Source organism: Paenibacillus sp. FSL R5-0475 (genome assembly GCF_038004585.1).
GTDB lineage: Bacteria > Bacillota > Bacilli > Paenibacillales > Paenibacillaceae > Paenibacillus_AQ.
This window is the reverse complement of the sequence record NZ_JBBORK010000001.1, coordinates 2881718-3112403: the sequence shown is the minus strand read 5'-3', so window position 1 is coordinate 3112403 and position 230686 is coordinate 2881718. Positions and strand designations below refer to the sequence as shown.

General features: G+C 42.2%; 214 protein-coding genes and 3 pseudogenes (2 of these 217 cut by a window edge). 186 read left to right on the top strand and 31 right to left on the bottom strand.

The annotated features are described in order from the left end of the window. The 13 genes from MKX41_RS13970 to nagA form a co-directional block, all read left to right on the top strand. On the top strand, nucleotides 1–1488 hold the 3' portion of the coding sequence (locus MKX41_RS13970; protein ID WP_042189748.1) for a cache domain-containing sensor histidine kinase. The gene continues 315 nt to the left of window position 1, outside the view; 1488 of the gene's 1803 nt are visible here — the last part of the coding sequence; the start codon falls outside the window, past its left edge; its stop codon occupies nucleotides 1486–1488. Beyond that, nucleotides 1466–3109, top strand: coding sequence for a response regulator transcription factor (locus MKX41_RS13965; RefSeq protein ID WP_340971231.1), 1644 nt, complete (start codon nucleotides 1466–1468; stop codon nucleotides 3107–3109). Before MKX41_RS13970 ends, MKX41_RS13965 begins: the two co-directional genes overlap by 23 nt. A 22-nt stretch (nucleotides 3110–3131) precedes the next feature. Then, nucleotides 3132–4511 (top strand): carbohydrate ABC transporter substrate-binding protein, encoded by a 1380-nt coding sequence (locus MKX41_RS13960; RefSeq protein WP_340971228.1) that lies wholly within the window; start codon nucleotides 3132–3134, stop codon nucleotides 4509–4511. 114 nt (nucleotides 4512–4625) lie between these two features. Beyond that, entirely contained in the window at nucleotides 4626–6653 is a 2028-nt protein-coding gene (locus MKX41_RS13955) for a DUF5107 domain-containing protein (RefSeq protein ID WP_340971227.1), read from the top strand. A gap of 179 nt (nucleotides 6654–6832) precedes the next feature. Next, complete coding sequence (locus MKX41_RS13950) at nucleotides 6833–8245, top strand: ABC transporter substrate-binding protein (RefSeq protein WP_076299338.1); 1413 nt, start codon at nucleotides 6833–6835, stop codon at nucleotides 8243–8245. A gap of 174 nt (nucleotides 8246–8419) precedes the next feature. Further along, the gene (locus tag MKX41_RS13945; protein WP_340971224.1) at nucleotides 8420–9325 is read left to right on the top strand and encodes a carbohydrate ABC transporter permease; all 906 of its coding nucleotides are present in this window, start codon (nucleotides 8420–8422) and stop codon (nucleotides 9323–9325) included. A 15-nt stretch (nucleotides 9326–9340) separates the two neighbouring features. After that, a complete protein-coding gene (locus MKX41_RS13940) occupies nucleotides 9341–10171 on the top strand; it encodes a carbohydrate ABC transporter permease (protein ID WP_076286546.1) in 831 nt (276 codons plus the stop codon). A 160-nt stretch (nucleotides 10172–10331) separates the two neighbouring features. Beyond that, nucleotides 10332–11039 carry a DNA alkylation repair protein gene (locus MKX41_RS13935; RefSeq protein WP_340971222.1) on the top strand — a complete coding sequence of 236 codons (708 nt, stop codon included), beginning with the start codon at nucleotides 10332–10334 and terminating at the stop codon, nucleotides 11037–11039. Between the two features lie 111 nt (nucleotides 11040–11150). Next, on the top strand, nucleotides 11151–12440 hold the full coding sequence (locus MKX41_RS13930) for an L-cysteine desulfidase family protein (RefSeq protein ID WP_076299336.1): 1290 nt from the start codon (nucleotides 11151–11153) through the stop codon (nucleotides 12438–12440). A 196-nt stretch (nucleotides 12441–12636) separates the two neighbouring features. Next, the gene (locus MKX41_RS13925) at nucleotides 12637–14103 is read left to right on the top strand and encodes a protein adenylyltransferase SelO (protein ID WP_340971220.1); all 1467 of its coding nucleotides are present in this window, start codon (nucleotides 12637–12639) and stop codon (nucleotides 14101–14103) included. Nucleotides 14104–14141: 38 nt separating this feature from the next. Then, on the top strand, nucleotides 14142–14621 hold the full coding sequence (locus tag MKX41_RS13920) for a DinB family protein (RefSeq protein ID WP_076286542.1): 480 nt from the start codon (nucleotides 14142–14144) through the stop codon (nucleotides 14619–14621). 164 nt (nucleotides 14622–14785) lie between these two features. Further along, entirely contained in the window at nucleotides 14786–15571 is a 786-nt protein-coding gene (locus MKX41_RS13915) for a DeoR/GlpR family DNA-binding transcription regulator (RefSeq protein WP_081382852.1), read from the top strand. A gap of 23 nt (nucleotides 15572–15594) precedes the next feature. Then, entirely contained in the window at nucleotides 15595–16737 is a 1143-nt protein-coding gene (gene nagA, locus MKX41_RS13910) for an N-acetylglucosamine-6-phosphate deacetylase (protein ID WP_340971218.1), read from the top strand. 27 nt (nucleotides 16738–16764) lie between these two features. On the opposite strand, the gene MKX41_RS13905 is transcribed toward nagA, so the two are convergent. Together MKX41_RS13905 and MKX41_RS13900 are read right to left on the bottom strand one after the other, a co-directional pair. Next, nucleotides 16765–17538 carry an AraC family transcriptional regulator gene (locus MKX41_RS13905; protein ID WP_076299332.1) on the bottom strand — a complete coding sequence of 258 codons (774 nt, stop codon included), beginning with the start codon at nucleotides 17536–17538 and terminating at the stop codon, nucleotides 16765–16767. Between the two features lie 18 nt (nucleotides 17539–17556). Beyond that, the gene (locus MKX41_RS13900) at nucleotides 17557–18138 is read right to left on the bottom strand and encodes a LysE family translocator (protein ID WP_076299331.1); all 582 of its coding nucleotides are present in this window, start codon (nucleotides 18136–18138) and stop codon (nucleotides 17557–17559) included. Between the two features lie 86 nt (nucleotides 18139–18224). Here MKX41_RS13900 and MKX41_RS13895 point away from each other — a divergent pair, with 86 nt between their 5' ends. From MKX41_RS13895 to MKX41_RS13835, 13 genes are all read left to right on the top strand, one after another. After that, entirely contained in the window at nucleotides 18225–18773 is a 549-nt protein-coding gene (locus MKX41_RS13895) for a GNAT family N-acetyltransferase (RefSeq protein WP_081382842.1), read from the top strand. A 141-nt stretch (nucleotides 18774–18914) separates the two neighbouring features. After that, a complete protein-coding gene (locus MKX41_RS13890; RefSeq protein ID WP_076286539.1) occupies nucleotides 18915–19919 on the top strand; it encodes a Gfo/Idh/MocA family protein in 1005 nt (334 codons plus the stop codon). Nucleotides 19920–19949: 30 nt separating this feature from the next. After that, nucleotides 19950–20867: a helix-turn-helix domain-containing protein gene (locus MKX41_RS13885; protein ID WP_231573306.1), complete on the top strand. Its 918-nt coding sequence runs from the start codon at nucleotides 19950–19952 to the stop codon at nucleotides 20865–20867. Nucleotides 20868–20884: 17 nt separating this feature from the next. Continuing rightward, nucleotides 20885–21967 (top strand): Gfo/Idh/MocA family protein, encoded by a 1083-nt coding sequence (locus MKX41_RS13880; protein ID WP_149646976.1) that lies wholly within the window; start codon nucleotides 20885–20887, stop codon nucleotides 21965–21967. 141 nt (nucleotides 21968–22108) lie between these two features. Beyond that, nucleotides 22109–22813, top strand: coding sequence for a response regulator transcription factor (locus MKX41_RS13875; protein ID WP_076286538.1), 705 nt, complete (start codon nucleotides 22109–22111; stop codon nucleotides 22811–22813). Nucleotides 22814–22816: 3 nt separating this feature from the next. Continuing rightward, nucleotides 22817–24199, top strand: a complete 1383-nt coding sequence (locus tag MKX41_RS13870) for a sensor histidine kinase (RefSeq protein ID WP_076286537.1) — start codon at nucleotides 22817–22819, stop codon at nucleotides 24197–24199. A 93-nt stretch (nucleotides 24200–24292) separates the two neighbouring features. Beyond that, complete coding sequence (locus MKX41_RS13865) at nucleotides 24293–24826, top strand: hypothetical protein (RefSeq protein ID WP_149646979.1); 534 nt, start codon at nucleotides 24293–24295, stop codon at nucleotides 24824–24826. Nucleotides 24827–24954: 128 nt separating this feature from the next. After that, nucleotides 24955–26076 (top strand): FtsW/RodA/SpoVE family cell cycle protein, encoded by a 1122-nt coding sequence (locus tag MKX41_RS13860; protein ID WP_076299326.1) that lies wholly within the window; start codon nucleotides 24955–24957, stop codon nucleotides 26074–26076. A gap of 30 nt (nucleotides 26077–26106) precedes the next feature. Next, on the top strand, nucleotides 26107–27126 hold the full coding sequence (locus tag MKX41_RS13855; protein WP_042189704.1) for an LCP family protein: 1020 nt from the start codon (nucleotides 26107–26109) through the stop codon (nucleotides 27124–27126). Between the two features lie 177 nt (nucleotides 27127–27303). Further along, nucleotides 27304–28479, top strand: a complete 1176-nt coding sequence (locus tag MKX41_RS13850; RefSeq protein WP_340971208.1) for an MFS transporter — start codon at nucleotides 27304–27306, stop codon at nucleotides 28477–28479. A 329-nt stretch (nucleotides 28480–28808) separates the two neighbouring features. Continuing rightward, nucleotides 28809–31850 carry an RCC1 domain-containing protein gene (locus tag MKX41_RS13845; protein WP_340971206.1) on the top strand — a complete coding sequence of 1014 codons (3042 nt, stop codon included), beginning with the start codon at nucleotides 28809–28811 and terminating at the stop codon, nucleotides 31848–31850. Between the two features lie 270 nt (nucleotides 31851–32120). Further along, a complete protein-coding gene (locus MKX41_RS13840) occupies nucleotides 32121–35297 on the top strand; it encodes a GNAT family N-acetyltransferase (protein WP_340971203.1) in 3177 nt (1058 codons plus the stop codon). Next, nucleotides 35284–36159, top strand: a complete 876-nt coding sequence (locus MKX41_RS13835; RefSeq protein WP_042189698.1) for an amidohydrolase family protein — start codon at nucleotides 35284–35286, stop codon at nucleotides 36157–36159. The genes MKX41_RS13840 and MKX41_RS13835 overlap by 14 nt, the downstream gene beginning before the upstream one ends. A gap of 130 nt (nucleotides 36160–36289) precedes the next feature. On the opposite strand, the gene MKX41_RS13830 is transcribed toward MKX41_RS13835, so the two are convergent. Next, nucleotides 36290–36844: a helix-turn-helix domain-containing protein gene (locus MKX41_RS13830; RefSeq protein ID WP_076299323.1), complete on the bottom strand. Its 555-nt coding sequence runs from the start codon at nucleotides 36842–36844 to the stop codon at nucleotides 36290–36292. Nucleotides 36845–36968: 124 nt separating this feature from the next. On the opposite strand from MKX41_RS13830, the gene MKX41_RS13825 reads away from it, so the two are divergent. The 3 genes from MKX41_RS13825 to MKX41_RS13815 all read left to right on the top strand — a co-directional run bounded on the left by MKX41_RS13825 (nucleotide 36969) and on the right by MKX41_RS13815 (nucleotide 39961). After that, the gene (locus MKX41_RS13825) at nucleotides 36969–37550 is read left to right on the top strand and encodes a LysE family transporter (RefSeq protein WP_076286530.1); all 582 of its coding nucleotides are present in this window, start codon (nucleotides 36969–36971) and stop codon (nucleotides 37548–37550) included. A gap of 118 nt (nucleotides 37551–37668) precedes the next feature. Continuing rightward, the gene (locus MKX41_RS13820) at nucleotides 37669–39069 is read left to right on the top strand and encodes an ADP-ribosylglycohydrolase family protein (protein WP_076286529.1); all 1401 of its coding nucleotides are present in this window, start codon (nucleotides 37669–37671) and stop codon (nucleotides 39067–39069) included. A gap of 88 nt (nucleotides 39070–39157) precedes the next feature. Next, a complete protein-coding gene (locus tag MKX41_RS13815; protein WP_256721761.1) occupies nucleotides 39158–39961 on the top strand; it encodes a CAP domain-containing protein in 804 nt (267 codons plus the stop codon). 130 nt (nucleotides 39962–40091) lie between these two features. Here the strand turns inward: MKX41_RS13815 and MKX41_RS13810 are convergent, their stop codons facing one another. Beyond that, nucleotides 40092–40370, bottom strand: a complete 279-nt coding sequence (locus MKX41_RS13810) for a hypothetical protein (RefSeq protein WP_076286528.1) — start codon at nucleotides 40368–40370, stop codon at nucleotides 40092–40094. An 82-nt stretch (nucleotides 40371–40452) separates the two neighbouring features. On the opposite strand from MKX41_RS13810, the gene MKX41_RS13805 reads away from it, so the two are divergent. From MKX41_RS13805 to MKX41_RS13765, 9 genes are all read left to right on the top strand, one after another. Further along, nucleotides 40453–42030, top strand: a complete 1578-nt coding sequence (locus MKX41_RS13805) for a spore germination protein (RefSeq protein ID WP_340971195.1) — start codon at nucleotides 40453–40455, stop codon at nucleotides 42028–42030. Then, on the top strand, nucleotides 42020–43201 hold the full coding sequence (locus MKX41_RS13800) for a Ger(x)C family spore germination protein (protein WP_340971193.1): 1182 nt from the start codon (nucleotides 42020–42022) through the stop codon (nucleotides 43199–43201). The genes MKX41_RS13805 and MKX41_RS13800 overlap by 11 nt, the downstream gene beginning before the upstream one ends. 33 nt (nucleotides 43202–43234) lie before the next feature. Further along, entirely contained in the window at nucleotides 43235–44341 is a 1107-nt protein-coding gene (locus MKX41_RS13795; protein WP_340971191.1) for a GerAB/ArcD/ProY family transporter, read from the top strand. A 92-nt stretch (nucleotides 44342–44433) separates the two neighbouring features. Then, nucleotides 44434–44859, top strand: coding sequence for a MarR family winged helix-turn-helix transcriptional regulator (locus MKX41_RS13790; protein WP_042189684.1), 426 nt, complete (start codon nucleotides 44434–44436; stop codon nucleotides 44857–44859). A 152-nt stretch (nucleotides 44860–45011) separates the two neighbouring features. Continuing rightward, entirely contained in the window at nucleotides 45012–46397 is a 1386-nt protein-coding gene (locus MKX41_RS13785; RefSeq protein ID WP_340971188.1) for an MFS transporter, read from the top strand. Nucleotides 46398–46563: 166 nt separating this feature from the next. Then, the gene (locus tag MKX41_RS13780) at nucleotides 46564–47964 is read left to right on the top strand and encodes an MFS transporter (protein ID WP_340971186.1); all 1401 of its coding nucleotides are present in this window, start codon (nucleotides 46564–46566) and stop codon (nucleotides 47962–47964) included. A gap of 94 nt (nucleotides 47965–48058) precedes the next feature. Then, nucleotides 48059–49351 carry a hydroxylamine reductase gene (hcp, locus tag MKX41_RS13775; RefSeq protein ID WP_042189677.1) on the top strand — a complete coding sequence of 431 codons (1293 nt, stop codon included), beginning with the start codon at nucleotides 48059–48061 and terminating at the stop codon, nucleotides 49349–49351. A 243-nt stretch (nucleotides 49352–49594) separates the two neighbouring features. Next, the gene (locus tag MKX41_RS13770) at nucleotides 49595–50167 is read left to right on the top strand and encodes a hypothetical protein (protein WP_340971183.1); all 573 of its coding nucleotides are present in this window, start codon (nucleotides 49595–49597) and stop codon (nucleotides 50165–50167) included. Between the two features lie 376 nt (nucleotides 50168–50543). Beyond that, nucleotides 50544–51752: a hypothetical protein gene (locus tag MKX41_RS13765; protein ID WP_340971181.1), complete on the top strand. Its 1209-nt coding sequence runs from the start codon at nucleotides 50544–50546 to the stop codon at nucleotides 51750–51752. Nucleotides 51753–51926: 174 nt separating this feature from the next. Here MKX41_RS13765 and MKX41_RS13760 read toward each other — a convergent pair whose 3' ends face one another. Continuing rightward, nucleotides 51927–52400, bottom strand: a complete 474-nt coding sequence (locus MKX41_RS13760; RefSeq protein WP_340971180.1) for a hypothetical protein — start codon at nucleotides 52398–52400, stop codon at nucleotides 51927–51929. A gap of 270 nt (nucleotides 52401–52670) precedes the next feature. On the opposite strand from MKX41_RS13760, the gene MKX41_RS13755 reads away from it, so the two are divergent. The 10 genes and pseudogenes from MKX41_RS13755 to MKX41_RS13710 all read left to right on the top strand — a co-directional run bounded on the left by MKX41_RS13755 (nucleotide 52671) and on the right by MKX41_RS13710 (nucleotide 63639). Next, nucleotides 52671–53948: a hypothetical protein gene (locus MKX41_RS13755; protein ID WP_340971179.1), complete on the top strand. Its 1278-nt coding sequence runs from the start codon at nucleotides 52671–52673 to the stop codon at nucleotides 53946–53948. 122 nt (nucleotides 53949–54070) lie between these two features. Then, entirely contained in the window at nucleotides 54071–54481 is a 411-nt protein-coding gene (locus MKX41_RS13750; RefSeq protein WP_042189670.1) for a DUF6855 family protein, read from the top strand. A 182-nt stretch (nucleotides 54482–54663) separates the two neighbouring features. Next, complete coding sequence (locus tag MKX41_RS13745) at nucleotides 54664–56208, top strand: flavocytochrome c (protein ID WP_340971177.1); 1545 nt, start codon at nucleotides 54664–54666, stop codon at nucleotides 56206–56208. Between the two features lie 155 nt (nucleotides 56209–56363). Then, nucleotides 56364–57971, top strand: coding sequence for a DcuS/MalK family sensor histidine kinase (gene dcuS, locus MKX41_RS13740; RefSeq protein ID WP_340971175.1), 1608 nt, complete (start codon nucleotides 56364–56366; stop codon nucleotides 57969–57971). Then, the gene (locus MKX41_RS13735) at nucleotides 57968–58675 is read left to right on the top strand and encodes a response regulator (protein WP_340971173.1); all 708 of its coding nucleotides are present in this window, start codon (nucleotides 57968–57970) and stop codon (nucleotides 58673–58675) included. The genes dcuS and MKX41_RS13735 overlap by 4 nt, the downstream gene beginning before the upstream one ends. Before the next feature lie 178 nt (nucleotides 58676–58853). Continuing rightward, on the top strand, nucleotides 58854–60197 hold the full coding sequence (locus MKX41_RS13730) for a 2-hydroxycarboxylate transporter family protein (RefSeq protein WP_340971168.1): 1344 nt from the start codon (nucleotides 58854–58856) through the stop codon (nucleotides 60195–60197). A 70-nt stretch (nucleotides 60198–60267) separates the two neighbouring features. Beyond that, complete coding sequence (locus tag MKX41_RS13725) at nucleotides 60268–61452, top strand: NAD(P)-dependent malic enzyme (protein WP_340971165.1); 1185 nt, start codon at nucleotides 60268–60270, stop codon at nucleotides 61450–61452. A 93-nt stretch (nucleotides 61453–61545) separates the two neighbouring features. Then, nucleotides 61546–61956: pseudogene (locus MKX41_RS13720) on the top strand (MFS transporter); the annotation flags it as partial. A 348-nt stretch (nucleotides 61957–62304) separates the two neighbouring features. Next, nucleotides 62305–62910 (top strand): YkoP family protein, encoded by a 606-nt coding sequence (locus tag MKX41_RS13715; protein ID WP_179086687.1) that lies wholly within the window; start codon nucleotides 62305–62307, stop codon nucleotides 62908–62910. A gap of 78 nt (nucleotides 62911–62988) precedes the next feature. Continuing rightward, on the top strand, nucleotides 62989–63639 hold the full coding sequence (locus MKX41_RS13710; protein ID WP_445671316.1) for a polysaccharide deacetylase family protein: 651 nt from the start codon (nucleotides 62989–62991) through the stop codon (nucleotides 63637–63639). Between the two features lie 21 nt (nucleotides 63640–63660). On the opposite strand, the gene MKX41_RS13705 is transcribed toward MKX41_RS13710, so the two are convergent. Further along, nucleotides 63661–64500: an AraC family transcriptional regulator gene (locus MKX41_RS13705; RefSeq protein WP_076299305.1), complete on the bottom strand. Its 840-nt coding sequence runs from the start codon at nucleotides 64498–64500 to the stop codon at nucleotides 63661–63663. A gap of 271 nt (nucleotides 64501–64771) precedes the next feature. On the opposite strand from MKX41_RS13705, the gene MKX41_RS13700 reads away from it, so the two are divergent. The 9 genes from MKX41_RS13700 to MKX41_RS13660 all read left to right on the top strand — a co-directional run bounded on the left by MKX41_RS13700 (nucleotide 64772) and on the right by MKX41_RS13660 (nucleotide 80100). Further along, nucleotides 64772–65644: a chitosanase gene (locus MKX41_RS13700; protein WP_405176772.1), complete on the top strand. Its 873-nt coding sequence runs from the start codon at nucleotides 64772–64774 to the stop codon at nucleotides 65642–65644. An 89-nt stretch (nucleotides 65645–65733) separates the two neighbouring features. Next, complete coding sequence (locus MKX41_RS13695; protein WP_340971159.1) at nucleotides 65734–68322, top strand: metallophosphoesterase; 2589 nt, start codon at nucleotides 65734–65736, stop codon at nucleotides 68320–68322. A gap of 218 nt (nucleotides 68323–68540) precedes the next feature. Beyond that, on the top strand, nucleotides 68541–69494 hold the full coding sequence (locus tag MKX41_RS13690) for an ABC transporter permease (protein WP_076286513.1): 954 nt from the start codon (nucleotides 68541–68543) through the stop codon (nucleotides 69492–69494). Between the two features lie 43 nt (nucleotides 69495–69537). Further along, nucleotides 69538–70419 carry a carbohydrate ABC transporter permease gene (locus tag MKX41_RS13685; RefSeq protein ID WP_076286512.1) on the top strand — a complete coding sequence of 294 codons (882 nt, stop codon included), beginning with the start codon at nucleotides 69538–69540 and terminating at the stop codon, nucleotides 70417–70419. Between the two features lie 56 nt (nucleotides 70420–70475). Continuing rightward, nucleotides 70476–72107, top strand: coding sequence for an extracellular solute-binding protein (locus MKX41_RS13680; RefSeq protein ID WP_042189649.1), 1632 nt, complete (start codon nucleotides 70476–70478; stop codon nucleotides 72105–72107). A 137-nt stretch (nucleotides 72108–72244) separates the two neighbouring features. Continuing rightward, the gene (locus MKX41_RS13675; RefSeq protein ID WP_076299303.1) at nucleotides 72245–74602 is read left to right on the top strand and encodes a hypothetical protein; all 2358 of its coding nucleotides are present in this window, start codon (nucleotides 72245–72247) and stop codon (nucleotides 74600–74602) included. A gap of 121 nt (nucleotides 74603–74723) precedes the next feature. Then, a complete protein-coding gene (locus MKX41_RS13670) occupies nucleotides 74724–76529 on the top strand; it encodes a sensor histidine kinase (RefSeq protein ID WP_340971155.1) in 1806 nt (601 codons plus the stop codon). 10 nt (nucleotides 76530–76539) lie between these two features. Next, nucleotides 76540–78126, top strand: coding sequence for a response regulator (locus MKX41_RS13665; RefSeq protein ID WP_340971153.1), 1587 nt, complete (start codon nucleotides 76540–76542; stop codon nucleotides 78124–78126). A 138-nt stretch (nucleotides 78127–78264) separates the two neighbouring features. Beyond that, the gene (locus tag MKX41_RS13660) at nucleotides 78265–80100 is read left to right on the top strand and encodes a hypothetical protein (protein ID WP_340971150.1); all 1836 of its coding nucleotides are present in this window, start codon (nucleotides 78265–78267) and stop codon (nucleotides 80098–80100) included. A 378-nt stretch (nucleotides 80101–80478) separates the two neighbouring features. On the opposite strand, the gene MKX41_RS13655 is transcribed toward MKX41_RS13660, so the two are convergent. Next, entirely contained in the window at nucleotides 80479–81828 is a 1350-nt protein-coding gene (locus MKX41_RS13655) for a lytic polysaccharide monooxygenase (RefSeq protein WP_339797017.1), read from the bottom strand. A 653-nt stretch (nucleotides 81829–82481) separates the two neighbouring features. On the opposite strand from MKX41_RS13655, the gene MKX41_RS13650 reads away from it, so the two are divergent. From MKX41_RS13650 to MKX41_RS13640, 3 genes are read left to right on the top strand one after another with little or no spacing between them, the layout of a single operon-like run. Beyond that, nucleotides 82482–83807: a glycosyltransferase gene (locus MKX41_RS13650; RefSeq protein ID WP_340971148.1), complete on the top strand. Its 1326-nt coding sequence runs from the start codon at nucleotides 82482–82484 to the stop codon at nucleotides 83805–83807. 44 nt (nucleotides 83808–83851) lie between these two features. After that, nucleotides 83852–84952 (top strand): acyltransferase, encoded by a 1101-nt coding sequence (locus MKX41_RS13645; RefSeq protein ID WP_340971146.1) that lies wholly within the window; start codon nucleotides 83852–83854, stop codon nucleotides 84950–84952. Between the two features lie 4 nt (nucleotides 84953–84956). After that, on the top strand, nucleotides 84957–86093 hold the full coding sequence (locus tag MKX41_RS13640) for a glycoside hydrolase family 18 protein (protein ID WP_340974917.1): 1137 nt from the start codon (nucleotides 84957–84959) through the stop codon (nucleotides 86091–86093). A gap of 282 nt (nucleotides 86094–86375) precedes the next feature. Here MKX41_RS13640 and MKX41_RS13635 read toward each other — a convergent pair whose 3' ends face one another. Further along, a complete protein-coding gene (locus tag MKX41_RS13635) occupies nucleotides 86376–87182 on the bottom strand; it encodes a M23 family metallopeptidase (protein ID WP_340971144.1) in 807 nt (268 codons plus the stop codon). 193 nt (nucleotides 87183–87375) lie between these two features. Between MKX41_RS13635 and MKX41_RS13630 the strand changes: the two genes are divergently transcribed. Next, nucleotides 87376–87750, top strand: coding sequence for a hypothetical protein (locus MKX41_RS13630; RefSeq protein ID WP_340971142.1), 375 nt, complete (start codon nucleotides 87376–87378; stop codon nucleotides 87748–87750). Between the two features lie 171 nt (nucleotides 87751–87921). Continuing rightward, a complete protein-coding gene (locus MKX41_RS13625; protein ID WP_340971141.1) occupies nucleotides 87922–89562 on the top strand; it encodes an alkaline phosphatase in 1641 nt (546 codons plus the stop codon). A 66-nt stretch (nucleotides 89563–89628) separates the two neighbouring features. Here MKX41_RS13625 and MKX41_RS13620 read toward each other — a convergent pair whose 3' ends face one another. Continuing rightward, a complete protein-coding gene (locus tag MKX41_RS13620) occupies nucleotides 89629–90681 on the bottom strand; it encodes a DUF418 domain-containing protein (protein WP_340971139.1) in 1053 nt (350 codons plus the stop codon). 184 nt (nucleotides 90682–90865) lie between these two features. On the opposite strand from MKX41_RS13620, the gene MKX41_RS13615 reads away from it, so the two are divergent. The 4 genes from MKX41_RS13615 (at nucleotide 90866) to MKX41_RS13600 (ending at nucleotide 95199) form a co-directional block, all read left to right on the top strand. After that, the gene (locus MKX41_RS13615) at nucleotides 90866–92014 is read left to right on the top strand and encodes a VanZ family protein (RefSeq protein ID WP_340971137.1); all 1149 of its coding nucleotides are present in this window, start codon (nucleotides 90866–90868) and stop codon (nucleotides 92012–92014) included. A gap of 152 nt (nucleotides 92015–92166) precedes the next feature. After that, nucleotides 92167–92934 carry an ABC transporter ATP-binding protein gene (locus MKX41_RS13610; protein WP_042189627.1) on the top strand — a complete coding sequence of 256 codons (768 nt, stop codon included), beginning with the start codon at nucleotides 92167–92169 and terminating at the stop codon, nucleotides 92932–92934. Next, nucleotides 92921–94840 (top strand): ABC transporter permease, encoded by a 1920-nt coding sequence (locus MKX41_RS13605; protein ID WP_340971129.1) that lies wholly within the window; start codon nucleotides 92921–92923, stop codon nucleotides 94838–94840. Before MKX41_RS13610 ends, MKX41_RS13605 begins: the two co-directional genes overlap by 14 nt. Nucleotides 94841–94845: 5 nt before the next feature. Next, nucleotides 94846–95199 carry a YxeA family protein gene (locus tag MKX41_RS13600; RefSeq protein WP_076285453.1) on the top strand — a complete coding sequence of 118 codons (354 nt, stop codon included), beginning with the start codon at nucleotides 94846–94848 and terminating at the stop codon, nucleotides 95197–95199. A gap of 79 nt (nucleotides 95200–95278) precedes the next feature. Here MKX41_RS13600 and MKX41_RS13595 read toward each other — a convergent pair whose 3' ends face one another. Together MKX41_RS13595 and MKX41_RS13590 are read right to left on the bottom strand one after the other, a co-directional pair. Next, on the bottom strand, nucleotides 95279–96670 hold the full coding sequence (locus tag MKX41_RS13595) for a sensor histidine kinase (protein WP_340971127.1): 1392 nt from the start codon (nucleotides 96668–96670) through the stop codon (nucleotides 95279–95281). Nucleotides 96671–96676: 6 nt separating this feature from the next. Beyond that, nucleotides 96677–97378, bottom strand: coding sequence for a response regulator transcription factor (locus MKX41_RS13590; RefSeq protein WP_340971125.1), 702 nt, complete (start codon nucleotides 97376–97378; stop codon nucleotides 96677–96679). A gap of 88 nt (nucleotides 97379–97466) precedes the next feature. Between MKX41_RS13590 and MKX41_RS32310 the strand changes: the two genes are divergently transcribed. The 13 genes and pseudogenes from MKX41_RS32310 to MKX41_RS13530 all read left to right on the top strand — a co-directional run bounded on the left by MKX41_RS32310 (nucleotide 97467) and on the right by MKX41_RS13530 (nucleotide 111077). Beyond that, a complete protein-coding gene (locus MKX41_RS32310; protein WP_445671315.1) occupies nucleotides 97467–97775 on the top strand; it encodes a hypothetical protein in 309 nt (102 codons plus the stop codon). Beyond that, nucleotides 97720–98254: pseudogene (locus MKX41_RS13585) on the top strand (MMPL family transporter); the annotation flags it as partial. The gene MKX41_RS32310 and the pseudogene MKX41_RS13585, both read left to right, overlap by 56 nt. Before the next feature lie 305 nt (nucleotides 98255–98559). Then, the gene (locus MKX41_RS13580) at nucleotides 98560–99423 is read left to right on the top strand and encodes a MurR/RpiR family transcriptional regulator (protein ID WP_060622962.1); all 864 of its coding nucleotides are present in this window, start codon (nucleotides 98560–98562) and stop codon (nucleotides 99421–99423) included. 581 nt (nucleotides 99424–100004) lie between these two features. Next, entirely contained in the window at nucleotides 100005–100910 is a 906-nt protein-coding gene (gene murQ, locus MKX41_RS13575) for an N-acetylmuramic acid 6-phosphate etherase (protein ID WP_340971123.1), read from the top strand. Nucleotides 100911–100967: 57 nt separating this feature from the next. Next, the gene (locus tag MKX41_RS13570) at nucleotides 100968–102422 is read left to right on the top strand and encodes an ABC transporter substrate-binding protein (protein ID WP_036688723.1); all 1455 of its coding nucleotides are present in this window, start codon (nucleotides 100968–100970) and stop codon (nucleotides 102420–102422) included. Between the two features lie 104 nt (nucleotides 102423–102526). Then, nucleotides 102527–103429 carry a carbohydrate ABC transporter permease gene (locus MKX41_RS13565; protein WP_060622964.1) on the top strand — a complete coding sequence of 301 codons (903 nt, stop codon included), beginning with the start codon at nucleotides 102527–102529 and terminating at the stop codon, nucleotides 103427–103429. 18 nt (nucleotides 103430–103447) lie between these two features. Further along, nucleotides 103448–104308 (top strand): carbohydrate ABC transporter permease, encoded by an 861-nt coding sequence (locus tag MKX41_RS13560; RefSeq protein WP_036688719.1) that lies wholly within the window; start codon nucleotides 103448–103450, stop codon nucleotides 104306–104308. After that, the gene (locus MKX41_RS13555) at nucleotides 104308–105528 is read left to right on the top strand and encodes an anhydro-N-acetylmuramic acid kinase (protein ID WP_340971121.1); all 1221 of its coding nucleotides are present in this window, start codon (nucleotides 104308–104310) and stop codon (nucleotides 105526–105528) included. Before MKX41_RS13560 ends, MKX41_RS13555 begins: the two co-directional genes overlap by 1 nt. Next, nucleotides 105529–106500, top strand: coding sequence for a GNAT family N-acetyltransferase (locus tag MKX41_RS13550; RefSeq protein ID WP_340971119.1), 972 nt, complete (start codon nucleotides 105529–105531; stop codon nucleotides 106498–106500). 2 nt (nucleotides 106501–106502) lie between these two features. Continuing rightward, nucleotides 106503–107210 (top strand): PIG-L deacetylase family protein, encoded by a 708-nt coding sequence (locus tag MKX41_RS13545; protein ID WP_076100309.1) that lies wholly within the window; start codon nucleotides 106503–106505, stop codon nucleotides 107208–107210. Nucleotides 107211–107308: 98 nt separating this feature from the next. Beyond that, nucleotides 107309–108451: an exo-beta-N-acetylmuramidase NamZ family protein gene (locus MKX41_RS13540; protein WP_340971117.1), complete on the top strand. Its 1143-nt coding sequence runs from the start codon at nucleotides 107309–107311 to the stop codon at nucleotides 108449–108451. Between the two features lie 17 nt (nucleotides 108452–108468). Continuing rightward, a complete protein-coding gene (locus MKX41_RS13535) occupies nucleotides 108469–110031 on the top strand; it encodes a glycoside hydrolase family 3 protein (RefSeq protein WP_340974915.1) in 1563 nt (520 codons plus the stop codon). Between the two features lie 128 nt (nucleotides 110032–110159). Then, the gene (locus MKX41_RS13530; RefSeq protein ID WP_340971115.1) at nucleotides 110160–111077 is read left to right on the top strand and encodes an N-acetylglucosamine kinase; all 918 of its coding nucleotides are present in this window, start codon (nucleotides 110160–110162) and stop codon (nucleotides 111075–111077) included. Between the two features lie 97 nt (nucleotides 111078–111174). Here MKX41_RS13530 and MKX41_RS13525 read toward each other — a convergent pair whose 3' ends face one another. Next, nucleotides 111175–112383 (bottom strand): GNAT family N-acetyltransferase, encoded by a 1209-nt coding sequence (locus MKX41_RS13525; RefSeq protein WP_340971114.1) that lies wholly within the window; start codon nucleotides 112381–112383, stop codon nucleotides 111175–111177. 341 nt (nucleotides 112384–112724) lie between these two features. Here MKX41_RS13525 and MKX41_RS13515 point away from each other — a divergent pair, with 341 nt between their 5' ends. The 5 genes from MKX41_RS13515 (at nucleotide 112725) to MKX41_RS13495 (ending at nucleotide 117068) form a co-directional block, all read left to right on the top strand. Then, nucleotides 112725–113042, top strand: a complete 318-nt coding sequence (locus MKX41_RS13515) for a MurR/RpiR family transcriptional regulator (protein WP_445671314.1) — start codon at nucleotides 112725–112727, stop codon at nucleotides 113040–113042. Between the two features lie 50 nt (nucleotides 113043–113092). Further along, on the top strand, nucleotides 113093–113572 hold the full coding sequence (locus MKX41_RS13510; RefSeq protein ID WP_340971111.1) for an SIS domain-containing protein: 480 nt from the start codon (nucleotides 113093–113095) through the stop codon (nucleotides 113570–113572). 114 nt (nucleotides 113573–113686) lie between these two features. After that, on the top strand, nucleotides 113687–114181 hold the full coding sequence (locus MKX41_RS13505; protein WP_256721701.1) for a GyrI-like domain-containing protein: 495 nt from the start codon (nucleotides 113687–113689) through the stop codon (nucleotides 114179–114181). 595 nt (nucleotides 114182–114776) lie between these two features. After that, nucleotides 114777–115865 carry a DUF1648 domain-containing protein gene (locus MKX41_RS13500; protein ID WP_340971108.1) on the top strand — a complete coding sequence of 363 codons (1089 nt, stop codon included), beginning with the start codon at nucleotides 114777–114779 and terminating at the stop codon, nucleotides 115863–115865. 213 nt (nucleotides 115866–116078) lie between these two features. Continuing rightward, on the top strand, nucleotides 116079–117068 hold the full coding sequence (locus tag MKX41_RS13495) for an aldo/keto reductase family protein (protein ID WP_340971106.1): 990 nt from the start codon (nucleotides 116079–116081) through the stop codon (nucleotides 117066–117068). Nucleotides 117069–117076: 8 nt separating this feature from the next. On the opposite strand, the gene MKX41_RS13490 is transcribed toward MKX41_RS13495, so the two are convergent. Next, a complete protein-coding gene (locus MKX41_RS13490; RefSeq protein ID WP_340971104.1) occupies nucleotides 117077–117976 on the bottom strand; it encodes a LysR family transcriptional regulator in 900 nt (299 codons plus the stop codon). A gap of 243 nt (nucleotides 117977–118219) precedes the next feature. Between MKX41_RS13490 and MKX41_RS13485 the strand changes: the two genes are divergently transcribed. The 7 genes from MKX41_RS13485 to MKX41_RS13455 all read left to right on the top strand — a co-directional run bounded on the left by MKX41_RS13485 (nucleotide 118220) and on the right by MKX41_RS13455 (nucleotide 128111). Continuing rightward, on the top strand, nucleotides 118220–119062 hold the full coding sequence (locus MKX41_RS13485) for a sugar phosphate isomerase/epimerase family protein (protein WP_340971102.1): 843 nt from the start codon (nucleotides 118220–118222) through the stop codon (nucleotides 119060–119062). A 410-nt stretch (nucleotides 119063–119472) separates the two neighbouring features. Further along, nucleotides 119473–120972 carry a sensor histidine kinase gene (locus MKX41_RS13480; protein WP_340971100.1) on the top strand — a complete coding sequence of 500 codons (1500 nt, stop codon included), beginning with the start codon at nucleotides 119473–119475 and terminating at the stop codon, nucleotides 120970–120972. After that, nucleotides 120950–121642 carry a response regulator transcription factor gene (locus tag MKX41_RS13475; RefSeq protein WP_340971098.1) on the top strand — a complete coding sequence of 231 codons (693 nt, stop codon included), beginning with the start codon at nucleotides 120950–120952 and terminating at the stop codon, nucleotides 121640–121642. The genes MKX41_RS13480 and MKX41_RS13475 overlap by 23 nt, the downstream gene beginning before the upstream one ends. A 146-nt stretch (nucleotides 121643–121788) precedes the next feature. Continuing rightward, the gene (locus MKX41_RS13470; protein WP_339242217.1) at nucleotides 121789–123300 is read left to right on the top strand and encodes an S-layer homology domain-containing protein; all 1512 of its coding nucleotides are present in this window, start codon (nucleotides 121789–121791) and stop codon (nucleotides 123298–123300) included. A 141-nt stretch (nucleotides 123301–123441) separates the two neighbouring features. Continuing rightward, nucleotides 123442–124050 carry an ankyrin repeat domain-containing protein gene (locus MKX41_RS13465; RefSeq protein ID WP_340971096.1) on the top strand — a complete coding sequence of 203 codons (609 nt, stop codon included), beginning with the start codon at nucleotides 123442–123444 and terminating at the stop codon, nucleotides 124048–124050. 167 nt (nucleotides 124051–124217) lie between these two features. Next, complete coding sequence (locus MKX41_RS13460) at nucleotides 124218–127340, top strand: ATP-binding protein (protein WP_340971094.1); 3123 nt, start codon at nucleotides 124218–124220, stop codon at nucleotides 127338–127340. A gap of 174 nt (nucleotides 127341–127514) precedes the next feature. Next, nucleotides 127515–128111, top strand: a complete 597-nt coding sequence (locus MKX41_RS13455; RefSeq protein ID WP_340971092.1) for a DUF1349 domain-containing protein — start codon at nucleotides 127515–127517, stop codon at nucleotides 128109–128111. A 4-nt stretch (nucleotides 128112–128115) separates the two neighbouring features. On the opposite strand, the gene MKX41_RS13450 is transcribed toward MKX41_RS13455, so the two are convergent. The 4 genes from MKX41_RS13450 to MKX41_RS13435 all read right to left on the bottom strand — a co-directional run bounded on the left by MKX41_RS13450 (nucleotide 128116) and on the right by MKX41_RS13435 (nucleotide 133983). Then, nucleotides 128116–128652, bottom strand: coding sequence for a CDP-alcohol phosphatidyltransferase family protein (locus MKX41_RS13450; protein ID WP_340971090.1), 537 nt, complete (start codon nucleotides 128650–128652; stop codon nucleotides 128116–128118). Between the two features lie 119 nt (nucleotides 128653–128771). Further along, nucleotides 128772–130451, bottom strand: coding sequence for an ABC transporter substrate-binding protein (locus MKX41_RS13445; RefSeq protein WP_076299279.1), 1680 nt, complete (start codon nucleotides 130449–130451; stop codon nucleotides 128772–128774). A 105-nt stretch (nucleotides 130452–130556) separates the two neighbouring features. Continuing rightward, the gene (locus tag MKX41_RS13440; RefSeq protein ID WP_076285370.1) at nucleotides 130557–132167 is read right to left on the bottom strand and encodes a response regulator transcription factor; all 1611 of its coding nucleotides are present in this window, start codon (nucleotides 132165–132167) and stop codon (nucleotides 130557–130559) included. A gap of 4 nt (nucleotides 132168–132171) precedes the next feature. After that, entirely contained in the window at nucleotides 132172–133983 is a 1812-nt protein-coding gene (locus tag MKX41_RS13435; RefSeq protein ID WP_340971086.1) for a sensor histidine kinase, read from the bottom strand. A 155-nt stretch (nucleotides 133984–134138) separates the two neighbouring features. On the opposite strand from MKX41_RS13435, the gene MKX41_RS13430 reads away from it, so the two are divergent. From MKX41_RS13430 to MKX41_RS13360, 15 genes and pseudogenes are all read left to right on the top strand, one after another. Further along, on the top strand, nucleotides 134139–135089 hold the full coding sequence (locus tag MKX41_RS13430) for an ABC transporter permease (RefSeq protein ID WP_042132288.1): 951 nt from the start codon (nucleotides 134139–134141) through the stop codon (nucleotides 135087–135089). Nucleotides 135090–135104: 15 nt separating this feature from the next. Then, on the top strand, nucleotides 135105–135977 hold the full coding sequence (locus MKX41_RS13425; RefSeq protein WP_076285371.1) for a carbohydrate ABC transporter permease: 873 nt from the start codon (nucleotides 135105–135107) through the stop codon (nucleotides 135975–135977). Nucleotides 135978–136186: 209 nt separating this feature from the next. Beyond that, nucleotides 136187–137539: a sodium-dependent transporter gene (locus tag MKX41_RS13420; RefSeq protein WP_076285372.1), complete on the top strand. Its 1353-nt coding sequence runs from the start codon at nucleotides 136187–136189 to the stop codon at nucleotides 137537–137539. A gap of 245 nt (nucleotides 137540–137784) precedes the next feature. Next, the gene (locus tag MKX41_RS13415; RefSeq protein WP_042189543.1) at nucleotides 137785–138456 is read left to right on the top strand and encodes a GntR family transcriptional regulator; all 672 of its coding nucleotides are present in this window, start codon (nucleotides 137785–137787) and stop codon (nucleotides 138454–138456) included. 20 nt (nucleotides 138457–138476) lie between these two features. Then, entirely contained in the window at nucleotides 138477–139637 is a 1161-nt protein-coding gene (locus tag MKX41_RS13410) for an amidohydrolase (RefSeq protein WP_340971081.1), read from the top strand. A gap of 46 nt (nucleotides 139638–139683) precedes the next feature. Next, nucleotides 139684–140727: a methionine ABC transporter ATP-binding protein gene (locus MKX41_RS13405; protein WP_042189539.1), complete on the top strand. Its 1044-nt coding sequence runs from the start codon at nucleotides 139684–139686 to the stop codon at nucleotides 140725–140727. Beyond that, nucleotides 140702–141361 (top strand): methionine ABC transporter permease, encoded by a 660-nt coding sequence (locus tag MKX41_RS13400; RefSeq protein ID WP_340971077.1) that lies wholly within the window; start codon nucleotides 140702–140704, stop codon nucleotides 141359–141361. Before MKX41_RS13405 ends, MKX41_RS13400 begins: the two co-directional genes overlap by 26 nt. 31 nt (nucleotides 141362–141392) lie before the next feature. Continuing rightward, a complete protein-coding gene (locus MKX41_RS13395) occupies nucleotides 141393–142412 on the top strand; it encodes a uroporphyrinogen decarboxylase family protein (RefSeq protein WP_340971075.1) in 1020 nt (339 codons plus the stop codon). An 11-nt stretch (nucleotides 142413–142423) separates the two neighbouring features. Next, nucleotides 142424–143251 (top strand): MetQ/NlpA family ABC transporter substrate-binding protein, encoded by an 828-nt coding sequence (locus MKX41_RS13390; protein ID WP_076299273.1) that lies wholly within the window; start codon nucleotides 142424–142426, stop codon nucleotides 143249–143251. 18 nt (nucleotides 143252–143269) lie between these two features. Next, on the top strand, nucleotides 143270–144076 hold the full coding sequence (gene proC, locus MKX41_RS13385; protein ID WP_340971073.1) for a pyrroline-5-carboxylate reductase: 807 nt from the start codon (nucleotides 143270–143272) through the stop codon (nucleotides 144074–144076). Nucleotides 144077–144078: 2 nt separating this feature from the next. Further along, a complete protein-coding gene (locus MKX41_RS13380) occupies nucleotides 144079–144843 on the top strand; it encodes a VOC family protein (RefSeq protein ID WP_340971071.1) in 765 nt (254 codons plus the stop codon). A gap of 419 nt (nucleotides 144844–145262) precedes the next feature. Beyond that, the gene (locus tag MKX41_RS13375) at nucleotides 145263–146447 is read left to right on the top strand and encodes an NAD(P)/FAD-dependent oxidoreductase (protein WP_340971069.1); all 1185 of its coding nucleotides are present in this window, start codon (nucleotides 145263–145265) and stop codon (nucleotides 146445–146447) included. 39 nt (nucleotides 146448–146486) lie between these two features. Continuing rightward, a pseudogene (sigJ, locus tag MKX41_RS13370) lies at nucleotides 146487–147350 on the top strand (RNA polymerase sigma factor SigJ). A 220-nt stretch (nucleotides 147351–147570) separates the two neighbouring features. Further along, complete coding sequence (locus MKX41_RS13365) at nucleotides 147571–148533, top strand: helix-turn-helix transcriptional regulator (protein ID WP_340971067.1); 963 nt, start codon at nucleotides 147571–147573, stop codon at nucleotides 148531–148533. 110 nt (nucleotides 148534–148643) lie between these two features. Continuing rightward, complete coding sequence (locus tag MKX41_RS13360; RefSeq protein WP_340971066.1) at nucleotides 148644–149270, top strand: type 1 glutamine amidotransferase family protein; 627 nt, start codon at nucleotides 148644–148646, stop codon at nucleotides 149268–149270. 170 nt (nucleotides 149271–149440) lie between these two features. Here MKX41_RS13360 and MKX41_RS13355 read toward each other — a convergent pair whose 3' ends face one another. Together MKX41_RS13355 and MKX41_RS13350 are read right to left on the bottom strand one after the other, a co-directional pair. Beyond that, on the bottom strand, nucleotides 149441–150316 hold the full coding sequence (locus tag MKX41_RS13355; protein WP_340971064.1) for an AraC family transcriptional regulator: 876 nt from the start codon (nucleotides 150314–150316) through the stop codon (nucleotides 149441–149443). A gap of 18 nt (nucleotides 150317–150334) precedes the next feature. After that, complete coding sequence (locus MKX41_RS13350; RefSeq protein WP_340971062.1) at nucleotides 150335–151456, bottom strand: C45 family peptidase; 1122 nt, start codon at nucleotides 151454–151456, stop codon at nucleotides 150335–150337. Between the two features lie 527 nt (nucleotides 151457–151983). On the opposite strand from MKX41_RS13350, the gene MKX41_RS13345 reads away from it, so the two are divergent. Then, entirely contained in the window at nucleotides 151984–152082 is a 99-nt protein-coding gene (locus tag MKX41_RS13345) for a sporulation protein YjcZ (RefSeq protein ID WP_139328621.1), read from the top strand. Between the two features lie 82 nt (nucleotides 152083–152164). Here MKX41_RS13345 and MKX41_RS13340 read toward each other — a convergent pair whose 3' ends face one another. Beyond that, nucleotides 152165–152884, bottom strand: coding sequence for a class I SAM-dependent methyltransferase (locus MKX41_RS13340; RefSeq protein ID WP_076285383.1), 720 nt, complete (start codon nucleotides 152882–152884; stop codon nucleotides 152165–152167). Nucleotides 152885–153286: 402 nt separating this feature from the next. Here MKX41_RS13340 and MKX41_RS13335 point away from each other — a divergent pair, with 402 nt between their 5' ends. After that, nucleotides 153287–154279 (top strand): hypothetical protein, encoded by a 993-nt coding sequence (locus tag MKX41_RS13335; protein ID WP_340971057.1) that lies wholly within the window; start codon nucleotides 153287–153289, stop codon nucleotides 154277–154279. A gap of 15 nt (nucleotides 154280–154294) precedes the next feature. Further along, on the top strand, nucleotides 154295–154555 hold the full coding sequence (locus tag MKX41_RS13330; RefSeq protein ID WP_339796899.1) for a helix-turn-helix domain-containing protein: 261 nt from the start codon (nucleotides 154295–154297) through the stop codon (nucleotides 154553–154555). Between the two features lie 42 nt (nucleotides 154556–154597). Here the strand turns inward: MKX41_RS13330 and MKX41_RS13325 are convergent, their stop codons facing one another. Next, nucleotides 154598–155494 (bottom strand): LysR family transcriptional regulator, encoded by an 897-nt coding sequence (locus tag MKX41_RS13325; RefSeq protein ID WP_340971055.1) that lies wholly within the window; start codon nucleotides 155492–155494, stop codon nucleotides 154598–154600. Between the two features lie 105 nt (nucleotides 155495–155599). Here MKX41_RS13325 and aroA point away from each other — a divergent pair, with 105 nt between their 5' ends. The 4 genes from aroA to MKX41_RS13305 all read left to right on the top strand — a co-directional run bounded on the left by aroA (nucleotide 155600) and on the right by MKX41_RS13305 (nucleotide 159660). Continuing rightward, nucleotides 155600–156946 carry a 3-phosphoshikimate 1-carboxyvinyltransferase gene (gene aroA, locus MKX41_RS13320; protein ID WP_340971053.1) on the top strand — a complete coding sequence of 449 codons (1347 nt, stop codon included), beginning with the start codon at nucleotides 155600–155602 and terminating at the stop codon, nucleotides 156944–156946. 18 nt (nucleotides 156947–156964) lie between these two features. Beyond that, entirely contained in the window at nucleotides 156965–158020 is a 1056-nt protein-coding gene (gene aroC, locus MKX41_RS13315; protein WP_340971052.1) for a chorismate synthase, read from the top strand. Nucleotides 158021–158137: 117 nt separating this feature from the next. After that, a complete protein-coding gene (locus MKX41_RS13310) occupies nucleotides 158138–159055 on the top strand; it encodes a hypothetical protein (protein WP_340971050.1) in 918 nt (305 codons plus the stop codon). A 77-nt stretch (nucleotides 159056–159132) separates the two neighbouring features. Continuing rightward, on the top strand, nucleotides 159133–159660 hold the full coding sequence (locus MKX41_RS13305) for a DNA topology modulation protein (protein WP_076285390.1): 528 nt from the start codon (nucleotides 159133–159135) through the stop codon (nucleotides 159658–159660). Between the two features lie 329 nt (nucleotides 159661–159989). Here MKX41_RS13305 and MKX41_RS13300 read toward each other — a convergent pair whose 3' ends face one another. Beyond that, nucleotides 159990–160664: an SOS response-associated peptidase gene (locus MKX41_RS13300; protein ID WP_076285391.1), complete on the bottom strand. Its 675-nt coding sequence runs from the start codon at nucleotides 160662–160664 to the stop codon at nucleotides 159990–159992. 134 nt (nucleotides 160665–160798) lie between these two features. Next, nucleotides 160799–161308 (bottom strand): MurR/RpiR family transcriptional regulator, encoded by a 510-nt coding sequence (locus tag MKX41_RS13295; RefSeq protein WP_340971046.1) that lies wholly within the window; start codon nucleotides 161306–161308, stop codon nucleotides 160799–160801. A gap of 416 nt (nucleotides 161309–161724) precedes the next feature. Between MKX41_RS13295 and MKX41_RS13290 the strand changes: the two genes are divergently transcribed. The 3 genes from MKX41_RS13290 (at nucleotide 161725) to MKX41_RS13280 (ending at nucleotide 164438) form a co-directional block, all read left to right on the top strand. Beyond that, a complete protein-coding gene (locus MKX41_RS13290) occupies nucleotides 161725–162372 on the top strand; it encodes a FusB/FusC family EF-G-binding protein (protein ID WP_339265687.1) in 648 nt (215 codons plus the stop codon). 201 nt (nucleotides 162373–162573) lie between these two features. Beyond that, nucleotides 162574–163047 carry a MarR family transcriptional regulator gene (locus MKX41_RS13285; RefSeq protein WP_339265685.1) on the top strand — a complete coding sequence of 158 codons (474 nt, stop codon included), beginning with the start codon at nucleotides 162574–162576 and terminating at the stop codon, nucleotides 163045–163047. A gap of 155 nt (nucleotides 163048–163202) precedes the next feature. After that, nucleotides 163203–164438: an MFS transporter gene (locus tag MKX41_RS13280; RefSeq protein ID WP_340971043.1), complete on the top strand. Its 1236-nt coding sequence runs from the start codon at nucleotides 163203–163205 to the stop codon at nucleotides 164436–164438. A gap of 76 nt (nucleotides 164439–164514) precedes the next feature. On the opposite strand, the gene MKX41_RS13275 is transcribed toward MKX41_RS13280, so the two are convergent. Continuing rightward, nucleotides 164515–164739 carry a hypothetical protein gene (locus MKX41_RS13275; protein ID WP_042189495.1) on the bottom strand — a complete coding sequence of 75 codons (225 nt, stop codon included), beginning with the start codon at nucleotides 164737–164739 and terminating at the stop codon, nucleotides 164515–164517. A gap of 171 nt (nucleotides 164740–164910) precedes the next feature. On the opposite strand from MKX41_RS13275, the gene MKX41_RS13270 reads away from it, so the two are divergent. The 7 genes from MKX41_RS13270 (at nucleotide 164911) to MKX41_RS13240 (ending at nucleotide 171196) form a co-directional block, all read left to right on the top strand. Continuing rightward, nucleotides 164911–165750 carry a DegV family protein gene (locus MKX41_RS13270; protein ID WP_340971041.1) on the top strand — a complete coding sequence of 280 codons (840 nt, stop codon included), beginning with the start codon at nucleotides 164911–164913 and terminating at the stop codon, nucleotides 165748–165750. Between the two features lie 196 nt (nucleotides 165751–165946). After that, nucleotides 165947–166651 carry a response regulator transcription factor gene (locus MKX41_RS13265; protein ID WP_042189491.1) on the top strand — a complete coding sequence of 235 codons (705 nt, stop codon included), beginning with the start codon at nucleotides 165947–165949 and terminating at the stop codon, nucleotides 166649–166651. Continuing rightward, a complete protein-coding gene (locus MKX41_RS13260) occupies nucleotides 166629–168047 on the top strand; it encodes a sensor histidine kinase (RefSeq protein ID WP_340971038.1) in 1419 nt (472 codons plus the stop codon). The genes MKX41_RS13265 and MKX41_RS13260 overlap by 23 nt, the downstream gene beginning before the upstream one ends. A 41-nt stretch (nucleotides 168048–168088) precedes the next feature. Next, entirely contained in the window at nucleotides 168089–169198 is a 1110-nt protein-coding gene (locus MKX41_RS13255; protein WP_042189487.1) for an AI-2E family transporter, read from the top strand. A gap of 35 nt (nucleotides 169199–169233) precedes the next feature. Continuing rightward, nucleotides 169234–169584: an Asp23/Gls24 family envelope stress response protein gene (locus MKX41_RS13250; protein ID WP_042129003.1), complete on the top strand. Its 351-nt coding sequence runs from the start codon at nucleotides 169234–169236 to the stop codon at nucleotides 169582–169584. A gap of 79 nt (nucleotides 169585–169663) precedes the next feature. Beyond that, on the top strand, nucleotides 169664–170050 hold the full coding sequence (locus tag MKX41_RS13245) for a hypothetical protein (RefSeq protein WP_340971030.1): 387 nt from the start codon (nucleotides 169664–169666) through the stop codon (nucleotides 170048–170050). Between the two features lie 129 nt (nucleotides 170051–170179). Then, nucleotides 170180–171196 (top strand): S66 family peptidase, encoded by a 1017-nt coding sequence (locus MKX41_RS13240; RefSeq protein ID WP_340971027.1) that lies wholly within the window; start codon nucleotides 170180–170182, stop codon nucleotides 171194–171196. Nucleotides 171197–171243: 47 nt separating this feature from the next. Here MKX41_RS13240 and MKX41_RS13235 read toward each other — a convergent pair whose 3' ends face one another. The 4 genes from MKX41_RS13235 to MKX41_RS13220 form a co-directional block, all read right to left on the bottom strand. After that, a complete protein-coding gene (locus MKX41_RS13235; protein ID WP_340974910.1) occupies nucleotides 171244–171528 on the bottom strand; it encodes a YxcD family protein in 285 nt (94 codons plus the stop codon). A gap of 8 nt (nucleotides 171529–171536) precedes the next feature. Then, entirely contained in the window at nucleotides 171537–171965 is a 429-nt protein-coding gene (locus MKX41_RS13230; protein ID WP_042194151.1) for a membrane protein, read from the bottom strand. 201 nt (nucleotides 171966–172166) lie between these two features. Continuing rightward, nucleotides 172167–172727, bottom strand: a complete 561-nt coding sequence (locus MKX41_RS13225) for a beta-class carbonic anhydrase (protein ID WP_042189481.1) — start codon at nucleotides 172725–172727, stop codon at nucleotides 172167–172169. Nucleotides 172728–172751: 24 nt separating this feature from the next. After that, the gene (locus tag MKX41_RS13220; protein WP_339265675.1) at nucleotides 172752–173084 is read right to left on the bottom strand and encodes an iron-sulfur cluster biosynthesis family protein; all 333 of its coding nucleotides are present in this window, start codon (nucleotides 173082–173084) and stop codon (nucleotides 172752–172754) included. 163 nt (nucleotides 173085–173247) lie between these two features. On the opposite strand from MKX41_RS13220, the gene MKX41_RS13215 reads away from it, so the two are divergent. From MKX41_RS13215 to MKX41_RS13175, 9 genes are all read left to right on the top strand, one after another. Continuing rightward, nucleotides 173248–174765, top strand: coding sequence for a carboxypeptidase M32 (locus MKX41_RS13215; RefSeq protein WP_339796846.1), 1518 nt, complete (start codon nucleotides 173248–173250; stop codon nucleotides 174763–174765). 56 nt (nucleotides 174766–174821) lie between these two features. Next, on the top strand, nucleotides 174822–175469 hold the full coding sequence (gene trhA, locus MKX41_RS13210) for a PAQR family membrane homeostasis protein TrhA (RefSeq protein ID WP_042189474.1): 648 nt from the start codon (nucleotides 174822–174824) through the stop codon (nucleotides 175467–175469). A gap of 149 nt (nucleotides 175470–175618) precedes the next feature. Further along, the gene (gene ylxM, locus MKX41_RS13205; RefSeq protein WP_036688609.1) at nucleotides 175619–175975 is read left to right on the top strand and encodes a YlxM family DNA-binding protein; all 357 of its coding nucleotides are present in this window, start codon (nucleotides 175619–175621) and stop codon (nucleotides 175973–175975) included. A gap of 20 nt (nucleotides 175976–175995) precedes the next feature. Continuing rightward, the gene (gene ffh, locus MKX41_RS13200) at nucleotides 175996–177381 is read left to right on the top strand and encodes a signal recognition particle protein (RefSeq protein ID WP_042189471.1); all 1386 of its coding nucleotides are present in this window, start codon (nucleotides 175996–175998) and stop codon (nucleotides 177379–177381) included. Between the two features lie 47 nt (nucleotides 177382–177428). After that, complete coding sequence (gene rpsP / locus MKX41_RS13195) at nucleotides 177429–177701, top strand: 30S ribosomal protein S16 (protein WP_036688604.1); 273 nt, start codon at nucleotides 177429–177431, stop codon at nucleotides 177699–177701. A gap of 22 nt (nucleotides 177702–177723) precedes the next feature. Next, entirely contained in the window at nucleotides 177724–177954 is a 231-nt protein-coding gene (locus MKX41_RS13190; RefSeq protein ID WP_042128982.1) for a KH domain-containing protein, read from the top strand. A gap of 92 nt (nucleotides 177955–178046) precedes the next feature. After that, the gene (gene rimM / locus MKX41_RS13185; RefSeq protein WP_076299254.1) at nucleotides 178047–178571 is read left to right on the top strand and encodes a ribosome maturation factor RimM; all 525 of its coding nucleotides are present in this window, start codon (nucleotides 178047–178049) and stop codon (nucleotides 178569–178571) included. Next, nucleotides 178571–179353, top strand: a complete 783-nt coding sequence (trmD, locus tag MKX41_RS13180) for a tRNA (guanosine(37)-N1)-methyltransferase TrmD (protein ID WP_340974908.1) — start codon at nucleotides 178571–178573, stop codon at nucleotides 179351–179353. The genes rimM and trmD overlap by 1 nt, the downstream gene beginning before the upstream one ends. A 221-nt stretch (nucleotides 179354–179574) precedes the next feature. Further along, a complete protein-coding gene (locus MKX41_RS13175) occupies nucleotides 179575–179709 on the top strand; it encodes a hypothetical protein (RefSeq protein WP_256716277.1) in 135 nt (44 codons plus the stop codon). A 321-nt stretch (nucleotides 179710–180030) separates the two neighbouring features. Here MKX41_RS13175 and MKX41_RS13170 read toward each other — a convergent pair whose 3' ends face one another. Further along, nucleotides 180031–180207: a hypothetical protein gene (locus MKX41_RS13170; protein ID WP_156113147.1), complete on the bottom strand. Its 177-nt coding sequence runs from the start codon at nucleotides 180205–180207 to the stop codon at nucleotides 180031–180033. Between the two features lie 206 nt (nucleotides 180208–180413). Between MKX41_RS13170 and MKX41_RS13165 the strand changes: the two genes are divergently transcribed. After that, nucleotides 180414–180641, top strand: coding sequence for a hypothetical protein (locus tag MKX41_RS13165; RefSeq protein ID WP_042189469.1), 228 nt, complete (start codon nucleotides 180414–180416; stop codon nucleotides 180639–180641). Between the two features lie 57 nt (nucleotides 180642–180698). On the opposite strand, the gene MKX41_RS13160 is transcribed toward MKX41_RS13165, so the two are convergent. Continuing rightward, nucleotides 180699–181649, bottom strand: a complete 951-nt coding sequence (locus MKX41_RS13160) for a hypothetical protein (RefSeq protein WP_042189468.1) — start codon at nucleotides 181647–181649, stop codon at nucleotides 180699–180701. Nucleotides 181650–182063: 414 nt separating this feature from the next. On the opposite strand from MKX41_RS13160, the gene MKX41_RS13155 reads away from it, so the two are divergent. The 12 genes from MKX41_RS13155 to MKX41_RS13100 all read left to right on the top strand — a co-directional run bounded on the left by MKX41_RS13155 (nucleotide 182064) and on the right by MKX41_RS13100 (nucleotide 191437). Continuing rightward, nucleotides 182064–182354, top strand: a complete 291-nt coding sequence (locus MKX41_RS13155) for a hypothetical protein (protein ID WP_339242154.1) — start codon at nucleotides 182064–182066, stop codon at nucleotides 182352–182354. A 147-nt stretch (nucleotides 182355–182501) separates the two neighbouring features. Beyond that, nucleotides 182502–182846 carry a 50S ribosomal protein L19 gene (rplS, locus tag MKX41_RS13150; RefSeq protein WP_042128973.1) on the top strand — a complete coding sequence of 115 codons (345 nt, stop codon included), beginning with the start codon at nucleotides 182502–182504 and terminating at the stop codon, nucleotides 182844–182846. Nucleotides 182847–183142: 296 nt separating this feature from the next. Next, nucleotides 183143–183751, top strand: coding sequence for a signal peptidase I (gene lepB, locus MKX41_RS13145; RefSeq protein WP_042189466.1), 609 nt, complete (start codon nucleotides 183143–183145; stop codon nucleotides 183749–183751). Between the two features lie 29 nt (nucleotides 183752–183780). After that, nucleotides 183781–184641: a ribosome biogenesis GTPase YlqF gene (gene ylqF, locus MKX41_RS13140; RefSeq protein ID WP_042189465.1), complete on the top strand. Its 861-nt coding sequence runs from the start codon at nucleotides 183781–183783 to the stop codon at nucleotides 184639–184641. Nucleotides 184642–184906: 265 nt separating this feature from the next. Then, nucleotides 184907–185518, top strand: coding sequence for a ribonuclease HII (locus tag MKX41_RS13135; RefSeq protein ID WP_042189464.1), 612 nt, complete (start codon nucleotides 184907–184909; stop codon nucleotides 185516–185518). A 72-nt stretch (nucleotides 185519–185590) separates the two neighbouring features. Then, entirely contained in the window at nucleotides 185591–187075 is a 1485-nt protein-coding gene (locus MKX41_RS13130) for a hypothetical protein (RefSeq protein WP_340971018.1), read from the top strand. Continuing rightward, on the top strand, nucleotides 187069–187746 hold the full coding sequence (locus MKX41_RS13125; protein WP_340971015.1) for a hypothetical protein: 678 nt from the start codon (nucleotides 187069–187071) through the stop codon (nucleotides 187744–187746). The genes MKX41_RS13130 and MKX41_RS13125 overlap by 7 nt, the downstream gene beginning before the upstream one ends. Continuing rightward, nucleotides 187743–188051, top strand: coding sequence for an EscU/YscU/HrcU family type III secretion system export apparatus switch protein (locus tag MKX41_RS13120; protein ID WP_042128964.1), 309 nt, complete (start codon nucleotides 187743–187745; stop codon nucleotides 188049–188051). The genes MKX41_RS13125 and MKX41_RS13120 overlap by 4 nt, the downstream gene beginning before the upstream one ends. Continuing rightward, a complete protein-coding gene (locus MKX41_RS13115; RefSeq protein WP_042189462.1) occupies nucleotides 188048–188434 on the top strand; it encodes a YraN family protein in 387 nt (128 codons plus the stop codon). The genes MKX41_RS13120 and MKX41_RS13115 overlap by 4 nt, the downstream gene beginning before the upstream one ends. A gap of 153 nt (nucleotides 188435–188587) precedes the next feature. Next, on the top strand, nucleotides 188588–189001 hold the full coding sequence (locus tag MKX41_RS13110) for a hypothetical protein (RefSeq protein WP_156113146.1): 414 nt from the start codon (nucleotides 188588–188590) through the stop codon (nucleotides 188999–189001). A gap of 38 nt (nucleotides 189002–189039) precedes the next feature. Then, nucleotides 189040–189549 (top strand): phosphoesterase, encoded by a 510-nt coding sequence (locus tag MKX41_RS13105; RefSeq protein ID WP_339242148.1) that lies wholly within the window; start codon nucleotides 189040–189042, stop codon nucleotides 189547–189549. A gap of 190 nt (nucleotides 189550–189739) precedes the next feature. Beyond that, complete coding sequence (locus MKX41_RS13100; RefSeq protein WP_339242146.1) at nucleotides 189740–191437, top strand: YifB family Mg chelatase-like AAA ATPase; 1698 nt, start codon at nucleotides 189740–189742, stop codon at nucleotides 191435–191437. Nucleotides 191438–191667: 230 nt separating this feature from the next. Here MKX41_RS13100 and MKX41_RS13095 read toward each other — a convergent pair whose 3' ends face one another. Further along, nucleotides 191668–192096 (bottom strand): organic hydroperoxide resistance protein, encoded by a 429-nt coding sequence (locus MKX41_RS13095; protein WP_042189459.1) that lies wholly within the window; start codon nucleotides 192094–192096, stop codon nucleotides 191668–191670. A gap of 142 nt (nucleotides 192097–192238) precedes the next feature. Here MKX41_RS13095 and MKX41_RS13090 point away from each other — a divergent pair, with 142 nt between their 5' ends. The 41 genes from MKX41_RS13090 to MKX41_RS12890 form a co-directional block, all read left to right on the top strand. Beyond that, a complete protein-coding gene (locus MKX41_RS13090; protein WP_340971010.1) occupies nucleotides 192239–192727 on the top strand; it encodes a MarR family winged helix-turn-helix transcriptional regulator in 489 nt (162 codons plus the stop codon). Nucleotides 192728–193078: 351 nt separating this feature from the next. Beyond that, nucleotides 193079–194239, top strand: coding sequence for an ADP-forming succinate--CoA ligase subunit beta (gene sucC / locus MKX41_RS13085; RefSeq protein WP_340971008.1), 1161 nt, complete (start codon nucleotides 193079–193081; stop codon nucleotides 194237–194239). A gap of 62 nt (nucleotides 194240–194301) precedes the next feature. Next, complete coding sequence (gene sucD / locus MKX41_RS13080) at nucleotides 194302–195231, top strand: succinate--CoA ligase subunit alpha (RefSeq protein ID WP_340971007.1); 930 nt, start codon at nucleotides 194302–194304, stop codon at nucleotides 195229–195231. A 221-nt stretch (nucleotides 195232–195452) separates the two neighbouring features. Further along, nucleotides 195453–196571, top strand: coding sequence for a DNA-processing protein DprA (dprA, locus tag MKX41_RS13075; protein ID WP_339796823.1), 1119 nt, complete (start codon nucleotides 195453–195455; stop codon nucleotides 196569–196571). Between the two features lie 36 nt (nucleotides 196572–196607). Then, nucleotides 196608–198707 carry a type I DNA topoisomerase gene (gene topA / locus MKX41_RS13070; RefSeq protein WP_340971005.1) on the top strand — a complete coding sequence of 700 codons (2100 nt, stop codon included), beginning with the start codon at nucleotides 196608–196610 and terminating at the stop codon, nucleotides 198705–198707. After that, a complete protein-coding gene (trmFO, locus tag MKX41_RS13065) occupies nucleotides 198707–200089 on the top strand; it encodes an FADH(2)-oxidizing methylenetetrahydrofolate--tRNA-(uracil(54)-C(5))-methyltransferase TrmFO (protein ID WP_156113145.1) in 1383 nt (460 codons plus the stop codon). Before topA ends, trmFO begins: the two co-directional genes overlap by 1 nt. Nucleotides 200090–200218: 129 nt before the next feature. Next, nucleotides 200219–200761 (top strand): ATP-dependent protease subunit HslV, encoded by a 543-nt coding sequence (hslV, locus tag MKX41_RS13060; RefSeq protein WP_042189455.1) that lies wholly within the window; start codon nucleotides 200219–200221, stop codon nucleotides 200759–200761. Between the two features lie 33 nt (nucleotides 200762–200794). Continuing rightward, nucleotides 200795–202195: an ATP-dependent protease ATPase subunit HslU gene (hslU, locus tag MKX41_RS13055; protein WP_076299246.1), complete on the top strand. Its 1401-nt coding sequence runs from the start codon at nucleotides 200795–200797 to the stop codon at nucleotides 202193–202195. Between the two features lie 379 nt (nucleotides 202196–202574). Next, a complete protein-coding gene (gene flgB / locus MKX41_RS13050) occupies nucleotides 202575–202982 on the top strand; it encodes a flagellar basal body rod protein FlgB (protein WP_076299245.1) in 408 nt (135 codons plus the stop codon). A gap of 6 nt (nucleotides 202983–202988) precedes the next feature. Further along, the gene (gene flgC, locus MKX41_RS13045; protein WP_042189452.1) at nucleotides 202989–203438 is read left to right on the top strand and encodes a flagellar basal body rod protein FlgC; all 450 of its coding nucleotides are present in this window, start codon (nucleotides 202989–202991) and stop codon (nucleotides 203436–203438) included. A gap of 92 nt (nucleotides 203439–203530) precedes the next feature. After that, nucleotides 203531–203842, top strand: a complete 312-nt coding sequence (gene fliE / locus MKX41_RS13040; RefSeq protein ID WP_042189451.1) for a flagellar hook-basal body complex protein FliE — start codon at nucleotides 203531–203533, stop codon at nucleotides 203840–203842. A 35-nt stretch (nucleotides 203843–203877) separates the two neighbouring features. Beyond that, nucleotides 203878–205464, top strand: a complete 1587-nt coding sequence (gene fliF, locus MKX41_RS13035; RefSeq protein WP_042189450.1) for a flagellar basal-body MS-ring/collar protein FliF — start codon at nucleotides 203878–203880, stop codon at nucleotides 205462–205464. A gap of 4 nt (nucleotides 205465–205468) precedes the next feature. After that, complete coding sequence (gene fliG / locus MKX41_RS13030) at nucleotides 205469–206485, top strand: flagellar motor switch protein FliG (protein WP_042128934.1); 1017 nt, start codon at nucleotides 205469–205471, stop codon at nucleotides 206483–206485. Further along, nucleotides 206478–207326, top strand: coding sequence for a FliH/SctL family protein (locus tag MKX41_RS13025; protein ID WP_042189449.1), 849 nt, complete (start codon nucleotides 206478–206480; stop codon nucleotides 207324–207326). Before fliG ends, MKX41_RS13025 begins: the two co-directional genes overlap by 8 nt. Further along, a complete protein-coding gene (gene fliI / locus MKX41_RS13020; RefSeq protein WP_042128931.1) occupies nucleotides 207307–208632 on the top strand; it encodes a flagellar protein export ATPase FliI in 1326 nt (441 codons plus the stop codon). The genes MKX41_RS13025 and fliI overlap by 20 nt, the downstream gene beginning before the upstream one ends. A 9-nt stretch (nucleotides 208633–208641) precedes the next feature. Continuing rightward, nucleotides 208642–209085, top strand: coding sequence for a flagellar export protein FliJ (gene fliJ, locus MKX41_RS13015; protein WP_076285416.1), 444 nt, complete (start codon nucleotides 208642–208644; stop codon nucleotides 209083–209085). Nucleotides 209086–209103: 18 nt separating this feature from the next. Beyond that, entirely contained in the window at nucleotides 209104–210048 is a 945-nt protein-coding gene (locus MKX41_RS13010) for a MotE family protein (RefSeq protein WP_340970988.1), read from the top strand. A 25-nt stretch (nucleotides 210049–210073) separates the two neighbouring features. Next, nucleotides 210074–211549, top strand: a complete 1476-nt coding sequence (locus MKX41_RS13005; RefSeq protein WP_340970986.1) for a flagellar hook-length control protein FliK — start codon at nucleotides 210074–210076, stop codon at nucleotides 211547–211549. A gap of 32 nt (nucleotides 211550–211581) precedes the next feature. Continuing rightward, nucleotides 211582–212079, top strand: coding sequence for a flagellar hook capping FlgD N-terminal domain-containing protein (locus tag MKX41_RS13000; RefSeq protein WP_076285418.1), 498 nt, complete (start codon nucleotides 211582–211584; stop codon nucleotides 212077–212079). After that, nucleotides 212076–212462: a TIGR02530 family flagellar biosynthesis protein gene (locus tag MKX41_RS12995; RefSeq protein ID WP_076119556.1), complete on the top strand. Its 387-nt coding sequence runs from the start codon at nucleotides 212076–212078 to the stop codon at nucleotides 212460–212462. The genes MKX41_RS13000 and MKX41_RS12995 overlap by 4 nt, the downstream gene beginning before the upstream one ends. Before the next feature lie 103 nt (nucleotides 212463–212565). After that, nucleotides 212566–213384, top strand: a complete 819-nt coding sequence (flgG, locus tag MKX41_RS12990) for a flagellar basal body rod protein FlgG (protein ID WP_340970978.1) — start codon at nucleotides 212566–212568, stop codon at nucleotides 213382–213384. Between the two features lie 88 nt (nucleotides 213385–213472). After that, nucleotides 213473–213697 (top strand): flagellar FlbD family protein, encoded by a 225-nt coding sequence (locus MKX41_RS12985; protein ID WP_042128923.1) that lies wholly within the window; start codon nucleotides 213473–213475, stop codon nucleotides 213695–213697. Continuing rightward, nucleotides 213694–214161, top strand: coding sequence for a flagellar basal body-associated FliL family protein (locus tag MKX41_RS12980; protein ID WP_042189445.1), 468 nt, complete (start codon nucleotides 213694–213696; stop codon nucleotides 214159–214161). The genes MKX41_RS12985 and MKX41_RS12980 overlap by 4 nt, the downstream gene beginning before the upstream one ends. 39 nt (nucleotides 214162–214200) lie before the next feature. Continuing rightward, nucleotides 214201–215199 (top strand): flagellar motor switch protein FliM, encoded by a 999-nt coding sequence (gene fliM / locus MKX41_RS12975; protein WP_042189444.1) that lies wholly within the window; start codon nucleotides 214201–214203, stop codon nucleotides 215197–215199. Next, nucleotides 215189–216490 (top strand): flagellar motor switch phosphatase FliY, encoded by a 1302-nt coding sequence (gene fliY / locus MKX41_RS12970; RefSeq protein ID WP_042189443.1) that lies wholly within the window; start codon nucleotides 215189–215191, stop codon nucleotides 216488–216490. Before fliM ends, fliY begins: the two co-directional genes overlap by 11 nt. 26 nt (nucleotides 216491–216516) lie before the next feature. Next, nucleotides 216517–216882, top strand: a complete 366-nt coding sequence (locus MKX41_RS12965; protein ID WP_036688523.1) for a response regulator — start codon at nucleotides 216517–216519, stop codon at nucleotides 216880–216882. Between the two features lie 9 nt (nucleotides 216883–216891). Continuing rightward, the gene (locus MKX41_RS12960) at nucleotides 216892–217419 is read left to right on the top strand and encodes a flagellar biosynthetic protein FliO (protein ID WP_042189442.1); all 528 of its coding nucleotides are present in this window, start codon (nucleotides 216892–216894) and stop codon (nucleotides 217417–217419) included. Next, nucleotides 217416–218180, top strand: a complete 765-nt coding sequence (fliP, locus tag MKX41_RS12955; protein ID WP_042189441.1) for a flagellar type III secretion system pore protein FliP — start codon at nucleotides 217416–217418, stop codon at nucleotides 218178–218180. Before MKX41_RS12960 ends, fliP begins: the two co-directional genes overlap by 4 nt. Nucleotides 218181–218201: 21 nt before the next feature. Further along, on the top strand, nucleotides 218202–218471 hold the full coding sequence (gene fliQ, locus MKX41_RS12950) for a flagellar biosynthesis protein FliQ (protein WP_042189440.1): 270 nt from the start codon (nucleotides 218202–218204) through the stop codon (nucleotides 218469–218471). A gap of 9 nt (nucleotides 218472–218480) precedes the next feature. After that, nucleotides 218481–219266: a flagellar biosynthetic protein FliR gene (fliR, locus tag MKX41_RS12945; RefSeq protein ID WP_042194135.1), complete on the top strand. Its 786-nt coding sequence runs from the start codon at nucleotides 218481–218483 to the stop codon at nucleotides 219264–219266. Nucleotides 219267–219288: 22 nt separating this feature from the next. After that, the gene (gene flhB, locus MKX41_RS12940; RefSeq protein WP_042189439.1) at nucleotides 219289–220383 is read left to right on the top strand and encodes a flagellar biosynthesis protein FlhB; all 1095 of its coding nucleotides are present in this window, start codon (nucleotides 219289–219291) and stop codon (nucleotides 220381–220383) included. Nucleotides 220384–220400: 17 nt separating this feature from the next. Further along, nucleotides 220401–222434 carry a flagellar biosynthesis protein FlhA gene (gene flhA / locus MKX41_RS12935; protein ID WP_042189438.1) on the top strand — a complete coding sequence of 678 codons (2034 nt, stop codon included), beginning with the start codon at nucleotides 220401–220403 and terminating at the stop codon, nucleotides 222432–222434. After that, nucleotides 222431–223792 (top strand): flagellar biosynthesis protein FlhF, encoded by a 1362-nt coding sequence (gene flhF / locus MKX41_RS12930; protein WP_340970954.1) that lies wholly within the window; start codon nucleotides 222431–222433, stop codon nucleotides 223790–223792. Before flhA ends, flhF begins: the two co-directional genes overlap by 4 nt. Next, entirely contained in the window at nucleotides 223789–224670 is an 882-nt protein-coding gene (locus MKX41_RS12925) for a MinD/ParA family protein (RefSeq protein WP_076285422.1), read from the top strand. Before flhF ends, MKX41_RS12925 begins: the two co-directional genes overlap by 4 nt. Before the next feature lie 33 nt (nucleotides 224671–224703). Then, nucleotides 224704–226035 carry a protein-glutamate methylesterase/protein-glutamine glutaminase gene (locus tag MKX41_RS12920; RefSeq protein WP_339242118.1) on the top strand — a complete coding sequence of 444 codons (1332 nt, stop codon included), beginning with the start codon at nucleotides 224704–224706 and terminating at the stop codon, nucleotides 226033–226035. A gap of 34 nt (nucleotides 226036–226069) precedes the next feature. Continuing rightward, complete coding sequence (locus MKX41_RS12915; protein WP_340970950.1) at nucleotides 226070–228142, top strand: chemotaxis protein CheA; 2073 nt, start codon at nucleotides 226070–226072, stop codon at nucleotides 228140–228142. A 27-nt stretch (nucleotides 228143–228169) separates the two neighbouring features. Beyond that, nucleotides 228170–228631 (top strand): chemotaxis protein CheW, encoded by a 462-nt coding sequence (locus tag MKX41_RS12910; RefSeq protein ID WP_076285425.1) that lies wholly within the window; start codon nucleotides 228170–228172, stop codon nucleotides 228629–228631. Nucleotides 228632–228667: 36 nt separating this feature from the next. Beyond that, nucleotides 228668–229261, top strand: a complete 594-nt coding sequence (locus MKX41_RS12905) for a chemotaxis protein CheC (protein WP_371915738.1) — start codon at nucleotides 228668–228670, stop codon at nucleotides 229259–229261. Then, nucleotides 229254–229751, top strand: coding sequence for a chemotaxis protein CheD (locus MKX41_RS12900; protein ID WP_076285426.1), 498 nt, complete (start codon nucleotides 229254–229256; stop codon nucleotides 229749–229751). Before MKX41_RS12905 ends, MKX41_RS12900 begins: the two co-directional genes overlap by 8 nt. 2 nt (nucleotides 229752–229753) lie before the next feature. Further along, entirely contained in the window at nucleotides 229754–230164 is a 411-nt protein-coding gene (locus MKX41_RS12895) for a hypothetical protein (RefSeq protein ID WP_340970942.1), read from the top strand. A 188-nt stretch (nucleotides 230165–230352) separates the two neighbouring features. Next, on the top strand, nucleotides 230353–230686 hold the 5' end (the start) of the coding sequence (locus MKX41_RS12890) for a FliA/WhiG family RNA polymerase sigma factor (protein WP_042189430.1). The gene runs 455 nt beyond the window's last position; 334 of the gene's 789 nt are visible here — the first part of the coding sequence; its start codon is at nucleotides 230353–230355; the stop codon falls past the right edge of the window.

The window sequence follows — 230686 nt, the reverse complement described above, 5'->3', positions numbered from 1 at the left end:
GTGTTAAGCGATAAATTTTGGCTGTTTGCTACAATCAAAACACTACAGATTCTAACTAATAATGGACAAGTTCTGTACGATTATGGATACGAAGAATTTACTACAGAGGATAAACAGCGAATATTTGCTCAGGCCAAACAGAATAAAAGTGCAGATATCTGGACCACAGCCCATACGACAGCTGGTGATAATATCCTTTCATTGTCTAGGAGGATTCCACTTTCATATGGATCGGGTGAAACTGTAGGGTTCGTCATTATGGGGATTGATGAGGAATTATTCTCACAGATTTTGTTTGGAAGCATTAATATGGGACAGGGTAGTGAACAAATCATTATGAATGATGCAGGAGAAATATTGACGAGCAACAACCACTTGTTTCAGTCGGATCAAGATTTGGAAGCTAATCGTACTTTAAATCATTTGATTAATTCCCGTATGGAGACGGGGACAGTAACGCTGCGGGCAGAACCCTACTTTTTCTTAAATACACATAATGAGGTACTTCATTGGAATGTAATTAGTTTAATTCCGCAAGCCTACTTGAATATGGGATCTGTAGAGATTAGAAATGAAATGTTCTTCATTGCCGTCATATGTGTAGTTGTTTCATCCTTATTTGCAACCTTCATCTCTGTTAGTATCTCCACCCCCCTTAAGAAGTTAGTGAGTGGAATGAACCAGGTCATGCGAGGTAATTTAAAGGTAGAAATAAACGACAATCATCCAGATGAAATCGGATACCTTTCAGGGAAATTTGAAGCCATGATCGAGGAAATCAAACTATTGATTGACCGTGTGGAGCAAGAACAGGCACAGAAGAGGGGTATTGAGCTACAAATGTTGCAGGCACAAATTAATCCGCATTTTCTATTTAATACATTGAGTTCGTTAAAATGGACGGCGATGCTAAGTCAGGCGGATAGTGTAAGCAATGGTTTAGGTGCACTGGCTGAATTACTTCGAAGTACAATTGTTCAGAAGAATGAACGGATAACGCTTGGGGAAGAGCTTCGGAACATCAAGAACTATGTAGTTATTCAACAAATTAGATACGGGATGTCATTACAGGTTGATGTGCAAATTCCTGAACAGTTATTAGATACTCAAGTGTTGAAATTTTTGCTTCAGCCCATTGTAGAGAATTCGATTATTCATGGACTAAGCGGCGAGAATATGGAACCTAGAATTACAATGACTGCTGAATTGAACGGAGAGGTGTTAAAGATTAAGTTAAGCGACAATGGGAAAGGGATGAGTGCTGAGAAGTTACAGGAGATATTGCAACTTAAAGATAATCATTCAGAGAATCGATTAGCAAATATCGGTATTGGAAATGTACGGGAGAGAATCAAATTACATTATGGAGACCCCTATGGATTAGAGATTTGGAGTAAGCCTGATCAAGGCACGGATGTTATCATCACGATACCTTATATTTCTACACTTCAGGAGGACTCAGCTGATGCGGATACTAATTGTGGATGATGAGAAAATAGTGAGGATTGCACTTAGTACACTAATTAAATGGGATGAATATGGTTTTAAATTAATGGGTGCTGTTGCAGATGGATACAAAGCTCTTGAGGTCATAGAGACAGAATCGATCGATATCGTGATTATGGATCTAGTGATGCCTAACATGGATGGACTTGAATTAATCCGAACGCTCAACGAACGCAAATTCACTGGGAAGTTTGTGGTGCTTAGTAATTATGATGATTATGCTTACGTGCGGGAAGCCATGAAACTTGGAGCAGAAGATTATATGTTGAAGCTGACGCTTAAGCCAGATGAGCTGATTGTCTTGCTGACGAAGATCTCGAAGCAATTATTAACGGAACGAGAGCTTAAAGAACAGGACATTCATATGAAAATTAAGCTTAATGAAACGCAGCTTCAGCAACGGAACAGCATATGGAGAGAGCTTCTTTTAGATCAGGAGCAGGACATGGTTTATTTGTTACAAGAAACACAGAAGTACGGGATACCCTTCGATAGACTTGCTGGTAATCTTATTATGATAAGAATCGATGATTATGTGGAGGCGCTAAGTAACGGCAAAATTAATAACAAGAGGCTACTTAGCTTTTCTATAGCGAATATTGTGAAAGAAACCGTGTCTGATCACTTTGCATTTGATTTCATAGAGATGGAGAGTAATCAGTATATTGTTATAGTTTATGAACAGAACGGTTATTCTGACGAACCCAGTTGGTTACTGTTGATGAATAACTTAGTGCAGATGCTTAAGCTGTATTTGAATTTAAGTGTCAGCATTACATTAAGTGATGCATTCGTAGGTTTGAAGCAGTTGAGAGAACAATACACTTTGTGTCTGCGAGCATCTACAAACAACTTTTATACGGGGCCTGCATCTGTCTTGGTTGCTGGGCATTCAAAGTTAACCCAGTCACTACACTCCATTAATTATGCGGAATGGTTGGATCAAGTCAAAGCAGCAGTTGAAGTAGGGAACACAAAGCTAGTATTGGAGAATATAAGCATATTATTTAATGAGGCAAAACAAATCAAATGGAACCCTTTAGCCTTAAAATTTCACCTTTTGGGATTATTATCTGACCTAGACAACTTGATCTTAAAATGGAACACACAAGTACTATCATCCACTGAACAAAATAGAGTAGGGGCAACAACGCTCTTAGAGAGTTTTGAGAGTGATATTTCACAAGCTGAGTCTATGGAAGGGCTTAGTCTATCTATTGAACAAGCGATGCAGGAAGCCATTAATCTATTGTATCAAGTTAAAAGTAATATTTATCGCAAAGAAGTACTTCGAATCACGGAGATTTTGCAGGAGAATGTTGAGAATAAAATAACGCTTGACCGTCTCGCTCAAGAAGTAAATATGAATGTTAATTACTTATGTCGTGTATTTAAGCAAGATACGGGCAGAAGCATTGTTCAATATATGAATGAACTAAAAATCAATAAGGCAATTGAATTGTTAAAGCTTCCGGATACGAGGATTAAAGAGGTGGCTTCACAAGTGGGGATAGATGATCCGTTTTATTTTAATCGGGTATTTAAGAAGGTCGTGGGGCTTAGTCCTTCAGATTTCCGTAAGAAATTACTCGCAACTAAATAAGTCCAAGGAGGAGGCACCTGTTATGAAATCTATGGAATCTATTAAAAATAGTTTAATATTCGCAGGTGTGATCCTATTATTATGGGCTAGCACAGGATGTACTCCTTCAGATTCGAGCTTGAGCAAAATACAATCCTCCCAAGTGAAACATGAGTTTGCGAACAAAATTCTGAACTTAGCTGTATTTGAGGGAGGGCAAGGAAAGGATTATTGGCTCGCGGTGAAACAACGATTTGAATCAGACTATCCAGGGGTAACTGTTAATTTGACTGCAAGCCCCAAGATCATGGAAATACTTAAACCGCAAATCGCAGTTGGTAATCCACCCGATATCATTTATATCTCACAGAGTGAGACGACAGGTATGATTGAAGAAATGTTAAGAGATAAATTATTACTCGATTTGACGGATGTATTTGAAGGGAATGCTCTCGATAATCAAGAACCTCTTAAGAATAAAATGCTGGATGGTATTTTAGATTATGCTAATCCCTTAGGGGATGGAAAAATTTATGCTGCACCGTTCTATACCTCTCCAATGGGGCTAATCTATAACAAGACTCTTTTTGAGAAAAAAGGCTGGAAGCTCCCAGAGACATGGGATGAATTCTTGAAGTTAGGTGAGCTCGCTAAGAAGGATGGAAGATCACTATTTACCTACCAAGGTTTGTTTCCGGGTTATTTAGAGTCTATTTTCTGGCCGTCAGTGGCATCTGTAGGGGGGATGGAAGACGTCTGGAAGGCGGAAAATTATGAGAAGGATGCATTTAGGTCCGATTCCGTCAGACTAATAGCTGAGGTGTTGAGTGCTATAGCACAAAAAGGTTATGTCATGCCAGGAACCGTTAAGTTAAGCCATACACAAGCACAGGCTGCTTTTCTACAAGGTAAGGCATTGTTCATTCCTTGCGGAATATGGATAGAGAATGAAATGAAAGGCACTCCACGCGAAGAAGGATTCGAATTTGGTTTTCTCGCACCACCTGTGTTTAATAAGGGGGATCAGAGGTATGTCATGTCCTATTTGGATAGCCTGTTTATTCCCGCCAAGGCGAAGAATATTGAACTTGCCAAGGAGTTCCTGCGTTATCAATACAATGATGATATCGTTCAGTTAAATGCGGAGAAATCCAAAGGTATAGTCACGGTTAAAAATGGTCTGGAAATCGTAAAGCCATACACTTCTCCAATATTCTATGATTCCGTTCAAATATCTCAAAAAGATGTAGCACCGATTGTTTTTCAATGGAAACAAGCATCGCAGCTAGTCATCAAAGACGTAGAGGCAATATGGAACCCCATAACTGGCCTAATGAGCAATACGCTGACTGTTAAAAAGTGGCAAGATGAGGTTGAGAAAATAACCAAGAGTGTGCGGGAATTAAGTTCTTCTATAGAATAAACCTGTTTATTGAGTGTCCTAAATCGTACAGGTTTTGTTCAATTCTGTTAATGGTAGCTTTAGCATTTAGCAGTGTAAAATTGGATTAACTATATGGGATTGGATGTGACGTGAATGAGTGTAGTCATTTCAACATTAACTCTTGAAGGTGCATTATTAGAAGGAGAGAATCCTCTTCCAATGTTCAGAAACAGAGACCATCATACAAAAGTAGGGGATAATGGTACACTTACGCCAGAATTGAGACAGCAGCTGGGTGAACATACAGGTGGGAGATATTTACCTTATCGCATGCAGGATCGCTATACACGTGAAAGAAAACCGATGGTTATGAAGTCGATTGTATTGGAAAATGACATCTTAAAAGCAGTCTTTTTACCTGAGTATGGAGGTAGACTCTATTCGCTTAAAGATAAACGTACGAACAAAGATATATTGTATACAAATCCTGTCTTTCAACCGGCTAATTTAGCGATTCTAAACGCTTGGTTCTCTGGAGGGATTGAATGGAATGTGGGACAGGTAGGTCACACCTTTACGACCGCCTCTCCCGTGCATGCTGCCAAATTGATGGATGATAAGGGCAATGAATTTCTAAGAATTTATGAATATGAGCGTTGTAAAAACATTTTTTGGCATATTGATTTTCATCTTCCTCAAGGGGCTAAGGAGCTCTCTGTCTATGTAAGAATCATTAATGATAGCAAAGCGTCGATTCCTATGTATTATTGGACAAATATTGCAGCACCGGAAACCTTGCAATCAAGAGTATTCTCATCCACTAGTAAGGTTATCTATATTGATCACCAAGTGAAGGGGTTTGGATTGGGAGATTTGCCAGTGCTTCCTTCAGTTCCAAATGAAGACTCGTCATATCCAATGAGAATTCCTTTCTCTAACGAGTATTTTTTTCAGACAGAAGCAGATTATAAATCCCCGTGGGAAGCAATTGCCTATGAGGATGGTAGTTTATTCTACGAACGTTCGACTAGCCTCTTAAGATATCGTAAATTATTTTGCTGGGGCAACCATGCAGGTGGTAGAAGATGGTGTGATTTCTTAGCGAAGCCAGGCGAAGGTAATTATGTTGAGATACAAGCAGGGCTTGCTCCAACACAGATGCATGGACTAGACATGCCTGCAAATTCAATATGGGATTTCACTCAAATATTCGGTATTACTCAGGTGGATGCACATAAGGCAAATCAAAGCGATTGGTCTGAGGCTCGGGATTTTATTGAAACGCAAGTCAATGAACAATTGCAAGAAGATGAGGTGTATATTCTTCATGAGAAGTTGCAAGCTTATGCTAATTTAACACCATCAGAACTATTGCACTCAGGCTCAGGCTGGGGAGCACTCGAGGACATTCGTAGAAAAGATCATAATGAAAGGTCTATTCCGGATGGATTTCTATTCTTGGAATCCAGTATTGCAGCACCGCAACTTCCATGGTTAGCCCTGTTACAAGAGGGAGGTTTGCCAGTGGGAGATGTGCAAGATATTCCGGCCTCTTGGATGGTCCAAGAAGAATGGATGGAATTGCTTCGTACCAGTCTAGAGCATGCAGATAATCAAATATGGAATTCCTACTTGCATTACGGCATTATGCTCTATGAGTATGGAAAGGAAGATCAAGCAATAACTGCATGGCATCAATCGCTTGAATTGAAGCCGTCTGCTTGGGTTTATCGTAATCTGGCGATTACCTCTGAACAGAGAGGAGAGGCAGATCAGGCTCTGGTCTATTATGAACTGGCGTATTCTTTATACAATGGCTTTCCTGACAGAGCATTTGCAGATGAGTATATTAGCATGTTGATTAGAAATAAACAATTTGCTAAGGCTTGGAGTGTGTACGAATCACTTCCTGAAGAGTTCAGGCAAAGTGATCGTCTCCAAATTATTATTGGAGCTGCTGCTCAGGAGTTGGGTCATAATGAATTCCTATTATACTTATTCCAGAAAGAATTTGCTGTGATTCGTGAAGGCGAAGTTACGATTGTGGAGCTGTGGTATAAATTTCAAGCTAAAAAGCTAGCGGAGAGCCGAAATACTGTATTATCTGAAGAATTAATGAAGGAAGCTATCACCCTATATCCACCACCTAATAACATTGATTTTAGAATAGTGGGAGCCTAACCAAGAGAGAGTTTCGATGATTTTAATCGAAGCTCTCTTTTTTTTAGGATGCTGAAGGTGATTAAAATTTAGATAAAATTGTGCATGCTTTGTTCAATATCGTCGATGTTAGACCTGAGTTGCTTCGTTATATACTTACTTGTGAAAGCACTTTCATATTTGAGGGGGATGCTACACACGTGAAAAAAAGACAAAAGAAGCTCACAGGTTTGTTGCTTGCTATGTCGATGGTTCTAACGTTATTGGCTGGTTGTGGATCAAGCAATACCACGAACAATGCTGCCCCGCCTGAAGCAACTAAGGAGAACACCCCTACAGCTACAACTGAGGCTACCACCGAAGTTAAAGCTTCTGGACTAGAAGGTAAGGTAGTATTCTGGTCGATGTGGAGCAGCACTGAACCACAAGCGAAGGTTATTGAGTCTGCAGTTGCTGAATTCAAGGCGGCTAATCCAGAAGTTGAAGTGGATCTGAAATTTACCGGTCGTGATATCTTAAAATTGATCAAGCCTGCTTTGGATGGAGGAGAGCAAATTGATATCTGGGAAGCCGATCCAGGTAGCCCAGCTGGTATTCAAGGGATGAAAGATTACGTTATGAAGCTTGATGATTTGCTTGCGGAGCCATCCATCGGAATGGAAGGCAAGTCAGTAAAGGATTCAATGATTCCAAGCTTGTTAAGCTGGATACAATCGCTATCCACAAAGTACGGTTTAGAAGAAGGTATTTATTCGATTCCGCAGCAACCGTATGCAGTACTCTTTTTCTATAACAAGGAAGTGTATGAGAAAGCTGGGATAACAAAAGCACCTGCCACTTGGGAAGAATTCCTTGCAGATGCTGAAAAAATCAAAGCAGCAGGTTCAGCACCGCTTACCTTCGATGACGCATATCGGGACTTATTTATTGGATCCTATCTGGCAAATGCGATGGGGGCAGATTGGGTAAGCCAGCTTGTGCAGGATAAGACCGGTGAGATGTGGAATGATCCAATCATTCTTCAATTCGCTAAAGATATGGCTAATTTAAACGCTAAAGGTTTTTTCTCTAATAAAATTGCCGGAAGTAAATATCCTGCGGCTCAGCAAGATCTCGTGCTTGGTGGTTCTGCCGCTTATCTAAATGGAACATGGCTTCCGAATGAAGTGCTTGCCACCTCAGGACCAGATTTCAAATGGGGCACGTTTCAATTCCCAGATGTTCCAAATGGAAACGGTAAAGGTGGAAAGCAAGGGTTGATCTTTGGATCTCAAGGGATGTTCATTAATAAATCGAGCAAGAATGCAGAGGCTGCTTTTGAGCTTATCAAACATATCGTTAGTAAGCAGATACAAGAAAAAATGGCGAAGGATGCACTTGCGATCCCAGCAACTATTGATTCTGAATGGCCTGCGATGCTTGCTGAAGCAGAAGCTGCTTTTCTAAATGCAAAAGAAAATATGCCTTGGGGTGGAGGTATTGGTGATGGAGGAGACTTTACGCTTGCTACCATTGTGCCTACCTTCATGGAACTTATCACTGGCAAACTGAAGCCAGAAGAATTCGGGCCGAAGCTAAGTGCGGAAGCTAAGAAATTCTACGCCGGTAAATAAAACATAACAGTTCCAAAATTCCCCTCCGTCACTTCGTTCCCTTTTCTCGAGTCTTTTTGTTCAATCTAGATTTAATGTAAATCTATATGTGGCGGTCAATAGCGGCAGCTGCATATAGATTTTTTAGAGTATAAGGAAGAATAAGTTGCACATTATGATGCGGGGGATACAAAGATGAGAATTAGTAAACCGATTATGATGCTATTCCTTCTGCCTGCTATCCTGGTTTATATGTCGATCTTTTTTTATCCAACCTTGCGGGCAGTGTTTATGAGCTTTTACGAGATATTTAATATAAACAGTAGTATCAGTGAATGGAAATTTATTGGTTTAGACAATTACTGGGGGTTATTTCATAATTCCTATTTTTTAAATTCTTCATTAAATGTGCTTAAGATTTGGATTATTGGTGGACTCATTGTTTTCGTTATGGCTTTTTTCTTCTCAGTGCTTATTTCCTCCGGCGTTCGTTTCAAAGGCTTCTGGAGAGCCTTGATTTACCTGCCTAATACTGTATCTGTTGTTGTCATGTCAGTAATATGGCTTCAGTATGTGTATAATCCAACCTTTGGATTGTTGACACATGTATTTCGCCTTCTTGGACTTGAACAATTAGCTAATATTCAATGGACGGATGACCAGCATTTATTTTTATCCATGCTGATCGCTTTTTGTTTTGGATCAATTGGTTATTTCTTATTAATTCTTGGTGCGGCCATGGATCGGATTCCTAATGATTACTACGAAGCAGCATTATTGGAAGGAGCAAACACAGTATATCAGTTCTTCCATATTACTCTTCCGTTACTCCGTGATGTGTTTAAGACCACGCTGGTGTTATGGACGGTTACAGCCATTAACTTCTTTGTATGGTCTTCCATTTTCGGGAGAAATGATCCACATACGATGACTCCTGGCTATTATATGTACTTGAAGGTATTTGGTGGGGAGAGAATTTCTGATACGCAAGCTTTCAATGTTGGAGCAGGGGCTGCGATTGGTGTATTGATTACTGTTGCAATTATTGGCTTTTCCTTCTTGATTGGTCTGTTGTTTAGGAAGGATCGTTTAGAATACTAGGAAGGAGGAGACAATATGCGTCTTCACTCAATCACTCGAATCATTCGATATGTTCCACTAGTAGTCTGGCTTATCTTTACAATTATTATTTTTGGATACGCATTCCTTGCTTCACTCAGCACGACAAGAGAGATATTTACGAACAAACTACTGGCGAGCGGATTTCATTTCTCTAACTATACCCGATTATTCGAAGAAACGAAGATCGGCTTGTACTTTTTGAACAGTCTAGTTTATACGGTAACCTCTTGCGTAGGTATTATTGTTGTTGCAGCTCCGGCTGCTTATATATTGGGACGAATTCAGTTTAGGGGAAAAAGGTTAGTTGATTTAATGTTTATCTCGGCATTATCAGTTCCGGGGCTACTGATCTCGATCCCGTTGTTTTCGTTATTTTATTCATTGAATTTAACAGGCTCAACATTTACGTTAATCTTTGTATACATTTTTACGAATGTCCCTTTTGCTGTATTTTTGCTTACAGGGTTCTTTGCATCCATTCCGAAAGAATTGGAGGAATCAGCAGCGATCGATGGATGTGGGCCGATTAAAGCTTTTATCAAAATCATCTTACCTATGGCACAGGCTGGTATTTTGACGTTAACGATTTTTAATGTGATGGGGATCTGGAATGAATATTTTTATGCTCTGATCTTTGCTAATAATCCGGATCGACATCCAATAGCATTAGCACTTCAATCCATTGTAGTAGGATATACGAATACTGGTAATTACTCGGGTATTTTTGCTGCGTCACTTCTGGTGTTTCTGCCCACGTTTATACTTTATCTTCTTGTGTCCAGAAAGATCGTTGCTGGAATTACAATCGGTTCTGTAAAAGGTTGAGGTAATAACCACCTAATAATATAGGTGGTTATTTGCGCACCCATAAGGATTCCTTAGGAAACTTAACTTGCGACAAGGAAACCCATACAGTACACTTTCTTTAACTAGTACAAACCTAAGATAGCTTGGGAAAGAACTTTGAAAAAGGAAGTGTTAAATAGTGGATTTAGAGATGGTCATGCAGGAGCTGGAAGCGCTTGGCAAGGAACGAACCAAGAAAATATATATGTCTAATGGAGCAAAGGAACCGCTATTTGGCGTGGCTACCGGAGCAATGAAGCCAATCTTCAAGAAAACCAAAATAAATCAGCCATTGGCTGAGGAACTTTACGCGACTGGGAACTATGATGCCATGTATTTTGCCGGCATCATTGCTGATCCCAATGCAATGACGGAAGCGGATTATGACCGATGGATGGATGCGGCTTATTTTTATATGCTGTCCGACTTTGTAGTGGCAGTAACCTTGGCAGAAGCAGATATTGCACAACAAGTTGCCGATAAATGGATCGCGAGTGGTGAAGAGCTGAGAATGTCAGCGGGCTGGAGCTGTTACTGCTGGCTGCTTGGCAGTCGGCCGGATGTTGAGTTTTCCGAAAGCAAGCTTGCTGGTATGCTTGAGATGGTGGGAAATACGATTCATGATTCTCCAGAACGTACCCAATACGCAATGAATAATTTCATGTACACAGTGGCCGTATCTTATTCGCCACTTCATGATAAGGCCAGTGAAACTGCAAGAACTGTAGGGCCAATTGAAGTTGATAAGAATAAGGCAAAGAGTAAATTGATTCACGCGTACGCAAATATTCAAAAAGCAGTCGACAAAGCTCGGCTTGGTTTTAAACGCAAGCATGTAAGATGTTGATCTAGCAGAAGCTTCTAGAGAAGAAAAAGGAAAAAGGATTCCCTGAAACTTCACTCTGCGTTACTATATAGAAATGACTCCAAGTGGGAGAGAGAAGGGGGAAAAGCATACATGGGCAACTTATTGGAAATTTTGCACAAGGAAGTCGTACCGGCAGAAGGCTGCACAGAGCCGATCGCAGTTGCGTATGCCGTCTCCTTGGCGGCAGAGCTTCTCGAGGAAGAAATAACGGGGATTCAGCTGCATCTCAGTGGTAATATTATTAAAAATGCAATGGGAGTGGGCATCCCTGGGACGGGCCAGACAGGTCTGCCTATCGCCGCAGCCCTTGGTGCGGTGGTCGGACGTTCGCACAAGGAGCTGGAAATCCTATCAGGCCTGACTCAGGATGAGCTAAAGCTGGCAAATGACCTGCTTGATCGAAAGCTGCTAAAAGTGGAGATAATGGACACTCCTGAGAAATTATATATTGAAGCACAGGTGAAGACAGAGAATCACACAGCGACTGCCATCCTTGCTAAAGAACACACTAATATAGAATATCTGGCTCTGGACGGGAAAAAAGTGACACCTAAGAAGTCTAAAGCAGATTGTGGCAAGCCTGGACTTTCTGATACTGAAGCCTATGAAGGCTCTGTAGATCGGATATTCGAGTTTATAACTACGGCTCCATTTTCAGACCTTAGCTTCCTCTTGGAAGGCGCTCGGATGAACAAAGCGATTTCCGAAGAGGGACTCCGAGGCGATTATGGGTTGCAAGTAGGGAAGAAGATGAATCAGCAATCTGCTGTGAATTTGTTCGGCAATGATGTAGCGAACAAAATAATAGCGGCTACTGCTGCGGCTTCAGATGCTCGCATGGATGGCAGCGCAATGCCTGTGATGACAACAGCGGGCAGCGGTAATCAAGGCATCGCCTGTACGCTTCCTGTTATATCTTTGGCGGAATTACTTGGCAAGGATGAAGAGACGCTAGCTCGGGCGCTTGCACTAAGTAATCTGGTCACTGTGCATATCAAGCATTATATTGGGCGGTTGTCGCCTTTATGTGGTTCAGGAATTGCAGGTGGAGTTGGAGCGAATAGCGGGATCATTTATCTCATGGACGGCACTCTTGAGCAGATCAAGCATGGGATACAGAATACGATAGCCTCTTTATCAGGTATGATTTGCGACGGTGCAAATTCAACCTGTGCGCTGAAGATATCCACCTCCACCAATACGGCGATTCAGGCAGCCACACTGGCGATGAACAATATTGCTCCTACAACCAAGGATGGAGTTATTTTCGAAGAGGTGGAAGACACTATCCGCAACATGGAGCGGCTGGTTCAAGAAGGTCTGGCGGATACTGACAAGACCATCTTAAATATCATGCTCTCCAAAGGCGGAGCGAATTAGCTTCCTTTAAGGTAATAACAGGTTAGAACATCATAATTTAAGACCGTCTGGTTCCCTACATGAATGGCAGGAGACTGGGCGGTCTTTTTATCTATTCTGTAAGGGTATTTGTTATTGCGAAGATTTGCATTAAATTTTAACATAACTTATTCTGAGATTATAAAGGCATAGACTGATGGTATAAAAAGGAGATATTATGACGGAGAAGATAGATATAGGATGGAACTTTGAGAACAGTTATGCTCATCTGCCGGAATCCATGTTTACAAGGATCAAACCAACTCCTGTGCGTAAGCCGGAGTTAGTTATTTTAAATGAAACATTGGCTACTGCCTTAGGGCTGAATAGCACAGCACTACATAGTAAGGAGGGTGTTCAGAATCTTGCAGGCAATGAAGTCCCTGAAGGTACTGTAACGCTTGCTCAAGCGTATGCTGGACATCAATTCGGACATTTTACCATGTTAGGCGACGGCCGAGCTGCGCTGATTGGTGAGCAGATCATACCCCAAGGTGAACGCGTAGACATTCAGCTTAAGGGCGCGGGAAGAACACCATATTCTCGTGGTGGCGATGGCCGAGCCGGACTTGGACCGATGCTTCGTGAATATATCATCAGCGAAGCCATGCATGGTTTGGGTATTCCTACCACTCGCAGCTTGGCAGTGGTAACTTCTGGAGAAACGATCATTCGAGAAACAGAGCAGCCTGGTGCTATTCTGACCCGAGTTGCTGCAAGTCATCTACGGGTGGGCACCTTTCAATATGTTGCAGCGTGGGGTACTGTTGAGGATGTCCGTACTCTGGCAGATTACACATTACAAAGACATTATCCGGAAGCTGTTTCTCAAGAGAATCGTTATCTTTTCCTGCTTCGAGAAGTGATTGGACGTCAGGCTGAATTAATTGCCAAGTGGCAGCTGGTAGGATTTATTCACGGAGTAATGAACACCGACAACATGGCGCTTAGCGGAGAAACGATTGATTATGGTCCTTGCGCCTTCATGGATGTGTATCACCCAGAAACGGTATTCAGTTCCATTGACCAGCAGGGTCGTTATGCCTATGGCAATCAACCGGGTATTGCCTCTTGGAATCTCGCGAGATTCGCGGAGACTCTCCTGCCATTGCTGGCTGATGATCAAGAACAGGCGATTCAGCTCGCTGAAGAGGAAATTGCAGATTTTAAAGAGCGGTCTTACCATCACTGGCTCTCAGGTATGAGGGCGAAGCTCGGAATCTTCAACGAAGAGGTAGAGGATGTAGCGCTAATTGAGGATCTGCTAGATTTGATGCAGAAATATCGGGCAGACTATACCAATACCTTCCGTGCCCTAACTTTAGAGAAGCTGGAAGAAACCGCTCTGTTTGGTGCAGCGGAATTTACGAAGTGGCAAGAGTTATGGCAGGCTAGACTTAGCAGACAGCAGCAATCGAAAGAGGTTTCGCTGCAGCTAATGCGCAATAGTAATCCTGCGATCATTCCGCGGAACCACAGGGTAGAAGAAGCGCTCCAAGCGGCAGTACAACAGGAAGATTACAGTGTGATGGAGCGATTGCTTAAAGCTCTTTCCAATCCTTACGCGTATTCCCCTGAACAGGATGAATACTCGGCACTACCTGAGGAATCAGCACGTCCATATCGAACCTTCTGCGGCACTTGATTTGCTGATAATGATCTAAATAATGAGGTGAAGTAAGAATGTTTCATGCATATGATGTTCTGGCTAACCAGTTGCTAGCTAATGCGAATGATCCAAGTTGGTATGTGCCCTTTGAGGTAGCCGTAAAAGACTTAAGAGAAGAAGAAGCATTTTGGAAAGTAACGGAAGAAAGCAATAGTATTGCTGAGATAGTGCAGCATCTGCTCTACTGGAATGAAACTTGGCAAACAAGGTATAAAGAAAAGAGTGTCCATGCGGTTCCTTCAGTGGATAACAATAATACCTTTGTCGTTGCAGAAGGAGTAACGTTCCAAGAGCTTCAACAACAACTCTTAGAAGTTCTTTTATGTTGGCAGGAACTGATTACAAAGGAACAATTGGATGCCGATGTTCAAGAATTCCAAGGCAGTCAGTGGTGGGAAGTAATAGGCAATGTGACAACACATAACGCGTATCACGTAGGGCAAATCGTTTTTATTCGAAAGATCCAAAAGAGTTGGAATCGCACTATGAAGTGAATTGAAGGACGTTAACGGATGTACATTCATCTGGCTAACGTCTTTTTTTCGAATATCAATGAAGATAAGTTGCGCAAAATACTTACATATACTTATAATTACTTATTTAATACTTGCAAATACTTACTTAATAACTTATGATGACTTTAGGAGGTGCATACATGATGTTTCAAGAGGAGAGATTGTTAAAAATACTCGAATATTTGAAACAACACCAATCGATGAGTGTTCAAGAGATCTGTACGCAATTTGATGTATCCAGAGATACCGCACGTAGGGATATTGTTAGATTAGTACAAGAAGGTGTTGTGATCCGAACGCATGGAGGGGTATCGTTACCTGAGTTACAAAAAGAATTGTTATCTTATCAGGATCGATTGATCGATGAATCTGAGAGTAAGCAGAGGATAGGGAAGGCTGCGGCGCAGCTTATCCAAGATCATGAGACTGTGATTTTAGATGTATCAACCACCGTGCAGTTTGTAGCAGAACAGATCAGCGCGAAGGATATTACGGTTGTCACGCACTCGATTGATAACGTAGGGATCTTGTCACAGCGGGAGGATCTGCAAATTTATGTTCTTGGTGGTTACTTGAATGTGAAAAACCGCTTGTTATATGGCCCTTCTATTATCGATAAACTTAGTGAAATCCGTGCTGATAAAGCCTTTATTGGAGCATCCGCGATCCGTGCTGATGGACTCTATTATCCATATGAAGAAGATGTGCGGGTGAAGAGAGAAATGGCCCGAAGATCAGATCAAGTCATCTTAGTGGCTGATCACACCAAATTTATTGGCAAATCATTTTTCCGTCTAGACTTTGAGTTCGTTGACATTCTAATTACCGATCGGGAACTCCCCAGTGAGATCAGAGAAATTCTAGATCAGAAGAACATCACAGTGATTGAATGTCCAGAAGAAACTGAAGAGGCTCGAGAGCAAGACTGATAACAAAACAGAGGAGGATATTTATGTCTTATATTCTGCAAAATGTACAAGTGGCGCTTCAGAATCGTATTGTCCCAGCGGCTAATGTGTGGATTTCTGAAGGGAAAATTATAAAGATAGATACAGAGGATCTTTCGATTCCAGAGGGACAACATGAACGGATTGACGGTGGTGGCCATTTATTAGTACCCGGGATGATAGATGTTCATATTCATGGCGCCAATGGCTTCGATATGATGGACGGTACGGAAAAGAGTATTCAAGAGGTCTCAAGTGCTTGTGCTTCATCTGGCTGTACCTCATTTTTGGCTACCTCTGTGAGTTCTACGCTAGAAGATCTTTTAGAAATGATTCGTAGTGTCAAGCGTGTGATCGGACATGAAGTGGGCGCAAAGATCGCAGGTATTCATTTAGAAGGACCTTACTTGAACCCGAAGCGAAAAGGAATGCAGAACGAAAAGTATCTACGCCATCCCAACTTAGAGGAAATGAACCTGATTTTTGAAGAAGCGGGTTCACTCATTAAGATGGTTACAATCGCTCCGGAGTTGCCGGGAGGGATGGAGCTCATTTCCTTTTTGAAAGAAAAGGGTGTAGTTATAGCCATCGCTCATTCGGATGCCACATATGAAGAAGCTAAACAAGCCTTTGCGTCGGGGGCAAGTCATGTTACGCATTGTTTTAATGGCATGCGGCCTATCCATCATCGAGATCCAGGGGTAATTGTGGCTGCTTTTGAAGAGAAGCATGTAAGTCTTCAAGCGATTGTGGACAACGTCCATCTGCACCCTGCAATTATTCGATTAATGCATACCTTGAAAGGACCAGAAGGAATGGTCTTGATTACAGATGCACTGCAAGCTATGGGATTAGGTGATGGGGATTATATGTTTGGAGGCCATCATGTTACGGTATCCGAGGGGGTAGCAAGACTGAAGGATGGAACGCTAGCTTCAAGCACAGTGACTATGAATGAAGCTTTACGTTATACTGTCGAAACTGGAATTCCATTGGTAGACGCCGTAAAGATGGCTTCAACTACGCCGGCCAATATTCTTGGACTTCAACAAAAGGGGACAATAACATCCGGCTTTGATGCTGATCTGGTCCTCTTGGATGATGAATTTAAAGTGTGCTGGACAATGGTGAATGGTCAAATTTTATAAATCATGATGAATACAGGTTACTTCTGCTCAATGCAGTTGTAACCTGTATTCATGTGCGGTTATGCCAAACACGCTTTTAAAATGCCGGTTCAAATGAGTTAAATCCACAAATCCACAATCTACTACAGCGGCATAGATATCCTTAGTTTTCTCAATGGACTGCTTGGCATGCTCTACCTTGCAATTCAAGAAGAATTGATAAGGTGATATTCCTGTATGTGTCTTAAACTCTCGGATAAATTGATATTTGGAAAGTCCAAACTCTTTACAGAGATCATCTAGTTTTAGTACATGTTCTAAACTGCAGTACATCATTTCCTTTGCTTTTTTGACAAATTTATTATTTATCCTGTGCTCTGTAACTAGTTCAGTATTAGATACTACATGAACCAGGTTTAACAACAGCTCACTGCACAAGGACTCCTCTTTGCCATTCTGGATGGCATGACTTAGCGCTAATATGCACTGTGCCAATTTGTCATCGTATAGAATGGGAGAGGCGAAGCGAAGTTCTTTTTTTCCAAGGATCTCTTGTATCAAGGTTGGTTTGATATATAGCATGACATAATCAATACCTGCTTTATCATATGAATTGCCATCATGCGTTTGCTCTCGATTAAATAGCATTACGCCATTTTTATGAGAGGATTGCAAGCTACCATCAAGGTTATATTGCTGAATGCCACGTAAGGTGACACCGATTGCGTATTCCTCATGGCAATGTTTTTTATAAGTGAAATCACTCATGCTAGCTGACAATGTTAGGATATCTGCTGACTTTTTATAGTTGAATTTCTCCACGCTCTTAACCTCCACGACTTATAGGATTCCCGATATCATAATGGCAGAGTATACTAAAAATAGTGCCATCAGAGTATTTAGAACTTTTTGGTGATTTTGCAGAAATGCTCTGAAGATTGCCCCAAATACAACCCATGTCGTAAAAGCAAAAAATCCGATCACAGTTATAATTATAACAAACATAAATAAGGTGAGAGAAGAAGTATAGAATGGCATTACATAGCTGGGAATGACTGTTAAAGTAAATAAGAGCACTTTAGGATTCACAAGCTGCATAAGTAAACCCGACCGAAAATTGGCATTTGGATTAGGCTTGTCTTCCATTGCACCCATTTTAAAGATTTTATAAGCAAGATAGAGCATATATATACTTCCGACGACTTGCATAATGATCAGGATATTTGGGATGACCTCCACCAGAACACGATTCATCAAGGTAGAAAGGATAAGCAATAGACCAAAAGCCATCGTAGCCCCGTATACATACCGCATGGTTTTCTTAGCCCCTGAATGTTGCACGGAAGAAAGAATAACAATATTGGCAGGACCGGGTGAACATGTAACTACAATGCAATAGAGAAGAAAGGAAATTATATTCATGATGACCTCCAGTAAAAGTTGTCTTATGAATATAAACCTCATAACTTGATTGTTTATAGTACATTATTGCAGAGGAGATCAACATAATGAATGAGACAAAACATTTAACTATTAGTACACTCACTGAGGGCGATTATGTATCTACATGCCGGGTATTTGAAGAATCAATATCGGATGCCTTTAACAAAGAAGGATTAGGTCACTTACTAGAGGATATACAAAGTGAAACCGATCATAAAAAGCAAAAGGCGCTATCTTCACTGGAACAGGCAAACTCGGATATTTATTTCTTTATCGCTAAAATCAATGGGAAGGTTGTGGGTACGATTTCCTATGGTCCCTGTGGTGAGACTATTCAAATCTGTGCAGAACATCAGTTGGATCATTTGGGGGAATTGGGGAGTTTATACGTGTTGCCAAGCTATCAGGGGCAAGGGATTGGTTCGGCATTAATTAAGAAAATGATGATATTTCTAAACGAACAAGGGATCGAGCAATTTTGTTTGGACAGTGGCTATAAACGTGCACAAATCAAGTGGAAGCGTAAATTTGGGGAGCCTTATAAGGTAGTAAAAGATTATTGGGGACCCGATTCCGATCATATGGTTTGGTTGTGTAATGTAAGAAGTGATTAAATGGAAATTGTACACCATATGAAACGATAGCGTCGTAATATTATATATATAATGTCGCATTTTCCTACTAATAAAGGGTTTTGTTCTGTGATATTTTATTAGTAGATGTCAGGATAACATATATACGGGAGGCACAAGCAAATGACGATTAGAATTGGTAAGATTAGCTATTGGCATGTACATGCTTGGGACTATACGAAGCAAGCTCAAGAACATGAGGATACTGTATTGGCTGCAGTTTGGGATGAAGATGCAGAGCGTGGGAAAAAAGCTGCCGAAAGCTTAAATGTTCCTTTTTTCGAATCACTGGATGACCTGCTTGCGCAAGAGGATATAGATGCCGTCATAGTGGATGCGCCGACCAATGTGCACAGAGATGTAATTGTTGCTGCGGCTAAAGCGGGCAAACATATTTTTACGGAAAAAGTAATTGCCCCCACACATAAAGAAGTTGAAGAGATCATAAGCGCAGTGGAAGAGAACGAGGTGAAGCTGACCGTATCCTTGCCACGTCTAAATGATGGATACGCATTAACGATTCAAGAAGTTCTAAGTCAAGAACTGCTCGGAGAGATTACTTACGTTAGAGTTCGCTTATCTCATAATGGGGCTACAGAAAACTGGCTTCCCGATCATTTCTATAGCTTGGAACAATGTGGTGGCGGAGCTTTGATTGATCTAGGCTGTCATCCTATGTATTTGACGAAGCTTTTCTTAGGTCAAGATGTGACCGGTGTAAGTGCTAATTTTGGTTATGTAACGGGCAAGGAAGTAGAAGATAATGCAGTGGTAACATTATTTACGGATTCAGGAGCAATTGGTGTGGTCGAGGCTGGTTTCGTGAATAGTCATTCGCCGTTTACCATCGAGGTACATGGAACCGAGGGGACTCTTCTTTACGGAACACCAGAGGATAAGCTTCTTCTTAGAAGTAACAAATCCGCTGACAAAGAGGAAGGATGGAAAGAAGTAGCGCTACATGCTAATCGTGAAAGCGCATTCCATCAGTGGGTTAATCATATCCAAAAGGATACTTTCGCCACCGAGAATGTTCAAATTGCTGTGGAGCTTACGAGATTAATGGAGGCGGCGAATCGTTCTGCTAAAGAAGCTCGTATGATTCGGTTAGCAGATCTAGACGCTTAACCGGTCTCCACCTGTTAGGAGGATTTAACATTGAGTAACTTTCCCTATGAGATGATGTTTGAGAAGCATGATATGCTCGAAAGATTGGATATTTCAATCCAATGGGGACATTACGAGATAACAGTTCTTAGATTTCATTTGACCTCTTTTCCGCCGGGAAGAGTCATAGATTTCCATAATCATTCTGAATTCGAATTTCATTTTATTCCAAGAGGAAAGGGAGAAGTGACTCTTGGCGATTTAAAATACCCCTTGTCTGAGGGAATGTTTTATTTAACCGGACCGGGTGTCATGCACCGCCAAGAGGCGGATCCAGATGATTCTATGGAAGAACTGTGTCTACATGTGGACATCAAAGAGAAGATCAGAGAGGAGGTTGATCCTTGGGAGGTTGCGGAGGCTGAGACCTGTGTTCAGAAGCTAAAGCAGCTACCACTAGTTCCAGCGCAAGATTATCACAGCGCTATGAAATGTTTTCTTGAAGCCTATGAAGCTTGTGAAGGTAAACTAACGGGATATTACACTTCCATTAAACATCTCGTAATCAGCATTTTATTAAAGGCAGTAAGAGCGTATGATGCAGGTGGAATTCGAACAGAAGCACCTGTTAGAGATATGTCAACTTATCGGTACCAATACGCCATTCAATATATGGAAGCTAATTATTCAGGAGCTGTTACCTTGGAGAATGTTGCTGAAAAGCTGAATATTAGTTCAAGGCAGCTGCAGCGAGTGTTTAAACAAGTTAACGCCGATCAATCTTTCAGTAGGGCGCTTGAGGATATAAGGTTGAAAGCGGTCTGCCGTAAGCTTGAAGAAAGCAATTGTCCGATCGAACAAATCGCTCAAACGGAAGGGTTTACGAATGCTACATATTTGCATATTGTCTTCCGCAAGCGGTTAGGCATGACTCCAGCAACTTATCGAAATACAAAACAAACTAATTAGAAGTGAGGGTGAAAGATATGAGTAAAGTGTTTCGCGTAGGAATTATTGGATGTGGTGGAATTGCGAATGGCAAGCATCTTCCAAGTTTGAGCAAGCAAAGTAAAGTGGAGATCGTAGCTTTTTGTGACATTATTAAAGAACGTGCTGAAGAAGCAGCGGAGAAATACGGTACTAGCGAAGCTGCTGTATATACGGATTACACAGAACTATTAAAAGATCATTCGATTGATATTATTCATGTGCTAACGCCGAATGACGCTCATGCTGAGATCTCAATTGCAGCCCTTGAAGCAGGAAAACATGTTATGTGCGAAAAACCAATGGCCAAGACGGCAGCAGATGCCAAACGAATGGTGGAAGCAGCGAAACGTACAGGCAAGAAACTAACCATTGGATATGACAACCGCTACAGAGAAGACAGCTTATATTTGAAAAAAGCATGTGAGTCCGGGGAGCTTGGTCATATCTATTTTGCAAAAGCACATGCCATCAGACGGAGAGCGGTACCGACATGGGGAGTATTCCTCGATGAAGAGAAGCAAGGTGGAGGACCTCTGATCGATATCGGAACCCATGCGCTGGATCTAACGCTGTGGATGATGGATAACTATAAACCAAAAGTTGTGCTGGGCACCAAATATCATGAACTCTCACAAAAAGAAGAAGCCGCCAACGCCTGGGGACCTTGGGACCCTAAAAAGTTCACCGTGGAGGACTCAGCCTTTGGGATGGTCGTAATGGAGAATGGCGCCACAATTATGCTGGAAGCGAGCTGGGCACTCAATTCTCTGGATGTGCATGAAGCGAAATGCAGCTTGAGCGGAACTGAAGCAGGCGCAGATATGAAGGACGGACTTAGAATTAATGGAGAGAAATTCAGCAAGCTGTACACCAATAAAATTGAGCTTGGGGCAGGCGGCGTGGCTTACTATGAAGGTAAAGCAGAAAGTGCACCTGACATCGAATTAAGAAAGTGGATCGAAGCTATTGAACAGGATAAAGACCCGGTTGTAACACCTGAACAGGCATATGTTGTTTCGCAAATATTAGAAGCGATTTATGAATCTGCACAAACGGGTAAGGCTGTGTATTTGGATTAGATTTTTGACAAGCATAGCGATATAGAGTAATATCCACTTGTGATTTAATTACAGGGATCTGAGACAAGACTCTCTCTTTACTGGGAGAGTTTTTTTGTTTTTTTTTGCATGTTTGAATACTGGGTCATAGGGGTGAAGAGCATGAATACTGTAGAACGCAATCAAGTACTTATTGTGGAAGATGACGATAATATTAGACGGTTTATAGCTATCAATTTAACGAATAATGGGTTTGTGGTTAGTGAGGCTGCTTGTGGAGAAGCAGCATTGCAGAGCTTTGAGGCGAACCGGCCAGATGTTATTGTTCTGGACATCATGTTGCCGGATTTAAATGGGTTTGAGATCTGCCGGAAGCTAAGAGAGCAGGATCCTGGGGTCATCATCATTTTTTTAACAGCACGAGGACAAGATCTGGATAAAATCAATGGCCTTGAAATTGGTGCCGACGATTACATTGTGAAACCTTTTAATCCATTAGAACTGGTGGCACGGATCAAAGCGATATTGCGTCGTACAGAAACAGCTTTAAAACCGCAAAGAACTATCCTTCAAGCCGGACCGATTCGCCTCGATTTGAACTCGAACAAGATGTTTAAGCACGATGACATTATTGAATTAACCCCGAAGGAATTCCAGTTGATGAAGACCTTTTTAGAGCATCCGGATACAGCACTATCTAGGAATGAATTAATGAACCTGGTCTGGGGTGAGGATTTTATTGGTGATCCAAAGACAGTAGATGTTCACGTGCGTAAGCTAAGAGAGAAGATTGAAGAGGATGCCTCTAACCCGCATTGGATTGAGACTGTATGGGGGCTCGGATATCGCTTTAGAAAGGATGGTTGAAGAATGGGTATTCAGAAAAGATTAGTAGGAAGCTATCTTGTAGTGATCTGTCTTACTGTGCTCATTCTTGAGATTATTCTTAATTTATCTGTACGTTATTATTATTTTCATAATATAGAGCAAACCCTGATGAATCAAGCAGAACTGTCGGCTTCTTTTTATCAGCAATATTTTAGCGACGAGGATTTAGAGGAACAATCGGATAGGTTGTTAAAGGGCTTTGCCAGCCATTCCGATGCACAGGTACAGATTATTAATGCTGAAGGTCGGCTGTTGCAGGATTCTAATGGAATCCAAGGCGATTTTACGATGACAGATAACATGGATGTGCAAGCAGCCAAAAAAGGGCAGCCCGGCAGTTGGAAGGGGGAGGACCCTGTAACCGAGGAAGCTATTTTTACGGTATCCTATCCTTTACAAGCCAAAGGTAACATCGTTGGGGAAGTAAGGTTTGTTACCTCCTTAACGGAAACGATACATACAGTTAATCAAATTGCGGTTTTGCTGATCGGGGTAGGTTTGCTCGTGATTGGTATTGTCACCTTGCTTGGATTATTACTATCTTGGACCATAACCAGATCCATTAAAGATCTGAAACAGGCAGCAGACCAAATGTCCGAAGGAGATTTCAGCATAAGAGTACAAAAGCGTTATCAAGACGAGCTTGGTTCCTTGGCAGATACATTGAATATGATGGCCAGTCGAATCTCGAAAAGTGAACAGCTTAAGAATGATTTTATCGCATCCGTATCCCATGAACTGCGTACGCCATTGACCTCTATCAAAGGCTGGGTAATCACCTTGAAGGCGGGTGGGAAGAGTAACCAGGCTCTGTTTCATGATGGGCTAGATATCATTGAATCTGAAAGTGACAGGTTAACTCATATGGTGGATGAATTATTGGATTTCTCCAAATTGGATAACGGAAGAATCGCAATTCACCTCACGACTGTGGATCTAACAGAGCTGTTGCAGCATATTGGCAGACAACTCACCCCTAGAGCAACCCGACAAGACATCTTGCTTCAAGTGAAAATAGAAGAGAATCTGCCTGTCATTCAAGCTGACGAGAATCGTGTGAAGCAAGTCATGATTAATCTCATTGATAATTCGCTCAAATTTACTAGTTCCTCAGGTCGAATTCTTATAACTGCCCATACAGTTCCAGGGAAAGTTGTAATTACAGTTGAGGATACTGGGTCAGGCATCGCAGAAGCGGATTTAGAGAATGTGCGGCGAAAATTCTACAAAGGGGATCATCAGGCGTCAGGCAGCGGTTTGGGACTGTCCATCTCGGAACAAATTATCGCATTACATAATGGAGAGCTGCGAATAAGCAGCGTTTTGGGCAAAGGAACGATTGTCCAATTCGACTTGCCGATATAAATAGAGCTCAAATTTAACTATTTCATAACCACTTTCATCTCTTTCACAGATAAAATACTATATATGCGGACAAGCGAGGAGTCGATGATCCAAATGCCGAGCAAATTCATAACAATAGGTGCTATGTTAACAACGATACTTTTGCTCGGAGGATGCGGAGTGCCGGCGACACCAGGAGAGCTCATTAAGCCTCCATCATCAGAAGCAAGCCTGCAGCGAGACAAAACGAGCCAGGAATTTATCAAATGGCTTCCCGACAAAGCTCAATTGATAACTCCGTTGGATGGACAAGAGGATAATGCTATCTCCTTTGGGGATATGGATGGAGACGGTATCGACGAAGCTGTAGTTGTATATGAGTACAGCAAAAACAAAGGTTCTTCTATAAAAGCAATGCTGCTTAGGCAGGAAAATGAAGCGTGGCAAAAGATTTCGGAGGTTGAGGGGTTTGGGTATGGTCTGGATTATGCCGGATTCTATGATGTCGATGATGATGGCCATAACGAACTCGCGCTGGGCTGGTCATTGGGCGAGGCAGGGAACGGACTGGATATTTATACGCTGAGTGAAGATAAATTAAAGCTGTTATCGAAGAAGGCGTATCAGGACAAATTTGATCTGAGATAATCATTCCACTTTATAATCCGCTGCACTTCAGCTTCATCTTGAAACAAGATGTATTAGTGCTCAGGCGGATTATTTATGATGCTCATTTTACAACAAGAAAAATACAGAAATTAAATAGAGGTTGTATCATGTTTCTCACCACCAAAATTGCAAAGCTGGACAGATCTGTACTTTTTCTCGTAACATGCCTAGTTGGTATTGGTACTGTTGCTATTTATGGCGCGACTACGGATACACGGTTAGATGGTCTTTACATCAGTTCGTTGTATTTATTTGCTTTATTTTGTATACCCATGTTATTCATCGCATTGGTAGATTATAAGATTCTATTAGGCTGGTTAGCATATCTCTTTTATAGCGTAGGTATTGGTCTACTTGTGCTAGTCAAGCTGGTTGGGGAAAACCTCAATGGTGCCGTGCGTTGGTTAAGTATTGGAAGCTTTCAGCTCCAGCCCTCCGAACTGGCAAAAATATGTACGGTGCTGCTCATTGCTCATCTAATGGGTAAACGAGAAGGACAGCAACTTCGCTTTTTTCAAGATTTAGTGCCGGTTTGTTTCGTTTTTTTAATTCCTTTTATTTTGATCATGGATCAACCCGATTTGGGTACAGCGCTCGTTTTTGCGGGCATATTGCTTAGTATGCTTTGGATAGGTAACATCCGTGCTCTATATATGATCTTGATCCTCGGTGTGGTGATTATTTCGATTGGCACGATATTATGGCTCTATTATGCCAACTTCGACTTGTTATCCAAGATTGTCGAGCCCCATCAATTGTCACGAATTCAGGCTTTTTTGGACCCGCAGAGTGATCCCGATAAATCTTGGCATGTCAAAAACGCAATGATAGCCATTGGCTCCGGTGGATTATCGGGTAGTGAAGGTATTTTTTTGCGAAAAGGATATATTCCATACGCGTATTCCGATTCGATCTATGTAGTCATCGGTGCAAAATACGGTTTTATAGGTTCATCCATTTTGCTGATGCTATATTTATTGCTCGTCTATCGAATGATCTTTATCGCACTCGAAAGCAGGGATCGTGCAGGGGCATATGTTGTCACCGGGTTTATCGCCATGATTATCTTTCAAGTTTCTGTTAACCTTGGAATGCATCTTGGATTGCTGCCCCTGACGGGGATATCCTTGCCGTTTATTAGTTATGGAGGTAGCTCGTTACTTACTAATATGATTGCGATTGGCATAGTGCTAAGTGTGAAAGTCCATAAGGATGAAAGCACGGATTGAAAAAGCTACTGGAACTGAGTGGAGGGAATTATGACTAACAAACGCAAGTGGACAACAACTCGTAAAATTCTGACGAGCATTGGACTTGTCTTAGGCGCAACGATTATCGGAATTGGAGTATATGCAGGGTATTTATACAAAAAGACGGATAACGCGATAGAGCGCATGGCTGCTCCAGTCAACGTCCAGCCAACCGCTGCCCCAGAGGAAAAAAAGGCGACGGTATCGGTTGAACCTATGATTTTTCTGCTTGCCGGGGTAGATAGTCGGGACGGTGGTGGTGGGGTAATGAATACCGATGTGCTAATGCTTGTCAGCTTCAATCCTGACACGAAGTCGACGAGTTTCTTATCTATACCGAGGGATTTGTTGCTAAAACCTAAATCGTTGCCCTCTCGCAAAGCTAATTATTATTATGCTTACCATTACATAAAAGATAAAACTGAAGCTATCCCTAATACAAAAGAGTTTTTCAGCAATTTACTAGGTCTGCCAATTGATCACATGGTTGTGGTGAATTTTGATGTGCTGAAGGAGACGGTGGACTTGCTTGGCGGGCTAACCATTGATGTCGATATGGATATGAAATATATCGATTCGGCAGATGGAACGAACATCAACTTAAAGAAGGGCTTGCAGAAGCTGGATGGCAAACATGTGCTTGACTTTGTGCGTTACCGCAAATCGAATCAAGGAACGGCTGAATCCTCCGATTTTCAGCGCAATGATCGACAGCAGCAAGTAATTAAGCAGATTCTGGATAAGCTAGGGAATTTCCAAGGCGTGTCCCAATGGGGGAATGTATTGGACATCATCGGTGAAAATGTGAAGACTGATATTCCACAAGCAGATCTCCAGCAATGGTTGTTGAACTTCCCTAAACTCAAACCAGATCATATCAATTCCTTACATGTGGAATCTCTTTGGAAGAGTCCATATGTGTATGTGAATAAAGAGGATCTTAAACAAGCACTTACTACTCTGAGTACGGAAGCGGGTGTTAGCTCCGAAAGTTCATTGCACCTGGAGAATATTGGAACGGTAGATTGAAAGACTATCACTTAAACTGCTCTTAGGAGCAGTTTTTTTGTGTTCTACTAATAATCCCGATAACCAGTAAAGTTATACGTCAACGGGTAGAGGCCTGACTTCCAAGCATAGTACCATGAACACAGCGATTATGAATCGTATATTTTTTTGGTTTACTTGAGAGGAGAAGGGGATTTCATGAAATACAGACTGGGTATTATGTTTCTAATCGTACTTACAGGGATGATATCGATAGCTGCATTTAATCCGATTATTGGACCGCTTGCTCGAAATTTGGGACTTAGTGATTTTCAATCAGGATGTTTGGTATCGGTAGCGGGACTTTGCTGGCTGCTCGGAGGATATTTCTGGGAAAAACAAACATTCATGAGCCGAAAATGGCTGCTCGCTTCGATTATGTTCGTCTATATGGCAACACTAGTCATTTTTGCTCTGCTCGCTGATTATGCAGTACATGCTGCGAGCAAAACTAGCCTGTTTTGGAGTTTCTTTATACTTCGCGCAATCGCCGGCTTTTTCTTTGGAGGTATTCCGGCATTAGCACAAGCTTATGTTATGGGCTGGAGTACAAAAGAGACCCGTACTCAGGGAATGGCATTATTCGGTGCAGCCAATGGACTTGGCTTCGTAGTAGGACCTGCAATGAGCGGAGGAATGGCTTCGCTGGGACTCACCTCACCAATGTACGCCGCAGCGATATTATTATTCACCTTGGCTATTTTATTTCTAGTGTTTATTCCTAAAGAAAAGAATATCGAGATCGAACGGCAGGCGATTTCACTTTCACCCAACGACAAACGGATACGCCTCTATTTATGGATTGGACTATTGCTATCGTTTGCTCTGAATATCGTGCAGGTTACTATCGGATTTTTTGTGCAAGACAGCCTTGGATACAGTACCCAGCAAGCCACTCAGTTAATTGGAACGGGTCTGGCTATCTCGGGAGTAATGGTGGTGCTCTCGCAAATTGTGATCAGCAAATATCTCAAATGGCATCCTAAGAAGGTGCTGCTCGTAGGGCTATTATTTGTGGCTTTGGGTCTGCTAGGCTTATTATTGTTTATCAGATTTGCTTATGTGGACTTTACATTCTTGGGAATTGGCATCGGTTTTACATTGCTTGGCTACAGTGCGGGTGCTTCAATGGCGGTTCAAGACCATGAGCAAAGAAGCGTTGCTTCCTTTATTGCGGCCCTTCAAGGTGGAGGATCATTCATAGGTCCAGTTATAGGCACAGCTTTATACACCGCTAATATGGCACTTCCTTACTCTTTCTGCGTGTTGTTGATTTGTATTGTAGGTATCGCGAATTTGAAAAAAAGATCAGCTGATCGTGTGGAGAGTTGTTAAATAGAAATGCTGCTCATAGAGTAGATTCGAAGCTGTCGAGGGAGTCTCGACAGCTTTTTTATGATTACTACGCAAAATAAATTAGCAGATTCGGAATTCATGGTCTTATTTACGTTACTCCATAGTTTTACAAAACCTCCTTTTTCTCAATAAGTTATTTATGGAAACGATAGTATAATATTCCTAAAGGGAGAGTGATGAAGTTTAATACAGCAAGAGGGTTCATGAATTTGGGATTCGTAAGAAACATTGCGTTTATTAAGGATGCGAAGGAGTTTAGAGAACATACTATGAATTTATTTAAGAGAGTAGTCCCAAGAGATATAACATTGATAGTTTTAATACTACTGCTAATTACCGGAACATTTATTACCGCAGTTCCTTCTGCTAAAGCCTTAGAAGTAGGGAATCAGGATGCTAATACCGGTGTGAAAGTGCAAAAGATTGTTGCCAGCAATCTTCAATCCTATGCTTTAGATACCCAAGGAAATCTGTGGGCTTGGGGTCAATATAATAACTTTGGGGAGATAGGGAACGCAGCTCCTCAAGAAGTTTCTTTCTTTAAAGATAAGCCAATTAAAGATATTCAAGGTGGTAACCAATTTCTACAGGTGCTTCTAAAAGACGGTACGGTATGGGGACGGTTTAACTATTCAAAAGATACTGCATCATTTAGTCAGATTAAGGGGCTTAAGCAGATCGTACAGATCAGCGATGCCGAGGCATATGTTTATGCCACACAGAGTGATGGTACCGTCTGGATGTATGTGCCTTCTGAACCCGGCAAAGCAGCGGTAAAAAGACCTGAGCTTTCAAATGCTGACTTTAAGGCATTCTTTGATACATACGCTATTAAAAACGACGGAACAGTGTGGAGTATAGGCAATAAATCATCGGTTCCTATCCAGGTTGAAGGTCTTTCTAGTATCAAGAAGATTATTAATGGACAAACGAACCAGCCCAATTATGCCTTGTCAGAGGATGGACAGGTATGGGGCTGGGGTGTCTCAACCATTTACACTTCAAGTCCAAACACAGGTGTAATCAATCTCAAGCTTCTGCAGGGAGAAGAAGGTGCAGTTGAACGGATTGAAGGGTTAGAGGGCATTCAGGATATTACTTCTGGAGAGAACTTTTACACCGTTCTGAAAGAGGATAGGACAGTCTGGGCCTGGGGTTTCAACGATCGAAACCAACTGGGAGATGGGACCACCAAGTATTCTGTGCAACCGGTCAAGGTTTCAAATCTGAACAATGCCGTTGGATTGAGCAGCGGATGTATGGCGGCTCATTCTTTTGCGCTTCTAGCGGACGGAAGTGCTGTAACTTGGGGAGATAACTCCAAGCAGCAGTCTGGTACTGGTTCAGATCAAAAGACTATTGCTACTCCGCAAAAGGTTCCCTTTTCCGCGTTAACAGGGGACGCAGAGAGACAGTTCACATTTACTTTTGATGGTGTTAAGGGAAACGAGCTAGGGCAAGCTGCAAGCAATGGTAAGGGTCTGATTATTATTCCTAAGCTGACGGGTTTCCTTGTATCTAAAGATGGAGGTGCAACCTGGAGTACAAGGCCTTTACCGATCAATTCAAGCAAAATAAGTATCACTTATCAACATGATCGCTTCTTTTTAAGTGATCAGAATTTAAGCGTACCTCATCTGTATTATTCTCTGGATGGAGAAAAGTGGATCGAAACAGCAGTTGAACTACAGTCATCGGTTTTGAAATCTTACACGATCACTTGGCAGAATAATCAATTCATTCTGTTGTCTTATCCGGATCAGACCATGAAGACGGAAGTTTACACTTCCACGGACGGAATCATGTGGAACTTGCAAGGAACGGTTGGTGAACGTCTGGATCAGATTTACTGGAACGGTAAGCGTTATTTGATGACTTACGGGGGATATACGTACTATGGCTCCGTGGGTACTCGGAATCAATTCATTTATATTCCGAGTGATAAACGAAATGTTGAGCTAATTGTATATACATCCGATAATTTAAACCAGTGGACCCAACAGTCTGGTAAAGTAAATAACAATCTAAAATATAAAGCAACAATAAATGGAAAACCGATTCGTAACTATTGGTTGACTTTTGATGAGCTTCAGTCTGATGGCACACTTGTATTTTATGATACCGAAGGCAATAACCTCAGTACTAAGGATGGGATTAATTTCAAGCTTGTGAGAACTTCAGATATGTTCTCCGGTCTGTACAGCCGTAGCGAAATATTCTGGAATGGCAAGCAATACCTAATCTACGCTACTCGATTTCGCGAAGAAGGTATAGTGTTTGTGTCCACTGATAAAGTGAATTGGCAGCAGCAGAAAATTCCTAATATGCCTCTGGGGATGATGGTGACCTATACCGGGAAATATTTTGTTGGTTATTCGGGTACCCGTCTGGCCGTATCCAAAGACGGTTTAAAGTGGGATTTAAAGCAGAGTGGGAAGCCAGATGCTTCCTTCAATCAGGTTGTAAAAGGGAATGGAACATATGTCGCCGTTGGATCACTCTATACGTATGCAGTTCCAACTGTTGCAACTAGTAAGGACGGAAAGAATTGGCAGCAGATTCTGCTGGGTAACAGGGAGGATACTACAGTAAACGGTCTGACCTCCGTGGCTTGGAACGGTAACGTTTTTGTAGCGGTAGGATTGCAATATGCCTGGACATCCAAAGATGGTATTGCTTGGAACAGAAACAATAAGCCTCTGGATGCCGAAATGAAACATGTGGTTTGGACTGGCAAACAGTATGTAGCTATCGGGCATGCTAAAGGCAATGATAAGAAGTCGATGATCTACTCTTCAGAGAACGGAACAACTTGGAAAAAAGTCTATGACTGGTCTGGTAAGCTGACGGACATTGCAACTCATAACGGAACCACTGTTGTAGTCGGAACTAATGGCAGTAAAGCCATCGTTGTGCAGAGTACTAATTTAACCAAATGGAATCTGCAGACCTTTACGCTGGGGAATGATCTTCCTAATTGGAAGCAACAGCAGAACGACTATGAAGAAGCTTACACTTTCTTAAATGTACAATGGGCGAAGGATAAATTCATCATTGTATCGGATCATATTTATAGCTCAACTAATGGTCTGCAATGGACAGCAGTAAAGGGACAATATGATGAATATATAAAAACCCATGCCGCCAGCAGTAACGCTAGTAGATTAGTCTGGACAGGAAAAGATTACCGGTTCATAAGCAGCAACAGAATTGGAGTCTCGAAGGATTTAAAGAGCTGGAACTTCTATGAGCATAATGAATTTTATAATTTTAATGAAATGCTTTGGACAGGAACTGATATGTTGGTGACCGGGGCTGGTGGATTGCTAGTGCATTTACGCGAAAACTAATAGATTAAGTAGCGGTCGATCCTCACAAGTGATTGAAGCTATTAGAAACCTTATGAAAAGACGAAACGTATTACATCAGTAACTATGCGTTTCGTCTTTCTATATGCATGGAGCAAATGTCCAGCTAACGAAATTTTGGAGCAGAAAGTTTATTTTATCAAGTTTTTTACCTCGTAACAGTCTTCCAATTAATAGTATAATAAGAACTCGTAGGAGTTATTTGAATAAAGTTGTATACATACTCTATTTGAGGAAAAAGGAGCTGAGAGCATGACTGTTAAGACTACAGCGGAACAAATCCGCATTATAGAATATGATCCTTCTTACGCTAAGGCGGTTGCAGAAATGTGGAACCGTAGCAACGAAAGCTGGGGTGGAGGCACCAATCAGAGAACAGAGGATACAGTGCGCCGCGAGATGGAAATCTCGTCCAATCTGAATGTGTTTCTCGCCGTTGATGGTGAGGAAGTGGTTGGCTTCTGCAGTTTTGCCCATTACCGTCAAGACGAAGGAGCTTTGTATGTTCCGTTGTTGAATGTACGACCTGATTATCACGGATACAAGGTAGGTCGTAATCTGATTTTGAACGCTGTTCGTACAACAATTGAAGCGGGCTGGCCACGTCTTGATCTGTTTACTTGGGCAGGCAATACGAAGGCCGTACCGATGTATAAGAAATGTGGATTTTTTTGGGAAAAAAATGAGGATTACGTTCATCTGATGAACTTTATTCCGACGGTTCTGCAGACGGAAGCACTCGCTCCTTATTTTGAACAGCTGGATTGGTATGCAGACAGTACCCGTGAACTGCCCATTCAGCCGGATGGCCGCCGGGAGCGTGGTTTTGATTTCTTCGATTACACTTGGCAAAAGGGAGAACTCTCCTTACGTGCAGAATTCGAGAAGACCGGTCGCGGCCTGACGGCTCTTGATACACCTGACTATGAAATCTCCACGGAGATTGACGATCACGATCTTGTATTCGGTTCCACCTACAAGATTCGCTATCACATCAAGAATCGTTCGGCGTCTGATCTGGCTATTGAGATCAAAGGCCAAAATGACAAGAATATTCGTTTTGGCTTGTCTGCTGCACCAACACTCGCGCCAGGAGAAACAGTTATCGTAGAAGGTGAGTTCGAGCTTGATCCGATTCGTGAAGAGCAAAACGACAAGAAGACTCACCCCGTGGTTATGAGCAAATGGATCATCGGTGGCAAGCGCGCTGAGTTCCGCATAGGTGTTGCTCCTAAATTCCCGCTGAAAATGATGATGGAGTTGCCAACACGTGAGCTGTATCCGGGTCTTCCCGCTGAGCTATATTTGAATGTTGAGAATAATTTTGCAGCGGAAGCGGAATTTTCTTTTGATTTGCCAGAGGAAGAATTTTTGACGTGGGCGGATCGGACAGTAAGCTTCTCGGTTCCAGCTAAAAGTAAGGCTTCCATCCGAGTACCCTTTACCCTAAATTCATATGGCCTTTATTCACGGGATATTGAGGTGACGGCCGTTCCGGCTGGAGAGAAGGCAGTGTCCTTCATCAGCAAATTATCTGTGCTAATGAAAGGAACACATGGCCGCTTTGGTGGGGAAAACGGGGATCAGTGGGTGGCTGTAAACGGCACCTACTCCGTACATCTTAATAATAACGACAATGGGATGTGGATTGAATATCCCGGCTCGAGCCATAATTTCTGGTTGACCCATCCGAAGTTAGGTAAACCATTCGCCGAAGAATTCTCGAAGAAACAGGCTAAAGAAGTAAAGATCTATTCCGAAGGAGAGGGCCAAATTCTAGAGACTCTTTATGAATCGGATGAATTCCCGGGTCTGGAGATAAAAAGAGTGGCTAAGCTCTTTGCAAACGGAATCGCTAAGTTTTATAGCGAGGTACACAATACTAGTAACCAAACGTTGGAAGAGGATATGTATCTGCTAACGAATTTCGGATTTTTTGGCAAACGGCTCATCCTGCCTTATCAGGGTCATTACGTAGATATGGGCGATGCTTATTCGGGTGATCCGAGTTATTGGGACAGCGCTCAAATTACGGAAAATTGGTTGTTTAGCAAGGAAGAAAATGTCACATGCGGCGTTTGCTGGGACCCTTCGCTGAAGCTGCTTCGTCCGGAGTATCCACTTGGACTGGAACATAATCTTGGTCAAATCTCTGCTGGAGATGTCGTACGAACAAAGACGCTGGTGTTCGCTTTAAACACCTTCCTGAAGTGGTCGGATTTCCGCACCTTTGCACGGAAGCAGCTGGATCCGATCACACCTGTGTTGGATGATCATCTTGAATTAACGCTCGGCGGTGGAAATCCGTTTGCGGCGGGGGCGCTTCATGCGGAGTTAATCGAACGAAAGATGACTCCGCTTAATGGAAGCCTCGAGCTGTATGTACTAACGGATAGAGGAGAGGAGCAGAAAGTCGCTGAGATGGAGCTGCAAAGAGAGCAGAATCTGCACTCCGCGGGCTTTGAGCTCTCACCTGAGGAAGCGGAATCTTCTTCAGAACACAGCCAATCAGGACAGAAGGTACGAGTCGTCTATCGTGGAGAGGATCGTATTCAAGAGCGAACCGGCCTCTGGTTCCCTCAAACGGAAACAGCAGCTGTTGTCTGTGGCACAGAAGAGGGACCAGCGGGTCCTATTTACACTGTGAGCAACGGAGTTCTTTCTATTGCAGCTGCTCCTGATTTCGGCAGTGTTGTGCATTCCCTGAAGCACCATGGAGAAGAATGGCTGGATAGCTCCTACCCGGAAGCAGCACCACGTTCCTGGTGGAATCCTTGGCATGGTGGACTCGGTGTAGGTATTTCAGGCATAGGTGGATTTAGTCGTTTGGAGGAGCCAAGAAGCGCAGCTTGGACCGAGCAAATGGATGTTCAGGGCAATGTATGGAAAGGATTACGTATCACTACTTCGATCGAGAAGCAGGAAAAGAACCGAGGGATTGTTGTTAATCAGCATTACCTAATGCTCCCCGGCGTCCCTGTGCTCTGTGTGTTGCATTCGGTGACCAATGACAGTGGAATGACCCTGCCGAATTATTCGTTGTCGGAGGAGAATTATATCAAACCTTCGCCAGTCTATGCCGAAGGATGGATGGAATTCTCCAAGGAGGGCAAGTTCTTATTAGGAACGGTTGAAACTTATCTTGAGGCCAAGGGACTATTGCGAATTGGTGCATCTTCGCGTAAGGATATGCTGCATATGGTGAGCAGTCATCCGAATCAGAGTGCCTCGGCGTATGTGAACAATAAGGTATTTAATCACGGCGTGCATCATCATCTTCCGCTTCTCAATGGAGAAACCGTTTGGACACAGCCGTCCTTCCTGATCATGGGAGAACTCGCTCTGAATTCAGAGGATATCCGCAGTCTTTTGAAGCTGACCTTTGCTAGACCTACTGACGAAAAGGAGATCTTAAATGCCGATCATTGATATTCACATTCATCTGTCGGACATCGACAGCTTTCATCAAACAGCACTGGATCTCTCCAAAGTCGATTACACTGCTGCCGGGCTCAAAGCGGAGTTTGATAAGAACGACGTTATTCTGGGCATTGGAATGGGGGTATCGGAGCAGACGAAGGGAGCTTTCCCTGACTCTACTTCCCCTAATCCGATGGGCCTTGACTTGGAAGACACTGTGCCGCCTTTCTTAATGGAATGCGTGGGGATCAATCCGAATATGCTCGGAGGCAAGGATGCTCAGGAGGAGCTCGACCGAATTGAGGCACGGCTGCAAGCGCCCGAGGTGGCTGGTATTAAGCTCTACGCCGGGTACTATCATCATTACGTTTATGACAAAATCTATTCACCGATCTATGAGTTGGCAGCCAAGTACGGCACGCCTGTCGTCATTCATACCGGTGATACGTACTCGATGAATGGATTGCTTAAGTATGCACATCCTCTTACCGTGGACGAATTAGCATTCCAACGACGTGATGTGAATTTTATGATTTGCCATCTTGGCGATCCGTGGGTGATGGATGCCGCCGAAGTGGTGGCCAAAAATCCAAACGTCTATGCCGATTTGTCCGGTCTTGTAGTCGGTGATCGGCCTCATTTTGAACGGTTCATGAATGAACCTCTGTTCATGGATCATTTTCGCCGGGCGCTGGTGTATTCCGACCACTATGAGAAAATGTTGTTCGGCACGGATTGGCCACTCGCTCCTATTGACCTGTATGCGGAATTTGTCCGCCGACTTGTCCCTGAGCAGCACCACGAAAAAGTATTTTACGAGAATGCCTTCGCCTTATTTCCACGCATCCAGCAGCGGATTGCGGCGCTCTAAGCATTACGAACAAGCCGTCCTTTAGTTCTTCTAAAGGATGGCTTGTTTTTTGTAAAAGGATATTAGCTCATCTAGCAACCCTATCATAGAGAACGTAATCCCAAGGCTCAAGTGCCTTGGGATTTTTTTGCTAAGAGGGATAGTATAAAATCATGCTTAACCGGGTTATTGTTTGTCCTGGATTATGATATACATGGGGTTTGTCTGCGAGGAATGTGATAGAATCACCTGATTTCAAGAGGTATTCATTGTTATTGACACGGAAAGACAATTCTCCGTCAAACACGGTGATTAATTCTTCGGTACCTTCCATATGAGAATTGGCATCAAGGTACCCACCCTTGTCTATCTCTACGGTATAACCTTCAAACCGTTTACTTTCTTCAAATGGAAAAGATAGATACACTCGATATTTTCCGTTATCTTCAAGCAGTGGCTGAATGTCACTTCTTAAGATTACTCTTGTGTCAGGCTTTGGGTAATCTATCAGCGCAGAAAATGAAATTTTTAAGCCATTGGCGATTTTCCAAAGGGTTGTAATGGTTGGTGTCGATTCGCCTCTTTCGATTTGACCAATCATTGTTTTGCTGACTCCTGTTAATTCCGCAACCTTTTCCAGGCTTAACTCTTTACTTTTTCTTATCTTTTTTATATTTTCCGCAATAATTAGATTTATTTCTTCCACTGTAATTACTCCTGTCTCCATTTACTTTATAACGATCGTGATATACAATAAAACGCACGAATGTACGTTATAACGTCTGATGGATACATTATAGCATACAAGCTGGAAGGGGAGATATAATTTAGTGTTTGTTTCTTTGTTTTTATATGCATTTGTTGCAAGTTTTACTCCGGGACCCAATAATATTATGGCAATGGGTTTTGCAAACCAAGTTGGGCTCAAAAAATCAATGAAATTTTGTTTAGGAGTGGGTACAGGATTTTTTATAATCATATTGTTATGTTCCTACTTTAATCTACTTTTGAATAATCTTCTTCCACAAATTAAATCTATTATGGCTGTAATAGGCGGAATCTACATGCTGTATTTAGCAGTTAAAATGATTACAAGTAAACAAGCAGAAAGTGATACAGCTGGAGATAAACACAATAGCTTTATTGCAGGAATGCTTTTACAATTTATCAATCCAAAAGGGATATTATATGGGATCACAGTTACATCGACATTTATCCTTACCTATCCTTCTTCCTCTTTTAGATTATTGAGTTATTCTTTAATTCTTGCTTTCATCGGTTATATGGGCACTTTTTGTTGGTGTTTGTGTGGTTCTCTTTTCAAAAAAATGATATCTAAATATAGAAGTCAATTTAATGTACTGATGGGACTGTTGTTAGTGTATTGTGCAGTTTCGATAGTGTTGGGATGAAGGATTATTAAGGGAAAATCAATATTCGACCAATACTTTTTTGTCTAGTTATTTTTTACTTCTAAAGCTTATGATATTGATGTATTGTGGATAGATACGAGGACAAAGGAGATGCAATATGCTACCATCACTCACATTTCTTAAACTTCAATTAGAGGGAGTTCTGCGTAATAAATTCGAGCAGGGGCATCAAACCTCCGGTTATTTAGCTAAGTTGGAAAAGCTCCCTGCAAGCTATGATGCCTATCTAGAATTCGCCCATAGCTTGGCTGTCATTCCAATGAGGGACAACTGGCCTTACTATGAGCCAAACGATTTAGATGAGATATGGCGGGAATGTGATCCGGCTCGACCTCTAGGTCAGGTCGGGATTTTGAATCTGAAGGATAGCTCAAAGCGTGTAGAGGCAGGTTTCCTTGCTTCAGTCTGTGGCTCAATGCTAGGCAAACCGATAGAGGTAAACCCCAGCTTGTTGGAATTACGTCAAGCGTTAACTTCTGTAGGGGAATGGCCACTGAATGATTACATTTCTGAAGAAACTCTCCATGCGCTGGATCGTCGTCATTGGTCTTGGTTTGAGACGACACGGGGGCGAATTCGTTATGTGGCACCTGATGATGATATCAATTACACATTAATGGGAATGATGGTGCTAGAACAATTCGGTGATGGTTTTACGAAAAGAAATTTAAGGGATTTATGGTTAAATCACCTTCCGATAAGTACAACTTGGGGGCCGGAAAGAGCTATTTTGATGCGATCAGGGATTAGCTATTTGGAGCATGATAAGGAACTATTCAATCATTCTGAAATAGAGGCTTGGCCTGATTTTATGGTGCAGGGAACGGAACTATGCGGTGCGGCGATTCGTGCAGATGCTTACGGATATGCCTGTCCTGGTCAACCTGCTCTGGCTGCTGAGCTAGCTTGGCGGGATGCAAGTTTTACTCATCGCCGGACCGGCATTTACTCCACGATGTTCATTGCTGCTGCGATTGCTGTTGCTCACGTGCAGCGCGATCCCATTGAAATAATCAATACGGCTCTGCAATTCGTACCTAAAAGAAGCCGATTCTACGAGATTACTAAAGATTGCCTTGAGATGGTAGCGAATGCAGATGACTGGCTGGAAGCGTATCAGAGCATTAACCATAAGTATGCGAATTATTGTCACTGTGATGTTTATCAGGAAATAGGCACCTTAATTAATACCCTGCGTTTTGCAGACAATGTTGGTGATGGAATATGCAAGCAGGTGATGCAAGGCAACGATACGGATAGCTTTGGAGCAACGGCTGGCTCTCTGCTTGGGGTTTATTTCGGTCCTGATCACTTAGAATCAAGGTGGCTTAAACCTTTTCAAGATCGGATTCATACGGGGCTTTCTAATTTTCATGAGCAAAGTCTTTCTTGTTTAGCGGAACGGATGGGGCGTTTACCAGAGCTGCTGCAAACCGGTCGATATCAAGTTCAGCCTAGTGAGCTCTATGTGAGCAAGAATACGGATCTCGATACATAATAAGCTTACAAAAAGTCCACAGCAACAAATGTTGCTGGTGGATTTTTTTGCTTTTTATTTTTTTGAATTAGAGATGAATAATTCAAACGTGCTTTACAAAAACTTTATTCGATTAAGTCACTACTTTGCCAAATCAGGAGGGGTCGTTATTAAACCATTTATCGTAATAGTAGCGCTATTGCTCGTTACAGCTTGTTCGGGTAATCAATCTGCCAACAACCAAATGACTACTCAACAAACGAAGGTTGGACATCATGCTGGCAAAACAGCTACAACAACAACCTTAACTCAAGCGTCTTCTATTTCCACAGAGAATGCTAGGAAATCAACGATTAATGCTAAACAAGTACCCGGCGATGTAACGAAATGGCTGGATGGGTTTATCCGCACTACTCCACCTACAGGTGGTACAACAGGGGATCAAACCACTTATCCGCAAACTTCCGCTAAGCCACAGTATTCTGCTAATCCGCAACAATCGGCCAACCCACAATATTCTGCTAATCCGCAAACCTCCACCAATGCATCGGCATCAGTGCAGAAAGTGTTGGAACTGGTAAACAAAGAAAGAACAAACGCAGGCTTGAAACCCCTTAGTTTGAATAGTGAGCTGTCGAAAATGGCTTTGGCTAAAGCGCAGGATATGTCCGACAACAATTATTTTGACCATCAGTCACCAACCTACGGATCTCCGTTCGACATGATGAAGGCATTTGGGATCTCCTATAATACAGCAGGGGAAAATATCGCCAAAGGCCAGTCGAGCCCGGAAGAAGTAATGAATCAATGGATGAACAGCCCTGGTCACCGTGCCAACATCCTGAATAGTTCCTTTACTGAAATTGGAATAGGTTACTATAACAGTGAGTGGGTTCAAGAATTTATTGGTTAGTGTGATCAGCATTCTAAACGTCACATATTAAAAGCTAATTTTAAAACCCATGTCATCAGACATGGGTTTTATTTTTATAAAGGAGGGTAGTTAATTCCACATATGGCTGGAAGATCGAAATCGATGATCACTATTTCGTCTGGGTTTTGTCGACATGCTCGGATGGTTGACCTTGCGATGATGGAGATTGCTGTGGCAGCCATTTTTGTACCAGTGGCCACATTAAATAAGTTATTGTGCCTACAATCAAGAAATTAAAGATGATGAGTTCTGAGGTACTCATGACGCGAAAAGAAGCCATTAGATTACGAAATGTTTCTTGTATGTTAAAGAGTGAAATGAAGTCAAGCAGAAAGGTCAGTGCTATTACTAAGATTAATAAGAGTATAGTTACGACGAATATTTTCATACTACTTCCCTGCCTTCATTGTTAATCTTCCAATAATATTTGCTGTTAATGGGTAGAATAATCACGCAAAGAGCAGCAAATAATGGAGAGAAAGGTGAAGGGCATGGCAGAGGATGGCAATGCAAGTAGCAAAAGTGCTGGAAGCAATCCACAATGGACCGTCCCTTCAATTCCGATTGATTCAACAGAATTAAGAGTCAATTTAGAGCAGATTCGCCAAAAGACAGGGAATAGTGGAGATATAATTATTCGAGAATTTACGATTGGGGGCTCGGAGGAGGAGCTTCAAGCCGCAATTATTTATGTGGATGGCATTGTTAACAATACAACCATTAATCAATTTGTCATGGAAGTCTTGCTGAACGTCATGCTGAGTAATGAACAAAGGACATTAAATGATCTGGTCCAAGTAATCACTGATAAAATTGTTCCAATCGGTGGTCTGAAGACGCTTGTTCAATGGGATGAACTCTATGATGCTCTGTTGTGGGGGCAGACCATTTTATTAATTGATGGATCGAATGAAGCCCTAGCGATTGCTACATCGGGCGGTGAAGTCCGCGCCATAGATGAGCCCGGTACGGATACTTCTATTCGAGGATCTCGTGAAGGGTTTGTTGAAAGCTTAACGACAAATATTTCGATGGTTCGGCGTCGCATAAGAAATCCTAATTTATGGCTGGAATCGATGACGTTAGGACAAGTTACACATACCAGGATAGGGATCATGTACATAAATGGGATCGCGGATGATAGCATTGTTGAAGAGGCGAAGCGACGTCTCCGCAAGATCAAATTGGATAGCATTCTGGAATCAGGATACATTGAGAAAATGATAGAAGATCAGAATTTTACTCCGTTTCCAACGATCCTACCTACAGAACGCCCAGATACCGTCGCTGCTAATCTTTTAGAAGGAAAAATTGCAATTATGGTGGATGGAACCCCCTTTATGCTAATCATCCCAGCCGTTTTTAATCAATTCTTTCAAATTACAGAGGATTCTTATCATCGGTATGATATCAGTGTTGCATTGCGGCTGTTACGAATCGTAATGTTCATCATTTCGATGATTGGGCCTTCTTTTTACATTGCAGCAACAACCTTTCATCAAGAAATGATACCAACACAGTTAGTGATTTCGCTTGTTTCACAGCTAGAAGCAACGCCATTTACCGCGTTTGTTGAGGCGCTATTAATGGAGGTTATTTTTGAAATTCTGCGTGAAGCGGGTGTTCGTATGCCAAAAGCAATTGGATCAGCAGTATCCATCGTTGGAGCACTTGTCATTGGGCAGGCAGCTGTACAAGCAGGTTTAGTGTCAACGGCAATGGTTATTGTTGTTTCACTTACAGCTATCTCTAGTCTAGCGACGCCTGTTTTCTCGATTGCTGTATCCGCGAGATTGTTACGTTTTCTCCTCATGATCAGTGCAGCAACGTTCGGTTTCTTTGGAATGATTCTTACCTTGATTATGATCATTGCACATATGTGTAGTTTACGTTCATTTGGTGTACCTTACATGGCTCCTTATAGTCCAATGATGCATGTAAAGAATAGTCAGATTCATGCACCTTTACCGATTTGGATGAGACATTTGATTCCAAAATTGATGAAGAAGCCTACAACAGAGCAAGTGGGTGATCAAGATGGGACGTAGAATGGCACGGCTTTGTTTGTCGATGGTTATGATTGCTCTCCTTACGGGTTGCTGGGATAGTAGAGAGTTAACGGATATCGGTTTTGTGGTTGCGATGGCGATTGATAAAGGAGAAAAAAAGAACATTAGGGTTACGGTTCAGATCGTGAATCCAATAAATGTCTCAAGTACACAAGGAGGAGGTAGCCCAATGCCTTTACCTCCAACCACATATTCAGCAGAAGGAAATAATGTATTTGATGCCACTCGCGTTCTCTCACAAAAACTTTCTAGGCAATTGCATTATGGTCATGCGATAGTTCTCTTGGTAGGTGAAGATTTAGCTACAACACAAGGGATAAAGAAGCTTTTTGATGGCATTGAGCGGGATAGTGAGTTTCGTCCTTCCGCTACAATGGTTATCGCGAGGGGAACGACGGGAGAAGAAATCATTAAACAACGAACGAGTCTCGATAATTCACCTGCCATTAAAATTAAGAAAATGGTAGCTGAAACCGAGAAAGCCTTTGGTGAAAATATCGATGAGAAAATATACCAAGTCATTCAAGCCATCGTCTCATCTGGTAAAGAACCTACGATTACTGGCATTCAACTCGATTCTACTAATAAAGAAGATAAATTAATGGCTAATGGGATTGCTACTTTTAAAGATGGGAAATTAATGAAGTGGTTAGACGGAAATGAAAGCCGTGGATTCTTATGGGTGTTAGGCAGAGTTAATTCGACATTGTTAACCATGGATTGGAATGGTCAGCCACATACAATCGGGATCGAGAATATACGAACCAAATCATCATTTCATTCAAGCTTTGATAAATCCGGTAAACCAATTATTGAGGTGAAGATTGGTGCGGATGCAAATATTGGTGAGGTTGATGTCCCAATTGATGTAACTAACCCGAGATTGTTTTTGCAAATTGAGCGCCTGTACATGCAAGCCGTTCATGATGAAGCGGTAGCCACGATTAAATTAATGCAACAGCAAAAGTCGGACATTTTTGGATTTGGAGAAGTGGTGCATCGTGATCACCCTAAGCAATGGAGAACGTTAAAGCGGGATTGGAACGATGTGACCTTTCCCACGATTGAAGTAAAAGTGAAAGTGGAGGCTTATTTGCGTAATACTGGGTTGCGTAATAGAACCATAATGGAAAGTATCGATAATAGCTGATAAATGAATTGTTCATAGAGAGAAGGAGTGACGTTGGAAAAAGCAAAGATCAGTCCCCGTCAATTGCTTATTCTTGTATTGATGTTTGAAATCGTGAGCGCGATTATCTCCGGATTTGGTGCAGAAGCCAAGCAAGATGCATGGATCACCGCAGTCCTCGGAATGCTCGGGGGAATTTGTTTATTTCTAATCTATCATCGATTGTCTTTATTTTATCCGGATCTTCCGCTCACGGAATATGCGAAAAAAATATTAGGCCCCGTTGTGGGTCGTATCGTCGCCTTGTTATATGTCGTCTATTTCTTGTTTAATGGGAGTTTTGTAGTCCGTGAATTCGCCTCAATGGCTGTATCCTTTGTTTTTACACAGACTCCCTTTCTCGTTATTATTGCTTTGATGCTACTTTCGGTTATGTATGTCATTGGAAAAGGTATTGAGGTGTTGTCGAGGACAGCGGAGCTCTTTTTTTCTGTGTTACTTCTTGTTACTGTAACCGGTCTAATTTCGATTGTTACATCTGGGAATGTAAATCTTCAAAATTTAAGACCTGTACTTGAAGAGGGATGGTTAACCGTACTGAGGCAATCGATTCCAAGCACCGTTGTATTTCCTTTTGGAGAGATTATAGTGTTCTTGATGTTGTTTCCCTATGTGAATAAACCGCAACAAGTGAAGAAAACAGTGATTACAGGATTATTGATCAGCGGATCTTTTATCGCGTTTGTTACGATGCTAAATGTGTCTGTCCTCGGTGCGGATCTATTTACAAGAACACAATACCCATTGCTGACAACCTCGGAGTTGATTGAGGGAAGAGCTTTATTAGAACGATTGGATGTATTGTTTCTCGTCACGGCTATTGTCGGTGGTTTTTTCCGTATCGGCATTTATTTATATGCGACGCTAATCGGTGCGGCAACATTGTTCGGTATTCCCTCCTATCGCAAATTAATGATCCCCGTGACTATGGTTATGTTTATTTGTTCCATTGCGATGGCAGGAAACTATGTAGAATTTATCTATACAGGATTACGTGTCGTCCGGTTCTATGTCCAGATTCCGATGCTGTTTATCATTCCACTAATACTTCTAGTGATGGGCTGGTTTCAAGAGAAGAAGAAGCTGAAATCTGCGAAATAAGGAGCTTATATTCTAGAGTTGCATTTATTAGCCTTTACAATTATACTCGTCATAGCAACTATAATCATGTCAATTATCTGGGGGCCATACCATTGGAATTAGAAAAATACATAGGCGTAATTGTACACCGGGCAGATTTAAAGCTGAATAACTATTATCAAAAAGTGGTAAATCCCTTTGATATTACGGTGGACCAATGGGAGATCCTCGTTATTCTTTGGGAGAGTGAAGGGATTACTCAAAAGGATATTGCTGAAAGACTCTATAAAGATCAAACTAACATTGCGCGTATGCTCTTCAAGCTTGAAAAGAAAGGCTTTGTTCATCGTGTAACTCATGAGACGGATAGAAGATCTTTACGTGTATATCTAACCTCTAAAGGGCGTGAAATAAAAGATGAGATTCTTGCCCCCTCTCTTGAAGCGTATAGAAAGACCATTGAAGGGTTAACTGAGGAAGAGGTTGAAACCTTTAGAAGGCTACTTTCTGTCATTCATAATAATGTAAAGGATTTATAGTAGATTTTGTTTGTAAAAAGAGAAGCTCTTCACGCCAATTAGTTGCTATGACGATTATCGTCAAGACCATTTGTTTTGAATCGTTTGTTTTTTTATTACTTAATACTTGCTATAGCAACTAATGCTTCGACAATTATAAGGAGGATACAAAGATGAGAACAAGCAATAATAAAATCGGGATTTTTGATGCCCAGTACAGAGCGTTGACTATCGGTATTATTCTGGCAGTCACAACAGTAGCATTTGAAGGATTGGGGGTTACGACGATTGCACCAAAGGTGGCGCAAAGTTTGAATGCGATCCATTATTATGGTTGGATTTTTAGTGCATTTCTTTTATCCCAAATCATTGGCACAATGGTCATTGGACAGCAGATTGATAAGAATGGTGTATATAAATCATTTGTAGTTTCTATTCTAATCTTTGTTACGGGTATCGTCATTGCAGCAACTTCCTTCAATATTTACATGTTGATCGGCGGAAGAGCTTTTCAAGGTTTCGCAGCAGGTGCACTTTTAACTTGTGTATACTCCAGCATTACTTTAAGTTACCCTGACAGTCTAAGAACAAAAATACTTGCAGCTTTCTCTAGTGCTTATATTCTTCCAGCATTAATTGGTCCTTATATCGCAGGGCTTTTAGCCGAAAATCTTTCGTGGAGGTTTGTGTTCTGGCTTGTTCTGCCGTTCATTGTTCTATCTGTATGCTTAACGCTCCCATTATTTCGTAAGTTACAAACTGAAAATAATAATACTTCAACGACGAAAAGAGGGACGTATAAAGAAATATATGCAATTTTATTAACATTAGGAACAGGGCTGCTATTAGCAGGATTAGGATTTTTACCTTATTGGAAGGGGATTGTGATTTCAATTGCAGGGGGCTTGATTATGATTCAACCTTTACGGAAACTGCTGCCAGAGGGTGCATTAGTAGTTAAAAAAGGTTTGCCGGCAACCATTGTTACTAGAGGGCTGTTTGTTGCATGCTACTATGCTGTTGAAAGCTATGTTGTGCTAGCACTAACAAATGTTAAAGGGTTATCGGCAGATGTTGCGGGCTTAATCGTTGCTGCTGGGGCTATAAGTTGGTCAATAGCAGCGTGGTTGCAATCCAAGCTTGATGAACAAGACCATGGGAGGGGCCGTAGACAACGGGTGATGATTGGCGTTGCATTTATGATTGTCGGAGTTGCGCTGGTCATAACCGTGATAGGCATTTCAGGTAATGGAATTGTGCTCGCAGTGTTCTCACAAATACTTACCGGTTTTGGAATAGGGCTGGCACATCCAACCACGGGAGCTATTGCACTACAGCATGCCGAAGATGGCGATGCAGGTTCAATTTCAGCGAATATTCAATTTATTGATGCGTTTAGTCCTGCTCTTAGCATCGGATTAGGCGGTGCCCTAATTACCATTAGTGAATCCTTTGGATGGGGCGTAATGACAGGAATCCTCTTGGCCTTATCGATCCAGCTTCTTTTCGTAATTTTAAGCTTTATAGCTACTTTCCGAATTGCGAAGAAGGCAAGCTGAGGCAGATATAATATATGACTGTGAAAGCGAGGGGGAAGATAAGGCTGTACTGACTGGAGCCTATTTAAACATCTCAAATCCCATCTTTATGGGATTGGTCCTGGCAATGGATCTACTTATAATTGTTAGTAATTCTTAGACAAATATGAGTGGGGACGGGATCAGTATGATTGTTGCAAAAAATACAGAGCTAGCGGGCACCCGCAGGCGACTGTTGGGTATGATGGCGGCTATTTGTATGGGAGCTTTTATTTCCCATTTTACAGCCGGAATTATGAATGTATCGCTTCCTTTTTTTATAAATCATTTTCAGACGGAGCTTGCGAAGGGGTTATGGATCACAACAGGGTACCTACTAGTGATTACTGCGCTTCTCCCTGTGATGGGAAAACTGGGTGATCGTTATGGGTTTCGCCGCATTCATAATCTCGGATATGTGATTTTTACAGTTGGTTCGATCTTGGTCGCTTTTTCACCTAGTCTGCCAATATTGCTTACGCTTAGAGTTGTGCAGGGCATAGGCGCTGCGATGTTCCAAGCAACGAATATTGCGCTCATCACCATCCATATGCCGAAAGAGAAAAGAGGACATGCACTCGGAATTCTGAGTACGGCTGTCGCACTGGGCGGGATGACAGGCCCTATTGCGGGAGGTTTGATTGCGGAGTGGCTTAGCTGGCAGTGGCTATTTTTGATCCATGTTCCTGTGGCAATTGTGGCTACAGTTATGGCTTACCGGTACATTCCGAGCCGTATGCAAGATCGTAAGTCGGGAACTGTCAGCATCGTGGGGGCTAGCTTGTTCATGGTATGGATCACCTTGCTTCTTCTCGTGATAACAAATGGGAGCAAGTGGGGGTGGGTGTCTACGCAGACGATGGCGAGTTTGATGGGGTTTATCCTGCTGTTGGTCACGTTTCTATTATGGGAACGGAGGCAAAAGACACCTTTTTTACCTCTTCGGGCGCTGAGAATTCCTTCTGTGGCGGGTGGCTTGATCGTTAGCTGTGCCTCTTTTATTCTTTCTAATACCTTGCTTGTCCTTATTCCATTTTATTTGATGGGAGCAGCGGTTCAGTTTTCGTCCTCCACGACCGGTTACATTATGGCGGCTTATCCCATTGCATTGGCTTTTGCAGGTCCTCTTGCAGGCTACTGGTCCGATCGTTATGGTTCTCGTCGGCTGATGCTTATGGGGCTGAGTGCTATGGGAGGCGGGTTCGTCCTGTTGCTAGTATTTTTAGAGAATATCCCAGTCTATGGAGTCGCTGCGATTCTATGTCTTATTGGACTTGGGATGGGGCTCATTGCTTCTCCGAATAATAGCTATATTATGCAGCAGACGCCTAAGGAACACGTAGGTTCAATTGGAGGAATAATTGCCTTAACACGAAATGCGGGGATGGTGTTTGGCTCAGCACTTGGACTTGGAATGGTGAGTGGAGAGTTAGGACAGGAGAGTCCGCTTCAGGCGTTCAAAATGGTTTTTGGGATTAATCTTTTCATTTGTATAGGCGTTAGTATAATGATGGTTGTTATCAATAGACGGCCATTTAAATCTGCTTGATCTAAAAAAAATGTGTGTGTAATCACAACTCAAGGTTTGGTGTTCTGTTACGTTGAGAGTAACGAAAGATTATCTAAATATGGAGGATAACGATATGTTTTGTTACCAGTGTGAACAGACACCGACTGGCGGTTGCACCGTTGTTGGAGTATGCGGAAAAAATGAAACCATTGCGAGTTTACAGGACACGATGATTTTTGCCTTAAAAGGAATTGCAGCTTATGCAACACATGCTCGGCAGCTAGGATATAGCGATCCTGAAGTGGATCGTATTACCCACGAAGCTTTGTACATGACCTTGACCAATTCCAACTTTAATACGCAGGAGCATTTGGAAATGGCGATGAAGGTTGGAGATGCGGCGGTTCGCGTCATGGATCTGCTGGATCGTGCGCATACGGACCGCTTCGGGATTCCACAACCAATCACAGTCAGCCAGAATAAAATTGAAGGTCAATGTATTGTGGTGACAGGGCATAACCTGTATGCACTCGAGGAATTGCTGCAGCAGACGGAAGGAAAGGGCATCAACATCTATACCCACTCGGAAATGCTACCTGCCCATGGCTATCCTGCGCTCAAGAAGTATAAACATCTGAAAGGCAACATCGGCAAAGCTTGGTACGATCAACGCAGACTTTTCGAGCAGTTTCCTGGTGCGATTCTTGCAACTACAAACTGTGTGATGCCGATTAAGGGTACGTATGCAGACCGCTTTTTCTCATATGAAGTAGCAGGGCTGGAAGGTGTAGCGAAAATCACGAATGACGATTTCTCCCCACTGATTAATCGTGCGTTGTCATTACCTGCGGCTGATGTAGAGTCAGATCTGGTACTTACGACAGGATATCATCATGAAACAGTAATCGGGCTGGCACCAGAGATCATTCAAGCTGTCAAAGATGGGCATATCCGCCGGTTTTTCGTCATTGCAGGCTGTGACGCGCCAGGTAAAGGTGGGAATTATTACCGCGAGTTGGCGACCTCCTTACCGAACGATACCGTCATTTTAACCACTTCTTGCGGAAAATTCCGCTTTAATGACGTAGATTATGGAACTGTTGGAGACACAGGCATTCCGCGTTATATTGACCTTGGGCAATGTAATAATTCTGGTTCTACGGTGAAGATTGCTTTAGCTCTGGCTGAGGCATTTGATTGTACGGTGAACGAGCTACCTGTCAGCATCGTGCTGTCTTGGTTTGAGCAGAAAGCAGTAGCCATTCTGCTTGGTTTGTTCAGTCTTGGCATTCAGGATATTCGTATCGGACCGAAACCGCCTGAGTTTATCTCGGATGGGGTGTTGGATGTGTTGGTAGAGCTCTTTGGATTGAAGCTGATTACAACTGCCGAGGAAGATATGAACGCGATGTTGGCGTTGTCGTAGGTTTAATAATCATGTTATGTGGAATAGTTCGACAGAGGGTGTCCCAAAAGTCATAAAATGACGGAGGGACATCCTCCTTTTTTATGTGGGAGCGTAGCGGTCATTTCCAAAATTCAGGTGAAAAGTAGGTAGACTCAGGACAAGCGATCACTATAATGGAAATAAGATACATTCATAGAACCAATTTATAGCATATAAACAAGAATTCGGCTGAGTAAATAAGCGATTAGAGGAGGCCATCTCGTGGGAAGATCATTCGCAAATTTGCATATCAGGTCGAACAACCTTGAGAACACTGTCGAAGCATTAAGAAAGCTAAGCGAAAGGCATGGCGAAGTATTAGGTAAGTCAAATAATGAGGCTACAGAGATCAAAGTTGTCATGTACGTAAGCAAAAACAACGAGAACTGGATCAGCGTGCTCCACGATTATTTTGTATGGGGTACGGTGAAGGAGATCGGAAAAACGTTGTTCTCGCTTATCGAGGAGCCAGTGATGACCGCCGGATATATGAATGAGGAAATATTCGAGTTGTCGTTTTTCGAGAATGGAAACCTTCAAGCCGAAAGAATCTTTTGTGAACAGTGGACGAGGGATGAATATGAACAACTCAAAGAAGAGCGTCTTAATGATGACTACTTGCGGAAAGCGTTGGATATCCGTATTGAGGATTTTGAGGACCTCATTAGCATTACGAGACCGGAACAAGCCGTAGATAAGCTGTCAGAAATCGTAAGAATGTCTTTATGGAGTGATTCGGAGTGGATCACGCATGAAGAAACTCTCAGAGAACGTTTTGGGACATATGAATTTTGAAAAAAGTATGAAGGAATACCGGAATCATGTTTGCGTTAAAGTTTATCTGTTATCTGGGTATTGTTCGTATGCCATTGATTCTCTGTAAACAGGAGGAGTATTTATGTACATCGTATCCCGGCCAACACCGCCGTCTTTTATGAACAGGATGCTGGGCAGGCGTTTGAAGTTATGAAGCAGTGGCTCTTGTCGAAAGAGTGCAAAGCGATTTCAGAAAATAACAGATGAACTGCTGCCATTAGAGGAATTAGAAAATACATGGAAGTTCCTAATTTATTGATCAGACGATAGTTCTTTAACCGCGAATATTAGTTCAATTAGCAGTTAATTCACGTCGAATTGATCTTGATATGTTTTAGTGGAAAGGATGATAGAAATGCCAAATGATAACCAAGCTCGTCCTTCAGCTGGTTCTGTTAGAGAAGTTGGTAGTTATCCTATCGATCTGACAGGTCCATGCAGTCACACTCTTGTCATTAAGCCTGGTGTGGGTAGTCTATCTATTGGTCCGTCGCAATTGGGGAAGAAGGCAGACCTTCATGTCGCGTCTGATGCGCAAATCGATTGGACCGTATTCGATGCCTTTGCCACGCCGGCTGGCTCTCCCTGGCCACGATTTCTACATTATACAGGCAGTGACCCAGGCTTCTTTGACTGGGCAAAGAAACGGCCCATTGAAGAGATGACGTGGACACCGATCCTGTCTGCAGACACGGTGGTGGACACCAGTCAGTCCAATTTGCATGGCTTGCATATCGAGTTGGCCCCATCCGGGAGTTCCCTTAGCCTAAAGCTTCCAAAGCGGTCTTTCCGTCTGAGTGTGTCCGGCGATCTAACACGCTTCTCGGCCACAGGCGATATGCCATCTTCCCTGACACTGGCGCCGCGTACCGGCCGACGCAAGAATGATATTCCTTTCTTGCTGCCCGACCTGGGTGAGTTGCACCAGGTAACGAGCTTGACGCTACAGAACACACCGCTGGGACAGCCTATCTCGCTAGAGTGTCTAAATCGGTATCCAAACCTTAACTCATTGAGTTTGTGGGGGAACTTCTGCGACCTGGACATATTGGCTCAACATGCCAAATTAACGAATCTGGAGCTACGTTTCATGCCGGATCTGGGGGAGCTTCCTACCTTGAACTCCTGGCCGTTGCTTGACAGATTCATCGCCTACAATGTGGAAGAGATCGCTGGCAAGCATCTGAAACAGCAAATGAAAAAACGAGCTGAAGCACGCCCTTGGACCGACCATGCTTCAGTGAGCCAATTACGAAAGCCTGAGTGGTGGACGACAGAGTTCGGCCGCCCGTTCTCGTCCTGGCCTAAACGTCTGGCCAAGCTGGCTAATGAAGCTTATAACGTTGCACAGGCAACTTTGTCCGAGGCCCGAACCTTTGCCGAAGCCGAGGCAGCCATTTCTGCCTTCACCGCGCGCTTTAACAACCTCAAAGGCATCGAAACCACCGAACGAGAAGACCTTGCTGAAGCGGTATGGCAACTCAGCCAGTCTGATCATCTGATTGGTCAGCCAATAACAGAGGAGATGGCTCAACGCTGGTTCGATGCATCGCGCGATTACTGAATGAATTGAAAGTCATTACAAGCCTTGAACAGCTACAATCTTTTAAGAAAAGATTGAAAAAATATGTAATTAGGAGCAATGGAAGGTAAGTAAAAGAATGTACCTCTATTGCTCCTTCTCTCATTTAACCCTCCCAATTTAAAGAGTGCACTACATTATACTGGCGGGGTTTTGTTATATAATCAACCCCATTTCACGGAGTCTATCTTTAATTTTCTTTATACGAGCTTCTTTTTCGGTAGCTTCAGTTAATACCACCACAGATGTTTCGTTATACTTCTTTATAATCCTCTTTAAAGTTAATTCTTTCATATCCTTTTTACTCTGCATTGTAACACGAGGGACAATTGTATGGTTTTCTATAGTCTTGGGATCTGCAGAAATTCGTTCTAGTAAATTAAGTAGAAGCATCAGTCTTTTGTGTCCCAACCTCGGAACTTGGTATAGTTTTTTCCATGAGGAATTTAGTAGGTGATCAAGGTTTATATATCCCTTGGAGTATAGAGCATTTATGAGGCCCGTTAAATTTGGTCCCTGCTCTTCTGCATAAGCAACAGTTACAATACAAGCAATATCCTTACTATAAAGATGCGCTGGAAGTGGGAAAAATTGTATTAACGCCGCATTTCCATCGATGATGTCATTCATGATGATTTACCTCCAATAAAAATTTTTGGTCATTATTCACGTATAGAATTCTGGTGAAGGTTGTGCAAAATATTATTACACTCTGCATTATTAAAACCCAAGTTACTGATCATTTTCTGAACATCAGCAAAGCCCATTGCATGAGCATGTAGAATATTCAGAAGATTTTACTATTTAATAAGTAACAATCGACTCGAATATTCGCTGCTGCGCTTCGTAATCAACACTAAGTAATGGTATGATGTAGGCATCAATTTTATGGGGTGCACTATGATGGATATTCGAATCAAAGAACTGCTTGATGCTACACAGCAAAAATATGGATTGGACAACTACTACTTACACTCTCATGAAATTTATCGCGACGTTACGATACTGGGAGAGACCAACTATTTTCTTAGTATGGAATGGTTTCCTGCACATATGAAGGAATGGAAGGGCGATTACAATCCGGAAGGAACTGCCGTCATCACGATTGACCTACAATCCCGCAACTATAAAAGTGTGATTTTTGTTGGCGGGATATCTTATGCGAATGGGACACCATTCCAAAATATAGATTTTAACGGAGTCATCCGGTGGATTGAAGATGAGGCAAGGATTGTATACGGTAAACAATTCCACTTAGAGAAGGAACAGATTGGAGAATATCATTTTATTGAAAAAATAGGTAGCATACCAGTCACTCCTGGTGGACGGATCGAGCTTCGCTTCGATGCGGAAGGCAGGCTTGTTTTTTACAGTGTATATGGCCAGTTTCCTTCCAGCTCCCTTGTGCACAAAGAGAACTATACTCTCACACTTCAAACGATAGAGCCACAGGCGAGGAAACAACTTCAGCTTATAGAATATCCGGTGTACGAGACGAAGCAACTCCTGCCGATCTATGGGATAGAAGAAATCTACATTTCAAATGACGGAACAACCACCATCCCATTTGAGTTTATATCAGGTACGAGAGCACGACTGAGTATTGATCAAGTAATCCATTGGGAGCAACAGAATACGGAGCTGGAGCCGTTCGAAAGGACGGAGATACGCCTACTTGAGGTAGTTTCCATTGAGCAGGCAATAGCTAGTGAGCCGCATCCGGACTCATTTCCTATCACAGACGCAGAACAAGCCGAATGTATAGCCGCAGTCGAAGCTGGTTTAAGCCAGCTCTTTCCGGATGAATCCGGAGAATGGATGTTGAAGACTTTTCAACGGGAAAGAGGACATATTCAGGCAACACTGAGGATGAAGGCGCCAAGTAATCGTATATTCCAGCGTAAGATCCTCCTGTTCATCGATGTGCAGAATTATAAGGTTATAAATTATATGGATAACAAGCCAATGCTCGATATGTTTGATGAGTTCAAGAGCGAAGAGGGGATTTCTGTAAGCCATGACGAAGCTTATGACAAGCTCAAGGGATGGTTCGAATTAACACCCGTCTATGTGTATGATCCTGGGCAGAAGAAGTATGTGCTGTGCGGGAAGTTAGATTGTAATTATGCTGTGAAGGCCACTAGTGGAGATGTGGTGGAGTTGAGTAGTTTGGAATGATAGTGCAAGCTTTCTTATACTGAGTAGGACGAATAAAGGTAATGAAGTATAGTAAGGTGATGCAAATATAATAAAATGAGTAGAACTTACTAATTTTGTGAGTTACTTTGGGAGTTGAAAATATGACGACAGCTACAGGAACCAAGGAAAATCCTTGGAAGTTAAAGACACCACCGCAAACATCCGAGTATGAAATGTATAAGGTCGAAAAAGACGGTAAAGAAATTATAGTTTGCACTGTAGGGAAAACGGTTTTGCATTATGACTACCGCTGTATTGAAGATCTGCACGCCATGCTTATACAAAATGGTGATTGGATGGAGTTAGGAAGTGCTGATGAGCAAAAACCAGCAAAAGAAGGTACCGTTGAAGCATGGGGGCGTTCACCTGAAAACCCTGTCGGCGGTTGGTATGGATTAAAGAAGGGACTTCGGGGGCGATTCGGAATGTATATTCCACCGTTGCTCGAAGAATTGGGTCTTGCGGAAGTAGAGCATAATCCAAGAAACAATCGGATGAAAGCGATCTTGTAAACGAAGGAGAGCCTAAAGGCTCTTCTTTTTTTGAGCCATGCCCCTAACCGGTGGTCTTTCGTACACATTGCAGTGATTAATTTAGTTACAAAACGTTTTTTTTAGTTACATAAACTTTCAAGAGCAGGGCCTTTGCCGTTAAGCTGATTGTAAAAATATTCACAAGGGGGCAAAGCTATAACATGAATAAAAAAGTAACCACTGCTCTTATTCTCGTTCTCTCAGTCATGCTTGTTATCACAGGATGTGGCAACAGCAACAGCAGCAATGGAAACGGGAACAAGAACACCAGCAAGAACACCAGCAAGATCAACGAGACAAAGGAAACTGAAGCCGTTTCGGGAGCATCCAAAGCTAGCTATACACCGTACGATCAACTAAAAGATAAATATGACATCATCATTATTGGTGCAGGCGGTGCCGGAATGTCTGCTGCACTTGAGGCGAGAGCAAAAGGTATGAACCCGGTTATTTTTGAAAAAATGCCAGTTGCCGGCGGAAATACAACAAAATCATCTTCGGGAATGAATGCTTCTGAAACGAAATTCCAAAAAGAGCAAGGCATTGAAGACAGCAATGATCTGTTTTATGAAGAGTCCTTAAAAGGTGGCCATGATACGAACGATAAAGAGATGCTTCGTTTCTTCGTAGACAATTCCGCAAGTGCGATTGATTGGCTGGATTCTATCGGGATTAGATTGAATAATATCACGATTACAGGCGGGATGAACGAAAAACGCACACACCGTCCTGAAGATGGCTCTGCAGTAGGACAATACCTTGTCAAAGGTTTGGTGAAAAACGTACAAGAACAAGGCATTCCCCTTTTTGTGAACGCCAATGTCAAGGAAATTACCGAAAAAGACGGTAAGGTCAATGGCGTCAAAGTTATCTTTGACCAAACGGAAGAGAAAACGATTACAGCGTCTGCTGTCGTGGTGACAACCGGCGGTTTCGGCGCCAATTTAGACATGATTTCAGGAGTCAGATCTGATTTGGAGGGGTACGTTACCACCAACCAGCCGGGCAGCACCGGTGACGGTATCAAGATGATTGAGAAGCTCGGCGGTACCACAGTCGATATGGATCAAATCCAAGTTCACCCGACTGTGCAGCAGGAAAAATCCTATCTCATTGGGGAGGCTGTTCGTGGGGAAGGAGCGATCCTGGTTTCAAGTGTAGGCAAACGTTTCACAAACGAACTGGATACAAGAGATAATGTCACCGCTGCAATCAATAAGCTTCCTGAGAAGTCTGCGTTTCTTGTATTTGATTCCGGCGTAAAATCTCACGCTAAAGCGATTGAACAATATGAAAAAATGGGCTTCGTTATCCAAGGAGATTCGATCGAGGCTTTGGCAACAAAAATGGACGTACCGGCAGATCAGTTGAAAACTGCACTAGAGACCTGGAACAGCGCGGTGACGAATAAACAGGATGCCGACTTCGGCAGAACAACCGGAATGGACAATGACTTGTCCGACGCGCCATATTATGCAATTAAAATCGGCCCGGGAATTCACTACACGATGGGAGGCGTGAAAATCAACACCAACACAGAAGTTTTAAATAAAGACGGACAACCGATTCCAGGCCTTTTTGCAGCAGGCGAAGTTACCGGAGGCTTGCATGGTCAAAACCGGATCGGCGGTAACTCTGTTGCGGAAATCATTATTTTCGGCCGCCAAACGGGTATAAAATCCGCTGAATTCGTAAAAGCACAATAAGTTATCCCCCTGCCTCTTTTCGGCTAGGCAAACAAACGCTTGGGCTCATCTTAGCCATGCGTTTGTTGTTTTATTATAACGGTGTAGCGTATAAGGTCATAGCCATCCTTGCACGTATACGTTAGAATGAAGAAAAATTTCCGGAGGGACAGCTGATGAAAATTGGCAAACATACACTTCGGCTGCAAACAACAATTACTTTGATGATTGGTGCAGTTCTTATCATAATGCTGCTAGTGGTCTATCTGCTATTTAGTATAAAGGTTACCTCACAAACAAAATCCTCGTTGGAACAAAAGGCTGTGATCATTTCCCGTACGTTATCGCGTAACCCTCTAATTATTGAAGCGTTAAACAAATCACGCAGCTCGTCTGAATTGCAAAGCTACACTGAGGAAATCCGATTGTTGAACAATGTGGAATTTGTTGTGGTCATGGATATGAATGCAATCAGATATTCCCATCCGGACAAGGACAAAATTGGTAAGCATTTTATCGGTGGCGACGAAGCCGCAGTCTTGCAGGGGCAGGAAAGCATTTCGGAAGCCGAGGGTTCTTTGGGCCCATCTGTAAGAGCGTTTTCACCTGTCTTTTCTGCAAGCGGGAAACAATTAGGAGCGGTGGCAGTAGGAATATCACTGGGAAACATCAGACTTGCCATAAGAGAGAACGTGGGAATCCTTTATTGGGGATTGCTTATAGGCAGTCTAATAGGGGCTGCGGGAGCATTTCTGCTGGCACGTGTTATCAAAAAAATGATGTTTGGCATGGAACCGGCCGCTATTGCTAAGCTTTTGGAAGAGCGCAACTCCATGCTACAGTCAGTTAGGGAGGGAGTCATTGCCGTTGATAAAGAGTCACGTATTACTTTGATTAATACAGAAGCCAGGCGTTTGCTTGCAGCCATTGGCATGCAGGATGATCCCTTGAACCAGTCGGTGGAGAGCTTTTGGCCATCACTGCGGATGAATACAGTGCTCAAGACCGGTGAAGCCAGCCAGGACTTGGAGGTGGAGCATAGCGGTGTTACGTTACTGGCAAACGTGGTTCCCATTCACGTAAATGGATCTGTAGAAGGTGCAATTGCCACATTCCGTGATAAGACGGAAATCAGCATACTTATGGAAAGGTTATCTGGCATCTCCTTATATGCCGAGGCATTGCGTGCCCAGGCGCATGAGTTTATGAACAAGCTGCATGTAATATTAGGATTAACACATATGAAAAGGTATGATCGGTTGGAGGCGTATATAACAAGTACTGTCACAACAACACAGGCAGAGATGGGAACGGTGGTGAGACAAGTGAAGGACCCTGTGATGGCCGGATTTCTATTGGGTAAGCTGAGCCGGGCCAGAGAAGCCGGAGTTCGGCTGGTGCTTCTGGAGGATGGGGTTCTGCCGGAGCCTAGCGATCCGGAACGCTCCTGCCAACTCATTACGATAGTCGGTAATCTTTTGGATAATGCTATGGAAGCACCGGAAGGTAGAGGCAGCAAATATATTCATTTCAGCTTTCAATATCAGGATAAGACGCTGATAGTTACGGTTAGCGATAATGGAAGCGGTATCCCAGATGAGAAATTGCCATATATTTTTCAACAGGGGTATTCTACAAAAGGACATGACCGAGGCATCGGCTTGTATCTGGTTGAGCGGAGCCTTAAAGCTATGGGAGGTAAGATTGTTTGTGAAACAGGAAAGGGAGAAGGGACCCGATTTACGGTTAGTTTACCCTATCGAGCAAAGAGTGATGGTCAATGATTAGTGTATTGATTGTAGAAGATGATCCGATGGTAGCCGAGATGAATAAATTCTATCTGGAGCAAGTGGAAGGTTTTCAGTGTAAAGGCTGGGCAAAATCAGTGGGTGAAGCTCTGATCAAATTGGCAGATGAGTCTTTCGAGCTGATTCTGCTGGATATTTACATGAAGGAGAGCAATGGATTGGAGCTGCTGTCCGCTCTCCGTCGAGGCAGTAAACGAATAGATGTGATTATCATTTCAGCTGCGAGCGATAAGGACAGTATCCGAGACGCGCTTCAGAACGGTGCAGTCGATTATCTTATCAAACCGTTTGAGTTTGAACGGTTTCTCGCAGCCCTTTCAGCTTACAAGGAGCAGCATTTCCTGTTCCGTAATCAGGATTCCCTGGATCAGTCTGAACTAGATAAGCTAACCGGGTATAGGAAAGAGCCCTCGGTCGTTCAGGATTTATCTAAGGGCTTTACCCGGCATACACTTCGGACGGTCTGGAAAGCGGTGGAGACCCATAATGCAAATCCCTTTAGCACTGAAGAGATTGCAGTTAGTTCCGGAATTTCGCGGGTTTCGGTCGGGAAATATCTTGCCGTCCTCGCGGATATGGGAGCGCTGAACAGTGAATTGACCTATGGCACCATTGGAAGGCCTGTACAGCGATATCGCATGTCTTCCCGCGGCAGTTCTGTGATTTCTAAATTCATATAACCTTTTGGGGTGGGCCGCCGGTTCCGAGTTTTATAAGGAATCGGCGGTTTTTGATTGCTTATTTTTGATAGCGCTTACTTTAATAATTTTTATAATTCAATCAATAATTACGTAAAAACAAAAGCGCTTTCATTTCCGCTACTATAAGGCTAGAAAAGAGTTTAGGAGGAAATGAAAAATGCAAAATACGATTCCATCACCTGTTTCCAAAGGAAAGGAAGGTCCCCTGCCAGAAAAGGCTGCCTTCATTCAAAAATGTAAGCAATTTAAGGTTGGTGTCTTTCCGCTCCCTGTGTATCTAGCTCTGGCAGTGGTCATTCTTCTTGCAAGTATGGCCGGGAAGCTACCGAATGACATGATTGGAGGGTTCGCTGTCATTATGGTTCTGGGTATTCTGCTGAGTGATATCGGTATGAAGCTTCCCTTGTTGAAAAATATAGGCGGCCCCGCAATCATGGCCCTTATGATCCCATCCCTGCTGATTTACTTGAATTTGTTCAACTCTACTGTGACAGACGCTGTCACTACATTGATGAAAGAGGCAAACTTCCTGTACTTGTACATCTCCATCCTGGTGAGTGGCAGTATGCTCGGCATGTACCGCAAAACATTGGTAGCGGGTATTACGCGGATCTTCATCCCGCTGATCGTCGGGACGATTGCAGCGGTTCTCGGCGGACTACTGGTAGGAACGATCACAGGTTATAGCATGTATCATACTTTCTTCTTTATTATCGTACCGATCCTTGGCGGTGGAATCGGTGAAGGCATTCTTCCTCTCTCGATTGCATACTCAAGCATTCTGGGTGGACACGAAGCGGGTTATTACGTATCGCAGATGATCCCGTCGGCAATTATCGGCAACGTATTCGCCATCATTGTGGCGGGCTTCTTGAAACGTCTGGGCGAGAAAAAGCCCCATCTAAGCGGTAACGGTACACTAGTCAAATCCGGTGACGATCTACAGCATGACAATCCGGATAACAAACCCAAAGATTTCATGATGATGGGTGCGGGACTTCTGATCGCATGTAGTTTCTTCATTGTTGGGGCATTGCTTGCAGATTATGTAGGGATACCCGGACCGATTGTCATGATTCTGATGGCCGTACTGATCAAATGTGTCAAGGCGCTTCCCGAAAGATTCGAAAATGGGGCTTACCAGTTGTATAAGTTCGTTGCTGGTAACCTGACATGGCCGCTCATGGTAGGTTTGGGCATGCTATACGTTCCTCTGAAGGATGTAGCTGCCATTATCTCTCTACCTTATGTGCTGACCTGCCTTGCCATCGTCTTCAGCATGGTGGTTTCCGGCTATTTTGTGGGAAGAAAAATCAATATGTACCCTGTCGATGCGGCAATTGTAACCGTCTGCCATAGCGGCTTGGGTGGAACCGGAGATGTAGCCATTCTCTCTGCCTCCAATCGTATGCAGCTCATGCCATTTGCCCAGATCTCCACCCGGATCGGCGGCGTCAGCACCGTTATTGTGGCAACTATTCTATTGCGGTTTTGGAGCTGATTAGGATGTCAAACATACATCCAGAAAGCTTATAGAGAAAAATATATTGCAATTAACAGGAGGAACAGTAATGAAAATAATGGATGAAGTAATGAAGATGCATGTTGGCGGCAAGCTGGAGACCGGCTTGAAGAACCCTATTCGAAGCATGGAGGATTTATCCAAGGTATATACACCCGGAGTAGCTAAAGTGTGTCAGGCTATCGCCGCAGACCAAGATAAAGCATACGAATATACGATTAAGAAAAATTCGGTGGCGGTCGTTAGTGACGGAACAGCTGTACTCGGACTTGGTGATATCGGTCCCAAAGCAGCCATGCCGGTCATGGAAGGCAAAGCAGCGTTGTTCAAACAGTTTGCAGATGTGGACGCTTTCCCAATCTGTCTGGATACAAAAGATACCGAAGAAATTATCGCGATTGTCAAAGCAATCGCCCCTACCTTCGGAGGCATTAATCTCGAAGATATTTCTTCGCCTCGTTGCTTTGAAATTGAAGCGAGACTTAAGCAGGAGCTCGATATTCCAGTCTTCCACGACGATCAGCATGGAACGGCGATTGTAGTACTGGCTGGAATTTTGAATGCTTTAAGAGTATGCAACAAGGACATTAAGAATGTGAAGATAGTGGTGAATGGTATTGGAGCCGCCGGTATCGCCGTATCCAAGATGCTCCTGCATGCCGGTGCTGTAAATTTGATCGGTGTGGACCGCCAGGGTGCAATTAACCGTGCAGTCCATTACGATAAATCGCATTGGAGCGAGTTTGCACTAATTACGAATCCTCATCTGGAGAGAGGTTCCTTATCTGAAGTTATTCAGGGTGCCGATGTATTTATCGGACTATCCGCCCCCGGTGCCTTAAAGCTAGGTGATGTAAAAAGAATGGCTGCTGATCCGATTGTATTTGCCATGGCCAATCCTACTCCGGAGATTGATCCTGAAATTGCCGGGCCTTACGTCAAGGTTATGGCGACAGGGCGCTCCGATTTTCCTAACCAGATCAATAATGTTCTCTGTTTTCCCGGTATTTTTCGTGGAGCCCTTGACTGTGGCGCCACTGAAATCAATGAAGATATGAAACTGGCTGCTGCAGAGGCGATATCTTCGGTGATTGACGCCAGTGATCTTCATGAAACTTATATTATGCCGAATGCGTTTGATCTACGGGTAGTGGAGCGTATCCGGGAAGCGGTTATTCGAGCGGCGCTCAAGAGTGGTGTGGCTAGAATAGGCACGTTAATGGAAAGCAATTGAAGCTGGATAAACATCTGATCCGGATTATTCAAAAATTAGTTTTTCGGAGTTCTGTGCATATCTCGAATACATGATGTTAGGTAACTCTGCCTTATGCTTGTTTCTCCATTCGCTGGAAGAATATCTAAGCATGTCGGCGTAGGTATAACGCTTCGCGGTGGATTGCTGCTAGCGATCATTGGTTTGGCTTCTATGGGGATGATTTCTAATCTGCCGCTTCTTATTGTGATGAGCATCCTTTTTGTGGCGGGGATGGCACTAGCCGTTCCTTCACTTGTTTCGCTTGTTGGGCAAGTGGGCGGCAAGATGCGCGGGATAGCTGTATCTGTATATACTTTTATATTGTTTACAGGCACAAGCTTTGGTCCGATTATCTCGCTTCAATTGATGAATCATGCAAGTTATTTAATTACGTTTCTTCTATTGGCATGTATTCTGTGCATTGGGTTGATAGCAGCATGTCTTATTCATCATGAGGAGGCAGGGGAGTTAAACAGCCAGTAAATTTGTGATCAATAAACAAAAGACGATGAAATGACATCATAACGATTGTTTATTCAAGGTAACTTCTTTTGAAGTTACCTTTTTACTTTGAAGTCACGTGGGCCCGCAATGTGGTCTGGAGAAGCTCATGTCCTAATGAAAATAGTTGTATAAAAATTTGATGTACGCGCAGAGAAATCCCGGTGAATAGCGTCAAATAGAAGTAGACGTTAAAAAAAGATTTAATGTGGTTCATTATGTTCCTTGTTACAGTCGAACAGTCTTAAGATTTTTGTAAGAATCGGATAAGAAAAAAGAAAGTTACGTTATGTACAATGTATGAAATGAGAGACTATAACCGTATTAAGGATGGTGGATGAGTTGGGTTTCAAAATACGTAAAACCACAGTGCAATCCGTCTGGATGATGTGGGAAAAAGCTTTTGCGTTGCTTTCACATTTTCGCGGATCGCATAAGTCGAGTTTTGGTATATGTACCGTGATGCTAAAAAAACACCGGGGACAGCCAATTGTATGCCAGGACGCCACGGTCATCAATCAGGGTGAGTGGGTGGGAGAGCTCCACCTCGATAATGGAAGCATCCTGAAGTTGATCCAGTCCGAAGGATCGGATCGTGCTGCACTCCAAACGGCTCGCATGCTGCGCAAATCAATGCAGCAAATCAATGAAGCCTTCGAATCGCAGTCCGAGTTCAGGCAGGTCAAGGCTTTATTGGGGATTACACTGCTCCATCGGGGATTAACACACGGTCTTGGTTTTGAACAACAAAATATAAAGTCCGGTGTTTTTGAACGCATCACCACCATTTATCTTCGATTGCTGCTGTCTGCTATGCATCCGGAAGGGAGACAAAGAATCAGTCGGCGAACCGAACAACTGGTCCCGATGTTACTGATTCATTCACGGGCCTCACTGAAGAATCGCTTCTCACCCGGACAGAACTATTCTGGATAAGTCGTAAGTTTGTTATATGGAGGTGTAATTATTCTTACATATCTTATAGGAGGAATACTATGTACCGCCACTCTTTACATGTTTATTCCAAGTTTGATTACGCGAGTGAGCGGCTTTGGTGTCTTTCGCAAAGGAACGGTAAAAAAACAGGTGGCATTCACTTTTGACGATGGGCCACATCCGAAATATACGCCGATATTGCTGGATTTATTGAAGTTGCATCAAGTGAAGGCTACTTTTTTCGTGCTAGGATCGAGAGCGGAGCAGTATCCAGACCTGATCAGAAGAATGGATCGGGAAGGCCATCAGATTGGCATCCATAATTATTGTCATACCTCTAACTGGCTGATGCTGCCCCGTACGATTAGGCGAGAACATCTGGACCGCTCTGCTGATATTATAGAGTCTATTGTCGGAACCCGACCCAATCATTACCGTCCACCCTGGGGATTAATCAATCTATTTGATTTCTTTCGATACAAACAGTATCGAATTGTTCTATGGTCGCTGAAGGCAGGCGACTGGAACACCCGGGTCTGTCAAACCCGGATGCAGGCCACTCTGTTAAGTGGAATCACCGATGGCTCCGTTGTTTTACTTCACGACAGTGGTGAGACTGTGGGCGCGGACCGGCATGCTCCTTATTTTATGCTGCAATCTTTAGAGGAAGTGCTAAACCAACTGCAGACAAGAAACCTGCAATTTGTTCGTCTTGACGAAATGTCATGACGTATTCCAGTGTTTTTGCTGTTAAGACTTAAATTGTTTGCGGAAGCAGAGCGGCGAGATGCCCATCAATAATTTGAAGGTTCGTCCAAAATGGGATGTGTTATCAAACCCAACCATTCCCGCAATTTCAGTAACATTAAAAGAAGAGCCAACCAGCAAATCACGCGCTTCTTTAATGCGGATGTTATTGATATATTCAATGAAGCTGAACCCGGTGGCTTCTTTAAAAGTTCGGCATAAGTAGGAAGAGCTTATGTCGAATTTCTGTGAAATCTCACAGAGCTTAAGCGGTTCCATATAATGTTGATTTACATAATTAACGATGTCCAGGACTTTCTTATGTGTACGATTGGATTCCACTAATGGGGTTACACGGCTGTCAAATAGTTTACGATTAAGATAGAGAAGCAACTCCACCAATATTATTTGTTGGTATTGTTCATATCCGCGAGCTTGCTTCTTTCCCTCCTGGATCATCTTCTGAAAAAGCTGTTCGATGAAATACTGATCCTTCCCGGTCATCTTCAAAGCGCGGTAATCACTTTTGAACAATTCGAGCAGTTCCTCACATTGACCGCCGGTGCAGAAATGCTGCAGGAATTCTTTTTTAAACAGCAGTGTAACCCGTTCATACATATTGCAGCCGGAATTAACCAGTTTGTGCATTTCGTGAATATCCATAAATAGCAACGTACCGCCCGCAACCTGGTAGGTTCTGTCCCCTATAAAATAATAAAAATCCCCGGATATTAAATACAGAATCTCATATGCATCATGATAGTGTCTTGAAGGCATGCTGGTGTATACCTGTTTCTTGCGGCTGATCTCAAAAAGAGTAGACTCATAAAATACCGGTTTCATTCAGCACCTCCTAAGAGGATTGTAGACTTAATCTAGGGGTTGTAGCAATATATGTATAAAAATTAATAATTACAAGAAAATACGTGCTGTTTGGACAAACTTTTTGAGATAAGCTTAAATTGAATTACCAAGTGTTGGAAAAAGGAGGGCTGTCATGCTCAGATAGGTTGGGGATAAGGTTCGCTGCCACTCAAAGTTAAAGCGCTTAAACTATTTAATCAAAGGAGAGATTGCGGTGCTTAATTCAACGAATAGTAAGGTTTCCAAGAAGATGAGATTTTCATTGATGATCCTGCTCAGTTTTTCAATGATTTTTTCTTATGGCTATCTGTCCAGTGCATCTCAACAGAAAAGTTATGCGGCAGGGAACCCTGATTCTAATTTCTCACCGGCAACACTTCAATTCTTGCGCGACAACACAGGTCTGGATGGTGAGCAGTGGAACAATATTATGATGCTTGTCAACAAACCGGAGCAGGACGATCTGAACTGGATCAATTTTTACGGATATTGTGAAGATATTGATGATGACCGCGGGTATACGATTGGAATATTCGGTGCGACTACAGGTGGCTCAAATGATACCGGTCCCGACGGTCCGGATCTGTTCAAGGCATATGATGCTGCCAAAGGCGCGAGTAATCCTTCGGTTAAAGGCGCATTGGCCCGGATCGGTGTCAAGGGTTCGATGAAAGGGAAGATCCTCGAAATCAATGAAAGCGAAGAGAGCTTCTGCAGAAAAATTGGCAATTTGCAAAATGATCCCGAGTGGAGAGAGGCTATGTGGAAAACGTTCTACAATATCTACATTAAATACAGTGTGGAGCAGGCCCGAAATCGCGGCTTTAACTCGGCATTAACTATTGGTTCCTTCGTGGATGCTGCGCTGAACCATGGAGCAACCGGCGGCTCCGAGACTCTTCAAGGGCTTTTGGGTAAATCAGGAAGCAGCACCGATGAGAAGACTTTCATGACCAAATTCTATAAAGAACGGACCAAGATTGTGGATACTAATGAGTACAACTCTCCGCCTAACGGCAAGAACCGTGTGAAGCAGTGGAGCAATTTGCTCAACATGGGAGAGACAGACCTGAAGGGTGCAGATTCGGCAGTCCTTCAAGTCACCGACTGGGAACTCCAATAACAGGAATGTGAGAGTAGACAAAACCGCCGTTCTTCTTGGAGACGGCGGTTCGATGATAAGTGAGATTAATGAAGAGGGAGATGGGTCGAATGGATAACCACCAATCTTATCTCAAAAACAGATTTCCCAAGGTAATCAGTCTAATGGTTATAGGTTTGCTGCTTGCCATGGAGTTGACCGGTTTTGTTTCAGCAGGAAGGGAGGGAAATGAGGAAGATCTTGCAAGCGAAGTAACTGCAGCTCAGGAAACGATTGCCCAGTGGATTTTTAAAGACAAAGGCGAGAACGGAGTATTTCCGGCTACAGGCGGAGTATATCAAACGGCTTCATCCATTCGTGATATAGGAACAAATACGGATGCATACACCTATGAGCCCAGTGAGAACAGCGTACGCAACCAGGGCTGGCATGAAGGAACGGGCACTAAATACTGGCTTGCCACGCTTTCTACCCAAGGCTTCGAAGGTATCCTCCTCTCTTCACAGCAAACTTCTTCAAGTACAGGACCTAGGGATTTTAAGGTGCAATACAGTATAGATCAGCAGGAATGGACAAATGTTGCGGGCGGCAACCTTGTTCTAGCCCAGAACAATTTTAATTGTTCCAATAATTCCTGCAAATTAACGAACCTCGTTTTGCCTGCGGGAACAAACAATCAAGATGTACTCTATATCCGCTGGGTGGTTAACTCTACGAAAAGCGTAAGCGGGGGAACGGTATCCAGCTCAGGCTCAAGCAGAATCAAAGATGTGGTAATTAAAGGAACACGCAGCAGCGGCGAACCAGGAGACACTCCCACACTTGAGGTAAGCAAAACTCCCGCTTCAGGGGCTGCAGATGTTTCCCTTAATGCAGAGATCACTGTGAAGTTTAATAAAGCCATCAGTCTCGACAGTGGCTATCAAGTTGTAATCACAGAAAACAATGTTCCTCTTAACAACATCTCTACTTCGCTCCTCGGTCAAGACTCGGTTAAAGTCAGCCACCCTAATTTTATTGCCGGTAAAACTTATAAAGTGACCATCCCAAAAGAGCTTGTTAAGGGGACTACGGATGGCCGGACACCGGAAAACGATATTACCTGGAGCTTTAAGACGAAGTCTCCGGATATCGGCAACAAAACACCAACTCTGCTGAACATGACTTTTAATGGGGACCCAAAGACAAGTATCGCCTTTGACTGGTATACAGCCGAAACTGTCAGAGGTACAGTAGTGCAAGTGGTGGAGGCCTCCAATGCGGGAGGAAGCGAGTTCCCGGAACAACTGGCAACTTCTTATGAGGGCAGCTCAACAGTTATTGAAACCTTAATGATATCAGGAGACAGAAGTTCCAAGAAGTATAAAAAGTTCGCCAGCCATAAGCTTATTGCAAGCGGTCTTATGCCTGGAACTAAGTATATCTACCGGGCCGGTAACGGTGATGCAGACGGCTGGAGCGAGGCGGGTTCTTTTACCACGGACAAGGCGGATAATCAGGATTTCCATTTCCTCTATGTAACCGACACCCAAGGCTCAAGTAAATCGAATTTCGATCTGTGGCAGGATACTTTTAAGAGAGCTATTGAGAAAACGGTAGATCCCAAGTTTGTTCTTCTTACAGGGGATCTAACGGATGACGGTGATCTGGAGCAGCTGTGGCAGTGGTTCTTAGGTGTGCCGAAAAAAGAATTTGCCAATGTGCCATTTGCACCGATTATCGGCAACCATGAGATAGAGGATTATCCGAATAATAACTTCTATAACCATTTTAATCTTCCAAAAGATGTCGGGACGGGTGCTCATGACGGGTCGGTATATGCTTTCGAATACGGCGATGCACTGTTTATGCAGATCAATTCCCAGTACGAAGGAGAGGTCAAGCCGTACAAAGCAGATATTCAGTTCACGAAGCAATTGGAATGGATGCGGAATCAGGTGGCAAAGACCGATAAGAAGTGGAAATTCGTCTCTATGCATAAGGGAGCTTATTCCTCAGGGGATAATGCTTCGGCAGAAAGCGACCGGGTAGAATTTTACCGCAAATATCTGATTCCTGTATTTGATGAGCTGGGTGTGGATATGGTGTTTGAGGGACATGACCATATGTATATGAGGTCTTTTCAAATGCTGAACAACGTTCCGATTAAGAATGTCATTACCGATGAGCAAGGAAATGTGCTGAATCCCAAAGGGACTGTGTATCTAATGGGCAACTCGGCCGCTTCGAAATTCTATGCTATTAATCCAGACGCAGACACTTTTTTTGCAGCAAAAAACGATCAGCCCAACAAGAAAATGTTCGTGGATGTTTCCATTACAAACGATGTGTTGAAATTTACATCCTACACAGCAGTTAAAGATAAACCCCTTGCCGTCTATGATGCTTACAGTATTAAGCGGACTGACGTCAAACCCGGCATTGTCGAAAATCCAAGCGCAGTAAGACAGTCAGGGAACCGTGCAGTTCTTTCGTGGAAAGCACCAACAAATAGCCCTGACCCGGTGCGGGGTTACCGGATTTATGAGAAAAATGATAAAGTTAGCACAAATTGGAGCGTGTATGTGCCGACGGTAAGCGGTCAGACGAGTTACAGCTATACATTAAACGGCATAGATTCTGCTAAATCCTACAATTTCGTTATTAAAGCAGTGGGGACAAGAAATAACTCGCTTCCAGCAGAGGTAGGAATGCAATGAATCCTCGAAAAACAAAATTACTAACCGAATGTACCCTGGTTAAAAGACACTAGCTCACGCTAGTGTCTTTTTCCTTCCAAGGGCAAAGACCTATAAATATTGCACCTTATGTATATTTTATCTGTGTTTCGGAATTTTAATCCCCTTTATAATAAGGTTTGTAACAGGGTTGGTAGGCCGGCCGAGCTTTACAAAACGAAAAAGAAGAGGAAGCTACAATGTCAAATGAAGCAGGGAAAAAAATAAAGCTTTCACGAATCGGAAATTCGCTAAGGCAACAGAAATATCTTCAACTTATGGTGCTACCTGGTCTTATATGGCTAATTGTTTTTTGCTACATCCCTATGGTCGGACTTTTTGCAGCATTTTTTGATTATAATCCTTTTCTGGGAATTCTAAAGAGTCCATTTGTAGGCTTCGCGCACTTTAAAGAACTGTTTCACGATGAGTTGTTCTGGAATTCGGTAAGAAACATGTTCGGGTTAAGTTTAACGAAGACGGTTTTTGCCATCATCATGCCGATTTTGTTTGCCTTAATGCTTAACGAAATCAAGAATATGACCCTGAAAAAAATCGTTCAGACGGCGAGTTATCTTCCGCACTTTATCTCGTGGGTAGTTGTTGCAGGACTGTTTATTATGTGGCTCAACACCGATGGCATTGTCAATCATGTACTGATGTCGCTTGGTTTCACCAATGAGCCCCAAGCTCATCTGAATTCTCCCGGAGGCTTCTGGATCTGGATGGCAATTATTGACACCTGGAAAGAGACCGGGTGGTGGGCGATTATATATCTCGCTGCCATTGCTGCGATTCCTGTAGAACAATATGAATCTGCTGTGGTGGATGGAGCAAGTCGCATCAGAAGAATGATTAGCATCACTATTCCGTCCATTAAATCCACAATTATGATGGTAGTTATCCTTAGTATTGGAAGCATGATTTACGGAGGACTCTCCGGATCAAATCTGCAGCAATCTCTACTCTTTGGGAATTCGCTCAATTATGACAATTCCATGATTTTGGAAACCTATATCGTAAATATGGGGCTTTCCCAAGGTCGCTTCTCTTATGCTATTGCTGCAGGGTTAATCTTATCATTGTTATCGTTTGTGCTGTTCAGTGGAGCAAATGCAGTCAGCCGTAAGTTAACAAACACCAGTTTATATTAACAAGCAAATTCCCGTATAAAGTGAACCGTCAGGAGCGAAGGAAATGAAGGGAAATACAGAAGACAAAGTCATCAACATAGTTCTGTTTATTCTTATGTCGATTGTCACCCTGGTAACGTTGTATCCATTGTACTACTCATTCATCATATCCTTGAATGATGCCAATGACATCGCCGAAAAAGGCTTCATCTATTTATCTCCAAGAAAATTCACACTTGAGAATTTCAAGATTGTTTTTACAGAGAGCAAGTTAGCTCATTCATTCCTAATTACAGGGGCGAGAACGATTTTGGGTACAATTGCAAGCGTATTGTTTACTGCTTGCGTGTCTTACCCCTTATCTAAAAAATACTTGGCCCTTAGAAGCTTCTATATCCGGACGGGTGTAATCACCATGTATTTTTTTGGTGGAATCATTCCAACCTATCTGCTGCTCAACTCACTTGGATTAATTGATACCTTCTTGGTTTATATCATACCTTCCCTGTATTCATTTTTTAATGCCATTTTGTTTATTAACTTTTTTTCCTCCATTCCCGATGCGTTAGAGGAATCAGCCAAGATAGACGGTGCAAATGATTGGCGTGTTTTCTGGAAAATATTCCTTCCGTTGTCTGCGCCGATTCTGGCCACCGTGTCGTTGTTCTATGGAGTACAGCAATGGAATTCATGGTTTGATGCAGCCTACTACACCAATTCACCAGACCTGGCCACCCTGCAACTGGTTCTTTATCAGATCATCAGTCAATCGGAAGGAGCCGCGATTGCTGCAAATTATCTCGGAGCCGGTAAGCAGAATATTAACATTATTGATTCCATGAAGTATGCAACTATGGTTGTGTCCGTCGTTCCGGTAGCTCTCGCGTATCCATTCCTGCAGAAATATTTTGTCCAGGGCATGATGGTGGGCTCTGTAAAAGGATAATGCTCGATATCTAGGTCACTTGCCTTGATATACACACAAAAAAAGGGGGAAAGAAGATGAGTAAGGGAAAAAGGATTGTGTCAATCTTTATGGCAGTAATGATGGCTGTTGTTTTTAGCGGGTGTCAATCGAATAAGGATGCGGAGAGTTCAAGTCAGCCAGCAACGGGTACAGAAGCAACTGCGGGTTCGGAAGAATTGACGCAGGAACCTCTAGTTATCAAGCATTTCTATAATTATGACTGGTTCAATGTCGATTGGACAAGTTCGCCCTCCGGTCAGGAAATTCAAAAGCAGGCCAATGTAAAGATTGAATTAAGCAAAGCAACTTCTGGTGATAATACCAAGCTAAATATGATGGTTGCTTCCGGTGACATTCCTGATTTGATTACAACCAACAAGGATGATCCCGCCATCGATTTAATGATCAAGAATGGCATGGTTTTGCCGATTTCTGATTTTATTGATCAATATGCGCCTGAGATTAGGGAGCAGAGTGAACCAGAGGTCTTTAAATACTACAACTATAAGGATGGAAAGCAATATTTCTTCCCGTCGTTTCTCGTTACCCCATATGACCTTCAACAATCAGATTATAATACGGTTAGCGGAGGTGATGGAGTAAGCGCTATCAGAAGTGATGTTTATGAGGCAATCGGAAAACCAGATATGTCAACGCCTGACGGATTCTTTAATGCAGTGAAAGCAGCAAAGGAAAAGTTTCCTAAGCTTACCGGCTGGTATTTCGGGGCTTTCAACAAAGATCTGACCTTCTTTAAAGCAGGTGAATTTCAAGGTTATATGTTCCCTGCTACCCAATTCGGCATCCATGTATATGATGTAAACGCGGATGGAAAGCTCACATCGGGTGTGCGTAATCCGAAATTCACTGAATTCGTAAAGTTCATGAATAAAATGTACACGAATGGATTAATGTCCTCTGAATCATTCGTAGATGCGCAGGATATTAAAGAAGCTAAGAAACAAAAAGGGGATACGATCGTATTCTCCGGGATCGTGAATGATTTTAACGAAACGATCAAAACTCAGGATAATCCGGAAGTGGGCTGGGAGCCTCTACCGTATTTCCCGGATGGTAAGTATTTCAAAGATGGCTCTGGTTGGACAGCTACGCTGATCTCCAAGAAAGTCGCTGACCCTGAACGGCTGGCTAAATTCATCTCTTTTATGACTTCTCAAACAGGTAGAGAGCTTGATGCTTATGGGGTAAAGGGCGTTCATTGGGAGATGAAGGAGATCGATGGGAAGCAAGTACCAAGACGGACTCCGGAATTCCAGACCTTATACGAAACCGACGGAAGCAAATATCAGAAGGAAACAGGGGTATCCACCTACTTTGCTTTCTCGGATGACTATATCCATGGCAGAATGGCTGCACTTACCGATTCCGAGAAGACAGATTACAGAAAGAACTTGGAGAGCATTGTCAAGCCGCACAAAGAAGCGGATATCGCATTGGGACTTATTCATCCATTGTCCACTTCTGAAGAAGGGATTATCCAAAATAAGCTCAATGAGCTCTCCAAAGCGTACTACCCTAAAATGGTTATGGCCAAGAACGAGGGTGCCGCTTTAGATACCTATAATGAGTTTGTGAAGAAGGCGGAAGACACCGGTTTGGCAAAACTGGAGGCTGCTTGGACCGCTAAGTATGCGGAGTTTAAATAAGTCAGCTTAGCAATAAAATAATGTTAATCAAAGAAGTGGATGAGTGTGACCAGAATCAGGCTCATCCTTCTTCTTTTCGCAAGGAAAACTCTTAAATCCACTACAAATCCGCGTTATACGTTTATTCGGGGGATACAATGAAGGAAACCATTAAAATCTGCAAAAAAGGGTATGACATTGTCATCGAGAAAGGTTCTGGCTGCATCAGGGAATTGTATGACAATAAAGATGCTAACCGGGTGAACCTTGTTGACCGCAACAGGCGATTCGGGAGCTTGGCCGCAACCTTTAAAGACAAGAAATCATACCATACAGAAATAAGCCATGTCGCAGAGTCCAAGAAACACATCGTTATAGATGACCAACTCATCACCCATTCTTTTTCTTATCTGAGAGGTTCCTGTGCCGTTTTTACCAATTTCGAATATAACTCCACCTTAAAATACGAATTTATGGACGAGTTTTTTATCCTTTCCATTGAAGCTGCAGACACGAATATCAGCCAATTCGGCATGAACCTTGATTTCAATTTTTTAGGGAAGTTAGGCACAGGATATGAGGATCAGGTGATCCCGACATCCCCCTATACCTCAGCAGACGGCAAAGCCTCCTATTATCTAATGACAAGGCCTAACGGCAGATGGGTTCTGGTTACCTCACCTCAACCCCTGGCTGGGTGGCGACTGGAGTATTCTCCCAATAATTTTGGACATTTTATTCTCGGATTGAAGATGTTTGAGAGCTTTGATGATGTTTTTGTTTCAGATTCAGGCACGAAACAAAAACATACGATAGCCCTTAGGATCGACTTTCCCGACACGTACAGGGAGGCCATGTCGCTTGCGAGCTCCGCCTTGGGATCCCCTGTTCCCTATTTTCCGGTTGCAGGGGGAACATTGGGGACAGAGCTTCCCATGACTATTGAAGGAGTATATAACAAAATTATCCTTCATTCACCATCAGGTAACAGCACGGATATTACAGAGCATGTAGTAGAAGATAGCGGCGGATATCAGGTTTCAATTAGGCTTTGTGAAGAGGGATTCTACAGGGTTGAAGCATTTGGAAATTCCCTGAACAGCCTGGACTGTGTATTATTCAGCTTCAGCGGTTGGAACGAGCTGTTCCGCAAGGCGAGCAGTACTATCGAACAACCCTATCACTGTGATGAGAATCTTGCTGAGGGAGGGGTGTGGTGCTGGGCTCTGTGTGAACATATCAAGCGGTTTGGGGTGGACCCGCAATTGGCGGACAGGGTTTTAGAACATATTGATCATAAAATATTGAATCTGTCCGGAGTCTCCCCTACGCCAGGATGCTCCATCGTACCTTATCCGCACAGGTTTGAGGGTCGGGAATATGGGCCTTACCATATCTTCGAGTCAACCCGAATACAAGAGCAGTTTTTTGGGGTGTCTATTCTTCTATCTGCTTATCAAGCATTTGGCAATTCAAGCTATCTGGAGTATGCGATTGATACCTTGCTGAACCTGCTCCATGAGCATATTGCCGAGAATGGGGCCATCCTGTGTTATGAGAAAGGAAGAGAGATCGATTATACCACCGTATGCGCCCCTGTAATTGCAGTGGTGGATATGGCGAAGGTGCTTGGGGAGAGGAGAGATCCCAGAGAGGCTGTCTTTCAAGCAGCAGCCGTGAAAATTGCGGATTATCTGCTGCAACGGGGATTTCATTTCCCTACGGAGGGGGATCAGGAATACTCACAGTCGGAGATGGAGGACGGCTCGATCTCCTGCACGGCATTATCCGTTCTGTATGTTTGCTTTCACATTGAATTCAAGCATGAATACATTCGATTTGCCGAAAGTATTCTACGGCTTCATGATGCCTGGAAGATGTACACGCCTGATGCCCGGATGTACCAGTCATCCTTCAGATGGTGGGAGACCATCTGGGAAGGCGATCAGGACGGCCCGTGCATCAATGCAGGACATGCCTGGACGATCTGGCGGGGAGAAGCCGATTTCTATTACTCACTCCTCACAGGGGATATGAACAGGCTGCTCTCTTCCTACAATGCTTACCTAACCAATCTCAGCAAGATTCAACAGGATGGCACTGTATATGCCTGTTATATTCCGGATTATATTCCTTATAGCACGGAACCTGGGGTGCTGGTCCACCGATACCCGCTGAAGCCAGACCATTCTCTCTCCAGGTATGTGTGGCCGCGGGCAGTGGATACCTGGTTTAAATCGAGCGGCATTCACAGCCAGAAGGGTAAGCCGATTGCTTTGAATGGTGAAGTTACGTTTCATGAAAATTGCCTGGTTTTTATGAGCACGGCTCCCGAGTTTAGTTATTTTTTTGTTGGTGATATAAGGGGAAGAATCAGGCTTGCTACAGAGAAAAGAATCACAATCATATCTCAAACGGAGTATTTGTCAGTATACCAGGGTCGTATTGAGGCTGCTCAGGGAATCCGTTGCGAGATTACACCGGAGAACAAATGGATTGAAATTGAATTAGGGTAATCTCCCATGTAAGAGGGCAGTAAAGCTCAAAAAATGTTCTTTTTTTGTCGATTTCAGTAGGTATTGATATAATAAATTACGGTCGCGGCAGTGGATACTGAGGGACAGAGAGGGAAGAGTTATGTTAAGAATGCTTCGGGGACCCGTAAACACCAGCTATACTTGGAAGATCATGATTTGCTTTGTGCTTGTTCTTCTCATACCCGTAACCTTGTCGGCTGTTTATATCTATATTCGGTCTGTCCAATATGTGGAGGATCAGTCTAAGACCGCCCTCAAGGAAGCCTTGGCAAAAGAAAAAGAGAATGTGAATCAAATTTTCAACGATTACCGAAAACTCGGGAGCCAAATTGCGCAATACCCTTTGCTGATTTCATATTTTGATGAATTATATATGTCCGATACCAACAAGATTGATTTTTCCTATCATTACCTCAATTCTTTTATGGATTGGGTCCGCAGCCTGGAGACTACGGAGTATCACTTCCGGTTCTTTACTGCGAATGACAACACCTTTCAGAATGAATGGATTTACCATTCTAAGCCTTACCGTAACGAAGCATGGTTTGAAGAAGCGATTCAGGCGACTTACAGCGCTCCATATTGGGAGAATCTCCACAAAGCCCGTATCTTGGATTATGACAAAGTCAAGAACCCAGCGATTCGCGATCAGGAAATCTCCTTGTTCGTGCCTATGTTATCCTATACAACCAACGATAGAAACACGCTGCTGGAAATTTTTATTGCACCTGACGCTATTTTTGGTGGTCTCGGCAAGATGGAGGAGTTCAAACAGGGAGCCGTGTTCGTATATGATAGCGTAGGTCAACTGGTGTATGAATCCAATCATCTCCCGGCAGGTGTTCTCTCACAGCTATCCTCCCAATTAAACAAGGCTGAACAAAGTACATCCAATATCGTTACGAAGGTGGGAAGCCAGTCCTTTCTGACGGAAATCCAGACTTTAGAGAATCCTAACTACAGAATTATTGGAATGTTCCCTCAGAATCTGGTTATCCAAGAAACCACGAAAGCGCGAAACACCTTCGTAGTTTGTCTCGTAGCCGCACTTATCTTGATGATTCTCATCTCCTATGTTTTTTCCAGAAAACTGATGAAGAAAATAAAAAAGCTCGTAAAGGTCATGAGGAGCGTCCAAGAGGGCAACCTGAATACCCAAGTGGTAATTGAAGGAAATGATGAAATTGACGAGCTTGGCAAAGATTTTAATAGAATGCTTAACAGGATAAATGAATTGATCGAGACGGTATACAAAACGGAAATTCTTCAGAAGGATGCGCTGTTGAAAGCGCTTGAGAACCAGGTGAATCCCCACTTTCTGTATAATACGCTGGAGACCATCAAGATGATGGCCGAGATCAACAGGGAAAGGGAAATCTCCGATGCGTTAACCTCATTGGGCGCTATGGTCCGCTACAATTTGACAAAAGACAACAGGCTGGTTCTGATAACGGAAGAAATTGAACAAATCAGGAGCTATTGCAGTTTGCAGAATTTGATGATGAACGGCCGATTGGAGCTGGTATGCTCGATTGCAGAGCAGATATATTCGTTAAAGATGCTGAAGCTGATCCTTCAGCCGATCGTAGAGAATGCAATCCTCCATGGGTTTCGCAACTTTGATGGTCAATGTGTCATCAAAATTTCGGCCGAGGTTTACCAAAATAATATCCGATTCACAATTTGCGATAATGGGAACGGCATTGAGCCCGGGAAGCTCAGAGCCTTGAGAGAACGGTTGGAAAACAACCATAAAAACAGGTTATCCCCAGGTGAGAACGGAATCGGTCTGTCCAATGTCAATGACCGGCTTAAGCTGGCGTATGGAAGCTGCTATGGTATAGAGATTGAAAGTGAAATGAGGGAAGGAACCCGAATTTATATCAGCATTCCGGTTATTGATTAACCAAGGAGGGATGAACGTGTATTCATTATTGATCGTAGATGATGAGAACATCATTAGAAAAGGGTTGCGAGTGATTATCGACGATCTTGGGTTCTCGTTCAGGGAAGTGGTGGAAGCCGAAAATGGAGTCCAAGCTTTGGCAATATATGAGAAACACAAGCCGGATATTATTATAGTCGATATTCAAATGCCTCATATGGACGGTATTGAATTTCTTAAAAAAATAAGGGATATAGGTGCTGATAGCCGGGTTATTATTTTCAGCGGCTACAGTGAATTTGAATATGCCAGGGAAGCTATTCGTTTTAAGGTTACCGAGTATTTGCTCAAACCGATCAAGAGACAGGATCTGGAGGCTGCCCTGAAGAGGGCTTTGGACGATCTGGACCAGGAAAAGGGAACGGAAGAACTGCCTCCTGGGAGCCTCTCCGAGACAGATGGGAATATGCTTAAAGATATGCTGCTAAGCGCTGGTGGGAGCGATGAGGTCTTTCAAATGTTTTTATCCGAACGAAGGATTGAAATGCCTTGCCCGCATTTCATCATTTTATATGCACAGTTTACCCACCTGCAACTTTTTTCAGATGCCGGACAGGGAAGTATTCTCCCTGCAACTATGCTCGGCAGTAAGCTGGTGGCAATGTTTCCTCAGGTACTGTCTGTTCCGCATGTGAAAAACAGTGTGATCTCTATCATCAACATAAAAAAAGGAGACGGTTTGAGAGAACTTCGAGCCTCCTTAAACGAAATAAATGAATATCTCCGGGAAAAAGGGCTTCGAGTAAACTGGGGAGTCAGCGGTATTAGCAGTAAATCTGTGCCTCTGTACACGCTGTTTAGGCAGGCCAAAGCCGCCTTCATGGAAAAATTGGTATACGGCGAAGGGAATATTTATTTTGCAGATGAACTGCCTAAACTCGCTGACAGGTTGCACTTTAACGAATTTGATATTACCCAAATGATATCCATGCTCAGAATGATGGACACCGGGAGGCTGGAAGTCTTCATCAATCAGAGGTGCAATGAGACAAGTATAAAAGGAATGGTAACGGTGAAGGAATACCAGGACAAGCTTTGCAGCTTGCTTATACAGGTGGGGTCCGGTATAAACGGTTCCGAAAAGGCCGGTGTTTTTATGGCTAATAACATCTATCAATTCGTGGAGGAACTGGAGGAATGTACTTCTTTACCGGCGGCCAATAAGCGCTTTATTGATACTTTAGTATTGATAAGTACCTATGACCATAAAGAAGGAACAAAATCAGGAGACAATAAATCAATTGCGCTTGTCAAACTATTCATCCAGAAGAATTTCCACAAGGTAATCAATCTCGATATGCTGGCAAATCAGGTTTCCATGAATCCTTCCTACTTCAGTGTATTGTTCAAAAAGGAGGAGGGCATATCCTTAACCGATTATATTGTGAATGTCAGAATAAACAAGGCAATGGAATACCTAATAGATCCCCAGTTCAAAGTGTACGAGGTCGCAACCAAAACCGGATTCAATGATGAGAAGTATTTCAGCAAGGTATTTAAGAAAAATGTGGGGATTACACCTAAGGAATATAAAGAAAAAAGCATATTCCACATGTAGGTTTATTTTTAACAACAATAAATGCGATTTCAATAAATATGGCACGCTTTCTTGAAATTTTCCATTCTTTTTTACAGGCAGTGTTGCTAATATTCAGATTGTAGTCCCCTACAACACAAGTTTAGAGGAGGAGAAAAAATGACTTGGGCTAAGAATAGGTTTTATTGGATGTTTTTTTTATCTTTTTTGGTAGCGTTTACAGTCGGTTATGTCCGGCATGCCGAAGCAGCAGGAACTAGTACAGTCTATCCGTTTCCGGCAAGTCTCGCTTCAAACAGCGATTTTCAGGTGTGGGTCGAAAACACTTCATCACCCGTATGGACTGCACCGGGAATGGCCGCTACCCCCAAAGCAGTTACCAGCTTCGCATTCACGGGTACGGTGACTGTTAAGGTACAGTACAAGTCCAATTTCACATCAGCTAATATTATGCCTTCCCAATACGGAATAACGTATACTAAACCGGCGGCCAACCAGCTTCAGTTCACGTTAAACGATTATAAAAAAAGCAAAATTATTATTCAGATCGACAACGATCCGAATAAAGAGCTTTTCTTGTTCGGGGATCCGCCTGTAGCGGCGCCTCCTGCCGGTGCAACCGTCTATCAAGCAGGGGCGCATTATCCCGCTAATAATGAACTCACGATGCAGGACAATCAGACGATTTTCCTCATGCCGGGAGCTGTTCTGCATGCCAGAATTGATACCGCTAACAATTCCAACCTAAAAATTCTGGGCCCAGGAATTGTTGTTGCCTATGATACAGGTGTGAATCCGAATGAATCAGAGTTTGAAAACAACATGGTATTCTATAAATCCAACAATGTCGAGTTGCGGGATTTCATCCTGGTACGAAATTTTAACGACAATCTGATCCATCAACTGGTTGTACGCAATACGGACAATGTGTCCATAGACAATGTTAAAGTTATTAGCGATGCTAGATGCTCTGACGGTTTATCGCTTGGTGGAAATAATGGGGTAGATGTTAAGAATTTCTTCAGTGTATCCGGTGATAATAATCTTGTCATTGGCTGGTGGGGCAAAACCGATAATGTAACGATCGATAATTACATTGCTTATTTCCCCGAACATGCCGGCATTGCTCAAACTTCAGCCATCTTCGCTCAGGGGATTGAGGGAACTAAGCCGGGCGAGGATACCAGCTCGATTGGAACTGTTCGCATTACTAACTTCTATGCCATAAAGCAAACAAATGTACTGGGAAGCATATGGGGTAAAATTCAGGACAATATCGATAATTTTACGATCGAAAATCTCTATACCGAGCCGGGTTCGACTAGGGACAACTTGCTGTATTTTGACCTGAATGTATCCTCCAATAAAAATTTCAACCTGAAGAATGTATACTTTGATAAAACCACTGGAGGCTATCTTAGTGATAAATATTATGTAAGATTTGACAACGTATATTATAAAGGCAATTTGGTCGCCAATACTTCCGCTGCTAATGTTACAGGCTCTGGGAAAGTTCAAGTGTTGAATGGGACATCCGGGAAGCACTATGAATTTGAAAATGGTCAATTGAATGGGCCAATTGCCGCCAATAAGAATTATGCATCCTTTGGAAAAGCTGTGGCCGTTATGAACAGTGTAGGGAGTTTCGCGGAAGTTACAATAGATGTGCCTGTAGCCGGAGACTATATACTGGATATTGCCTATGCGAACGGATCGGGGGCGGATGCCGCCCAAAGCGTCTATGTAAATGGAATTTACAAGTTCCAGGCATCATTCCCCAAGACAAATGCTGGATGGGACCAGTCTGCCTCCTCATGGAAGAAAGTATCTGGCGTCGGAACGGTAAACCTGCAAGCGGGGACCAACAAAATTAAAATCCAAAAGGATTCCAATGACCTCTACACAGCAGACCTTGACTATCTTGAGGTAACTTTAAAGCCTATCCATGTGGAGATGGAAACCGGAACCGTTGAACCGTTGGTGGAGGCGCGCTGATTGTAAACAAGTACTATGCCTCCGGATTGAAGGCTATAGGGGTTATGGATGCTGTAGGAAGCTATGTCAATCTCACCGTAACCGTTCCGAGTGTATTTGTTTTACCAGGCTCAATTGGTTCCATTTGAGTATAAATGTTTTCATGTATTCACTCCGATTTTAATATGGAAATATTACTAAGCCCAGCCAGCAGTTGTAATGAGGTAAGTTAATATTTAACGTTAGTTTATCATGAAAATTGTCGGCCATGTACGAGTGCCAAAATTTGTGAAAAGGTAATTGAACGATATGATCGAAACAGTAAAAAACCACGAAATACAGTTTCACTGTATCTCGTGGTTTTTTAAGATTTAGGTATTTAATGTTTTTATTACAACATTACTTTAACAACCATAGCGCCGGGGAATTAGCAGGCTCCCAACCGGTTAACGATGTATGGGCTTGACGACATTCATACACAGAACCATTATAGGTTACCAATGTACCGACTGTGTAAGGGGTATTGGGTGCCCAAGCTGGGGCTGTAGAGGCTGTAGCGGTTGTGCCATTGATGGTGCTGGCCACTGATTGATTGCCTGCGGCGTCGAAGGCATGTACATTGAACGTATATGTTGCACCGGCGCTAAGACCTGTTACCGTATAATCCGTTGTGGAGCCAGGTACAGTGGTGATTAATGTCGTTCCTCTATAAATACGGTAGCCTGTAACACCAACATTATCCGTTGACGGATTCCACATTAACTGAATACTGGAGGATGTTGGTGTCCCCATAACATGTAAGCCGCCGGGGGCTGTGGGTGCTTCCGTATCATTACCGACAGGTGCATTAGTAGTAACACTGACGGAATTGCTTCCATTTGAGACATTTCCAGCAGCGTCTTTTGCCTTGACACTAAAGGTATAGGCAGTATTCGCGGTTAATCCAGATACGGTGTAATTTAATGTAGTGCCGGATACGGTTGCAACCAATGAAGTTCCGTTAAATACTTGGTACCCTGTTACACCGGTATTATCCGTGGATGCGTTCCAGGCCAATGAAACGCTGGTGGATGTTTTTTCAGTTGCCGTCAAAGCTGTTGGTGCGGAAGGAGCTTGGGTATCGACAGGGTTGCTTCCGCTAAAGTTGACATCAATGACATTATAGAAGGCGTTCGGAGTATCTGCGACTTCCCACACAGCCAAGATGACGTGGTATCCACTACGTTCCGGAACGTTAAACGTGTCTGAGTAAGTGAAGGGTGGCTGTACACCTCCATAGTTCACCGAATAGAAAGGAGTAAGGTCGAATGAGTCCCGAGTAAGAGCGGCGTTAGGATTCCAGTCGGGCTTTGTAATATAGTATTTCCAGCTGGCCGTCGAATGAGCGGCAGTCAATTTCCAAGTGAATGTATTTTGTCCGGCAGAGATGTTGACTTTAGACCAGCGTGTAGCCGATTGTTCATCAAGCTTGGGAAAAGCTCCGTTAGCGCTTGCAATCTTCCCGTCTGCTGGCCCTGCAGCAGGGAACCCCTTAGGTGCCTCTAGACTTTGGGGCTCATAAACAATCGGGCCACAATCTGTATTTTGTCCTGATTTACAGAGTGCAGCCCGGCTAGCAGGTCCTTCAACATAACCGTGAGAAAAGGATCTTTCCGGGAATAACATTACAACCAATGAAAAAATCAAGATCATACTCCCATAAGCTAACAACTTTACCCTAGGTGAATGAGAAATACGGATAGATGACATTTTACTCCTCCTTTTTATATAAAAATATGCACTGCGAACAAATGATGCATTCAGTCCCGAACGTTTTGTCTCAATTACAACTCCTTTCTTTGTTGAACGTATTTATATAAACTCATAAAGAGCTCATATATCGACATGAAAGGTAAGAGAAAAAGGTGCGTAGGGCTAAATTCATTGAATGATAACAATTTTTGTAACACCATAGTGATTATATGCAAATAAATGGTATTTGTCTACCAAATTTAGAAAGAATATGCTATTTTTTAGTATGAAAATTCTCCCTCGGAACACGATCTACATTCCCCCTATCTTTCCATATAAATCTTGGAATTTGAAAGATTCATTTTAAATTATGATCAAACGATTAATATACTATTTTCTTAATTTATCTCTCTTTTTATTTTGTTTTCTTCTTTTTTTGTGATGAAAAATGAAAACTCCTGTATGTAAAATAAAGAGGGAAACCATATATTATTCAGAAAATTACAATAACAACGCTTTCAAAGGTTGCTATTTTTGGTTTTATTTACTATTATTAGTTGGAATTACTAACAAAGGATGTAAGTGATTGAAATTAGTGTGGGATTAACTGTCTGGAGAACAGTTCAATTCATAGAATTATAAGCTTTAGATAGATAAAAAGGAGTGAGGAGATGCAATACTTTTTTTATTTGTTAACCTTCATTTTTATTGGGTTTCAAACTCTTTACACAGTCATCCCTTTATTTTTCAGTAAAGTTAAGAAGTTGAATAACGATTGTGCTGAAAAATCGATCTCCGTTTTAGTTCCTGCTTATAACGAGGAGCTCACTATTAAGAATTGCATAGATGCAATGGAGGGCCTAAATTACAGCAACTATGAAGTCATCATTATTAATGATGGTTCAAAGGATCAGACGTTTCAAAAATTAAATGAGCTTTTGAACTTATCGATAAGTGACAGAGAAGCAGAGGGTAAGCTTACATATGGCGCTATTAAAGGAATTTATTATTCGGAGAAATATGAAAACATATTTGTAATTGATAAATCCAATGGCGGAAAGGCAGATTCTCTCAACGCCGGCATCGATTGTGCGAGTTCTGATATTGTTATTACGCTGGATGCGGATAGCATGCTGGAAATAAACTCGCTTAAATATGTAAGTCAATATTTTCAAGATGATAAGATCATCGCTTTAGGTGGTACGGTGAAGATCGTACAGGGCGCTGAGAAAAGGAACGGAGTTATCCAAGATAAATTTACTGGTAAAGGTATTATAAAAAGCCAAGTTATCAGCTACATCCATGGATTTTATGTTAGAAAACTAACACAATCGGTTTTTAATTCAATTGTCGTTATTTCAGGCGCATTTGGTGCTTTTTATAAGAGTATATTGGTGGACGTTAACGGGTTTAGAAGTACTGTAGGCGAAGATATTGATATTACCTTAAAAATTCACGAGTTCATTAAAGCGAATAACTTGAATAAGAAGCTCGTCTACGCGCCAGAAGCCGTATGCTACACGGAATGCCCAGAAAACTTAAGTAACTTCTATAAACAAAGAATACGCTGGCAAAAAGCTTTTGTAGATTGCATATTAATCTATTGGTCTAAATTATCGCGAAAGTTTAGCGTTGGCGTCAGTCTCTTTTTTGCTATTGATGGTTTTGTTCTAGGTACATTAACAGCATTTACAAGCGTTTTTTATCTTATACAATCGCTCTTTCTAGGTACAAATTTATTTAAGGCTTTTATTCTCATGTTTTCTGTAATTGTCATTAATGCGCTGCAAATCGGGATTTCTCTCTATTTATGCAAAAAATATGGCAGCAATTATTCAGTTAAAGATTATTTTAGGATGTTTTTGTTTAGCCAAGTTGAATTACTAACCTATCGAAATCTGCTGCTTTATATGAATATCGTAGGCACATTTAAATACTTTGATAATGACGAGGGCTGGGGATTCGTTGAGAGAAAAGGTGTTTCAAGTATCAGCTAGTCTCCTATTGTAACTATCAGCAAACTATTCATCGGGAGGTATTTATGAATCATATATTGAAAGATAAACGAATCATATTTATAGATGTATTAAGAATAATGTCCATCATAGCCGTCATCATTCTACACTACACTGCAGACTTACTTACAAGGACAAATGATTTCAATACAACCTCTTGGTGGATTAGCAACTTTTTTAATTCGATATCCAGATTTGCTGTGCCAGTGTTTTTTATGATAAGTGGTGCAATGATCCTTAGAGTGGAAGTGAAATCATATCGGCAGTTTTATATTAAAAAAGTACTTCCTTTAATCATTTCCTTAGTTAGCTGGTCACTCATTTATGCCGTTTACACCCAATATTTTATTCAAAAAAGCAGCATGGGCGTTTATGATTTTTTCATTCATTTTTCGTACGGTTTAATCTTTGATAAAAATTATATACATTTATGGTTTCTATACGCGATTATTGCGATCTATATAACAGTTCCATTAATTAGTAAGCTGGTAAAAGTGTGCAGTGAAAAGGATTTGAAATATTATCTACTGATCTGGTTCCTGATAAGTATGGTTTATAAATTCATCTCCGATCTTGTATTCAGATTGACCTCCGAATATATCAATATTCCTATAACTAATATACCTTTTTTTATGGGTTATCTAGGATATTTTATCCTGGGATATTATCTCTTTAACTATACGATATCGATGAAAGCCAAAAATCTTTTCTTTAATTTAGGCATTATATCCTTTTTTGTTACGCCATTAGCGACCTATTTTTCTTCCTTGTACAGTGGTGTGTTAGATGAAATGTTCTATGGCAACTATTCACTCACGACATTTTTTATGGCTATTGGAACGTTTATCTATTTTAAAGAAAAAGAAACCGCGATTAGCGAGAAGTTAAATTACAAAGTCAAAAAAATAATCAGCTCCATTTCCAAGGCTAGCTTTAGTATCTACTTAATTCATTTGTTAGTTGAAATATTGGTATCCAGAAGAGCAGAAATACAAGCTACTCTACTCCAATCCATATTTAACCTTGCTTTTAATGTCATTATTGTATTCTTAATTAGCTATATCACGGTTAAAGTCTTAAATCTAAATAAATATATTACACATGTATTATTTGGGGGAAGAAGTTAACATGATGAAAATAAGTATATATACAAAAGTCTTCCTGGCTATATTAGCTATAGGCATGGGAATTTACTATTACAATCTCAATGATTCAGACAAAAAAATAACCTCCGTGTACATACCGTTATGGAAAGATTTTAAAGATCTTAAGCTAAAAGACAAAAACATTGATATTGCTATTCTCGCCTTTGCCAAAATTAATAAAACCAATGTATATTTTGATCTAGACCCTGCTAAAAATGAGATCATTAAAGAAAATATAAAGAAACTGCAAGCAAATAATAAAAAAACGAGTTTCATACTTGGTGTTGGTGGGTATAAAGCGGACGGATTCTCCGATGCTTCATTGGATGAAAACCGGTACTCCTTTACTGAGAGTATGATCGCAATGGTTAAGGAGTTAGATTTAGATGGGATCGATATAGACTGGGAATATCCAGCCTTTGATTCCTGGAATACGACTAAAGCCCGACCTGAGGATACCAAGAACTTTACTAGTCTAATGAAGGAACTTGATGAAAAATTGGATAGACTCCCGCGTAAAAATAAAAATTACTATTTAACCTTTGCTGCAGGGAATGAAGAGTGGTTCTTCAAAAACGTTGAAGTTAAAAAAGTAGAAAAGTATGTGGATTTCATTAATGTCATGAGCTATGACTTGACTGGAGCTTGGTCAGATACAACAGGGTATAATTCGAATTTATTTATAGATAAGCATAAAAAGAGCAAAACCAGCGTGGATCGTATTATTCATTTATATTTAGATCGTGATGTTGATCCGAGCAAGCTTCTCCTAGGTATTCCAGCTTATTCCTACGGATGGGAGAATGTTAAAAGTGATGTGAATAAGGAGGCCTCATTTTTACTGGGTAAACCTATCAATATCGACAAAGTAGATTTAAGCTACAAGACGATAAAAGAAAAATATATGATCCAAGATGGATTTAAACGATACTTTGACGATACAGCGAAGACGGCCTATTTATATGATGGTGATACTTTTATTACGTATGAAGATAAAGAGGCCTTGCAGGCAAAAGTTAAATATATCAAAGATAAAAAACTGGCTGGTGTCATGGTGTGGGAGTATTCTCAAGACTCTGACGACGGCATTGTTAAGTACTTATCTGATAATCTGAATAAGTAGCAAGTGCTAAATAGAAGAGGAATAGTCTGAAGAGGCTTATTCCTCTTTTTTGTGTTTTCTTTCTTTAGCTATCCTAAAGCTGATTTGAAGTCTATGCCCGAAGTCGTCCGCATCTTTGCTGAACATCATCGTTGTTAAAGCTGTCCATTCCTCCTACGGTAACTCCTCCGAAAGACAGCTTCACTCTTCACCAGATCATGGTTCATTGCGCATTGGCGTGACTTCTGTTCCTTTTAACGGCATAGCCTTTGCATTTGTATCTTCAAAGTATAACGGCAGTCCTTATGCTAGAATAGGCAAAAGGGTTTGGGTTGGGTCTTGGCGCTGATGATGAATATGCAGGTGGGGTTCTGATGTGGAACCACTATTTCCTACATGTCCAAGCACTTCACCGGCATTGACGTGATCTCCAACTGCAACGGTAACACTATCTTGTTTGAGGTGATTAAGTAATAAGTAGGTTCCCGTCGCATCAATCCTGAGATAAACGTGATTTCCTTCCATGGAAATGAATTTTTCAGTACCTGGCACAATATCAGATTCATCGTCAAAAGCTGCAATAACCGTTCCAGATACCGGTGATAGTACCTTTTGCTTCCAAATTCCGTAATCTTCCAGATTAGTACTTCCTGTATTATAGGGTTCCATGACTAAATCATAGGCCCAACGTTCCGAAGGCCAAGTGGCATGAGGCAGATTATTGTCGGTGGAATCACCACCCCAGCCAACAACTGTTTGCTCAGAAAATGGCCATTTAACTGTGACTGAAGGGTGGACGTTGATTATACGTACAGGATATACCAACTGTATAATATTCATGGTCAGGAGGAAATGTGAAGCTAATACAGTACATAAAACGAGAGGCATCCATTTATCGGAAATTCTTTTCTTCTTGATAATAGAAACTAATATTAAAAAGATATTTAATAATACTCCTACGAAACCTAGCATTGGGATGATTAATTTAAGTGCCATCCATGCATAGACACCAGGTAAGCCATTAATAAATAATACGCAGATCCATGACAGTAATGCTGCAGCTAAAATTGTACTACCTAAATACCCGAATGCTTGAATTATTCTTTTCATATTCGCTCCTAACGTATAAGAAAGTATATAGTAGTTAGACGAATATAACTGGAAAATCACTTCGACTGCTATTTTGGATAATATCACCGCAGGGAAATCTGAAAAACAAACATTTGTACAACTATATTTGTCTTGTACCGTTCTTTGAAGTTGGTAATAGACTAAATCAATCTCAGAGAAGGAGTTGATTTAGTTGGCCAACAGTGATGTACGTCTTGCTCTATGGTCGGGTACTAATTTTACCAATCGCCGGATTCGATTCAGACGTGGAGGAGTTGCAGTTCGTGATCTTGGAGCATTTCGGTTTAACAACGTTCTTTCGAGTTTCCGACTCAGAAATGTTGTGGAGAGCTCTCAAGTAACGCTTGTACTATTTTCACGAATTAACTTTCAGGGATCGTTCCGTGTGTTCCGTGGCAGCCAAAACGTAGCGAACTTGAATAATTTTAACTTTAACAATGTCACATCTTCGTTGATATTGGTAGGCCGTATCCTTACAAGCTCCGAAATTTCCCAAATTCAAAGCACTGGTAGAGCGCCTCGAGATATCCTCGTAATAAGACAATAATAATGCAAAGGGTGCCCTAGGGCGCCCTTTTTTTATAAATATCAGTAGCACAGGTCAAGTCAAAATATGCACAGAATTTAATATATTAAAAGAGAATAGGTGCTGCTCCCGCAAACAATCCTCCTTTAAACTAGATACGTACTTAACAAAATCTGCTAGAGGAGGATTCAAATGCGCAAAAAGGTTATCGGGAGAATTTGCAGTACAGTTATGGTTTGCAGTCTGCTTGCAGCAGGTAACGGAACGACCTACGCCAGTGGCGCCAATAACTCTGATGCTCCTACCAACAAATCGGTCAAGAACGTAATCCTGTTTATTACGGATGGGATGAGCTTATCCGATGTGAACTTGGCCAGATGGTATCAGGGAGGACAGGCGCTTGCGATGGATAAGTATTTCAGCGGGCTGGTCAGAACCTATTCTACGGATTCACTTACCACAGATTCCGCTGCGGGAGCTACGGCTTATGCCACAGGCCATAAGGTTAAGAGTGAGACGGTATCCATACTGCCCGACCGAATCACGATGCCGTTCGTGGACGCAGTTAAGCCAGAGGACGTGAACAAACCTCTGCTTACGATTATGGATGCAGCGAGAATGGCAGGGAAAAGTACAGGAACGGTATTTACTTGTGAATTAACGGATGCGACGCCGGCTACATTTTTAAGTCATGCATACACGCGTGACAATGCGCAGTCTATTGCAGAACAGATGATCTACAGTGGCGTAGATGTTCTTCTCGGGGGTGGGTCCGGGTATTTGGTACCCGGCAAAGAAGACATTAACCGTAAGGACGGAGAAGATTTAACCAAAATCCTGAAATCAAATGGGTATGAATACGTAACGGATAAAGCAGGTTTAATGAATTCTAAAACGAATAAAATCTGGGGTCTGTTCAACCCTGAAGCACTGGATGCTGATTTTGATCTGAACCCGCAAAAGCAACCGAGCCTTGCTGAAATGACCAAAGTAGCGATAGAGAAGTTGTCGCAGAACGATAATGGTTTTATTCTGATGGTCGAAGCAAGCCAGATTGACTGGTATGGTCATGATAACGATCCGGTGGGGATTATGAGTGAGACATTAGCGTTTGATAAAGCCTTTAAAGCCGCTGTTGACTTTGCAGAAAAAGACGGAAATACAGCAGTCTTGTCCGTTTCGGATCATGCTACTGGCGGGCTCAATATGACGAACTATGATTCCACCAAAGACCTAGTCTCCGTATTGAAGAAAGCGAAACACACCAGTTATTACATTGAAGGCAGTATTAATGAGCACAATTTCAAAAAGGTCCTAGCGGATAATTATGGACTTAGTGATTTAACCAAAGAAGAAGCGGATCAAGTCAGATTAGGAATGAAAGATAACCTTTCGCCGGTCATCGGTAAAATCTTGGGGAATAAGATAGGCGTAACCTTCTCTACGGATGATCACACATCGGAAGAAGTTGGATTGTTCGCCTACCATCCGGCTAATTATAAACCGACCGATTTCGTGAACAGCGGTGTAATCCAGAATACGGATGTGAATAAGTATATTCAAGAAGTGACCGGACTCAATCTGGCGCAACTTCAGGATACACTGTACGTATCCAGTGATAAATTCAAGGCCAAAGGAGCTACGATCACCCTAGACAAGACCGATAAGACTAATCCGGTGGTTGTAGTGAAAAAAGCAGGCCAAGTTCTCAAGCTGCCTATAGATAAAAACATCGCCATTCTGGATGGCAAAACAACGAAACTCAATGTACTGACAGTAATGATTAAAGATAAAGTGTGGGTTTCACAGGATGCATTAGACTTGATTCTCTGATTATTACAGTTCAAGGTATGATTGTTCGACTAAAAGTTAAAGCGCTTAAACCCGAAAACCCCTTTTTTATGAGGGGTTTTTTGTTGCAGGCTTTGTTCCATAGGTCATCAAGCGCCAAAGCTTTTCTAAAGGTCCCATGGAAAAGAACTTGAACCAGATGGTACTACAAATGATTTGAATAATATAAATCAGAACAGCGATGTAAAGAATATCTTTTGGTGAAACGACTTCGAGACCTATCATTGAAATGATTGCCGTCCCTATAATGCTTTGAGCTACATAATTTGTAAATGCCATTTGACCCACCCGTGATATGGGTGTCAGGAATTTCACCATTTGTTTGTTTTCTAATAGTAGAAATAATGTTGTTAAGTAAAACAAAGTGGTTGGAAGTGATCCTAAGCCCGTAACTGAATCTACATTGCTGCTCCCGCTTTGAGAAGCGTTCCAAATCCATAATGAGAAACCAACGAACAAAAGAAATGATGCCATTTGAATCCATCTAATTGGTTTTGATAATTCTTGTATATGTGTCAGCCAACCTGACTTTGCAGTTAAAAAACCGGCTAAAAACATAATAAAGATTTGCATAGCGTCATTAGAAAAAATATCAAGGATAGATGAGACTGCCCCTTGAGACGGTAAAAATATTTTTACCATCAAGGAAATGATGTAAATGGATGTCATACCCATAAGCCACTTTTTAAGTGTAGAAACCGTTGTGTGATAAAAAGGGATCAGAAACAATCCGATAATGGCGTATACGGGTAGAATGGTTCCCCAAAAGATAAATACATGAATGATTCCCAGCAGCAAGAGGATTAGTAAACGTCTAGCCATACGCCATCTAGGTCGATCTCCCCGGCTTTCGGCTCTTGAGGCGAAAATGTATAGACCTACACCAAATAGGAATGAAAAAATAGAAAAGAACTTTTTTTGTACGAAGATGATTATCAAAGTATTGATGATTCCATTAATGCCACTATAGTCTGGTAAGGGATCTCCTTCCATAATAACTTTAAAGGCTCCAACATTTATCAGCAGAATGCCAAAAAGAGCAAGCCCGCGAATGATGTCGAGTGAAATGATTCTTTCTTTTTGTGAAATCGAGGGATTCATTAATAGTTCTCCTTAGAAAATAGTTTCATTTGCTTAGAAGTCAGTATAAGTGGAGAACCTTACATTAAATTGATGCCAACATTACAGGATCCTTAAATTTGATAAAATGTTCCAACTCCAGTTGAATTAGAATCCGTTTTATGGTTAATATGAATACTAAATAATTATAGGGTGTGAACTAGAAATGTCAGCATATACTCAACCAATCTTTGTGGCGGCGATCTTTTTTGTGGTTTTAGCATTTGCCTTATTTGTTCCATGGCTCATTTATACCTATAGAAAGTATAACTATCTGCCATTTTCTACCACGTTAATTTCATTTTCGTTTATTTTTTACTTTCTAGCAGCGTTATTTTTAGTCTTGTTGCCGTTGCCAGAGATACGCGATACTTGTTCACTACAAAAACCGGGCACACAACATTATTCACTTATGCCATTTCAATTTATAGTGAGCACCTTAGGGAATAGTGGTATCGTGTTATCACAGCCTGCAACTTATAGACTGTTATTTAGCCAACCCTCATTCTATCAAGCTTTTTTTAATTTCTTGCTATTATTACCTTTTGGTGTTTATTTGCGATATTTTTTTCAAGACAAGAAACACTGGAAGAAAGCTCTAGGCTTCACATTCCTATTAACATTATTTTATGAGATAACACAGGTCACCGGCATTTACGGGATTTATAATTGCCCTTATCGCATTTTTGATGTGGATGATTTATTGTTGAATACATCTGGCGGGGTATTGGGTTTCTTTATTGCTCCAGCTGTTTTAGCGCTATTCCCATCAAAAAAGAAAATTAATGAGAAAGCAGAAAGATTATTGGCTCTTGATGAAGTAAGAGGGATGTCTGTGTTGCTGGCAGTTATTATTGATATTTTTATCAGCAACATGGTAGTTCAAGTTATGTTGAGTATGACCAACGTTAATTTGGTTAGTGAATTTATTGCAAGTACAATTACGCTTTTTATAACCTTTTTTATTATTCCATGGATTTGGAATGGATCGACAATTGGAACGAAAATTATGCGCTATCGTTATGACAGTAAAGTAAGTCGAGTGGAAACTAACAAACGATTATTTAAACGTTTTGGTGCGATTTACGCGATGTACTTCATAACAGTCATTGCGAATACTTTGAATAACGTGGAACTATCAATGGATTCTCCATTTTATAAGGCATCTATATTCTTAACGCTAGGTGCTGGATTGACCTCTATCATTTTAACGATCGTGTTGTTCATTCATATTATATTAGTCGTGTTTGGCAAACAAAAACGCCGCTTTTACTTTGATGAAGCTTCTGATTTATATACAACGAGAAAAAAATGAATTCTTTTCAATCGTAAAGGGGTACTCCGTAGTCTTAAATGGCTACTGGGTACCCCTTTTTTTGGATTTAAGCTTATTGTAAGGTTGGCATGAATTTGCTGTAAGGTTCACAGCCTATAGTATAAGTATCAGCAAATTATGAGGTGAAATGAATGGAACCATTATTAAAAGTAGAAAACATAAAAAAAGTATACGGGAAGTTAAGTGCTGCTTACACAGCATTGGAAAACGTGTCTTTTGACATTCATGAAGGTGAGTTTGTAGGGATTATGGGGCCTTCCGGCGCTGGAAAATCAACCTTGCTAAATTTGTTAGCAACTATTGATTCCCCAACTGAAGGGAAGATTTATATGAAGAACAAGAGTATTCATGATATGAAGGAAGCAGCCTTGTCAGACTTCAGACGTGAACATCTCGGCTTCATCTTCCAAGATTACAATTTACTCGATTCCTTGACTGTAAAGGAGAACATATTGCTTCCTCTGGCGATTGCTAAAATTCCAGCGAAGAAAATCAATCACCTCGTGACTCAGATTTCTAAAGTATTTGGGATTGAAGATTTACTGGCAAAATATCCTTACCAAATCTCTGGTGGTCAAAAGCAAAGAACCGCTGCGGCTAGAGCGCTCGTGACAGAGCCTGCACTGATTTTGGCTGATGAACCAACAGGTGCGCTTGACTCTAAATCAGCAACAGATTTATTGGAAAGCTTAAGTACTTTAAATGAAAATAACAACTCGACCATTATGATGGTGACTCATGATGCCTTTGCCGCAAGCTTCTGCCGCCGGATCATTTTCATCAAGGATGGTTCATTTTCAACAGAAATATTTCGTCGTGATCAGACACGCAAAGCCTTCTTCCAAGAGATCTTAGATGTCCATGCGGCCATTGGGGGTGAGGTAGATGACGTTATTTAGTCTAGCAAGAAAAAATATAGCCCGAAACTTTTCACAATATTTTTTATATATTGCATCGATGGTGTTTAGTATCATCATTTACTTTACATTTGTGACTTTGAAATATAGCGATACTATAGCAGAACAGACGGCTTCATCCCAAAAACTTGGTTCACTAATGAGTGGGGCGGCAGTCATTCTCATCTTTTTCGTGTTCATATTTATTGCTTATTCCAATTCATTTTTTATGAAAAAACGTAAAAAAGAAGTCGCATTGTATGCGTTGCTAGGGGTACGTAATCGCCAAATAGGCTTTATGCTCTTTTTCGAAAATTTATTGTTAGGATTATTCTCTTTAATAGTAGGGATTGTACTTGGGTTCCTATGTTCAAAAGGATTTATGACGATTTTAATTCATTTAATGGGTTATGACGTTGTAGCACCCTTTACATTTTCAGCGGCGGCAGCGATGAACACGGCTATCGTATTTCTGGTTATTTTCTTAGTAACATCGTTTCAAGGCTATCGCTTGATCTATCAATTTAAGCTGATTGATTTATTTCATGCTTCCAAAAAGGGAGAAGTGGCGCCTAAACCATCTATGATAGTAGCTGTTCTTGGAGTGTTACTCATTGTCTTGGGCTATTGGCTTGCAATGCAGGACCTTTTCACTTCTAAGGTATGGGAAAAAATTGGATTCCCCTTGACTGTATTAATTATTTTAACAACGGTTATTTTGGGTACATTTTTATTGTTCCACAGTGTGACTGGCTTTGTGTTAGCAATGATTAAGAAAAATGAAAGGTGGCTTTGGAAAGGCCTTCATGTCATTACTATTTCTCAGCTGCTCTATCGTATTCGTGGGAACGCACGTACATTAACTGTGATTGCCGTGTTGAGTGCTACGACAGTAACTGCCGGTGGAGCGGTCTATGGCCTTTATTACAATACGAATGACTCGGCGAAAACGATTAATCCTAATACCTTTATGTATCAGTCGATAGATGCAGAAATGGATAAACAAGTGAGTGCTGTAGTATCAGATACAAAATACGATGAAAATATCGAAGCACTATCCATTACGTTTCATACGAAAGAGTTAAACTCGCCGTCAACATTCGATAGCTCTGATAAAAGAGAATATACAGTTATCAATGAAAAAACATACAACCAATTAGCAAGTCTACAACATAAAGAAAAATTAGATGTAAAGGACGGCTACGCGGTTATTTTAGATATCGGATATGACAAAAGGTTCTCACCAATATATACAGGAAAAACTATAACAACAGGAAACGGCCATCCTCTCACATTCCAAAGCTTTAAAACGCAAAGCGTATTGAATGTAGGTACAGCAGGTATAACCGTGGTAGTCTCGGATGACCAGTATAAAGTGTTGCAAAATGATGGGGAAGTGCTACACTATCGTGTTCTTGGGGTAGATGATGCTTCTGTAGATTTATCTAAAAAAATTGCAAACCAATTACCTGAAGAAGCGCTATTTTCAAGTGGTCCACAAGATTACCAAACAAGTTTGGAAGGTGTGGGGTCTCTACTGTTTATCGGAAGTTTCCTTGGTCTAGTATTTCTGGCTGCTACAGGCAGTATCATTTATTTTAAGGTTTTAACAGAGGCAGAAGAGGATAAATCACAGTACAATATGCTGCATAAAATGGGTGTCAGTGCAAAAGAAATGCGAAAATCAATTGCGTCACAGGTATTCGTTATCTTTGTTGTACCGCTTGTAGTAGGGTTATTGCATAGTGTAGTGGCTTTAAAAGCATTCTCTAGTCTACTGATGATAGATTTAGCAAAACCTGTGTTGCTCTGGATGATTGCTTATACCGTAATTTACGGGTTGTATTATTTCTTAACCGTAGCTTCTTACAATCGTATTATCACACTAAATAATAGAACAGAAGGATGATTGAGATGAAAAAATTTCTAATTACTATGGGTATTTTGTTTGTTATTGGAGTTGTAGGGGTCTTTGCTATAGCCAAGATTGATTTCAATCGCTTCAATGCCGAAAATTACTACTTACAAATCACTGAGGATGGGGAACCCCATGAATATAAACTGAGCGATGGTTCGGTCATGACCTCTTATTCTTATACACTAGAGGCTACAAATGCCAAAGGTACTACAATTCCACTGGAATTTAATGCACAAAAAAATCTTCGTAAAGGCGCCTACTTGAAAATGTATGTAAAAAAAGGTGATCAAGTCTCCTCATACGATGAAGTGAAATTAGAGGATATTCCGCTAAAAGCACTAAAAAACTAATAAATTGAAGAAGGGCTGTCTCCAATAAAGTAAGTGGAGAACAGCCCCTTTCTCTGCCTAATAAGTAAGTCATTTTGAATTATAAAAGTATAGTAATGGTGGTACCGGTATTTTCAACGCTCGTCAAATCGAGTTTCCCCTCATGAGCCCAAATAATATCTCTGGCGATGGCCATACCTAACCCAGTTCCATGCTTACTCGTTGTGTTTGTACCCCGATAGTAGCGTTCGAAAACCTGTTCCAGATCTTTAGCCGGAATACCCTGGCCATTATCAGAAATTGTAATTTGGGTATGCGGACTAATGGTTTCCACTCGAATCTTCACCACGACATTTTCATCGTTATGCACAAGCGCGTTGTAGATAAAGTTAAGGATCGCTCGTTTTAGTAATTTTTTATCTACTTTATGTACGGCTTTAACTACATTTGCCTCAAACTCTATCTGCCGTTCACCAAAGGTCGGATCATTTAAAAGTTCAATCGTCATTTCTCGTAGAAACTGAACGAGATTCACATCTTCAAATTGCAGGGATAGCTGGTGATTACGCAAACGCGTCGTTAAATTGAGGTCATCTAACAAATCTTTCATATACATCGATTTACTCTTGATAATTGCTGTGTATTCCTGTAATTCTTGGGCTGTTAAATCTGTGGCACTGTCGTTTATAAATTCTGCATAACCTTGAATAGAAGCAAGTGGCGTTTTCATGTCATGCGAAACATTACTAATCCATTCCTCACGCATTTGGTCGAGATGCTTACGTTCCTCTTCATGTCGATCGAGCTTTTCAGATAGTTCATTCATGTTTCGGAAAACTTCTTCATAAACGCCTTTAGGAGTAGGCATTTTCTTAAAACGTCGCTCCCTAAGCTGTTGAATACCCTCTATTAATGTATGAAGGGGTGCAGTTAACTTTTTCCCAAATAGAAATCCAATGAGGATTACAATAAGCACATCAACGATTAAAAAAATGAAAAGAAAAACATTAACATCTTTGAAAATTTTAGCGTAGTCATAGGTCATTACGTACCGGCCTATTTTTGGATTATTAATCCCTAAAAAGTAACTGAAATTTTGGGCTTCGCTGACAAAAACCGTCGTGCGTGCATCTAATTCTTTATATTTATACATTTGTACAATTTCAATAGGAGAATACTCTGTTTTCAATTCTTCAGGGGTATAAAAGGCAGCTGCTTGCTCCCCTTGGTCATTCAAGAATTGTACCCAGGCGCTCATTTCTTGTAGTTTTTTGAGACCTTCTTCATTCACAACAGGTTTGCCAGCCTGTAATTCTACGTATTGTGAAAAGGTCCGGCTAAAGGTTTCTGCAGATGCTTCTTCAGTGCCAAAGTTATTATTATTTACCTTTATAACGAATAAGGAAAGGAACAAAATCGCGTTTACAATACCAACGATCACAACAATAGTCATAACCGATCTTAAAAAGCGGAGTGTCAATTTCCATTTCAACTAGTCTCACTCCTTGGTATTTAATTTATAACCTAACCCTTTAACCGTCAAAATAAAGGAAGGATTTGAAGGGTCGGCCTCAATTTTTTCGCGTAAGCGCCGAATATGTACCATCACTGTATTATCGGAACCAAAAAAATCCTCACCCCACACCTGTCCAAACAAGGTTTCTTTGCTTAGAATCTGATTGGGATGATGCATAAAACAGCTCATTAAACCGACTTCTTTGGCGGTTAGCACGAGGACCTCGCCATTCTTTTTTAATTCTGTCTCATTGGCACTAAGCTCAAAGGGGCCAGCTTGTAAGCTTTTCGGAGCTTTTTTTTCTTCTGTAAAGCCAGCTCTTCTCAGTTGTGCCTTTACCCGATAAGCGACTTCTTTCGGACTGAACGGTTTAGTAATATAATCATCGCCACCTATCGCCAGTCCTAACAGCTTATTAATTTCCTCGTCTTTTGCAGACATAAATAAGATTGGTGCATTTGATGTTTCCCGAATTTTTCTGCATAAGTCATATCCTTCTCCATCTGGGAGCATAATATCTAGCAATATAAGCTCAGGATTATACTCCTGGAACTTGTCCCAACCCTCTGCAACGGTCCCGGCAGTTACAACGTCTGCAATACCTTCTTTATGTAAAACTGCCTTCATCAGACGAGCTAAATCATCTTCATCGTCTATGATTAATACCCATTTATGACTTGCCATTTGTTTCCCTCCAAATCCGTCTTTATGTACATTATTACATTATAAAGGACTCTTTATTTCTTGCGCAAAAAAATCGCAAAAGAAAGGCTTGCATGAAGATGGGTATTACTTAGACGAACATAGCAAAGCAATATTCGGTGATTTATTAAAATTCATTCTAGATATAGCCAAATCAGGTAAGGAGGAGAAATTGTTACGCCCCCTGCCTTCCATGGCATTGATCTGCACTGTATATGGCCCTTTGAATATGTTCGCTAAAATGATGGAAGAAGGTGAGTTACTGTATTCGCTTGAGCTCGAAGAAGAACTTGCAGACAGCTTTTGGAATGCCATTAGATTGCAGCGACTTGCAAGGAGTGCAAGCAGCCTTAACAGGAACAACTGCAACCAATGCTGATTTGCAGAATATTTCACAGGATGACTTTGTACGTACAGCCGTGATTATGCTGGTCGGAATCATAATTGTGCTAATAGTCATTACGCGCTCTGTGTCCAGTTCTCTGTTCATTATTGCTTCCTTGGTGCTAGTGTACTTATGATTGCAGCCCTGGGCGTTGATTACAGCATATTCCTGATGATGCGGTATAACGAGCTTGAAGGGGATGTTGGATCAAGAATTGAGTGGCATCACGTTATATGGTTGGTGTAGTATTGTCTGCTGCCTTTATTCTAGGAGGCACCTGCGCCGCGTTGATTCCTTCGGGCGTAATGACACTTATACAGGTAGCATTCGTATTAATCATTGCACTATTATTACTAAGTGTAGCGGCCATGCCGGTGTTCTTGACTGCATTAAAGCAGCTTGCTAGCAAATTAAATGGTTCAAGCAACGGTGCTACATCAAAGAATGTAGTTGACAAATCGAGTCATATTTAGACGGCAGTAAAATTTAAAAATACATGCGTATTACGTATGCTGAGAACAATAGAAAAAATCTTCGGGGACCTTTGTGGTCCCTTGTTTCACCATATCAGAAAGTATATAATTATCGACTATACCTTACAACTTTATTACGCTATAATCAACGTAAAGTCACCAGATGACCTAAGAGTAGGATGATTTTAATAGATTAATTAATATTAGCTTTTGATATGCCAAAACGTATTTTGTTATTGAAATAGGTTGTTTATATTGTTTATGATATTATTAAAGGTGTTAATTAAATCTAGAGTAGGTAGATTATGAGTCTAAATGACAACGTATTAATTAAAATTCGTGAGATGCGAGAGAGTTTTACACCAGTTGAACGATTGGTCGGAGATTACATTTTAGAAAATACGGAAGAGATCCCTCATTTGTCGATTAAGGAATTGGCTCAATCGAGTAAGACAAGCGATGCATCTGTCCTTCGTTTCTGTAAGACGATGGGTTACAGCGGATACCGCAATTTTATTGTGAGTATATCGGCATCTTTGGGTTCTCGTGATGAGGATTCAAAGGCTCAATATACAGATATTCAGCCAGGTGACGATCTCTCGACAATTATATCAAATATTTCATTGAATAATTGCAAGTCCATTGAGGATACGCTTAGTGTTATTGATCGAAAAGAAATTACAAGAGCTGTAGAATTACTATGTCATAGTAAGCGAATTGTTTTCTTTGGAATAGGTGCTTCGGGACTCGTTTGTATGGACGGGGAACAGAAGTTCTCGCGAATTAATAAGATGTGTCATGCCTATACAGATGGTCATAGTCAGCTCACGGCAGCAACTTTACTTGAGAAAGATGATGTTGCCATTTTCATTTCTAACTCTGGAGCAACTAGTGATATTATTGATGCACTGGAAATTGCCCAAAAGAATAGAGCGAAATGTATTGCGATTACGAAGTACAATAAAAGTGAGCTTGCGGAGCGGGCGGATATTGTACTGAGCATATCCACACCTGAAATAACAATCCGCAGTGGGGCTATGGGCTCGCGTATTGCGATGCTTACGATCATCGACATATTATTTGCTGGTGTCGCAAGTGCAGAATATGAAGAAGTAAAAACCTACTTAACAAAAACGCATAATATATTAAAGAAAAAACTTAGAAATTAGGTTCTGATAGAATGAATGTGGAGGAAAGCATTGATCATGGATCAATGCTTTTTTTTTTTTTTTTTTTTTTGTATTTCATTCACTTCGTATACTTAAATATACTATTTATCAATCCATGTCAGATTATCTACATGATGAATACGTTGATCTAATGAATATAATAAGTAGTTTAGTTCAATAATTAATAGCTTGGCACACAATTATGAGGAAGAAAATGAATGGAATCGAAGACGAAACATCATCCGGTTGAACACGGATGATGTAACTTTATGTTTCGTTTGGAGCGACAATCAGCAAATAATACATTTTTTTTAAATCGATTTAACCTTAGAGCCATGGCGATCAAAGCAATTGGTAAAAATTTAAATTGCATCTTGTAAGCGCTTTATAAATGTGGTATAACATAGTGTGTAAGGAATGAAATAAAACATCAGAATTTATTTTCTTTATGAAATTATATTTCAAAATCTATTGACGAAGCGATGGTGTTGTATTAGTATAAGAACATAATAATTGTAAGTTAATCTAACGCGTTTTGTTAATTACATGACAGATTATGGCTGGGAAGAAGGAGGATGGCTATGAATGACTACCTTGCGGGATTGACAACAGAGGCTGTGAATCCAGACACATTAATGATTGATGAATGTACTACGGAAGAAATGATCCAGTTAATGAATCAACAAGATGCACTGGTCCCCAGAGCTATAGCTGAGGAGATTCCGCAGATTGCAAAGGCGGTAGATATTCTACATCATAGGTTGTCTAATGGTGGAAGAATGTTTTACATAGGAGCTGGCTCATCAGGAAGATTAGGTGTTCTGGATGCTTCCGAATGTCCTCCTACCTTTGGTACAGATCCTTCCTTGGTGCAGGGCTATATTGCTGGTGGTGATATTGCTTTGCGTACTGCGGTTGAAGGCTGTGAAGACGATATGGATGAAGGGATCGCATTAATCGAAAGCATTGGTGTAACAAACAAAGATGTACTTATTGGGATTTCGGCAAGCGGTAGTGCAAACTACGTTATTGCAGCTTTAGCGAAAGCAAAGGAACTTGGAGCAGCCACTATCGGTGTTTGTAACAACAGAGGCTCAAAGTTCGAACCCATTGTAGATGTTTGTATAACACCTGTTGTAGGACCTGAGGTCATTAGCGGTTCGACTCGATTAAAGGCAGGAACTGCTCAGAAGTTGGTGCTTAATATGCTGACAACATGCACAATGGTCAAGTTAGGAAAAACGTACAACAACTTGATGGTTGATCTGAAGGCTAGTAATTTTAAGCTCGTAGATCGCTCGATTCGTATCATCATGAACACGACTGGTGTAGATACATCAACCGCCGCAGAAACACTTGAAAAAGCATCTATGAACTGTAAGCTGGCAATTATGATGATTAAATCGGGGTTAGATGCAAAAGAAGCAGAACAAGTACTTAACTCAAACGGAGGACGCTTGAAACAGGCAATCTCATCATTGGTTTAGGTGTGAAAAGTGGAATAACAGGATGGATGCTATTAATAATTGAGGAGGCTGTTTTCGATGAAAAAAAGATCACGTGGATTAACTCTGTTTTTGTCAGGAATCATGATGGTATCACTATTATCGGCTTGCGGAGGAAACGGAAATAACGCTCCAGCTTCTACAGATTCCGGTAACACAGGAACTAGTAACGGTGGTTCTGAGCCTAAAAAGGATACGATTACAGCACTTTTACCTCCGATATCAGCGAACTATCAAACACGTTTTGCTGATATGGAAAAAGAATTTAATACACTACATCCTAACTTGACTTTGAAAATCGAGCCAGCGAGCTGGGAAGATATGACGCAAAAACTTGATACTCAAGTAAATGCAGGTTCTCCTCCAGATATTGCTTTTATCGGTGCTTCGGGAATTTCGAAATATGCAGCACTTAATGTACTAATCGACCTTAACGGTGCCCTTTCTGATGAAGCCAAGGCAGATTATGACGAAGTTCCATTGAAATATTTCCAACTAGGTGACGCTCAATACGGCCTACCAGCGTATATGGAAATCCACACTATCGGTGGTAACAAACAATTCCTTGAAGAAGCCGGAATTGATTGGAAAAGCATTCAACAAAACGGTTGGACTTATGAAGAGTTCCGTAATGCAATTTCTAAAGGCGTAGTGAAAAATGATAAAGGTGAAACTACTCGTTATGGTTTCGTGTTCGCAACATCTGGTGTAGCATCTAAAGACTATCTAGCTATTCTTGCTAAAACTGCAGGTTTACCAGATTACTTCGATAAAGATCTTAAATATACGTATACAAGCAAAAACTTCTTGGGTCTACTTACATCTATTCGCGAAATGATCAACGATGGTTCTATGCCTAAAGAGCTAAGCTCTATCGATGCTGGTAAACGGTGGAACATGTTCCTAACGGGTCAAACGATGATCACAGGTAAAGGTTTATCTGCATTTGAAAACTCTGCTCGTCTAAACAATGAGAAGATTAAAGCGAACGATGGTTCAGCTGTTGCAGATTCTATTGAAGTTGATTATATTTCACTTCCAGTCCCAACATTCAACGGTGCCGATTATGTCCCTACTTCAATCGTTGATGGTTATATCGCACTTCGTGGTAAAAAAGCTCCATCTGAAGAGCACATCAAAAATATTGCCCTAGCAACGAATTTCTTGTCTTCTGGTTCAATTGCTGCTAACTACAGTAATGAGCTGTTCTTATCACCAATTACTGAATCTGCACGTAATGCAGAAGTACTTGAAAAATTCCCTCGTAACGAAGATAACGTTGCTGCAGGTAAAGCTATGATGGCAAAAGCGCTTCCGGCTCGTACAGATATTCCTACTGATCTGGCTGCTGAAGCATTAAAAATTGAAACAGAAGTTATTATTCCTAAACTACAAGCCTTACTTGCAAATGAGATTGCTCCACAAGAAATGTATGATGCAGTTAAAGCAGCTGCAATTAAATCTTTCGGTAAAGATGGTATTGTAGTTGACTAGTCTGTCGTAGGCTGACATGTGAAAGCTGTGCGTAGCTAGAACGTACAGCTTTCCTTCTAAATTAGCTAGAGCTTGTACTGTTTTTAGAAGAGAGGTGCGACCCAATGAATCAAACGTTGACTAAAAGAAAAAAATTGAAACTCGAAAGTGACTCAGGTTGGGGATACGCGTTTATCGCAGTAGCACTTATTGCGTTTTCTTTATTTACCGCATATCCAGTCATCAATGCTTTTATTATCAGCTTACAAAAATATGGTCCATTAGGATCCACTTTTGTCGGCATGGATAACTTCGTTAACTCTTTTTCAGATGAACTTTTCTGGAAAGCACTGAAAAACACGTTAGTATATACACTATTAACTGTTCCGTTTAATATTCTTCTATCATTTTTAATTTCAATTTTGATTATTCCTTTCAAGAAAAAAACACAAACGATCTTTAAAGCACTATATTACTTGCCAGCCGTAGCATCTGGTGTAGCGCTTTCTGTTGTGTGGCTGTGGATCTTCGATCCGTTAAAATCAGGTATTGCCAATAAGCTCGTGAGTTTTTTAGGTATTGAAAATCAAAACTGGCTTGGTTCCAGTGCAACTGCAATGTTCTCACTTGTGTTAATGTCATGGTTATCAAGTCATGGTACAGCAATTATTATTTATATAGCCGCATTACTCGCTATTGATAACAGCTATTATGAAGCAGCTGAAATTGACGGCGCGTCTTTCCTGCAAAAGCTTTGGTTTATCGTTGTCCCTTTCCTTAAGCCAACAACGCTATTCCTACTTGTTACTGGTGTTATCGGTTCCTTCCAAGTATTCCAAAACGCTTATCTTATGACAGGCGGTGGACCAGACCATGCAACAACAATGGTAGGTTTGTTAATCTTTAACAATGCGTTCACATATTTTGAGTTTGGTGAGGCAGCGGCACAATCATTAGTTCTAGCAGCGATTATCGGATTTATATCTTTCCTTCAATTCAAGTTTATAGGTAAAGATGTAGAATACTAGGAAAAGGAGCAGAATACTATGGGTTTGTACAACAATAGCTTAAGAAGCAAAGGGTATCTGTTTATACGTAATGGTGCAAACATTACGTTCCTTATCCTATTTGCCGCAGCTACCATATTCCCGATATACTTTATGGTCATCTCCTCGTTCGGTGATCCGGTAGAAGCTGGTGCAATGAGCTATTCTATCCTACCATCGAAGATTTCATTTGAATCTTATAAATTCTTCTTTAACTTCAGCCCACATACATGGGACTGGTTATTGAACTCCTTTATAGTGGCAGCGTGTATCACGGTATCTAACGTATTTTTTGCTACACTTGCTGGATATGCTTTTGCAAAAATGAAATTTAAAGGGAAAAACATTTTGTTCGCTATTTTGCTGGGATCTATGATGATTCCTGTTCAAGTCACTCAGGTTCCACTATATATTTTGATCGTAAACATTTTTGAATTACAAAATACGTACACAGCGTTGATTATGCCGAGCATAGTAACGGTATACAATATCTTCTTGGTTAAGCAGTTCATGTCCTCCATTCCAGGTGAAATTATTGAATCTGCTAAAATCGAAGGTTGTTCCCAGCCTAAAATCTTCTGGTATATCATTATGCCTCTATCTAAAACAATTATGGCAGTACTAGCAATCCTAACGTTCATGGCGGCATGGAATGACTTTTTCTGGCCGTTCCTAGTAACGAATACGATGGATATGCAAACCATTCAGGTCGGCTTGAAAAACTTTCGCTTTGCGAATACAACTTACTTTGCACCGATGATGGCGGGGGCAACCATTTCAGCAGTTCCAATGTTTATTTTGTTCTTCAGTTTACAAAAATACTTCCTTGAAGGGGTAACAGTTGGAGCGGTGAAAGGTTAATGGACAAACAATCAAAAGTTGATGCAACATACTTAGTTGGCTTGATGTCCGGTACATCAGTAGATGGTATTGATGCAGCAGTAGTTAAGCTTTTCCCATCAGCCGAAAAAGAGCATGGAGTAGAGATTGAAATACTGGCTTTTGAAAACACACCTTTTGAGATGCAAGTTAGAAACTCTATATTTGAGCTTTTTGATCCCGCTAGCGCTACGATTGATAAGGTTGGCGCAATGAATATGTGGCTTGGCGAATTATACGCCCAAGCCACATTATCCGTTATAGGGAAATGCGGCCTTTCGCCTTCGCAAATATTCGCAGTAGGATCGCATGGTCAAACAATCTATCATGCTCCGGATGAGAATGTTATGGGCGGTTATAATCTGCATTGTACCGTTCAGATTGGGGATGGTGCAGTTATCGCCAATCGCACAGGAATTCCTTGCGTATCAGACTTTCGAGTTGCTGACATGGCAATGGGTGGACAAGGAGCTCCGTTAGTACCATTTACCGAATACTTATTGTTTAACAATCCAAAGAAAACACTTCTGATGCAAAATATTGGCGGAATAGGCAATGTGACTGTTTTGCCTGTAAATGCCTCACCGGATGAGGTATTTGCTTTTGATACGGGTCCTGGAAATATGATTATCGATGGCCTTGTATCGCAATTATTTGCACCAATGACAATGGATGTTAATGGCGAAATTGGTGCGGGCGGTCAAGTGATTGATGAGCTATTGAAATGGATGCAGCAGGATAAATATTATACGATGCCGTTACCAAAATCGACAGGCAGAGAACGGTTTGGCCAACAATACGTGGCACAAATTATTGAAATGATGAAGGTTAATAACTGGAAAGCAGAAGATGTTGTTGCAACAGCTACGTACTTAACTGCCTGGAGCATCGTCGATAGCTATGAACGGTATATTGCACCGCAGCACCAGGCTGAGCAATTGTTAATTGGCGGCGGTGGAAGCTATAACAAGACGCTTTTGCGTGATTTACAGCACTTATTTGCACCGCATAACGTGCAGGTGCTGACGCAGGAGGATATCGGTGGTAATAGTGATGCTAAGGAAGCAATTGCTTTTGCTCTGCTAGCGTATTACACGATGGAGCGCTTACCAAACAATATCCCGCTAGTAACTGGAGCTTCACAGCCAGTAGTAATGGGCAAAATTTCCTGGCCCTATATTGGACGTTCACAGGAGGCTTAAATGTTGCAAATCAGACCCTTTTCAATTGAAGATCACTCTGCAGTTGTAGAGCTTTGGAATCGTGAGGCTACAAAATATGATTATAAGCCATTTACAGAGCGAGAGTTTCAAGATACATTCATCGACCATCCTTATTTTGACGCTGACTGTATATGGGTAGGCTGTGACGAAAAAGGGATTGTTGGTTTTGCAGCTGGCTGTTGCGGTGACGATCTCCCTCTTGGAGATGTGGCCGGTTATATTACGAGTGTTATTATAGATACCCATGTGGCTTCTCTGGAGCTTTACGATGCTTTTCTATTGCGTTTAGAAAAAAGATTCCAAGAACTTGGGAAAAGACAAGCGGATGTATTGTTTTTCAACCCTGTTAAGCTGAAGTGGAGTATACCAAGTGCACCTCAGCATGAGCATAATAATGCCCCGGGCATCAGTAAGGACCAGCCATTATATGAAGCTTTAATGGCTAGAGGCTACGAAGATCGAGCGACGCAATGCGGCATGTATTTAAAACTCGGAAGCTTTATAGTTCCAGAAGATATTTTAGATAAGGAAACCAATGCAAATAGCAAGGACTATTACATTACGTCCTATGTCCCTGATTTACATACAGGGCTTGAAGCAACGCTTGCTGCCCTGCAAAATCCGCAGTGGAAGAAGGATATTGTTACTTATGTGAAGGTTGACGCACCACTTGTAGTAGCTGTGTACGGCAACGAGGTTGTGGGCTTTGCAGGTCCAATTATTTCACAGTCTAATGGTAGAGCATTTTTTTGCGGTATCGGAGTGCACCCAGAGCATGAGGGTCATGGCCTTGGCAGTGTATTATTTTTCAGAATGGTTGAAGCTTTTCAAAATGTGGGCTGTCAATATATCTCTCTATTCACTGGAAATAATAATCCGGCTCTTCGAATCTATCAAAAAGCGGGCTTTACTATTGAAAAACAATTTTCTATATTGCGGAGGGAACTTTAAAGATGAGCGAAAAATTCACAGTATTAGCAATTGGAGCGCATGTTGGTGATGTGGAGCTAGCTTCTGGTGGTGTGCTCGCTAGTCATAGTTTAAAGGGAGATCGCATTGTGACACTAGCGTTAACTGCGGGTGAACGAGGGGTCCCGGCAGGACAGGATATAAAGGAATATCGTCAGCAAAAAGTGAAAGAGGCACAGGTTTTTGCGGATATGCTAGGCGGTGAAGCCATTGTATTCGATGATTATTGTGACGGAGAGTTGCCTGACAATCAAGAAATTCGTATGGAGGTTTGTGATGTAATTCGTCGCGTGAAGCCTAACATTATTATTACACACTGGAAAAACAGTATGCATAAGGACCATGCGCTAACGCATCATATCGTAAATGATGCCCGTTTCTTCGCAAGTCTATCATCCTTTGAACGAGCGCTCCCCGCGCACTTTGCAGCAAGATTATATTACTCCGAAAACTGGGAGGATGCGGTTGATTATGTCCCTTACGTATATGTGGATTTCGATCAAGCGGCATTTGATCTATGGATAGATGCTTTAAGCAAGCATTGGTTTGTGACGAATAGCAAATCTTTCAAATACATGGATTACTATAAAGCACTAGCAGTTGTTCGCGGCTGTGAAGCAAGAAAGACATATGCAGAAGCATTTATGGTACCTGCTGAAACGGTGAAGGTTAGGCAGTCTAGTCTTTGGTAACTATTCAACTAGCTAAGAGGGAGTGTTTCTATGTATAGCAGGAAACATTCCCTTGTTCTATCCATTTATGCGAAAAAGCAGCTAGGAGGCAGCTTCATATGGTGTTAAATGGGATTGATTCTATAACGAATTATCGTTATTTGTTCGCAGGTAAGCGCGTAGGATTGATTACAGCGCCGACAGGTCTTACGAAGGATTTTGCATCAACGATTACTATATTACATGAAAATTTTAATCTTGCTGCGATGTTTTCACCTGAGCATGGCGTTCGCGGAGATTTGGATGCAGGGGCATTAGTAGACACTTACATGGATCCTTTTACGAATGTTCCAGTCTATAGCTTGTACCGTAAAGACTCCAAGCGTTTAACAAAAGAAATGCTGAATGAAGTAGACATCATTGTATACGATATTCAAGATGTTGGTGTACGCTATTACACATTTATTTATACGATGCTGTATGCACTTGAAGATTGTGCAAATGCAGGTGTAGAATTTGTTGTTCTTGATCGTGTTAATCCGCTTAACGGGGTAACGGTAGAAGGGAATGTCTTGAAGCCCGGCTTCAAATCATTTGTTGGAAATTACGAGCTAGCCGTGCGATACGGATTAACAGCAGGTGAGGTAGCAACGATGGCAAATGATCAAATGAATTGGAATGCATCGCTGCATGTCGTTCGTTTGGAAGGCTGGGAACGGAGCATGTCCTTCCCGGATACAGGATTAACTTGGGTTCATCCTTCACTTGGAATGCCACGATATGAAACAGCTTTATTATATACAGGAACATGTTTATTTGAAGGCACGAACTGCTCGGAAGGACGAGGCACAACGTTCCCGTTTGAAATGATTGGTGCTCCGTTCATTCAAGCGCAGCAATTGGCAGATGAGATGAATGCAAAAGGTATCCCGGGTGTGCTTTTTCGTCCAGTTCATTTCAAGCCAACGTCATCTAAACATTGTGGCGAGCTATGCGGCGGGGTACAAATTTACATTACAGATCTCCAAGTGCTGAGGCCTTTAGAAGTTGGGGTAACCTTATTATTTACGATAAGAGATTTGTACGAGCAATTTTCATTCCTGCCTCCTGTGAAGGAGGGCTCTCGTCCATTTATCGATTTGCTGGGGGGAGACAACATGTATCGTACGGAAAATATGCAAGCCAAGCAGCTGCTTGAACAGTTTGCAGCGGAAAGCAAGCAATTTGCAGAAATAACACAGCAGTATCATTTATATCGCTAGAGGAAGGTGAATAATTGATGAGAACAATAGGACATATGAGCTTGCGCGAAAAGATTGGACAAATGTTCGTAACAGGCTTCCCTTCAACCGAGATCACTCCTGAGCTGAAGGAAGTTATTGAGCATTATAAAGTCGGCAATATTATTTTATTCTCACATAATATCGACAATAAATATCAATTAGGCGAGCTTGTTACTGAGCTGCAGCAATGGTACACGACACATACTGGTATCCCTGGTTTTATTACGATCGACCAAGAAGGCGGTCGAGTCACTCGTATGCCTAAAGACGCGACCAATGTTGCTGGAGCCATGGCAATTGCTTCTTCAGGACGACCTGAAAATGCGTATGCAGCAGGCAGAATGACTGCCAGAGAATTGAAAGCATTAGGTATTAATTTTAATCTAGCTCCAGTTATGGACGTTAACAATAATGCATTGAATCCAGTCATAAATGTTCGTTCCTATGGTGATTCTGTTGCAACAGTATCCCAGTATGGAATTCAAATGATGAAGGGATTGCTCGATGGAGGCGTCATGTCCTCACTTAAGCATTTTCCAGGGCATGGTGATACAAATGTCGATTCACATATTGGCTTGCCTACCATTGAAAAAACACTTGAGGAACTAGAGCAGCTTGAACTGCTGCCGTTTAAGGCCGCAATTGAGCAAGGCGCTCAAGCGATTATGAGTGCACATATTTTATTTCCAAAAATTGAAAAATCCGGTGTGCCCGGAACTATGTCTTATACCATTATTACAGAGATATTAAAAGGAAAATTAGGATATAAAGGGTTAGTTGTATCGGATTGTTTAGAAATGGACGCGATCAAACGATACTATGGTACGGCAAAAGGAGCGTTAGGAGCTGTTAAAGCAGGTATTGATTTGGTATTCATTAGTCATACTCCTGAGACAGTGAAGGAAGCGATTCATTTGATCGAAGAAGCTGTAGCCACCGGTGATTTGGATGAAGCGCTAATTGATGCAGCTGTTACAAAAATTTTAGCTTATAAAGCACAATATGCGACGATTGAGGAGCTAGATTATGAACTAGTTGGCTGCGATGTACATCGCCGAGCAAATGAGCTAATGCGTACGGAAACGATCTGCCTCATTAAAGGTGAGCTCCAGCCCATTCATACCGGTGACGAGGAAGTGTTATTTATGGGTTCCTATTCATACCGCACCGATCTTGCGTCCAGCAGCTTGAATCAAGCTCTTAGCTTTCCGCAATATATGGGGGAGCATTTTAATACAGCTTATGAGATTATCGACATTGACCCGAGCGAGGAGCAAATCAACGCTGCGCTGCCAAAGGTACAAGGCTACAAGCATATTGTTATCGGCTTGTTCAATGCGCGTGAAAACAAAGGTCAGCTTGCGCTTGTTCAGAAGCTGCTGGCAGCAGGCTGCAAAGTAACGGCCATTACATTAGGTCGCCCGTATGATTTACCGTTAATCGAAGGCGAGTTCTGCGGAATTGCGGCATTTGAGTATACACTTGATGCATTCAAATCACTCCTTCCAATCCTAAATGGTGAGGTTGTACCCACCGCCAAGATTACGATTCAGATGTAGACAAGCATAAACGCCTTCGGCGTCCTTTCAAGGACGGCAAACGTTTGTGCGAGAAATATAAGGATAATATATCGCGTGAAACATATAAATTCTTATCTTTGAAAAAAGTACAACAAGGGGACATAGGTATGGCATTTATCATTGGAATTGATGGGGGCGGCACGAAAACGGCTGTCACAATTACCCATGACCAGGAAGACGCTTTATTCACCTTTACTGTAGGGCCTATTAATTATAACGGTGGTGATGCTGATGCTATTGCCGCCTCCTTTGAGGAAATTTTTAGTCAAACGAGGCTCTACTGCGGTAATTTACAAGAAGTTGCTCATATATGTATAGGTGCGGCAGGAATAAGTAATCCGCTGGTCATCAATTTTTTGGAGCTGCATGTGAGAAATAACGGTTATATCGGGCCATTAACGATTACAGGCGATCAAGAAACCGCATTATACGGGGCACAAAATGCGATGCAAGGCATCATTCTCATTGCCGGTACAGGATCGATTTGCTTCGGGGTCAATGAAAAAGGAGAGCAGCATCGCACAGGAGGCTTTGGTCATCTGATTGATGACGAGGGAAGCGGTTATAGCATTGGGCGCGATCTATTATCCGTATTAGTTCAAGTGGAGGACGGAAGAATAACCGATACGGTCATCCCAGCGATGGTATATGAGCACCTTGGATTAAGCACTGTGAAAGAGATTATTGGCTTTGTTTATGATAAAAATACGACGAAAAAAGATATTGCGCAGCTCGCACCGATTATGACGACCGCATGCGAGAAGGGCGATGCACATGCAATAGCGTTAGCGGAGAAATGTGCAGCCAATCTATATGAACTTGTTGTGCCTGTTATTGAACGGCTTAAGCTATATGAAAGTCCGATTGCGATTGCAGGAAGTGTGCTGCAAAAGTCTCGCTTTGTGAAAGAAGCCTTGGAGCGAAAGCTCGCACAGAGCTACCCGCAAACAAAGCTGATTTTGCCGATTAAGGATGCAGCCTACGGTGCTGTCCTGTTAGGAAGATCAAAAATGAACAACGACTAGTTTTTGTCGATATGGAAAAAATAAGGGTGTGTCATAAGTCCGAGCAGTTGGACTTGCGACACACCCTTATTTTAAAATGGTAGGAATCAAAAATGGCTTAAAATTTATCGGTCAAATAAAACACGGCTTGTTGTTTCGGAAATAGAGCTTGAAGGATGTTAGCGTGCTCAGTACTGTCCTTTGCTGCGCCTGCTTCATTATAGCCGAACATGATATAAGTCATTAGCTCGCGTTCATCTACTTCTATTGAAGTATAGGGATTGGTATGATTACTAGCATCGGAAACAGAAAGCTGCTTTTGCTTATAATCCAAGTAGATACAGTCCTCATTGCTGCGAAGTGCAATATGCAGCTCCTGGTCTGCAATTATGTTGCTACGGTTTAGGCGATCTTCTAATTCAGGCTGAAGCTTATGGAAAGTTGAACTGAGATTGATCATTTTCCACATCGCCATATTGATTTGAATTGAATTTGCTTGATGCTGTTGGTAATAGGAATATAGCTTATGGTCCTCTGGGAGCATCGCTAATATTTGCTTTGCATTTTGGCGCAGCTGACATAAGGCATGAAACAAAGCTTCAACGCCGTTTTCGGCTTCGTTCAAATACAATAATTCATTAATAAATACTTGTTCAGTATCTTTCTTTTCAATGATGCCATAAGCGACGATTTTTCCATTTCTGCGAAGGAGCAAGCAGTCAACTTTCTTCCATTCCGGCCAGGTCAATAAATCATTCCAATACGTTCTACTTCGGATCACGGTGTAGGTACGATTCTTATTGAATTGTTCATAGATGAAACGGATATCATCGAGATAACAGGCTTCAAAAGGAATGATTTCATCACTGTTTTGCTGCTGCTCCAAACTTGCTGGTTTTTCAATTGCGAAAGCAGTCTCCGGAATAAGTCTCCAGCCAGCTTTTTCATAAAACGCATGCTTGCTAGCCAAAAGCAAGCTTATATCATAATCGGTTTCTTTCATATAGTTGGTCTGCGCATGAAGAATTTTGTGTGCAAGCCCCAGCCCGCGGTAATTTAGATCTGTACCGACACTCCCCATTGCACCCGTTTTCAAGATCGCTTGACCGACTCTAATATGAAACGGAAAAATTTGTACATTAGATGCAATCTTATCGTCAACCATCGCAAACCATGTTGTATCTGGATCATATGTGGTGTCTAGGTCTAATCTTTCTTGGAAATAAGCTCGGCCTACGGAAAAGCATTCATCTAAAATATCGTAAATCTTTTCAAGCTGCTCTCTAGTTGGATGGTTCATTACGATGATGTTTGGTGTCGTCGTCATCTTTCATTTCCTCCTGCGCCGTAATGTTGGGATAAATTTAATAAATGAAAATAACGGTTTTTTTGAAATTTAATTTCTTAACTTATAGTTTAATGTTGAAAAAAAATTTCGTCAATAATGGAACGTGTGGAATCATAGAAGTGATACAAAATTTAGATTGCTCAATATAGTCTAAATGAGTATTGGGAAAATAGCGACTTCGGCTGAGCAATTACAAGCACAAAGTGCACAAATGAAGGCGCAGCTTAAAAAGAAGAATGATAAACCGTTCAAGAACTTTTTGCGAAAAATCGGAGATATTTTCATACCAATGATTCCTGCATTTGTTGGAGCGGGTTTAATTGCAGGGAAGTATGATTTCGCAAATTGAGCTAGACTTAAATGAATTGCTAGAATCAGAGAAAAAAGTAGCGGAGTACATTCTTGCAAATGCTAAAGAAGTGCTGCATATGACCATACATGAGTTAGCGACAAAAGCGGAGGCAAGCAGTGCGGCGGTTGTTCGTTTTTGTCGGTCGCTTGGAATAGAGGGCTTTCCAGCGCTGAAAATCCGTTTATCCGCGGAGGTAGAGAACACGCCGCATGTTAGATACTTTGATGTTGAATCGAATGAAACGTTGATTCCATCATTGATAAATTGCTGTCGAACACCATACTGACCTTTCAGAATACGGCCAGTTAACTCGACGCACAATCTATAGAGCAGGCAGTGAGCCTGTTACAACAGGCAGAAGTGATTTATGTTTATGGGATAGGTGCCTCATTTATTATTGCAGAAGATGCAGCACAAAAATGGCTTCGGCTAGGCAAAAATGTATATGCGATTTCAGATCGTCATTTATTGGCGGCAGCCATGGCTACGAAATCAGAAAATGCCGTCTTCTGGGGGATTTCGTATAGCGGTGAAACGAGAGAGGTTATTCAATTATTAAAACGAGCTAAGGAACAGGGGATAAAAACAATCAGCCTCACTCGTCCTGGTAATAACAAGCTCTCTCAGCTTGCCGATGTTTCTTTATTTACATCACGTGCGCCGGAAGCGCAGCTTCGTAGTGCGGCAACAAGCTCAAGATTTGCGCAATTATTTGTGCTCGATATTGTCTTTAGCGCATATGCATCTGCTCAGCATGATTTTACTGTGGAGCAGCTAGCGAAGACAAGAAAAATGATTGGAATTTTGAATGATTAAATTGCGATAAGAAGCTTCTACCAGCGTATGGTGGAAGCTTTTTTATTGTAAAGTGCTTTAAGCAAATCGAACTATTCTTCCACTTAATAGTATAATCAAATAGTATTCCTTATTTTGAATGGAGGAGATTTTCTGGAAGCTAAAGTAGTAACATTATCCCCTTTTCATGTTGTAGGTTACAAAATTGAAGCGGATATTAATGAGTTTGAGTCTGGTCTTGGTAAGAACATTTATGATTCGCTATTTGAAAGAAAAGACGAAATTCAAGACAAGAAAAATGAGAATGTAATCTTAATACAGATTTATCCTATGGAGCCCGATTTTAATCCTCAGGTTGACAGGTTTACACATATTCTTTGTTATGAAGTAAGTAAACAAGGTGATGTTCCGTTAGATATGATAGGTCATGCTGTCGGTGAGAGTAAGTATGTTACTTACACACATCAGGGACTTGAATCGGAACTTAGTCGTTCATATGACTATTTATATGGACAATGGATTAGAGAAACTGGAAATGAACCTAAGGATTATGATTTTGAAATTTGGGATGAAAGATATAAACCAGAAAGTCTAGAGAATGAGATTGATTTGTTTGTAGCATTGAAGTAATTATTTATGCTTTAGCCTAGACGTGAACAAGCTCCTGTGAATATCACAGAAGCTTGTTTGTGTTGCGGATTATTATTTTTTGCTGGGATTGCGCTTAGGGTTATCTGTCTGACCTAAAATATAGTCGATGCTTACTTTATGGAAATTAGCTAGCGTAATTAGAACACAAGGTCGGTACTGGTGGATGAAATGAAGCGTCCGATTTATCGAGCGATTGTAGAGAAATATCTTAATGGAACAAACCTGAGCAAGTATTATATTAAGCATGGACGGACTTATTTATACTCTGACGCAGTAATCCGCACCATTGCAGATACGAGGCGAGTCCTTTACCTACACAGAATTTCAAACAGATGTACTTGCCATAATTCAGTTGTCAGATGAGTAGCTCTGCGTAGCGAAAAAACTGGATAAATTGTTAATTTTACCCCTATAGTCACTAAAATCGATTATAATAAAATTTATGTTCAAGTCGATTACCTATCCTAAGTTAATAGGATAATCATACGCAAAAAGGCATAGTGATGAATCGCCTATGCTATAAGGGTTATAGAGTTTTCAAATACACACTTATGTATAAGAGGAGGCGAATGATATGACGATAATGCCTGTTATTGTAATGATCTTTGTATTTGTACCTGCCATTGTACTCATGGTAAGCATGCCTTATTTAACAAAAGAGACGATTAGTTTTGGGGTCACCGTCAGCCCTGTACAATTCCATAGTGAGCCTCTGCGCCAGATGCGGAAGTCATATGCTAGGATTAGTGCTACCTTGCATACCATCCTATTCATTGTTTGTATCATCTGTCTAATATACGGTGATGAACATTCCAAGCAACAAAGTTGGATCATTGTCACTTATTCACTCGCCATGGTCGTAATCTCCCTAGTCATAAACATTAGCTATCATTTCAAAATGAAAAGTTTACTACCTATGCTGCCTATTGCTCTGGAACCATCGATCATGGCAGTGGACACTGGATTTCGGAAAAGAAACATTGGCTTGTCTAATAATTGGTTCCTCATTCATGTTTTAATTACTGTTGTTAGTATTGTAACTGTGCTATACAACTACGATCTGATTCCTGATCAGATTCCGATCCATTACAACAGCAGTTGGAACGTAGACCGCTATGCAGCTAAATCTTTTAGTTCTGTGTTTATGCCTACGATAATGCAAGTGTTCATAACACTTTTGTTCATATTTGAGAATTGGAGTATTCGCAGAGTAAAGCAGCAGGTTCAACCCAATGATCCTAACCGTTCCATCAGACAAGACGCAACTTACCGCCGTACTTGGTCATATTTTATGCTTACAGCAAGCTTCTTAATGGTTATCCTGTTTTCTGTCGTGCAACTAAACATGATATCTCTGCTTAACATGAATTTCGCTATCCCTATTATCCTAATCATAATAGCCCTTATTATCCTATACGCCTTGGCCTTAACGTTCTGGGCTGGTCAGGGCGAAAGCCGCTTGGAGCGATCTGCCGATAGCTCCAATGTCAGACCTGTCCATGATGATGATAAATGGCGATTTGGTATGATTTATTTCAATCCCAAAGATCCAAACCTAATCGTCAAGAAAAGGCTCGGAGTCGGCTGGGGATTAAATTTCGGTCACCCATTAAGTTGGCTGTTTTGGCTCGGAATTATTGTACTGTTAGTTGTGGTACGGTAACAAGGCTTGGAGGTTAATATACTCACTGGAGTATAGGCGAAGTTAGAGTTTCGAAACAGAATATTTACCGAAAAAAACGCCTAAAGGGCGTTTTTTTATTATCTTTAAGTATCTCAGTAATATCTTTTTTGAATTAAACCGCATATTAAAGAGTATTTCTCGTATTAATATCTCTTTGTTACAATCAGATTGTTATCTAAAGGAGGGTATAAAATGAACTATCGCAAATTAGGAACTAGTGGCTTACATCTAAGTGAGATTGCTTATGGTAATTGGATTACACATGGTGCTCAAGTGGACAATGATACTGCCCATGCTTGTGTTCGCGCTGCATTGGATGTAGGGATCACAACATTTGATACTGCAGATGTATATTCCGATACGAAAGCTGAGATGGTGCTAGGCCAAGCATTAAAAGGAGTGCACAGAGCTGATATCGAATTGTGTACCAAGGTGTGCCATCCCACAGGGACGGGACGTAACGCAAGAGGTCTGTCCCGCAAGCATATTATGGAGGCGTGCCATGCTTCACTGAACAGATTACAGACCGATTATATTGATATCTATTATGCGCATCGCTTTGACGCAACAGTATCCCTTGAAGAGTCCTTCTTGGCTTTTTCGGATCTGGTACGTCAAGGTAAGGTTCTCTATGTCGGGATAAGTGAGTGGACGGCGGATCAGATAGCAGAAGGTGCTGTTTTGGCGAGAGAATTAAAGGTGCCATTGGTGGCTAGTCAACCTCAATATTCGATGTTATGGCGCGTGATGGAGACGGAGGTAGTTCAAGCTTGTGAGCGGGAAGGGATTGGACAGGTGGTCTGGTCACCGCTTGCTCAAGGGATTCTTTCAGGTAAATATATGCCAGGGCAACCATTGCCAGAGGGTTCTCGTGCTTCAACAGCTGCGGGCTCACCATTTATGAACAAATTGGCGGGTCAGTGGCTTCGGACTGAGGTGCTTGAGGCGGTCTCGAATCTCTCTTCCATCGCCAGTGAAGTTGGGTTGACGCTTCCGCAGTTGGCTATAGCATGGGTGTTGCAAAATCCACAAGTCTCATCTGCAATTATTGGGGCATCAAAACCTGAGCAGGTTATAGAAAATGCCAAAGCTGCGGGAGTTCGTCTGGATAGGGAAGTTATGATGCAAATCGATAGGGTGCTAGAAGGACTCGTTGAACGTGATCCTAGAAAAACGGGCTGAATATTATATCATTCACCATTAATAACTTCTGAACTCATTTGTCCTATGATCTCTAGTAACGCGGATAAGGAGGCACGATCGCAATCGGTTCTCCAAGCGGTATAAAGGGGAATCGATGGTGTGCTTTCTTCAAAGGGGCGAAATACGACACCTTCACGCTGAAAAATAGCAACTGATGAGGGCACAATGGAAACTCCAAGATTAGCAGCTACCAAGTTTACAATGGTGTACATCTGAATGGCTTCCTGTACAACATTCGGATACATGTCGTGTTGGGCGCAGAAGCTCATAATGAGGTCATGAAAAGGAGCTCCTAAATGACGTGGGAACGATATAAATGGCTCTAAAGCTAAAGAGCGAATGGATAACACCGGTAAATGAGCTAGGTGATGCTGCTCTGGCAAAACGGCAATAAGCGATTCATTGACTAAGGAACGATGCTCGATATGTTTGCCCGACTCTGTATAACGTACAAATCCAATGTGAATCGTTCCTTCATGTAAAGCCTGCCACTGCTGAGCAGACGTCATCTCATGTAATGTGAGTTGTACTTGTGGATAACGTTCCCGAAACATTTTTAACATATCAACCAATACTCCACCAGCTGCAGAATCTATAAATCCAATGTTCAAATGTCCGATAATTCCTTGATCGACTAATTGTGTTGTTTTAATAGAGCGTTCCAGTTGAGATAGAATGGATTTAGCCTCCTCTAGAAATACCGCCCCCGCTGGCGTTAGACGAACTTGTCTTTTGTTCCGTTCTAATAGTTTCACACCAATCTCATTCTCCAGAGCTTGAATTTGCTGGCTTAAGGGAGGTTGCGTCATATTTAGCTTCTCTGCTGCACGGTTAAAATGCAGTTCCTCTGCTACTGCGATAAAGTATTGCAATTTTTTTATGTCCATACTGTTCAATCTCCCTTGAAATGCTTCTCCAAGCAAGTATAAGGATCTTTGAACGAAAATGAAAGGAAGGGCTTGTCGTCCCCCCATAAGCCTCCTACCCCATCTTAATTTTTGACAAAAAACATTATTGCAATTAGATCGTAGAATTTGTTAAAGGGGACTAGAGATGGTTTTATTCGAGTGCACGATGCGCTAGACTAGATATGACGAACTGTTAGATTGGTCATAAGGGGGAGAACGACGATGATAAGAGGATTAACAACAGCAGGTTTGGGTGAACTCAGTTCTAATGAAGAATATATCAGACTTGCGAGCCAATTCGGCTTTCAGTCGATAGACGCAAATCCATTGGAGTTAGTGCAGCAGTATGGTAAGGATGGGGCTGTTCAATTGCTGGAAAGCCATGGCATCATGTTAGGATCATTTGGTTTAGCGGTAGATTGGCGCACAACAGAGGAAAGCTTCAGGGAAGGGTTGAAATCGCTTACCCAAATGGCTGAGGCCGCTGTTGCATTAAATTGTATGACATGTTGTACATATATTTTACCTTCAACAGATCTTCCGGTCGCACCGTTCATGATTGTAGCCACGAGACGTTTAAGACTATGCGCGGAAATATTAGGCGCTTATGGAATTACATTAGCATTAGAGTTCGTAGGCCCTCATCACTTACGTACACAATGGGCAAATCCACTGATCTGGACGATGCAAGATACGTTGAGCTGGATGGAGACGATTCAAGTAAGGAACATCGGATTGTTATTGGATTCTTACCATTGGCATACGAATGGATTAACGAGTGAGGATCTGCTGAAATTACAACCGTATCAAATTGCATATGTCCATATTAATGATGCTAAACCTCTACCGACAGAGGAATTGTTAGATTTCGATCGATTGTATCCAGGAGAAGGTTCTATTGATCTCACAGGATTCTTGGGAAGCCTGAAAAAGATCGGGTATGCCGGTGTGATCGCCCAAGAAGTTCTGGCGCCAGCTTCCGCGCAAAGTTCATCTGAATTATTTTCTCGTTCTAAAGCAGGCTTCGATAAAGTATTCTCATCACTGGAAAACGTACCAATATAGAATGAACTTGAAAATATTCAAAAAAGGGAAAGGTGGTGGAAGGGAATTTTGGAACTGTAGGAGCGGTAGCGTCCGCCCGAAAGCTTTCCGTAGGAAAGCTCGCTTCGAAAGCATAGGCAGTCTGCGGATTTCAACCGTTAAGAACGGTATAAATCAAGAAATCTGCAGACAACAGCGGCCGGAAGTCCAAACATTCTCTGGAGTCGCGACCAACCCGAAATAGGAAAATCATCAGATCAATCTATATAGCATTTGATGATCTCGTGTAAATTAAGTTCTATAAAAACTTCTGCCGAAGTGTTGGTAGAAGTTTTTTTCTGTTAGCAAACGCTCTCCCCATGTGATAGTATTTCACTAAAATACGGAGATGACTATTTAGCGGATCCAATGTTAGTGAGAGGGGAACAGTCGTGTCGATTCGGATAAAATTACTGTTATCTTATACGGGAATGCTAGTCGTTAGTTTACTTATCATCGTAATGACGGCAGCTTTATTTACAATTGCATCAACTGGAGATGTTCATAGTCTTCGGGATTTTTATAAAGTGCACTATCAATTAAATCCGTTGTCGGAGCAAGAAGAGTCGATTTTTTTAGAATTAAAGTATTTAGCTAAGCATGACCCGGATGAATTGCAGAACAAGGATTTGTTACTGGAATATGATTTTAAGCTAAAGACAGAGAAAGCGGGACTATTTGTAAGGCGAGTGAATGACCCTGTGTTTGAATCGCGCACCTTCAATCAACCTGAATTAAAGGATGCTTTACCTCCTTACGATCTCAATAACTATCAGATTCGTAACACGTTTAATATTAAAGAAAGATTTTATGGCTATGCCAAATTTGACTTTAAATATTCGGATGGGGCGAAAGGCAGTGTTTTCGTCATCAAAGAGCATAGTCCTTTTGCGGAACTCACCCGGAGGCTGCTACCGATCTTTTCATTGATACTAATTGGCGTTCTTGTGGTTGCGAATGTGCTATTATATCGCTGGATTACACGAAGTGTTATTAAGCCACTGAACAAGTTAAGGGATTCCGCAGAACGAATTCAAGAGGGTGACCTTCAATTTGAACTTAACCTGCAATCCAAAGATGAGATTGGGGAGTTAAATAAAGCGTTTGAGACGATGAGACAGAGGTTACAAGAGTCAGTGAGCCTTCGTCTGCAATATGAGGAGAATCGGAAAGAATTAATCTCAAATATTTCACATGATTTACGTACTCCGATTACGAATATTAAAGGGTTTATTGAAGGCATACGAGATGGTGTCGCCAATACACCTGAGAAGATGGACATGTACGTCGACATTATTTATAACAAAACCATTGGAATGGATAAATTGGTTGATGAATTGTTCCTATATTCCAAGCTGGATTTGAATCAGGTCCCATTTTCGTTCGAAGCTGTGGATATTATTGCATTCCTTGAGGATTGTATCGAAGAGATGCGCTACCATAACGAAAATAAAGGAGTTTCATTTCAGCTAGACGACCATAACTCCGAGCGTATTGAGGTTGTTGCAGATTTGGATAAATTAAAACGGGTATTACTGAATGTAATTGGAAATGCGCTGAAGTATATGGACAAGCCGGACCCTTTAATCCGTTTTTCTCTGCAAGTGGATAGTGAATGGGTGACTGTTGAAGTGAAGGATAATGGAATGGGTATTGATGCTGAAGCACTTCCACATATCTTTGAACGGTTTTATCGTGCAGAGCCTTCTCGGAATCTATCGACAGGCGGTAGCGGACTTGGTCTTGCGATAGCTCGTCAGATTATTGAAGGGCATGGTGGGTCGATATGGATGGAAAGTGAACCAGGTGTGGGATCAAGCTTGTTCTTTACTTTAAAGCGAACGACCGATGAAGGAGGATTTCATTCGCATGACACGGATTCTGATTATTGAAGATGAGGCAACGATAGCGCAATTGGAAAAAGATTATTTTGAACTGAACGGTTTTGCCGTTGATATATGTCATACAGGTTCTGAAGGGCTTGGGCAGGCTCTTGAAGGGGATTATAATCTTATTATCGTAGATTTGCAGTTACCTGGCATCGATGGCTTTGAATTATGCCGCCGTATTAGGGAGGCTAAGGAAGTGCCGATCTTTATCGTATCTGCGAAGAAAGAGGAAATCGATAAGCTTCGGGCGTTTAATCTCGGAGCGGATGATTATATTACGAAGCCCTTTAGTCCAAGTGAATTAGTGGCAAGAGCGAAAGCGCACCTAACTAGATATGAACGCATGCTCAGCAAGCTAGAGCCAATGGAGAAGCATGAGATCCAAATCCGTGGAGTTCATATCGATAAAAATGCCCGCAGAGTGTTTGTACGTAATCATGAGGTTTTGTTTACCGCTCGGGAGTTCGATGTACTGGTCTTTTTAGCGAGTCATCCGAATCGGGTATTCAGCAAAGATGATTTATTCGAACGGGTCTGGGGGATGGACTCCAGCGGAGATATCGCAACGGTTACGGTTCATATTCGCAAAATACGGGAGAAGCTGGAATCGGACCCCTCGAACCCACAGTATATTGAAACAGTGTGGGGTGCGGGATACCGATTTACGGTGTAATGGCATTTTCTTGACGATTTTCGATATTTTTAAGCTCTAGTTAATACTTTATTAATAAATCGTTTCTGGGGAGTTTATTTCTTTCAATTATCATTTAGTTATAGACATGAACAACAAATAACTTAATGATCTTAGGGGGAAATATAGTGAAAATCGTAGCTAAAAAAGCAGCAGCATTAATGGTCGCAGCAACACTAGGCGCAACCTCTTTACCCTTTGCCGTGTTAAATGTACAAGCAGCACCTACATCAGGCAACATAGGAATATCCGCAGCTGCATCTAAGTTATCAGATAAAGAAATTCAAGAAGCCGTTGAAGTACTTGCGGGATTAGGTGTGTTACAGGGTTATGCAGATCATTCGATGGGTGTGAACAATCCAATCAATCGTGCAGAATTAGCGAAAATGGTAGTATTGACTTTTAAATTACAAAGCACTGAAGAGAACACTGCCCCATTCACCGATGTGAATTCGAACGTATGGTATTACAAATATGCGTCAGTACTTGTTGGTTTAGGGATAATGGAAACGGAAGATGGTAAATTTAGCCCTAATAAAACGGTAACGGATGAAGAAATCGTGCAAGTTGTATCGAAGGCGTTGAAGCGTGATGTCTTATCGGTTAACTACTGGGCTAATAAATTGCAATTCACTTCTGGACCTGTAACACGTGGCGAAACAGCGGCCTTACTGAATACAGCACGTAAAGCAATGCCATCCGATAAAGCTCAAATTACAAGTGTGAAATCGATCAATGAAATTACATTAATCGTAACCTTAGATGCTCCTTTGACAGCTGAGAATGAGGTGTTTGCTAAAGCAAAAGAAGATTTTGTATTCAATGACGGTCTAACCTTAACGAATATGCCGCGGCTGAAATCGGGTTCTGTTGCAACGTACATTGTTCCTACATCGGTGCAAAAAGCTGGAACAACCTATAACTTAACGTACAAAGGTAAGAATGCAGGATCATTTGTAGGAAACGCAGCCAAGGTGGATATGACAGCAACCACTCAGGTAACCAACGACACCTTTGAGATTGAAGCACTGAAAACAAATGGCGTCATTGACTATGGATATGTCATCTCTGCATACAGTGGTGGACGTGGTGCTAACGCATTTGTTTTGGATGAGAACAACAGAGCAAATGGCATCACGTATCAAATCATTCCTTCCATGCAAGGTAGACAAGTAACGATTACCCCAGAAGGTGGAGAATCCATCGTTGCCAAGTATGTTCCATTTACACAATCAACAGATGGTAAGATTGAGCCGAAATTCCGGCTTCCTGAAGGACAAGTCTTGAAACCGGGTGTGAAATATACCGTAACATCTGACTGGGCCAATATTGCAAATCCTTCATTCGAAGCAAAAGAAATATCTCCACTGCAAATCTCTGGCGCTGAAGCTGTCACCGATACATCCATCAATGTATCCTTGGCTCAAGACCCTGGCGATGAATTGTTTTCGGGCCGTAGTGTACAACTAACCGCTCCAAACGGAGACAAATGGGTTGCAACCTATAAATTCTCCAGTCGTAAAGGTGCTGTTGGTGTATTCGATATTACGAATAGCGGTAAATTGGCTGCTGGGACAGTGTATACTGTAACACCACTAGGCGCATGGGCAACCTCTCAAGCCACATTCACTTCGAAATAAGGGGAGTCTACATGAAAGGTGTTGAATGTCATGCGCTTTCTCGTCTTAACATTCTTCCTCTTTATATCAGGATGTCAGACCGATGATTTCAAGGTGTTAAACAACCAAGGGCAGCAATCAACTCAGGAGGTGAATAATGAAATGGATAAGCTGAACCAAGCACTGTTAGCAGCGACTCGTCAAGGAGATAAGGAGCTTATAACAAAACTACTAACAGACGGTGCAGATATTGATGTTACAGATAATGAGGGTAGAATGCCCGCTTTAATCGCTGTACACACGAATCAACTGGATATATTCAAATTATTGCTTGAAAAAGGTGCCAACATCAATATCCGCGACAATCGCTCGGATAATCCACTTCTTTATGCAGGGGCTGAAGGAATGCTTGATTTTGTGAAGGTATCTATTGCTGCAGGTGCTGATACCTCAATTGTGAATAGGTTTGGGGGGACCGCACTCATCCCTGCTGCAGACCGTGGTCATGTGGATATTGTGAAAGAACTTCTTACAAGTTCTGACGTCAATATTGATCATGTCAATAATCTGGGTTGGACTGCATTACTAGAAGCTATCATACTAGGCGATGGGGGCAAAGAACATCAGGCTATAGTGCAATTGTTAATACATCATGGTGCTGATATTCATATAGCAGATTCTAACGGAGTTAGTCCCTTACAGCATGCGCAAAATAGGGGTTATCATGAAATGGTAGAAATGCTAATGAACAAGAGTAGTGATTCGATATAATTTTTAAAAAAGGAACTCCGCTCAAAACGGAGTTTCTTTTTTTTGTCCTTTGAAACTAGGATTACCCACCTCTATAAACCTCATAATATAGTATAATCAGACTATAATATTCAATAGCGGAAGATGGGAATATAGCACTATTAAATTTATCGAAGAATGAGGCGTACATGAGAACTTCGGAGAATAAAATTAAGTTAAGTCATATGTTATACATAGTAGTATTTATCGGTATTTTAATTATTGTACGTTGGGGCTGGTATAATCATTTTTCGTTATCCAATCCTCCTGCTGTGAAGCAAGGCGTGTTAGATTTACGTGGGGTGGACATTGAATCACTAAGCACCTTTCCGCTGGATGGTGAATGGGAATTTTATCCTGAACAATGGGTGAATGCTACCAATATCGACAACGCTACGAAGGGGCAGATGCTTCAGGTACCGGGTAACTGGAATGCTATATTTAAGCCTGAAGAGCAAAAAAAGGCATATGGATACGGAACTTATCATTTGCGAATTCTGCTGGATCAACCCTTATCTGAGCCACTTAGCTTTTGGTTCCAATCTATCTATACTGCATCTGAAGTGGAGATTAATGGAACAGTTCTCTCACGGTTTGGTGTGTTATCTGATGAGAAAGAAGGCCATGTTTCTGTCACCAAGTCATTCCTGATCAGTTATACACCGACAGATCAGAAACAAATGGATCTGTTTGTTCGGGCATCAAATTATGAGTCTCCGTTAAAAGGAGGCATTGTTAGGTCTGTAGAGTTTGGCATTCAACATGAGATAGATACAGTCTACTGGAACTCCATCGGCTTGCAGCTAATCGTAGGGGTACTGCTTCTACTACATGGGCTGTATTTATTGATCATCTATTTGATGGATGTGCGAAAAACAGAGTTGATTATTTTCTTCTCGATGATGGTTGCAGCGGCTGTATCCATTGGGGTTGAACATAATGGACTATTGTTCCGGTTTCTTCAGGTTGATTTTGCCTGGACGTTGAAGCTAAAGGTTCTTTCGTATATAGGGTTCTGCTTGTTCCTGTTCCTGATGGGTAGAGAGCTTTATGGGAATCTGCGGAAAGGCAAGGCCTTTTATAGTTACATCTTCTCACTCCTCGTTTTTACACTATTTATAATCTTTGGTCCAGAAGAGACAGTGCTATATTCAATCGAAAAAGGGGTCTATATGATCCTGTATTACGTTCCAGTATGTTGGACGGCTTATTATTTTATAAAGATGGTATCCATTCGAGCTGAGGGTGCACTATTTTTATTATGTTCAGTGCTTGCTGTGATTAACAATATACTATGGGCGTCTGTTTATTACGTAGGAACCTCGCAATTTATGTTTTATCCGGTAGATTTAATTGCTGCACTAGCCACTTTTTCTGCCTATTGGTTTAGAAGATACTTTAATCAGTCCCATCAGAATGTGTTATTAAACGCTCAATTGGCAGAGACGAATAAATTAAAAGACCGTTTTCTGGCGAATACGTCACATGAACTACGGACTCCCCTACATGGAATTATGAATATTGCCCAGAGCGTGTTAACGAGGAAAAAACATGTGCTGGATGAAGAGAGTCAACGTGATATGGAACTGCTAATTATGGTTAGTCGGCGGATGTCGCTCATGCTGAATGATTTGCTTGATGTGGTGAGATTGCAGGATAAACGGATTGTGATGAATATAAAAGCAGTGCATGTAAGCTCCTTGGCTGAGGGCGTGCTGGATATGTTACGCTTCCTTACCGGTGGAACAAAGGTGGAGCTTAGCATGCATATTAATGAGGATTTGCCGCGTGTACATGCTGATGAGGAGCGATTGGTACAGATTCTGATAAATCTTGTTCATAATGCACTTAAGTATACCGAACAGGGTGAGGTTGAACTGGTCGCTGAACAAGTGGGTAGGGATGTATGGATACATGTTACGGATACAGGAATAGGTATGGATGAGGCATTGAAGAAACGTGTCTTTATGCGCTATGAACAAGGGGCTTACGGGGAAGGTGGTATTGGACTGGGACTTAGCATCTGCAAGGAACTGGTCGAGCTGCACGGGAGTGAATTATTGCTGCAATCGCAGCCGGGTCAGGGGAGTAAGTTCAGCTTCAAATTACCCGTAGTAGACGAGCGTGTTCAATCATCTATTTCGGATGTTCAACTAGAAAAGGATACGATAACATTATCACCATTCAGCGCATGGATAACAGCTGAGACATCTACTATGGTAGCTGCCACATATTCCACGAAGGAAGTAGAGCCACTCTCTAAGGTTGATTCAGACTCTGATATTATACGTGTTCTGGCAGTTGACGATGATTCGGTCAATCTAAAAGTTTTACAAAATATTTTGTCAGATGGAACCTATCAGATGGTTACTGCGACTTCTGCACGGGAAGCGCTGGATAAGTTAAACCATGATCGATTTGATCTGATCATCACTGATGTGATGATGCCGGGCATGTCTGGTTATGAATTGACAAGATTGATTCGTGAGCGGTTCACGATGTATGAATTACCTATTATACTACTGACTGCTCGTAGTGAGCGGGAGGATGTCTATGCGGGCTTCTTGGCTGGAGCAAATGATTATGTCACCAAACCGGTAGATGCGATGGAATTGAAGTATCGAGCCTTGTCCCTTTCATCTATGAAGCGAGCGGTCAATGATCGGTTGAGGATGGAGGGTGCTTATTTACAAGCGCAGATCCATCCACACTTTCTCTTCAATACACTGAATTCGATCATGTCCTTAAGTGACTTTGACACTGCCAAAATGAGAGAGTTATCAGATGCATTCACAACTTATTTGCGCATAAGTTTTGACTTCTTAAATGCAGGCAAGCTCGTTACGCTGTCACAGGAGCTTAAACTGGTGGAGAATTATATATATATCCAGCAGCAACGTTTTGAAGAGAGACTCCATGTGGAATGGGAAGTAGATGCAAATCTTGAAATGTTGATGCCTCCGCTTACGATTCAACCACTAGTTGAGAATGCTGTTCGACATGGCGTTTTAAGTCGCGCTAAAGGTGGAACACTGCGTATTCACATTGAGACACGTGCGGATGCTGTTCATTTTAACATTGTAGATACAGGGATTGGAATGGACGAAGCACAAGTCAGCGTGCTGTTAAATCCGAATGGCTATAAGAATCAAGGTATTGGGCTGCTTAATACGGATAGAAGATTGACGCAATTATATGGACAGGGCTTGCACATTCAAAGTATTCCTGGCTTGGGAACTACGGTGTCATTTATCATTCCTGATAAGGATTGATTATGATCATGGGGTAACTCCTTGGAGTTATCCCTTTTTGGTGTTTTCTTTAGAAAATTATGTGAATATTTCACTATTGTTGCGTCATTGATTGTAAAATTAAAAACTACCTGCCATTATTACAGAGAAAGGAAAATTTGTAATCAAAAAATCATTCACGATAGGAGAATTAGAATGACTAATAACTTATTTGTAAACGAGACAAGAGAACAACTGAGCTGGATGAATCGTCCCGAAACTTGGGAATTTACAGATTTAGATGAACTGACATTAATAGCACCTCCCAAATCAGACTTTTTCCAAGACCCGGCAGGTAAACATTTCGCAAGTTCAGCGCCATTCTTATCCACCCCTGTGGGTACTTCCTTTGAAATGACGACCAGAATTAGTGTCAATATGCGGCATAAATATGATTCAGGCTGCCTCATGTTTATGATGGACCATTATAACTGGGCCAAGATTTGCTTTGAGTTTGACGGACAGTATCCCATAATCGTGTCTGTGGTGACAAGGGAAGGGATGTCAGATGATTGTAACTCCGTACAAGTTGCTGTAGACAATCCGTATTTGCGTATTACCAAACAAAATCATTGTGTTACCTTCTCCTATTCAGAGGACGGAGCGAATTGGACACTGATCCGATATTTTGGAATGAAGGAAGGTGCTGAATGCGTAGCAGGTGTTGTCGCACAATCTCCCCAAGGTGAAGGCTGCTCAGTGAAATTCGACTATTTGAGTTTGTCGGAATCGAAGGGTGAAAGCCGCTTCTAATGGATCAATTTTTAATGAACAATCCTTTTCGGTCTAACTGTAATTGTTTTGAAGTGAATTGGATGATGAATTCCTCCACGGCGGATATGGTAGCAATGATACATACAAAGACATTCCAAATGGTGTGATCGATGTGGAGAAGCCATAGAGGAGTTATAAATAATCGGAGTCCGGTCAGTTTATTGCCATAGGTGTGAATGCTTGCGTAAGTTTTGAATCTTCGGAGGGCAACCCCTATCGATGTTAGACGGATGACCGCGATCATGAAGATCCATATCATGATTTCGAGCGTAAGTCCCAGAAGCGGATATAGTGTAAATAAGGAGACCGCTATCAGTATCGTGTCGGCTGCGGAATCCAGTTTTGCTCCAAGGCTACTTGTTGTGTTCGTCATTCTAGCAATAGGTCCATCGATCAGATCGGTGACCCCGCAAAGGATATAAATTACAAGGAAGGCCAAACTTAGCGGATCGAGGAATAATAACAACATTGCCAAAATGATTCTGCCAAACGTAATTCCATTGGGTATTCTCTTCATCATTCAATCCCACCTTTGTATACGACCTTATCTTATTTCTATTTTACCAGAGGAGTGCAAATTCTATAAAAAACAAGCCGGAGCGAATGCTCGCTCCGGCTTGTTTCTATGTTTGTTAAAGCTTATTGCGCGGATACAGACTTGAACCATTCGTTAACTTCTTTAGTGATTTGGTCACCGCCATTGGATTTCCAATTGGCAACGAATTGGTCAAAGGAGTCTACTGGCAGTTTGCCATAAATAATTTTGTTGAAAGTTTCCATTTCGGACTGACGAAGCAGGTTCCATTTGGAAACCATCGTTGGTGTAGCAGCACCAGTAAAGTAGTTTTGTTTACGAACGTCTAGTTGTGACATAACCACTTTTCCTGCCGCCCAGTTTTCTGGTTTACGGAACTCTGCCATTTGTTTTTCATAAGGTGTTACAGGTGTCTCGCCGTCAGCAAGTTTAACCAAAGTCTTCATAAACAGATCAGGAATACGGGCCGGACCTGTTAAGAATGGGAACTCATTGGAGAAGTCTTTAATCTTGTCTTTATCACTTGTTGGTTCTCCATCAATCATATCCCAGTCGTAACCTTTAGCAAAGCCATATTCATATTGACTGCCTGCAGCAGGGTTAGCTAAGTTATCAAGCAAGTAGTTATAGTACAAGAAAATAGCTTCTGGGTGCTTAGCATCCTTGTTAATCATGATACTAGCATTTACACCGGAATTCTGCCATTTGGTTCCAATCAAACCATCTGGTCCTGCTGGAACCGGATAACCTTTAATCTTCGCTCCAGGTACATTCTTCATAAGATCGGGAGCTGGCCAGTCTGGAACCCAGTTGGCGCCTGGCAGAATACCAGCTGCACCTTTCGTGAAGCTCTCAGCGGATTTACCTTCATCCCAAAGGGCGGAGTCCGTGTGAATATATCCTTTATCCATCCATTCGCTAAGCTTTGCGAGTGCTTGCTTAGCACCTGGGTTAATGGAACCATATTCAAGATTGCCATCTTTATCTTTGTTCCATTGTTCCTCAATTGTACCGTATGCCCCGAATAACCAGTCTAGTTGGCCCATCCAGGTATTTGTGTTGTTTTTCAAAGAAATTGCAAGCGGGTACACATCTTTAGGCGCTAAGCCATCAGGGTTTTCGTTCTTAAATTTGTCCATGATGTTCTCAAGATCGGCGATGGTCTTAGGCGCTTCCAGCTTCAGCTTTTCCATCCAATCTTCACGTAACCACAAGAGCGTATCATCATTGTCGGTATATTCAAGGATCGGCAGATTATATTTCTTACCGTCTTTAGTGAATGGGTACCAAAGTTCTGGATGTGCTGCAACGTGATCTTTTAAAATTTTGTTTGCATACTTATCAAACAACTCATCGATAGCGATGAACTGACCGGAATCAATAAGCTGATTGGTCAATACTGCGTTAGTTGGTGCAAAAACGAAATCAGGAAGCTTTTCGCCGGAAGCAATGGCAAGTTGAAGCTTTTGTCTGTATTGATCGTCATTTGCAGGATACCAAGTATCTTTATGCTTCATACCCAATGTTTCAAGCATCCAGCGATCGTGAACGTTGTTTTCTTTGGTATCACCTTGAACATACTTCTTAGGCATCAATACGGCACTGAACTCGATCGGTGGATCGTATTTGCCTTTTGCGAAAGCAGCATCTGCTTCGGATTGGGTATTATTGGTAGCGTTACCATTTTTGGCATTCTCATTAGATGTGCCGCTACTGCCACATGCTGTGAGAGTGATAAGTGCTGTGACCGTGAGAAGCGACCACATTTTCTTGAACTTGATCATTCTTCAATTCCCCCTACTGTGTATGATCTTTACAAGTGTAACTTTAACAACTTGTCGGGGATGTCATCTATATGAGATTTTTAGTTTCGATAGGACTCTATCATGTTATTTGTTAGTATCTCTATATTCCTGCGGCGTTACCCCAAACTGCCGTTTGAATACTTTGATAAAATAAGCAGGGTCCATATATCCAATTTCCATGCTGATTTCATAGACTTTTTTATTGGTGGTCTTCAGCTTATGACAGGCACGATCCATCCGCAAGCGCGAGATATAATCGCTAATGCCTTCACCTGTTTCAATCTTATAAATTTTTGATAAATGGGTCGGATGGAGATTTACATGGTCAGCCAGAACACGTAATGATACATCATCATGCAAGTTCTTATCCGTATAATCTTGAATTTTCTTTACATACTCGGAACGTATGTCTTTGATTTCGTTGGATGTGCCTTCTTTTAGATTGGCTAGAACACTTAGCGACCATTTTCTTAGTTTACTAATGCTGGTAAAAGCATCCCCACTTTGCAACGCTTCTATATCGGTCCCCATTAAGTTTGCTAGCGTATGACCATTGCGATGTGCAAGATTCGTGAAAGAAGCAGTAATTAAAAAGCCAGCCTCCATGCAATGCTCCCAGGATTCAGACCATTTCTCATCCAGTTCCGCACAGACGGCAAGCAATTTCTCTTCGGCCGCATCCCAATGTCCACTCTCCAGTAGATGAATCAAAGAGGGTGGGGTATAAAGAGCGTCTAAAGGTCCTTGTGCTGAGGGAAGCCCCAAGTCACTGACCCGCATAATGAATTCTCGCTCATCTCCGACAATTTGGCGGAAAGAGGAGGAGGCCTGATGAAAACGATTCGACAACTGCTCAGGAAACTTGAACCACTCCGTGATTACAATGGATAGTGAGCCTTTCAGAAATTGCTTGACCTTATATTGAAGTTGTAAAGAAAGCTTCTCTAATATGGATTCTTTTCCAAGGTCAGTTCCTTGTTCTTTAAGCTGGAGCAGAAACACAAGATATCCATGTTCCTCTTTAACGCCCCAGACTTCCATAAATTCTCCCATAATCTCTTCAGCCATATTAATAATCGCATATTCAATCAAGGTTTGATCGGTATTATCAAATTCTCTGAATTCTTCTTCCATTCGTACCAGCATCAATGCGGATTCTCCGGATTGGAAGGGCAGATCGTAACTCACGAGCTTCCGTTCCCATTCACCGGCTTGAAAACGATGACCTTGTAAAGCATCCAGTAGCAAGCGCCCCCGTAAAACAGGGAGGTTCTCCCGGAGGGTAAACTGGGTTCGTTTAAGAGAACTTATAAGCTCCCATTCAGCATTCAATTGATTGATCGCATTTTTGACTGCTCCGAGTAATTCATCATCAGTCGGCGGTTTAAGCAAGTAATCCACGGTCTTGTTCTGAAGTGCTTTTTTGGCATAATCGAATTCTGAATGGCCGGATAATATAATACATTTAATTTTTTTGTTATGTTTTCTTATTCGCTCTATCAATTCGATTCCCGTCATTTCTGGCATTTGAATATCTGAGATTACTATATCAATGGGATGCGTATCGATAATTTGTAGCGCTTCACGTGCGGAATAAGCTTTATGCACATGTTCAATTCCTAGCGTATGCCAGGGTTTAGTCATGGAAAGATTATCTACCCAGTGTGCTTCGTCGTCTACTATGATCATCTGCATGTTGTTAGTCTCCTTGATGTTCCTTTAATTTATAACTATCATCCTCAGTTGGGATTTCCCAGATAATTTCTGTTCGGAATCCACCGAGAGGGGATGGCTTGAAGGTAAGACTTGAATGATTGCCGAACAGGTGAATGATCCGCTGATTTGTATTCCAAAGACCACAACCCATTTCCTCCTGCAAAGGCTCCTGCATTTTACGGTTTAATGCTTCTAGCTGATCCGGATTCAGGCCAGGACCATCGTCATCGATATAAATTCTACAGAAGCCGTTTGACTTCTCACCACTAATCTTGATCTCACCTGATGAATAGGACTTCGCTACTCCATGAATCACAGAATTCTCCACCATAGGTTGAAGCATTAGGCGAGGTACAGATTGGCTAAGCATATCCTCAGGAATATCAATATGATAATCAATTCTGCCATTACGCAGTTTCTGGATATCTAAATAGTTGACTAAGAGCTTGATTTCTTCCTCCAAAGAAGCCGTCTCCCGTTCCATCCGGGTGGTATAACGATAGTAAGCACTTAGATTATAAGCCATTGAGACGACAGCGTCCTCATCTTTCATCTGGGCCATATTGATAATATAACCAAGACAGTTATAGAGAAAATGCGGGTTAATTTGTGCTTGGAGCTGCTTCAGGGTAGCTTCTCGAGCACGGATCTTTTCATTAAATACATTTTCTATCAGGTCTTGAATTTGATGGGACATATCGTTAAAACGACGGAACAGAAACGAAAACTCATTTTGCTCATTGCTATGAAGCCGTACGGAGTAATCACCTTGCTGTACGCGCTGTAAACCACTGACTAGTTTTTTAATCGGATATTGAACGTTTCTATACAGCAGAATGGAAGAGGATACTCCCACAACAAACAGCAGAATCATTGTGATATAGAATAAATCTCGACTAAGAGAAATCGGTTTGAGAATTTGATAAAGGGGGACAACATCTACTAAATGCCAATCCAAAGAGGCTGATTTCACAGAACTGACCAAATAGTTCTTCCCATTTAGTTTCACTACATCCTGAGTTGTATTCTCCGGAGAGTGATTATCCAGGTAATTAACTAGTTCGTCGGATAGCTGCTTGTCCGCGCTACGGTTGAGGATCGGTTTCTCCCCTTTGTGATAGAAGAACGGATCGCCTTGCCCACCTGCTTTGTACGAATCGAGCATGTTCTGAATGTTCGTATAACTGAAGCTGGCTTCAATGACTAGGCTACTTCCTGTTAACGTCCCCGGCTGAGCTAAGGAATCCGTTAAGAACCAGTAAAAGGATTTTAAATCGCCTTGAGATTCCACACCATGATCACCATACGTCCATCTTCCGCTCATATTTGCTTTTAAATAATCCTCATCATACCCGATGGGTCTGTCGTAATTGGCGATGACATCTTTATTCTGCTGTGAATGAACGGCGTATCTGGTCGGCCAAATATCTGTAACCCCAGCTTGAAGCACCATCTTTTCCTGGAGGATATATCTGGTCTGCATCTGATCATATCGATCTTCCCATACATTTAGTCCATTGAATGCCCTGACGTTGGGATCTCTTGAAAGAATAAGGGTGAAGTCCATCATCTGATTAATTCGAGAATCGATCTGATTGGATAAAAAAGTGAGTTGTTTCGTATTGGACGTCTGCAACTCTTTGCCTACAACCTCGAAGGTGACGTTATTTGAAAAGGTATACATGATAATGATGGGAATGAATAGGAGTATGATCAAGCTGTTTATTTTGGCAAACAGACTAAATCGAGATTGTAAGTTTCCTCTAAGTATTGTAAAGCGCTTCCATATATTCATAAATGCCCCTCCAGATGTTGTCCTAATAAAACCCTATCAAGCCTAACAATGTTATATAGTCAAACCTGAGAAACGCCTGATACTATTTATAGCAGAGATCCCCATCACACACAAAATATTTTTTTTGGGAACAGGAGAGAGCTATGGAGGCTAATATGGAGGTTAACTCGATACCACAGGCGAGCCTAGAAAGTCAGCCGAGTAAAAAAAGAAAAAAAGGCTTTAATCAACCATGGATTCTCCATTTTATGGTGTTGCCAGCGGCAATCATGGTTTTTATTTTTTCTTATATTCCGATGTCCGGAATTCTTATGGCATTTCAAGACTATAAACCTGCACTAGGTTTTTTTGATTCCGAGTGGGTCGGACTTAAGCATTTCAGGTACATGTGGGAGAATGATTATTTCCTGTCCATTACGTGGAATACGTTATTTTTTGCTTGCTCCAAAATTGTTTTGAACTTGATTATTCCGTTTATCTTCGCCTTATTGCTTAATGAGGTAAGAAGAATGGGCCTTAAAAGAACTATTCAAACACTCGTTTATCTTCCGCACTTTCTGTCTTGGGTTACACTTTCAGGGATTCTCATTGATATCCTTGCTCAGACAGGTATTGTCAATCAATTCCTCACATCTGTATTTGGCATCAAGCCGATTTTCTTCCTAGGAGACGGCAACTGGTTCAGGTTCACTATCATTGCTAGTGATGTTTGGAAAGAGTTTGGTTTCAATACGATTATCTTTTTAGCGGCACTTTCGGGTATCAATCCATCACTTTATGAAGCTGCTGAAGTGGATGGGGCGGGGCGTTGGAAACAAACGATGTATATCACAATTCCTGCGTTAATCCCAATCGCTATCGTAATCGCCACCTTGGCACTGGGTAATGTGCTCAACGCAAACTTTGACCAGATCTTTAACTTGTACAGTCCATTGATCTATCAGCAGGGAGATATCATTGATACCTTCGTGTATAGAGAAGGTCTACTAAGCGGACAGTTCAGTTTCGCAACCGCAGTTAATCTATTCAAATCGTTAATTAGCTTAGTCTTAATCGTAGTCTCTTACCGACTTGCTTATAGATTTGCAGGGTACAGAATTTTCTAGAAAGGATGACAACTGATGTACCATAAAACAATTCCATATCGAATATTCAGTATTATCAATAATGTGTGCTTGACTATCCTTTCCGTGCTCTGCCTGCTACCTTTGTACCACTTACTCATGGTATCTCTTAGTGCATCCGCACCTGCTAATGCTGGATTAGTCACATTCTGGCCGATTGGCTTTACCTTTGAAGCCTATGCAAAGACGTTTAATAATGTCAATTTCCTTAACTCCTTGTGGGTGTCTGTGGAACGGACAATACTCGGAACAGGACTTGCGCTGGTGGTAAATACGGTTGCAGCTTATGCGCTGTCTAAGGAAACAAGAGTCTTTCGTGCTAGAAACGTCTATCTTTGGTATTTTGTTGTCACCATGCTGTTCAGCGGTGGTCTGATACCGGGTTACATTCTAATTCTGAAGCTTGGTCTTATGAATTCATTGATGGCACTTATTCTTCCTGGATTAGTTGCTGTATTTAACATCATTTTACTTCTGAATTTCTTCCGTACCGTACCTAAAGATCTTGAGGAAGCAGCTTTTATTGATGGGGCAGGACACTTTCAGACCTTTGTGAAAATATATTTACCGGTCTCCTTACCTGTTATTGCAACCGTCTCTCTATTCCTTATGGTAGGACACTGGAACGCTTATTTTGACGGTATTATTTATATCAGAGATGCAGACAAGCTTCCGCTAGCGACGTTTATGCAGACGATTATCGTTCAAGCAGATATGTCTAAGCTTGATCCGGCAGCCGTTGCTAATTTATCACAACGAACCATCCGGGCCTCGCAGATTTTTATAAGTGCTTTGCCAATTCTATTGGTTTATCCTTTCCTGCAACGTTTCTTTGTAACTGGGATTGTGGTAGGTGCTGTAAAAGAATAATCTCTTTTTAGAAAAAGAGTTTGAAGAAGGAGCTACGGTTCTAGTCCAAGACTAGAACCGTAGCTCTTTTTTTATTTAGATGGATTTCATGGCTAAACTGGATAATTATTGAAAACAATAAAAATATTCAGAAAATTTTCATATGACGATCAAGCTAACATAGGCTATAATGAGGTCTAAAAAAGAAAAAAAGAAAACGGGGCATAAGAATGAATCAATTTAAAGGTGAAAAAAATCTTCTCACAGAGAAGAAGGAGCGGTTCTCTTCCGCCGGCTTTATTTTCGCAGCCATCGGGAGCTCAGTAGGACTGGGGAACATGTGGAAATTTCCGTATATCACTGGGGAAAATGGGGGAGCGGCTTTCTTCCTTCTTTTCATTGTATGTTTAGTGTTGATCGGTTTACCCGTATTGTTGGCAGAGTTGGCCATCGGTCGTAGCGGACGTGGAAGCGCGGCTACTGCATTTGTACGAGCCGGAGGCGGGAAGAACTGGATGGCAGTCGGATTTCTGCAAGTCCTTGCACCATTTTTAATTCTTTCCTTTTATATCATTGTCGCAGGATGGACGTTGAACTACGCAATGATTGCCTTCAATGGACAATTGTTCAGTTCCAGTAATTATGCAGGTGAATTCAGCTCCTTTATATCTGGACCTATGCCAATTGTTTGGCAGGGGATAGCAATCCTTATAACGGCGGGTGTTGTTATTCTTGGAGTATCAGGCGGGATCGAGAAATTTAATAAGGTATTGATTCCTGGTCTGGTTGTTCTCCTAATTGTATTGATGATTCGTGCGGTTACCTTACCAGGTGCAAACGAAGGAGTAGCCTTTTTCCTAAAACCAGACTTTTCGGTGCTGACGGCGGAATCTGCGCTAGTCGCATTGGGACATGCTTTCTTTTCATTGTCGCTTGGGATGGGAATTCTCCTGACTTACGGCTCTTATGTGGATAAAAAACAATCGCTAGGAACTGCTGCACTCGCAGTCGGGGCAGGAGATTTGTTATATGCGTTTATCGCAGGATTGATTATTTTTCCGACGACATTCTCATTTGGCATTGCTCCTGATCAAGGTCCTTCGCTAATTTTCATTGCTTTGCCAGCAGCTTTCTCAGCAATGCCATTTGGTGCATTCTTTGGTGGTTTGTTCTTTATCTTGCTGGCGATTGCCGCTTTAACTTCTGCCGTATCTCTGCTTGAGGTGCCTGTATCTTTCGCGATGGAGCGCTGGAATTGGAGCCGGAAACGTTCAGTTTGGATTTTGTCATTAGTATGTTTCCTCCTCAGTATTCCTTCGGCGATGTCACTGGGAATGGTCCCTGAGCTATCGTTTGGCGGCAAAGCGTTGTTCGATTGGGTGGATTTTGTAACTTCTAACATTATGTTGCCACTAGGCGGTCTGTTGGTTACCATCTTTGCCGGTTATTTCTGGAAAGGGGCAGCAGAAGCGGCTGGGCTTAAGGCAGGTTGGTTCCGCGTTTGGTTATTTATGCTCCGGTATGTTGCGCCGATTCTGGTGTTCTTGGTATTGCTTCATACTTCAGGGATTATTAAATTTTAATTTAATTCAATTTCTAAAAAATCATCAAAAAAAGCTCTACGACCCTTGTGGTTGTAGAGTTTTTTTTGATATTGAAGATAAATACATTATTCCTCTAAATCCTACTTGACTAGGTGGATTAATTGGAATATAGTATAAAAAAAAAGATTGAACGAATCAATTCAAAACTAATAATTGTATACAATTATACAAATATATTGTTGAGGCTCTTGCCCGACAGATTATCGATGAGGAGCTACATAAATATGGCGATACGATCACGGAGGTTGTCAAAGGATAATACCTATGATGCATTAAAACAAAAAATTATTGATAGTGAATTAGAGCCGAATCAACCTGTACATGAAGAAAATTTGGCAGCGTTACTAGGGGTTAGTCGTACTCCACTAAGAGAGGCAATACAGAGATTGGAGAACGAGGATTTTCTCATTCGACAGCCAAATGGAAGACTGCGGGTGGCTTCTGTGACACTCAAAGAGGTTGAAGAAATATTCCAAATTCGCAGCATGCTTGAAGGCTATATCGCAAGAAATGCAGCTAAGCATGCTACAGAGAACGATATTGTTAATTTAACGACGATGATTACAAAAATGAAACACTCCTTCCAACTTGGCGACAATCAGAATTTTGTAACCTATGGATTTGAGTTCCATGATTATTTATCAGAAATCAGTGAACTAAAAACATTCGAGAAAGTTCTGAATCAATTAAGAGATCATTCCCTTCGCTATTGTCGATTCGTCTCCATGCATGGAGATTGGAATACACAGGCGGATGAAGAACATGATCTTATCTTGCAAATGATCGCTGACCACAATGAAGATGGCGCTGAAAAAGCAATGCGAGATCATATTTTAAGCAGTCTAGCTACTGCACTTGACCGGATTAAAGGTATTGAAGAAAAGTTGGAAGCATAAAGAAAGGGGATCACTTTACTATGAATATACTTAATGAGGTTGATCAAGCATTAGCGAATCAATTAATTGATGTTCGTAGAAACCTACATAGAGAGCCTGAATTAGCTTATGAAGAATTTAAGACCACAGAGAAATTACGGGAATGGCTGACCCATGCCAATATTCATATTCTAGACCTTCCTTTACAAACCGGCCTTATCGCAGAGATCGGACAAGGTAATGGACCTGTTGTAGCTATTCGCTGTGATATTGATGCACTTCCGATAGAGGAACAGACCGGATTACCTTTTGTTTCTGAGATTCCTGGAAAAATGCATGCTTGTGGGCACGATTTTCACACGGCTACGATTCTAGGAGCTGCCTTATTGTTAAAGGCACGTGAAAGTGAATTGCCTGGCAAGGTTAGAGTATTGTTCCAACCAGCAGAAGAAACAGGGCATGGAGCGGAGAGTGTCTTAGCATCAGGAGGACTCAAGGGTGTTGACGCTATATTCGGTTTACATAATTCACCAGACCTGCCTACAGGAGCTTTTGGAACAAGAACAGGAGCTTTAACAGCAGGTGTTGATCGGTTTGAAATTACGATAAAAGGTGTCGGCGCTCATGCTGCTTATCCTGAAAAAGGTGTGGATTCCATTGTCACTGCGGCTCAGATCATTACCTCGCTACAAACCATCGTAAGCCGCCAAAACAGTACTACAGAACCGGTGGTGTTAAGTGTCACCAGAATTAATGGGGGCTTCACATGGAATGTCCTGCCGGAAAAAGTGGAATTAGAAGGTACGGTGCGAACTTACAATGAAGAGATCCGTCACCAAATTCCAGTCCAAATGACTCGAATTATTGAAGGGATTGCTGCAGCTGCTGGAGCAGAGGCTAAGCTACATTGGTATCCAGGACCACCAGCAACGATTAATCATGGCGAATGGGCTGACTTTACCAAAGAGGTCGCTTCAGATGCCGGATATATAGTACATGATATCCCTCCGCAAATGGGAGGAGAAGATTTCTCTTTTTATTTACAACAGATACCGGGTGCTTTTGTAAATATAGGATCAGGCCCAGCCTATGCTTTACATCACCCTCAGTTCGATGTGGATGAAGCTGCGATTTTACCCGCTGCGAAGTACTTCGCTTTATTGGCAGAACAAGCGCTGGTGAAGCTACAAGTCAAAGCTTAATTAATCTCCTAGACCTAAATCCTAAAGATGATTGAGAGGAATGTATATGATTGAACTAAAACAGGTTTCCAAAACGTTCACTCGGAAAGGAATCACGATTGATGCGCTTAAAGGGATCGATTTAAAGGTCGATAAAGGCGATATCTTTGGCGTTATCGGCTATAGTGGTGCGGGGAAAAGTACATTAATTCGTTTAGTCAATTATTTGGAAAGACCTACTGAAGGACAGGTCTTCGTTGCTGGGCGTGATTTAGGAACCTATAACGATAAAGAGTTACGGGCGGCTAAGAAGAATATCGGCATGATTTTTCAACATTTTAATCTATTAGAATCTAAAAAAGTATTTGATAATGTAGCGATTCCTCTAGTTCTCTTAAAAAAGAATAAGAATGAAATCCGCCAGCGTGTACAAGAGTTGCTAGAGTTTGTTGGATTAAGTGACAAAGCAGGGAGTTACCCTAGTGAATTGTCAGGTGGACAGAAGCAGCGGGTCGGGATTGCCAGAGCGCTTGCCTCGAATCCATCCATCCTATTATGTGATGAAGCGACTTCTGCCTTAGATCCACAGACAACACATTCTATTTTACAGCTATTAAAAAAAATCAATGCAGAGTACAACATTACTGTGATGATCATTACACATGAAATGTCTGTCATTCAAGAGATTTGCAACAAGGTGGCGGTGATGGAAGAGGGCCGAATTATTGAGCAAGGAAGCGTTCTGGATGTATTCGGTAGTCCGAAGCATAAGACGACACAGAATTTTGTGAAGACGGTTATTCAAAATAGCATTACGCCAAGCGTCCAAAAATCCATCAAAACAGAACCCGGAAGTGTCCTTTATAAACTTAATTTTGTTGGAGAAAGCGCCTCTGAGCCTATCCTGTTCGAGATGATTCGATCCTTCGATATGAAGGTCAATATTTTATTTGCGAACACGACCGAGATTCAGGAAACGACACTGGGTACAGTAATTATTCAATGCAGTGGAGATACAGCTGAGATTAACAATGCGTTATCTTTCTTAAAACGTCATGGAGTCGGTGTAGAGGAGGTAGAATCTAATGTTTTCGACCACATTAACAGGTGATCAATTTCTGCAGGCGATTATTGAAACGATTCAGATGGTTGGCGTCTCCTTGTTTGTTGGTTCTTTGATAGGGATACCCTTTGGTATATTGCTTGTAATCACTCGTCCTGGTGGGGTTTTGGAGAAAAAAGCGCTTTACGCCATACTAAATCCGATCATCAACATTATACGCTCTCTGCCTTTTATTATTTTACTTGTAGCGATTGTACCTTTCACACGTTTGATTGTTCATACTTCGATTGGGACAAGCGCAGCGATCGTACCTTTAATTATCTACATCGCACCTTATATTGGCCGTTTAGTAGAGAACTCCTTGCTTGAAGTGAACCCGGGAATTCTCGAAGCTGCTGAAGCGATGGGTGCTACGCCATTTCAAGTGATTTGGTACTTTTTGTTGCCAGAGGCGGTTGGATCATTAATTCTGTCTTTGACAACGGCAACGATCGGGTTGATCGGTGCAACTGCAATGGCTGGAACGGTAGGGGGCGGCGGTGTCGGCGACTTGGCGATTGTATATGGATACCAACGTTTTGACACGGTTGTAGTCGTAGCCACTGTGGTTATTCTCATTATTTTAGTGCAAGGCATTCAATCTTTAGGCAACACGCTAGCAAGAAAAATTCGCCGTTATTAGTCATTACATATTCCGGGAGGGAGTTTGGCAGATGAGTGAATGGAGCAAGCAAGATCGATTTAAAGCGATATTATCTGGAGAAAAGGCAGATCGCCCAATTGTAAGTGGTTGGCGGCATTTTATCGACAAAGAACAAACTGCAGATGATTTAGCGCAAACTACGATTTCTTTTACGAAACAATATGATTGGGACTGGGTCAAGATCAATCCTAGAGCAACTTATTTGGCGGAAGCTTGGGGCAATCAATATGATTTTACGGATTATCAGACTGTATTTCCAAGGCAGCAAACAACAGCAATTCCATCAGCGGTTAATCTATGGGATATCGAAGTTAAAGAGGCGGTGCATACAGCTTCCTTGGCAGAACACTTAGAGGGTGTTAGAAAAATTCGTCAAGGACTACCTGATACCCCACTAATCCAAACGGTATTCTCACCATTGACTGTATTGCTATTTATTGTAGGACGTTCTGCTTATGTTACAAAAACAGTGTTTGGCATTGAGCATCCAGTAACTTTGCAGTCGTTATTTAAGGAGCATCGTGCGGCAGCGCACCATGCATTACATGCGATTTCATTAACCTTAGCCGATTATGTACAAGAGCTGCAGCAAGTGGGTTCTGACGGTTTGTTCTACGCTGTGACAGGCACCGCTCACCCAGGATTATTTGATGAAGCCATGTTTGACGAGTTCTCCAGACCTTATGACTCTATTGTCTTAGAAGCTGCAAGCTACGGCAAAAACATTCTTCATACTTGTGGGGCTTATGCCCAGCCTGAGAAATTTAATGATTATCGAATTGATGGGATCAGCTGGGATACTGTAGCCGAGGGGAACCCTGGTTTAGAGGCGGATCTTAAAGCTACTAAAGTAGGTGGCGTCGATCATGGGCTGTTCGCTGTAAACGATATCGCACAAATTAAGCAGCAGGCTAAAGAAGCACTGACATTAATGAAAGACCAGCCTTTTATTCTTTCTCCAAATTGCGCTATCCCGCTTAATGTGACGGATGAGGCGTTAGCACAACTAAAACAATCTATATTTGAATAGGAGATGAAGTTATGAAAAAGTTGATAGTAGTGTTGATGATAGGGGTTCTAGCGGTGTTGACGGCTTGCGGGAATAGTCAATCCGATAATTCTGGAGATAAGAAGAAGCTTACCATTGGATTTGGTGTGGGAACCTATGAGGAGCAATTCCGCCAATCGATCCTTCCGATCCTAGAGAAACAAGGCTATAGCGTTGAAATTAAGTCCTTTTCTCAAAACATGCAGGTCAATCCTGCGATGAAGGAAGGCTCCATTGACGCAAGTATCTTCCAAAGCACAGCATACATGGAGGCAATTAACAAAGAAATCAAAGCAGACATGGTAGGAATTGCTTATGCGCCTGGTGCACCACAAGGTCTTTATTCCGTAAATCATACTACACTTGACGATGTTAAAGATGGTACAACCGTAGCTGTTCCGAATGATCCGGTGAACCAAGAGCGTGCACTTCGTATCCTGGAAGAATTGGGTTGGATCAAGATTAAAGATGGCGCAGGCGTAGCTGATTTTAACATCAACAGCATGGAACCGGATAAATATAACATTGATATTAAAATATTGGACCCTGCTCAAATCCTAGTTTCACTGCAAGATGTTGATTACGGCGTTGTAAACGGGAATTATATTGCTAATTCAGACAGAAAGATTACGGATGCCTTGAAAATCGAAAATACGCCTATGGAACACAGAATTATCGTATCGGTTAATAAAAAGGATGAAAATACACAGTGGGCGAAAGACTTGAAAGCAGCTTATGAATCTAAAGAGTTCGAAGAATATATTCGTGGAATAGAGAAATATGATGGTTTCATTCTGCCTGAAGCATGGGACAACAATTAAGTAAGGAAGTGAACGCAAGTGACACAAGAAAAGATTCATTTTATCGGTGGAGGACAGATGGCGGAAGCGATCATTCGCGCATGTATATCCAACAACACCCTGTCGGTAGATCAAATTAGTGTATCTGACATTAATGAAGCTCGTCTTCAGTTTTTGAGTACCAAATACGGAATAGATACGAAGAGCTCACAGGAGCAAAGCCTATCTACTGCAGATCTGATTGTGGTTGCGGTGCGTCCACAGGATGATTTAACTACACTTGGACAAATCGTACAACAATTCGCTTCACCTACCGCAGTCATCGTATCGATTGTGGCAGGTGTGACGAATGTCCAATTAGCTGGTTATTTTGGAGCTGAGAGGTCCATTATCCGTGTCATTCCAAATACATTAACGGATACAGGCTACGGATATAGCGGTGTAGCATTAAATGCTTACGCTAGCCGTGATCAAGTGGAGCATTTCTTACTCGGATTTGGTAAAGTGCAATATCTGGATGAGACATTAATGGATATTTTCACTGGATTTGGTGTGGCTGGCCCCAACTATATTTATTATTTCATTGAGTCTTTTGTAGATGCAGGTGTGCTTGCCGGATTGCCGCGTGAGCAAGCCTGGAATGTTGCACTGGAGAATATGATGGGATCGGTAGCTATGCTGCAGCAGACAGGGCTGCATCCAAGACAACTGCTAGATATTAATAATTCACCTGGCGGAGTTGGGATGCATGGCTTGTACGAATTAAATAACAGTGATTTCGCAGCAGGTCTGCAAAGAAGTGTTCTGGCAGCTGTGAAGCGTACTACTGAGCTAGGAGTGAAGTAATCATGGCAACAGTGAAATGGGATCATTTAGTACACTACGTCAATGATCTGTTTAAACCGGTTGAAATTTTTGGAGCTCATGATTTGGTTGCTTTTAAGGGAGGTTCTCATAAAGATTGGGGAACCTATAACGCATTAAGTTATTTCGGGCTAACCTATCTGGAATTTCTGGGCATTGAGAATCTTGAGTTGGCAAAGGCAACTGAACATAATCTAGTGGTGAAAGACGCTGTAAAACTTCTGCCGGAGCATGAAGTCTTGAGCAGAGTAGTCATCCGGACAGATGATATTGAAGAAGTAGCGGATTCCCTTAAGGCAGCGGGTTTATCACTATCTCCAATCATCGATGGGAAGCGTCTAGATAACGAGGGAAGATTAATCGAGTGGCGCATGATGACTATCGGTGGTGACTTTCAAGGCCTAGTCTATCCGTTCATCATTCAATGGAGCGGGACAGATGCAGAGAGGTTAGAAAGATTATCATCGTCTGGAGTCATCCAACCTCATCCTGCAGGTCATGTTGAAATCGTGCGCGCAGTATTCCATGTCTCCGATCCTGCAGCTACCGCTAAACACTGGGGATCGATATTCGGATTGCCTGTAACAGAGTCAGAGGACGGTACTTTTATCCTTACGATTGGAGATAAGTCTTTTGCTTTCGTACATGGGGACGAGAACCAGTTCAAACAGGTGTTTTTTGAAACGGATTCGTTAGCGCTGAAAGGGAAGACGATTCAGATCGGTGACGGGGAGTATGTTTTTGTATAAGGCATTAGTTTCTATATAATTTAAGATGAAAAGACTTGCTCGAAGGTATTGATACCTCGAGCAAGTCTTTTTGCTATCCATTGATGTGATCTTTTTGTTTTAATCAATTTGTAAACCAGATGAAATTCCATTTTATAGTAATATAACCATGATAACGAAGATTGAAAACCTCGAGTATGCAGTTAAGAGATAACTTTCAACGGATTAATTCATGTACCAAAAGTATAGTGTCCACATTGATTGGGATTGCAATTGAAGAAGGATGTATCCCTTCTGTTGAGATTACTTTGAATAACAAATGTTTTTTGCGATGATAACTTTTTCAAGTACAGATAATCGGCAGTCATCGAAATATCGTTGTTGTCACAAAACGACTCCTTATCTCGTTTTATATGCAGACGGAATAAGGAGTGGTTGCAATGAAAGAATTGACATGCATCGTTATTGGCGGAGGATATGCAGGTATTAATGCAGTTAAAGCGATTCGGAAAACATTTAAGGGGCAAGCAAGTAAACGAACACTCCGACTTATTTTAATCGATAAGAACCCTTATCACTTTCGCAAAGTATTGCTTTTTAAGCCCGCGGTCGGAGATGAAGAGATTACTATCCCTCTGACTAGGTTATTTCCCGAGGGGGTTGAATTCGTTCAGGCTACTGTAACGAAAATCGAATCAGGGGAAAGAAGGCTACTTTGTCAGGATGCTGTAGGAAATAAGAATTCGATAAAATATGACTTCCTCGTTTTGGCGGTGGGCAGCGTCGTGCGGCAACCCGACTCTGATCTAGGAGGTATAGCATTAGCGAGTTTAGACGCTGCGTGGAAGATCCGAGAGGCATGGCGCGCGAATATAAAGAAAGCTGTAAAGGAAAAAAGCTCGAAAGAACGTCAGAGATTAATGACCATTGCCGTTGTTGGAGCGGGCATAAGCGGCATCGAGACATCTGCTGAACTAGCTTATTTTTTTCGTGATGATGCGGTATCATTGGGACTTGACCCGAATGCTGTAAGGATAAATTTATTTAACGCGAATAAGAGACTTTTCCCAGAAGGCCCGGCAAAAGTAGGGCTTAAACTGGAACGTTCACTTGACGCTTGCGGAGTAACTACCTTACATGGAAGTAGGGTATTACAGGAGAAAGAGGGAGTGCTAACCTTATCTAACGGCGAGACGATGTCCGCTGGCCTATGTGTCTGGACGCTGGGGCTGTTACCCAACCCAATGCTGCAAAGCATCGGGTTACCGATCACTCCGGAAGGATACGTGATCGTAGATGCAAGTTATCGGGTTCAAGGGGCCCAGGGTGTATACAGTATCGGCGACTGCGCGCGAATCGTAGACCCTGCTACCGGACGGGTGGACGGGAAGACGTGTAAGGAAGCGACCGCCCAAGCAGCAAGGCTTGGAAAGATTTTATCGGCGGATATTGCAGGGCGTCCGGCACCCATGCATAAGGAATTTATTGACTTTTTTTGTTTTGCCTTAGGTCCGGAGCAGGGAATGGTATGGACACATCAATGGGGGTTAGATATTATTTTTACAGGAAAGCTGGGTTGGCGAATAAGGAAATTCACATGGGATTCGGCAAGTCTGTTAAAATAATGTAAACAGAGGGTTAGTGGAAAAGGGTGGAATTTTAAGATGCAAGAGTTATATGAGCATTATAAAGGGCTGCTTTTTACGCTTGCCTACCAACTGACTGGATCGGTCTCCGATGCGGAGGACGCTGTGCAGGACGTATTCCTGAAGTTGTATGATGTAAAGCTGGATCGATTGGTTGAACCTAAAGCATATTTGTGCAAAATGGTAACTAATCGCTGTCGGGATTAATTCAATTCGGCGCGTAAGCGGCGGGAACAGTATTTCGGGCAATGGCTTCCTGAGCCCCTTCTTACTCCGAATGATGAATCGTTTGAATCGGTTGTTCAAGGCGAGCTGCTGTCTTATGCTATGCTCGTCTTGCTTGAAAGGCTGTCCCTTACGGAACGGGCAGTGTTCGTGCTTCGTGAGGCGCTCGGCTTTGAATATGCTAATATTGCTGAGCTCGTTGGCAAAAGCGAAGCGAATTGCCGCAAGCTGATCAGCCGTGCGAGAGGAAAAATGGGGATTACCCCCGATGAACCAGTCAATCCCGAAGCTGCAAGCGAAGAGTGGGTCCGTCGACTCCTAGCGGCTCTCGAACAGGGTAACGTGGATAGGGTTGTATCCATGCTCGCCAAAGATGTCGTGTTGGTCTCAGATGGAGGGGGTAAAGCCTTCGCCGCCGTCCATCCTATTGAATCGCGCGATCTCGTCGCCCGTTTCCTTCTCGGCTTAACTCGTAAGGCTCCTCATTACGAAGGAGGCGTGCATGTAGAAATGAGGGATATAAATGGCCAAACAGGACTCGTTGTCCGTTCAGGAGATGGGATCGTAACTGTTGCGCTAATGCATGTCGAGAGAAATTCGATTCGCAACTTATACTTTGTTAGGAACCCAGATAAGCTGAGGCATTTATTGAAATGAAAAGAGGATTTGAAAAAAATCGCCGTTAGAACAGTTATGGAGATGCGGGGAAGTGAGCACTCCGGTAACACTAACGGAGTTGATTACTAATAACAAGGAATTCAGGAGTGTAACAACACTACTAGGATCAGAATAAAGGAATACAGTGGATTAGCCAACAAATCACTTAAAGTGCTTGTTAGAAGTTAAGTTTAGTGGTAATCAAAGTGAGGGTTATGTTATGCCAAAAAATGATAATATGCTAAAAATTCTATGGATGTTGAATTCGGGAGAGAAATTGACTGCAAAGCAGATATCGGAAAAGTTAGAGATGAATATAAGAACAGTTTATCGGTATATTGATGCATTATGTGCCAGTGGTGTCCCTATCATATCCGACACAGGGCACAATGGCGGGTATAGCTTGCTGCACAATTTTATCAAATCTCCTCTGCTATTTAGTATTGATGAAAAAAAGACACTGCTTCATGCTGCCCTATTTGCAAAAGAAGCCGGATATCCTTTGAGTGAGGCATTAGAGAATGCAACATCTAAGTTGAAAATGTATTCGAATCAGGAGCAGGAAAGTATACTAAGCCATCATTTAGCCGGATTTGAAGTAATAAACCGCAAGGGATACCCCGCTGTTCAGCCGGTATTGCAGGAATTGGAGCACGCTGTAGCAAATGAATGGTCTGTAGAAATTTCTTATCGTAACAGTCATGAAGAGCAGTCCCCAAATAGGGTAATAGACCCCTATGGCGTGGTTAATTGGAACAATAAGTGGTACACAATTGCATTTTGCCACCTGCGGAATGAGATCCGCAGCTTTCGGGTAGAACGAATTCTGAACATCACACGCACGCCATTCTCATTTAGGCGTCCCAATGATTTTTCAGCGCGTGCTTTTTTTATGAAAAATCTGTTACCAGATGTAGTAGGTAAATCCGAATTAATTTCTTTAATTATTGGTGGCAGGGCAGAGGCGTTGGATGATTTATGCATACATTGGTTTTTGGAGCATCATTTGCAGGAGCGGACATCAACGCAAGCATTTTTTTTGCTTGAGGAAGAATCACTGTATACATATGTTCCGTATATAATTCTTCCCTATGGGAAATCCATTCAAGTTATAGAGCCACAGAATCTAAAGAATAAACTTGTGGCGGTTGCTTCAGAGTTAATGGAATATTATCAAGTTTAACAACTTCACTGACAGCAGATGTCAGTGAAGTTGTTTTATTATAATGATAACCACTCATTAAAGATGAATGGTTGCTGTTACCTAATAAACTTTATGAGGAGCACTTAGAAATGAATAATACAGTATATCTTTATGTGTTTGATACCATGTCCGATTGGGAAATAGGTTATTTAGCCGCCGAACTGAACTCTGGAAGACACTTCAGACAGGGGCTGGGTCCAGCAAAAATTGTCACCGTTGGGATAGAAAAGACTCCAGTAACTACAATGGGCGGATTGAAAATAATGCCTGACATTAAAGTGGATGAGTGCAGCATTAAAAGCGTAGATGCACTGATTTTACCTGGTGGAAATACATGGACAGAAGCTATTCACGTGCCCATATTAAAAATTGCCGAGATGTGTTTAAAGGAAGGGATAGTAGTTGGAGCAATTTGCGGTGCTACCTTAGGACTTGCTCAAGCAGGATTGTTAGATTCACGTTGGCACACAAGCAATGATTTGGCCTACCTTAAAATGATTTGCCATTCTTACACGGGCGAAGAATATTACAAAGTGGAATCTGCTGTCACCGATGGGAAATTGATCACCGCATCCGGAGTAGCTCCATTAGAATTTTCTGTTCATGTTTTAAAAGCGCTAGATGTATTTTCTCCAAAAACATTAGACGCTTGGTATAGACTTAATAAAACTCAGGAACCTAAATATTTCTACGAGTTAATGAATTCAATCCAATGACAGTATAGGGATATTAGGCATGTGGAGTGCTGTGTGTTGTTGATTCACTAATAATGTCTGAAGACTACATTTACCTATAAATAGAAGCCCAGGCGTATTCAACGCTTGGGCTTTTGCAGTTCGGTCTAAGCCGCGCTATCATCCAATAATTCTCTAGGGGGTCATGATTTTTATTTGATCGGAATGTACAGATCTACTTTGGAATCAGGATGATCATATCCTAAATATCGTTGATCGTATAGCTCAAAATCCTCACGCTCGTCCATTTCCTCTTTCGTGTTAAGGAACCACGTTCCCCAAATATAATGGAACGTTTGGGGAAGCGTGCGCAGTGTACCAGTGTGAGTGAATACGGCGTAATGCCCCTCTGGAATTACCTTTTGTACAAATTTTGCAGGAAGTCCTTCAAAAGAATCCACTTCGATGCCAGCGACCTCCGTAAATAACACCTCATCACTCATGGAGTACAGGCTGTTTTCATGACAGGCCTCGCAGATGCCAAATCCTCGTCCATTAAGTGAACGATGGGGAATTCGAGTAGAAATTTTGTTGAATTTCTGCCACAGTTCGGCTAGTTTGTTATCCTTGAGCGTTGTTTCTCCACGTATTCCGGCGACCTTCGTCTCTGGGAGTTTTACAATGGTAGGATGTACGGTAACATTGCAAGTTAGATGCTCCAATAAATTAGCGTGCAGTTTAGTCTTGGAAGCAATGAAGGTGTCCAGTCGATTGATACGGTATTCCTGCGGGCTGACCTTATATATGAATTTAAACGCACGACTAAAAGACTCGGCGGACTCAAAGCCGTTGTCTAGCGCAACATCTATAATTCTTTTGTTTGTGTAAAGCAAAGCTTTTGCAGCATTGGCCAGTCGACGTTTCTTAATATAGCTGCCGATGCTTTCCCCTAATATAGCGGTGAATTGGCGGTTCAAATGATAGTAGGAATACCCTGCTGCCCGAGCAACATCCTCTACTTTAATCGCTTCGCCAAGCATGTCTTCAATATAGATTATCGCTTGCTCTAACGCCAGTCGATAGTCCAATTTGAATCCCTCCATCGGTCAACTGTTCAAAGATTGATAATCGAACATAGCTTTGTCCGCTCTCTCCATACAAATCTGGATATTTGTTGTGGAGTCTGGTATAGCTTGTTTTAAATCATAAGTCTGCCAGCCATTTTCCGCTCTGCCGCCCCAACATAGCTCTATTATACCGTCTGCGGGGGAGAACACCATGCTTTTGGTTGTACCGAAGTAATCCTCATAATAATGACTGCACAGCCCATTCGGGTATTTGGACAACAGCATCTCCTTTAGATGTTCATTCGTCATAGCTGTTGCTCCTTTCAGTTGGGAAGCGATCCACTCCCCTCGCCGCAAAGAATGAATGGCAGCCTGGGGCTCATAACGAACTAATGGTGGAAGAACTGGATGATTGGTAGCCCAGAGGAACTGCTCTTGCGAAGCTGGACTAATTTGCTTCGTTGCTTGCATGCCGTTCATCGTTTCAAACAAGGCGGCATTCCCATTTTTATCTAGCAGCATCAAATTGACATTACAGGCGATAGGCATCTCTTTCAAATAAAAAAGTGATTCTTCGACATTTTTACAATTTTCCAGTAACGCCCGAATGGCCGCCCAGAAATGTAATCCTTTTACTTTAGGTGCACGCAAAAAGGGCACAGCCCCGACAGGAAAGCCGCAAGCACTCATTGTAACAGCAAGTCCGTGCTCATTAAAACCGTCGTCTCTCCCAAAGCTCATTGTACTTGTGCCCATGTGCGTATATTTACCTGTTACTGAGGTTCTGACTAACACAAAATCCTCGATCTGATGATTGAATTCATAGTTGCGAGCTAACAATGGCTTGTTCTGTGCTGTCATATTTGGCAGCAAGGTAATCTGACTGCATCGCGGCAGCAGATACGTCATGGCGTAGTAAGCGATTTGCTCGGTATTAACCTTTAATGCATCGGCAAAGCCAACAATTTCTTCTGAAATGCCTGGGCACCACTCATCGAATAGTTTGACAGCGTCTTTATATTCTGTTAGACCAAAGCCTTCGAGTTTACGAGTGTAAGCAATCTTGTGTGCTGTATTTTCTGAAATAATATTGCCTAGCTTATACCCAATTTCATAGCTTGTTCCTTTCAAATCCAGTGTATGAACGGAAATCGTTAACATCCTGTTCCCTCCTTTTTTCTACAGTTTAAGGTGGAAAGGGAAGTAGTGCATGATATTTTGTGCTGTTTTTTTGCAATACCAAAATAAGTTGTTTTTACCGCATAACAGAAGTTAATGGAGGATATAACAAAGGTCCATCATATCTTATCGGATGGGCCTTTACTGGGGTGACTGTTGCAATTCCGCCGTTTATTCTACCTCACTAAGAATCTTTTCAATTTTTTCGATGCGGGTTCGAATTTGCGACAATTCCTTAGATGATTTGTCTTGTCTATGAGAATTCCGAATCCGAATGCCATTCCGGAATAACCATATAAACTTCCGCTGTCTTGATTCATGGATAGACCTCCTATTATTCATCATCTATTTGAGAAACTTTGGCACATAATGTTGGGGCCAATTTCGTAATTATTTCCGGCGTGAGTAGGAATTTAAAATCCGTCAGCTCATGTTATTTAGGTGATAGTCCATACTTTTAGAATAGTGGCGCATATTATATTTTAGGAAGTAAAAGGGAGGGATAATCAATGAGCTGTGGAGTTGGAGGCAGATTTACTTCTACTGGAGAAATTTTGGTTCTTTATATCTTATTGGTAATTATATTATCTGCTTGTTTCTTTGTATAATAGCAGGCTATCAGAAAGAACAATAGCCACTGTTCCAAGGCTATTGTTCTTTTTTGCAAATGTTGATGGACATGCCAATCCTTTATTTCGTTCCAATAACGAGAATAAATCCGATGTATTCATGATAACGGTCCATTATACTGTTGTACTTACTGATCACTTCCCAAATCGTGTGGTCAAGAAAGGAATCAGTGTCCATTTGTTGATAATGGTCTGGATGCTCTGTAAGATCCTCACTTGATTTAGGGAACAAGAAGGGACCATCTATCTGTGAATGATAAAATCCCATAGTGTTTACTAATGCTGACCATTTATTAAAGTCCCATAGATTCTTTACATGATAAAATGTACTAATCATTTGATTAATTTCTGTAGACATAGGTTTATATTGAATCATTTCTCTGTCAAAAAGCTTGCCTCCAGTCCGCAGAACCCTATAATATTCCGAGAATGCCTTTTCTGTATCAGTGAAAATGGATACAGACTCAACAAGAATCACATCAAATGACTCGTTAGGAAAAGGAAGCGAACTTGCGTCACCTACTAAGAATTGAATTATAGATTTCTCTTTTTCAGCCCGTATTTTTGCTTTTGAGATCATATCTGGGTGAATATCTATACCTATTACATCATGACCTTGTGCAGCTAAATAACAAGATGTTCTGCCAGTGCCACAACCAACTTCAAGGATTCGGGAAGCAGGTGGTAGTGGATATTGTTCAAATTGCTTTAAAGTTGCAGTAAACCCTCCAGGATGAGCATTTCCAACACCTAATTTAGCAAGCATATTCAAATATTCCATGAGTGTAAATTCCTTTCACTGCGGGTCTTATTTTATAATATGAAAAAAAAATAACTTTGTACCGCAGTGCTAAATATTAATGACTTAAGAACATACATAAAAAGAAAATGTTGGTTTATTTTTAAATTAAAAGCCAGGTCGTCAAGCAATGTGCGTAATTGCTTGACGATCTGGATTTTTTTGCTAAAAAGGATATGATTGTCCGTTCTTTTAGTAGTCTCCGATTACAAGTTGGGGTTTTATTTAATTTATTCAAGAACACTTGAAAATAATGTAAATGTAGAGTATTGTAAGTGATAAGTAGTAAGTAGTAAGTAGTAAGTAGTAAGTAAATTAAAACGCTCACCATACGGAATAAATATCATCCAGTAAATACGAATTTATGGATAGGGGTGGATGGTTATGATGGATTTAAAATTAGCACCGAGTTTTTCAGTGATCGCGCTTAATGCACAGAGAAGTCTTCATATGACTACTGTCAAGAAAGTGTCTTTACGCTGTATGGCAGCAGCGGTTATATTGGAGCTTTACTTAGAGGGATGTTTTACGCAATCAGAGAACAAGTTAACTTTGCCCAAGGAAGGATTTGATCAAGTTCATTCAGCACTTTATAGAGAAACGGTTCTACAGCCCTTGCTTCATAAACATGCTGAAGTGAAGGGTGATCTTAATTGGTGGGTAAAAAAGGCCTCCATGCTGTCTAACAAACAATTAAAAAAGTTCGAGACCGCGATTTCAGATGATCTTAAAGCAATGGATTTGCTTGAAGATATCCCAAGTCTGTTAGGGAGCGACATGTATTTTGATACTGCCGAAGTTGAAGTTAGAGCGTATCGCAGTAATATGGAGGCGTACTCAAGCATTACAGAGAACATTCGCGCAGAGATTTTGGAAGAGGGTTCAGTAACGGATGAGGTCATTTGTATGCTGTGGCTGCTTCGTGAATGTGGATGCATGCATGATTTCTTCTCGCTAAATGAAATAGAAAAGGTAAATATCAAACTACATGATCTATACCAAAGTAATGTATGGGCAAAGGCATTGCTTCCAATACAAATTCACCATGGAATTGAGCTGGGAATCAAACGCTTTTTAGAATTGAAGACAAAGTTTGCGAAGACTTTTATCGGTAGTAGCATCAATCTTTTATTCCCTGCCCTAGAGCCATCGCGAGCTGTCTTTATAGAAACAGAGTCTTGGTTTGATAATTCTAATCAAAGACTAGACGCAGTTATTACAAGATTATTGTCCTATGGACATGAAGTTAAGGTGATGGAGAGAGGATCGATTGCGACCCTTAAAATTGATAATTTGTTATACGATGCGATCCCGCATTTTGTAATGATGAAAGTGCCAATCCAAGGTGTGCGTCTTGTTCCGAAGCGCCCGCTGTAAAGGAGTTGGTAATCAATGTCTAGACAACGCTCCATGGAGAATATTTTGGCTTCAGAGTATGTATCTATAGGTGAATTGGTAAGAATCACAAACTCTCGTTATAGTACACTCAAACATTACACAGAAGAAGGCATGCTTCCCTTTGAACAGGCCGAGGAGAATTTAACACGCAGATATAAAAGAGAGAAAACCGTCGCACGCATTCTTTGGATCAAAGAGATGAAAACAAACGGTTTATCTATCCCGCAAATTAAAGAAGCTTTAGGAATGAATTAAACATCGGGATTCCCGATGTTTTTTGCTTTTTTAGTCAAAGAATTATAAACCCTCAGATAGCCGTGCCCCAATCATCTGAATAAATTGCTCAGCCGCAACAGACAGCTTTCGATCCCGTCGTACTGCAAAACCTATACTGCGAGGTAAAAGCGGATCTTCTAACTTCAACTCATGAAGCTTTCCACTGTGAAGATCCTCTTGCACGAAAGAACGGCTGATAAAAGCTGCCCCATAACCTAATCTGGCGAACTCTGCTAGCAGTTCTATACTCCCCAATTCAATATCTGGAATTACCGATAATCCCTTAGTCGCAAACCATTGTTCAACAAATACTCTAGTGCTGCTCCCTTGAGAAAATAGGATTAAAGGCAGCTCTGACACTTCTCTCATGGTTAGTGAACGACTCGCTAATTCTTGATAGGCTTCACCTACTACAAAACAATCCTCCAACACAGCCAGCGTCTGTATATTTAGCAGTGAATCGTGAAGAGGCATATGGACAAAGGCGCAGTCGATCTCACCATCTTTTAAACGCTTAGTGATGTCTGGCGTCTTCCCATGAGAGAGACGAATTCGTATACCTGGGTATGTGCTATGAAAGGTATTCAACTGCGGCAACAAAAGATTCTTGATCAGATAATCACTGGCTCCGATTCGTATTTCTCCCTCATTTAACTGCTTCAAGCTCTCCAGATGCTTCTGTGCAGAATCCAGCATGGAAAAGGATTGCTCCACATATTCAAATAGCGCTCGTCCTTCTTCTGTAAGCTCTACACCTTTGGACAGCCTGTGAAACAGCTTCAGTCCTAAGGCTTCTTCCATTTGTTTAATGGCATAACTCACAGAAGGCTGTGTAATATGTAGTTCCCCTGCAGCTTTTGTTAAATTTCGATGACGTGCCGTTTGCCAGAAAATACGATACCACTCCAAGTTGAACATGTGGTATAGATCACCTCTATATCATTGTAGTAAAAATCCAATTTCATTTATTTCATTTCATTCATTATAATCAGGCTAGAGGAATAATTCAAAGGGGTGGATGAAGTGGAATCCAATCAACCGGACTTAGAAGCACGTTCTCCATGGTCAACGAATAGCGATAAACACATAGTGAAGATTAGCCCAGCGAAAGCGGTAATCAATGGGACGATAGCCATATCAGGAAGCAAAAGTCTGACGAATCGGGCCTTGGTAATCGCTGCTTTAGCTGATGGACGTTCAGAAATAAAGGGAATATTAAGAAGTGATGACTCTTACTGGTGTATTGAATCATTAAAGAAACTGGGGATTCCCGTTGTGATAGAAGAAGAGACAGCTGTTGTTGATGGATGTGGCGGCAACTGGCCGAATCCGATTGGTGAGCTATATGTAGGAGCGGCTGGTACGGTTGCGAGATTCTTACCCGCTGCACTCGCGGCAGGGACTGGCACTTGGACAATGAATGGAAGTAAACGGCTTTGTGAGCGACCACTCGCCCCATTACTCGACGCATTAACGACCCTGGGTGCACAATTTGAGTATAAACAAGCCGAGCGTTGTTTACCTTTTACATTAGAGGCAAAAGGTCTGCAAGGAGGAAAGGCAACGCTGCCCGGCTCCACTTCAAGTCAATTTATAAGTGGATTACTGCTAGCCGCACCGTATGCCAAAAAACCGGTAACCGTGTATATTGATGGAGAAGTTGTGCAAAGAGATTATGTCGAGATGACCCTTACCATGATGTCCTCCTTTGGTGTAACACCAGAAGCATCTCAGGACGGTCAATCGATAACGGTTCCTGCAGGAAAGTATCAAGGTCACACGATCACTTTAGAGCCTGATGTATCCACATGCTGTTACTTTTGGGCGGTAGCTGCGCTTACGGCAGGACGTGTACGAATTGAAGGGATCAATGCTAGCAATACAAGTCAACCTGATATAGAGTTCTTAGACGTTCTGGAGGTAATGGGCTGTACCGTTGTTCGTGGGGAGAACTTTGTTGAAGTACAAGGTGTCCCACGGCTTAAGGGTGGATTCACAGTGAGTATGAAGAAGTGGTCGGATCAAACACTAACAATGGCTGCTATGGCTATTTTTGCAGATGGACCAATCACTCTAAAGGATGCTGCACATATCAGACATCATGAATGTGATCGGATATCCGCGATATGTGAAGAAATAAGTAAGCTCGGAATACGTGTGGAAGAGTTTGAGGATGGTCTAACGGTATATCCGGGTCAGCCACTCCCAGCTTTACTAAATTCTCATGACGATCACCGGATGGCTATGGCGCTTTCTTTAATCGGCTTGAAGATTGAAAATATTCAGATTATCGACCCTGGTTGTGTCTCAAAGACCTGTCCAGATTATTTTGACCGTTTGTCAGCGTTAGGCGTACAGGTCCAATACTAAATAAGGAGTGCATATATAATGGCAGGAAATACATTCGGTGAAGTGTTCAAAATTACAACCTTCGGTGAGTCACATGGTGTGTCGGTAGGGGTCATAGTGGATGGTGTAACACCAGGCGTCGAGATTAACGAAGCGTATATACAGAAACAGATGGATCGGAGAAAACCGGGCCAATCTTCAGTGACTACTCCTCGTAAAGAATATGATGTTGTCCACATACAATCTGGAGTATTTGAGGGGAAAACAACAGGTACACCGCTCTTTGTAGTTCTTCAAAACCACGATATGAGACCAGAAGCGTACAGCGAGATCCAGGACGCTTTTCGTCCGGGTCATGCCGATTTTACTTATTTAGAGAAATACGGCATTCGAGATCATCGCGGTAGCGGACGTGCTTCAGGTAGAGAAACTGCGGCAAGAGTGGCCGGAGGTGCGATAGCTCGTAAGTTGTTAGAGAGAAGAGGCGTACAGGTAGTAGCGTACACACAAGAAATCGGAGGCATAAGATGTGAATCCTTCGATGAGGATGTGATTGAACAAAACGCTGTCCGTGCCTGTGATCCAATTGCAGCTGACAAAATGATTAAAAAAATTGAGGGGTTAGCCGAGATTGGGGATAGCTGTGGTGGCATTGTAGAATGCCGTATTCGTGGCGTGGTTCCGGGTCTTGGAGAGCCGGTCTTTGATAAATTGGATGCAGAACTGGCGAAAGCTATGCTGTCCATTGGCGCTGTTAAAGGGATAGAATTTGGAGCTGGCTTCGAAGCAGCAACGATGCTGGGGAGTGAGCATAATGATGCGAGGAATAGCGATGGTTTTCTAACTAATCATTCCGGAGGAATCATCGGGGGGATTAGCACAGGACAAGAAATCGTATTTCGGATCAGTGTAAAGCCTACTTCGTCCATCTCTGTGCCACAGCAAACGACTAACATCAAAGGGGAAGAACAAGAGATACGCACCGAAGGCAGACATGATCCATGTATTTGTCCGAGAATCGTACCTGTCGTAGAGGCTATGGCCTGTTTAGTGCTGGAGGATCAGTACAAACGCCAAGCCGCTATGCTTGGATAATTCTAGAGCGGCATAATGGTGATGTTTGATTTTGACATGATCATTGAATTATTTTCCATTTAATGATATTTTTAAGATCGATTCATTGTCTCAGTCTACCCTGGAAGGAGCTGTACCATGGAACGATCAATTTTTATGAAAAGCATTGCTGCCCCTCTCGGCTTAATCCTGTTCTTGACCAGTATCGGTCTTGCCATTTCCTTTGCCGTCCCACAGCGGTCAAAAGCAGCGGTTGTTAAGTCTTCTTCTGCTTTTAGTTTGTTTGAGCAAAGAGTGAAGAAACCTTCATCTCTCAGTCTGGCCCAAGCCACCTTAGTCAATCGTATTGATGAGATGACGCCAGCAGAGGCTAATTTAGCCGTTTTACATTTGGAAAATGCCCTGAAAGCTTATCTACCTACAGCAATCAAACGAATGAATACGCCTGCTATTCAACAAGATATCAAAGATATTTATACTCCAGGCATGTCAATGGTGCTGGCTCGATCCAAGGTGAAGCAGTCCCAGACCCGTGTTGTTCTACAGGACTTGACTGCCATGGACTATAAGCTTGAATTGGGTGGCGGACGCTTTTATCCAATCATTCAATACAAAAGCTTCAAAGTGTTCAAACCTTACGTCTCCAAAGATTTGCAAGCCTATATCGAGCTGATGGCTACTGAGTCTGAGCAACCCTCTGCTGTGAACGGAACTTTGCTGATCAACTGGTACAAGGTCATAGAACGGGCTATGGCATATGAAGATTTTTTGTCAACCTATAAGTCTTCCAACCGTACAATAGCTATTAAGGAAGCCTATAACGTAGCCAAAGAATATGTGTTTAACGGTGCCCAAAACTCTCCGCTCTTTGATAAGATAACGCAAGTGATGAGTGAAGAAGCGGCAATTGCATACGAGAATACATTGTCAGAAGCGGGGCCAGAGCAGATTGAAGCCAGCCCACTACTGATCCAGCTTGAAGAATTTTTGATGCTACTGGAGAAGAACGGGGATAAGAAGACGCAGGCTGTTAAGGATTTTCTGAAATCCATTTAAGCTATAAAAATTTCAAAATAATAACTCTTGGAAGGCACTAACGTCCTGTTAGTGTTTTTTTTGCGAAAGGAGAACCTATGAACCGAATACTAGTCATTGGATCTGCTGGATCGGGCAAATCTACCTTGTCTCGCAAACTACATTACATACTTGATCTCCCTGTTGTACATTTGGATACCTATTACTGGAATGCCGACTGGGTTCCTAAACCAAATGAAGAGTGGAATAATATTGTCGAACAATTTATCAATGAAGAGCATTGGATCATGGATGGTAACTATTCAAGAACGATGGATATCCGAATTAACAAAGCCGATTTAATAATTTTCTTAGATATGCCTAGACTTCTATGCATCTACCGAATTATCAAACGACGAATTATATATCACAAGAAATCCAGACCGGATATGAATCAAGAATGCCCAGAAAAATTAGATTGGGATTTTGTGAAATGGGTTTGGAATTATAGAAAAAAAGGTCGAGTGAACACTATAAAGAAACTTGAGCAGATTAAAGGACGTAAAGAGGTTGTTATTCTGAGAACGAGGAAAGAGATGGATGAGTTTATAGGGAAGGTGGAGAAGGAAGGGGCTGGTCTGGGATGACTTGCAAACTGTTAGTTCAATCTGTAAATAAGTCATTAGAAATTGTTGATTTGTACTTTGTAAAAGGATGGTGTAGATACTATCAGAACGGGTCATCCTGCGGTTAGAAAGTTTAACAATTCTAAGTTATGAGATGATCCTGAATGGGTGGATGGTGTTTTTGAAAAGCTTGAACAATATAAATTCGAACTGAACTCTTGAGCATGTAATTGGATGAAGAGCCAATAGAAATGATAAGCAATTAAAGCAGCGATGTGCTAAGGTTTTAATTCTCAGCCCTAGCACCGCTGCTTCATTTTTAGAGCATCTAATCCAATTCTGCTATCATCTCAAGGCTTTACCCAGGATCCCTTCAGATCCATTTCTCGAATACATTCAGCCGAGTCGTTCCTGTTGTCGTTAATCATTGGTGTGACCGGGTACACCTGCATTTCATCTGCTGAATAAGGCCGCAGAATCGGATTCAGTGCTTCCAGATCATTTGTCTCCTCATCAAGCCATCGAGTGATATCCTGTGGGGACAAAATCGCCGGCATCCGGCTCTCAAATTCGCTAATCAGTGGATTGGCATCTGTCATGACCAGAGAGCAGGTACGAAGAGGCTCCCCGCGCGTATCCCGCCAAATTTCGTATAGACCAGCCACTCCGAACATACTGCGATTATTCATGACTACCCGAACTGGATAAGTCTTCTTGCCTTCTTTTTTCCAATAGTAAAATCCATTGCAAGGGATAATACAGCGCTGCTTGTCCACCATCTTGCGATAGGTTGGATTCTGATGCACATTTCGGAGATCCGCATTGATCGCATCTTTACCCCAATAAGGAACGAATCCCCAGCGGAACTCATCCAGAATTCGCTCACCATCCTGCTGTAATACGACAGGCATATCCTGTGTGGGACTAATATTATAGCGGTCTTTATAGTAGTACATCACCCGTTTGATCTCAAAATGATCCCTAATGTCTTGTAGTTCGGCCGCCAGAGAAAAACGTTGACACATGAAACATCAGCCTCCTTTTGTTTCGTAGTGTTTGTAAAAGGAGGTAAATTATTCATGATTTCCGTAGTCATTCATTCGCAATTTTTACAGTTGGCGCCTATTTTAGCGATCACTCCGTTTCTCAATGGCTTAACCTAGCTCCGTGGAAGCTTCCCTCCATACTGCGCTCTTAGCTGCTGCAATTTGTCTAATTTGCTTAGACTACCATCCCTATTTGCTAAACCTACCCCAAGGATCAGATTCTCAATAATATAAATGGGACCGACCATGGAGTGAAACTCCCAAACCTCAACTCTCCCGGCATAAAGTACAATATCTGCATCTTGGGATCGAGGATACACGAGTCTGTCGGTGATCAGAATGACCTGGTAATTAGCTTCACGTGCATGGTCCAAAATCACTTCGATTTCAGGTAACAGTTGAACAAATCCAAAGACAAGCAATACATCTTGTTGATCAGCATGCATTAAGGTCTCTAACAGCTCGTGTCCGCTGGGGGCCATTTTTTTCAGCTGTAGTCCGAAGCGCGCCATTCGATAGATCATCAGCTCCGCTAGTCCAGCACATGGACCGGGGCTATATACATAAACAATGCGAGCTGTAAATAGTGCCTCTACTGCACGTTGCAGCGCTTCGTCGCTCAAATAACGGCGTGTCTCTTGCAAATGATGTGAGCAATTATCCAACCATTAAGCAAGGCAACTACGAAATTGTGCTTTCGCCTTGTCTTCACACCAAAGTGAAAGCTTCGGTTATGATGAAGAAACTTTTGAAGCAGCTCATTGGTGAAGCACCTTCCAGAGATGATGCAGAGGTTGGTAACCTGGTCTAGCCGATTTCAAACATTCCTGTTATACTTTTTTCGTGAATGTAATCGGAGGTGGTACTGTGCTAATGCTGGTTTGCCCATTAGCTAGAAGTTCCTCACGCAAAGCCTAAATTAGGGCGATACTTTGCGTGAGGTGCGATAGGATGGATGATCGCCCAAACTAAATATTATCGTTTCTAATAATGGGCTTTGCACCTTATGAAATTTCAAAATATAAGGGGCTGAAGAGCAATGAATACACCGTTTATTAGAAACCATCAATATAATTTTATTAAAAAACAAACAGACTTCCTTCTAAAAACACTGCGAACTGTAGCGGATCGAAGAGTCTTGGAGACGGTAAGATATCGTTCATCGTTGAATGTAGTAGAAGCTTTTTCAACACTAAGTGATAGTCAGCAACAGTTGCTGCAACAAATATCTGCCTTTGAGACTGCATACGATTTTCAGAAGTATCTTAGTGGATTAGAGCCTTATTTAGAACCTTTTCCACAGATTACACCGAAACAGATTCAGAAGTTATTCCCTAAGAATAAGAAGCTGAAGGTACCTGATTTATTAGCAATCGATTTTCGATATATGACATATTTGAGCTGGATAGATATTGCTACAAATAAATTATTTATTGTATATCCGTTCGAAGGGCAGTTTATCGGTATTGAGGGTAGAATGACACCAATGAACAAGAAGGGGTATTGCCTGTTCTGTAATCGGCAGCAACAACTCGCCTTCTTTACGGTCAAGACCAGGCTTGCAAAATCTTCGCCGGATGATTATTCCTCCATTGGCCAATATATTTGCATAGAGAGCCAAGAATGTAATCATAGGATTACGGATACAGCAGCGCTAGAGAGATTCATTCTCTCCACTCGTGCATAATGTTAAGATTAGCAAAGGCTGCTTTTGTAGGTAGCTTCAGACTATAGAGCAATAGGGTTTTGAAACGAATGATTTCCGTTTCGAAACCCTATTTGCTGTTCGTTCAATTCTGAATTAATTATTTTGAATATTGTTGAAATAGAAACAAAAAAATAATGTGATATAATATTGTTAATGCAAGAGTGGGTAGGAGGACAGGTCATGAACAAAGAAGATCAGATCCTAACGGGTGTCAGGGACCTATATAATAAGATGGTTTGGCTTAACAAAGATAAGATGGAAGAAAGTCTTAAGGGTTATACATCTTCCGAAGTACATTGTATTGAATACATTGAAAAAAATGTAGATTCCAACGTTACAAAACTTGCGGAGTCCTTTTTTATGACTCGCGGTGCTATAAGTAAATTAACTAAGAAACTCATAGAAAAAGGCCTGATCGAAAGCTACCAGAAGTCGGATAACAAAAAAGAAATCTATTTTAGGCTTACTGAGCAAGGAAAAGTAATTTATAAAATCCATGAGAACCTTCACAAAGAGTTTCAAGAGCGAGATAAAGCCGTCTTTGCGCAGATAACCGAGGAACAATTTGATAGTATGCTTAGTTTCGTGGAAAAGTATAGTAGTCATTTGGATGCGGAAATAAAGAAACAGGGTAAAGATATTAAATCGGAATAAAATTTCAATAATGAAAATGAAACCACATGCAGTCGGGCTCTATGGAGAACGGCTGCATTTTTATTGTTATTATTTTGTTGACAAGGAAACAAAATGGCGATACGATAAACATGTTTCCTAGGAATCAAAATAGTAACTTTAAGGAGTGAACATAAATGTCCATATTTAAATCACACAATGAACAGAACACAGGACAATCCGTAGATAAACACGCATTAATATTCGGTCTTATCTCTGTGTTTCTTTGCGGAATAGGCTTTAGTATCATAATGCCTGTCGTCCCATTCTTAGTGCAGCCTTATACAAGCAGTCCTGGAGAACAAGCAATAGTTGTTACGATGCTGACCTCGGTATATGCAGTCTGTGTATTTTTTGCAGCCCCCGTACTTGGAGCTTTGAGCGACAAATATGGCCGGCGTCCATTACTCTTAGTATGCCTGTTGGGTTCCGCCGTCGGGTACTTGGTTTTTGGCATAGGAGGGGCTCTATGGGTACTATTTGCTGGACGTATAATCGAAGGGATAACAGGCGGGAGCATAAGCACGATCTTTGCATATTTTGCAGACATTATTCCTTCGCAGCAGAGAACCAAATACTTCGGATGGGTAAGTGCAGTTGTAGGTGTAGGCACCGTCATTGGCCCAACGATAGGCGGATTACTTGCTAAGTTTGGTTATTCTGTTCCCTTGTATTTTGGAGCAATCATAACTTTATTGAATGTTGTTTATGGATTCTTTTTTATGCCAGAGAGCCTTGCCAAGAAGAATAGACTGAAGGAGATTACCTTTGTAAGACTGAATCCATTCTCACAGCTTGCAAACTTACTTTCCATGAAAAACTTAAATAGGCTGCTAGTCTCAGCGTTTTTACTCTGGATTCCTAACGGATCTTTACAGGCAGTATTTTCTCAATTTACGATGGATACTTTCAGCTGGAAGCCTGCACTAATCGGTCTTATGTTTTCGATTATGGGTCTCCAAGACATCATTTCACAAGGCTTGATCATGCCAAAGCTTTTGAAGAAACTTAGTGATAAACGTATAGCAATTCTTGGAATGGCTTCAGAAATTATCGGTTACAGTTTTATTGCGTTATCTGCGTTGTTCTCATTCTATCCTCTTTTTATCGCTGGAATGTTTATATTTGGCTTTGGGGATTCGATCTTTGGGCCTTCATTTAACGGGATGCTTTCCAAGTCTGTCGATTCTAGTGAACAAGGTAGGATTCAAGGAGGTAGCCAATCTATTCAGGCTTTAGCAAGAATGATTGGGCCTATCATTGGAGGTCAGATTTATGTATCACTAGGCCCTGCCGCACCCGCATTTATGGGGATGATCCTTATAGCAGCAGCCATACTCGTTTTGTATAAGCGTCCGGATGTAATTATGTAAACTACCTACGTTTAAGAACATATAAAAATAGGGTTTCAGAACTCTGGGACAAGTTCTGAAACCCTATTTGTCATAGTTATTGTTTGTTTTTGGAATCTTTATTGATAACCCGTGCAGGACGAGTTACCCAGTTCGTACGATTCATCGGTTTAACTGTATCAATTCTGGCATTTGACGGTTCACTTGAAGCTTCAGTCGCTTCTGTTTCAGTAGATGTTGTAACTTCTTGATCCACGCTTTTTTTTCTTGATAGTCCTGTTCCATCATGCTTGCCTCGGTTCCATACTCTTCCCTTACTCATACATACACTCCATTTCTATACGCTTATTCATAAACCATATCATATTAGGACAAGTTAAGGAAGAAAGACATAAGCACAAATTGAAGGATTTTTCAAGTTATATTGGTTACTGGAGATTTCATTTGGCGATAGCTATAATAGTACTGATATTGAAAGGAGAGTACTTATATTATGGCAATCAAGATCATAACAGATAGCGGTTCTGACCTACCCCTTGACTACATGGAGAAGTATAATGTTTCCGTGGTCCATCTACCGGTTCATTTTGGGTATGAGTTAATGCCTGCGGATACGGATACGAAAACCTTTTATGCTAAAATGAGTGAATCCAAGGAGCTACCTACTACGGCAAGTCCAAGTCCAAACCAATTCCTTGAGACATTCAGGCAAGTAGAGGAAGGTACTGACATTATGGTCATTTGTATGTCCTCTAATATTAGTAGCACTTATCAGACGGCTATGATCGCTATGGAAATGTACCAAGAAGAAGGACACACCAATGCGATAGAGGTTATAGATTCCAAGACCTTTTCTGGCGGGTTGTCGCTGATCGTGGGCCTTGCGGCGAAGTGGTCACAGACTTGTTCAAGTCTGCAGGAACTGAAGGACAAGGTGCTTCAGCAAATGGATGAAGTTCGCGCATATTTTACACTGGATACACTTGAGAATGTAATGAAGGGCGGACGTCTAAGCCGGATATCAGGAGCGGTTGCTTCCGTGCTAAATATCAAACTACTGCTTAAAATCAGCGAAGAGGGTACTGTTGAGGTAGTGGAGAAGACCCGGGGTCTTCCAAAGGCATTAAACCGGCTGCTTGCGCATTTGGATGAGAAGCAGCATGACTACGAGAAGGCTGTTATCGCTATAGTACACAGTAACTGTGAGAAGCTTGCACTTGAGATTAAAGAACGCATCTTACAAAAGCACCCGTTCAAAGAAGTTTTACTCTCAAGTATGGGACCTGTAATGGGAACCTATGCGGGTGAAGGCGGAATTGGTGTTGCTTTTTAATAGGACTCCGAGGGCGTTTATATTTGCCAGCAGGTGTTCAGATTTCTGGAATTATACGATCGTACATGGGACGAGTTCCTGTGTGCGATTTTTATTTAAATATAAGAATTTGATGGATGTAATAATTTAGCTATTCTTTAGATTGCGTTTAGGTGGGTTTAATAATCGAAGATTATAGTTAGATGGGGTGATTACTGTGTATACAATTCTAATCGCAGATGATGAAGCAGAAATTGTGGAATTGTTGAGATTATATTTAGAGAAAGAGTACAACATTGTGGAAGCGAACAGTGGGACTGAAGCGTTAATGCAAGTGCAGAACCAAAAAATTGATTTAGCGATTCTTGATATTATGATGCCTGGTCTAGATGGACTGCAATTATTGAAGAAAATTCGAGAGTTCCATCATTTCCCGGTGTTGTTTTTATCTGCAAAAAGCGAACATTACGACAAAATACTGGGACTTGAACTCGGTGCCGACGATTATATTTCTAAACCGTTTAATCCATTGGAAATTGTAGCTCGTGCAGGAGCTTTACTGCGGCGGGTACATCATTTTGACGCACAGATTATTGAAGAAAAGGCAGCTGAACAAATTGTGTTGGGAGAATTGAGGCTGGATCAAAGCCAGTGTCTGCTCTATCGTTCAGGAGAACCCGTCGTTCTTACTTCTACTGAGTACAAAATTCTGGAATTAATGATGAAACAACCGGGTCGGGTCTTTACACGAAAAAAAATATATGAGGCGGTATGGGAAGATTTCTATGTGTACGAAGATAATAGTATCATGGTACATATCAGTAATATCCGGGAAAAGATCGAGGAAGACTCCAAAAAGCCGGTTTATTTAAAGACTATTAGAGGGCTGGGATACAAAATTGAAGCGCCTATGGAGCAATAGAGATCAACGACCTTTACAATCATCGCTGACGCTGGATTTTTTGTTATTCATCTGCATTTTGTTTTTTCTTGTGATTGTTTATTATTTGTTCATTAACCTTGATGTGACCCATATGTTCGAAAAAAATAAAATCGCTGATCCTGATTTGAAGGTTGAAGCGAGTGCCTATCGAGATAATCTGGAGCATGGGATAGAAACCAAACGGCTTCTGCATAGCGGTGGGTGGATTGAGATCTTGGGTCAAGACAAGAAGGTCATCGACGTAGTTGGTGAGAAGAAAGACGATGTAACACAATATACCGACAACCAGCTCTTAAATAACCTGGAAAACGGAGAAGATCAGGCGTACTTCTACTCGTTGACTACACGTAATAATGAGAATGAATCAGAGTGGCTGCTTTTGAAAATCCCTAGAGAAGTTATCGACATTTCAATTAATAGTGATCCATTAGTTGAATACTTCAACCACTCGCTTTCATACTATGTTTTTTTAGGAGTTGGAATGGTTCTCTTGCTTATTATCGTGTACAGCTATTGGGTGGCACGAAGAATCAGGAAGCCGCTGCGTATTATTACGCTTGGTTTGAAGCAGATGATTGAAGGAAATTATGATACTCGTATCTCGCTATATGCAGAGAAAGAATTTTCGCAAATTGGGGAGACTTTTAATTATATGGCGGACGTAATTGAGAAGACAACGAAAGAAAAACGTCAAGCAGAAGAAAGTAAGAAACGCATGATGGTTGATCTTTCTCATGATCTGAAGACACCCATTACGAGTATACAGGGGTTTGCACAGGCGTTGGTTGAAGGTCGTGGTGAGGACGAAGAACGCCAGAAACGTTATTTAACCTATATCTATAATAAATCCTCGCAAGTGACCAAGCTGATTCAAAATATGGTGGAGCTACTTAAAATAGATTCCCCAGATTTTTTACTACGAATGGAGCGTCATGAATTGGGCGAGTTTATTCGTGAAATCGTTGCAGACTCCTATGGTGAGATTGAACAAAAGAACTTCATCCTGCAGCTGAATGTTCCTGAACAGGAAGTGTTCGCAAGCTTCGATGCGGAGCTACTCTCGAGCGTAGTTCATAATTTGATCTCCAATGCTTTGACCTATAACCCGCCAGGCACTCATCTGCGAGTGGAGGTTATCCCCTCGGAGAGCGAGGTTACCATTGAAATTGCAGATACCGGAGTAGGCATTCCTGAAGAGCTTTGGTCAACGCTTTTTGATCCGTTTGTTCGAGGAGATAAAGCGCGGTCAACTACAGGCGGAACGGGTCTTGGTTTATCCATTGCTATGAAAAATACAGAGAAGATGGGTGGAACGCTTCATCTCAGTCGCGGAAAGAAGGAACCAACGGTATTCACCATACGTATTCCCAAATAACGAGATGAAAGACACCCGAAAATAGAAGATAGGAGAGAACTATGGCTAAACTGAACACATTTATTCGAGTTTGTATAGCGATCCTTTTGGTGTTAGGCATCGTATTTTTAGGCTCACAAGTTAATTTTATTTTCAGTCCAATCTTGTCTTTGTTTAATGTTATTATCGTGCCCTTAATGTTGGCAGGATTTTTCTATTATTTACTCCGACCTCTAATCAATACTTTGGAGAGATATAAACTAAATCGCTCTGTTGCGATCATCATCGTATATGTGGTCATTGCATTGCTCTTGTTTGGTTTTAGTATTGGAGTATGGCCTTCACTTCGAACACAGCTAATTAATTTTGTCGATAATATGCCAAATCTGATCGCAGCCGTGAATCAGCAGTTATTGAGGCTCGAGGACAGTGGATTCTTGGCTTCTATTATCCCAGCAGATATGGATCTTGCTTCCCAATTGACTGAATATTTGAATAAAGGATTTAATCTGATTTCGAACTACGTAACGGGACTATTCTCCTTTGTTTCAAATTTCGCGATTATTTTATTTACCTTTCCTATTATGTTGTTTTACATGCTTAAGGAAGGTGGGAAATTTGGTCGTAAGATTGTAAGTTTCTTTCCAAAGAAGTATCGTGGAGAAGGGACTACAATGATGAGTGAAATTGACAGTGCGTTAAGTGGATTCATTGTTGGTCGGGTATTAGTCAATCTGGCACTTGGTGTTCTGATGTATATTGGTTTCCTTATTATTGGACTACAGTATGCATTGTTGTTGACAGTGATTGCTGTTGTGATGAATTTTGTACCTTTCATTGGTGCAATTCTCTCCAGTATCCCAATTTTCATTATCGGATTCATCCAATCGCCGTCCATTGCAGTATGGTCCATCATCATCGTTCTTGTAGCGCAGCAAATTCAGGATAATCTGATTGCTCCCTACATTTTTGGGAAAAAGCTTGATATTCATCCGCTGACAACGATCATCTTAGTGTTGGTTGGTGGAGATATAGGCGGGATTATTGCGATATTGCTGATTATTCCATTGTATATGATTGTGAAAATCCTCTTGACCAAAGTGTATAATTTGTTTGTTAAGAACCACAGGGCAGAGTCAGAGGTAGAAGTAGAGGTAGAGGAGAGCCTTTAATATCTCTTAAATTAGCAAATATGGAGGTTGTTTATATGAATGAAGGAACGGAGCAAGGATTAATTCATATCTCAGATGATGTAGTCACATCGATCGTTGGACAGGTGGTTCTGGAAACGCCAGGTATTGCCGGGATGTCAGGAAGTAATATTTCGGACAACTGGGCCAAACGTTTGGGCGGTAAAAATGTGAAAAAAGGATTGTCTGTAGAAGTGAAGGAAGTAGACGTTGCCATCGACCTGCGGGTTATTGTTAATTACGGATGTGTGATTCAAGAGGTCTGTTATATGCTGCAAAAAAATGTGCGTAATGCTGTGGAGAATATGATGGGCTTGTCCCTTGTTTCGGTAAATGTGAAAGTTGAGAAGGTAGCCCTTCCAGTATAAGGATATCTCTCAAATAGGCACCGTGATATAGGCTTCTGCATAGAATGGAGCAAATCCATTTACGGAGGTCAGAGCATCCATGTCGACATATAACACTGGGCAAGAGCAGAATGTGATTTATCAGGCCGATCCTACGGTGATCCGGCACCTGCACGGTGTCCGTGATTCCTTGCATCAATCTTGCAAGCCCTACCTAAACCATAGGGTGAATGTACAGACTTTAGATGGCTTAGTGCATGAAGGCACTATTGCCGGAGTAGATAATAAACATTTGTATTTGAACGTTGCAGTAAATGGGCAAATGCCGCGCGGATATTATAACCCTTACCAACCGTATCATCCGGGTCCGGGTCATGGTCATGGTCATGGTCCGTATCCCGGCCCGGGTCCTTACCCAGGTCCTCCTAATAATAATGTGATCTTGCCTCTTGTGTTGTTCGAACTGCTGGCTATTTCTTTACTCTAAAGTTGAATTCTATTGAATAAGGGCATGTACTGGTTTTGCGATCGTACGTTGACGCGACTAGTCATGTTCTTTTTTTTGTGTAATTGATGTGTGCTCTTGATATAATTGTTGTAATACTGGAGGTGTCATATGATTAAATATCCGATTTTGAACAAGAATGCGACAATAGGGGTAACAGCACCTTCATCTGGAGTAGGCGCTCAAAATGCAGAGTTAATTAAGCTTACTTCAAGCCGTTTGGAGTCTAAAGGATTTAATATGATTTGTGGGGATACGGTATGGACGCAAGAGAAAGCCAAATCCGCACCGGCCAAAGTTCGTGCTCAGGAATTTAACGAGATGATGAGCGCTGAGCATATTGATATCCTTATTCCGCCTTGGGGCGGGGAGCTGTTAATTGAGGTTCTTGAGTTTATTGATTTTGATACCATGAAGGACAAATGGATCTTAGGTTATTCAGATATTAGCGTGCTGTTGCTTGCAGTTACTTTAAGAACAGGGATTGCCACGGCCCACGGGACTAACCTTGTTGATTTAAGAGGAGAGTATTCAGATGATACCACAGCCATGTGGGAAGCGGTTCTAGAGACGAAAGCAGGGGATTCTATTGTCCAGCATTCATCGCTTAAATATCAGGGGGAATGGCAACATGATGCTCCTACGCCTTATGTATTTCACTTGACAGAAGATACCCGTTGGAAGACAGTATCCTCTGGTCCTGTAACTATGAAAGGGCGTCTGCTAGGGGGATGTATAGATGTAATTAGGCATCTGATTGGCACACCATTTGGCAATCTGCGGCATTTCCAAGAACAAATGATTAACAATGAACCGATCCTATGGTATTTGGAAAACTGCGAACTGAATACGGTTGATGTACGTAGGTCATTAGTTCAGATGAAGCTAGCAGGTTGGTTTGAGAATTGTTCTGGCATTATGTTTGGCAGAAGTCCTGCTAATCGACCAGTAGAGAACTACACGGCCGAAGACATCTACGCAGAGCTTTCTGAGGAACTCCAGGTACCTATTGTGTATGATATCGATTGTGGTCATATTCCACCGCAAATTACGCTTATTAACGGTGCGTATGCTGAAGTTGATGTGACGGACGGAGTAGGAACGGTAAAGCAATTTTTCTATGAATAAATGCATACAAAAAAAAGGGACAACCATTTGGGTTGTCCCTTTTACTATTAGTTCTGTGTATTTACAATTGCAGTGATTTCCTCATCCAGGTCTAGCCTTACATCTTCGCGGTATGCACGAATGCCATATTCGCTAAGCATGTAACGTAGAATCGCCTCGATCATGTTGGACTCAACTAAATATTGACTACGTCCCTGTACCCAAACCTCAGCAGAGTATCCGGTATCTTCGTCCCAGCTCAGTTCTACTTGAACATCTTCAGGGCGAACCGCTTTACGTTCAGCTATGTGTAGGCAGAGGGCATTGATGATCTCATCCATGCTTAGAACCATTGTTGACATTAGTAACGCCCACCTTGATCTTCTAAGCGACGACGTTCTTTTCTGCGACGGAAGAAGGACATCACGAGCATTACGAGCACATAGATAGCAAGCATATTAATGACGAATCCTAGAATGTTACCGAAGGCACCCATACCGGCGAACATTCCGCCGAACAGTAACCCAGCCAAACCACCGATCATCATACCTTTCATTAAGCCACCACCGCTGAAGAATCCCCGTTTCGTATTCGCAGTAGATCCTGCTGTGGAGCTTTTAGTGCTATCGCTTTTTCTTACGTTATCGGTTGTTGATTTTTTTGGAGTTGTTGAATAGCTGCGAGTGCCGGATTTAAAACCGCCACCACCTCGCTTCGCATCCACAAAGTTCGGGGTAGCTACGGCGAAAAATAGAGTAAAGGCCATTACAATCATCATTACGCGTTTCATTGGTTTCATTTAGTACGAAAACCCTCCTGTGAGTATGAATTTGTGTGCATGTTCAGTATTACGCAGCTAGTCCTACTAGGTTTCAATTTTTATTTAAAATATAAGAAAGTATATGCTTGTCATAATTTATACTTTTTTAATCAGAAAAAAAGCGTGGATCCAGGATCCACGCAATTAGCAGATAGAAGGTAGTTACTTAAATCATTTATACCCATCAACGACAAGCTCAAGCGCTCCGGTAGCCGGATCGATGATCATGCCATGCACTGGTACATTTGGGGGTAGTAATGGATGCTTATTGATCAGATTCACAGTTTGGGATACCCCTTCTTGGATATTGTCAAACCCGCGTAACCACTTGGTAAGCTTGATCCCGGAATTCTCCAGCGTGTTTAGCACCTCTTCGGATACTCCGCGTTCTTTTATGGAATTGATCATATGATCTGCATTGAGGGAAGCCATACCGCATTCATAGTGCCCAACAACGATAACTTCCTCCGCGTCAAGTTCATATAACGCAACCATGACACTACGCATAACACTACCAAAGGGCTGAGAAATAACCGCTCCGGCATTTTTGATGATTTTAACATCACCGTTTTTAAAATTCATCGCTTTTGGTAATAGTTCAACCAGACGGGTATCCATACAAGTGATAATCAACATTTTTTTATCTGGATAGCGGCTTGTTAAATACGCTTCATACTCTTTATTCTCTACAAAACTCTTATTAAAGTTAATAATATCGGATACATGGCTCATGGCTATTCTTCCTCCCTAAAATCACTAGAATGTACTTACATTACGCATATCTCTTACCAGTATATTTTTTCCGTAAATCTGTGAATCACTGTCTAGCTTAAAGGAAGAGAATCTTTCCTCGGCATCCAGACGCATCTTGTCCTCATAAAAGATTTCCTGCTGGCGGCTTACGATAAAGGGAAGGGAATCACTTTCAATCCTGGAATCGCCGTCCTCCACTTCTGAAACAATTAGTAATACATTAATTCCGTCACACCCGCAGCCTTCCGTATCATAAAAGAGCTTGAAAAATCCTGGCCGATCTTCAAGCCTTTCCTTCAACTTCCTTTCTGCGAGAGGTGTAACTTGAATCATCATAGCCTGTTCACGCTCCTTTGAATTTTGTGCGAAGCAAGATCTGCTTCTTATGTAACCCATTGAATATTTTAAATTAGAGATGTAATCTCTGAAGTTGATTATACTCATTCAAAAAAGTATCATCAAGAGGAGTCGGCAAAACAGAGAAAGCAGGTGTAATAAAATGGAACAGCAAGTGAAGGAACAGTGGGAGAAATTTAGCGAGTTATTATCAAAAATAAGTGGATATTCAGAGGCCATAGAATTACTTCACTGGGATTTACGCACCGGTGCGCCACGTAAGGGAGTAGAGGTTCGTTCGGGTACGATTGGGATGCTGAGTGGAGAACTGTTCAGACTCGGAATTTCAGAGGAAATGGGAGATTTTACAGCATTTTTTACCCGTCCTGAAGTGATTTCCCAGCTATCACATGATCAGAAGAAGATCGTTACCGATTGCCGTAAAGAATATGAGCGCAGCAAGAGCATCCCTTCCAAAAGATTTGAGGAGTACGCTGTCCTGTCCGCACATTCCCAAACCATCTGGGAAGAAGCCAAGGAGAACGATGATTTCGCTACTTTTGAACCTTACTTAAGCAAGATAGTTGCTCTAAAGCAAGAATTTATCGATTATTGGGGTGTAAAAGGAACGCGGTACGATACGCTTCTTGATATGTATGAGCCTGATCTTACGGTAGAAAAAGTGGATGAAGTATTCAGCCGCCTGCGCAGCCGTTTGGTACCATTGGTAGAAGCTATCGCTGCTTCGCCCAATAAACCGGACACAAGCTTCTTACAGCAGATCTTCCCTAAAGAACAGCAGGAAAAGTTCGGCAACTTTATTTTAGAGCAAATGGGCTACGATTTTGACGCAGGTCGTTTAGATGAGAGTGTGCATCCTTTTGCAACAGGATTGAATCCAGGCGACGTTCGTATTACAACCGCTTATCTGCTTGATAATGTGACTAGTGCCATATTCAGCTCACTACATGAAGGTGGACATGCGCTTTATGAGCAAAATATCAGCAAGGATTTTGTTGGAACACCACTGGCACAAGGTGCATCGATGGGGATTCATGAATCTCAGTCGAGACTATGGGAGAACATGATCGGACGCAGCCGGGCTTTCTGGCAACGTTATTACGGGGATCTTCAGCAACAATTCCCGGAGCAGCTTGCAAATGTGGAGTTGGAAGATTTCTACCGGGCGATCAACAGCGTGGAGAACTCATTTATCCGCATCGAAGCAGATGAGCTTACATACAATCTGCACATTATCGTGCGTTATGAGATCGAGAAGCTTATTTTTAATGAAGGCCTTTCTGTAAAAGACTTGCCTCAAGTATGGAATGCTAAGTATCAAGAGTATCTGGGTATTACTCCACCTTCTAACGCACTTGGTGTGCTGCAAGATGTCCATTGGTCTGGCGGGGATTTCGGATACTTTGCTTCCTACTCCTTAGGTAATATGTACGCTGCACAGATTCTGAATACACTTCGCAAAGAGTTACCAGAGTTTGATGAGTTAATTGCTGCAGGGAACCTACTACCTATTAAAGAGTGGCTAACCGATAAGATCTATCGTTTCGGCAATAGCTTAACGCCTTCACAAATTATTGAGCAAGTAACGGGGGAACCACTGAGTCCAGATTATTTAGCTGATTATTTAGAAGCGAAGTATACGGAGATTTACAAACTGTAATCCAGTAGGGTACGCGTGGTATAATAGAAAGAAAGCTTAGACGGAAGGATATGGATATGGCAAATACTCACACCTACAGCCGGAGAGAAGAAGTCGCGAATGCGATTACGCACGGGATTGGAACGGTATTAAGCGTGGCTGCACTTGTTCTGCTTGTTGTTTTTGCAAGTCTGAAAGGAACGACATGGCATGTGGTCAGCTTCTCCATCTATGGAACGACAATGCTGCTTCTGTATCTGAATTCAACACTAGTGCATAGTCTCAAAGAGGGTAAGGCGAAGGATTTGTTCGAATTTTTCGATCATTCCGCTATTTATCTGTTTATTGCTGGCACGTATACCCCCTTTTTGTTAGTCGCCATTCGGGGAACGCTTGGATGGAGTTTGTTCGGCGTTATTTGGGGAATCGCAGTGTTCGGCGTTTTCTTCAAGGCATTTTTTGTTAAAAAGTTTCTATTCATGTCCACCATATTCTACATCGCAATGGGCTGGCTGATTGTAATCGCTTGGAACCCTCTTTCGGCTGTTGTAGCAGACGGAGGAATGATCCTGCTGATGGCTGGAGGTATACTCTATACATTAGGTACTGTTTTTTATGTATGGAGAGGGTTTCCATACCATCATGCGATTTGGCATGTATTTGTCCTTGCGGGTAGTGTCACACACTTCTTCGCCGTATTGATTTATGTACTGCCGATCCAATAATTTCAAGCGAATTTATTGCGTGAAAAAGGGATTTTTAATAAAGAAAGAGATGACAAGCAAAAATGCTTGACATCTCTCTTTCTTTTAGGTATCATAAGGGACGTTGTGAAGGTGTAAAGTGTTTTTCCTTGACGAAGGGAGTGCCCTTAATGAGTCAGGAGAATAGGCTCGAGAAAACGAATCGTATCAATCTGCTTTTTGCCTTTTATGAACGACTGCTTACAGATAAGCAGCAAACGTTTCTTAAATATTATTTTCACGACGATTTTTCCTTGGGAGAGATTGCCGCTGAATTTGAAATCAGCCGCCAAGCCGTTTATGAACATATTAAACGGGCGGAGCAAGTCCTAGAAAATTATGAAGAAAAACTTGGTTTATTAGTGAAGCATGAGAGTCGTACCAAATATTTAGAAGAACTGCGCAGACTGCCGGAGAATGGGATGCTGCCTGAGCAATATAAACTTCGGTTCGCGGAGATCGTGGATCGCTTGCAGAGGTTAGAGTAGCATGAAGGGAGAAACTGCATATGGCGTTTGAAGGTTTAACCGGAAGATTGCAGAATGTGTTCAGCAAGCTGCGCGGTAAAGGTAAAGTATCCGAAGATGACGTAAACGAAGCTATGCGCGAAGTACGGTTGGCCCTTCTGGAAGCCGACGTTAACTTCAAGGTAGTTAAAGAATTCGTGGCTAAGGTGAAAGAAAAGTCTATTGGCACAGAAGTGATGGACAGCTTTACACCTGGGATGGTCATTATCGACATCGTTAACAAGGAACTAACCGAGCTGATGGGCGGAAGCCAAGCGAAGCTGGCCAAGTCGAACAAGCCACCAACTGTCATTATGATGGCGGGTTTACAAGGGGCGGGTAAGACAACCACTTCGGGTAAGCTGGCGAAGCTGTTACAGAAGGGCAATCATCGTCCATTGCTTGTTGCGGCAGATATTTATCGCCCTGCTGCGATCAAACAGCTTCAAGTACTTGGAGAACAAATTAAAGTTCCAGTATTTTCGCTAGGTGACCAGACTAGTCCGGTAGAGATTGCCAGACAAGCTGTACAACATGCGAAGGATAACGGACTTGATTATGTAATTATTGATACTGCAGGCCGCCTGCACATTGATGAAGAATTGATGGAAGAACTGAAGCAGATTCACAACATTGTAAATCCTGATGAAGTTCTGTTAGTAGTAGATGCAATGACCGGTCAAGACGCCGTGAACGTAGCTGAGAGCTTTAATAAGCAGCTTGAGCTTACAGGGGTTGTATTGACGAAACTTGACGGCGATAGCCGCGGTGGTGCTGCACTATCCGTCAAAGCCGTAACTGGTTGCCCGATCAAATTCGCTGCGCTAGGTGAGAAGATTGACGCATTGGAGCCGTTCCATCCGGAACGTATGGCTTCGCGGATTTTGGGTATGGGTGACATGTTGTCGCTGATTGAGAAAGCTCAAGCGAACATTGACACTGATAAAGCTAAGGAAATGGAACGTAAGATGCGTAATGCAGAATTTACGTTTGATGATTTCCTTGAGCAAATGGATCAGGTGAAGAAGCTTGGCCCGATCGATCAAATTCTTGACATGCTACCTGGCATGAACAAAGCCAAGGGCATTAAGGATTTGAAGGTTGACGACAAGCAAATGGGTCGCGTTGAAGCCATAGTTCATTCTATGACTAAGACGGAAAAGCGTCAGCCCGAGATCATCAACCATAACCGCCGCAAGCGTATTGCTGCTGGTAGCGGAACTTCGGTTGCCGAGGTCAACCGTCTCATTAAGCAATTTGATGAGATGCGTAAGATGATGAAGCAATTCTCAGGCATGATGGGCGGAGGCGGCAAAGCCTCTAAGAAGAATGCGATGAAGCAGCTTAAAGGTCTAGGTGGAAAAGGTATGAAGTTCCCTTTTAAATGATCTTGCTGTTCTAATATCTCGAAACTATTATAAGGAGGTGATTTTTCGTGGCAGTACGTATTCGTCTGAAAAGAATGGGAGCGCATAAAGCGCCTTTCTATCGTGTAGTGGTTTCCGATTCCCGGTCCCCTCGTGACGGTCGTTTTATCGAGGAAATCGGTTATTATAATCCGATTGAACAACCGGCAGTAGTTAAGATCGATGAGGAAAAAGCTCTTAAATGGCTTCAAACAGGTGCGCAAGCATCTGATACAGTACGCAACTTGCTTTCCAAAGCAGGCGTAATGAAGAAGTTTCATGAGCTTAAGCAACAGAAATAATGACTGATTGCGAGGGTCCTCTATGGAAGAATTAGTTGGAGTAATTGCTAAGGCTTTAGTGGATCATCCAGAAGATGTGACGGTACGAGCGGTGGAGAAGGATCACCTAATTGTCTATGAACTGTCCGTACATCCTGATGATGTTGGAAAGGTCATTGGCAAACAAGGAAGGATCGCTAAGGCGCTCCGTACAGTAGTCACATCTGCAGCAGTCAAGAGCGATAAACGCGTAACTGTAGATATTTTATCTTAAATGATGCGTACAATGAGGGGCTAGGGATAGTATATCCCGGCTCCTTTTTGTTCAAATATAGATTAGATGAAGCTTGTAAAGGAGAGGGTTGTATGACAGAAGAGTTAACCGTAGGCAGACTTGTGAATACGCATGGTATTCGCGGGGAGATTAAAGTACTATCCCATACCGATTTCCCTGATGTTCGTTTTGCTGCAGGTAAGAAGCTGCAGGTGATCCCTGCAGATGGCAGTTCTAAATTCGAAGTAACTGTAGAGTCCGCTCGTGAGCACAAGGGTATGTTCATCGTTAAGCTCAAAGGGTATACGAACATCAATGAAGTGGAAAAATATAAAGGAAGCCTCCTGAAGGTTCCGAGTAATGATCTGGTGGATCTCCCTGAGAACGAATACTACTTCCACCAAATCGTCGGTTGTGAGGTATACACGGATGAAGATGAAAACAAACCACTCGGTACGATTACAGAAATCTTACAGCCTGGTGCGAATGACGTATGGGTTGTTAAGCCTGCAAAAGGACAAGACATTCTAATTCCTGTAATCAACGATGTAGTCCTGAATGTGGATATAGAAGCCAAACGAATTGTTGTCCATTTGATGGAAGGGTTATTGCCATGATGAGAATTGATGTGCTTACGCTCTTTCCGGAAATGTGCGAAGGCGTATTCAGCACAAGCATTCTTGGTAAAGCACGTGAAAAAGGAATCGTCTCCTTAAATGCTGTGAACTTCCGTGATTTCTCGGGAAATAAGCATAATAGTGTGGATGATACACCGTATGGCGGTGGCGGGGGTATGGTGCTCAAGCCTGATCCGATTTTTAATGCAGTCGAGCATGTGCTTGGTATTACACCGAACGAGGAAGATCACAATCGATCTGATGAAGTGGGCTCTGTGAAGCCGCGTATCATCCTTATGTGCCCACAAGGAAAAACTTACAATCAGAAGATTGCAGAGGAACTGGCGCAAGAGCAGCACCTAATCTTCATATGTGGGCATTATGAGGGATATGATGAGCGGATTCGTGAGCATCTGGTAACTGATGAACTTTCAATGGGGGATTACGTGCTAACAGGTGGAGAGCTGCCTGCGTTGACGGTTGTAGATTCCATAGTCCGGCTTCAGCCAGGAGCACTTGGAAATGAAACCTCTGCGATATCTGACTCGTTCAGCACTGGACTGCTAGAATATCCACACTACACACGTCCTGCCGAGTTTCGCGGCTGGAAGGTACCGGATATTTTGCTGAGTGGTCATCATGCTAACATCGACATATGGCGGAGAGAGCAGGCACTGCTGCGCACGTTGGAACGCAGACCGGACCTGCTTGAGACTGCAGAACTTACATTGAAAGACAAAAAGACACTGGAACGTCTAAGGAATGTGGACAAACCGGAGTGATAATTTAATGAAACAGGTATATTTGACGTCTTTTTAACGTATCTTACGTTGAGGAGGCGTTTTTGTTATGTGTACCTGAGAACAAATAAAATAATAGTTTTCAAAATAATATGAGTATTGGTGCGTTAAAAGCTTCTTTTTAGGGTAATGAATAGAGGTGCCGCACTAATATATGCAGCTGATAACGCAGCAAGCTTAACTATTGAAGGGAATGAACTGAAGTGACTACGAAGACGCATGAAGAATTCAAGCCTAACGTGGACACAATCCACAAGGAAGCGGAGCCGCTTCGCACCGTGAATGATATTATCGATTTTTATACAAATCGCAATGCCCATTCGCCATTTAAAGAGTGAACATATAAGATTGAATGTTAGGGATTGATTGTTAGGCTTAATAATACCATTAGATACAGTGAATTTTGTGTTCGCTGTCGCTAATGGTTTTATTCTTTTAGAAGGTAACAAAGCTTGAATCCTATTACTCCGGTTAAACTGTAAATAACCACTTTCCAATGAGATCTAGCATCTCAGCGAGAAGTGGTTATTTTTGAAATTATAAGAAAGTATAAGTTTCACGATATACTTTATTCTTATAATTCTCGCACAAACGCTTACCGTCCTTAAAAGGACGCCGTAGGCGTTTTAGCTTGCTATAAAAGTTCGTGGAGGCACATGTTATTCTTTGCGTAAGATTTTGTGTACTCCTGTAAGGAGTGAGTACAGCGCAACACATACGAGAACAGTAACAGCCCATGCGTAGTTGCGAACGGTGTAAGTAAGTGAAGCTAAAATAACGAAAATGGTGATACGCAGTACGCCTTCTTTAATAAACTGTTTTCTTTCAACATTCATGAGATTGGCCTCCTCGAATGGATTGGATATTGCGGACTGCAAGTCGTAGATAGGTCTTACATTATCTATAGCCTTGAGGAATACGAAAGATACAAGGATCGAAAAAAGTAAATATTGACCCAAAGTCCGACCTATGTAAGTTCGCCGTTACCGACCTGTACCCCTACACATAGATTATATCATTACGAACAAGGAGGAGTACACTAGTGGAAGCTTATTATAATTGTTTGCGTTGTAAGGATAGAAGGGTGCGGATTCTGACTAGAGACGGTAGACAGCATGAAGGCGTTATTACAGATGTAGACAGATACAATGTTTACTTAAGAACTGACAATGGTTCTGTGCATACTTCTGCTTTTTGGGGAAATTCTTTTGCCGGAAATCAGATCTTAACTTTAAGTTTATTCACTCTGCTAGCCATCGCATTAATCTAATCATTAGGAACCAAAAACAGACCGCCCGATTATCCCGGACGGTCTGTTTACTGCTGATTACTGTACTGTAATTGCGCCTATATTTGAGCTTAGGGACAATAAGGGACCGCCTCCATTGATATCGGTCTTTCCACCTTCTACACCTTTGATTTGCCCGAGATCACTATTGGCTTCTAAGCTGCATTTCATACCGTCGGCTAAGACAGCACTGAGGCTGCCGACCTCTGTTTTGGCTTTTAGGCTGCTATCATTCTTCATCCCTGCTATATCCATTCGTATGCTGCCAGTATCGGATTCTACAGTGGATTTGCCAGTGATTTTAGCTCTTTCAATATTGATCGCTCCAACGTTGCTGACGATTTGATAATTTCCCTCTAGATTGTGAAGACGAATTTGACCTACGTTATTTGTGATTTTATATTTATTCATGCTGGCGGGGAGCTCTATATTATAGCTTATGCTAAAATCTGAATATCCGTATTTGTCTTGCGCCCATGTCCATAAGTCCTTCTTAGGACTTGATTTGGAATGCGTGGACACCTTCAACGTATCACCACTGACCTCTACTAAAACTTCAGCATCATCCATAATCTTTTGACGGTCAGACGCATGGAGAGAGCTGTTGTGGGCTGAGATCGTTGCATTTACATGGATCAGATCTCCTGTAACAGCTGTAACTTCTATTTCTCCTACTGCATTGTCCATGCTAAGTACGGATGCTGAACCGATCGCTTGCGATACGGAGAGTTCTTTGCTAATGCTGTCTGCTTTAACTTCGTCAACTACCTTAGTTGCTGTTTCCTCAACGGCTTGCTGCACAGTTGCAGCTGCTTTTCCTAGCTCTTGCTTGACAACTTCACCAATGTTCTGGTGCACATCCTCAGAAATACTCTTTTCAACCTCATTTTTGGCAGATTGTCTGCCTGGTAATTCAGTGCAACCCGCCAAAAGTACGATAGATAATACGGCTACTGCTGCTAATACACTATTATTATTCCTTTTCCTCATTGAAAAAACTCCTCCTCATATATGGGTGTATGTGATCTGACATATGTGATTTCGTTATGTACTTCTGTAAGTATAGCTTATGGAATTTATCTGTAAAAACGGCTGGAGGCGGGTTATTATACTGGACCAAAGACTAGGTCTCAAAAGTGTTCACTACACTTCGATTTTTAATTGTGCTAAAATAAATGAAAGATCACTCGCTGAATAAATACGATACGGGTACATATTTAAAAGGACGCGGAAATCCTCATATAGAACCTTCAGCAGCTACTGGAAATCGCTTTTTTCGGATAGAAGTGCATAGGTGTGCTAAGGCTACATTGTATACAGATATAGACCGTTACCTCACTTGCAGAACAGGGCGGTCTTTTTACTTTCTTTCTTTAATAAATCCTGAAGGGTGGAGGGAGCCAAATGAAATATATAGCCATTTTGCTTGCCTTAGTAGTTTTGACAGGCGTATATTTTTTAGTCTGGAAACGGAAAATAAATACTACAAAAAATTATCCGCGTACCACTCAGAGCAATGTAATCTCAATGGATAGTCATCGTAAAGCCAAACAGAGCCCAGGGGAGCAGCCTTGCTCTTCTTGTAAGAAGAAGAATGGAAAGCTAGTCTTCTATGCACAAGATAATGGAACTGTGGTTGGTCTATGTAAAGATTGCCAATCGAAGGCGAAAAAAAGAGATATGCTACCGCTTTAAATAGAAAAAATAAGTTGTATTAGCCCGTCCTTTATGGTATTATTATCTCTGTTGTGTGGAATACGGTGGTCCGCTGCGGATAATGAGGGAGAGCAAAGATCTCTCCGGAAGAGGCAAGAACACCTGTACGGAAGGAGGAAGTCCTTAATGAATATCCTACAAGCTATTACGCAAGAGCAACTTCGTAAAGATATCCCGAGTTTTCGCCCGGGTGACACTTTGAAGGTGCATGTAAAAGTAATCGAGGGAACTCGTGAGCGTATCCAGTTGTTCGAAGGCGTTGTAATCAAACGTCGTGGCGGTGGAATCAGTGAGACTTTTACGGTTCGTAAAATTTCTTACGGTGTTGGTGTGGAAAGAACATTCCCAATCAACTCGCCTAAAATCGAGAAAATCGAAGTGGCTCGTCGTGGTAAAGTGCGTCGTGCTAAACTTTATTATCTTCGTGAACTACGTGGTAAAGCAGCGAGAATTAAAGAAATTCGTCGCTAGAATAGTGACAAAGGAAAGGGGCTTGAATTCAAGCCCCTTTCGTTTTATTATTTTATGAAAATATAAGAAAGCATCAGTTTCACGTTATACATTATTCTTATATTTCTCGTATAAACGTTTACCCGCCTTAAAGGACGCTGAGGGCGTTTTAGCTTGGCATACAATGCGTGCGACATATACGCTTGGGGATCAGCTTCTCCGAAAAGGCCTCCTGAAGGAGTATCTGTGGAGGGGTTTTTGGCAGGAGCTTTTTTGTGTTGTATAGTAAGAGTAGTATTAAGAGAGGACGGTGAACTATGCAGCAGGAACAAAGTGAAACTTTGGAATCAAGCGCGCAGAACCCACGTAAACCTAAAAATGAAGTCTTGGAATGGGTCAAGGCCATTGCGATTGCTTTAGTGTTGGTTTTTCTGATTCGCTGGCTTTTGTTCAAGCCTTTTATTGTAGATGGACCTTCCATGCAGCCTAATTTCCATACTGGTGAACGTGTTATCGTAAATGAGATTTTGTACGATATTAGATCTCCGCAGCGGGGCGAGGTTATAGTATTCCACGTGCCATCTGAGGGTAGAGATTTTATTAAACGTGTAATCGGTGTCGCTGGAGATACTGTGAAAGTAGAAGGGGATGTAGTTACAGTTAACGGGGAAGTTGTTAATGAGACCTATATCCAAGATGCAATTGATGCAAAGCATAGTATCAACGCTCTGTATAATAATAAAGATTTCCCTAATGAAGAGTTCCCAGATGGTACTGTACCTGAAGGACATGTGTTCGTTATGGGGGATAATCGCTCGGATAGTACGGATAGCCGAATGATCGGTTATGTACCTCTGGGGGATATTGTAGGCCGTGCAGATTTAATCTTCTGGCCGATAAAGGATATTTCACTGATTAACCATTAAGTTGACAGAAGTCAAAGGAGGTGACGGCAATGGCCATTCAATGGTTTCCTGGTCATATGACGAAGGCTAGGCGGCAAATCGAGGATAAGCTGAAGCTGATTGATGTTGTAATAGAATTGCTCGATTCCCGTCTGCCGCTTTCCAGCCGCAATCCGATGATTGACGATATTTTGCGGGACAAGCCAAGATTGATTATTTTGAACAAAGCGGATCTGGCAGATCCAGAAATTACACGGAAGTGGCTGGCGTACTTCAAGGCACAAGGGCATGTTGCTTATCCTGTTGATGCATCTACTGGAACAGGTGTAAAGGATATTCCAGAGCAAGTCAAGCTGCTGCTAAAAGAGAAGATTGACCGGCAGATTGCAAAAGGAATGAATCCGCGAGCGATGCGTGCATTGATCGTTGGTATTCCTAACGTCGGTAAATCAACACTCATTAACCGGATGGCTGGTAAGAGTATTGCTGCTACTGGTGACCGACCAGGGGTAACCAAGGGTCAACAGTGGATTAAGACAGGCGGCAACTTGGAGCTTCTGGATACCCCAGGTATTTTATGGCCGAGATTTGAGGACCAAGAAGTAGGTTATCGCCTAGCGGTAACAGGTGCAATAAAGGAAGAAATCCTGAATATTGAGGACATCGCCTTTTATGCAGTGAAATATTTGGTGAAGGACTACGGCTCTAGATTTCAAGAACGCTTTGGCATTGAGAAGCTTCCTGAGGATCTGGAGAATCCAGATGAGATCGTGGCTGTTATGGAAGCCGTGGGTCGTAAACGCGGTTGTCTAATCAGCGGTGGACGTGTAGATCTGGAAAAAGCTTCACGGGCCTTGTTGCATGAGCTACGGGCAGGTAAGCTTGGACGCTTTACGCTGGAAACGCCTTAAATAGTGTGAATTCTGCGTTTAATGGACTAGGTATGGAAGAGCCATCCGAAATTTCGGAGGCTCTTTTTTTATGTTTTGGGTCCTCGACAAAGTGCCTGAGTACGCCTCAAGCTAAGCCCCACTTGTTAGGGATATTTTATGGGAATGGATTAAATTGGAACGTCTATTTTAAGATGACCATGTAAGCTTTACTATGATAAGCTGACTTATATAGATCATAGAATAATTCATAATTGGCGGTGACAAATTAGTGAGTTCGTTAGATATGTTGGCCTATGAAAAAGAAGGCTGGGAACAGTCTTATCGCCGAATAGCAGGCGTAGATGAAGTAGGAAGAGGTTGCTTGTTTGGGGACGTCGTCGCAGCAGCGGTGATTTTGCCAGAGGGGCTTATTATTGATGGAGTGAATGATTCCAAAAAACTTACAGCTAAAAAGAGAGATGCTTTATACGAGATTATAATGGAGCAAGCGCTGGCCGTGGGTGTGGGGTATGTAGACTCTACTGTCATTGATGAGATTAATATTAAGCAAGCTTCACGCCTGGCCATGAAAAAGGCGGTTGAGAGTCTAGAGCACACTCCTGACTATATGCTGATCGATGCTGAAAAGGTAGACCTCCCTTTGCCACAACAGGCAATTATTAAAGGAGATGCTAATAGTCAGTCCATTGCAGCAGCTTCAATTATCGCTAAAGTGACACGAGACAGGTTGTGTGAAGGTCTGTGGGAGGAATTATACCCTGATTATGGGATTGCGATACATAAAGGTTACGCGACCAAGCTTCACCGGGAACAAATTACGGCTCTAGGTCCAACACCTATGCATCGGCGCAGTTTTATTGGGCGGATTCTCGCGGAGCAGCAAACGTTATTCTAGAAGCAATGCTTAAAAAAGTAGGATGAATACCGATATAGTAAGAAGAGAGAAAATGGAGGGAGGAGAAACGGTATGAATATCGGAACATTGATCCGTGGATTGCTTGGAGATCAAAAACCGGGTGCGGCGAAGTCTTTAGAGTTAAAAGAAGGGCAAGTTGTTCGTGGTGTTGTCCTCTCTGTATCGGATTCAGGCAAAGAAGCGGTTGTGCAAATCCAAGGTACACCTGTTCGTGCAGAATTAGAAACACCACTACTGCCTGGAGAAACCTTGAATTTACAGGTTGGATCACCCGGAGAAGGCGGATTACCCGTATTGAAGCCGGTCTCCCTCGGTGAAACGGCGTTAGTCACTCCCCAAAGCATGGGTGAGGCTTTGGAGTCGCTAGGATTAGCTGATTCCAAAGCAGGTCGAGAAATCGTACTAGCGATGCAAGCAGGAGGCGTTCCACTTACAAAAGAGACAGCGGCTTTGCTGGATGCGGTAATGAGTGCAAAACCAGCTGGTGTGCCTGCTTCAGAGTGGCTTGATGCAGCTGTCATTTCTGTAAAGCGGGGACTACCCGTTACAGCTGAGAGTGTGAAAGGATTGCAGCAGGCTGTATTTGGCCCACAGCTGCATCAGCTTTTATCAGCACTGGAAGATCAAATTACAATATGGGCAGGACAAATTGCTAATGAAGAAACAATAACCGCAGAATCTAAAGCTGGAATGGGTACAATTACTGGAAAACTCGAACCTTCGGTAACTGCAGGTGCTGGAAGTGGAAATAATATGGATGTTGTAGAGGGGGACGCTACAGAAGCTGACTCTGTACAATTAGCAGCTAAAGGAAATGGACAAGCTACAACTAAAACTGCTGAAGGCACTATCGCTAGCGGAAGTACCGCTCTTTCGGAAGGAGCAGCTGAAGGTGCTCTGAAACCGGTTGAACAAGGTGCGCCAGTCAAGGTGACTCTTAATATAGCTTCTGATAATGAAACGGGGATTGAAACTGGCAAGCCAGTTGTAGTTGATGAGACAGGTGAAGGAGCTCAGATCTCCAAGGGTGGTATTGTTACAGAGCCTATGGCAGGTAAATCAACACCTGCCATGACATCCGGCGTTCTAAATAGTGCTTTAAGCACTCAAGCTGATAGTGCGGTGAATAATCCTATCCGTTCCAGTGAAGTTGAGATTCAAGGTAATGCCTTGAATTTGAATAAGGATGGGGCATTGGATAGTGCTATACAGGCAGATAAGAGTCGGGCTGCCTCGATGGATAAGAGTGGGGCTATGCCGGGTGGCGCGAGTGTGAGCGCCGAAGGAACTGCTGCTGGTGCGGCGCCCCACGCAGCAAGTGGTGCCGCCCTGCTTGCGAAGCTGCAGGGCGTGCTCAACGAGCTGCGCGGGAGTTTGCCGCAGCTCGCCATGCTCCCGCCTGCTGACGCGGCGGGAGCAAGCCCTGCCCCCGCCGCTGCTGCGCCGCGCGGGAGGCCCCGGCTGCGACGGCTTCGCCGGTGCAGCCGGACACCGCCCCACCCGCGGACGCGGAGTCGTGGGTGGGGCGGGTGCTGAAGCTGCTCGGTGCGGAGCACGAGCAGCAGGCGGTGCGCGGCGGCGCAGTAGCCGCCGCTGAGACGGCCCGCGCGGCGGCAGGTACGGCCGCGCTTGGCAGTGCGGGTGTCGGAGGCGAACAAGCCACCGACACCTTGAAGGGCGTGCTGCTGCAGATCATGAGCAGCAGCGAGGTGCCGCCCGCGGTAAAAGAAGCCGCGAGCGGACTAGTGCAGCAGCTGACAGGACAACAGCTGCTGCTCAATACAGATCGAACGGCTCCTTTCGCGCAAGTAACTTTGTTCTTGCCGCTGCAAGGTCCAGATGGGCAGGAGACAGCTTCCGTTCATATTCAGTCGCGTCGGGGACGCAAGGGTGAATTAGATGCTGCCAATTGCAGGCTCTGGTTTGATTTGGATATGAAGCAGCTCGGCCAGACGCTGGTTGATGTGCAGGTTGTTGATCGAATCGTTAGTCTTAAGCTGCATAATGATCATCCTTGGGTGCTTGAGCTGTTGGAACAGCGGCGTGATGACATTAAAACGGCAGTAGAATCTATTGGTTATCAGTTGTCGGGATTAAGAACTGAACCTTTACCAGAACTAAAGCTATCTACAGAACTTGCCAATCCCCATAGTAAGCTTGTTGATTATGTTCCTGATGCTTATAAAGGAGTGGATTACCGTATATGAACGAGAATGAGCCTGTACCTCCAATTTCACAAGGGCTCAAAAAAGCGGTCGCTCTCAAATATAGCCCAGGACAAAGCGAGGCACCTGTCGTTGTTGCCAAAGGACAAGGGGCGATAGCGGATCTGATTCTGCAAAAAGCTAAAGAGAGTGGGGTTGCTGTCCAAGAGGACGCAGCTCTCGTAGAAGTTCTTTCAAAGCTCGATCTAGATCAACAGATTCCATCTGAACTTTATCAGCTAGTGGCTGAAATCCTCAGCTTTGTGTATCAGAGCGACCGTTCCGCCGGTGAACGGAGACCGGAATGAAAGAGCCATACACAAGAGAACGCTACAACCGCAAACAGAAGGGAGCCGCTGCTGAAGACGGGGCTGTGCAGTACTTATCTACTTGTGGGTACAAGATCTTAGAACGAAATTGGCGTTGTCGAACCGGAGAACTTGATATTATTGCGGAGAACGAAGGCTGTATTATTATTGTTGAAGTTCGCAGTCGTAGTGGAGAGCTATATCAAGGGACTCCAGAGGAATCTGTGAATACACGAAAAATACATCAAGTGCGAAATACAGCACAGGTTTATTTGCATATGAAAGGTTATGATGATCGAAGAGTAACTTTTGACGTCATTAGCATTTTACTGAATGAAGATTTAAGCATTGCTTCTTTGGGGCATATACGTGAGGCTTTTTAAGCTGCACCCCATATTCTCACGCCATTCATTATGGGCACTAGCATTCTTATGAAAAAAGTCTTTACATAGCCTCCGCACAGTGGGTCATTTCTCAAAAGAAATGGGTAAACATTAGAGTAACTTTTTAATGTCATCATGAGGAGGGCTGTTTAAGTGAAGAATAAACCTTTTGAAATGCAGGTTAGTTTTGCTTGCCAATATTGCCAGCAGAAGATTGAAGTGAAATTTACCGCAGAGCCAGTATCCGTTGTCTGTTGTGCAAATTGCAATAAGAACTTCACGGTTATGCGGCCCACTATAGCTGAGGAAATATTAATCGATTGGAAAAATGAGGCGCTATTTCAAAAAATCCGTGCTGATAAATCACAAAACAGCAATAGCAGTCTCTTAGCGCTTGTTATAAAAGTCATAGAGCTTCTTACATGGCGTGATAAAGGAAATGGACAGGTGGAAGCGATTAAAGAGATGCGTGGCTGGCTCATTGAGAATGAAGAGACTCCCCCTCTAGCTGAACTGATCCAGAGCGATAATAAAAAACGACCACATAAGCGGCGTGACTGGAGATAATCATACAAACTATGATCAAAAAAGAAAGAAGGGTGAACATGGCTAACGTTTTTTTTACATCCGACCATCATTTTGGACATAAGTTGATTATTGATTTTGAATCCAGACCCTTTATAGATGTGGGGCAAATGAATGAAGCCATGATTGAAAGTTGGAATTCGGTCGTAAATCCGGATGATAAAGTGTTTCATTTGGGAGACTTTTCGTTTCTTAATAAGGAAGCGACACATGCTATTGTGGAGAGGTTACATGGCTATAAGATTCTAATTCTCGGCAATCATGATCGGGGACGGGGTCGGGATTGGTGGCTTGAAGCAGGCTTTGACGAGGTTAGTGAATATCCGCTCATTTATAAGGATTTCTTTTTTCTCTCTCATGAGCCTATGTATATGAATAAACATATGCCTTACGTAAATGTGCATGGTCATATTCACGGCCAAAAATATGAAGGGAACAATTATTTTAACATTTGTGTAGAGCATTGGAACTATAAACCGTTGACTTTTGAACAGATTAGGGACTCTGTCATAGTTAGTGAAGAAGGTTAATGTGGGTCTATGGAATTATTTATGCGTATTTATGCAATTTGATGTTTATTAATAATTCTTGATTACGCAAAGATTCCCTATATATAATGAGATATAATAGCAAATTTATTACCGGAAAATAAGGAAGCACCTTTTTTCTTGAAGATGTGACACCCAAACAGGGGTGTATTTCAGGAGATGAGGTGTTTTTATGTATGGAAAAATGCATAGTGCATGTCTGTATGGAATTGAAGGGGTAATGATAGGTGTAGAAATTGATCTTGCGAATGGATTGCCACAGACGAATATCATTGGTCTGCCTGATTCTGCGATTCGTGAGGCAGTAGAACGAGTAAGAGCCGCTATTAAGAACTGTGGTTATCGTTATCCCCAGCAGCGCATTACGATAAATCTAGCACCAGCCGACTTACGAAAAGAAGGCTCTGCCTTTGACCTTGCGATTGCTCTGGGGATACTGATAACTAGTGGTCAACTGATAATGCCCTCAGCCAATGAGGTGCTTTTTATTGGAGAGCTTGCGCTTGATGGTAGTCTGCGTCCAGTATCAGGTGTTCTACCAATGGTGGAAGCAGCGCGCAAAAATGGATTTAAGGCTGTACTGCTTCCTGAAGGGAATGCTGCTGAGGCAGCTTTGATCAGTGGTATAAATATATACGCAATCGACCATTTATGCACATTACCGAACCCGGAAGAATCACCGTCCAATTCAGCAAAAGGTGAAGACGCACTGAACCAAAGGAATGGGGGAGTTTCCGAAGATATGCCTTCTTTATCATCTCTTCCTTTTCCTGTAACTGTGACCAAGGGGATAGATGCTAATGACCGACCTCCGGTTCTAGTCTTATCTTTGGAACATCTTAAATATACCCCAGTTTACCGTACTTCTGACGACTCCTCATATGGAATGAACGAGATGATGGATGATTACAGTGATGTGCTAGGGCAACAACATGTAAAAAGAGCCCTAACCATTGCGGCAGCGGGCATGCATAATATACTACTCATCGGTCCACCTGGTACAGGGAAGACAATGCTGATTAAACGCCTTCCAAGCATCCTTCCGAAATTGTCTGAGAGTGAGGCACTAGAGGTAACCAAAATTTTTAGCGCAGCAGGAACTTTAAAAGATGCCCACAACGGCTTACTGCGTAGTCGTCCTTTTCGCTCTCCGCATCATACCATATCGGCCGCAGGCCTTATTGGGGGTGGAGGCATTCCAAAGCCGGGAGAAGTTAGTCTTGCGCATCGAGGGATTCTTTTTTTAGATGAGTTGCCCGAATTCTCTCGGAATGTACTTGAAGTGTTACGCCAGCCGCTCGAAGACGGGGTTGTTACCATAAGTCGTGCTCGAGCTTCTTTTACCTATCCTGCAAAATTCATGCTGGCCGCATCGATGAATCCCTGTAGCTGCGGTTATTTTGGGAGTAATCTTTCTCAACAACATTGTACATGCAGCCCCGCTAGGATTGCTCAATATCGCGCAAAGATATCAGGACCCTTATTGGATCGTATTGATTTACAGGTGGATGTTCCTCGCCCGAAGGAATGGGATCGTCAAGGGCATGTTCTATCTTCGGCTGAGATGTATGCAGAGGTGATGGCGGCACAGACGATACAAGCTAAACGGTTTAAGCGTTTGCCTATTTCTTGGAATAGTGAACTTTCCGGCGCTTCCCTTCGGAGATATGCAAGTCTTAGTCGTGAAGGTGCCCAATTGCTGTATGACATTCTGGAAAATTTAGGTTTGAGCATGCGAGCGCATGATCGAATTATTAAGCTATCCCGTACAATAGCTGATCTGGAAGGCGCACCGGATATTACTTCCGCGCATCTTGCGGAGGCTGTGCAATACCGTAATTTAGACCGGCAGGCGATGACAGAAGAATAAGCTAAATAGAGCAGCGATTCCCGTTATTGGCGAATTGCTGCTCTATTTTTGGGTTATTAGTTTCACTCCGCAAAATTGTTAACGTCTCTGGAACCTTATGGACCCGAAAGACATGATATGGCCATTTTTAGCTTTTGGAGCGTGTTTTCGGACTTCAGAGACACTAATTGAATTTAAAATCATCTGTGTCCGTTAGGGCTTCGTTTGAGAAAATATTTCTCTGTATTTACTTACAGTACATTCAATTCTACAGCGATATTGCCGCGGGTTGCACGGGAGTATGGACAAGCGCCATGAGCAGCCTCTACTAAAGAGGTTGCGGTTTCTCTGTCAACGCCTTTAACTAGCACATCAAGTTTAACCGCTATGCCAAAACCTCCATCTTCAACTTTACCAAAGCTGACTGTAGCCGTTACTTCGCTACCTTCAATTTTCACTTTTCCGAGTCGGGCAACCATGTTCAGTGCACTATCGAAACAAGCGGAATAACCAGCTGCAAATAATTGCTCAGGATTTGTACCTTCGCCACCGGCACCTCCCATTTCGCGTGGTGTGCTGATTGTAAGATTGAGCTTAGGGCTTTCTGATTCGATAAAACCGTTTCTTCCTCCTACGGCTTTAACAGTGGTTTCATACATTTTTTGCTGGATCGTCATCATTGTGTATCTCTCCAATTCCTAATTAGTTTGTGTACAATCTAATTTATCACAATTAACTATAATGTCAAATTATTTTTTCCTATTAACATGATGTTATGAATGAATTATGATAAAATGAGGGTATAAGGCAGGTGATTAAGATATGAAAATGAATGAAGAAGATATGCAAAAGATGACGACTACACCTGAGCTGCTGATTGATAATCAACTCTGTTTTACGATTTATGCTTGCTCTCGTGAGATCACAAAGCTGTATCAACCTTATTTGGATAAGATCGGTTTAACATACTCGCAATATCTGGTAATGCTTGTGTTATGGGAACGGCAGCAATGTACGGTTAAAGAAATTGGTGAGGCGCTATTTTTGGATTCGGGTACGCTGACACCTCTATTAAAACGCCTACAAGCTGCAGGGTTGATCGTGCGTGAACGTTCGACACAAGATGAGCGAAAAGTTCTGATTTCACTAACGGAACAGGGCTGGGCACTTCAAAGCAACGCAGCTTGTATTCCCGGGAAAATGATGGAAGAAACGACTATGTCCGGCGATGAGACTGTAGAGCTGCTCGAGCAGTTCAAAAGCTTGTTAAATCGTGTTCATGAGGCGAACACTCAAGATAGTAAAAAGTAAGTATAATCAGGAGTCTGTGCGATCGTTCGCATTCCGGCATGAAATCAAGCGAAAAAATGTGTACAAATCATGAATATATTTAAGGAAAGCGTTTTAAAAACATGTTACACTATTCTGGGTTCCTTTATATGGCATATAGGTAAGTATAAGTTTAGTCTTATAGATTTACTCAATGTCTCTCACAGAAATAAGGCCATTCTTTTACGAGTGGTAGAGCAGTTTCTGTTGGTTCCGGAATAGTGCTGCATGTTTAGCATCAGCCTATCCCTAACCCCGCGGCAATCAAAACGGAAGGCGAGATGACAACAGGCTGCCTGTTAAGTCACCACGCTACTTTAGGAGGCTACCGCTATGAATATCCACGAGTATCAGGGAAAAGAAGTGCTTAAGAAGTACGGTGTGGCCGTACCGAATGGAAAAGTAGCTTATACAGTGGAGGAAGCGGTAGAAGCCGCAGAGTCACTGAGTACACCGGTTGTTGTAGTTAAAGCTCAGATTCATGCAGGTGGACGAGGTAAAGCTGGAGGTGTAAAGGTTGCTAAGAATATCGATGAAGTGCGTACTTACGCAACCGAAATTCTCGGTAAGACTTTAGTTACTCACCAGACTGGTCCGGAGGGTAAGGTAGTAAAACGGCTGCTCATTGAAGAGGGCTGTCAAATTGTTAAAGAGTATTACATCGGTATCGTTGTTGATAGAGGAACTGGCCGAGTGGTTATGATGGCATCTGAAGAAGGTGGCACAGAGATTGAAGAGGTTGCAGCTACACATCCGGAGAAGATTTTCAAAGAAATCATTGATCCGGCAGTAGGTTTGCAGACTTTCCAAGCTCGTAAATTAGCTTACAGCATCTCTATTCCTAATGAACTGGTAGGCAAGACTGTTAAATTCATGCAAGCGCTATATCTAGCTTTTGTGGATAAAGATTGCTCTATTGCCGAAATTAACCCATTGGTAGTTACTGCGGATGGGAATGTGATGGCTCTAGATGCTAAATTGAATTTTGACCCCAATGCCTTGTTCCGCCACAATGATATTCAAGAGCTTCGGGATCTAGATGAAGAAGATTTGAAAGAAATCGAAGCCTCTAAGTATGACCTGAGCTATATTGCACTTGATGGCAATATTGGTTGTATGGTGAACGGTGCAGGCCTAGCGATGGCAACAATGGATATAATTAAATATTACGGAGGCGAACCCGCCAACTTCCTTGATGTAGGGGGCGGTGCAACTACCGAGAAAGTTACAGAAGCCTTTAAAATCATTCTATCGGATGAAAAGGTAAATGGAATTTTCGTTAATATTTTCGGCGGTATTATGCGCTGTGACGTTATTGCTAACGGTGTTGTGGAAGCGGCAAGTCAATTGGGATTGACTAAACCGCTTGTTGTTCGTCTTGAAGGAACAAATGTTGGATTGGGTAAGCAAATCTTGGCAGGATCGGGACTTAACATTGTAGCTGCTGATTCTATGGCGGACGGTGCCCGTAAGATTGTATCTCTTGTGCAATAATGGCTCGGAAGTTGAAGCCAGTTATCGTATTTGACAATATAAGTAGGGATGTGACTTAAGGCATGAGCATTCTTGTAGATAAAAATACGAAAGTTATCACGCAAGGTATTACGGGAGCAACGGGCTTGTTCCATACTAAGGGTGCGCTTGATTATGGAACTCAGATGGTTGGAGGGGTAACGCCGGGTAAAGGTGGAACGACAGTTAATATCACCCTTGAAAATGGCAGTGAAGTTAGTCTTCCGGTATTTGATACAGTCGCAGCTGCTAAGGCAGCTACTGGTGCAACTGCTAGTGTGATTTATGTACCGCCAGCATTCGCAGCAGACTCCATCATGGAGGCTGTAGATGCAGAGCTGGATTTGGTTATCTGTATTACCGAAGGTATTCCAGTGCTTGATATGGTAAAAGTCTCACGTTATATGGAAGGTCGTTCTACAGTGTTGATCGGTCCAAACTGTCCGGGTGTTATCACTCCTGGAGAGTGTAAGATTGGAATCATGCCTGGCTATATTCATATGCCTGGTTATGTAGGAGTGGTCTCGCGTAGCGGAACGCTAACCTATGAGGCGGTTCATCAGCTGACCACGCGTGGAATTGGGCAATCTTCGGCTGTAGGTATTGGCGGAGACCCGGTTAAAGGCTCTGAGTTTATTGATATTTTGAAGCTGTTTAATGAAGATCCGGGTACGAAGGCAGTTATTATGATCGGAGAGATCGGTGGAACTGCAGAGGAAGAAGCAGCAGAGTGGATTCGTGAACACATGACCAAGCCAGTTGTAGGCTTCATTGGAGGAGCAACTGCACCTCCAGGCAAGCGTATGGGGCATGCTGGTGCTATCATTTCTGGAGGGAAAGGTACAGCAAGCGAAAAAATTGCCATACTGGAAGCTTGCGGAATCAAGGTAGCCCCTACACCTGCTGAAATGGGTTCAACACTCGTAAGTGTGCTTGAAGAGCGCGGTATTCTCAATGCTTTTACATCGCACTAATTAGTGTAGTTAAGACAGAGAAATCACTCCACGTAGTGAGGTTATTTCGTGTATAATTAATTAAAGAGGTAAGCAACCTTTTGTTCCTATTTAGGGATGAAAGGTTGCTTTTTTTATTTTAAATAGAAATTTATTGAATTTAAAGAAATACTTGCGTTTTCATGATGTGTAACACAAAATAGGGAAGGCTAGGCCTTCCATGTTAAGGGGCGAAAAATGATATGGAAGAACGGGAACTACTATTCGGCTTTAATGAAGTGGAAGGCATTGGCTGGAAAACTATCGACAAAATTCGCAGAGCTGGGCTTTTGTCAGAAAAAGCATTTTCTTGTAGCTCAGAAGACTGGGAAAAGGTTGGATTGAGCGAGAAAGTGTCGATTCAACTTGCTTCAATATATACGTTGGAGTGGATAGCAAACCGCCGCTTACTAATGGAAGAAAGTGCTGTGAACATGGTTACGATTTTTGATGCAGACTATCCCCATTTATTGAAGGAGACGGCTCAGCCACCATGGATTCTTTATTATCGTGGGCGTTTGGATCTGTTATCGACACCTAGTGTAGCGATGGTCGGTACTCGTGTGCCAACAGCTTATGGACGAAAGGTAGGGGAGATTCTCACAAAAGAGCTTAGTGAAGCAGGTCTAACAGTGGTTAGCGGATTAGCTAGGGGGATTGATAGCGTCTGTCATGAAGCTGCGCTAAGAAGCGGTGGAGGCACAATAGCGGTAGTGGCTACAGGACTTGATCGGGTCTACCCGCCTGAGAATAAGGAGCTTGAACGATTGATTTCCCGTGATGGGTTAGTGCTAACAGAGTATCCTCTTGGAACCAAAAGTCATCCTGGGTTATTTCCGCAGCGCAATCGAATTATTGCAGGCCTCACATACGGGACAGTGGTCGTAGAGGCGGATAGTAGAAGTGGATCACTCATTACTGCAGATGCTGCCTTGGAGGCAGGACGGGATGTTTTTGCTGTCCCTGGACCTATTACATCTCCAAAAAGTAGAGGTGCTCTTGATCTGATTAAACAGGGGGCAAAGCTGGTAACCGGTGCACTAGATATTTTAGAAGAATACACTTCTTTTCTCCCGACAAACCTCTCAAAAACGGGTGAAAGCGGTCCCTCTAAACAGGTGGCTGACGATTTGTTAATTGAAAAGAAATTGACAAATGAGGAGTTACACCTATACCATATACTGCATCAAGGCCCCTTTATTTTGGACGATCTGCTTGTGAGGACAGGATGGGATTTTGGACATTTGCATTCAGTTCTGTTATCTTTAATCATAAAAAAAGCGGTAGCACAATTACCAGGAGCTATTTATAAGGTAATTTAATATAGAGGTACGAGTGTTAACGAGGAGGAAGAGTCTATGGCAGATGCATTGGTTATTGTCGAATCGCCCGCGAAAGCGAAGACAATTGGCAAATATCTAGGTAGTAAGTATATTGTAAAGGCATCTATGGGACACATCAGAGATCTACCGAAGAGTCAAATTGGTGTTGAGGTCGAGAATGATTTCAATCCCAAATATATTACGATTCGTGGTAAAGGTTCTATATTGAAGGAATTGAAAGACGCTAGTAAAAAAGTGAAAAAAGTCTATCTCGCAGCTGACCCCGATCGCGAAGGAGAAGCAATTGCTTGGCACTTGGCACATGCCCTGGATTTAGATAATACACAGGAATGCCGAGTTGTATTTAATGAGATCACTAAACAAGCGGTGAAGGATGCTTTTAAGACGCCACGCAAGATTAACATGGATCTTGTGAATGCACAGCAGGCAAGACGTATACTGGATCGGCTAGTAGGTTACAAGATTAGCCCTCTATTATGGAAGAAAGTCAAAAAAGGGTTATCTGCTGGACGTGTTCAATCTGTAGCTGTAAAGATCATAATGGATCGTGAGAATGAAATCTCCGCTTTTGTACCTACTGAATATTGGAGTATTACAGCTAAACTTGGGATTCGAGATTCTGTCTTTGAAGCTAAGTTTCATAAGCTGAATGGTGTGAAGAAGGAACTTAATCAGGAAAGCGATGTTCAAGAGGTCCTTGAGGCAATCAAGAACGCAGCTTTTAAGGTAAGTAATGTGAAGGAGAAGGAAAGACAACGGCATCCTTCGGCTCCTTTTACAACAAGTTCCCTTCAACAGGAAGCAGCTCGTAAGCTTGGATTCCGTGCAGCTAAGACAATGTCTGTTGCCCAGCAATTATACGAAGGTGTGGAACTAGGCAAAGAGGGAACCGTAGGTTTGATCACCTATATGCGTACGGACTCGACACGATTATCTGTCACTGCACAGGATGAAGCTAAAGAGCTGATTACTGCTAAGTATGGTGAAAAGTTCTTACCTGATGCCCCTCGCCAGTATTCAAAGAAAGCGGCTGGAGCGCAAGAAGCGCATGAAGCGATCCGACCAACTTCAGCACTTCGTGAACCGGAAATGGTCAAAGAGTTCTTAAGCCGGGATCAATTCCGTCTTTACAAACTGGTGTGGGAGCGGTTCGTATCCAGTCAAATGGCGTCGGCTCTTCTTGATACACTCTCGGTTGATATAGAAGCAGGTACAGCCACATTCAGAGCGGTGGGTTCGAAGGTTTCATTCCCAGGGTTCATGAAGGTTTACGTGGAAGGTAACGATGATGGAACTACAGATGAAGATAAGTATTTACCGCCTCTTGAAGCGGGAGATGCTTTAAATAAGCAAGAGATCGAGCCGAAGCAGCATTTTACACAGCCACCACCGCGATATACAGAAGCAAGGCTTGTAAAGACACTTGAGGAATTAGGGATAGGACGCCCAAGTACGTATGCACCAACGCTTGAAACGATTCAGAAACGTGGTTATGTAGCGATTGAAGAGAAGAAATTTATGCCTACAGAGCTTGGAGAACTTGTCATCGAGCAGATGGAACAATTTTTCCCGGAAATATTGAACGTAGAGTTTACGGCTAATATGGAAGGCGATCTTGACCATGTGGAAGAAGGCTCAGAAGATTGGGTGAAGGTTCTTGCTGAATTTTACGAGTCTTTCGAGAAACGCTTAGTGTTTGCCGAAGAAGAAATGAAAGAAATCGAGATTGAAGATGAAGTCTCTGATGAGATCTGCGAGAAATGTGGTAAACCACTTGTATATAAATTAGGACGCTTTGGGAAGTTCCTAGCATGTTCTGGCTTTCCAGATTGCCGAAATACGAAGCCGATTATCAAAGATATTGGTGTAACTTGCCCTAAATGTAATGAAGGAAAAGTTGTAGAGCGTCGAAGCAAAAAAGGGCGTGTCTTTTATGGCTGCGATCAATATCCAGGGTGTGATTTCGTCTCTTGGGATAGACCATCCACTAAACCATGTCCATCTTGCGGGGCTTGGATGATTGAGAAACGCAATAAGCAAGGCACCAAACTGCAATGTACGTCTTGTGACCATACAGAGGCAGTTTTAGACAACGAAGAAGAGTTAGCAGAATAATAGTCTCTACAGGAGGAAATAAGACAGTGACAGATACAGCAAAGGTAACAGTAATTGGAGCAGGTCTCGCAGGAAGTGAAGCAGCCTGGCAAATAGCCTCTCAAGGCGTACCGGTAAGATTGTATGAAATGAGACCAGTGGTGAAGACGCCAGCACACCACACCAATCAATTCGCAGAACTAGTATGCAGCAACTCCTTGCGTGCAAATGGTTTAGGCAATGCGGTGGGTGTATTAAAGGAAGAAATGCGACGTTTAAACTCTCTTGTATTAGGTGCGGCTGATCGCCACGCTGTACCTGCTGGCGGTGCACTTGCCGTGGATCGGGATGGTTTCTCGGGAGAAATTACGAGTACATTGCATAATCATCCGCTTGTGGAAGTCATAAATGAAGAACTTACGCATATACCGGAGGAAGGGATTGTTGTTATTGCAACGGGTCCACTAACTTCCCCTGCATTATCTGCTGAAATTAAGGGTCTATTAGGTGAAGAGTATTTCTATTTTTATGATGCTGCAGCACCGATTGTTGAGAAGGACAGTATTGATATGAATAAAGTGTATCTGGCTTCCCGTTATGACAAAGGGGAAGCAGCATATTTGAACTGTCCTATGACTGAAGAGGAGTTTGACGTGTTTTATGACGCGTTGATTTCTGCAGAGACGGCGGCACTCAAGGATTTTGAGAAAGAGATATACTTTGAGGGCTGTATGCCTATCGAAATCATGATGAAGCGCGGTAAGCAAACTGCATTGTTTGGTCCGATGAAGCCTGTTGGGCTTATCAATCCGCACACAGGTAAGCTACCTTACGCGGTAGTGCAGCTTCGTCAGGATAACGCTGCTGGAACGCTTTACAATCTGGTGGGCTTTCAAACGCACTTGAAATGGGGCGAACAGAAGCGGGTATTCTCGCTGATTCCAGGTCTTGAGAACGCTGAATACGTTCGGTATGGGGTAATGCACAGAAATACCTTTATTAATTCTCCTAAACTCTTGCATCCTACTTATCAAATGAAGGGTAAAGAAAGGCTGTACTTTGCTGGACAGATGACTGGCGTGGAAGGTTATGTGGAATCAGCAGCTTCAGGTCTGATTGCCGGCATTAACGCTGCTAGAGCCGCACTTGGTCAAGAAGGACTGATCTTCCCACAAGACACGGTGCTTGGTAGTATGCCTGCTTATATCACTTCCGCTGATCCGGAGCATTTTCAGCCTATGAATGCCAATTTTGGTCTTCTGCCGAAGGTGGAGAAGAAAATCCGTAATAAGAAAGAAAAGAATGAGATTTTAGCGCATCGTGCACTAGACAGTCTTGCCGAGTACGCCAATCGTACGGGCCTTGCTTATAAAGAGCCGGAGGCTATCGATAACCAAGAATAAGCGCCTTGGGCGTCCTTATAAGGATGATAAGCGTTAGCGTTTAAGTGAGAAATATAAGGATAATGTATAACGTGAAACGTATACTTCTTATTTTTGAACAAAGCCCATCTTAAGGAGGTAACTACAATCATGGTACCCAGCTTTCATGCGACTACAATTTGTGCTGTAAGACATAACGGACAGGCAGCTATAGCAGGTGATGGTCAGGTTACATTCGGAGAGAGTGTAATTATGAAGACGACGGCCAGAAAAGTTCGTCGCTTATACAGAGGACAAGTAATAGCAGGGTTTGCAGGATCTGTGGCCGATGCTATCACTTTGTTCGAAAAATTCGAAGGCAAGTTGGAGGAGCATCATGGAAACCTGCAACGGGCAGCCGTAGAATTGGCGAAAGACTGGCGTCAAGATCGTATTCTTCGAAAACTTGAGGCATTGATGATTGTTATGGACAAGGAAGGAATGCTCTTGATCTCCGGAAATGGTGAAATTATCGAGCCAGATGATGATGTGCTCGCTATTGGTTCCGGTGGTAACTTTGCACTTGCTTCCGGTCGCGCGCTCAAACGTCATGCTCCAAATCTTGCTGCTGCGGATATCGCTCGTGAAGCTCTTCAGATTGCATCAGAAATATGTGTGTATACTAACTCCAATATTATTGTTGAGCAATTATAGGCTCAGTGCCATAGAGACAAGGAGGAATTCACGATGGTGAATCAATCGCTAACACCCCGTCAAATCGTAGCTGAATTGGATAAATATATTGTAGGTCAGAAACAAGCTAAGAAATCGGTAGCTGTTGCCCTTCGTAATCGTTATCGGCGCAGTCTGCTGGCTGAGGAACTGCGTGATGAAGTTGTTCCTAAGAACATCTTGATGATCGGACCTACTGGTGTAGGGAAAACTGAGATTGCTCGGCGTCTAGCTAAGCTCGTTAATGCTCCGTTCATCAAAGTGGAGGCAACCAAATTCACTGAGGTGGGTTATGTAGGGCGAGATGTGGAGTCTATGGTGCGTGATTTAGTTGAGACCTCTATTCGTATGGTGAAGCTAGAGCGTACGGAAAAAGTGAAAGACCGTGCAGAAGAACTGGCTAATGAGCGGATTGTCTCTATATTAGTGCCTTCGTCTTCAAAAAATAAATCTCAGAAGAATCCTTTTGAGATGATTTTTGGCGGGAACTCTTCACAAGAGGATTCTAAAGAAGATTCCGAACCAGATGGAAGCTTAAGCGAACGCCGTCGCGGGGTTAGATTTAAGCTGCTTGCTGGTCAATTGGAAGAAGATATCATTGAAATAGATGTTGAGGATACAGCGCCATCTATGCTGGATATGTTTGCAGGGCAAGGGAACGACCAGATGGGGATGAATATGCAAGAAATGTTTGGTAGCTTGCTTCCGAAGCGGACGAAGAAGCGCAAGCTTCCTATCCGTGAGGCTCGTAAAGTGCTAATTCAAGATGAAGCAACCAAACTGATTGATATGGATGATGTCATTCAGGAATCTGTGACACGCGCTGAACAATCGGGTATTATTTTTATCGATGAGATTGATAAGGTTGCAAGTCAAGGAAAGGGTTCGGGCCCTGATGTATCACGTGAAGGTGTGCAAAGAGATATCCTTCCAATTGTAGAGGGTTCTACAATCATGACAAAATACGGTCCTGTGAAGACGGACTACGTGCTCTTCATGGCTGCCGGGGCTTTTCATGTTGCTAAACCTTCTGATCTGATTCCAGAGCTTCAGGGGCGTTTTCCGATTCGCGTAGAACTAAGCAGTCTGACACTGGAGGATTTTGTTTCCATCTTAACAGAGCCAGAGAACGCTTTGACGAAACAATATGTTAATTTGTTAAAAACCGAGGACATTGAAGTGGAGTTCCAGAAAGATGCTATTTATGAAATTGCCAAAATAGCTGCTTCAGTGAATCAAAATATGGAGAACATAGGTGCTCGACGTCTTCATACGATTTTGGAGAAGTTATTGGAGGATCTTTCTTTTGAAGCACCTGAGCTGACGCTGGACACTATGGTTATTACACCAGAGTATGTGCGTGAGAAATTGGCAAGTATTGCGCAGGATCGTGATCTAAGTCAGTATATTCTTTAATGCGACAAATTCTTATTCTTTTGGATTTGGGCATATTGAATTAGAAAATTACAATTTAGTGTCATTAATAGGTAAAAAAATGTAAAAAGATGCAATTAAAAAGATAATTTTGAGTTAAAAAAGGAATAAAATAGCAATAAAGTGCTAAAAGCCCTGTCTTTTCTAAAAAGATAGGGCTTATTTCTTATTGTAATAATATACAAATTAAATGAAAATCAATGTATGTGAAAATACTAATTAGTTATACTTTGCGACAAGGTTCGACGTAGAAACTGATAAATAGAGGACTTTTATACTTTATTTGTCGAAATCAAGCAGGTTTTTTAAGGAAAGTTGTGGAATTCATTTCATTATGATAGCTTTGAAAGGAGGAATTATCTTGGGATTGCTGAATAGTGTCAGTTTTCAACGATTGCAGGGAGGCATTGATGCTGCCTACAAACGACAAAATGTTCTAGCGAATAATGTGGCTAACGAAGATACGCCAAATTTCAAACGTTCTGATGTTTCATTCGAAAGTTTCCTTCAGCAACAAGAAAGTGGAATTAAACCTACACTTAACGCGAAGGTAACGGACTCCCGACATTTTCAATTTGGTAGTAATAGAATTGTACCAGCAGCTGTCGTTAGTACGGATGAAACTACCTCGATGAATAATAACGACAACAATGTGGATGTAGAACGAGAAATGGCGTTAAGTGCTGAGAACCAACTCAGGTATAGTTCTTATGTCGAGCAGATCAACAGTCAAATTTCGATGATGCGAGCTGTAATTCAAGGAGGATAAGATTGCATGAACTTTGGGAGTAGTTTTGGGATAAGTGCATCAGCATTAACAGCTCAACGATTGCGGATGGACGTGATTTCCTCCAACGTGGCCAATGCGGAAACTACAAGAGCATCGGTCGTTGATGGCAAAGCCGTTCCTTACCGTCGAAAACTTGTTGTTATGGAAGCTACCGAAAGCAATAAGTTCTCGAATATACTAAATTCGAAATTGAACGGTAGTAGTAGTGAAGGTGTAAAGGTGCAGTCCATTATAGAAGATACTTCACCGTTAAAGCCAGTTTACAACCCAAGCCATCCTGATGCGGATGCCGAAGGTTATGTCTATATGCCAAACGTAGATATTACTAAAGAAATGGTAGATATGTTATCTGCATCACGTTCTTATGAAGCCAATGTCACGATGCTGAATGCATCTAAAGCTATGGTAAGTAAAGCACTCGAAATTGGGCGCTAAACGTAAATAACACAAGAAACGCTTCCAAAGTGAGTTTTGTACGAAGTGAATCTAGGAAGCATATGCTTACAAAACTTTTAGGAGGGAAACAGTTGATACAGAATATCACTAATGGGGTTCAAGCTGTACAGCAGCTTGCCATGAAACCAACATCTACCGAAGTTTCATCCACTCCTGCTAATGCCATGGAGAGCTTTGGTTCTTATCTTGAGAATGCACTCACTAAAGTAGCAGATCAGGAACAACAAGCAAAGGATATGAGTAATAAATTTGTATTGGGAGAAGTGAACATAGACGAGGTGATGATTTCTTCCCAACAGGCTTTACTGAGTTTGCAGTTGACTACACAAGTCCGGAACAAAGTGATAGAAGCCTATCAAGAAATTATGAGAACTCAAATTTAATTAATTCCTAGCTTAGTTCCGGATGGGGTGACACTGTGAATGAAAGATTTGCCCAATATCGGGAGAAGGTGACCCTGTATTGGAACAGATTTAGTGGTAAACAGAAGATTTTATTCTTTTCTACATTGTTTATCATTCTAATAATAATCGTAGTATTAACCATGCAGCTTTCAAAGACAGAATATGAAGTAGCGTTTCAAGATTTGGACAGCACAGATTCAGCTGGAGTAATGAACTACTTGGATACAGCAGGTGTTTCATACCGATTAAGCCAAGATGGAAAAAGCATCTCCGTGCCAAGCACAGAAGCGGCTCGAATAAAGGTGGATATCGGTTCTCAGGGGATTGTTCAGGGGGGCTCTATCGGTTATAAGGTCTTTAATGAAAATTCGTCAATGATAGGGACGACAGATAGTGAGTTTAATGTGAAGTATAATAATGCATTAAACGGTGAAGTAGAACAGTTAATGAGACGTATGCAAGGAATTAAGGATGCTAAAGTGCTGATTAATCTGCCTAAAGAAACAGTTTTTGCTTCCCAGGCTGACCAAGAGCAAGCATCTGCATCCGTTGTGCTTTCATTTAATCCGGGATTCAGACCCACTCAAGATAATATTGATGGGTACTTTAACCTTGTAAAGACGGCTGTTCCAAATCTACCAATCGATAACATTACGATTGCTAATAATGAAGTCGAGTTAATGCCTACGGCCAAAGGTGGACAAGCTGGAGTTTCCAGCCAAGTCGAAGAGAACTTCGCTCTTCAGAAGAAATTCGAAGAAGAAGTAAAGAAAGATGTGAAACAATTCCTTAGCACTCTTACGGGTCCAGATAAAGTTGATGTTCTTGTATTTTCGAAGCTGAACTTTGACAAGGAAAACCGGAAGGAGAATCTCGTAACCCCTGTGGATACAGAGAACATGAAGGGGATTGAGATCAGTTCACAAATCATTAGTAATTCGTATTCGGGTCAAGGAAATACAACTGGTGGAGTGGCAGGCACTGGTTCACAAGATGTAGCGGGCTATCCTTCACAAGCCGGTACGGATACTTCTACTTCGGAAGAATCTTCTGAAACGAGGAACTATGAAGTAAACCGAATTACAAAGGATGTTATCGCAAGTCCCTTTACTGTTAAAGATTTAACCATAAATGTTGCAGTTGAACCACCTACAGGACAAAATACTTTGGACGCTGCTACATCAGCAGCAATTCAAAACATTTTGGTAAATATTGTTCGTGCTTCGCTCGCAGATTCAGGTACTACATATACAGACGCTGATTTAACCAAAAAGGTTTCGGTGTATTCTCAACAATTTGGCGGAACCGCTGCTAATACAACACCAGGTGGTCTTGCCACATGGATGTTATGGGCTATCGGAGCAGCTGCATTGCTGGTTGGAGCAGGTGGAGGATATCTAATCTATCGGAGTCGTAAGAAGACTGTGGAAGAGGAAGATGAAGACATTCCATTGCAGGTTCCTACCGAATTTCCATCTATTAATTTGGAAAGTGTGACGAATGACAGTCAAGTTCGTAAGCAATTGGAAAGTTTGGCTAAGAAAAAGCCAGACGAATTCGTAAATCTGCTGCGTACATGGCTTGCAGACGAACAGAGGTGAACTAATGGCAAAGGCTAGTCAGCAGGGGCTTAGTGGCCGTCAAAAGGCCGCGATCCTGCTTATCACACTAGGGCCCGAGGTATCGGCGCAAATATTCAAACATTTAAGAGACGAGGAGATTGAACAATTAACTCTTGAAATTGCCAATGTCCGTAAAGTGGACAGCAGTGAAAAAGAGTCGATCATGTCTGAGTTCCATCAGATATGCCTCGCCCAGGAATATATATCACAAGGCGGTATTAACTACGCCAAAGAGATTCTGGAGAAAGCACTTGGTTCCGCAAAAGCAATGGAGGTCATTAACCGTCTGACTGCGACTTTGCAGGTAAGACCTTTCGATTTTGCACGCAAGGCTGATCCAAACCAGATTTTGAACTTTATTCAGAATGAGAATGTCCAGACTATCGCACTTGTATTGTCTTATCTGCAATTCGAACAAGCCGCAGCTATTCTCTCCTCATTACCTCAAGAGAAGCAGGCGGAGGTGGCTAGAAGAATTGCTGTAATGGACAGCACCTCTCCGGAGGTCATTACACAAATTGAACGAGTGCTAGAGCAGAAGCTTTCTGCTACAGTAACTCAGGATTATACAAATGCTGGCGGTATCGAATCAATCGTACAGATCTTGAATGGTGTTGACCGTGGGACAGAGCGCACAATTCTGGATTCTCTCGAAATTCAAGATCCAGAGCTCGCCGAGGAAATCAAGAAGCGGATGTTCGTATTCGAGGATATTGTCAATGTGGATAACCGTTCGATTCAGCGTATTATTCGTGATATTGATAATGCGGACCTGCAGCTTGCCCTTAAGGTTGCAAGCGAAGAAGTACGAGATGTTATTTTCCGGAATATGTCCAAACGTATGGCAGAGACATTCCGAGAAGAAATGGAGTACATGGGTCCTGTGCGGTTGCGTGATGTAGAAGAAGCGCAAACGCGCATTGTAGGTACGATCCGCAGACTCGAAGAGTCTGGAGAAATTATCATCGCTCGTGGCGGAGGAGATGACATCATTGTCTAAGCTGATTAAGCATTCTCAGTATGTTCCAGTTGATGTACTGAAAAGATTGGAGCAGGCCCGGCACTATGCGGGCCTAACTGAGGAGCCCGTTCCAGAGGAGACTGTAAGCGAGACTCACTATCATGATCCCGCTCGTGAAGAGGCTGAAGTGGCACGTAAGCAAATGCTTAAAGACGCCCAAGAATTTGCTGAAGAGCAAGTACGGAATGCCTCTCTTGAAGCGGAACAGATTGTTGAATCCTCAAAAGCGGAGGCTGAAGAGTGGTGGAAAGAGCGGCGTGAGCAGGATGAACATCTAGTTGAGGCCGTCAAAGCCGAGGCTTATCAGCTAGGGTATCAAGAAGGTGTTTCTCAAGCTGAGCAAGAGATGAAGCTCAAAATTGCAGCGATGATGGATGAAGCTCGTGCTGTTTTAACTGAAGCCTATAAGGCAAGGGATGTCATTATTCAGGAAGCTGAACCTTTCTTGGTTGAGCTAAGCTGTGATATTGCGGAGAAAATTGTGGACAGACAGTTAACGGTTGAGCCGCAGTTTGCAATGGATTTGATTCGGAAGAATCTAGCTCGTAAACGTGAGCAGGGGCTGATTTCACTGTGTGTATCACCTGCGCAGTTCGCTTTCGTAAACGCAGCAAGGGAAGAATTGTCATTAGCGGTTGACTCGCAGGCTGAACTACAGATCTTGCCTGACTCGACTGTGAAAGATCAAGGTTGTGTAATCCGCTCCTCCTTTGGCAGCATAGATGCCCGAATTGATACTCAGCTTGCAGAAATCAAGAAAGAGCTGGTTAGAATCGCGCTGGACACCGATGAGCAGAGAAATGGGGAAGAAGATGCTTGATAGTAACCGTTATAAGGAGCAACTTCGTAATCTCGATCCGGTGAGGATCAATGGGAAAGTGACGCAGGTTATCGGTCTTATGGTTGAATCTGAAGGACCTGATGCTAGCATTGGTGATGTGTGCTATATCTATCCTTCTAAAGGAAATAAGCCGCTGCAAGCTGAAGTCGTTGGTTTCCGTGACAACAAGGTGCTATTAATGCCACTTGGAGAACTGCAGGCCATTGGACCTGGTTGTGATGTAGTGGGAACAGGCAAGCCGCTTAGTGTTCAGGTGGGTTCAGAATTGCTGGGTAAGGTACTGGATGGTCTAGGGCAACCGCTTGATGGTTCCCTGATCCCAGCTCGAATGCCACATAGTTCGACCTTTAACATTCCGTCCAATCCACTCAATAGACCACGAGTGCAAGAACCTATTAGCATCGGTGTAAGAGCGATAGATGGTTTGCTAACAATTGGTAAAGGTCAGCGGGTGGGGATTTTCGCTGGTTCAGGGGTCGGCAAAAGTACGCTCATGGGAATGATTGCACGTAATACATCAGCAGATGTTAATGTTATCGCTCTGATTGGGGAACGTGGCAGGGAAGTACTGGATTTCATCGAACGCGATTTGGGACCTGAGGGTTTGCAGAGGTCAGTTGTTATTGTCGCTACATCTGATCAGCCTGCATTAATTCGAATTAAGGGAGCACTTATTGCTACTACGATTGCTGAGTATTTTCGGGATCGTGGACTTAATGTGATGCTGATGATGGATTCGGTCACTCGTTATGCTATGGCTCAACGTGAAGTTGGACTTGCAGTCGGAGAACCACCAGCTATGAGAGGTTACACACCATCTGTATTTGCAAGCTTACCTAAACTACTAGAACGCGCCGGAACTGGTCCTACAGGCTCTATCACAGCTTTTTACACTGTATTGGTTGATGGTGATGACATGAATGAGCCGATCGCTGATGCAGTGAGAGGAATACTCGATGGACATATCGTCCTTAACCGAAGTATTGCGAACAAAGGACATTTTCCAGCAATAGATGTGCTTTCCAGCATTAGTCGTGTAATGAAGGATATTGCGCCAGAAGAACAGATCGCCGCAGCAGAGAATGTTAAGCGACTAATGGCCGTGTACAAGGATTCAGAGGATTTAATTAATATCGGAGCGTATCAGAGAGGCTCCAATGCTCAAATCGATGAGTCGATGGAGTATATAGACAGTATATGGGAATTCACCAAACAAAGAGTGAATGAAAAAGTTACGCTGGCTGAAGTTCAACAGTCTTTAATTTCACACTTCTCGAGGAGTTGATTCAGTATCATGAGATTTCATTATACTTTTCAAAAAGTCGTTGACTTGAAGGGCAATGAGAAGACACAGGCAGAATGGATGCTCTCAAGCGCGCTTGGAGAATTGCAGGCACAAGAAAGAAGCCTGGATGAACTCACCTTTCAGCGGAGCGCTATTATGTTATCTTTACAAAATGCCGCAGAACAAAAGGCACCTATGGCGAAGATTCGTGAAATGCAAGAATATGTAGAATACCTGGATATATGCATTGCCCGTAAACATACGGACATTAGAAGTGCACATCAGGAAGTCTTGAAGAAGCAAGATCAGTTAAGCACAAAGGTATTAGATGAAAAAGTATGGTTAAAGGCAAAAGATAAGGCTGAGACACAGTTTCAGCAAAGTATGATTTTACGGGAACAAAACGAACTGGATGAGATGGCAACCGTCCGCTTCGCGATGAAATCCCTCTAACCCGGGAGGTTTCCGCTAGTGGCTAAAATTGATAATGACATGGAACTTGAAAATGAAGGGTCAGCGGGGAAATTTGAGCGGTTCTTATTTCTAATGATACCGATTATCTTCACGCTAGTACTGCTTGGAGTACTGTTGACGCTTTTTAATATGGACATTCGTAATAACGTGCTTGAAGTTGCGAATAAAATTCCGATTCTGGAAAAATGGGTTCCTGATCCGCCAACAGATCCTTCTAAACCGAAGGAAGAAAGCAAAAAGCAGGAAGTGAGCTCAAACTCAACGATTAAGGAGCTCAAAGCTCAGCTTGCCCAGCAGGCAGATGAGTTGAAGAAGGTCACAGATGAAAAAACAGCCCAGGATACCAAGGTTCAGGCGCTAGAGTCGCAAATTGAGGGAATGAAGACGGAAGCTGCTGCAGCTGCTGAAATAAACAGTGAGGAAACAGAAGACCCTTATCAGAAGCAGGTTACTGATCTGGCGAAGCTGTACGCGGGCATGAAAGCTTCCAAAGCTGCACCGATTATGGAGAATTTGACTACAGAAGAGATGGTGCAGATATTCAGCGTAATGAATAAAGCGAGTAAAACTGCGATTCTGGAAAAAATGGATCCTCAAAAAGCGGCAGATGTCACGATTAAGTTGAAAGAAACTACCTCTTCGGGTGATATGGCAATTGCTGCTCTTCAATCTAGATTGAAAAAAGAAGCTGGTAGCACTACTCAAACGACTAAAACTAGTACAAATCTGGATAAGGAAAAGTTGAACCAAACCTTTAGTTCAATGACGCCTGCCAATGCAGCTTCTCTACTAGGAGAAATGTACAAGATTAGCCCTGATAAAGTAGTAACGATTATGAATACCGTAAGTGATAGTGTTCGCTCTTCGATTTTGGGGGAAATGACTAAAAATGATAGTGCGCAAACCGCGAAGATTGTTAACCGTTTAATGGGTGCTAAATAAATATTGAAAGGAGGTGAAAAATAATATGAGTTTAGTGGTTCAATCGCTTGTGAGCGCAAATGCTACAGCTGCAAGTGGCAGCTCATCGACTTCTACTGGCACAACAGCTGCTGTACCTTTCGCGCAGACATTAGTGCAAACTATGGGAGGAAACACAGCTAACACCACATCGGTACCTACTGATCCGCTTCTGGGAAATCTCGCTTCTTTATTGCAAGGTCTTTTAAAGGAAGTACAGACAACTGGAGAAGATCAAGGGGGACAAGATACGCAGAATTCTGATCTTATCGAGAAGCTAACTGCTGATGTTGAAAATCTGGATGAAAGCATCAATAGCGATCCTGCTGTGCTGGTAGCTTTGCAAGCTTGGCTTCTTCAGGTATCAGCTCTTCTATCGGGAAGTCAAGCGACTGAGGGTGATGCTACATCTGATACGGAGTCGGCAGGAAGCTTGTCGCCGTTAGCTCAGCATGCGGATACGCTGCGATTTGCTGTTCAAGATGATTTGCAAAGTTTAGTTACTATGATTCAGGAAGCTGCTGTCAGTGGGAACGAAGAAGCTGCTAGTAAAGGAATAAGCCTGTTAAATAATTTCACAGCAATACTAGAACAGTCCTCCGCTAACACTATTAAGGGGAAGGGAAAGAACTCCAGTATAAATGAAAATTCTGGTGTATCTGTACAACAACCTATAGTGACTGAAAGCAAAGGTAATACGACGGACAAAACCATTCAAAACCTTAGTAATCGTGCTGGAGAAGCAGCTGCAATTAAGAATGAAGCAGTCCTAACTTCGCCTGTGACCTCAGGAGCTGTTCAAGATCCTGAAGCAGAGCTTACCGCTCCATTGATTAAAAGCAGTGCAACTGGAGAAACAAAGCAGGCAGAATCAACTCAAGATTCCACATCAGGAACTACTATCATAGAAGGAGATCATGATGTTGTAACTGCTGGTCAATTAGCTCTTCGGGGAGGAATTACTGCTCCGTTGAAGGCTGAGGTTCCAGTAGCTCCTGTACCCGTTCATCAGTTTGCACAGGAAATGACCGGTTTTATTACAGGTAAATTGGAGATTGTGCAAAAAGGTGGAGTAGCTGAGGCTACGATATCACTCTTTCCAGAAAATCTCGGACAAGTAGATGTTAAGATTACTATGCAAAACGGCCATCTGGTTGCACAGTTTATGACTGAACATTCCGGAGCAAAGGATATGTTGGAACAGCAGATGAACCAGCTTCGAGCAGCATTGCAGTCTCAAGGCCTCCAAGTAGAAAAATTGGAAGTCACACAAAATAATACCCCCCTCAATTCAGGGTGGGGTCAAGAAGGACGCCAACCTGGTTCTGGAAGTGGTCAGCAGGGAAGACGCTCCAAAGAAAGTCGTGAGGAAGCTAATGATGCCATTCTTGCCGCAGAGCTAAATGGTGAATGGAAAGATTGGGTTTCAAACGCAGGGCAAGAAGATGATAATCAAGGGAACTCCTTCTCTGCCAAAGCTTAAACTTATCACAAGTGAAAGAGAGGTGAACGGTTATGACGACAACAACAACTCCTCCTGTTTCTACCAAAGACCAGTGGAATTATACAACTCCTGAATCTACTAAAACAACAGGGAATTCTGTGTTGGGTAAGGATCAGTTTTTGAAGATTTTGATCACCCAGCTGCAGAATCAAGATCCGATGCAGCCGATGCAAGATAAAGAATTTATTGCTCAAATGGCACAGTTTACATCTGTTGAGCAGCTGATGAATATCTCTACACAGCTTACATCAATGAATCAATCTCTTGGATCAGTATCCGGCTTGATTGGTAAAGATATCACATGGACGGATACCGCCACAAATCTACCTAAGACAGGGAACGTTGAATCAATCGTTGTCAGCAAGGGGATTCAATATGCGGTTGTGGGGAAAGACAGAATTGCTTTAACCGATATTACACAAATTCAGAATCCCGCAACAACAGAGAATGGTTCTGGTACAGATAGTAATACTCCGGAGAATAACGGAGGAAGCGAGGCGACAATATGAGTGACAGGCTGACCATAGGCCAACTGTATCCTGCGTCGTCCCTACATTCCTCAACGTTACAGCGATCTTCGATACCGAAGCAGACTGTGACTGGAGAAGCCACCTTTGAGAGCGTACTGCAACAGAAGCTACTAAAATTCAGCAATCATGCTGCTAAGCGTCTTGAACAAAGAGGAATTGAACTTGGAAGCAGACAACTGGATCAGATTTCTTCTGCTGTGGATAAAGCTGCTGCCAAAGGCAGTAAAGAATCCTTGATATTAATGAAGGACTTGGCATTTATCGTAAGTGTCCCGAATCGTACGGTTGTAACCGCTATGGATGGGAATTCGATTAAAGATAACGTGTTTACGCAAATTGATAGTGCAATTGTGATTTCATAACCGGCTGGTCCTAACGGAAAGCCGAGGCGGCCGCTGACCGACTGACGCGGTCCCATTCACTTAGTAAGTTATTAGGACTCTATAATCTGGGAGGACAACACAAATGTTAAGATCTATGTATTCAGGGGTTTCAGGGATGAGAGGCTTTCAGACTAAGCTTGATGTAATCGGTAATAACATTGCCAATGTCAATACAATTGGTTTTAAATCAGGACGGGTTATGTTCAAGGACATTATGAGTCAAACTGTTTCTGGTGTAACTGCTCCTAGTGATGATGGTGCAGGTGGTATGAATGCTAAACAAATCGGACTAGGCGTAAGTATCGCTTCTATCGATACACTGCATTTACCCGGTAGTGCTCAAACTACTAATAACCCGACAGATTTACGCATTGACGGAGATGGTTTTTTCCTAGTAAAGCTATCAGAAGATCAAGAAACACCTTTCTTGACTCGTGCAGGAGATTTTCATGTAGATGCTGCACGTAATCTTGTTACTTCTGACGGACTTCATGTGCTTGATGCCGATGGTACTGCCATTCAACTGGGTGATAATGTAACAGCATTCTCCATTTCCAATGATGGAACAATTGTTCAGACCTTGGATGATGGAACGACTGAAGCAGGTGTGAAGATCGGTGTAGCTAAGGTTACTAATCCATCTGGATTAGAGAAGATTGGTGGCAATCTATACCGTATGTCGCTTAATGCGAATGCAGAAGGTGAGCTTGTTCCGACTACAGCGAATAATACAGAAGATGGCACTGGGGCGATCATATCTGGTCAACTCGAAATGTCCAATGTGGATCTTACGAATGAATTTACAGAAATGATCGTATCGCAACGTGGATTCCAGGCGAACTCCCGTATCATTACGACTTCTGATGAAGTGCTGCAGGAAGTAGTTAACCTGAAGCGTTAATTTTATCAATAATTTAATATCTTTTTAAAGATTAACGCGGAGTCGTGGGGGAGGTACCCCTCCCCCTATTTTTGTTAGGAGGCCTGTTATGATATCGGTAACGAGATTAAATGGAACACCGATGTGGATCAATGCCCTACTGGTAGAAATGGTAGAAGAAAGCCCGGATACATATATTACGCTAGTAACCGGAAAAAGACTGATCGTGCTTGAAAAAGCTGATGAAGTTATTACGAAGATCCGGGATTATAACAGGGACATAGGCACATATGCTGCCACCATTAAAGTCCAGTCAATGGAGGAGCTAACATGAAGAAGATGCTGCCATGGTTACTTACGATTTTACTTGCGATTACACTTATCGTGATCGCCGCATTTTTATTAATGGACAAGATCTTTCCGAAAGATTCGAATGATGTAAATGCTGCGGTTCAAAGTGTGGAAACCAAGTATTTAACTGCAGATGAAATCGTCGAATTAACGGCAGAGATCAAAGATATCAAAACAAATCTTGCTGATCCCGATTATATCGTTCAAATAGATTTCGCCTTCCAACTGAATTCTGCGAAATCAAAGGAAGCATTCGAAAAAATAAAAGAGATCAAAATCAAACCGATTATTATCAAAACGCTTGCAGATACCAAACCTGAGGAGCTTAATGGAGCAAATGGCAAAGACCAGCTTAGCAGCAAGCTTGTTAATCTGATCAATAAGACATTGACCGAAGGCAAAATCACTCAGATCGAAGTCACCAAATACCTTTTGGCTTCTATGTAGCTTCAGGCATGATAATTCTTTGATAGGGGGGTGATTGAATTGGTTGATGTACTATCACAAAACGAAATAGATGCTCTACTTGCTGCACTTTCTTCAGGTGAGATGGATGCCGATGAACTTAAAAAGGAAGAAACTCAGAAGAAGATCCGATCTTATGACTTTAAACGGGCTGTTCGATTTTCTAAAGATCATATTCGTAGTCTTACAAGGATTCATGACAATTTCGCACGCTATCTTACAACGTACTTTTCAGCCCAATTACGCACCTTTGTGCAGATTAATGTCGTTCAAGTAGAGCAGCTCCCTTATGATGAATTCATTCGTTCCATTCCGAAAATGACAATACTGAACATTTTTGAAGCCGAACCTTTAGAAGGTCGAATGGTAATGGAAGTTCATCCAAACATCGCTTTCGCTATGCTGGACAGATTGCTGGGCGGTTTTGGGACTGCACCATCTAAGATTAATGCTTTAACTGAAATCGAAACAACGATTATGGAGCGTATCTTCAGCAGATGTTTTGAGAGTTTGCAGGAGGCTTGGAAGACTGTGCTGGATATCCATCCGCGCATGGAAGCGCTCGAAACGAACCCACAGTTCATGCAAATTGTATCGCCCAATGAGACCATTGCATTGATCTCGTTAAGCACCAAAATTGGCGATACAACAGGTATGATCAATCTGTGCATACCGCACGTCGTTCTGGAACCAATAATGTCTAGATTATCTGTTCACCAATGGTTTGTAACAGAGAAGAAGACCCGGGATGCAGATGAACTTGAAGCTATTAAAGCTAGAGTTCATAAGGCGAAACTGCCGATTGTCGCTGAACTTGGAGAATCGAGCTTATCTATATCTGAGTTTCTTGGGCTTAGCGTCGGTGACGTGATCTCACTAAACAGGAATGTAGATTCTGGACTCTCGATTAAGGTAGGGGAGAAGCTTAAGTTCATCGGAAGTCCTGGAATGGTGAAAGACAGGGTAGCCGTGCAAATAGACGAGATTGTCAGTGAAGGAGTTGAAGAATTTGACGAGTAAAGATTATTTATCCCAAGAAGAAATCGACGCCCTTCTGAGACAATCTGCGGAAGGCTCATTGGCTCCTTCAGAGAAAACGGTAAATGACTATTTAACACCGTTTGAACAGGATGCTTTGGGTGAAATCGGTAATATAACGTTTGGTAGTGCAGCGACAGCTCTTTCCACATTACTAGGGAAAAAGGTTGATATTACAACCCCTCAAGTTTCCATCATTACACGCGGGGAATTTGAAGTGGCTTTTCCTAAACCACATGTAGCTGTACACGTGGAATATGTAGATGGATTTCAGGGTATTAACTCTCTTGTTATTAAGATTAGGGATGCACAGGTCATCGCAGATTTAATGCTTGGTGGAGAAGGCGAACCTAAAGATGAAGAATTGAATGAAATTCACATTAGTGCTGTGCAGGAAGCAATGAACCAAATGATGGGTTCTTCTGCCACATCAATGTCTACGATCTTCAATCGGTTTGTTAATATTTCACCTCCGGGTATCGACATTCTGAACATGTCCAGCGGTGAAGGTGTCGGCAGCTTACCCAATGACGAAACCTTAATTCGAATTTCGTTCCGACTTAAGATAGGAGATTTAATCGACTCTACTATTATGCAGCTCTTGCCTGTCCAGTTTGCTAAGGATATGGTAACGATGCTTCTGGGTGATGTAAGCCCTGCAGCGCAGGAGGCTGCAGTTACGTCGACAGAGACTCCTGCTAAGCCGGCTCAAGAGACGCCTCCTGTAGCTCCTCCAGTGCAACAGGCGCCTTCACAGCCCGTAGGAGAAACACCTCCGCCGTACCCGCCGCAGGGGATGCCTGGTTATCCAGGAATGCCAGAAGGCGGATATTATTACCCTCCAGCAGGAATGCCGGCGTATGGCATGCCAGGGATGCCACCCTACGGAATGCCGCCTCAAGGCATGCCTTATGGGCAGACACCACCGCTTAGTCCTGAAGCGAATCGCAATGTAAATGTACAGCCTGTACAGTTTGCTAACCTTAACGGTGGAGCTTTTGGTCATATTGATGAAAACAATTTAAATTTATTGATGGACATACCGCTTAGAGTAACCGTAGAATTAGGAAGGACCCAGAAGCAGATTAAAGATATTTTAGAAATGTCTCAAGGCTCGATCATTGAGCTGGACAAGCTCGCCGGTGAGCCTGTAGATATTTTGGTTAACAACAAGCTTATTGCCAAAGGTGAAGTCGTAGTTATCGATGAAAACTTCGGCGTACGCGTTACGGATATCGTCAGCCAGTGGGACCGAATTCAGAAATTACAATAAGCATACTTAGGGAGGATTTTGTAAAAATGGCTAACCGAATTCTAATCGTGGACGATGCAGCATTTATGAGAATGATGATCCGTGACATTTTGTCGAAAAACGGATTTGAAGTAGTGGGCGAAGCTCAGGACGGTTCTCAAGCTATAGAGAAATTTAAAGAACTGCGTCCAGACCTTATCACGATGGATATAACTATGCCTGAGATGGACGGAATCGCCGCCCTGAAAGAAATCAAGAAGGTAGATCCGGCTGCTAAGGTCATTATGTGTTCAGCCATGGGCCAGCAGGCTATGGTTATCGATGCTATTCAAGCAGGAGCAAAAGACTTTATTGTGAAGCCTTTCCAAGCTGACCGAGTTATCGAAGCTATCAACAAAACGTTGGGTGTGTAGGAAAAAGACATGCCCCTCAATTCAGAACCGCTCGGGAGCAATAACACCCTGCTGAATTTGCTTAACGTTATTATTGTCCTTGCGGTAATCATTGTACTTATTGTGCTGTTGATCCGTTTTCTTGGACGTCGTAATCAGACCTTTATGAGCGGGCGCTCCATTCGAACGCTTGGTGCTGTAGGGCTGGGACCTAACAAGTCGATGCAGGTTATTGAACTGGGAAGCAGCCTTTACTTAATCGGGATTGGTGAGAACATATCCATCTTGGATAAAGTCACTGATCCGGATGAGGTGGCTTTGATCATTGCAGCATTTGAGGATCAGTCCTCCAACCAGAATAATTTTCTCGCACCGCTTATTGCCAAGGTTAAGGTTAAGCTGCGTGGGGAGGTTCCATCAGAAGAAATCGAGCTTAGTGAAACATCATCTTTTTACGAGACACTGCAATCCAAGCTTCGTTCTGCACCAGAGCGAAAAGAGAAAATGGAAGAGCTGTTACGGGATGATGTTACTAAGGATGAGTCGAGGAATTTATGAAAAAGAAGCTAATTCTTGCTATTCTGCTGTTCGGGTTCATTAGTATAGTTATGATGCGGCCGATACATGCTGATCCTATACCTAATGTTAATATTCAGGTCGGTAATGAAGATGGTTCAAGCGGTGGTACCAGTTCCATATCAATTCTTCTTCTCGTTACGGTTCTGAGTATTGCTCCGGCGTTTCTAGTTCTTATGACCAGTTTTACTAGAATTGTAATCGTGCTCGGTTTTGTTAGAACCTCACTTGGTACTCAGGCCATGCCTCCGAATCAGGTGCTGGTAGGGCTTGCTCTGTTTCTGACCCTGTTCATTATGTCGCCAACTTTGGCGCAAGTGAATGAAACGGCATTACAGCCGTATATGAAAGGGACGATTACCCAGACTGAGGCTTTTGATAAAGCTGCTGATCCGATGAAAGAGTTTATGTTTAAACAGACCAATTCCAAAGACCTTTTGTTATTTATGAAATATACCGGTTATACGGGATCGGCTAAACCGGCTACATACAGTGATATTCCACTGACGGTGATGGTGCCAGCTTTCGCAATTGGAGAATTGAAAAAAGCTTTTACAATGGGCTTCTTAATTTTCATTCCATTTCTGATTATTGATATTGTTGTGGCGAGTACGCTGATGGCCATGGGGATGATGATGCTTCCCCCGGTCATGATTTCATTACCTTTTAAAATTATGCTCTTTGTACTGGTAGACGGCTGGTACTTAGTCATTAAATCACTACTTCTTAGTTTTAACACCTGACCTTAAGAGGAGGCATGAGGATTGAGTACGGAGTTTATTATCGGTCTAGCAAGCCAAGCCGTATATTTAGTGCTGGAAGTCAGCGCTCCCATGCTGATTCTTGGTCTGGTGGTAGGGCTAATAATCAGTATCTTTCAAGCTACGACACAGATTCAGGAACAGACGCTAGCGTTTGTTCCAAAAATCGTCGCAGTACTGCTGGCTTTATTGCTATTTGGACCGTGGATCATCACGAAGCTAATTGACTTTACTAGCCAAATTCTAGGCAGTCTCTATATGTATATTGGTTAACCAATGAACATGGATACCTTATTGCAAAGTTTACCCGTCTTTTTGCTTATTTTTTGTCGAATTACAGCCTTTTTTGTTGTCGTTCCTGTATTTTCTTCTCAAGGGGTACCGACAACTTTTAAGATTGGCATATCTTTTTTTGTAGCATTGGTAGTCTTTAGTGCTAATGGAACAGGGATTACGATTCCGCAGGATTTTAGTTATATTTTGCTGATTATGAGAGAAGTATTAATAGGCTTATTGCTAGGTTTCATTGGATATTTGATGTTTATGGCAATTCAGACAGCAGGTTCTTTCATTGATATTCAGATTGGCTTCGGTATTGCCAACGTCATTGATCCTATGACAGGAACGTCAGCACCTATTCTCGGTAATTTCAAATATATGATAGCCCTGCTAATGTTTTTGAGTATGAATGGACATCACCATTTACTAGATGCCATTGTGTACAGCTATAAATGGATTCCTATGAATAATGATTTATTTCTACGCATGGTTGATGGTAGTTTGTCAGAGTTTCTGGTCCGAACATTTGCGCAGTCGTTTGTATTAGCTTTTCAAATGTCGGCTCCATTAGTAACTGCACTGTTTCTGACCGATGTTGGTCTTGCTTTTTTAGCGAGAACGGCTCCGCAATATAATGTATTTGTTATAGGGGTTCCTCTAAAAATCATCATAGGTATTGCACTTCTTTTAGTGCTGATGCCAGGTCTGGCTGTGTTGTTTCAGAATCTCTTCGAAATCATGTTCGAATCCATGGAGAATTTACTGGGTCTCATGGGGAAGAAGCCGTAGGTGACCGTAAGGGGAGAGTATTATGCCTAAGACGAAGCGTTATAGACTAGATCTTCAACTCTTCGCCGGTGAAAAGACGGAAAAAGCAACCCCGAAGAAACGGCAGGATGCTCGTAAAAAAGGCCAAGTAGCCAAAAGTGCTGAGCTGTCTGGTGCGGTTGTATTGCTAGCTGCGGTAGTTAGCTTGATGATGTTTGGTGGTTTTATGAAAGAGCGTTTTATGAAGCTATACACGGACGTATTTCAGAATCGAATGATGCTGGACGTTACGCCTGAGAATATAACGCTGCTATTTAATCAGTATGGCTTGCAAATCTTGATTTTGCTAGCTCCATTACTTGGAATTACGTTTGTTATGGCACTTGTTTCCAACTTGGCGCAGGTGGGCTTTATGGCTACAGGAGAGGGGATTACTCCTAAATTCAGTAAGATTAATCCGATAAAAGGATTCAAAAATATTTTCTCAATGCGTTCGTTTGTAGAATTCCTGAAATCAATATTTAAGCTTCTAATTATTTCTTATCTGGTATATAGCACATTATGGGGAGAAAAGAAGAACTTTGCATCCCTGTCGCATATCAGTGCGGAGGGAATTTTTAAGTTTGCGGCCAAGCTGACGATGAGTCTTGGTTTGAAAATCGGGGTTGCCCTGCTAATTATGGCTTTTCTAGATTTTATGTATCAGAAGTACGAGCATGAAAAAAGCCTGAAAATGTCTAAGCAGGATATCAAGGATGAATACAAAAAAATGGAGGGTGACCCTCTAATTAAAGGTAAGATCAGGGAACGCCAACGCAGAATGGCCATGCAGCGTATGATGCAGGAAGTTCCTAACGCGGATGTAATTATTACAAATCCAACTCACTTTGCTGTTGCGCTAAAATATGATGGTTCCAAAATGGAGGCGCCACAGATTATTGCAAAAGGGCAGGATTATGTAGCACTTCGTATACGGGAGCTGGCTAAAGAACATGGCGTCGTGACTATGGAAAACAAACCGCTGGCACGGGCATTATTCCAAAGAGCAGAAATTGGAGATGTCGTTCCAAATGATCTGTTTCAGGCTGTAGCTGAAGTGCTGGCATATGTATATAAACTTAAAGGTAAGAGGAAATAAGGCGGGGGGTTAGGACATTGAAAGCTAAAGATTTAACAGTTTTGCTAGGCATCATCGGTATTGTGCTTATGATGATTCTGCCTATCCCGTCCTGGCTTTTGGACGTTTTGCTAGTTATTAATATTTCTATAGCATTAATTATCATATTAGTTGCTATGAACACGAAGAATGCGCTCGAATTTTCAATTTTTCCTTCATTATTGCTTGTTACGACATTGTTTCGTCTGTCACTAAACATTTCGACAACGAAATTGATCCTGACTTACGCAGATGCCGGTTCCGTGGTATCTACTTTCGGAAGCTGGATCGCCGGTGGACAAATTGCCGTTGGATTTATCGTGTTTCTGATTTTGGTAGTGGTTCAGTTTATTGTTATTACTAAAGGTTCAGAGCGTGTAGCTGAGGTAGGGGCGAGATTTACCTTGGATGCGATGCCCGGCAAGCAGATGAGTATTGATGCCGATCTTAACGCAGGCATGATTAATGAAACACAGGCACGTGAGCGTCGCCGCAATGTTGAACGGGAAGCGGATTTTTTCGGAGCCATGGATGGTGCGAGTAAATTCGTTAAAGGAGACGCGATTGCGAGTATCATTATCCTGTTGATCAATCTTATTGGTGGATTTATTATCGGTATGGTTGTGCATGGAATGGATTTCTCCACTGCGTTATCTACTTATTCTGTATTGACGATCGGGGACGGTCTAGTCAGCCAGATTCCTGCTTTGCTCATTTCGACTGCAGCAGGTCTTATCGTTACTAGAGCTTCATCGGAAGGTAATCTGGCAGAAGAATTAACAGGTCAGTTACTCTCCTATCCAAAGTTGTTATATATTGTTGCAGTTACTGTTGCTTTTCTAGGTCTCTTTACACCTATACATATGATTACTACGCTCCCGCTAGCTGGTTTGCTGGCTTTTGCAGCCTATAGTATGGGACAAAATTTAAATCGAAAACAGATTGCCGAAGAGCAGCTTGTTGAAGAGAAACAGATTGAAGAGGTACGAAGTCCGGAAAGTGTAATTAATTTACTCTCTGTAGATCCTATTGAATTCGAGTTCGGCTACGGTCTTATACCTTTGGCAGATACAGGTCAGGGTGGAGATTTACTAGATCGTATCATCATGATTCGACGGCAATGTGCACTTGAAATGGGTCTTGTAGTGCCTGTTATTCGCATTCGCGACAATATTCAACTAAAACCGAATGAATATGTCATAAAAATTAAAGGAAATACTGTCGGCGGCGGTGAATTATTACTTAATCACTACTTAGCCATGAGTCCAGGCTATGATGATGAATCTATAAACGGTATTGAGACCATTGAACCATCTTTTGGACTTCCAGCGTTGTGGATTGACGAATCGGTTAAAGAGCGGGCTGAATTGTCAGGTTATACCGTGGTAGATCCACCATCCGTTGTTGCAACTCATTTGACGGAGCTGATTAAGCGTTATGGACATGAGTTGTTAGGACGACAAGAAACTAAGATGTTGGTGGATAACCTAAGAGACAATTATCCAGTGCTTGTTGATGATCTTATTCCTTCGGTATTAGCGATTGGGGATGTGCAAAAGGTACTTGCCAAGCTGCTGCGCGAGAAAATATCGATCAGGGATTTGGTTACTATTTTTGAGACGTTGGCGGATTACGGGACGTACACCAAGGATCCAGATATTCTTACCGAATATGTTCGTCAATCCTTGTCCAGACAGATTACTCAGCAATTCTCGCAAGTTGGAGAGACTCTGAAAGTTATTACGGTAGGACCTAACCTAGAGAAGAAAATTTCTGAGAGTGTGCAGCAATCTGAACAGGGCAGTTATTTGGCATTGGATCCAGCATCGACTCAAACGATCTATCAGCGGTTAAGTGAACAGATCAATCGACTGCTGCAGTCAGGACAACAGCCCATTGTACTCACATCACCAACCATTCGTATGTATTTGCGGCAGGTGATTGAACGGACAATGCAGGATATTCCTGTACTGTCTTATAGCGAACTAGAGCCTAACATTGAAATACAAAGCGTCGGAGTGGTGAATTTATGAGAGTGAAGCGTTATGTGGTCGATACGATGCCTGACGCCATGCATTCCATTCGTAGTGAGCTTGGAAGCGAGGCTGTAATTTTAAGTACTAAAGAAATTAAGATTGGCGGATTTTTAGGATTGTTTAAAAAGAAAAAAATAGAGGTAGTAGCGGCTGTTGAAAAAGCTCAAAAAGAGAGTGCTCCTGAAAAGCCTGTGAAGCCTGCGATGAACATTCCGCGCAGCGCTGTCCCGCAAGCTTACCAAAAAGCTTCATCTTCATCATCTGCTTCTACTGTAACGTTGGAAAAGCCGGAAGAGCCTCGGTCCTTTGCGGAAATCGCCGCTGCCTTGTCGGAAGCTATTGATGTAAAAGAATCGATAACCAAACATCCAGAGCCTGATCAGAAATCGCTTGAATCCAATCCAGATGAAACTACCTCTGTATCAGCCTTATATGAATCTTTAGGGTTAGATCAAACGCCAGAGGTTGCCTCGGCGCTGGAGAATGATGTTCTTCGTGAAATTAGAGATATGAAGCTTTGGATGGAACGAATCGCGAGGCAGTCTTCAGGGGCAAGAGATTTACCGGATAGTCTCCAGCAGCTTAGAGATCTTTTGATTGAGCAGGAGATGGATACTGTACTTGTTGAGGAGTGGATCAGTAATATCTCCGAACGTTGGGCGGATGAAGGGCGTACTTGGGGACCTGAGAAATTTCAGGAGTCCTTAAAAGAACAGCTCGATGGATTCCTGTCAGGGCGAATCGCTGATGGAATTGCACCTGATACCCAAATCGTATATATTGCAGGGCCCACAGGAGTAGGAAAAACTACTACCATAGCCAAGCTTGCGGCTGAACAGCTATTCAAAAACGGACGCAAGGTTGGTTTTATCACCTCTGATACGTATCGAATTTCAGCTGTGGAGCAGTTGCGTACATACGCAGCTATCCTGAATGTTCCGCTAGAGGTTGTACAATCTCCAGGAGATTTACAAAGAGCACTCTTTCGATTGGAGAGTTGTGATCTTGTAATTATGGATACAGCTGGACGGAATTATCGTAATGATATGCTTGTAGCAGAACTGCAAAGCTTGCTTGCGAAGGAATTAAGAAGTGAGACCTATCTTGTACTCAGCTTAACTTCGAAAAGCCGTGATATGAAATTGATTGCCGAGCATTTCGGCAGGTACAAGCTGGATAAAGTTATTTTTACCAAGCTAGATGAGACGGGAAGTTATGGACCACTCTTTAACGTCCTGAATGATTTCCCTCTCACATTATCTTATATGACCAATGGTCAAAATGTACCTGACGATTTATTGATGGCTTCCAAAGAACAACTTAGTGAGATGCTTCTTGGAACAGGTGAATCATGATGGATCAGGCACAATCCTTGAGACAGCTTGTATCCAGTCAGGAGCCTAAACTAGCTGAAAAAGGGGAAACATCCGCCCGTATCATTACTGTTTGTAGTGGTAAAGGTGGCGTAGGGAAATCGAATTTTACACTTAATTTCGCTTTAACTTTAAAAGCAATGGGAAAGAGAGTATTGCTGTTCGATGCAGATATTGGCATGGCTAACATAGACGTGTTAATGGGCGTGTCGGCGAAGTATAACCTATATCATCTGTTAAAAAGAGAAGCGGATATTGAGCAGATTATTCAGTTAGGACCGAACGGGCTTCCTTTTATAGCTGGTGGATCGGGCATGGATGAGTTATTTTCTCTTTCGGAATCGGACCTTAATTATTTCACAGCCCAGATAGCCCTTATTGCGGACAGCATGGATTATATTTTGTTCGATACAGGTGCTGGATTATCTAAGGAAACGATGAAGTTTATAACCTCTGCGGACGATTGCCTAGTAGTTACAACACCAGAGCCAACTGCTATAACAGACGCTTACGCATTAATGAAGGTTGTGAATCGGACGTATCCGGAGATTTCTTTTAAACTGATTGTGAATCAAGCGGGTGATGAGAGAGAAGCATCAGTGACAAGTGATAAGATCCGTATGGCGGCCAGTCGTTTTTTGCAATTAGATGTTTCCTATCTTGGTCATATAAGCTCAGATGCCCATGTAGTGCAGGCTGTCAAAAGGCAGACGCCATTTTCATTGGCTTTTCCAAACAGTGTTGCTGCAAAAGATATACATCGGCTAGCCCTAAGTTATTTGACCATAGATGGTAAAAAAGAAACAAAAGTTCAAGGCATTAAAGGCTTTATCCATAAATGGTTAAAGCGAAGTAAATAATTGTTCTGAATCTGGAACAGAGGTGGAAATGATATGAAGCCATATAAAGTTTTGGTTGTTGATGATTCTGCATTTATGCGCAAGATCATTTCCGATTTAATTGAAAATGACGCTGACTTTCAGGTGACGGCAACAGCCACAAATGGTCGCGAGGCTATCGAGAAAATAAACAAACTTCGGCCGGATCTAGTTACTATGGATGTGGAAATGCCGGAGATGAACGGCCTGGAAGCGCTGAAAATAATAATGGCGTCAGATCCGCTGCCAGTGATTATGCTGTCAGGCATCAATGAAGAGGGCATGAAGGAAACCATTCTTGCACTGGAATGGGGCGCTTTTGATTTCATTCGTAAACCTTCAATATCAAATTCCCAGGATATAACGGGCGTAGGGGAATCCCTAAGGGAGCAAATGAAAGAAGCTATGTTGGCTCGAGAGCAACGTGAAGCGCGAGCATCTGCTTTTAGGATGCCTGACATCACGCCTTTAGAGCCATTACTGCCGACTGCACCGAGATTGTTACCGGACAAATCCAAGGCAGCACTTAAATCTTCTCTCAAAGATGAAGAAATGAGAAAACCTCGGGGGAAACAGCCAGTAGATAGTACTATCCCTAAAAAAGCAACCAAACCAATCATCTCTGCTAAAACACCGTTAATCGAAAAGTCTAAACCAAAGACTAAAGTAGAGAATAAACCAATTCCGCCCAAACCGGTGATAGAGTCTTTAGTGGAGGTATCTACTGAGTCTCCGGGACTTTCTCCAGATCGAATGGTTGGTAGCAAGAATTTGCACAAATTAGTTGCTGTCGGTTGTTCTACAGGCGGACCTCGTGCACTGAAGGTACTCCTGGAGAAAATTCCAGCGGATTTTCCAGCTCCTATTGTCATTGTGCAGCATATGCCGCCTAACTTTACGAAATCACTAGCCCAGCGTCTGAATACATTCAGTCCGCTAGAAGTGTTAGAAGCAGAGCAGGGGATGATATTACGAAAAGGAGCAGCCTACATTGCGCCTGGAGGCTATCATTTACAAGTTACACCCACATCTAAAGGGCAATATGCAGTTGTACTCACGAAGGAGGAGGCGCGAAATGGCCACCGACCTTCAGTGGATGTTTTATTCGAATCATTGCTTCCACTCACATCTCTAGATCGGCACGTGTTGCTGATGACAGGGATGGGGAGTGATGGTGCTAGGATGATGAAATCTCTCTATGACTCAGGGGTTACCTCAACATTTGCTGAAAGTGAAGAGACCTGTGTCGTTTACGGGATGCCGCGATCTGCGGTGGAATTGCAGTGCGTCAAATATGTACTGCCTTTGCAAGAAATTGCTCCAAGGTTAGTGCAAGCCGTTAAATAACGGAAAAGCGAACTCGAAGGGGAGGTGCTCTACTATGGACATGAACCAATATTTATCCATGTTTATTGATGAGTCGAATGATCATCTGCAGTCATTGAACGAGAGCATGATGGGATTGGAAGCGAATCCTGAGGATCTTAGTATCGTCCAGGTAATATTCCGCTCTGCGCACACTTTAAAAGGTATGGCAGCGACTATGGGCTTTGAAGATTTGGCCTCACTTACACACCAAATGGAGAATGTGTTAGATCTTGTACGTAATAACAAGCTGCGCATGCAGGATTTCATTTTTGATACGTTATTCAAAAGTTTGGATGCCTTAGAGTCTATGGTTGAGGATATTACTAGCGGTGGCGAAGGTAAAGCAGATGTATCAGCCATTGTCTCATCCCTACAGGCTATCGTACGGGGTGAGATTCCTGTTGAAGGCGGTACAGCATCTGCTGCTAATATGCCTACTTCACAAGCAGCTGAAACTCCGATTCATTTAGATGAGTTCCAATTTTCTGTTCTAGAACAATCGATTCAGGAAGGGCATCATGCATTGTATGTGGACGTAACGATCCGTAAGGATTGTCAACTTAAGGCTGTACGTGCATACATGGTGTTTGATCTGCTCGAACGTTCGGGGGAAGTAGTTAAATCCTTCCCATCCGTTCAAGATATAGAACAAGAGAAATTTGACCAAAGCTTCTCACTCTATTACATAACCCAAAAAAACGCTGATCAGATTCAGGCAATGATTATGAATTTGTCTGAGATTGATAAAGTAACAGCAGTAGCACTAGATCAAGAATCCTTGAAAATGCTTGGTCAAGAAACGGCAGCTGCCGTGTCAGAGGTTGCCGCAACAGCCACTGTAGAGGAAACAGCTCCAGCTGCTTCAGTAGCATCTAAACCATTGCCTACCAAAGATGAAGCTAATAAGCCGGGAGCAACTAAAACAGGAGGGGCGCCTTCACGTACGATTCGTGTAGATATCGAACGCTTAGATGTGCTCATGAATCTATTTAGTGAACTTCTGATTGACAGAGTTCGTTTAGAGCAGCTGGCTTCTGAGGTTCAGAATGGTGATCTTACGGAAACTGTCGAGCATATGGGCAGAGTAAGCGGAGATCTCCAGAATATTGTGATGAAGCTTCGTATGGTCCCAGTAGATACCGTATTTAACCGGTTCCCACGTATGCTTCGTGATCTAGCTAAGTCGCTGGACAAGAAAGTAGATCTAATAGTAACGGGTGCCGAAACAGAGCTTGACCGGACGGTAATTGATGAAATTGGTGATCCACTTGTACATTTATTGCGTAATGCGGTTGATCACGGAATTGAATCCATTGCTGACCGTATTGCTGCTGGTAAACCAGAGACTGGGACAGTTCATCTACGTGCTTTCCACAGCGGAAATCATGTCTTCATTGAAATTGAGGAAGATGGAACAGGCATTTATCCAGAGAAGGTTTTGAAATCTGCTGTGAAAAAAGGCGTGATCACGCAAGAGCAAGCGAAGAATATGACGGATGATGAAGCTTATCAATTACTATTTGCACCAGGTTTCAGCACGGCAGAAGTTATTTCTGATGTCTCAGGTCGTGGCGTAGGACTGGATGTAGTAAAATCTAAGATTTCTTCCCTGGGTGGTAATGTAACGATCTATTCTTCACCAGGCAAAGGTACGAATTTTTCAGTTCAGTTGCCACTTACTCTATCTATTATTGCAGCCATGCTTATTCGATTGGGTTCTGAGAAGTATGCCATTCCATTATCCTCTATTGTGGAAACTGGAATCGTGCAGAACACTCAAATCCGTACGATTCATGGCAACAAAATGATAGAGTTCAGGAATTCTCATATTCCACTAGTTTCTCTAAGTCGTCTATTTTCGGTACCTGATTATGATGAGAGTACTGAAGAAGAGACAGAGATCGTAGTTGTACGTAAGGGAGAACGTCTTGTAGCCTTAGCTGTACAGGATTTTATTGGTCAGAACGAGATCGTTATCAAGAATCTGGGTAAATATTTACCTGAAATTCAAGGGATATCTGGCGCAACGATACTTGGAGATGGCCAAGTCGCACTTATTATTGATCCGAACGCTTTTATTAAATAACTAGGATAGAACAGGGAGGTTCGTTCCATGGCTGAAGATATTAAAGTGATAGTGTTCAAATTAGGTTCAGAGGAATACGGTATCGAAGTTGAGAAGGTACAAACCATTGAGCGCATGATGCCCATAACTCGTGTGCCTAAAACGTATTCGTTTATCAAGGGTGTAATTAATTTACGTGGTGTTGTTATCCCTGTGATTGACCTTCGAGGCCGCTTTGGAATCGAAGAGGCGGAGCAAACAGATCAGTCACGTGTAATTATCGTATCTGTTAATGAAATGGAAGTAGGTTTCATTGTAGATTCAGCAAATGATGTAATAGATTTGAACAGGGATTCTATCGATACACCTCCAGATGTTGTTGGCGGCATCAAAGCGAAGTATTTAGATGGGGTGGCCAAGATAGGTGAAGAGCGCTTGCTGATTATGCTTAATCTGTCAGAAGTGCTTAACAAAGGCGAAATCGTTCAATTAGAAAGCCTAGAGGGCTAACCTGTGGAATTATTTAAGCACTATAAGGATTTTAAAATGGATGTGCTTAAGGAAGTCGGGAATATTGGAGCTGGGAATGCAGCCACCGCATTATCACAGCTCTTGAATAAGCCGATTGATATGGCTGTTCCCAAGGTACAGCTTCTCAACTTTGAAGAGATTACGGACAAAGTTGGTGGAGCTGAAGAACTAGTATATGCAGTTTTCTTACGTGTGGAGGGAGAAGCTCCGGGCAACCTGTTTTTCATACTTTCCCCGGAAGCCGCTTTGAACTTACTCAGTCGCATTGCAGGCATAGAGATTTTGAGTGACCAAGAACTTGGAGAAATGGAACTTTCCGCGCTGAGTGAAATTGGAAATATATTAGCAGGATCGTACCTATCTTCTCTTGCTGACTTTACCTCACTTTCTATGTATCCAACAGTTCCTGCACTTGCTATGGATATGGCTGGAGCCATCCTAAGCTACGGTTTGCTGCAATTTGGGCAAATGGGTGACGATGCATTGTTGATCGATACTACCTTTTTTGAGGGGAAAAACGAAATTGAAGGGCAATTTTTCCTTATTCCCGATCCGGAATCATTCCCGAAAATCTTCAAATCGCTAGGAGTTCCATTTGAAAATGATTGAAGAACAAAGCATCATTAAAGTAGGGATGGCAGATCTTAACATTGGAAGCCAGGATAGTTTGATTCGTACAACGGGTCTTGGCTCCTGCGTGGGATTGACATTGTTTGACCCTGGAAAAAAACTCGCGGGAATGGCGCATGTGATGCTCCCTACTTCTGAGATTGCTAGGGAAGGGCAATTAAACATCGCTAAGTTTGCAGATACTGCAGTGCCGGAGCTCTTATCCCGTTTGCTGGAGCTTGGTGCGGTTCGGAGTCGGATCGTAGCCAAGATGGCAGGAGGATCACAAATGTTTGCCTTTGCCGGGGGGAGCGACACCATGAGGATCGGGCCTCGTAATGTTGAATCTTGTAAACTTGCTCTTGAGCATTTGAAAATTCCGTTAATAGCGGAAGACACGGGCGGTAATTATGGCCGTACGATAGAAATTGCCTGCAACACTGGTGTATTGTTCATTCGCAGTGTGCAAAAAGGCGCTAAGGAAATATAAATATGAAGATGATAGGAAACATTCTTATAAACTTTCTGTTTGGTTTGATAGGTTTTGTATTCACATTTTTTGTAACCTACAGTAATAATGTTCTCGGTACTAGTTTATTACGAAGCCTATTAGGATTTATCATCTGGTTTCTGCTTGCTTTCCTCCTAAGATGGGTATTGGGTTTTATCGTGTATCAATCATCACCTCCGGATGAACAGGATGTTGAGGGAGAAGAACTTGGTGCAAAGCTAGACATCAGTACCCCTAATGAGGATGAAGAGTTAATTAATCTACTCAAACCGAAGCCAGGACAAGGGAGTGGGAACAGTGAGGGGTTCAAGCCGCTCACACCCCCAAAACTAGTCTCTATGAAAGATCCTGAAGAATTGGCCAAGGCCGTTCGTCACCTGAAAGAAGAATAAGCGAGCGCTGTGGCGGAATCGGTTATCTTAAATATAAGAATGTATAAGTTTCACTTTATACATTATCCTTATATTTCTCGCTTAAACGCTACCGTCCTCATAAGGATGCCGAAGGCGTTTATGCTTGTGACTAGGCAGGTTTCGCCGCGACAAGCTCTCTGACTAAACTTTGGGAAGGGTGAAAGCTATTGAACGAGCGTAAAGCTTCTCAATTGGAAACTGACGAGCTATGGGAACAGTGGAAAGAACACAGTGACCCTGAAGCCAAAAAGAAGCTGATAGAGAGTTATCTCCATATTGTTGATTATGTATCCAGCCGTTTGGCTGTGGGATTGCCCAAAAATGTATCTAAAGATGATTTAGCCAGCAATGGAGTAATGGGATTAATTGATGCGATTGAAAAATTCGACTACAAACGGGGATTGCAGTTTCAGACCTATGCTTCCTGGCGCGTACGTGGTGCGATTTTAGATTCCTTACGTCAAAGTGATTGGGTCCCTAGATCTGTGCGAGAAAAAGCTA

What these genes read in the sequence shown, in the direction of transcription:
- MKX41_RS13965 (WP_340971231.1), top strand. Translation starts at nt 1,466, where the DNA reads ATGCGGATACTAATTGTGGATGATGAGAAAATAGTGAGGATTGCACTT.
- MKX41_RS13960 (WP_340971228.1), top strand. Translation starts at nt 3,132, where the DNA reads ATGAAATCTATGGAATCTATTAAAAATAGTTTAATATTCGCAGGTGTG.
- MKX41_RS13955 (WP_340971227.1), top strand. Translation starts at nt 4,626, where the DNA reads ATGAGTGTAGTCATTTCAACATTAACTCTTGAAGGTGCATTATTAGAA.
- MKX41_RS13945 (WP_340971224.1), top strand. Translation starts at nt 8,420, where the DNA reads ATGAGAATTAGTAAACCGATTATGATGCTATTCCTTCTGCCTGCTATC.
- MKX41_RS13940 (WP_076286546.1), top strand. Translation starts at nt 9,341, where the DNA reads ATGCGTCTTCACTCAATCACTCGAATCATTCGATATGTTCCACTAGTA.
- MKX41_RS13930 (WP_076299336.1), top strand. Translation starts at nt 11,151, where the DNA reads ATGGGCAACTTATTGGAAATTTTGCACAAGGAAGTCGTACCGGCAGAA.
- MKX41_RS13925 (WP_340971220.1), top strand. Translation starts at nt 12,637, where the DNA reads ATGACGGAGAAGATAGATATAGGATGGAACTTTGAGAACAGTTATGCT.
- MKX41_RS13920 (WP_076286542.1), top strand. Translation starts at nt 14,142, where the DNA reads ATGTTTCATGCATATGATGTTCTGGCTAACCAGTTGCTAGCTAATGCG.
- MKX41_RS13915 (WP_081382852.1), top strand. Translation starts at nt 14,786, where the DNA reads ATGTTTCAAGAGGAGAGATTGTTAAAAATACTCGAATATTTGAAACAA.
- nagA (WP_340971218.1), top strand. Translation starts at nt 15,595, where the DNA reads ATGTCTTATATTCTGCAAAATGTACAAGTGGCGCTTCAGAATCGTATT.
- MKX41_RS13900 (WP_076299331.1), bottom strand. Translation starts at nt 18,138, where the DNA reads ATGAATATAATTTCCTTTCTTCTCTATTGCATTGTAGTTACATGTTCA.
- MKX41_RS13895 (WP_081382842.1), top strand. Translation starts at nt 18,225, where the DNA reads ATGAATGAGACAAAACATTTAACTATTAGTACACTCACTGAGGGCGAT.
- MKX41_RS13890 (WP_076286539.1), top strand. Translation starts at nt 18,915, where the DNA reads ATGACGATTAGAATTGGTAAGATTAGCTATTGGCATGTACATGCTTGG.
- MKX41_RS13880 (WP_149646976.1), top strand. Translation starts at nt 20,885, where the DNA reads ATGAGTAAAGTGTTTCGCGTAGGAATTATTGGATGTGGTGGAATTGCG.
- MKX41_RS13875 (WP_076286538.1), top strand. Translation starts at nt 22,109, where the DNA reads ATGAATACTGTAGAACGCAATCAAGTACTTATTGTGGAAGATGACGAT.
- MKX41_RS13870 (WP_076286537.1), top strand. Translation starts at nt 22,817, where the DNA reads ATGGGTATTCAGAAAAGATTAGTAGGAAGCTATCTTGTAGTGATCTGT.
- MKX41_RS13865 (WP_149646979.1), top strand. Translation starts at nt 24,293, where the DNA reads ATGCCGAGCAAATTCATAACAATAGGTGCTATGTTAACAACGATACTT.
- MKX41_RS13860 (WP_076299326.1), top strand. Translation starts at nt 24,955, where the DNA reads ATGTTTCTCACCACCAAAATTGCAAAGCTGGACAGATCTGTACTTTTT.
- MKX41_RS13855 (WP_042189704.1), top strand. Translation starts at nt 26,107, where the DNA reads ATGACTAACAAACGCAAGTGGACAACAACTCGTAAAATTCTGACGAGC.
- MKX41_RS13850 (WP_340971208.1), top strand. Translation starts at nt 27,304, where the DNA reads ATGAAATACAGACTGGGTATTATGTTTCTAATCGTACTTACAGGGATG.
- MKX41_RS13840 (WP_340971203.1), top strand. Translation starts at nt 32,121, where the DNA reads ATGACTGTTAAGACTACAGCGGAACAAATCCGCATTATAGAATATGAT.
- MKX41_RS13835 (WP_042189698.1), top strand. Translation starts at nt 35,284, where the DNA reads ATGCCGATCATTGATATTCACATTCATCTGTCGGACATCGACAGCTTT.
- MKX41_RS13820 (WP_076286529.1), top strand. Translation starts at nt 37,669, where the DNA reads ATGCTACCATCACTCACATTTCTTAAACTTCAATTAGAGGGAGTTCTG.
- MKX41_RS13810 (WP_076286528.1), bottom strand. Translation starts at nt 40,370, where the DNA reads ATGAAAATATTCGTCGTAACTATACTCTTATTAATCTTAGTAATAGCA.
- MKX41_RS13805 (WP_340971195.1), top strand. Translation starts at nt 40,453, where the DNA reads ATGGAGAGAAAGGTGAAGGGCATGGCAGAGGATGGCAATGCAAGTAGC.
- MKX41_RS13800 (WP_340971193.1), top strand. Translation starts at nt 42,020, where the DNA reads ATGGGACGTAGAATGGCACGGCTTTGTTTGTCGATGGTTATGATTGCT.
- MKX41_RS13785 (WP_340971188.1), top strand. Translation starts at nt 45,012, where the DNA reads ATGAGAACAAGCAATAATAAAATCGGGATTTTTGATGCCCAGTACAGA.
- MKX41_RS13780 (WP_340971186.1), top strand. Translation starts at nt 46,564, where the DNA reads ATGATTGTTGCAAAAAATACAGAGCTAGCGGGCACCCGCAGGCGACTG.
- hcp (WP_042189677.1), top strand. Translation starts at nt 48,059, where the DNA reads ATGTTTTGTTACCAGTGTGAACAGACACCGACTGGCGGTTGCACCGTT.
- MKX41_RS13765 (WP_340971181.1), top strand. Translation starts at nt 50,544, where the DNA reads ATGCCAAATGATAACCAAGCTCGTCCTTCAGCTGGTTCTGTTAGAGAA.
- MKX41_RS13760 (WP_340971180.1), bottom strand. Translation starts at nt 52,400, where the DNA reads ATGAATGACATCATCGATGGAAATGCGGCGTTAATACAATTTTTCCCA.
- MKX41_RS13755 (WP_340971179.1), top strand. Translation starts at nt 52,671, where the DNA reads ATGATGGATATTCGAATCAAAGAACTGCTTGATGCTACACAGCAAAAA.
- MKX41_RS13750 (WP_042189670.1), top strand. Translation starts at nt 54,071, where the DNA reads ATGACGACAGCTACAGGAACCAAGGAAAATCCTTGGAAGTTAAAGACA.
- MKX41_RS13745 (WP_340971177.1), top strand. Translation starts at nt 54,664, where the DNA reads ATGAATAAAAAAGTAACCACTGCTCTTATTCTCGTTCTCTCAGTCATG.
- dcuS (WP_340971175.1), top strand. Translation starts at nt 56,364, where the DNA reads ATGAAAATTGGCAAACATACACTTCGGCTGCAAACAACAATTACTTTG.
- MKX41_RS13735 (WP_340971173.1), top strand. Translation starts at nt 57,968, where the DNA reads ATGATTAGTGTATTGATTGTAGAAGATGATCCGATGGTAGCCGAGATG.
- MKX41_RS13730 (WP_340971168.1), top strand. Translation starts at nt 58,854, where the DNA reads ATGCAAAATACGATTCCATCACCTGTTTCCAAAGGAAAGGAAGGTCCC.
- MKX41_RS13725 (WP_340971165.1), top strand. Translation starts at nt 60,268, where the DNA reads ATGAAAATAATGGATGAAGTAATGAAGATGCATGTTGGCGGCAAGCTG.
- MKX41_RS13715 (WP_179086687.1), top strand. Translation starts at nt 62,305, where the DNA reads ATGGTGGATGAGTTGGGTTTCAAAATACGTAAAACCACAGTGCAATCC.
- MKX41_RS13710 (WP_445671316.1), top strand. Translation starts at nt 62,989, where the DNA reads ATGTTTATTCCAAGTTTGATTACGCGAGTGAGCGGCTTTGGTGTCTTT.
- MKX41_RS13705 (WP_076299305.1), bottom strand. Translation starts at nt 64,500, where the DNA reads ATGAAACCGGTATTTTATGAGTCTACTCTTTTTGAGATCAGCCGCAAG.
- MKX41_RS13700 (WP_405176772.1), top strand. Translation starts at nt 64,772, where the DNA reads ATGAGATTTTCATTGATGATCCTGCTCAGTTTTTCAATGATTTTTTCT.
- MKX41_RS13695 (WP_340971159.1), top strand. Translation starts at nt 65,734, where the DNA reads ATGGATAACCACCAATCTTATCTCAAAAACAGATTTCCCAAGGTAATC.
- MKX41_RS13690 (WP_076286513.1), top strand. Translation starts at nt 68,541, where the DNA reads ATGTCAAATGAAGCAGGGAAAAAAATAAAGCTTTCACGAATCGGAAAT.
- MKX41_RS13685 (WP_076286512.1), top strand. Translation starts at nt 69,538, where the DNA reads ATGAAGGGAAATACAGAAGACAAAGTCATCAACATAGTTCTGTTTATT.
- MKX41_RS13680 (WP_042189649.1), top strand. Translation starts at nt 70,476, where the DNA reads ATGAGTAAGGGAAAAAGGATTGTGTCAATCTTTATGGCAGTAATGATG.
- MKX41_RS13675 (WP_076299303.1), top strand. Translation starts at nt 72,245, where the DNA reads ATGAAGGAAACCATTAAAATCTGCAAAAAAGGGTATGACATTGTCATC.
- MKX41_RS13670 (WP_340971155.1), top strand. Translation starts at nt 74,724, where the DNA reads ATGTTAAGAATGCTTCGGGGACCCGTAAACACCAGCTATACTTGGAAG.
- MKX41_RS13665 (WP_340971153.1), top strand. Translation starts at nt 76,540, where the DNA reads ATGAACGTGTATTCATTATTGATCGTAGATGATGAGAACATCATTAGA.
- MKX41_RS13660 (WP_340971150.1), top strand. Translation starts at nt 78,265, where the DNA reads ATGACTTGGGCTAAGAATAGGTTTTATTGGATGTTTTTTTTATCTTTT.
- MKX41_RS13655 (WP_339797017.1), bottom strand. Translation starts at nt 81,828, where the DNA reads ATGTCATCTATCCGTATTTCTCATTCACCTAGGGTAAAGTTGTTAGCT.
- MKX41_RS13650 (WP_340971148.1), top strand. Translation starts at nt 82,482, where the DNA reads ATGCAATACTTTTTTTATTTGTTAACCTTCATTTTTATTGGGTTTCAA.
- MKX41_RS13645 (WP_340971146.1), top strand. Translation starts at nt 83,852, where the DNA reads ATGAATCATATATTGAAAGATAAACGAATCATATTTATAGATGTATTA.
- MKX41_RS13640 (WP_340974917.1), top strand. Translation starts at nt 84,957, where the DNA reads ATGAAAATAAGTATATATACAAAAGTCTTCCTGGCTATATTAGCTATA.
- MKX41_RS13635 (WP_340971144.1), bottom strand. Translation starts at nt 87,182, where the DNA reads ATGAAAAGAATAATTCAAGCATTCGGGTATTTAGGTAGTACAATTTTA.
- MKX41_RS13625 (WP_340971141.1), top strand. Translation starts at nt 87,922, where the DNA reads ATGCGCAAAAAGGTTATCGGGAGAATTTGCAGTACAGTTATGGTTTGC.
- MKX41_RS13620 (WP_340971139.1), bottom strand. Translation starts at nt 90,681, where the DNA reads ATGAATCCCTCGATTTCACAAAAAGAAAGAATCATTTCACTCGACATC.
- MKX41_RS13615 (WP_340971137.1), top strand. Translation starts at nt 90,866, where the DNA reads ATGTCAGCATATACTCAACCAATCTTTGTGGCGGCGATCTTTTTTGTG.
- MKX41_RS13610 (WP_042189627.1), top strand. Translation starts at nt 92,167, where the DNA reads ATGGAACCATTATTAAAAGTAGAAAACATAAAAAAAGTATACGGGAAG.
- MKX41_RS13605 (WP_340971129.1), top strand. Translation starts at nt 92,921, where the DNA reads ATGACGTTATTTAGTCTAGCAAGAAAAAATATAGCCCGAAACTTTTCA.
- MKX41_RS13600 (WP_076285453.1), top strand. Translation starts at nt 94,846, where the DNA reads ATGAAAAAATTTCTAATTACTATGGGTATTTTGTTTGTTATTGGAGTT.
- MKX41_RS13590 (WP_340971125.1), bottom strand. Translation starts at nt 97,378, where the DNA reads ATGGCAAGTCATAAATGGGTATTAATCATAGACGATGAAGATGATTTA.
- MKX41_RS13580 (WP_060622962.1), top strand. Translation starts at nt 98,560, where the DNA reads ATGAGTCTAAATGACAACGTATTAATTAAAATTCGTGAGATGCGAGAG.
- murQ (WP_340971123.1), top strand. Translation starts at nt 100,005, where the DNA reads ATGAATGACTACCTTGCGGGATTGACAACAGAGGCTGTGAATCCAGAC.
- MKX41_RS13570 (WP_036688723.1), top strand. Translation starts at nt 100,968, where the DNA reads ATGAAAAAAAGATCACGTGGATTAACTCTGTTTTTGTCAGGAATCATG.
- MKX41_RS13565 (WP_060622964.1), top strand. Translation starts at nt 102,527, where the DNA reads ATGAATCAAACGTTGACTAAAAGAAAAAAATTGAAACTCGAAAGTGAC.
- MKX41_RS13560 (WP_036688719.1), top strand. Translation starts at nt 103,448, where the DNA reads ATGGGTTTGTACAACAATAGCTTAAGAAGCAAAGGGTATCTGTTTATA.
- MKX41_RS13555 (WP_340971121.1), top strand. Translation starts at nt 104,308, where the DNA reads ATGGACAAACAATCAAAAGTTGATGCAACATACTTAGTTGGCTTGATG.
- MKX41_RS13550 (WP_340971119.1), top strand. Translation starts at nt 105,529, where the DNA reads ATGTTGCAAATCAGACCCTTTTCAATTGAAGATCACTCTGCAGTTGTA.
- MKX41_RS13545 (WP_076100309.1), top strand. Translation starts at nt 106,503, where the DNA reads ATGAGCGAAAAATTCACAGTATTAGCAATTGGAGCGCATGTTGGTGAT.
- MKX41_RS13540 (WP_340971117.1), top strand. Translation starts at nt 107,309, where the DNA reads ATGGTGTTAAATGGGATTGATTCTATAACGAATTATCGTTATTTGTTC.
- MKX41_RS13535 (WP_340974915.1), top strand. Translation starts at nt 108,469, where the DNA reads ATGAGAACAATAGGACATATGAGCTTGCGCGAAAAGATTGGACAAATG.
- MKX41_RS13530 (WP_340971115.1), top strand. Translation starts at nt 110,160, where the DNA reads ATGGCATTTATCATTGGAATTGATGGGGGCGGCACGAAAACGGCTGTC.
- MKX41_RS13525 (WP_340971114.1), bottom strand. Translation starts at nt 112,383, where the DNA reads ATGACGACGACACCAAACATCATCGTAATGAACCATCCAACTAGAGAG.
- MKX41_RS13500 (WP_340971108.1), top strand. Translation starts at nt 114,777, where the DNA reads ATGACGATAATGCCTGTTATTGTAATGATCTTTGTATTTGTACCTGCC.
- MKX41_RS13495 (WP_340971106.1), top strand. Translation starts at nt 116,079, where the DNA reads ATGAACTATCGCAAATTAGGAACTAGTGGCTTACATCTAAGTGAGATT.
- MKX41_RS13490 (WP_340971104.1), bottom strand. Translation starts at nt 117,976, where the DNA reads ATGGACATAAAAAAATTGCAATACTTTATCGCAGTAGCAGAGGAACTG.
- MKX41_RS13485 (WP_340971102.1), top strand. Translation starts at nt 118,220, where the DNA reads ATGATAAGAGGATTAACAACAGCAGGTTTGGGTGAACTCAGTTCTAAT.
- MKX41_RS13475 (WP_340971098.1), top strand. Translation starts at nt 120,950, where the DNA reads ATGACACGGATTCTGATTATTGAAGATGAGGCAACGATAGCGCAATTG.
- MKX41_RS13465 (WP_340971096.1), top strand. Translation starts at nt 123,442, where the DNA reads ATGGATAAGCTGAACCAAGCACTGTTAGCAGCGACTCGTCAAGGAGAT.
- MKX41_RS13460 (WP_340971094.1), top strand. Translation starts at nt 124,218, where the DNA reads ATGAGAACTTCGGAGAATAAAATTAAGTTAAGTCATATGTTATACATA.
- MKX41_RS13455 (WP_340971092.1), top strand. Translation starts at nt 127,515, where the DNA reads ATGACTAATAACTTATTTGTAAACGAGACAAGAGAACAACTGAGCTGG.
- MKX41_RS13450 (WP_340971090.1), bottom strand. Translation starts at nt 128,652, where the DNA reads ATGATGAAGAGAATACCCAATGGAATTACGTTTGGCAGAATCATTTTG.
- MKX41_RS13445 (WP_076299279.1), bottom strand. Translation starts at nt 130,451, where the DNA reads ATGATCAAGTTCAAGAAAATGTGGTCGCTTCTCACGGTCACAGCACTT.
- MKX41_RS13440 (WP_076285370.1), bottom strand. Translation starts at nt 132,167, where the DNA reads ATGCAGATGATCATAGTAGACGACGAAGCACACTGGGTAGATAATCTT.
- MKX41_RS13435 (WP_340971086.1), bottom strand. Translation starts at nt 133,983, where the DNA reads ATGAATATATGGAAGCGCTTTACAATACTTAGAGGAAACTTACAATCT.
- MKX41_RS13430 (WP_042132288.1), top strand. Translation starts at nt 134,139, where the DNA reads ATGGAGGTTAACTCGATACCACAGGCGAGCCTAGAAAGTCAGCCGAGT.
- MKX41_RS13425 (WP_076285371.1), top strand. Translation starts at nt 135,105, where the DNA reads ATGTACCATAAAACAATTCCATATCGAATATTCAGTATTATCAATAAT.
- MKX41_RS13420 (WP_076285372.1), top strand. Translation starts at nt 136,187, where the DNA reads ATGAATCAATTTAAAGGTGAAAAAAATCTTCTCACAGAGAAGAAGGAG.
- MKX41_RS13415 (WP_042189543.1), top strand. Translation starts at nt 137,785, where the DNA reads ATGGCGATACGATCACGGAGGTTGTCAAAGGATAATACCTATGATGCA.
- MKX41_RS13410 (WP_340971081.1), top strand. Translation starts at nt 138,477, where the DNA reads ATGAATATACTTAATGAGGTTGATCAAGCATTAGCGAATCAATTAATT.
- MKX41_RS13405 (WP_042189539.1), top strand. Translation starts at nt 139,684, where the DNA reads ATGATTGAACTAAAACAGGTTTCCAAAACGTTCACTCGGAAAGGAATC.
- MKX41_RS13400 (WP_340971077.1), top strand. Translation starts at nt 140,702, where the DNA reads ATGTTTTCGACCACATTAACAGGTGATCAATTTCTGCAGGCGATTATT.
- MKX41_RS13395 (WP_340971075.1), top strand. Translation starts at nt 141,393, where the DNA reads ATGAGTGAATGGAGCAAGCAAGATCGATTTAAAGCGATATTATCTGGA.
- MKX41_RS13390 (WP_076299273.1), top strand. Translation starts at nt 142,424, where the DNA reads ATGAAAAAGTTGATAGTAGTGTTGATGATAGGGGTTCTAGCGGTGTTG.
- MKX41_RS13380 (WP_340971071.1), top strand. Translation starts at nt 144,079, where the DNA reads ATGGCAACAGTGAAATGGGATCATTTAGTACACTACGTCAATGATCTG.
- MKX41_RS13375 (WP_340971069.1), top strand. Translation starts at nt 145,263, where the DNA reads ATGAAAGAATTGACATGCATCGTTATTGGCGGAGGATATGCAGGTATT.
- MKX41_RS13365 (WP_340971067.1), top strand. Translation starts at nt 147,571, where the DNA reads ATGCCAAAAAATGATAATATGCTAAAAATTCTATGGATGTTGAATTCG.
- MKX41_RS13360 (WP_340971066.1), top strand. Translation starts at nt 148,644, where the DNA reads ATGAATAATACAGTATATCTTTATGTGTTTGATACCATGTCCGATTGG.
- MKX41_RS13350 (WP_340971062.1), bottom strand. Translation starts at nt 151,456, where the DNA reads ATGTTAACGATTTCCGTTCATACACTGGATTTGAAAGGAACAAGCTAT.
- MKX41_RS13345 (WP_139328621.1), top strand. Translation starts at nt 151,984, where the DNA reads ATGAGCTGTGGAGTTGGAGGCAGATTTACTTCTACTGGAGAAATTTTG.
- MKX41_RS13340 (WP_076285383.1), bottom strand. Translation starts at nt 152,884, where the DNA reads ATGGAATATTTGAATATGCTTGCTAAATTAGGTGTTGGAAATGCTCAT.
- MKX41_RS13335 (WP_340971057.1), top strand. Translation starts at nt 153,287, where the DNA reads ATGATGGATTTAAAATTAGCACCGAGTTTTTCAGTGATCGCGCTTAAT.
- MKX41_RS13330 (WP_339796899.1), top strand. Translation starts at nt 154,295, where the DNA reads ATGTCTAGACAACGCTCCATGGAGAATATTTTGGCTTCAGAGTATGTA.
- MKX41_RS13325 (WP_340971055.1), bottom strand. Translation starts at nt 155,494, where the DNA reads ATGTTCAACTTGGAGTGGTATCGTATTTTCTGGCAAACGGCACGTCAT.
- aroC (WP_340971052.1), top strand. Translation starts at nt 156,965, where the DNA reads ATGGCAGGAAATACATTCGGTGAAGTGTTCAAAATTACAACCTTCGGT.
- MKX41_RS13310 (WP_340971050.1), top strand. Translation starts at nt 158,138, where the DNA reads ATGGAACGATCAATTTTTATGAAAAGCATTGCTGCCCCTCTCGGCTTA.
- MKX41_RS13305 (WP_076285390.1), top strand. Translation starts at nt 159,133, where the DNA reads ATGAACCGAATACTAGTCATTGGATCTGCTGGATCGGGCAAATCTACC.
- MKX41_RS13300 (WP_076285391.1), bottom strand. Translation starts at nt 160,664, where the DNA reads ATGTGTCAACGTTTTTCTCTGGCGGCCGAACTACAAGACATTAGGGAT.
- MKX41_RS13290 (WP_339265687.1), top strand. Translation starts at nt 161,725, where the DNA reads ATGAATACACCGTTTATTAGAAACCATCAATATAATTTTATTAAAAAA.
- MKX41_RS13285 (WP_339265685.1), top strand. Translation starts at nt 162,574, where the DNA reads ATGAACAAAGAAGATCAGATCCTAACGGGTGTCAGGGACCTATATAAT.
- MKX41_RS13280 (WP_340971043.1), top strand. Translation starts at nt 163,203, where the DNA reads ATGTCCATATTTAAATCACACAATGAACAGAACACAGGACAATCCGTA.
- MKX41_RS13275 (WP_042189495.1), bottom strand. Translation starts at nt 164,739, where the DNA reads ATGAGTAAGGGAAGAGTATGGAACCGAGGCAAGCATGATGGAACAGGA.
- MKX41_RS13270 (WP_340971041.1), top strand. Translation starts at nt 164,911, where the DNA reads ATGGCAATCAAGATCATAACAGATAGCGGTTCTGACCTACCCCTTGAC.
- MKX41_RS13255 (WP_042189487.1), top strand. Translation starts at nt 168,089, where the DNA reads ATGGCTAAACTGAACACATTTATTCGAGTTTGTATAGCGATCCTTTTG.
- MKX41_RS13250 (WP_042129003.1), top strand. Translation starts at nt 169,234, where the DNA reads ATGAATGAAGGAACGGAGCAAGGATTAATTCATATCTCAGATGATGTA.
- MKX41_RS13245 (WP_340971030.1), top strand. Translation starts at nt 169,664, where the DNA reads ATGTCGACATATAACACTGGGCAAGAGCAGAATGTGATTTATCAGGCC.
- MKX41_RS13240 (WP_340971027.1), top strand. Translation starts at nt 170,180, where the DNA reads ATGATTAAATATCCGATTTTGAACAAGAATGCGACAATAGGGGTAACA.
- MKX41_RS13235 (WP_340974910.1), bottom strand. Translation starts at nt 171,528, where the DNA reads ATGGTTCTAAGCATGGATGAGATCATCAATGCCCTCTGCCTACACATA.
- MKX41_RS13230 (WP_042194151.1), bottom strand. Translation starts at nt 171,965, where the DNA reads ATGAAACGCGTAATGATGATTGTAATGGCCTTTACTCTATTTTTCGCC.
- MKX41_RS13225 (WP_042189481.1), bottom strand. Translation starts at nt 172,727, where the DNA reads ATGAGCCATGTATCCGATATTATTAACTTTAATAAGAGTTTTGTAGAG.
- MKX41_RS13220 (WP_339265675.1), bottom strand. Translation starts at nt 173,084, where the DNA reads ATGATGATTCAAGTTACACCTCTCGCAGAAAGGAAGTTGAAGGAAAGG.
- MKX41_RS13215 (WP_339796846.1), top strand. Translation starts at nt 173,248, where the DNA reads ATGGAACAGCAAGTGAAGGAACAGTGGGAGAAATTTAGCGAGTTATTA.
- trhA (WP_042189474.1), top strand. Translation starts at nt 174,822, where the DNA reads ATGGCAAATACTCACACCTACAGCCGGAGAGAAGAAGTCGCGAATGCG.
- ylxM (WP_036688609.1), top strand. Translation starts at nt 175,619, where the DNA reads ATGAGTCAGGAGAATAGGCTCGAGAAAACGAATCGTATCAATCTGCTT.
- ffh (WP_042189471.1), top strand. Translation starts at nt 175,996, where the DNA reads ATGGCGTTTGAAGGTTTAACCGGAAGATTGCAGAATGTGTTCAGCAAG.
- MKX41_RS13190 (WP_042128982.1), top strand. Translation starts at nt 177,724, where the DNA reads ATGGAAGAATTAGTTGGAGTAATTGCTAAGGCTTTAGTGGATCATCCA.
- rimM (WP_076299254.1), top strand. Translation starts at nt 178,047, where the DNA reads ATGACAGAAGAGTTAACCGTAGGCAGACTTGTGAATACGCATGGTATT.
- trmD (WP_340974908.1), top strand. Translation starts at nt 178,571, where the DNA reads ATGAGAATTGATGTGCTTACGCTCTTTCCGGAAATGTGCGAAGGCGTA.
- MKX41_RS13170 (WP_156113147.1), bottom strand. Translation starts at nt 180,207, where the DNA reads ATGAATGTTGAAAGAAAACAGTTTATTAAAGAAGGCGTACTGCGTATC.
- MKX41_RS13160 (WP_042189468.1), bottom strand. Translation starts at nt 181,649, where the DNA reads ATGAGGAAAAGGAATAATAATAGTGTATTAGCAGCAGTAGCCGTATTA.
- MKX41_RS13155 (WP_339242154.1), top strand. Translation starts at nt 182,064, where the DNA reads ATGAAATATATAGCCATTTTGCTTGCCTTAGTAGTTTTGACAGGCGTA.
- rplS (WP_042128973.1), top strand. Translation starts at nt 182,502, where the DNA reads ATGAATATCCTACAAGCTATTACGCAAGAGCAACTTCGTAAAGATATC.
- lepB (WP_042189466.1), top strand. Translation starts at nt 183,143, where the DNA reads ATGCAGCAGGAACAAAGTGAAACTTTGGAATCAAGCGCGCAGAACCCA.
- ylqF (WP_042189465.1), top strand. Translation starts at nt 183,781, where the DNA reads ATGGCCATTCAATGGTTTCCTGGTCATATGACGAAGGCTAGGCGGCAA.
- MKX41_RS13135 (WP_042189464.1), top strand. Translation starts at nt 184,907, where the DNA reads ATGTTGGCCTATGAAAAAGAAGGCTGGGAACAGTCTTATCGCCGAATA.
- MKX41_RS13130 (WP_340971018.1), top strand. Translation starts at nt 185,591, where the DNA reads ATGAATATCGGAACATTGATCCGTGGATTGCTTGGAGATCAAAAACCG.
- MKX41_RS13120 (WP_042128964.1), top strand. Translation starts at nt 187,743, where the DNA reads ATGAACGAGAATGAGCCTGTACCTCCAATTTCACAAGGGCTCAAAAAA.
- MKX41_RS13115 (WP_042189462.1), top strand. Translation starts at nt 188,048, where the DNA reads ATGAAAGAGCCATACACAAGAGAACGCTACAACCGCAAACAGAAGGGA.
- MKX41_RS13105 (WP_339242148.1), top strand. Translation starts at nt 189,040, where the DNA reads ATGGCTAACGTTTTTTTTACATCCGACCATCATTTTGGACATAAGTTG.
- MKX41_RS13100 (WP_339242146.1), top strand. Translation starts at nt 189,740, where the DNA reads ATGTATGGAAAAATGCATAGTGCATGTCTGTATGGAATTGAAGGGGTA.
- MKX41_RS13095 (WP_042189459.1), bottom strand. Translation starts at nt 192,096, where the DNA reads ATGATGACGATCCAGCAAAAAATGTATGAAACCACTGTTAAAGCCGTA.
- MKX41_RS13090 (WP_340971010.1), top strand. Translation starts at nt 192,239, where the DNA reads ATGAAAATGAATGAAGAAGATATGCAAAAGATGACGACTACACCTGAG.
- sucC (WP_340971008.1), top strand. Translation starts at nt 193,079, where the DNA reads ATGAATATCCACGAGTATCAGGGAAAAGAAGTGCTTAAGAAGTACGGT.
- sucD (WP_340971007.1), top strand. Translation starts at nt 194,302, where the DNA reads ATGAGCATTCTTGTAGATAAAAATACGAAAGTTATCACGCAAGGTATT.
- dprA (WP_339796823.1), top strand. Translation starts at nt 195,453, where the DNA reads ATGGAAGAACGGGAACTACTATTCGGCTTTAATGAAGTGGAAGGCATT.
- topA (WP_340971005.1), top strand. Translation starts at nt 196,608, where the DNA reads ATGGCAGATGCATTGGTTATTGTCGAATCGCCCGCGAAAGCGAAGACA.
- hslV (WP_042189455.1), top strand. Translation starts at nt 200,219, where the DNA reads ATGGTACCCAGCTTTCATGCGACTACAATTTGTGCTGTAAGACATAAC.
- hslU (WP_076299246.1), top strand. Translation starts at nt 200,795, where the DNA reads ATGGTGAATCAATCGCTAACACCCCGTCAAATCGTAGCTGAATTGGAT.
- flgC (WP_042189452.1), top strand. Translation starts at nt 202,989, where the DNA reads ATGAACTTTGGGAGTAGTTTTGGGATAAGTGCATCAGCATTAACAGCT.
- fliG (WP_042128934.1), top strand. Translation starts at nt 205,469, where the DNA reads ATGGCAAAGGCTAGTCAGCAGGGGCTTAGTGGCCGTCAAAAGGCCGCG.
- fliI (WP_042128931.1), top strand. Translation starts at nt 207,307, where the DNA reads ATGGGGAAGAAGATGCTTGATAGTAACCGTTATAAGGAGCAACTTCGT.
- fliJ (WP_076285416.1), top strand. Translation starts at nt 208,642, where the DNA reads ATGAGATTTCATTATACTTTTCAAAAAGTCGTTGACTTGAAGGGCAAT.
- MKX41_RS13005 (WP_340970986.1), top strand. Translation starts at nt 210,074, where the DNA reads ATGAGTTTAGTGGTTCAATCGCTTGTGAGCGCAAATGCTACAGCTGCA.
- MKX41_RS13000 (WP_076285418.1), top strand. Translation starts at nt 211,582, where the DNA reads ATGACGACAACAACAACTCCTCCTGTTTCTACCAAAGACCAGTGGAAT.
- MKX41_RS12995 (WP_076119556.1), top strand. Translation starts at nt 212,076, where the DNA reads ATGAGTGACAGGCTGACCATAGGCCAACTGTATCCTGCGTCGTCCCTA.
- flgG (WP_340970978.1), top strand. Translation starts at nt 212,566, where the DNA reads ATGTTAAGATCTATGTATTCAGGGGTTTCAGGGATGAGAGGCTTTCAG.
- MKX41_RS12985 (WP_042128923.1), top strand. Translation starts at nt 213,473, where the DNA reads ATGATATCGGTAACGAGATTAAATGGAACACCGATGTGGATCAATGCC.
- MKX41_RS12980 (WP_042189445.1), top strand. Translation starts at nt 213,694, where the DNA reads ATGAAGAAGATGCTGCCATGGTTACTTACGATTTTACTTGCGATTACA.
- MKX41_RS12965 (WP_036688523.1), top strand. Translation starts at nt 216,517, where the DNA reads ATGGCTAACCGAATTCTAATCGTGGACGATGCAGCATTTATGAGAATG.
- MKX41_RS12960 (WP_042189442.1), top strand. Translation starts at nt 216,892, where the DNA reads ATGCCCCTCAATTCAGAACCGCTCGGGAGCAATAACACCCTGCTGAAT.
- fliP (WP_042189441.1), top strand. Translation starts at nt 217,416, where the DNA reads ATGAAAAAGAAGCTAATTCTTGCTATTCTGCTGTTCGGGTTCATTAGT.
- fliR (WP_042194135.1), top strand. Translation starts at nt 218,481, where the DNA reads ATGGATACCTTATTGCAAAGTTTACCCGTCTTTTTGCTTATTTTTTGT.
- flhB (WP_042189439.1), top strand. Translation starts at nt 219,289, where the DNA reads ATGCCTAAGACGAAGCGTTATAGACTAGATCTTCAACTCTTCGCCGGT.
- flhF (WP_340970954.1), top strand. Translation starts at nt 222,431, where the DNA reads ATGAGAGTGAAGCGTTATGTGGTCGATACGATGCCTGACGCCATGCAT.
- MKX41_RS12925 (WP_076285422.1), top strand. Translation starts at nt 223,789, where the DNA reads ATGATGGATCAGGCACAATCCTTGAGACAGCTTGTATCCAGTCAGGAG.
- MKX41_RS12920 (WP_339242118.1), top strand. Translation starts at nt 224,704, where the DNA reads ATGAAGCCATATAAAGTTTTGGTTGTTGATGATTCTGCATTTATGCGC.
- MKX41_RS12915 (WP_340970950.1), top strand. Translation starts at nt 226,070, where the DNA reads ATGGACATGAACCAATATTTATCCATGTTTATTGATGAGTCGAATGAT.
- MKX41_RS12910 (WP_076285425.1), top strand. Translation starts at nt 228,170, where the DNA reads ATGGCTGAAGATATTAAAGTGATAGTGTTCAAATTAGGTTCAGAGGAA.
- MKX41_RS12905 (WP_371915738.1), top strand. Translation starts at nt 228,668, where the DNA reads ATGGATGTGCTTAAGGAAGTCGGGAATATTGGAGCTGGGAATGCAGCC.
- MKX41_RS12900 (WP_076285426.1), top strand. Translation starts at nt 229,254, where the DNA reads ATGATTGAAGAACAAAGCATCATTAAAGTAGGGATGGCAGATCTTAAC.
- MKX41_RS12895 (WP_340970942.1), top strand. Translation starts at nt 229,754, where the DNA reads ATGAAGATGATAGGAAACATTCTTATAAACTTTCTGTTTGGTTTGATA.